Here is a 189,854-nt window from a genome sequence, read left to right as displayed (position 1 = left end):
CGGTCCCATCCCGAACCCGGAAGTTAAGCCCTTCAGCGCCGATGGTACTGCATGGGAGACTGTGTGGGAGAGTAGGACACCGCCGGACTCATATTGGTCGAGGGTCGCCCCGATTTTTGGGGCGGCCCTCGACGCATGTCGTGGGGCCGCAAAGTAGGCTGCAAGAGTCCACGGAACCACCCTTCAAGAACAGTGACGGACACGTGATGAGCGCGGAAGAGGACGGCCGTAGCGGCGACAACCGTGAGCGGCGGGGCGATGACGGAAGGCGGACCACGCCTCCCCGTCGTGGGGGCGGCGCTCGTGGCGGCCCGGGTGGCTCCGGTGGCCGTCAAGGCGGTGGTCCTCGTGGAGGAGCGCCTCGCGCCGGCGGGCAGCAGGGTGGCCGTGGCCGTCCCGGTGGCGGGAAGGACAAGGACCGGGACGCGCGTGGTAAGCGCGATGACCGGAAACCCGGCCGTCCGTTCAAGCGCTCCGATGACCGGCGAACAGACTCCCGTGAGGGACGTTCTGACGATCGTCGGGAAGGTCGTCCCAGCGGGCCGCGTGGAGAGCGCCGGGAAGGTCGCTTCAATGCGCCTCGCGGCGGTCAGAGCGGCGAGCGCCGGGAGGGACGGTCGGAAGGTCGTTCCGGTGGGCCGCGTGGTGAGCGGCCGCAAGGTCGCTTCAATGCGCCCCGTGGTGGTCAGAGCGGCGAGCGCCGGGAGGGGCGGCCGGAGGGTCGTCGGGAAAGCGGTCCGGGTGGTTCGCGTGGTGAGCGGCCGCAGGGTCGTTTCGGTGCGCCTCGTGGTGGTCAGGGCGGTGAGCGCCGGGAGGGACGGCCGGAGGGTCGTTCCGGTGGGCCGCGTGGTGAGCGGCCGCAGGGTCGTTTCGGTGCGCCTCGTGGCGGTCAGGGTGGCGAGCGCCGTGAGGGGCGTTACCCGGGAGCACGTGGTTCTCGCCCCGGCGAGGGAGGTGGCCCGCGTCGTGAGGGGCGACCGAACGGCCGCCAGACCGGTAGCGGCCAGGGGGAGCGCCGTTTCCAGGACCGCGACGACCGTGGCAGACGGGACGACCGCGGCAAACGGGATGAGCGACGGCCCGGTGGACGCCCGTTCGAAGGCAAGCGTGAAGGGCGCCCAGGAGATCGTGACCGGGCCTTCAAGGGACGCGGCGGGCCGAGGCGCCCGCAGGACGGTGGTGGACGCCCTACCGGGCCGCGCCGCGACCGCCCGGACCGGCGAACACACTCGGACGAGCGCGAGCGTCCCGCGCCGGTGTACGACGACCCGATCCTGCCGGACGACGTCACCGGCGAGGAGCTGGACGAGGAGGCACGGGCCGAACTGCGCACGCTGCCGAAGGAGTTGGCCGCGAAGGTCGCCCGGCATCTTGTGATGGCGGGTCGGCTGGCCGAGGAGGAGCCCGAGCGGGCCTACAAGCACGCGCGCGCCGCGCGTCGGCTCGCGTCGCGGGTCGGAGTCGTGCGGGAGGCGGCCGGGATCGCGGCCTACCACGCGGGCGAATGGTCGGAGGCGCTCGCGGAGCTGCGGGCCGCGCGTCGGCTCAGCGCCGGCGACGAGTCCTACCTGCCGGTGATGGCCGACTGCGAACGTGGTCTCGGACGTTCCGAACGCGCACTGGACCTGATCAAGTCGCCTGAGGCGAAGAGCCTCGACCCGATGGGCCGAGTCGAGCTGCGCATCGTCGAGTCCGGTGTACGCCGCGACCTTGGGCAGCTTGACGCGGCAGTTGTGACCTTGCAGATCCCCGAGCTTCGCGACAGGCGGCTCAGGCCGTGGTCGACGAGGCTGTTCTACGCCTACGCGGATGCGTTGGTGGAGGCCGGGCGGGAGGACGAGGCGTCCGACTGGTTCGCGCGTGCCGCGGCGGCCGACCGGGACGGCGACACCGACGCCGCCGAACGGTACGCCGAGCTCGAAGGCCTGCACATCGTCGACACCGAGGACCACGAAACCGAGGGCGACGAAACCGAAGGCGTCGTCGCCGAAGGTGTGGCTTCCGAGGTCACGGCTCCGGAGGACCTCGTTTCCCAGGAGGCCGCGCCTGAGGTCGCCACTGCCGATGGGGGCGAGTCCGATGGGGGCGTTGCGGAGAGCGCCGTTCCTGAGGGTGCCGAATCCGATGACGCCGTTCGGGTGGATGCGGGGGCTGAGGGCGTCGACGCCGAGGACGGCGGGTCCGCAGGGGGCGTGGCCGGCGCCGAGGAGGTGTCGGCGACCGACATCGAGTTCAAGGCCGCCGGGCCCGAGGAACCGGAGGCGCCCGGGGACGGGGCGCCGGACGTTTCCGTGGTGTTCCTGGAGCCGGAGCGGGCCGAGGAGGAGCAGCCGCCGTCCTCGGAATGACGTGTCCTACTTGACTGGCGGGTAGGTTTCGCCAGATATTCACGGGACCGTGCCGTTCGGGGGGCCGCCGGAGATGTCCGGTGGTGATCGACTCCTGGAGTGATCATGCCCCTGAACCGACGTATGTTCCTGCGTGCCGCCGCCGTCGCGGGTGGTACGACCGCCTTCTCGGGTGCCCTGTGGCAGCAGGCCTTCGCCTCGGGGCCGGCGCAGCCCGGCCCCAGCCCGTACGGTCCGCTTCAGGCCGTGGACGGCAACGGGCTCCAGCTCCCGGAGGGATTCTCGAGCCGGATCGTGGCGCGGTCCCTTCAGCGTGTGGAGGGGACGAGGCACACCTGGCATCCGGCGCCCGACGGCGGCGCGTGCTTCACCGACGGGGACGGCTGGATCTACGTCAGCAACTCGGAGGTCCCGATCGTCGGTGGGGTGTCCGCCGTGCGGTTCGACGCGTCCGGCAAGGTCACGTCCGCCTACCGGACCCTGAACGGCACCTCGCTCAACTGCGCCGGCGGTGCGACGCCGTGGAACACGTGGCTGTCGTGCGAGGAGCACGACTTCGGGCTCGTGTGGGAGACGGACCCGCGCGGCGAGGACTCGGCGGTGGCCCGTCCCGCGATGGGGCGGTTCAAGCACGAGGCCGCGGCGTCCGACCCCGAACGGAAGGTCGTCTACCTCACCGAGGACCAGTCCGACGGGTGCTTCTACCGGTTCCTGCCGCGGACGTGGGGCGACCTGTCGTCCGGGACGCTCGAAGTGCTGGTCGGCTCCGGAACGGGCCCCGTCCGGTGGGCGAAGGTGCCCAACCCCGAGTACTGGCTCACCGCGACGCGTGAGCAGGTGGCGGAGGCCATGCATTTCGACGGTGGCGAAGGCTGCTACTACACGAACGGCGTCTGCTACTTCACCACCAAGGGCGACGGCCGTGTGTGGGCGTACGACGCGGCCGCCGAGCGGCTGGACATCGCCTACGACGACGACCTCGTCACGAACGGCGAGGCGCCCCTGCACAACGTCGACAACCTGACCGGTACGTCGTCCGGTGACCTGTACGTCGCCGAGGACGGCGACAACATGGAGATCAACCTCATCACCCCCGACGGGATCGTGACTCCGTTCCTGCGCGTCGTCGGGCACGACGAGTCGGAGATCACCGGCCCGGCGTTCAGCCCGGACGGGTCGCGCCTGTACTTCTCGTCCCAGCGCGGCAAGAGCGGGTTCATCGCCGGGACGGACGGCTGCACGTTCGAGGTGACCGGCCCCTTCCGCCACTGAGACCCGCAGGCGGCCCGGAACCGGTCAGGCGTGCCTGCCCAGGGAGTGCATGATCCCGGCGACGTTGCTCTCGGCGCTGTTGAGGACCTCGTACTTGGCGGCCAGATCGGGGTCGACGTCGTCGCCCGTGATGGCGTAGCGGTCCTTGGTGCGGTCGACGACCGCCGCCACGGCGTGGTCGAGGTCGAGGCCCTGGTCCTTGGCGTCGCGGACGGCGTCCACCCAGATCCGCAGTTCCTCGGCCGACCGCTTCAGCGTGTCGTCGACCTCGGTCACGGGGCCGTAGTGCGCGAACAGCAGCCGCTGCGGGCCGAGCGACCGGAACCTGCCGAGCGAGGCCAGCGCGGTGTCGAGGTCGAAGTCCGGCGGCGGCGTCGCGGGCTTCACGTCGGCGGTCTCGGGGATGTAGATCCCGGCGGCGTCGCCGACGTAGAGGTCGCCGGTCTGGGAGTCCATCAGCCCGACATGGTGTTTGGCGTGGCCGGGGGAGTAGTGCGACTCCAGCCGCCGCCCGCCGCCCAGGTCGATGATGCCGGTGTCCTCGACGGCCCGGATCCGTGCCGCGTCCGTCGGTTTCAGTTCGCCGAACAAGGTGTCGAGGCTGTCGCCGTACACCATGCGGGCGCTGCGCATGAGCCGCGACGGGTCCGCCAGGTGCCGTGCGCCCTTCTCATGGACGACGACCTCCGCCTGCGGGTACATCCGGGCGATGTCGCCGACGCCGCCCGCGTGGTCCAGGTGGATGTGCGTGACGACCACGCTCGCCAGGTCGCCGGGCCCGATGCCCAGTTCCCGCAGGGCCCCCTGCACGACGGGTGCGGAGCCGGACGTGCCCGGCTCCACCAGGCAGGGCCGGTCGGACATGATCAGGTAGCCGGCGGTGATGCCGCTGTATCCGGCCATCCGCGTGTCGATCTCGTAGACGTCCCCGCCGAGCGGCGTGATCGTGGTCGTGGTGTCCATGCCCCGATCATCGTCCCCGGCGGCCCCCGGGGGCCACCCGTCCCGTCATCGGCCGTGGTCGAGGACGCGCAGGACGAGGCCGGTGCGGGGTTTGGGGCCGAACGAGGTCGACTTGCGGGGAACCCGCTCGCCCTCGCCCGCGACGGCCAGGACGTCCTCGGCCTTGAGGGGGTTCAGGATGACGGCGGTGCCGCCGGTGCGCCGGGCGCGGGCGATGGCGGCGGACGGGTCGTCGTGCACGACCTCGATGGCGTCCTCGTTCTCGGGGACGTTCCACACGCTCCCGATGAGGAGATGGTCGAGGACGGCGGTGTCGAGCCCCTGCCAGCGCGGCGAATGCTCGGACGGCATGGAGCGGGCCAGCGCACCGGAATCGGGGTCGGTGAGGAGGTGCAGCGACTCGTCCCCACCGAGGAGGAACGCGGGGCCGGGCACTTCGGCGAGCGCTTCGACCGCGTCCGCCTCGTCCCGGAAGTCGGTGACGCGGAAGACCTTACGGGCCTGTTCGACGGCGTCGTCCGGACGGAGGCCCGGCAGGACACGGTGAATCGCGCCCAGATGGGGCGGATAGCGCGTGGAGTCCACCAGCAGCGCCAGCCCGGCGTCCCATGGCCCGGGGCCGTCGCCGGCGGCGTGGTGGCGTGCCTGAAGGGCGCGGTAGGTGGCGTAGCGGTGGTGGCCGTCCGCGATGAGCGCCTGCTTGCCATGGATGTCGGCGGACACGCGAGCGTGCAGCGCCGGGTCGGTGATGCGCCACAGCCGGTGGGTGAGCCCGTCGTCCGCACGGAACTCCATCAGGGGCCTCCCTGCGGCCGTGTCGTCGACGATCCGCGCCGCGTCGCCGCCGCCCGGGTCGCCGGCGCGTTCGCCGTCCCCGCCGCCCTCGTAGACGAGGAAGATCGGCTCCAGGTTGGCGTTCGCGGCCGTCATCAGCGCGAGCCGGTCGCGGACCGGCCCGGGGAAGACGTTCTCGTGCGGCAGCACGACCCCGTCGGACTCCGCGCGCAGCCCCACGGCACCGATCAGGCCGCGTTGCAGGACCGTCCCGTCCCGGGACGCCTCGTAGACGTACAGGGCGGGATCGGGGTCGGTCGTGAGGGCGCCCTCGTCCAGCCAGCGGCGCAGCCGGTCACCCGCGGCGTCGTAGCCCTCCCCGGCCGCGCGCGGCAGGTTGAGCCGGACGATGTTGTGCCCGCCGCCCGCCAGCAGCCGCAGGGCCGCCGCCTCGTCGATCAGGTCGTACGGGGGCATGGTGACGGAGGCGAGGTCGCCGGCGACCTCGGGGACGAACCGGACGCCGCGGAAGGGGGTCAGCTCCAGGCCGCGGCCCGTCCGCGGCTCCGCCGTCCCGAAGATCCCGGCGCTGAACTCCTCCGGGGTGAGGCCGGAGGGGAGGTCGGAGGGGAGGTCGTCGTCCACCCTGGGCATGCTAATCACCTGGCGGGCGTACCTGGTCGGGGCGGGCCGTCCTGGTGCCGCGGATCGTCCGGTCGACGCGGGTACGGTCGGATTGCGAGGGAGGTCCACATGAGTCATCAAGGACCTGGGCGGCCGGAGGATTCCCCGGGAGATCAGGCCGCCTCGCCGGAGGGCGGGGTCTACGAGTGGTACACGCGGGGCCTGGAGCTGCTCCGGGCGGGCAGCTCCGCCGCCGCGGTGCAGCTGCTGGCCAGGGCCGCCGAGGCCGAGCCGGGGTCGCACAGCATCCGTGAGGCGCTCGCCCGCGCGCTTTTCGGGGCGCGGCGGTTCGGTGCCGCGGCCGAGAGCTTCCAGTCGATCATCGAGGAGGAGCCCGCCGAGGACTACGCGCGGTTCGGTCTCGGGCTGTGCCTGAGCCGGATGGGCGACTTCGAGGGCGCGGCCCGGCATCTGGCGCTCGCCGCCGCCATGCGCCCCGAGAACGAGGACTACGCGAAGGCGCTGCGGCACGCCAGGGCCACGCTCGCGTCCCGCGGCTGACCCGCGCCGCCCCGCACCACGTTTTACCGGCCGGTAACAATCCCCGTACGATCATGGTCATGAGGAGCCCGATGAAAGGCAGCGACCGTCCCCTGAGCGAGGCGTACGACGTCGCCCTGCTGGATCTCGACGGGGTCGTCTACGTCGGCAGCAGACCCGTCCCCGCGGCGGCGGAGTCGCTCGCCAAGGCCCGCGCGGCGGGGCAGCGGCTGGCGTTCGTGACCAACAACGCCTCCCGGACACCGTCGGCGGTCGCGGCGCTGCTCACCGACGTGGGCGTCCCGGCGGACGAGGAGGACGTGGTCACCTCGGCGCAGGCCGCGGCGCGGCTGCTCGCCGAACGGCTCCCCGCCGGGTCGGAGGTCCTCGTCGTGGGCGGCATGGGCCTGCGGCACGCCCTGTACGCGCACGGGCTCCGCCCGGTGTCCACCGCGGCCGGACGGCCCGCCGCCGTCGCGCAGGGCTACTACCCGGAGATCGGATACGGGCTGCTGTCCGAGGGCGCGCAGGCCGTCAGCATGGGTGCCCTGTTCGTCGGCTCCAACGGGGACCTCACCATCCCCGGCGGCGACGGGCCCCCGCACCCGGGCAACGGGTCCCTGCTCCGCGTGATCAGCTCCGCCACCGGCGTCGAGCCGATCGTCACCGGCAAGCCCGAGCGGCCGCTGCACCAGGAGTCGGTCCGGCGCACCGGCGCCCGCCGCCCCCTCGTGGTCGGCGACCGCCTCGACACCGACATCGAGGGCGCCAACAACGGGGACGCCGACAGCCTCCTCGTGTTCACCGGCGTCACCGGCCCCCTGGAGGCCCTCACCGCCCCGCCCGGCCGGCGTCCCACCTACCTGGCGCCCGACTTGACCGGCCTGCTCGTCCCGCACCCGGAGCCCGTCCGCGCGGACGGCGGCCACCGCTGCGGCGGATGGACGGCCCGCCGCGACGGCGGCGCGTTCACGCTCACCGGATCCGGAGACCCCTACGACGGCCTGCGCGCCCTCGCGTCCGCCGCCTGGGAGACCGGCACGCCGCCGCCCGCGGAATCCCTGACGGGCGCCGTGGAGTCCCTCTCCCTCTGACCCCCCCGGAGGGACATCGGCAGTTCGCCCGACGATCATCGTGCGAACGCCGGGACGTCGCGCCGCTGCCCGAACGTGTCCCCCGGACCGCATCGGCGGTTCCGCTGGACACGGAAGGAAGTGAGCCATGAGCGGCTGGCGCCGTACGGCAGTGGTGACGGGCCTCATCGGGGTCCTCGTGGGGACGGCTGGGCCCGTACTGGCCGGTGAGCACCGGCACGGCCCCGACCGGCGGGGAGGCAAGCACGCGTTCGACCTGCAGGCGCACCGCGGCGGCCTCGGGCTGGTGGTGGAGAGCACGTTGCCCGCGTTCGCCAACGCCCTCCGGGTCGGGGTGAGCACGCTGGAGCTGGACGTGCAGATCACCGAGGACGGGCAGGCGGTCGTCACGCACGACCGCAGGGTCAGCCAGGCCAAGTGCCGGGACACCGGCCCCGTCCGCCCGGACGACCCGGAGTACCCGTACGTCGGGAAGTACGTCAACACGCTCACCCTTGAGCAGGTGCGGACCCTGGACTGCGGTTCCCTGACCCTCCCCGCCCACCCCGGGCAGAAGGCCGCGCCCGGCGAGCGGATGCCGCTGCTGAGCGAGGTCTTCGGCCTCGTCCGCAAGTACCGGGCGTTCGGGGTGACGATGAACATCGAGACCAAGGTCGAGGCCGGGGCACCCAGGGAGACCGCGCCGCGCGAGCAGTTCGTCCAGGTCACGGTCCGTGAGATCCGGCGGGCGCGGATGCTGCGGCAGGTGACGATCCAGAGCTTCGACTGGGGCGCGCTGATGCGCATGCGGCAGGTCGAGCGCCGGCTTCCCCTCGTCGCGCTGACCAACTACGACTTCCTGCAGACGGGGCAGCCGGGCAGGTCGCCCTGGCTGGGCGGCATCGACATCGACGACTTCGGCGGTGACCCGCTCACGGCCGTCAAGTCGTTCGGCGCGTCGGCGTTCTCCCCGGTGCACGGGTTCCCGCAGAACGGCAAGGTCACCGATCCCGGTTACCGCCCGTACGTGACGAAGGCGATGATGGACCGGGCGCACCGGCTCGGCCTGAAGATCGTCCCCTGGACGGTGGACGACGAGCCGACCATGAACAAGCTCATCGACGACGGCGTGGACGGACTCATCACCGACCGCCCCGACCGGCTCCGGGCCGTCATGGCCGAGCGCCGCCTCAGGCTGCCCAGGGCCTACCGGGAGCGCTGATCAGAGAAGCCTGCGCAGGCGGAGCAGGTCGAAGATGCTCGCCTCGATCTTGAGGCGTCCCGCGGCCCACGCCTTGGCCGGGTTCAGCTCATCGTGGGCCATCGCGACGAGGTCGTCGCTGTCCATGGTGAGCCGGACCTGGGCCGCGCCCGGGTCGTCGTCCGGCTCGAACGGGTCGAGGCCGCCCCCGTGGAGACGGGTGCGGTAGGCCACCCCGAGATCCGGGATCAGGCAGCTGATCGTCCGCTCGACCACGTGCTCGGCGAACCGGTCGCCGTCCACGTCCTCCAGGCGCGCCGCGACACGGCCGAGCGCCGCCCGGCAGTCCTCCTCGTTCGCCATGGTCAGGCCGTTCCCCGTTCCTGCGACAACGATGTCGTTCAGGGACGGTAGCGTTCAGGATGAGCCGGAGGCGACTCGTCGCGGGCGCTCAGGGCCTACTGGGAGGTAAACGTGATGTCCGACGAGGCCGCGCAGGTGCCGGAGTCCCCGGCCGCGCAGGTGGTTCCGGCCCCGGACGAGCCGGAGATCCCCGCCGTCCCGCCACCCGACCCCACCGGCGACCCGCGCGTGGACGCCGCCGTGGCCCGCCTGGCCGAGCTGGGCGCGCGGCCCGTCTCCGAGCACGTGGAGATCTACGAGGACGTCCACCAGCGGCTCCAGGAGCTCCTCGCCTCCGCCGACCAGGACGGCCAGGAAGGCCAGAACGGCCAGGACGGCCAGGACGAGCGGCCCGGGCAGCCCCGCCCCGCCTTTCCCGACGCCCTCCGCCCCCGCCCGTGAGCACCAGGCGGCGTCTGGACGCGGAGCTCGTGCGGCGGGGGCTGGCCCGGTCGCGCGAGCACGCCGGGCAGCTCATCGGCGACCAGCGGGTGCGGGTCGGCGGGCAGACCGCGGCGAAGCCGGCGACGCAGGTGGAGACCGGTGCCGCGATCGTCGTGGCGGAGGCCGCCCGCGGCCCCGAGTACGTCTCGCGCGGCGGCCACAAGCTCGCCGGCGCCCTGGAGGCGTTCGGCGGCCTGGAGGTCGAGGGCCGCGTGTGCCTGGACGCGGGCGCCTCGACCGGCGGGTTCACCGACGTGCTGCTGCGGGCGGGCGCCGCGCACGTGTACGCGGTGGACGTCGGGTACGGGCAGATCGCGTGGTCATTGCGGACGGACGAACGGGTCACCGTCATGGAGCGGGTGAACATCCGCGAACTGGAGCCCGGGATGCTCGGCGGCACGCCTCCCGGCCTGGTCGTCGGCGATCTGTCGTTCATCTCCCTCAAGCTCGTCCTCGCGCCGGTGCAGGCGTGCGCGGCACCGGGCGCCGATTACGCGGTCATGGTGAAGCCGCAGTTCGAGGTCGGAAAGGACAGGGTCGGCGCGGGCGGTGTGGTGCGCGACCCCGAGCTGCGCGCCGAGGCGGTCCGGGGCGTGGCCGGGCACGCGGCGACGCTGGGCCTCGGCGTCCGGGGCGTGGCGGCCAGCCCGCTGCCGGGCCCGTCGGGGAACGTGGAATATTTCTTGTGGCTGCGTGCAGGTGCCCCGCCGTTGGACGAGGCCGACCTGGCCACGGCCATATCGGAGGGCCCGCAGTGATCGGCGCCGCTTCACGGGCCCGTACAGAAGGCGTCCGAACCGGGAACGTCCCCCACGGGGATGTTCGTCCAGACGTCTGTACGCGGTAGCGCGTCGGGGAGTGGGGCGAGAGCATGAGCAAAAGGTCGGTGCTGGTCGTGGCGCACACGGGGCGTCCCGAGGCGGTCCGCAGCGCCCAGCTGGTCATCGAGCGGCTCAGCGAGGCCGGGATCTGCGTGCGGGTCCTGGACGACGAGGCCGCGGCGATCGGCGCCTCGGGCGTCGACGTCATGCCCAGCACGGCGGCGGCGGCCGACGGCGCCGAGGTCGTCATGGTCCTCGGCGGGGACGGGACGCTGCTGCGCGCCGCCGACCTGACCCGCACGTCCGGCACGGCGCTGCTCGGCGTGAACCTCGGCCATGTCGGGTTCCTCGCCGAGGCCGAGCGGGAGGACCTCGCCGCCACCGTCGACCGCGTCGTGACCCGCCGCTACGACGTCGAGGAGCGCATGACGATCGACGTCACCGCGCGCCGCAACGGCACGGTCATGGGCACGACGTGGGCGCTGAACGAGGCGAGCATCGAGAAGGGCGAGCGGGAGCGGATGCTGGAGGTCGTCGCCGAGATCGACGGCCGGCCGCTGTCGAACTGGGGCTGCGACGGCGTGGTGTGCGCCACACCGACCGGATCCACCGCGTACGCGTTCTCGGCCGGCGGGCCGGTGGTGTGGCCGGAGGTCGAGGCGATGCTGGTCGTGCCGATCAGCGCGCATTCGCTGTTCGCGCGGCCGCTGGTGGTGTCGCCGCGCTCGTCGGTGGCGGTGGAGGTGCTGCCCGGCACGCCCCGCGCCGTCCTGTGGTGCGACGGCCGCCGCACCCTCGACCTGCCCCCGGGCGCGCGGGTGGAGGTCAGGCGCGGCGCCGAGCCGGTGAGGCTGGCGCGGCTGCACCTCACCCCGTTCACCGACCGGCTGGTCACGAAGTTCGGGCTTCCCGTGACGGGCTGGCGGGGCCGGGTCCGCCAGCCCGCGCGCCCGTCCCCTCCGCTGCAGGATTCGCAGGTCGGGGACGCCCCGGCGGCGGGCGGCATCGTCGGCCATCCGGGGCCGGGCGTGCTCCGCCGCGGCGGTCCCGCGGCGCCGGACGGGGAAGCGCCCGGCGAGGAGAGGGGATAATCTCCACAGGCGCTGATCCGGGATCTGTTTGCGGAGGGTTGTGACGCTGGTGCGCCCGATGGTCGATGAGGTGCGGATTCAGGGCCTCGGAGTGATCGACGAGGCCGTGCTCGATCTGTCCCCGGGGTTCAACGTCGTGACCGGTGAGACCGGGGCGGGCAAGACGATGGTGGTCACGAGCCTCGGGCTGCTGTTCGGCGGCCGCGCCGACCCGCAGCGGGTCCGGCCCGGCGCCGACCGCGCCACCGTGGAGGGGCGCATCGTCGTCGATCCGGGCGGCCGCGTCGTGGAACGCGTCGAGGAGTCCGGAGGCGAACTGGACGACGGCGCGCTGATCGTCACCCGGTCGGTGTCGGCGGAGGGCCGCTCCCGCGCGTTCCTCGGCGGGCGGTCCGTCCCGGTGAACGTGCTGATCAACCTCGCGGACGATCTCGTCGCCGTGCACGGGCAGTCCGACCAGCAGCGGCTGCTGCAGTCGGCGCGCCAGCGCGGCGCCCTCGACCGCTACGCGGGCGGCGCGCTGACCAAGCCGATGCGCGCCTACACCAAGGCGTACCAGCGGCACCGGCAGGTCACCGCGCTGCTGGAGGAGCTGACGACGCGGGCGCGCGAGCGGTCCCAGGAGGCGGACGTGCTCCGCTTCGGCCTGGAGGAGATCGAGAAGGTCGACCCGAAGGACGGCGAGGACACCGACCTCGCCGCCGAGGAGGAGCGGCTCGGGCACGCCGACGCGCTGCGCGGCGCCGCCGACACCGCCCACGAGGCGCTGCTCGGCGACGCGGCGGCCGCGTTCGAGGCCGCGAACGTGACGAACCTGCTCGGCCAGGCACGCAACGCGCTGGACGCCGTCCGCGAGCACGACCCGGAGCTGGCGGCGCTCGCCGACCGGCTCGCCGAGGCCGGCTACCTGGTCGCCGACGTCGGCACCGACCTCGCGTCCTACGCCGAGTCGGTGGACGCCGACCCGGCGCGGCTCGCGGTCGTCCAGGAGCGGCGGGCCGAGCTGACCGGGCTGATCCGCAAGTACGGCGGCCCGGACGCGACGGTCGCGGAGGTCCTGGAGTGGGCGCGGCGGTCCGCGGCGCGGCTGACGGAACTGGAGGGCGACGACGACCGCATCGAGGGGCTGCGGGCCGAGCACGCGGAGCTGACCGAGCGGCTCGCCGCGGAGGCGGGGGAGCTGACCGAGGTCCGCACCCGCGCCGCCGAGCGGTTCTCCGGCGCCGTCACCGAGGAGCTGACCGCGCTGGCGATGCCGCACGCCCGCGTCATCGTCACCGTCGCGCCGACCGGGGACTACGGCCCCCACGGCCTCGACGAGGTGGAGGTGCGGCTCGCGCCGCATCCGGGCGCCAACCCGCTGCCGCTGCACAAGGGCGCCTCGGGCGGTGAGCTGTCCCGGGTGATGCTGGCGATCGAGGTCGTGTTCGCCGGTGCCGACCCGGTGCCGACGTTCGTGTTCGACGAGGTCGACGCGGGCGTCGGAGGCAAGGCGGCGGTGGAGATCGGGCGGCGGCTCGCGCGGCTGGCCCGCAACGCCCAGGTGATCGTCGTCACGCACCTGCCGCAGGTCGCGGCGTTCGCCGACCAGCATCTCCTGGTGGAGAAGTCCGACGACGGCACCGTCACCAGCAGCGGCGTCACCGCACTGGACAGGGAGGGGCGGGTACGGGAGCTGTCGCGGATGCTCGCCGGCCTGGAGGACTCCGAGCTCGGCCGCGCCCACGCCGAAGAACTCCTCGCCATGGCGTCCGAAGAACGGTGACAGCCCGCCACCGCGCGAAAAGCTACAGAGGGTACACGAACGGACACGCCTGGACAGTCGTCCTTTCCGGCGATCGCCTCCGCGCTCTGGCAGGATGGTCGGTGATGAACGACCCGTCACCCACCACCGAGCGGCGCGTCCGGCTGGCACAGAAACTGCCGCTGCGCGTGCTCGCGCTCGGCCGCGGCCGCGACGACGGCCGGCCCGGGGTCAGCGCCACGGTCCGGCTCGACCGCCGCACCAAGGACCTGACCAAGCGCCTGCAACCCGGCGAGGTCGCGGTGATCGACCATGTCGATCTCGACCGCGTCAGCGCCGAGGCGCTGGTGGCGTGCCAGGTCGGCGCCGTCGTCAACGTCGCGCCCAGCATCTCGGGCCGGTACCCGAACCTCGGCCCGCAGATCCTGCTGCAGGCCGGCATCCCGCTGGTCGACGACATCGGGCCGGAGATCTTCGCCAAGCTGCAGGAGGGCGACCAGGTCCGCGTCGAGGGCCCCGCCGTGCACCGCGGCGACGACGTCGTCGCCAAGGGCACCGAGCAGACCGCCGAGTCCGTGGAGACGGCGCTCACCGAGGCGAAGGCGGGCCTCGCGAGCCAGCTGGAGGCGTTCGTCGCCAACACGATGGAGTACGTCAAGCGCGAGCGCGACCTGCTCATCGACGGCGTCGGCGTCCCCGAGGTCACCACGAAGCTCAATGGGCGGCACGCGCTGATCGTCGTCCGCGGCTACCACTACCGCGAGGACATCGCGACGCTGCGGCCCTACATCCGCGAGTACCGTCCCGTCCTGATCGGGGTGGACGGCGGCGCCGACGCGCTGCTGGAGGCCGGCTACCGCCCCGACATGATCGTCGGGGACATGGACTCGGTGTCCGACGACGCGCTGACGTGCGGCGCCGAGATCGTCGTGCACGCCTACCGGGACGGCCGCGCGCCCGGCCTGCAGCGGGTGCACGACCTCGGCCAGGAGGCGGTGACGTTCCCCGCCACCGCCACCAGCGAGGACATCGCGATGCTGCTCGCCGACGAGAAGGGCGCCACGCTCATCGTCGCGGTCGGCACGCACGCCAACATGGTGGAGTTCCTCGACAAGGGCCGCGCCGGCATGGCCTCCACGTTCCTCACGCGGCTCCGGGTGGGCAGCAAGCTCGTGGACGCCAAGGGCGTCAGCCGGCTCTACCGCAGCCGGATCTCCACCTGGTCGCTGCTGTTCCTCGTCCTCGGCGCGTTCATCGCCATCGTCACCGCCGTCGCCATGTCCCCGGCGGGGGACGTCATCAGTCCCCTGCTCGCCGACCGCTGGCACGCCTTCGTCTTCTGGCTGACCGGACTCTTCACGTGATCGATTTCCGATACCACCTCGTCTCCATCGTCGCGATCTTCCTGGCGCTGGCGCTCGGCATCGTGCTGGGCTCCACGACGCTGTCGGACTCGGTGAGCGACACCCTGCGGCAGCAGGCGAACCAGGCCGCCAAGACCGCCCAGCAGGCCCGCAACCAGCAGCGGCAGCTGCAGCAGCAGGTGAACGGGCAGGAGCAGTTCGCCAACGTGCTGGCGCCGCAGATCGTCGTGAACCGGCTGAAGGACCAGTCCGTCGTGATGATCGAGACGCCGGGCGCGGGCAACGACAGCATTGAGCAGGTCAGCGAGCTGGCCAAGAACGCGGGCGCCGCCGTCACCGGCCGCGTCACGATCCAGAAGAAGCTCCTGGACGACGACCAGCGGATCACCGTCGACGAACTCGCCACGCAACTGAAGGCCGACGACGTCACGTTCCCCGAGAACGCGGGCGCCTACGAGAAGGCGGGCGCGGTCCTCGCGGACGCCCTGGTCACCCAGGACCCCACCCAGTCCGGCCGTGAGGACGCCGCCAGCGGCGCCGTCCTGAACGGCTTCAAGGAGGCCGGGTACATCACCGCGAGCGGCAAGCCGGGGCAGCACGCGACGCTCGCCGTGATGATCGGGCCCGCCACCCCGTACGCCTACGACGGCGGCGGTGACGACAACAAGGCGCTGATCTCGCTGGCCACCGCACTCGACGCCGCCGGGCGCGGTACGGTCGTCGGTGGCCCCTCCACCTCCGCGCAGGAGGGCGGGCTGATCGCGGCGCTGCGCGACTCCGACGCCGAGGAGTCGGTCTCCACCGTCGACGTGGTGGACACCGCCTCGGGGCAGGTCGTGACGATCCTGGCGCTGCAGAACGAGATGGGCGGCAAGTCCGGGCAGTACGGGACGGGTGCCGGTGTGAGCGGCTACCTGCCCTCGCCCGCGCCCACGGCGGGGAAGAACGGGTGACCTGATGAAGCGACGCTTCGCCTCCGGCTCGGCGCGGACCGCACGGCTGCTGGCCGGTGCGGGCCTGGGCGCCGCCGCCGCACGCGCCGCCTACACGGCGATGACGCGCAACCCCCCCGGCCTCAACGGGCTGCCGGGCGAGGAGGTGTGGGGCCGCACCAACCACCGCGGCGAGCCGGTGACGCTGCTGGAGGGGCCCGCGGTCGTCGCGGGCGCCGCCGCGGCCGGGCTGCTGGCGCCCGGCGTGGAAGGCCGGATGCGCGCAGCCGCGCTACTCGCGGGCGCCGGGTCCGGGCTGCTGGGCGGCTACGACGACCTGGCGGGCTCCGCCTCGTCCCGCGGTTTCAAGGGCCACCTGACCGCGCTGGCCCGCGGCGAGGTCACCAGCGGCGCCGTGAAGATCCTCGGCATCGGCGCGACCGGGCTGGCCGCCGCCGCCGTCGCCGGGTCGCCCGCCCCGTCCCGGCCGGGCCGCGCGTTCGACGCCCTCGTCAACGGCGCGATCATCGCCGGGTCCGCGAACCTGATGAACCTGTTCGACCTGCGTCCGGGCCGCGCCATCAAGGTCGGCGTGATCACCGGTGCGCCGCTGGCGCTGGCGCGGCCGTCGTCCGCCGTCGTGGCCGCGCCGCTCGGCGCCGCCGCCGCGCTGCTGCCCGAGGACCTCGCCGAACGCGCGATGCTCGGCGACACCGGCTCCAACGCGCTCGGCGCGCTGCTCGGCCTGGCCGCCACCCGGCTCGGCCGCCGCCCGCGCCTGGCCGTGCTGGCCGGGCTGGCCGGGCTGAACGCCGCCAGCGAGTTCGTCAGCTTCACCAAGGTCATCGCGGGCAACCCGGTGCTGAACCGGCTCGACATGCTCGGCCGCCGCCCGGTGGCCGCGACCGTGCCCGCACCCGCGTCCCCCGGCGCGGCGGAGAAGCCCGACGTGCGGGACGCGTTCCGCACGTCCGTCCCGCCGCAGCCGGGGTCGGCGGGCGACGGCGTCACCGCCGGTCCCGCGTAGGCCGGCCGGACACCCCCCGCAGAACCACACGAGCGTGCCACCGTCACATCTTCGCCGCCTCACCGGCGGCCTCGCCGGCGCCGCCGTCGTCATCGCGGTCATCACCGTCCTGGCGCGGCTGGCCGGGTTCGGGCGCACCTACGCCTTCTCCCAGACGGTCACGACGTCGTGTCTCAGCCAGGCGTACTTCACATCGACGCAGTTCCCGTTCATCGTCTACGAGATCGTCGCGGGCGGCGCCCTGACCGCCATGGTCGTGCCGGTGCTGGCCGGGGCCGCCGAGCGCGGTGACCGCGAGGAGGTCCGCCGGATCGGGTCGGCGCTGCTGACCTGGATCGTGGTCCTGATGGTGCCGCTGTCGGCGCTGATGGCGCTGGGCTCCCGCCCGGTCATGGAGCTGCTGGTCGGCGGCGACCTGAAGGGCTGCACCCGCGACGGGATCGTGGACGTCGGTTCCTCGATGCTCACCGTGATGTCGGCGCAGATGGTGATGTACGGGGTGGCGGTCGTCCTGTACGGGCTGCTGCAGTCGCACCGCCGGTTCGTCGCGCCGGCGCTGGCCCCGCTGATGTCCAGCCTGGTGGTGATCGGCGCCTACATCGCGTACGCGCCGCTCGGCCGCGGCCACGAGAACGACCTGGCGGGCCTGCCGCTGGACGCGGAGCTGACGCTGTCGGTGGGGACGACGCTCGGCGGTGTCGCGATGGCGGCGACCGCCGGGATCGCGGCGTGGCGGCTGAGGCTCCGGCTGCGGCCGACGCTGCGTTTCCCGGACGGGGTGGCGCGGCGGGTGCGGCGGCTCGCGCTCGCCGGGCTCGCCACGGTCGCCGCGCAGCAGCTGTCGGCGCTGCTGGTGGTGCGGCTCAGCTACGAGGGCACGGGCGGCGCGCTCGCCAACTACCAGTACGCGTGGGCGATCTACCTGCTGCCGTGGGCGATCCTGGTGGTGCCGATCGCGACCAGCGCGTTCCCGGCGCTGTCGGCGCGGATCAGCGCGGGGGAGCAGGAGCGGTTCGACCAGGTCACCGCGTCCACCACCCGCGCGGTCGTGCTGGTGTCGTGCGCGGGGGCCGCCGTGCTGGCCGCGGTCGCCGCGCCCGTCGCGGCGATGTTCAACCCGGGGCTTCCCGACCAGCAGGACGTGCTGTCCCGCGCGGTGCTCGCGTTCGCGCCCGGGCTGATCGGATACGGGCTCGTCGCGCATCTCGGGCGCGTCCTGTTCGCCTGCCACCGGGGCCGGATGGGCGCCGCGGCGGTCGTGGCGGGCTGGCTGGTCGTGATGGCCGCCGACGTCGCGCTGGTGCTGACGGTCGACCCGGCGTGGGTGGTCGCGGCGCTCGGCGTCGGCAACGCGACCGGGATGACCGTCGCCGGCGCGCTGCTGCTGGGGACGCTCGTCCGCGCCAGGGGCGCCGCGTCCGTGGCCGGGATACCGCGCGCCCTGGCCGCCGGGCTGGCGGGCGCAGCCGCGGGCGCCGCCGCCGGGTACGCGACGGCCGCGCTGCTCGGAACGGGCGGGGAACTGCGCAGCGTCGGCGCCGGAGTGCTCGCGGCGCTGGTCGCCGGCGCGGTTTTCCTGTTCATCGCATTCGTGATCGACGGCCGGGATCTGCGGGCCGTCCTCAGCCGGAAGGTCACCCGCAATGTCTGAGAACCCGGCAATGCCGGAGAGGAAGGATCCCCGCTCCGTCTGGGGGCGGGCTCCCAGCCCCCCCGAACGCTCCGCGCTTGTTCTCGACGGGCTGCGCGTCGCGCTGGTCCTCGGCACCAGCGCAGGCGGCGTCGGGCGGCATGTCGGGTCGGTCGCCGTCGGCCTGGCCGGACGCGGCGCCCAGGTGCTGGTGTGCGGGCCCGCGTCCACCGAGGAGCTGTTCGGGTTCACCGGCGGCGGCGTGCGTTTCGCCGAGGTCGATCTCGCCGACCGGCCCCGCCCGGTGAGCGACGCCAAGGCCGTCGCCCGGCTCCGCTCGCTGCTGCGCGGCGCCGACGTCGTCCACGCCCACGGGCTGCGCGCCGGTGCCCTCGCCGTCGCGGCGTGCGCGCGGGTCGCGCCGGGGCCGCTGCGGTTCTCGCGGGGCGGGCCGCCGCTGGTCGTCACCCTGCACAACGCCGTCATCGCCGGCGGGCGGACGGCCGCCGTCTACGGGACGCTGGAACGCGTCGTGGCGCGCGGCGCCGCCCGCGTCCTCGGCGTCTCACCCGACCTGGAGGAGCGGATGCGGGCCCTCGGCGCCCGGTCGGTGGGGCACGCGATCGTCCCGGCGCCCGCGCCGCAGGCCCTGCCGGGCCCGGCCGTCCGCGCCGACCTGCGCGCCGAGCTGGGCGCAGGGGAGCGGCCGCTGATCATCACGGTGGGGCGGCTCGCCGAGCAGAAGGGCCTGCCGACACTGCTGGACGCGGCGCGGGACTGGGCCGGCCGGACGCCGCCGCCCCTCGTCGCGATCGTCGGTGACGGCCCGCTCGAGGACGGGCTGCGCGCCCGCGTCGAGGCCGAGGAACTGCCCGTCCGGCTGCTGGGACGCCGCTCGGACGTCGCCGGGCTGCTGGCCGCCTGCGACGTGGCGGTCGTGCCGAGCGTGTGGGAGGGGCAGCCGCTGATCGTGCAGGAGATCCTGCGGGCGGGCCGGCCGCTCATCGCCACCCGCGTCGGAGGCATCCCCGGCATGGTCGGCGCGGAGGAACGGCCGGCGGACGGCGGCGCGGCGGGCCCGCTGCTGCACGGCCCCGAGAGCGAGGCCGCGCTGCTGGTGCCCCCGGGCGACGCGGGTGCCCTGGAACGCGCGGTGAGCCGCGTCCTCGACGATCCGGCCCTGGCCGCGCGGCTCGGGTCGGCCGCCGCGCAGCGATCGGCCCTGCTGCCGGACGAGGACGACGCCGTCGACCAGCTCGCCGGCCTGTACCGCGAACTGGCGGGCACCCGCCGCTGAGCCGGAAGGCGCGGGTGACGGCGCCTTGGACGCGGTTTCCGGCGGTCAGGTTCGAGAAAGGGCTGGAAAAAGTTCGCGCGGAGGGAACCGCCCTGATGGGGCCCGCGTTGAAGGAGGCAGTGGAGGGGAGTATCCCCGCGCACGGTTCCCGTCAATACGGCCGGTCCATACCTGCCCGGGTTCCGCGGCCCTCGCTCGTCCGGGGCGGGAGAGACCTCCAGCGCTCGTTCGTGTCCGCTGGAGGTGTTCACGTTGTCCGTCTCACCCTTGGTGTGGGCCCTGACCATCGCAGGGATCCTCGCCGTCATCGCCGCCGACCTGTTCCTGATCCACAGGAACGACACGCGGGAGTTCACCACCCGCAGGGCCGCGTTCTGGTCGTCGGTCTACATCGGCCTCGCCGTGCTGTTCGGCATCGGCGTGTGGATCTTCTCCGGCGCGCGGTACGCGGGCGAGTACTTCGGCGGCTTCGTCACCGAGAAGAGCCTCAGCGTCGACAACCTCTTCGTGTTCATGGTGATCCTGACCCGGTTCGCCGTGCCGAGGCAGGCCCAGCACACGGTGCTGATGGCGGGCATCGTCATCGCGCTGGTGCTGCGCGGCATCTTCATCGCGGTCGGCGCCGCCGCCATCTCGACGTTCACGTGGGTCTTCTTCATCTTCGGCGCGTTCCTCATCTGGACGGCGATCGGGCTGGTCCGCGGCGGCGACGAGGAGGAGGAGTTCAAGGAGAACGTCCTGCTGCGGTGGGCCAAGCGGGTCATTCCGACGTCCGACGCGTACGAAGGGAACCGGTTCGTCGTCCGGCGGCACGGCCGGCGCCTGGTCACCCCGCTGGCCATCGTCATGATCGCCATCGGGTCCACCGACGTGCTGTTCGCGCTGGACTCCATTCCCGCGATCTTCGGGCTGACGACCGAGCCGTACCTGGTGTTCACCGCCAACGCGTTCGCGCTGATGGGCCTGGTCCAGCTGTTCTTCCTGCTCGGCGGGCTCACCGACCGGCTCGTCTACCTCGCGCACGGGCTGGCGTTCATCCTCGGCTTCATCGGGGCCAAGCTGATCTTCCACGCGATGCACGAGTACGGTGTCGCGTGGGCGCCCGAGATCCCGATCTGGCTGTCCCTGGCGGTGATCGCGGGGACGCTGTTCGCGACCACCGTCGCCAGCCTGGCCGCCGGCCGCAGGGCCGTCGGCAGGGCGGCGTCCCGCGAGATGCCCGCGGACGGGCAGGTGTCTGACGCGGACGCCGCGCAGACGCGCAAAGGTTGAGTCCGCGAGCACTGGACCACAGCACCGAATCCTGTTCTAGAATCGTTGTCAAAAGCGGCTGAGAGAGGGTTCACGCATGGCCATCGGGCTGACCGAGGAGCACGAGGCGCTCGCCGATTCGGTGCGCGGCTTCGCCGAGCGCAACATTCCGGTGACGGCCGTCCGGGCCGCGCTGGAGGCGGACGAGGAGACCAGGCCCGGGTTCTGGCCGGCCCTGGCCGAGCAGGGCCTGCTCGGCCTGCATCTGGACGAGGAGCACGGCGGCCAGGGCTACGGCCTCCTGGAACTGTCGGTCGTGCTGGAGGAGCTGGGCCGCGCCGCCGCGCCCGGCCCGTTCCTGCCGACCGTGCTCGCCAGCGCCGTCGTCAACGCGTCCAGCAACGCCAAGGTGCGCGCGGAGCTGCTGCCCGCCCTCGCCGACGGGTCCAGGACGGCCGCCGTCGCCCTCGACGGGGAACTGACCGGCAGCCGCGACGGCGACTCGTTCGTGGTGTCGGGGACGTCCGCGACGGTCCTCGGCGGCGCGCTCGCCGACGTGATCGTCCTGCCGGTCGCGGACGGCGACGGCGAGCAGTGGATCGCGGTCGACGCCGCCGATGTCACCGTCACGCCGGTCGTGAGCCTCGACAAGGTCCGCCGCGTCGCGTCCGTCGAGGTGTCCGGCGTCGCCGTCGCCGCCGACCGGGTGCTGGACGGCCTCACCACCGGCCGCGTCCGGGACCTCGCCGCGGCGCTGTTCGGCGCCGAGTCGGCGGGCCTCGCCGGCTGGCTCGTGACGACCGCGGCCGAGTACGCCAAGGTCCGCGAGCAGTTCGGCCGCCCGATCGGGCAGTTCCAGGGCGTCAAGCACAAGGCCGCGCGCAGCCTCATCGCGCTGGAGCAGGCCCGCGCCGCCGCCTGGGACGCCGCCCGCGCCTTGGACGAGGGCACCGAGGAAGCCGGGTTCGCCACCGCGGTCTCGGCCGTCATCGCGCTCGACGCGGGCGTGCAGACCGCCCGCGACGCCATCCAGATCCTCGGCGGCATCGGCTTCACCTGGGAGCACGACGCGCACGTCTACCTGCGCCGCGCCCTGACGCTGCGGTCGCTGCTCGGCCCGTCCAAGGACTGGGCCGCCAAGGTCGCGGCGCTCGCGCTGGACGGCGGCCGCCGCGAGGTCGTCCTGGAACTCGACGAGGATGCCCAGCCGCTCCGCGAGCGCATCCGCGCCGAGGTCGCCGGGCTGGCCGCCATCGAGGACAAGGAGGCGCTGCACGCCAAGCTGGGCGACGAGGGCTGGAGCGTCCCGCACTTCCCGAAGCCGTGGGGACGCGAGGCCGGGCCGGTCGAGCAGATCCTCATCCAGCAGGAGCTGAAGGCCGCCCAGGTCAAGGCCCCGAACCTGGGGATCGGCGCCTGGCTGGTGCCGTCCCTCGTCCGGTACGGCACCGACGAGCAGAAGGAGAAGTTCCTCCGCCCGACGCTGCGCGGGCAGATCGTGTGGTGCCAGCTGTTCTCCGAGCCCGGCGCCGGCTCCGACCTGGCGTCGCTGTCGATGAAGGCCGAGCGGGTCGAGGGCGGCTGGAGGCTCACCGGCCAGAAGATCTGGACGTCGCTCGCGCACTACGCCCAGTGGGGCTTCTGCATCGCCCGCACCGACCCGGACGCGGCCAAGCACGACGGCATCACCTACTTCCTGGTCGACATGAAGTCCGAGGGCGTCGACGTCCGGCCCCTCAAGGAGCTGACCGGCGAGGCCATCTTCAACGAGGTGTTCCTCGACGGCGTGTTCGTCCCCGACGACCGCGTGGTCGGCGAGGTGAACAAGGGCTGGCAGGTCGCGCGGAACACGCTGTCCAACGAGCGGGTGTCGCTGTCGACCGGCGGCGGCCTCGGCATGGGCGTCCCCGAGCTGCTGAAGTTCTTCAAGCGGCGGACGCTGGACCCGGTCGCCGCCGCCGAGGTCGGCAAGCTCGTCGCCCAGGGCCAGTCCATCGACCTGCTCGGCCTGCGCACCACGCTCAAGCAGCTGAACGGTGTGGAGCCCGGCGCGGAGGCCAGCGTCCGCAAGCTCCTCGGCGTCCAGTTCAACCAGGACGTCGCCGACTACTGCTGGTCCGCGCAGGGCACGGCCGCCGTCACCGAGGTGCCGCTGACCGAGAGCGGCATCGTGGCGCGCGCCATGCTGTTCAGCCGCGCGATGACGATCTACGGCGGCACCACCGAGGTGCAGCTCAACATCATCGGCGAGCGCCTCCTCGGCCTCCCCCGCGACCCCGAACCGGGCAAGTGACCAGAGAACGCCATGAACCTCGCTCCGCGGGTCCCAGGGGTCGCCCCCTGGGCTAACGAGGACGGCGGGTGTAGGTGACGTTCACTAGGACGATCGCGGCGAGGGCCGTGACCAGGCCCGGGAGGCCCGCGTGGACGACCGCGATCGCGCTCAGCGGGATCGCGGCCAGCAGCGACAGCACCGCCATGGCGAGGCTGTGATCGCGGCCGCCGCGCCCCGGCTCCGGTACCGGGCCGAACCGGGGCCGGGGCGACGCGGTGGTGCGGGCGTCGAGGGCCTCCTGGATGCGGTCGACGACCGTCTCGATGAAGGCTTCGTCGTAGTCGGGCCCCAGCTCGCGCCGGGCCGCCATCGCCGCCGTGAGGTCGTCGCGGGGAAGTCGTGGGGTCGTCATGGTTCGGTTATAGGCAACGGCGCGCCGCGGCCGCCTCACCCACCGGCGCCAACCGCGGCCTACCCCGCAGGTCTCACCGCAGGTCTGGGCGGGGACGAGAACGGAACCGCCGGTAAACTGCCGCTTCGCCCCAGATCGCCCCGGAGGTCCTCGTGAGAGTCGCCGCCCTCGCCGCCTGCACGGCCGCCGCCGCGCTCGCCCTCACCGGCTGCGGCGGCGAGGGGGAGGCCGCGGGCACGGCCTCGTCCGCCCCGCCCACCACGCTCGCGCCGATCCCGGTGGTGAAGCCCTCCGACATGAAACCGCTCGTCGGGCGCTGGGTCGGCACCGCCGGGGACTACTTCCAGTTCGCGGCGGACGGCAGGGGCGTGTGGGTGAAGCAGAAGCAGAAGCTCTGGAGCGGGACGGCCATCCCCGAGGGCGGCGGCAAGTACCGCTTCTCCTGGAAGGGCGGCGACCCGAAGACCGCGTCCTACTGGGGCGTCGCCCTGAGCGAGGACCAGAGATCGATCGTGTTCGCCGGCACCAACCAGACGTACAAGAAGGCGGCCGCGCAGAAGCGCGGCGCACAGAGGGGCAGGGGATGACCGACATCGTGGACGGGGCGTTCGCGTCCCCCGCCGACGTGGACCGCAGGCTGGCGCGGGTCCGCTACCTCGCCGACGAGTCGATCGCCACGACGGTGTATCTCGCGCAGGCGCTCGGCAAGCCGCTGCTCGTCGAGGGCCCCGCGGGGGTCGGCAAGACCGAGCTGGCCAAGGCCGTCGCCGCCGCGACGGACGCCGAGCTGATCCGGCTGCAGTGCTACGAAGGGCTGGACGAGGCCCGCGCGCTGTACGAGTTCAACTACAAGAAGCAGCTCCTGGCGATCCAGGCCGCCCCGTCCGACCGGGCCTGGCAGGAGACCCACGACGACATCTTCTCCGAGGAGTTCCTGCTGGAGCGGCCGCTGCTGGCGGCGATCCGCCGCACCGGCCCGACCGTCCTGCTGATCGACGAGGCCGACAAGGCCGACGTCGAGGTGGAGGGCATGCTGCTGGAGGTCCTGTCGGACTTCCAGGTCACGATCCCCGAGCTGGGGACGGTCGACGCCGTCCGCCGCCCGTTCGTGGTGATCACCTCGAACGCGGCGCGGGAGCTGTCGGAGGCGCTCAAGCGCCGCTGCCTCTACCTCCACCTGGACTATCCGGCGCCGGAACGGGAACGCGACATCGTCCTCGCGCAGGTGCCGGGGATCGAGGCGGAGCTGGCCGAGCAGCTCGTCCGCACGGTCGGCACGCTGCGCGACCTGGAGATCAAGAAGGCCCCGTCGATCGCCGAGACCGTCGACTGGGCGCGCACCCTGCTCGCCCTCGGCCTGGACGAGCTGGACGAGGCCGCCGTCGCCCGCACCCTCGGCGTCGTCCTCAAGCACGTCACCGACCAGGAGCGCGCGGTCAAGGAACTGGGGCTGCGGGGCTGACCCCGGGATTTCAGACATGGCCTCACTCATCGACCGGCACACGGGGTTCGTCGCGGAGCTGCGGCGGGCCGGGATGCCGGTGTCGGTCGCCGAGGGCCTGGACGCGGTCCGCGCCATGCAGGCCATCGACCTGCTCGACCGCGAATCGCTGCGCGCCGCCTACGCGGCGACACTCGTCAAGCGGCCCCAGCACCGCCCGACGTTCGACACCCTCTTCGACCTGTGGTTCCCCGGAGCGGTCGGGGACGGCGCGGGGGCGCACCCGGACCCGGACCGCCCCGCCCGGACGCTGGACGACGACGGACGCCCCGTCCCGCCCGCCCTGGACCCGGAGGTGCAGGCCCGCCGCGGCGAGCTGGCGGAGCTCCTCCTGTCCGGCGACGACGCCGCGCTGCGGCAGTTCGCCCGCATGGCCGTCGCCGAGTACGGCCAGACGCCGGGACAGGAGTCGTGGTTCTCCTTCGGCGTCATGCGCGCCATGTCGCCCGAGACGCTCATGAGCAGGCTGCTCAACGCCGTCCTGACCGGGCGGGAACGCGGCGGCATGGCCGAGCGGGTCGCCCGCCGGACGTTCCGCGACCGCATCGCCCGGTTCGAGGACCTCGTCGCGGGCGAGGTGCGGCGCCGCATCGCCGAGGACACCGGCGTCGAACGCACCGCCCGCATCGCCGTCCGCCCGCCGCTGGAACGGCTCGACTTCTCCGCCGCGAACCGCGCCGATCTGGCGGCGCTGCGCCGCGAGGTGTACCCGCTGGCGCGCAAGCTCGCGTCCCGGCTCGTGCAGAAGCAGCGGCGCGGCCGGCGCGGCCGGCTCGACTTCCGCCGGACGGTCCGCGCGTCCCTGGCCAGCGGGGGAGTGCCGCTCACCACCCACCACCGGCCGCGCCGGCCGCACAAGCCGGAGCTGGTCGTGCTCTGCGACGCCAGCGACTCGGTGTCGTCGTTCGCGCACTTCACGCTGCTGCTGACGTTCGCGCTGCGGGAGCAGTTCAGCAAGGTCCGCGCGTTCGCGTTCATCGACACCACCGACGAGATCACCCGGTTCTTCGCGCCGGGCGCGGACGTCGCGGAGGCGATGACCCGGCTGGCCGCGGAGGCCGACCTCGTCTGGATCACCGGCCGCTCCAACTACGGCCACGCCATCAAGGTGTTCGACGACCGGTACCGCGACGCCATCACGCCCAAAACGTCCCTGCTGATCCTCGGCGACGCCCGCTCCAACTACGGTGAGCTGTCCCTGCCGGTGCTGCGTTCCCTGGTGGACCGCACCCGGCACGCCTACTGGCTCAACCCGGAGCCGCGCGGCCAGTGGGACACCGGCGACTCCGCCGCGTCCCGCTACGGCGAGCTCGTCCCCATGTACGAATGCCGCAACCTGACCCAGTTGGCGGCCTTCATCGAGGAACTCACCTGACGCGGACCGCGACGGCGAGGACGGCGCCGGCCAGCGCGATGACGGCGGACACGAACATCGCCACGTTGGTGCCGTGGGCGAGGTCGGACACGCCGGTGCCGGCGCCGGTGGCGATGGCGCCCACGATCGCGACGCCCACCGACGCGCCGACATAGCGGGCGGTGTTGTTGGCGCCCGTCCCCATGCTCGCCCGGTCGGCGGGGACGCTGTCGACGGCCAGCCTGGCGAGCATCGCGTTGGAGAGGCCGCCGCCCAGCCCGGCGACGATCAGCCCGGGGACGAGCCGCCCCCAGTGGTCCTGCGGGGCCATCCCCAGCATCGCGAACTGCCCGGCGGCGCAGAGCGCGAGCCCGGCGCCGAGCAGCCGCCCGGCGGACAGGCGGGCGGGCAGGCGGCGGGCCTGCAGCGAGGCGAGGAACGACAGCCCCGACCAGAACACCAGGACGAGGGCCGCCACGAGCGGGGATATGTCCATGACCAGAGTCATCATGGTCGGCAGGTAGCTCATGATCCCGATGACTCCGAGCCCGGTGACCATCGCCCCCGAGATCGACAGCAGGAACGCGGGCCGCCGCAGCAGCGCGAGGTCGAGCATCGGCTCCCGCCGCCGCGTCTCGATCACGGCGAACGCGGCGAGCAGCACGGCCGCCGCGGCGAACAGCACCGCGACCACCGGACGCGTCCAGCCCAGCCGTCCCCACGTGATCGCCGTGACCAGGGCCCCCACCCCCAGGCACATGGTGAGCAGGCCGGGCAGGTCCAGTCCGCGCGGCCGTTCGGCCCGGGACTCCCGCAGCCGGAGCGCCGCCACGCCGAGCAGCACCGACCCCAGCGCCGCCGCCCAGTACCAGAGCCGCCAGTCTCCGGCCTCGGCGAACCCGGCGGAGGCGATCGGGCCGACCGCGACGCCGAGTCCGAGCATCGCGCCCCAGACCCCGGTGGCGTGCGCCCGGCGGGGCCCCGGACCGAACGAGGCGGCGATGATGCCGAGCCCGGTCACCAGCAGTGCCGCGCTCGCGGCACCCTGCACGATCCGTCCGGCGACGAAGACCGCCGCGTTGGGCGCCACGGCACAGGCGACGCTGGACGCGGCGAGCGTCCCGGCGCCGATCAGGAACACGCGCCGCCGCCCGTGGTCGTCGGCGAGGCTGCCGACGGCCAGCAGCGCCGCCGCCAGACCGAGGCTGATCGAACTCATGAGCCAGATCTGGGCCGTCGGATCCGCGTGCAGACCGCGCGCCGTGTCGGTCAGCGCCGCCATCGGCGCCGTGTAGTTCATCAGGGCCAGCAGGGTCGCGGCGGCGGGGACCGCCAGCGCGGCCGCGGAACCGGGCGCGCGGCGTGCGGTACCGGAGGCCGCCACGGTCGTCATGCAGTCTCCAGGGGGTTCAACTGGTGGGTTTCTTGAATGAACTCAGGCCGACGACGGTAGCACCCGCACGCGCGCGGCGAGATAGGTGGATATGACCGGATAATCTGCACGCTCATGGAGACCGAAAAGGCGACGCCTGCCCCGCGGTCCAGGCGGATCCTGCTCGGCCCCCTGTGGCGGCTCATCGACGGCGGCCCGGACGACACGCGCGCGCAGATCGCGCGCCGCGCCCGCGTCCTGGTGACGATCGCCACCGGCCTCGCGAACCTGGTCGGCGCGCTCGTCGTGCTCGCCTTCGCCGTCGTCGTCCCCGACCCGGTCGGCGACGTCTCCGAACGCCTGCAGCTGATCAACCTGATCGTCTTCACCGCCTACGTCGCCGCCGCCGTCCCCCTCGGCCTCGTCCTCGGCGAACGGTTCTTCCGCCGCGTCCGCCGCCTTGTCGAACGGCACGAGGAACCCGGCCGGCACGAACGCTCCCTGCTGCTGTACGGGCCGCTGCGGCTGATGGCCCTGCACCTGACCCTGTGGGGCATCGGGACGGTCGGCTGGGTGATCATCAACGCCCCGTTCTCCGCGCTGCTCGCCGTCAAGCTCGGCCTGACGAGCCTGCTCGGCGGACTCACCACCTGCACCGTCGTCTACCTGCTGACCGAGCGGCTGCTCCGGCGCGCGGTCACCACGGCGCTGCACAGCGAGCTGCCGCGCCGGACCGGCCTGCCGGGCGTCGTCGCGCGGTCGGTCCTCGCCTGGGGGCTCGGCACCGCCGTCCCGATCCTCGGCCTGATCACCCTGGCCGTCGGCTCGTTCCTCATCGCCAGGATCACCGTCCGGGACTTCGCGCTGGCCGTTCTCGCCCTCGGCGGCATCGCCCTCGTCGTCGGGCTCGGAGTCACCTACGGCGCCGCCCGCGCCATCGCCGACCCGGTCGAGTCGGTGCGGCTCGGCCTCGCCCGGGTGGAACGCGGCGACCTGGACGTCGAGGTGCCCGTCTACGACGGCAGCGAGGTCGGCCTCCTGCAGGCCGGCTTCAACCACATGGCCGCCGGGCTGCGCGAGCACGAGCGGCTCCAGGACCTGTTCGGCCGCCAGGTCGGCGAGGACGTCGCCCGCGTCGCCGTCGAACGCGGCATCGACCTCGGCGGCGAGCTCCGCGAGGTCGCGGTGATCTTCGTGGACCTCATCGGCTCCACCCGGCTGGCCGCCGACCGCCCGCCCGCCGAGGTCGTCGGGCTGCTGAACGACTTCTTCGCCGTGGTCGTCGAGGTGGTCGGCGCGCACGGCGGCTGGATCAACAAGTTCGAGGGCGACGCCGCACTGGCGATCTTCGGCGCGCCCCTCGACCTGGACGGCGCCCACGGCCGCGCCCTCGCCGCCGCCCGCGAGCTGGCCCGCCGGCTGCGCGACGACGTCCCCGGCCTGCGGGCGGCCGTCGGCGTCTCCGCCGGGGAGGCCGTGGCCGGGCACATCGGCGCCGAGGAACGCTTCGAGTACACCGTCATCGGCGACCCCGTGAACGAGGCCGCCCGCCTCACCGACCTCGCCAAGACCTACGACGAGCGGGTGCTGGCGGCCGGCTCCCTCGTCGCCCGCGCCGGGCCGGACGAGGCGGCGCACTGGACCCTCGGAGACGAGGTCACCCTCCGCGGCCGCACCCGCCCCACCCGGCTCGCCTCACCCCGCCCGGCCGGACGCGCCGCGACCTGAGGTCAGTGGCCGCGGGCGATCCACTCGTCCAGTTGCGGGGCCTCCGCGCCGATCGTGGTGGAGTCGCCGTGCCCCGTCCGGACCTCGGTCTCGGCGGGCAGCGTCAGCAGCCGCTCGCGGATCGAGGTGATGATCGTCGGGAAGTCGGAGAACGACCGCCCCGTCGCGCCCGGCCCGCCGCTGAACAGCGTGTCGCCGGAGAACACCGTGCCCAGGCCGGGCGCGTGCAGGCACACCGCCCCGGGGCTGTGGCCGGGCGTGTGCAGGACGGTCAGATCGGTGCCCGCGACGGTGATGACCTGCCCGTCGGACAGGTCGCCGTCAGGACTCGCGCCCGGGTGCCTCTGCTTCCACAGCATCAGGTCGTCCGGGTGCAGCAGGACGGGCGCGCCGGTGCGGGCCTTCAGCGCCGGCGCCGCGTCGATGTGATCGTCGTGGCCGTGCGTGGACACGATCGCCACGAGCCGCCGCCCGCCGAGCGCGCCGGCGATCGCGTCAGCGTCGTGTGCGGCGTCGATGACGATCGCCTCGCTGTCGTCGCCGACGATCCAGACGTTGTTGTCGACGTCCCACGTCCCGCCGTCCAGCGAGAACGTCCCCGACGTCACGATGTGGTCGATCCGCGCCGCCATCAGAGGATCACCACCGAGCGCAGCACGTCGCCGTGGTGCATCTTCTCGAACGCGGCCTCCACGCCGTCCAGCTCGATCGTCTCGGACACGAACGCGTCCAGGTCCAGGCGGCCCTGCAGGTACAGGTCGATGAGCATCGGGAAGTCCCGGGAGGGCAGGCAGTCGCCGTACCAGGACGACTTCAGCGAGCCGCCGCGCCCGAACATGTCCAGCAGCGGCAGCTCCAGCTTCATCTCGGGTGTCGGGACCCCCACCAGCACGACCGTCCCGGCGAGGTCGCGGGCGTAGAACGCCTGCTCGTAGGTCTCCGGGCGGCCGACCGCGTCGATGACGAGGTCCGCGCCGTTCCCGCCGGTCAGCTCCCGCACCGTCTCGACGACGTCCCTGTCTTTGCCGTTCACGGTGTGCGTCGCGCCGAGCGCGGACGCCGTGGTCAGCTTCCGCTCGTCCAGGTCCACCGCGATGATCTTCGAGGCGCCCGCCAGCCGAGCCCCGAGCACCGCCGCGGCGCCGACGCCGCCGCACCCGATGACCGCGACGGAGTCGCCCCGCCCGGCCCCGCCGGTGTTGATCGCCGCGCCGAGCCCCGCCATGACGCCGCACCCCAGCAGCCCCGCCACCTCCGGCTTGGCCGCCGGGTCGACCTTGGTGCACTGCCCCGCCGCCACCAGCGTCTTGTCGGCGAACGCACCGATGCCCAGCGCGGGCGACAGTTCCGTGCCGTCCTCAAGGGTCATCTTCTGCGCGGCGTTGTGCGTGTCGAAGCAGTACCAGGGGCGCCCGCGCAGGCACGCCCGGCACTGCCCGCACACCGCCCGCCAGTTCAGGATCACGAAGTCGCCCGGCGCGACCTCCGTCACCCCGTCGCCCACCGACTCGACCACCCCGGCGGCCTCGTGCCCGAGCAGGAACGGGAACTCGTCGTTGATCCCGCCCTCGCGGTAGTGCAGGTCGGTGTGGCACACCCCGCACGCCTGGACGTCGACGACCGCCTCCCCGGGCCCGGGATCGGGAACGGTGATCGTCTCGATCCGCACCGGCTGCCCCTTGCCCGGTGCGATGACCCCGCGTACCTGCTGCGCCATGCTGCCGCCTCTCCTGATCTGGATCTTCCTCCGACCCTATATATCCCTCCCCGGCCGGCATCCCCCATCGCTTCCGCCGTCCGGAACCCGCGCGGGCACGGAAACGGGGCGGGGCGCCGCCGGCGCTCAGGTGAAGTGGATGGCCTGGAGTTTGTCGGCGGCGTCGCGGTCGAGGATCGTGACGCCGGCGGCGGGCGGGAGGGGGTCGCCGCCGCGGGCGCGGGCGATGAGGGGGCGCCAGCGGCGGCAGTGGCGGGCGAACGTGACGGACGTGACGACGCGGCCGCGGGCGAACTGCCCCGCGCGGGCCGTCTCGGGGTCGACGTCGATGAGGATCAGGTGCAGGTCGTTACCGCGCTGGTGCGCCATCCAGGCGAAGCAGCGCAGGATGTGCGGCCAGGTGCCCCGGGTGTGCGCGACGACGCCGTGCCCGGTGAGGATGGCCCGGCCGATCCGCCACACGTGGGTGGCGTGGACGAGCGGGGTGCGCAGCCGGACCGGCAGGGGGCGCAGGGACCGCGCCCACCAGTTGCGAGACTGGCCCGAGTCGATGATGAGGACGTTTCCGGCGGGCACCGGCGCGGTCTCGTCACCGTCGAGCCCGTACAGGCGGTTCAGCAGCGTGCTCTTGCCGGCCCCCGGAAGGCCGGCGACGAGCACGAGGGAGCCCGCCGGGAAACGCAGCGCGGGCCCCGGGTCCACCTGGTGGAGTTCGTGGATTGTCTGTCTCCTGGTATCGGCCCGAAGTGTGGTTGAAGCAACGAACGCCCACCACCGCTTGTTCCGGCCGGGGGACCGGGATCACCAGCCGCGGGCCCGCCATTCGGGGAGTCCGGGACGCTCGCGGCCCAGTGTCGAGTCCTTGCCGTGGCCCGGATAGAACCAGGTGGCGTCCGGGAGCCGGTCGAAAACGCGTTCCTCGACGTCGGAGAGCAGCTGCTTGAAGCGGGTCGGGTCGCCCCAGGTGTTGCCGACGCCGCCGGGGAACAGGCTGTCGCCGGTGAACAGGTGCGGGCGGTCCGTCAGTTCGCCGCCCGCGTCGTACAGTAGCGCGATCGAGCCGGGCGTGTGGCCGCGTAGGTGGATGACGTCGAGGGACGCCCGCCCCACCCGGACGGTGTCGCCGTGCTCGACGGGCTCGGCGACCGGTTCGGGCAGCGGCTCGGCGTCGCGGGAGTGCGCGACGACCGGGGCGCCGGTGGCGCGGACCACCTCGCTCAGCGCCATCCAGTGGTCCTGGTGGCGGTGCGTGGTGACGATGCGGGCCAGGGGAGCGTCCCCGATCAGCTCCAGCAGCCGGGGCGCCTCGTTGGCCGCGTCGATGAGCAGCCGCTCGCCGGTGGCGGTGCAGCGCAGGATGTAGGCGTTGTTGTCGTACGGGCCGACCGCCACTTTCGTGACCGTCAGCCCCGGCAGCTCCCGGACGTCGGGACGGCCGCCGGTCTCGACGTTTCCCGTGTAGGTCATGCGTCCTCCCGTCGGTGGTGCGAAGCCCCATCCTCCACCATCGGCGCCCGGGTTCCGCGCCGTCCCGGCCACCTGATGGAAATGAGTCACCAGACGCAGCCGAACCGTGCGCGGGCGGACGGAAATATCCGTCTTGCCAGCGCATCATGGTCAATGGAAGATCAGGATCGAAGCGGGAGGACGGTGAACCTTGGTAACCGCATTCCGTCCCGGACCCGACAGGGAGAAGCCCGAGGACCTTCTCGGGCACGCCTGCACACTGGTCCGGCTGTGCGGCCGGGACTCCGCCGTCGCCGCGGTGTTCCTCGCCCTCGTGCTGGTCGGGATCGTGTCCCGGCTGGCGGCCGGCATGCCCGGCCTCGCCGCGCTGGCGCTGCTGCCCGTGCTGGCCGGATCGTTCGCGATCTCGGCCGCCTACGCGGTCCGGTCGCGCCGGACGCTGGTGTCGGTGCTCGCGGAGGTGCGCGGCCGGACCGGCTCGCCCATCGACCCCGGGGTGCCGTGGACGCCGTTCGGGTCGGCGGTCGCGCTGGACGACCGCATCCGCGACGTGGAGCTGCGGCGGCTGCTGTCGGCGGCGCACCGCTGCGGCGAACTGTCCTGGCAGGCCGTCGCATGGGCCGCGACGACCTCGGTGCTGTTCCTGTTCTGGACGCTGGCGGCGGCGATGGCTGGAGGCTGACCCCTTTGATCGACGATGTCCCCGGTGGGCAGGCGGCCCCCCGCACCCCTCGGCACCCCCTGGACGTCCGGCCGGGCAGCTTCTGGGAGCGGCTGGCCCCCTCCGACCGGCAGGCCCTGCGCGCCATGGGCCGGCGCACCGACATCCCGCCCGGCGGGATGCTGTGCCACCAGGGGTCGGTCGCACCGGCCGTGTACGTGGTGTTCAAGGCGTCCCCCCGCGCGGCGAGCAACGCGGTGGCCAAGGAGTTCGTGGACTCCAGCGAGGGCGACGAGTCGATCATCGACCTGTTCGGGGCGGGCGACCTGGTCGGCGTCCTCGGCCCGTGGGGGCATCCGCAGCGCGGCACCGTCGCCGCGCTCGACCACGTCGCGGCGCTGCGGGTGGACCGCCGCAAGTTCCGCAGCCTCCTGGCGGCCAGCCCCCAGGTCGCCGAGGCGATGATGCACGCGATCTCCCAGACCGTCACGTTCGGCGGCCGCCGGCACGCGGTGCGGGCGGCCGACCATCCGCAGCGGCTCGCCTACCACCTGCTGGAACTCGCCCACCGGTTCGGCGAGCCCGTCGCCGGGCAGGGGACGCGGATCCCGCTGAAGCTCAGCCAGGCGGAGCTGGCGAACTGGGCGGGCATCTCGCGCGAGACGCTGGTGCGGTGGTTCCGGCTGTGGCGGGCCAAGGGGATCCTCGACAGCAGGCCGCGCCCGCTGACCGTCCTGGACACCGAGCGCCTGCGCCGGGCCGCCAGCCCGTGGGGGGACGAGTGGCCGGACCCGGAGCGGGAGGCTCCGCCGCGCCCCGAACCCGACGCGGACGCCGTGATCGCGGCGCGTGAGCCGGTGCGCCTGGAGGGCGGCGGGGCGCCCCAGGTCCGGCTGCCCGCCGACAACCCGTTCTTCGCCGGCCGGACGGTCAGCCTCGGCAAGCTGGACCTGCTGGTCGGCCAGTCCGAATGGCCGCGCGCCGTGCTCGTCCAGGGGATGGCGGGCGTCGGCAAGACGACGCTGGCGCTGCACTGGGCGCACCGGGTCGTCGACCGGTTCCCCGACGGCGTCCTGTTCGCCGACCTGCGCGGCACGCGGCGCAGCCCCGTCACGCCGGCGGAGGCGATGGGGCAGGTGCTGCGCGCGGCGGGCGTGCCCGGCGACCAGCTTCCGCGGACCGAGGGGGAACTGGCCGCGCAGTGCCGGTCGATGCTGGCCGACCGGCGGATGCTGCTGATCCTCGACAACGCGTCCCGGCCCGAGCAGATCAGGCCGCTGCTGGCGGCGGCGACGTCCGGGCTGGTGCTCGTGACGAGCCGGCGGCGGCTGCCCGCGCTGCTCGAAGGCGCCGACGTCCGGACGCTGGAACTGCGCGAGATGGCCTCGCAGGAGGCGGTGGATCTCATCTCGAACGTCCTCGGGCCGGGGGACGCCCGCGTCCGAGACGAGCGCAAGGCGGTCGTGCGGCTGGCCCGCGAGTGCGGGCATCTGCCGCTGGCGCTCGGCGTCATGGCCGGGCGGCTGGCGGAGAACCCCGGCGAGTCCGTCGCCGCGACCGTCCGGGAACTCACCGCGCGGGACGCCGAGGCGGCGCCGCCGTACGGGCCGGGACTGGCGGGCGCGGGGCTGGGCGACGGCGCGGCGCACGGCGCGTCCGGGCCGGGGCTGCAGGCCGTCATGAGCCCGACGTTCGATGTCGCCTACCGCAGCCTGCGCCACGACCAGCGGGAGGCGTTCCGCAGGCTCGGCCTCGTCGCCGGCCACGACTTCACCCCGGCCGCCCTCGCCGCGCTGCAGGACCGGACGGTGGACGAGGCGCGCGAGTGCCTGGAGGGCCTGCGGCAGGCGTACCTGGTGCAGGACGTCGGGCCGGGCCGCTACCGGATGCACGACCTGCTGCGCGACTTCGCCCGGGAGCGGGGGCTGAGGGAGGACTCCGACGGGGAGCAGCTGGCGGCGCAGCGGCGGCTGCTGGCCGGGTACCTCGCCGAGGCGCGCAGGGCGGGGGCGGTGCTGACGGGACGGCCCCGCCCCAACGTGCATCCCGCCGAGACGCCGAGCCGCCCGGCGACGACCGCCGAACGCGCGGCGGGGCTCGGCTGGCTGGAGTCCGAGCGGCGCAACCTCGTCGCCGCCGTCCACCAGGCGGCCCGGCTCGGCCTGCACCGGACGTGCTGGGAACTCGCCGACGCGCTCTTCGACTTCCAGGAGTTCCGGCGCTACAGCGAGGACAACATCGCCGTCCACCAGGTGGCCCTGCACGCGGCCCGCACCGAGGAGGACTGGGCGGCGGCGGCCGTCATGCTGCACAACCTGGCGATGGCCCACTTCGAAGTGGGCGACTCCGTCCAGGCCATCGGATACGGGGAGGACGCGCGGCGCGGGTTCCGGGCGGTCGACCCGCCCGACCGGTACGGGGAGGCCGTGACGCTCGCCACCCTCGCCGACGTGCACGTGGCGCTGGGCCGCTACCTGACGGCGATCGAGCATGCGCGCCGTTCCCTGGAGATCCACGGTGAACTGCGGGACGAGGGCGCCGACGGGGGAGTCGCCAAGGGGAACGACACCCTCGCCCGCGCGCTTCTGGGCCTCGCCGAATACGAGCAGGCGCTGGAGCACGCCGCCCATGCGCTGGGCATACGGCGCCGGACAGGCGACCAGCCCGGCGTTGCGGAGACGCTGCTCACCATCGCGCAGGTGCACCGGCGCCAGGGGAACTTCCACGAAGCGGTGTCACACGCACTGGAGGCCCTCTACATCCGGCAGGAACTGGCCGACATGTACGGGGCCGCCCAGGCGCTGACAGAGCTGGCGCGCATGAACGCCACGCTCGGCCTGCGCGACATGGCACAGCAGGACGCCGAACAGGCCCTCCAGACGTACCGTGCCCTGGGCGCACGCCACGGGGAGGCGCGCGCGCTCACCACGCTGGGCAGGCTGATGTGCGACGCCACCAGGTTCGCCGAGGCGTTCACCTTCTGCGGGCAGGCATTGCGCCTGCACCGCGACACCAGCGACCGGCACGGCGAGGCCGAGACGCTCGCGCAGATCGGGATCGTCCATGCGCGGCTCGGCCGGTACCGGGAGGCGCGCGAACATCTCCTGCGGGCCCTGGAGATCCGCCGCGAGATCGGTGACCAGCACGGAGAGGCCCACGACCTGGAGAACCTCACGGTCGTCATGCGCCGCCTCGGCCGCCACCAGGAGGCGTTCGTGCTCGGCCTGGAGGCCCTCGACCTGTGGCACCAGCTCGGCGCGCAGGGCGGGATGGCGGGCACGCTCGGCAGCCTGGCCCGCACGTACTCGCGGCTCGGCCTGCCCGAGGACGCCGAACGCGCCGCACGCCAGGCCCTGGAGATCCGCAGGTCCGGCGGCGACTGGTACGGCCTCGGCGTCGGGATGGACACCCTCGCCGCCGTGCTGCGCCGCGCCGGCCGTCCCGAGGAGGCGCTGGAACGCGAACTGGAGGCGCTGCGGGTTCTCGGCGAGGTCGGCGACCGCCACAGCGAGGGCACCGCCCTGGTCCACCTCGCCGCCATCCACCTCGACCTCGGCCGCGCCGACGAGGCCCTGGACACCGGGCGGCGCGCCCACGACCTGGCCGCCGAACTCGGCGACACCCGCGCGCAGTCGTCGGCGCTGCACTCCATGGCCCGCGCCTCCCAGCTGCTCGGCAAGCACGCCCGCGCGGTGGAGCACGTCAGCGCCGAGATCGGCATCCGCCGCGACATGGACGACCAGCGGGGCCTGCGGCGCGCGCTGGAGCTGCTGCGCGACTCCCACCTCGCCCTGGGCGACCAGGCTGCGGCGGCCGACTGCGTCCGCCGCGTCCGCGCCCTGGACAGCTGGCTCGAATCAGACGGGTCGCTCGACATGTGACAGAAGACGCCGAGGTGCGACACAGGATGCCCGGCGTGTGACAAAGGGCATGGTCCATCGGCGCAGCGCCGCGTTCACTGGACTGCGAGGCAACGGATCATGAAATAAATGATCATGAGGGACCGTGCCCCGGCCCGGGTTCGGCGGAGGAGGCGAGATGGAGACCGCACCGTTCTGGGACGCGCTGCCCGAACGCGCCCGCGAGGCGCTGCGGGAGGCGGGCGCCCCGGTGGTGATCCGGCCGGGCGCCTACCTGACGCGCGAGCACACCCGCGCGTCCCAGGTCTTCGTCCTGCGCGCCGGGGCGGTGAAGGTCTGGGTCGACCGGGACGGCGAGGTCGCCATCCTCGACGTCCTCGGCCGCGGCGACCTCGTCGGCGAGCTGGAGGCGGTGGACGGCGGCGTCCGGCACGCCAACGTCGAGGCGCTCACCCGCGTGGAGGCTTTCGTGCTGCCCGCCGCGCGGTTCCGCGCCGTCCTCGACGACCACCCCGGCTCGGCCTGGGCCGTCGCCGCCGTCCTCGCCGAGCGGCTGCGCGACGCCAACGAGCTGCGCGTCGCCCACTTCCCCGACGACCCCGAACGCCGCCTCGCGACCCGGCTGCTGCGCCTGGTGTCGCGCTTCGGATCGCCCGTCAAACAGGAGCGCCCGGACGGCGTCACCGCGGGGCCGGACGAGGTGGCCGAGGACGGCGGCGTCCAGGTGCAGATCCCCGTCACCCAGCAGGACCTCGGACGGTGGGCCGGCATGGGCCGCCGCAAGGTCGCGCAGATCCTCGCCACCGACCCCGTCCGCGGCGGCCTCACCGTCGCCCGCAACACCATCGTCGTCCGCTCCGTCGACGCCCTGCACCGCCTGGCGGGCCACGACTCCGACTGACCGCGCCCTCGACGGCGGGCCCGGGGGCGTCCCTCGGAGATGCGTCAGAAGCCGGCGGGCCGGTGCGGCCAGGGCGGCGGCACCGGCAGCCGGCCGTCCGGGCGGATGCTCACGCCGGCGCCGTCCGTGCGGCCGCTCAGCCAGCCGAGCAGCGCCCGCCCGGACCCGGACGCCTCCGGGCCGCCCGGCGTCCACCCGAGGCCGGCGGACTCGCCGGAGTCCGTCGCGGTGATCCGGAGCCCGCCGAGTTCACCGCGGAGCCTCTCCGGGAGCGCGGCCATGTCCGCCAGCGTGGCGCCCAGCGACCACCGGACATAGGGCTCGGGCCAGTCGGCGGGCCCGTACCCGGCCGCGAGGTCGACGTGATGCGCCTCCACCTCGTTCCAGCGGCGGTGAACGGTGTACCAGGCCGGGTGGGACCAGCCCCCCATCGCCTTCACGGGAGCGTTCCAGGCCTCTTCGGGCAGCGTCCTCGCCTGCTCGGCGAACCGCGCGCCCGTCGCGCGGACGTCCTCGACCAGCTCGTCCCGGCTGCGTCCGGCGCCCTCTTCCAGCGCGGCGTTGCGGGCGTCCAGGCTGGGGTACTGCGGGATTTCCACGCCCGTCCGCGCCCATTCGAGCAGATTCCACAGGGAGTCGGCATTACGGGCAATATGGGTGGCCACATGCCCGCGACTCCACCCGGGCAGCGCCGACGCCGCGCGCAGATCCTCGTCGCCGAGTTTCGACAATGTCCGGACGATGCTCTCCACGCCGGAATCAAGCTCATCGATCACTTCTCGCCAGTCCATTGCGCGCCTCCTAGACCAAAAGTGCCTCCATCCTTTCGCACGGCCCCTCCCCATGCCACACAATGGCGATCATGGAACTTCCGATCTGCGTGACCTGCGGCGTCCAGTACGCCGGGCCCCGCCCCGACTGCCCGATCTGCGAGGACGAGCGCCAGTACGTCGGCTGGGACGGTCAGAGATGGACGACCCTGGAGGAACTGCGCACCGATCACCGGTGCCGGATCGCCGAGGAGGGCCCCGGCGTCATCGGCATCGGCACCGAGCCGGCCATCGCCATCGGCCAGCGCGCCCTGCTGCTGCGCGCCCCGTCCGGCAACGTCCTCTGGGACATGATCACCCACATCGACGACGACCTGGTCCGCCAGGTGGACGACCTGGGCGGCATCTCCGCGATCGCGATCAGCCACCCGCACTACTACGGCACCATGATCGAGTGGGCGCACGCGTTCGGCGCCCCCGTCCTCATCCACGAGGCCGACCGCCGCTGGGTGGCCCGCCCGGACGACGCGGTGGTCTTCTGGTCCGGCGACACCCACGAACTGGCCGACGGCCTCACGCTCGTCAACGCGGGCGTGCACTTCGACGGCGGCCAGGTCCTGCACTGGCGGGACGCCCGCGCCGTGTTCTCCGGCGACATCCTGCAGGTCGTCAACGACCGCGACTGGGTCAGCTTCATGTACAGCTATCCGAACTTCATCCCGGAACGCCCCCGCACGGTCCGCCGCGCCCTGCGCCTGCTGGAGCCCTACGAGTTCGACCGCGTCTACGGCGCATGGTGGAAGAAGATCGTCTACACCGACGGCAAGAACGCCGTCCGCCGCTCCGCCGACCGCTACCTCTCCCACGCCCTGGACGACGAGTGACCCGGGCCGGCGCCCCATTCCCGATCGGCGCCGCCGAGGGGTGTTCTGGTGGCGGGGGGCGTTCGAACACGTGTACGGTGCGGTAGTGCCGTCCGGGCCCTCCGGGGAGGGTCATGAAATGCGGCGGCGGCCGCCGCCGTTGATGGACTCGGGGGATTCTGTCGCACCCCCTGGCTAGCCTTGAGACCGACCTGTCTCTCCCGGCGGTCGCGCCCAGAAGAGGAACCGGAAGAACACCGTGCATGACCGACTCATCGTGCGTGGAGCACGCGAGCACAACCTGAAGGACGTCTCGCTCGACCTCCCTCGGGACTCCATGATCGTGTTCACCGGTCTGTCGGGTTCCGGGAAGTCCAGCCTGGCGTTCGACACGATCTTCGCGGAGGGGCAGCGCCGGTACGTCGAGTCGCTGTCGGCCTACGCGCGCCAGTTCCTCGGGCAGATGGACAAGCCCGACGTCGACTTCATCGAGGGCCTGTCCCCGGCGGTGTCGATCGACCAGAAGTCGACCAGCAAGAACCCTCGGTCGACGGTCGGGACGATCACCGAGGTGTACGACTACCTGCGGCTGCTGTACGCGCGGATCGGGCATCCGCACTGCCCCGAGTGCGGCCGGCCGATCAGCCGGCAGGCGCCGCAGCAGATCGTCGACCGGGTGCTGGAGCTGGAGCCGGGCACCCGGTTCCAGGTGCTCGCACCGGTGATCCGCGGCCGCAAGGGCGAGTATCTGGAGCTCTTCCGCGAGCTGCAGTCCAAGGGGTACTCGCGGGCGATCGTGGACGGGCGGACGATCCGGCTGGACGAGCCGCCCAAGCTGAAGAAGCAGGAGAAGCACGACATCGCGATCGTGGTCGACCGGCTCTCGGTGAAGGACACCGCGCGCCAGCGGCTCGCCGACTCGGTGGAGACGGCGCTGGGCCTCGCGGGCGGCACGATCGTCCTCGACTTCGTCGACATGCCGGAAGGCGACGAGAACCGCACGCGGATGTACTCCGAGCATCTGTACTGCCCCTACGACGACCTGTCGTTCGAGGAGCTGGAGCCGCGGTCGTTCTCGTTCAACTCGCCCTACGGCGCGTGCCCCGACTGCACCGGTCTCGGGACGCGCATGGAGGTCGACCCGGAGCTCATCGTCCCCGACGAGGAGCTGACGCTCGGCGAGGGCGCGATCCAGCCGTGGTCGAACGGGCACGTGAGCGACTACTTCCTGCGCCTGCTGTCCGCGCTCGGCGACGCGATGGGCTTCGACCTCAACACGCCGTGGGAGAAGCTGCCCGCCAAAGCGCGCAAGGCGATCCTGAACGGGCACGAGACCCAGGTTCACGTGCGCTACAAGAACCGTTACGGCCGGACGAGGTCGTACTACACCGCCTACGAAGGCGTGATCCCCTACATCCAGCGGCGGCACGCCGAGTCCGAGAGCGACACCAGCAGGGAGAAGTTCGAGGGCTACATGCGGGAGATCCCGTGCCCGACGTGCGACGGCGCGCGGCTCAAGCCGGTCGTGCTCGCCGTCACCATGGGCGGGATGTCGATCGCCGAGGTCGCCGCGATGCCGATCGGAGAGGCCGCGAAGTTCCTGCTGGCGATGGAGCTGAGCGACCGCGAGACGCACATCGCCGAACGCGTCCTCAAGGAGATCAACGCCCGGCTCGGGTTCCTGCTGGACGTCGGCCTCGACTACCTGACCCTCGACCGGGGGTCGGCGACCCTCGCCGGCGGGGAGGCGCAGCGCATCCGGCTGGCGACGCAGATCGGCTCCGGGCTGGTCGGCGTCCTGTACGTGCTGGACGAGCCGTCGATCGGCCTGCACCAGCGCGACAACCACCGGCTGCTGGAGACGCTGCTCCGGCTGCGCGACATGGGCAACACCCTGATCGTCGTCGAGCACGACGAGGACACCATCGCCGCCGCCGACTGGATCGTCGACATCGGCCCCCGCGCCGGTGAGCACGGCGGCGAGATCGTCGTGTCCGGCACCATCGAGGACTTGAAGAAGTCCGACCGCTCCCTGACCGGCGCCTACCTGGACGGGCGCCGCGAGATCGCCGTCCCGGAGATCCGCCGCCCCCGCACGCGGGGCCGCGAGATCACCGTGAAGGGCGCGCAGCAGAACAACCTCCGCGACGTGGACGCGGCGTTCCCGCTCGGCGTCCTCACCGCCGTGACCGGGGTGTCCGGGTCGGGCAAGTCGACGCTGGTCAACGACATCCTGTACAGCTCGCTGGCCAAGAAGCTGAACGGGGCCAAGCTCGTCCCGGGCAAGCACAAGCGCGTCAACGGCGTCGACCAGCTCGACAAGGTCGTGCACGTCGACCAGTCGCCGATCGGGCGCACGCCGCGCTCCAACCCGGCGACCTACACGGGTGTGTTCGACCACATCCGCAAGCTGTTCGCGCAGACGACGGAGGCGAAGGTCCGCGGCTACCAGCCGGGCCGGTTCTCCTTCAACGTCAAGGGCGGCCGCTGCGAGAACTGCTCCGGCGACGGCACGATTAAGATCGAGATGAACTTCCTGCCGGACGTCTACGTCCCGTGCGAGGTCTGCCACGGCGCCCGCTACAACCGGGAGACCCTGGAGGTCCACTACAAGGGCAAGACGATCTCCGAGGTGCTCGACATGCCGATCGAGCAGGCCACCGGGTTCTTCGAGCCGATCAAGGCGATCCACCGGCATCTGAAGACGCTCAACGACGTCGGCCTCGGCTACGTCCGGCTCGGCCAGCCGGCCCCCACCCTGTCCGGCGGGGAGGCGCAGCGCGTCAAGCTGGCGTCCGAGCTGCAGAAGCGCTCCACCGGGCGTACCGTCTACGTGCTGGACGAGCCGACCACCGGCCTGCACTTCGAGGACATCCGCAAACTCCTCGGCGTCCTGAACGGCCTGGTCGACAAGGGCAACACGGTGATCATCATCGAGCACAACCTGGACGTCATCAAGACCGCCGACTGGATCATCGACATGGGCCCCGAGGGCGGCTCCCGCGGCGGCACCATCGTCGCCACCGGCACCCCCGAGGACGTCGCCGAGGTCGACGCCAGCCACACCGGCCAGTTCCTCGCCAAGATCCTCAAGTGAGGCCGTCCCGGGTTCGCTGAACCCCGCGTCCGCGCCGCCGCGCGCCGTCCGCGCCGCCGCGCGCCGTGGGCGGCGCCGCTCGCCGTGGCTCTCGGCGAAGGGCCGTCGTGGCGTGGCCGCCGCCGGTTACGGGCGGGTCGGTGCGGCGCGGGGGGCGCCGTCCAGGATCATGGAGACATGACTGACGAAGTGACGCCCGGAGCCTCGCAGCGTGCGGGGTGCGCCGGGAACGGGGGGATCGGGCGCCGTACGGTGCTGTGCGGTGCGGGGGTCGCCGGCGCCGCCGTGCTCGCCGGGTGCGCGAGCGGCGGGGAGGAGAAGACCGCCGAGGAGCTCAAGGGCCAGGAGATCGCGAAGGCCGCCGACATCCCGGTCGGCGGCGGGAAGGTCTACGGCGCGGAGAAGGTCGTGGTCACCCAGCCGGCCCAGGGCACGTTCAAGGCGTTCACGGCGGTCTGCACGCACCAGGGCTGCACGGTGGACAAGGTGCAGAACGGGCTGATCAGGTGCGCCTGCCACGGCAGCGAGTTCAAGATCGCGGACGGTTCGGTGCAGAAGGGGCCGGCGGATCAGCCGCTGGCCGAGTACCCGGTGCAGGTGCGCAACGGCGGCATCGTCGTCACCTGAACCGGCCGGCCGCCCGAATCCGGGAAATTGGTTCCGGTTTGAACCATCTCGTTCGCGGATTCGTTCTCCCCGGTGACACACGGGAACCGAGGGTGAGGTCAAGGCGTTCTCCGCGACCTGTACCCACCGGGGCTGCAGCGTCGGCTCGGTGTCCGGCGGCATGATCAACTGCCCCTGTCACGGCAGCAAGTTCAAGATCACCGATGGTTCGGTGGCGAGCCCGCCGGCGGACGAGCCGCTGGAGGAGCGGCGGATCACCGTTCAGGGCGACAAGATCATGCTCGCCTGAGCGTCTTCGTGCGCGCCGGGCCGTCCCGTCGAGGGGCGGCCCGCCCGCCGGCGGCGCGATCGCCGTCCGGCCGTCCGCGGGCCGTCTCGCCGCCGACGATCTCCCCGTCCGCGGGCTCCCGGCCGTCCACGCCCGCGCCGTCCGTGCCGCTGCCGTCCGCGCCGTCCGCGACGCCGCCGCCGGTGATCTCCTCGTGGCCGACGCGGAAGCGGGGGAGCGCGTCGGGGTAGTGGTCGCGGATGTGGGAGACGAGGTGTTCGCGCATGTCGCAGCGCAGGTCCCAGGTGCTCGCGGAGTCGGCGGCGCTCATCAGGGCCCGGAGCGTGACCAGCCCGTTCGGCTGCACATCGACCACCTGCAGGATCCATTCCCGCCGGTCCCACAGCGGGTTCTCCTTGAGCGCCGAGTGCAGTTCGGTGCGCAGTTCCGCGATCGGGACCGACCAGTCGACGTGCAGTTCGACCGAGCCGAGCAGCCGGTTGGAGTGCCGCGTCCAGTTCTCGAACGGCTGCTCGGTGAAATGCGAGACCGGGAAGATCATCCGGCGGTCGTCCCAGAGGCGCAGCACCACGTACGACAGGGTCAGCTCCTCGACCCGCCCCCAGTTGCCCTGTGTGACGACGACGTCGTCCAGCCGCAGCGCGTCGCTGAACGCCAGCTGCAGCCCGGCGAGCAGGTTGCCCAGCGTCGGCCTCGCCGCGATGCCGACGACCAGCCCGGCGACGCCCGCCGAGGCCAGCACCCCGGCGCCGACGGCCCGCACGCCCGGGAAGGTGAACAGCGCGGCGCCCACCGCCAGGACCACGATCAGCACGGCCGCGATGCGGCGCAGCAGCAGCATCTGGGTGCGGGCCCGCCTGGCCCGCCGGTTGCGCTCGCCCTCGATGCGCATCAGCCGTTCCAGCGGCGGATCGCTCAGCGCGTAGCCGATCCGCAGCACCAGCCAGGTGGTGGCGCCGATCGCGGCGATCCGCAGCACGTGCCGGACGCCGCCCTCCGCCTGGCCGGCGAGGAGGTGGTACGGCATCGCGGCGTTGGTGCTGACCACGGCCGCGAACGCGAACGCCGGCGCGGTGCAGCGCCGGGCGGCGCGTCCCGCCCCCGGCCAGCGCACCGACAGCCGGCCGGCCAGCAGCCGCCGGCCGCACTCCACGATGATCGCGGACGTGGCGACGACCGCCGCCAGGACGACCCAGGCCCACAGTTCCGACACCTGCGCAACGACCCCCTCAGCCTGCGTGGAGAAACCTCGCCGGTAAACTTCGTTCGACCCTCCCTTTCCACTCGCTTTGGGATCATCCAGACGAAAAGGCGAGATCTCCGTCACCCTGGGACGGGACGCGCGGGCGTACGGCGTGTCGGTACCGCCCACTAGGCTTCTGAGCGTGGCAGATCCGGCGACCTACCGACCCGCACCGGGCTCCATTCCGGAATCCCCCGGCGTCTACCGATTCCGCGACGAGCACGGCCGGGTCATCTACGTGGGCAAGGCCAAGAGCCTGCGCCAGCGCCTGAGCTCCTACTTCGCCGACTTCTCCGCCCTGCACCCCCGCACGCAGACGATGGTCCAGACCGCCGCCCGCGTCGACTGGACCGTCGTCGCCACCGAGGTCGAGGCCCTCCAGCTCGAATACTCCTGGATCAAGGAGTTCGACCCGCGGTTCAACGTCCGTTACCGCGACGACAAGTCCTATCCGTTCCTGGCCGTCACCCTGAACGAGGACTTCCCGAGGGTGATGGTGATGCGGGGCGCCAAGCGCAAGGGCGTGCGCTACTTCGGGCCGTACTCCCACGCGTGGGCGATCCGGGAGACGGTCGACCAGCTGCTGCGCGTGTTCCCCGTCCGGACGTGCAGCGCCGGCGTGTTCAAACGGCAGCACCAGCTCGGCCGGCCCTGCCTGCTCGGCTACATCGGCAAATGCTCGGCGCCGTGCGTCGGCCGCGTCTCCCCGGACGAGCACCGCCTCCTCGCCGAGGACTTCTGCGACTTCATGGCGGGCCACACCGCCCGGTTCATCAAACGCCTCGAACGCGACATGCGCGAGGCGGCCGCGTCCCAGGAGTACGAGCGCGCCGCCCGGCTCCGCGACGACATCCGCGCCCTGGAGCGCGCGCTGGAGAAGCAGACGGTCGTCCTCGCCGACACCACCGACTGCGACATGATCGCCTTCGCCGAGGACCAACTGGAGGCGGCCGTCCAGGTCTTCTACGTGCGCGGCGGCCGGATCCGCGGCCGGCGCGGCTGGGTGGTCGACAAGGTCGAGGACGTCACCACGGCCGACCTGGTCGAGCACTTCCTCATCCAGATCTACAGCGAGAGCGATTCGGTGCCCCGGGAGGTGCTCGTCCCGGCCATGCCGCCCGAGGCGGACGCCATGACCGAACTGCTGTCCGAGCAGCGCGGCGGGCCCGTCCGGCTGCGCGTCCCGCAGCGCGGCGACAAGAAGACCCTGCTGGAGACGGTCGCGCGCAACGCCCACGAGGCGCTCAAGCAGCACAAGACCCGCCGCGCGTCCGACCTCACCACCCGCAGCCGCGCGCTCCAGGAGATCCAGGACGCGCTGGAGCTGGACGAGGCGCCGCTGCGCATCGAGTGCTACGACGTCTCCAACCTGCAGGGCACGAACGTGGTCGCCTCCATGATCGTGTTCGAGGACGGCCTGGCCCGCAAGAGCGAGTACCGCCGCTTCACCGTCAAGGCCGTCGAGGGGCAGGACGACGTCCGCTCCATCCACGAGGTCATCACCCGCAGGTTCAGGCGCTACCTCGCCGAGAGCGAGAAGATGGGCGAGCTCGACCACCTGGGGGATCCTCCCGACGCGGTCGCCGGAGGGCCTGAGGGGCCGTCCCCCCGGGATCAGCCGGAGGAAGGCGCGCACCAGCCGATCGACCCGGAGACGGGCAGGCCGCGCAAGTTCGCCTACCCGCCCAACCTGGTGCTCGTCGACGGCGGCCCGCCGCAGGTCGCGGCCGCGCAGCGGGCGCTGGACGAGCTCGGCATCGACGACATCGCGGTCTGCGGCATCGCCAAGCGGCTGGAGGAGCTGTGGCTGCCCGCCGAGAGCGACCCGGTCATCCTGCCGCGCAACAGCGAAGGCATGTTCCTCGTCCAGCGGGTCCGCGACGAGGCGCACCGGTTCGCCATCACCTTCCATCGGCAGCGGCGATCCAAGTCCATGACGGTGAGCGAACTCGATAACGTTCCGGGTCTGGGCCCGGCGCGCCGCGCGGCGCTGCTGAAACACTTCGGTTCGCTGAAGCGGCTGAAGGACGCGACACCCGAGCAGGTCGCCGAGGTCCCCGGAATCGGGCGGCGCAGCGCCGAGGGCATCGTCGCGGCACTGCACGGCGCCGCCGTCCCCTCCGGGGGCCCCGGCGGAGACGGTGGCCGCGCGGGCGGAGACGGGGAGCACAGGGGGAGACGGCCATGACCAGAGAGACGAAGATCCCGGACATCGTGATAGTCACCGGCATGTCCGGTGCGGGCCGCAGCACCGCGGCCAAATCCCTGGAGGACCTCGACTGGTTCGTGGTCGACAACCTGCCGCCGGGGCTGCTGGCCACCATGGCCGACCTCGGCGGCCGCGTGAAGAACGCGGTGCCCCGCATCGCCGTCGTCGTCGATGTGCGCAGCCGCGCCTTCACCGAAGACCTGCACTCCTCCATCGCCGAGCTGGAGGCGCGCGGCGTCCACCCGCGGGTGGTGTTCCTGGAGGCGAACGACGCCGACCTGGTGCGCCGCTTCGAGAGCGTCCGCCGCCCCCACCCGCTGCAGGACGACGGGCGCCTCGTCGACGGCATCGCGCGGGAACGGGAACTGGTCCGCGAGGTCCGTGCCGAGGCCGACCTGGTCATCGACACCAGCGGCCTCAACGTGCACGAGCTGCGCAACAAGATCATCGGATTCTTCGGCACCGACACCGGCGAATCCAGCCTGCGCGCGACCGTCGTGTCGTTCGGCTACAAGTACGGGCTGCCCGTCGACGCCGACCTCGTCGTCGACTGCCGGTTCCTGCCGAACCCGCACTGGGTGCCGGAGCTGCGGCCGAAGACGGGCCGCGACACCGCCGTCCGCGACTACGTCCTCGGCCAGCGCGGCGCCAAGGAGTTCCTCGACGCCTACGCCGAGGTCCTGCGCCTGCTCGCCGACGGCTACGAGCGCGAGGGCAAGCACTACGTGACCCTCGCCGTGGGATGTACCGGCGGCAAACACCGTAGTGTGGCCATGGCGGAACAGATCGCCGCCCGGCTGCGGGACGAGGGCATCGAGGTGCAGGTCGCCCATCGTGACCTCGGCCGAGAGTGAGGCCCCCCGGGGTGCGGCGCGGGTCCCGGACGAGGAGAGCAGGATAACGGCACGGTGAAGCCCAACGGCCCGAAGGTCGTCGCACTTGGCGGCGGCCACGGCCTCTACGCCTCGCTGTCGGCGCTGCGCCGCGTCACCGACCGGCTGACCGCGATCGTCACCGTCGCCGACGACGGCGGCTCCAGCGGACGGCTCCGCCGCGAGCTCGGCGTCCTGCCGCCCGGAGACCTGCGGATGGCGCTCGCCGCGCTGTGCGGCGACGACGAGTGGGGGCAGACGTGGCGGGACGTGGTGCAGCACCGCTTCCGCAGCCAGGGCGACCTGCGCGACCACGCCGTCGGGAACCTCCTCATCGTCGCGCTGTGGGAACTGCTCAGCGAAGTCGAGCCCGGGCCCGGCGGCGGGCCGGGCTCCACCGTCGCCGGCCTCGACTGGGTCGGACGGCTCCTCGGCGCGCAGGGCCGGGTCCTGCCGATGGCCGCCGTCCCGATGGACATCGTCGCCGAGGTCCGCGGCGCCGACCCGTCCCGCCCCGACGAGATCACCCACGTCAAAGGGCAGGCGGCGTGCGCCAAGACGCCCGGTAGCGTCCTCGGGGTGTCCCTCGTCCCCGCCGACCCGCCCGCGTGCCCCGAGGCCCTCGCGGCCGTCGAGGACGCCGACTGGATCGTGTTCGGGCCCGGTTCCTGGTTCACCAGCGTCCTGCCGCACCTCAAGGTGCCCGCGCTGGCCCGCGCCCTCACCTCCGCCCGCGCCCGCCGCGCCGTCGCGCTGAACCTCGCGCCGCAGCCCGGCGAGACCGACGACTTCTCCCCGCAGACCCATCTGGAGGTCCTGCGGGCCCACGCGCCCGACCTTAGCGTCGACGTCGTCATCGCCGACCGCGGGGTGGTCGACGACCCGGAGGCCCTCGACAAGGCCGTCAAGGAGATCGGCGGACGTCTCGTCCTCGCCGACGTCGCCGCCGACGACGGCTCTCCGCGTCATGAACCCGCCCGTCTGGCCCAAGCCTTCGACAAGATATTCACCGACTGACGTCCCGTGGGGCCGGAATCGGCCACACTGCTGGGAGTCCGATAGGGGGAGGGTTCATCAGATGGCGATGACCGGTGTGGTCAAGGACGAGCTGAGCAGGCTCACGGTCATGAAGCCGTGCTGCCGCAAGGCCGAGGTCTCGACGCTGCTGCGCTTCGCGGGAGGCCTGCACCTGGTCAGCGGGCGGATCGTGATCGAGGCGGAGATCGACACCGGCGTCGCGGCACGGCGCCTGATCAGGGACATCGCCGAGGTGTTCGGTCACACGTCCGAAGTCGTCGTCCTCGCGCCCAGCGGCCTGCGCAAGGGCAGCCGCTACGTCGTCCGCGTCTTCCGCGAGGGCGAGTCGCTCGCCCGGCAGACCGGGCTCGTCGACAACAACGGCCGGCCCGTCCGCGGGCTGCCGCGGCACGTCGTCGCGGGCGCCGCCTGCGACGCCGAATCCGCCTGGCGCGGCGCGTTCCTCGCGCACGGCTCCCTCACCGAACCCGGCCGGTCCATGTCCCTCGAAGTGACCTGCCCGGGCCCCGAGGCGGCGCTCGCCCTCGTCGGCGCCGCCCGCCGCCTCAAGATCCACGCCAAGGCCCGCGAGGTCCGCGGCGTCGACCGCGTCGTCGTCCGCGACGGCGACGCCATCAGCGCCCTGCTCACCCGCCTCGGCGCCCACGACAGCGTCCTCGCCTGGGAGGAACGCCGCATGCGCCGCGAGGTCCGCGCCACCGCCAACCGCCTCGCCAACTTCGACGACGCCAACCTGCGCCGCTCCGCCCGCGCCGCCGTCGCCGCCGGCGCCCGCGTCGCCCGCGCCCTGGAGATCCTCGGCGACGACGCCCCCGAGCACCTCGTCAACGCCGGCCGCCTCCGCCTCGAACACAAGCAGGCGTCCCTGGAGGAACTCGGCCAGCTCGCCGACCCGCCGCTCACCAAGGACGCCATCGCCGGCCGCATCCGCCGCCTCCTCGCCATGGCCGACAAACGCGCCGGCGACCAGGGCATCCCCGGCACCGACGCCAACCTCACCGCGGACATGCTCGCGCCGTAACTCCCAGGGGGCGACCCCCGCTGAGGCTTGGTCCAAGTGGGGGGCGGCCGGCGGTCAGTTCGTCTTGTCCAGGTCGCCTCTGAGGATTCGGTGGATCAGGTCGTCGCGGAGTTGGCCGTAGCCGGTCTCGGCCCAGACGCTCTGGGACGGATCGGCCTCGTAGTAGGGGACGTCGCGGCCGTCGCGGTGGTCCATCAGGACGTCCGGGGTCTGCTTGCCGCGGGTCGCGCGGGCGCAGGCGCGGCACGTCGTGACGCGGAGGCGCTTGCGGGACCCGATGGGCCGCCAGTCGACCCCGGTCGTGGCGTCCCCGTGCAGGGGGTTGAAGAAGCAGAGCGGCATCGCGGGGATCTCCGCCTTGCCCTCCGCGGCGGCCTTGGCGGACGCGAGGGCGTCCCGGCCCTGGTCCACCAGGACGAGGACGCCCGCGAGGTCGGGGATGCCGCGCGCCGCGTCGAGGGTCTTGCCCGCCGCCTGGTAGGCGTCCAGGGCCATGGTCATGAGGGTGCGGGGCCGTTCGTCCGCGGTGGGGACGCCGCTCTCGTCCAGGAGTTCGCCGAACGCGATGACCTCGTGGGACGCCTGCTCGCGGAGCTGGTCCTCGTTGGCGCGGCTCGCGGTGGCGAACACCGTGCGCGGCATCAGGAGGCCGCTGCTCTCGCGGCGGACGGACGCCATGCGGCGGCGGCGCCACAGCAGGAGGCCCGCTGCTCCGGCCACCGCCACCCCGGCCGCGCCCAGGGGCAGCGCGAGACCCCCGTCATCCGACTCGTCGCCGGGCGCGCCGCCGCCGTTCTTCTCCCGTTCCTTGGCGCGTTTGCTGATCTCGGCGGAGACGCGATCGTATTCCCGGGTCCCGGTGCCCGAGACGATCAGATCGATGATGCGCGACAGCTTGGCCGCGAGCGGCGCGTCGTTCATGGCGCGGTCGAGCGTGACCGCCCAGGCGGCGTCGCGGGCCTGGTGGTCGCCGCCCCACTCGCGCGCGCTCAGGTCGTCGGTGTCGTCGTCGAAGGTGATGAAGATGCCGTCGCGCCCCAGCCGGTCGTGGACGACGGTCGCGAGCTGCTCGGCCTCGGTCCAGGTGCCGCCCTTGACGAGGGGGACCAGGACGACGAAGACGGGCGCCGGCGCCTTCGCCAACTTGGCGAGGAGCCTGCGCCGTTCCGCCTCGGGGAGTGCGGACGCCAGCGACGGGTCGACGTGGATCGGGGAGCGGCGGAGGGCGGCGGCCAGCCGTTCGCCGGGGGACGGTTCAGTCAACACCGAGGTACCTCATCACACGGGGTAGGAAGTTCTTGCCGGTGGCGCCCCACGACGCGTCCCGCCACACACCGGGGATCGCGGTGTGGGGGCGGTGGCGTTCGGGCCCCGGGACCTTGAGAAGGTGCCGGTCGGTGAGCCCCTGCCGCTGGTCGTGCTCATTGCATGCCTCGCACAGAGGGCACGGCTTCGGCAGGACCTTGTGGGTGAGCTTCGCCAGGCGCCTGCGCGCGGTGGACTCGCCGTGCAGCGGGTTCACAACACAGGGGGCGGGTGGTTCGGCGATGTCCCGGCTGAGGACGAGTCGTCCCTGGCGCGCGAGGACGATCGCGCCGACCAGGTCGACGGCGCGGTCGGCGTCGTCCTTGGCGTCGTCGTAAAGGATCTGGGCGGCATCGTAGGCGGAGACGGCGTAGGGGCGCCCGCGTTCGGCCCCGGTCGTGGTGAGCAGGCTCTGGAGCCGTTCCAGTTCCTTGGCGCCGTGATGGCGCAGCTGGCGCATGCTGGGTTCCGTCGCGCTCCAGTAGCTGCTCGCCTTGCCCCGCGTGGACGGGCCCCCGCGCCGGCCGAGGAGGGCGAGGACGCCGAGGCCGATCCAGTACAGCAGCACCGCACCGACCGGCCCGGCAAGGATGAGACCGGTGAGGAGAGGTGCCTGGATCTCGGGGTCGTCCGGTGTGAGCTCGTGCTCCTCCCCGAACGGTTCCGGGGTCGAGTACAGCGTCGGCATGGAGGGGGACGCCGAGGGCGCCGTGGCGTAGCCGTTCAGCCGCTGGACGATCCGGTCCGCGAGCCCGGCGAACGGACGGTCGTGGTCGGCGGGGCTCGAACTGCCCGGCTCGTCCTCGTCGAGTGGGGAGTACCGGTAGCGGCGCGGCACCCGGAACGCCTCGGAGTCCATGTGGCCGTGCGAATCGACCATCACGTAGAGCCCGTCGCGCCGCGACCGCTCATGCAGCGCGAACAGGAACGCTTCGTTGCGGCCCTGGGACTCCGAGTCGGTCCCGTTCGGGAGGACGACGACGTAGGCGGGCACGCCGAGCCGTTCCGCGGCCTCTCCGGCGGCCCGGCGGACCCGGCCGCGTTCGGCTTCGCCGAGGGCGATGCCGATATCGGGGTCCACGAAGAGGGGGTCCTCGGCGAGGGCGGCCGCGACCCGGACCAGGCGGTCGTCGGCGTGCGGAGGATCGTCGGCGGCCGCGGCCCCGGCGGGCCATGCGGTGAGGACGACTGCGGCGAGGAGCGCGAGGACGCGGGCCGGTCTCATCGGCGCCCCTTCGCCTGCTTCTTCTCGGCCTGCTTCTGATTTTGCGGGGCCGGTCGGGGCTTCTTCCCGCGAGTGCGGTAGATCAGCAGGGCGAGGATCGGCAGGCCGCTGAGCGCCGCGCCCCCGCCGAACGTCCCCCACTCCACGATCGCGGCCCGCCGGTCCGCGGCCTCGTCGGCGTCCAGTGCCTTGCGGACCTCCGACTTGGGCCTCGGACGCGGGTTGTCGGCGCGTTCCCGCGCCTGGCCCGACAACGCGATGTCGACGAACCGCGCGACCTTCTCGGGGGCCGTGGCGTCGTAGGGGAGTTCCTGGCTCGCGGCACGCCAGGCGTCCTCGACCGGCAGGCGCCGGGCGCCGCCGAATTGGCGGACCTCGCCGCCGGGCGTCGACGGGGGCACCACGAGGTAGATCCCGTCCTCGCCCAGCCGGTCCCGCAGCAGCGCGATGAGGGAGTCGGCGGGGTTCTGCGGCCCGAGGCCGGTGGTGGGCGTCACCGCGACGTACGCCGGGACGCCGAGCCGGGCGACGGACGCCTCGATCTGCGCGGCGGCGTCCGGTGGCAGCACCCGCGGGGTGTGGTCGGTGACGTAGACGGGGTGGCGGCGCAACTCCGCGGCGAGGTGATCGGCGCGGCTCACCGGTTCGGCACGTTCCAGCGCGGTGGCCGGGCCCGTGAACAGGCACGCGAGCATTCCGGTCAGGACTAGGACGAACCACCCGCGGCGCATGAACGGGGAGTCTAGTGACGGCCGCCGGAGCGCCGTGACCGGGGACGCGACGGAAATGATCCCCCGCCCGGGGGAGGCGGCCTCACCCCCGGATTTCCCACACCGGCGGTGTCAGGCTACCCGCCGGTCATTGGATAGGGTCGGGAGCAGGGGGAGATCCCCTAGATCGACCGTAGTTAACAGTCCGGCTGACACCGGGCGCTATCGACGTGCGAGGAGAGCCGTTCCGTGACCATCCGAGTAGGCATCAACGGTTTCGGCCGGATCGGCCGTAACTTCTACCGCGCAGTGAAGGCATCCGGGGCCGACATCGAGATCGTGGCGGTCAACGACCTGACCGACAACGCCACGCTGGCCCAGTTGCTCAAGTACGACAGCATCCTCGGCCGCTTCCCCGAGGACGTGCGCGCCACCGCGGACGAGATCGTCGTCGGCGGCAAGGCCATCAAGGCGTTCGAAGAGCGCGACCCCGCCAACCTCAAGTGGAGCGACGTCGGTGTCGACATCGTCGTCGAGTCGACCGGTTTCTTCACCGACGCCGCCAAGGCCAAGGTGCACGCCGACAACGGCGCCAAGAAGGTGATCATCTCCGCGCCGGCCAAGAACGAGGACCTCACCGTCGTCCTCGGCGTCAACGAGGACAAGTACGACCCGGCCGCGCACACGGTGATCTCCAACGCGTCCTGCACCACCAACTGCCTGGCCCCGCTGGCGAAGGTTCTGAACGACTCCTTCGGCATTGAGAACGGCCTGATGACGACGATCCACGCCTACACGCAGGATCAGAACCTGCAGGACGCCCCGCACAAGGACCTGCGCCGCGCCCGCGCCGCCGCGGTGAACGTCGTGCCGGCGTCCTCCGGCGCCGCCAAGGCCATCGGCCTGGTGCTGCCGGAGCTGAACGGCAAGCTGACCGGTTACGCGCTGCGCGTGCCGGTGCCGACCGGCTCGGCCACCGACCTCACCGCCACGCTGTCCCGCGAGGTCACGGCCGAGGAGGTCAACGAGGCGTTCAGGGCCGCCGCGGAGAGCGGCCCGCTGAAGGGCTACCTCAGCTACACCGAGGACCCGATCGTCTCCAGCGACATCGTCACCGACCCGGCGTCCTGCATCTTCGACTCCGGGCTGACCCTGGCCCTCGGCAAGCAGGTCAAGGTCATCGGCTGGTACGACAACGAGTGGGGCTACTCCAACCGCCTCGTGGACCTCGTCAAGCTCGTCGGCTCGCAGCTCTGACCGCCGGCCCGCCCTGACCGAAGGAATCCGGCGCCGTGGCCGCGCACCGTGCCTCGACCGGGGCGTGCGGCCACGGCGCGGCCGTGTACGGAAGGACACCGCATCCCGATGCGCACCATTGACGATCTCGACGTCGCCGGCAGGCGCGTGCTCGTCCGCGCGGACCTGAACGTCCCGCTGCAGGACGGCGCCATCACCGACGACGGGCGGATCCGGGCGAGCCTGCCGACGATCGAGGCGCTGCGGACCCGCGGTGCCAAGGTCATCGTCTGCGCCCACCTCGGCCGCCCCAAGGGCGAAGTCAAGCCCGAGTTCTCCCTGGCCCCGGTCGCGGCACGGCTCGGTGAGCTGCTCGGCGCGGAGGTGACCGCCGCCGGAGACGTCGTCGGCGACTCCGCCCGCGCCGCCGTGGACGGCCTCGCGGACGGCGGCGTCGCGCTGCTGGAGAACCTGCGCTTCGAGCCGGGCGAGACCAGCAAGGACGATGCCGAGCGCGGCGCGTTCGCCGACCGGCTCGCCGCCCTCGCCGAGATCTACGTCGGGGACGGGTTCGGTGCCGTGCACCGCAGGCACGCGTCGGTGTACGACGTGCCGGAGCGGCTCCCGCACGCCGCCGGCGGTCTGATCGCCGCCGAGGTCGAGGTCCTGAAGCGGCTCACCGAAGACGTCGAACGCCCCTACGCCGTCGCGCTCGGCGGCTCCAAGGTGTCCGACAAGCTCGGCGTGATCGACAACCTGCTCGGCAAGGCCGACCGCATCCTGATCGGCGGCGGCATGGTGTTCACCTTCCTCAAGGCCCAGGGGCACGAGGTCGGAAAGAGCCTCCTGGAAGAGGACCAGCTCGGCACCGTCCGCGAATACCTGCGGCGGGCCGAGGACACCGGGGTGGAGTTCGTGCTCCCGGTCGACATCGTCGCCGCCACCGCGTTCGCCGCCGACGCCGCCCACGACGTGGTCGCCGCCGACGCGATTCCGTCCGACCGGCTCGGCCTGGACATCGGCCCCGAGTCCGGCAAGCTGTTCGCCTCGCGTCTCGCCGACGCCCGCACCGTGTTCTGGAACGGCCCGATGGGCGTGTTCGAGATGGAGCCCTACTCGCACGGCACACGCGCCGTCGCCCAGGGCCTCATCGACTCCGGCGCGTTCACCGTCGTCGGCGGCGGCGACTCCGCCGCGGCCGTGCGGCGACTCGGCTTCGACGAGGCCGCCTTCTCCCACATCTCGACCGGCGGCGGCGCCAGCCTCGAATATCTCGAAGGCAAGACGCTGCCCGGCCTGCAGGCCCTGGAGGACTGACCGATGGCGCCCACGACCCCTTCCGGCGCGCAGAGCGGCCGCAAGCCGCTCATGGCGGGCAACTGGAAGATGAACAACAACCACCTCGAGGCGATCTCGCTCGTCCAGAAGATGGCGTTCGCGCTCAAGGAGGCCGACCACGACGCCGTCGACATCGCCGTGATCCCGCCGTTCACGGCGATCAGGTCGGTGCAGACGCTGGTCGACGCCGACAAGCTCGGGATCCAGTACGGCGCGCAGGACGTCTCCCAGCACGCCTCCGGCGCCTACACCGGCGAGATCTCCGCCGCGATGCTGGCCAAGCTGGGCTGCGCCTACGCCGTCGTCGGGCACTCCGAGCGCCGCCAGTACCACGCCGAGGACGACGCGGTCGTCAACGCCAAGGCCAAGGCCGCGCTCGCCGCCGACCTCACCCCGATCCTGTGCGTCGGCGAGGGCCTGGAGGTCCGCAAGGCCGGCGAGCACGTGGCGCACGTCCTGGCGCAGGTGGACGGCGGGCTGGAGAAGATCCCCGCCGACCAGGTGCGGCGCACCGTCATCGCCTACGAGCCCGTCTGGGCGATCGGCACCGGCGAGGTCGCCACCCCGCAGGACGCGCAGGAGGTCTGCGCGGCCATCAGGACGCGGCTCGCCGAGCTTTACGACGGTGGACTGGCCGACCAGGTGCGTATCCTGTATGGCGGTTCGGTCAAGGGCGGCAATGTCGCCAAGCTCATGAAGCAGGACGACGTGGACGGCGCCTTGGTCGGTGGTGCCAGCCTGGACCCGGGAGAGTTCGTCAAAATCTGCCGGTACCGGGATCTCCCCGTCTGATCAAAACTGATCAATTCTGTGTGAACTGGGGGTTCTTGCCGAACCAGCGGGTGGTTCGTCGTACCCTTCGTACCTGACGGGTAAACCGCCCGGCCCGATCCACCGTCCGGAACTACGAAGACAAGGCGCTGAAGAAACGTGATCATCGCATCGTCCATCGTGCTCGTCCTGTCGAGCCTGCTGATGGTGGTCCTCGTCCTGATGCACAAGGGCAAGGGCGGCGGACTGTCCGACATGTTCGGCGGCGGCATCTCGACGTCCCTGGGCGGGTCGTCGGTGGTGGAGCGCAACCTCGACCGGCTGACCGTCGGCGTCGGCGTGATCTGGTTCGCCTCCATCGTCGTCCTCGGGCTGCTGTTCAAGAGCAACGGCGCCGGCTGAACGACCCGTCAGGCATATGCGAGCGCCGCGCCGTCCTGGAGGGCACGGGCGGCGGCGGAAACACCGAGCGAGGAGTAACTCCGTGGGTAGTGGTAACGCGATTCGGGGCAGCCGCGTCGGGGCCGGTCCGATGGGAGAGGCGGAGCGCGGCGACGCCGCCCCCCGCGTCTGGGTGACGTTCTACTGCGCCAACCGGCACGAGACCCGTCCCAGTTTCGCGACCGACGTCGCGGTCCCGGAGACATGGGACTGCCCGCGCTGCGGGTTCCCGGCCGGCCAGGACTCGGAGAACCCTCCGGCCCCGCCGAAGACCGAGCCGTACAAGACGCACCTGGCGTACGTGAAGGAGCGGCGCAGCGACGAGGACGGCGAGGCCATCCTCGAGGAGGCGCTCGCCAAGCTCCGCGAGAAGCGCGCCGCCGTCAAGCGGGCCCTGGAGTCCGCGGGGCGCCCCTGACGCCCCTGCCTCCCTGAACCGTGAAGGACCGGGCTCCCGTGACCGCACGTGCGGTCACGGGAGCCCGTGCACGTGCGGGGGCCCGTGAACGGGCCGACCGCCGGCGTGAGCGGGATCAGCAGTCGGGGGCGCAGAGGCGGCGCGCCGTGGCCTGGCCGAAGATCCGCAGGATGTCCTGCGGTCGCTGTGCGGTGTAGACGCTGCCGCCGGTCGCCTCGGCGATCTTGCCGAGTTCGGCGGTGTCGACGTCCGGGCCGAACCCGATCACGATGATCTGGACGGGGCGGGCCGGGTCGCGCCCCTTGCGCAGCGCCGTCAGCGTCGCGGCGAGCGACGGCCCGTCCGGGTCCTCGTTGCGGCCGTCGGTGAACACCAGCACCGTGTTGATCATTTCGGGCCGGTGGGTCTCGCGCATGTACCGGACCGCGGCCAGCAGCGTGTCGTAGAGGCCGGTGTCGCCGTCCGGCTTCGGGCGCAGCGACGAGAGGGTGCTGAGGATCCGCTGGCGGCGGGTCGTCGAGCCGATCCGCCGGCCGAGCGGCCCCATCGGCACGGTCTCCCGCCAGTCCCGGTCGCCGTCCATCCGCGTGGAGAACACCCACTGGCCGAGTTCGGTGTCGTCCGGTTGCAGCGCCAGTCCCCGCTGCGACGCCTGGGCGATCGCCTGAAGCCTGGTGAGGCGGGTACCGGGGACGGGCAGGGCCATCGACCCGGACAGGTCGATCACCGACAGCATCCGCGAGCTCAGCGCCAGCCGCGCCCACGCCTGCGCGACGCGCCGGACCTCCGCCGCGCCCGGAGCCGGCAGGCCCGGCGGCTGCCACGCCTTCACCCCGTCGGCCGCGGCGAACGCCGCCGGCGGCTCGCCGTCCGGGTCCCGGAACCCGTGCGCGCGGAAGACCTCCCGGGCCCGGTCGGTGCGCAGCGCCCGCGCGAACAGCCGAACCGCCGGCCCGTCGTCGACCAAGGCGAGCGGGAAGTCCAGGGACAGGGTGCCGTCACGGGGATAGACGGCCTCCGCCGGGACCGGCGGCGCACCGTGATTGTGAGCCCACACCGCCTGCTCGGGCGTCAGCAGAATCGGGACCCGCCCGTCACCGCCTCTCTCGAACGCGGCGAACTGCCCCCGCACATCCGGCGCGGTGCTCTCCCGCACCGAACGCGCGAACGCCGCGAAGGACCCCTCCGACTTCCGGTAAAGATCGTGGACGATCAGCAGCGACATCATCCCCGCACCCGTGCGGGCCGGGTCCGCCGGCGTCAGCCGGAAGGACCGGGAGCCCTCCGACCCCGGCACCGACGCGCTCAGCAGATCCCCCCACGACCCGTTCACCCGGCCCGCCTCCTTCCGGGGGAGCGCCGCCACCAGCGGCGAACGCGCGAGAGCGCCGCCCACGACGACGGGCGGCCGCTCGAGCATCCGCAGCCAGAGCGACGAGTCCGGGACCCACACGTCCGGCAGCCGGACGCCCGCGTCACGCGGAATCCGCCCCGCCAGCAGCGCCTGCACCCCGGCAGGTCCCGAGGCCCGCACGGCGACCCGCACGCACTTCCCACCGGCGCTGTGCTCCCGCCGGTTGAAGTCCGCGCCCACCGCCGACACCGCACCGGCGATCTCCGGTGCGACCGCGACGTCCAGCCTGAGCACGGGGCCGGAACACCCCCGGACCTCCGACAACGCGTACACCGAACTGCCGAGCACCGCCGCCAGCGCCACCCCCGTGACCGCGGCGACCCGCCTCGCCCGCCCCCGCGTGCGCGGACCCTTCCCGCTATGTGATCCACTCAAGGTCGACCTCGACTCCCCGCCCGGCGGACACCCGCGCCAGAAACTGTGAGCCGCCAATTGTCGGGGCATCCCGGCCCCGACCGCATCGGCGAAATCGCCTGCTTGTTTTGCATTTCCCTTGGCGGTCGGGCCCTGGGGGCCCTCCCTTCGGCGGGAACTGCGGTGCGATCGCTGCATCGCTTCGGCTCGCCTTGCGGCTCGCTGCGCGATCAGGTTTCTCGCACGCTCGAAACCTGCCTTCGGACACGATCGCGATGGTCTGGGTCGTTGCGGGTTGAGGTAGTGGCTGGTGCCGCTGGCACGGTGGTGTTCGTTGCAGTGGTCGGGCTGGCGCCCGTGTCGACGGGCCTGGCCATCGTCGTCCTCGGAGAGCGGATGTCGGCGCCGGTCGCGGCCGGGTCGCTGCTCCTGCTGGGCGGGTTGTTCGTCGTCTCGTTCCGGCGCGGCCACCGCGCGGGCGGGCCGCCGCTCGGTATGATGGCGCCCACGCGACTGGCGCAGTCAAGGTGGAGACGACCACCGGGGAGCGAAAGTAGTCCGCACACCGCGCGCCTGGGTGTACGGGTCCCCTTCGCCGGGGCGCCCGAAGTCCCGGCGCGAACAGCGCGGAGGCTCACGATGCACGAACCGGCCGTAACCCGTCTGCAGGCCCAGGACCCCGAGATCGCCGGGCTGGTGGAGGCCGAGGCCCGCCGCCAGTACGAGAAGATCCGGCTGATCGCCTCGGAGAACTACGTGTCGCCGGCCGTCCTGGAGGCCACCGGCAGCGTCCTGACCAACAAGTACTCCGAGGGCTACGCGGGCAAGCGGTACTACGAGGGGCAGCAGAACGTCGACCCGATCGAGCTGCTGGCCATCGGCCGGGCGAAGGAGCTGTTCGGCGTCGAGCACGCCAACGTCCAGCCGTACTCGGGGTCGCCCGCGAACCTCGCCGTCTACATGGCGTTCCTGGAGCCCGGCGACCCCGTGATGGGCCTGTCGCTGCCGATGGGCGGCCACCTCACGCACGGCTGGTCGGTATCGGCCACCGGCAAATGGTTCGCCCCGGTCCGGTACGACGTGCGCGCCGACACCGGGCGCGTCGACATGGACCAGGTCCGCGACCTGGCGCTCAAGGAGCGGCCGAAGCTCATCTGGTGCGGCGGCACCGCGATCCCGCGGACGATCGACTTCCCGGCGTTCGCCGAGATCGCCCGTGAGGCCGGCGCGGTGCTGGCCGCCGACATCGCGCACATCGCGGGCCTGATCGCCGGCGGCGCGCACCCGTCCCCGGTCGGCCACGCCGACGTGATCACCACGACCACGCACAAGACGCTGCGCGGGCCGCGCGGCGCGATGATCATGTCGACGGCCGAGCACGCGAAGGCGATCGACAAGGCCGTGTTCCCCGGCCTGCAGGGCGGCCCGCACAACCACACCACCGCCGCGATCGCCGTCGCGCTGCGGGAGGCCGCGCAGCGGGACTTCCCCGGCTACGCGCGGCAGATCGTCGCGAACGCCAAGGCCCTCGCCGCGGCGCTGCTGGAACGCGGCTACGACCTGATCTCCGGCGGCACCGACAACCACCTGATCCTGATCGACCTGACGAGCAAGGGCGTCGCGGGCAAGCCCGCCGCGCAGGCCCTCGACCGCGCCGGGATCGAGCTGAACTACAACGCGGTCCCGTTCGACCCGCGCAAGCCGTTCGACCCGTCCGGGCTGCGGATCGGCACCGCCGCGATCACCACCCGCGGGCTGCGGGAGGCGCAGATGCCGCAGGTCGCGGCCTGGATCGACGAGGTCGTGCAGGCCGCCGCCAAGGACGACGAGACGGTCGCCCTGCGGGTCGCCGGCCAGGTCCGCGAGCTTCTCGCGTCCTACCCGATGCCCGGCTGGACGTCCGCGCCCTAGGCGCCGCGCAGGATCGTGATCATGCGCCAGGCTTCGGGGCCGGTGAGGGCCACGGTGTCCGCTCCGGTCCCGAAGTCGCCGTACTGCGCCACCACCTCCAGGCCGCCGGCCAGGCGGATCGCGGCGTCGAGTTCGGTGGCGGTCCAGAAGCGGTAGGGGACGACGTCGCGCAGGACGCGCACACCCCCCGCAGTGACGCCGCCGTTGCCGGGGGATCGGGGGCGTCCGTCCGCGATTGCTTCGTCGTCGCCGGTGATCGTCATCGTGACGTGGTCGTCGGCGATCTGCGTCACCGGGTCGAGCCGGTCGCCCGGCTCGCCCCAGCGCACGCTGGCGTGGACGCCGCCGCGTTCGACCGTCCAGCCGGTGCTGACGGTCGGTTCGTCGCCCAGCCGGTCCCGGGGATGTGACATCTCCACGATGTACAGGCCGCCGGGGGACAGGTGCGCGGCGACGCGGCGCAGGTGCGCGACGAACGCGTCCAGGGTCATCAGGTGGGACGTGGAGTCGAGCATGGTCGCGATGAGGTCGAACCGGCGGCCCAGATCGAACCGGGTCATGTCGTCCTGGACGACCTCCACCTTCACGTCCGCGCGGGTGGCCTCGCCGGCGGCGTAGGCGCACATCCGCGGGTTCAGGTCGAGGGCGGTCGCGGCCGGGCCGCGGCGGGCGAACTCGCGGGCGTGCTCGGCGGGCCCGGCGGCCAGCTCCAGCACCGTCGCGGGCGCCGTGTCCCGGCCGGGCCCCCGGTGTTCGGCGTACCAGGCGAGCAGCACGTCCACCTCGGCGGACACGTCGCGGAACGAGCACGCCAGCTCGTACGCCCAGGGATCGTCATAGATGCCGGTCACCCGGCCATCCTGCCAGCGTGCCGGGGCCGGCCGGGCGGCCGTCCAGCCGCAGCCGGATCTCCACGACGGCGGGGTCGGCGGTGCGCCGGGTCCGGCCGCCGAGCGAGGTCAGCAGGCGCCTCATCCGCGCGTTCTCGCTCAGCGCCGTCGCCCGCAGTTCCACCACGCCGCGGTCCCGGCCCAGGGCGATGAGCAGGCCCGCGAGGGCGCGGCCGAGGCCCCGGCCCTGCCAGCCGTCCTCGACCAGGAACGCGACTTCGGCGGCGCCCGGGTCGAGGACGTGGATGAGGTGCGCGAGGGCGAGCAGCGACCCGTCCGGCCCCTCGGCGACCAGCGTGAGGCCGTACGCGGGGTCGCAGAACCGCTCGATCGCACGCTGCGGCGGGAACGGCTTCGGGCTGAAGTACCGCATCCGGCGGCTGTCGAGGGAGGAGCGCTCGTGCAGGGCGCGGACGGCGTCCGCGTCGCGCCGCCGGATCGGCCGGACGACGACGCGCGTGCCGTCGCGCAGCACGACGCGGTGGGACGCGGGACGCCGCGGTCCGGCGGGCAGCGCGGCGCGGACCAGCGCGTCCGCCCGGGCCGCCTCGGTCGCGGTGAACGGCAGGCCGAACCTGCGGAGCCGGACGGCGCGCCCCCGTCCCACCGGGACGGTGAGGACGCACGCGTCTGTTTCGTCCCGCCTTGTTTCGCCCCGGCCGGTTTCTCCCCGCCTGGTCTTCCTCTGGCTGGTTTCGTCCCGTCCGGGGGTGGTCCATGACGATTCGTTGGCGCGGAGCAGTTCACCGAGGACCGCGGGCACGGCGTGCGGCTCGGTGCGCAGCCGGGACGCCAGGACGAGGACGCGGGTCGGTTCGTCGACCAGTTCGTGGGGGCGGGCGGGCAGCACGGCGGTGCGGATCCCGCCGGCCGCGCCCAGCGTCTCGGCGAGGTCGCGCGCGTCGGCGCCGCCGTGCGGGACGTCCACGATGAACTCGTCCACAACGCCTTCGGTGTCCATCTGGACGGACAGGCCGAGGATGTTCGCGCCTCGCCGGCCGAGTGCGGCGGTGAGCAGGGCGAGGCGTCCGGGCCTGTCCTCGATCGCGGTGCGGATGCGCAACAGCGGCATTGGAACGTTCCCTTCACGGGGCCGGGTGCCCGTTCGTCTCCGGTGCGGTCGGCGACCAGGTTCGCCGACCGGTGTTACGCGACCGCTACGTCACGGTGTGCCAGGGGTTTCACATACCGGACGGGGACTTGAGCGGCCAGGGCGGACCGCCTACCGTGCGGTGAGTGATCGACCCCGTGACCGGTGAGCCTGTCAACGACCGACCTCCGCGCGGTCCGTCCACGACCCGGCTCCCCCTGCTGCTCCCCGGCTCGCTCAGCGACGAGCAGCGAACCGTCTACGAGGCGCTGACCGGCGGCCCGCGCGCCACCGGCCGCACGCCGCCGTTCGGCATGGCCGACGACTCGGGCCGCCTCCACGGCCCGTTCAACGCGATGCTCTACAGCCCGTCCGTGGGCCTGCCGCTGCAGGACCTCGGGGTCGCCCTGCGCTTCCGCACCGCGTTCACCAAGCGCGAGCGGGAGATCGCGACGCTGGTCGTGGCCGCGCACGTCCGGTCCGACTACGAGTGGTACGCGCACGAGCGGATCGGGCGCCGGGCCGGGCTCGGCGACGACGAGATGGACGCGCTGCGCGAGGGCCGCGCCCCCATGCTCGCCGACGTCCGCGAACGCGTCGTCTACGAGGCGACGCGGCAGCTCGCCGCCGAGAACGACCTAGGCGACGCCGTGTTCACCGAGGCGGTGGCCACGCTGGGGCGCACCGCCGTCGTGGAGCTGGTCACCCTCGTCGGGTACTACAAGGCGCTGGCGCTTCAGCTGCGCGTGTTCCGGGTGGGCGTCCCCGACGGGGAGACCCCGCCCGGGTGGCCCGCCGAGGGGGACGCCGCCGCGGAGGACGGGGATGTCTGAGGTCCTGCGCACGGTCCGGCTCGTCCTGCACCCGGTGGCGATGAGCGACCACGGCGCGTTGCTGACGCACTGGACGGGCCCGATCGTCCGCCGCCACCTGTTCGACGACCGGATGATCTCCGCCGTCCAGGTGGCGGAGATCATCGACGCCAGCGAACGGGACTTCGCCACCGAGGGCTACGGCCTGTGGGTGATGCGCCCGGCCCGCTGGCCCACCGGGATCGACACGGCCGGGATCGACACTGCCGGGATCGACGGGGCCGCGGCGGGTGAGCCGCTGATCGGTGTGGCGGGGCTCAGCCACCACGACGGGCCGCTCGGGCATGGCCTGGACGTGGAGATCCTCTACAGCCTGGAGCCGGACCGGTGGGGCCAGGGCCTGGCGGCCGAGGCGTCCCGCGCGGTGCTCGACTACGCGTTCGGGGTGGTCGGCGTGCACCGGGTCACCGCCGAGATCGACACGGCGAACCCGGCGTCGGCGGACATCGCCCTGCAGCTCGGGATGCGCCGCCGGCCGGACGGTCCGGGCGGCCCCGACGGCGCGGCCTACTATGCGGCGGAGCGCTCCCGCTGGATCGGATCCCGCCGCATCGTCGACGCCGTCCCCTGAGGGCGCCCGCCCTGCGCCGCCGGCATCAGGGCTGGACGAGTCGCTGGACGTCCCCGTACGAGGGTGCGGGCGGCCCGCCGTCCTCGCCCGTGACGCCGAGGGCCGCGGTGACGGTCGCCTGGAGCGCCTTCCGGAACAGCAGCGAGCCGGTGCTCAGGCGGTGCACGCCGAGGCGGGCCATCCGCGAGTACTCGGTCTTGCCCGGCATGAACAGGACGTTCAGCGGGATGTCGGTGACGTCGAGAACGGCCTTGATGTCGGCGTCGTCGACGATTCCCGGGACGAAGATCCCGTCCGCGCCCGCCTCCGCGAAGGCGCGGGCCCGCCGCAGGGTCTCGTCGCGGTCCGGGTCGCCCAGCCAGAACGTGTCGGTGCGGGCGTTCAGGAACACGTGCGGCGCGGCCCGTTTCACCGCGGCGATGACGGTGGCCTGGTGGTCGAGCGGCGTGAGGGTGCCGTCGGACCGCCCGTCCTCCAGGTTGATCCCGGCGATCCCGGACGAGGCCAGCTCGGTGACGAGCCCGGCGACGTCCGCGGCCCGGGTGGAGAAGCCGCCCTCGATGTCGACCGTCACCGGCACGGGCAGGCGGGACAGGACGCGGGCGAGCGCGAGGGTCTCCTCCCGGGTGTCGCCCGCCGCGTCGGTCTTCCCGGCCGCCGCGGCGACGCCGAGGCTGGTCGTCCCGATCGCGGGGAACCCGGCCTCGACCAGGGCCGCGCCGCTCGCGAAGTCCCACGCGTTCGGCAGGACCAGCGGACGGTCACCGTGGTGCAGTTCGCGGAAGCTCACCGGCCGCCCTCCGTCGCGTGCGGGACCGCCTCGACCACGCCGGCGGCCAGTCGGAGCGCGTGGCCGCGGCCGGGGCACGGCCGCCGGCCCGCGCCGAACGTCAGATGGGGAGGTTCCCGCCGGTCGGCATCGAAACGGCCGGGCCTCTCGAACACGCCGGGGTCGCGGTTGGCGGCCCGCACATCCAGCGTCACGGCGGTGCCCCGGGGGATCGCGCGGCCGTTCAGCCGTGCGCCTTCGGCGGCGACGCGGCGCATGACCGGGACGGGCGGGTCGAACCGCAGCGTCTCGGCGACGACCCGGCTGGCGGGCCGGCCGCGCGACTCCGGGCGCCGGGCGTACGGCAGTGCCGCGCGGACGAGCGCGGCGGTCGCCTCGCACGCCTGCACGAGGACGGCAATGCGGCCCGCGATCCGCTCGTCCGGCCCGGGGCCGAGGAGCCGGACGAGTGTCGCGACGGCCGCGTCCGCACCGTCGCGCCCCTCGCCGGTGAGGTACCCGGACGCCGCGAGGGGAACGGCGTGCCCCAGGGTGCCGAGGTCGGTGACGCCGAGCGCCTCGCCGAGCACGAGGACCGGTACCAGCTCGGGGTCGTCGCCGGCCAGGACGCGGTCGCGGGCGCGGAGCCGCAGGCGATCAGGGTCGATGGCGTCCAGTTCGTCCACGACGATGGAGCGGCGCCGTTCATGGTCGGCGCCCTCGCTGAACCGGCACACCGTCTGGCGGAGCCACGCCAGCGAGTGCGGCCGGGCGTCGCCCACGGCGGGCGGGACGGTGAAGCGGGCGTCGCTCAACACGACGATGACGTCGGCGTGGCCGGTGACGACCAGGTCTGTGTTCTCCACGTCCCCGAATCTAGGGACGGTTCGTTTCACCGCCGGTCGAAGTGTCCGCCGCGCCATGCGGGGAGGGGGCGGCGGCCCACCGCCACGTCGAAGGCGGCGCGGGCGAGCAGCCGTGTCGAGTCGAGCGTCGGCAGCGGCGAGTCGGCGGGCGTCACCAGCAGCGGGATCTCGGTGCACACGAGCGCGACGGCGTCGCAGCCGCGTTCGGCGAGCCGCTCGATGATCCGGACGTACCGCCGGCGCGAGTCGTCGGTGAAGACCCCGTTGACCAGTTCCTCGAAGATGATGCCGTTGACGGTCTCCCGGTCGCCGGCGTCCGGAACCTCGGCGGCGATGCCGCGCGCCTCCAGTTCGCGGGGGTAGACGTGGCCGTCCATGGTGTAGCGGGTGCCGAGGACGCCGACGCGCGTCCTGCCGTCGCGGGCCGCCTGGTCGGCGACGACCTGCGCGATGTGCAGGCCGGGCACCGCCAGGTCGTCGCCGGGCCGTTCGAGGGCCAGGTGCGCGGTGTTGTCCGGGCAGACGAAGAAGCCGGCGCCCGCCGCCGCGAGCCGCCGGACGCTCTCGGCCAGCGTCGCCCGGATCGAGTCGTGGTCTCCGGCGTCCCAGGCGGGCATGCTCCGCGCCAGCGCGATGAGGTCGAGCGTCACGTCGGGATGGTCGTCGGGGCCCAGCTCCCGGAAACCCTCCTGGCAGAAGGTCCGGAAGCACAGTGCCGCGCCTTCCGCGCTGTGGGCCAGGATGCCGAGATGCTCCACGTTCCGCTCCTGTTCGATAGTGCGCGCAGCCCGTTCTGAGCGCTCGACCAGCCTGCCACGCCCCGCGGTCATCCCCGCCGGACACCCCGCTGGAGCACGTCTAGGCGAGCAGGGACGTCAGGGGGGCCAGGTCCTTCATCGCGGCCAGGTCGCGGGTGAGGTCGGCGATCCGGTCGGCCTGGGTTTCGGGAACGCGGCGGACGGCGTTCAGGCAGAACTTCGCCGCCAGTTCGCCGGACGACAGCGGGTTGCCCGGCCCGCCCCGGTTGGCGTCCACCCGTTCCTCCAGCAGCGTGCCGCCGCGGGTGAGGACGCGCAGGACGGCCGGGAACTGGTGCGGGAAGATCTCGTCGCAGCGGGCGTCCGGGACGCAGCGCACCTTCGCCGCCAGGGCCAGCCGGCCGGCGTCGGCGGCGGCCGCGTCGGTGAAGTCCTCGTGGAACACGCCGAGGCCGCCGCCCCCGAGGAGCGCCGCGGCGACCGTGTAGGGTCCGGAGAACGCCGCGTGGTACCCCGACCTGGGACGGATCTTGTCCTCGCGGGGTTCGCCGATCGTGCGCAGGACGGGCGTCGGCGCGCCCAGTTCGATCGACTCGATGTCGGCGGGGTCCAGCCCGCGGGCGCGCAACCGTAGGGCGGCGTCGATCCCGGCGTGGGTGAAGTGGTTGCACGGGTACGGCTTGAAGAAGACGCCGGGCAGTTCCCAGTGCTCGCCCAGCCCGGCGGTGAGGGCGTCCAGGTCGACCCGGTCGCCGCAGAACGCCTGGAGGAGGCCGAAGCGGCCTTCGAGGACGGTGGGCGGGCCGGTGATGCCGGTCCGGGCGAGGCCGGCGGCGGTGACGGCGGCGTGCGCGGCCCAGCCGCAGTGGATCCGCTTGACGGTGCCGCCGGTGCGGTTCGCCTCCAGGATGCCCGAGCCCATGCTGGCGGCGATGCCCATCGCGTCCGCGATGCCGGCGGCGTCCAGGCCGGACAGCATGGCGGCGGACGCGGCGGCGCCGACCGCACCGCAGATGGCGGTGGCGTGCTGCCCGCGTTCGAAGAACACCGAGTTGCCGAGGGCGCGGTCGTAGCCCGCCATGCCGAGCCGGACGGTGATCTCGATGCCGACCCCGACCGCGTCCAGGAGCGGGGCGCCGCCGGCGCCGCGGGCCTCGGCCACCGCGAGGGCGGCGGGCACCACCGAGGCCGACGGGTGCAGGACGGACGGCAGGTGCGTGTCGTCGAAGTCGAGGGAGTGCGCGAGGGTGCCGTTCAGCAGGGCGGCGCTCGGCTCGGGGAGCCGGACGCCGGTGCCGATCGCGGTGGCGCGGCCCGCGCCGCCCCATTCGGTGACGAGGTCTCCCACGGCGCGCGCCGGCGGCTCCGCCGTGGCGGCCAGGCTGTTGCCCAGGACGTCCAGGACCCGGCGGGCGGCGTCGGCGCGCAGGTCGGCGGGCAGCCCGCGCCGCACGGTGCCGGACGCCAGCGCGGCGAGACGCCGGACGGGGGTCGCGTCGTCGCCGGTCACGCCGACACCGCCGCGAGGGGACGGACGGGGGAGCCGGTGCCGCCCTTGATCCGCAGCGGGGCCAGCACGAACACGAACTCGTGCAGGCCCGCGCCGGCGAGCGCCTCCAGGTCGAGGTGCTCCAGGATGTAGATGCCCGACTCGACCAGCAGGATCCGGTGGACGGGCAGCACGGCGTGTCCCGCGCCCGCCGGGATCTGCTCGTAGGCGGTCGTGTCGGCGCCGGTCGCGGCGATTCCCCGGTCGGCGAGCCAGCGCGCCGCGTCCGGGGTGGCGCCGGGGACGCCGGTCTCCTTGCCGAGGTAGGCGGCGGTGTCGCCGAAGTTGCGGGACCAGCCGGTGCGGATCAGCGCGACATCGCCCCGGCCGGGTTCGGTGCCCGCGCGCTTCGCCGCGAGGTCGAGGTCTCCGGCGGTAACGCCGTGGCCGGGCGGCAGCGTCCCCACGCCGTGGACCGCCGCCACGTCCAGCAGGACGCCGCGGCACAGCAGGCCGGGCAGGTTCTCGGCGCCGTGCGCGGTGAAGGCCCCTCCGCGCTGCGCGTCGGCGGCGGAGACCCCGCCGTGGAGTTCGCCGTCGTGGCTGACGTGGGAGAGCGCGTCGATGTGCGTGCCGACGTGCCCGCCGGTCACGATGATCTCGTTGGCGGCGGAGCCGCCGTCGGGGCGCTCCATGTCGCCGTGCCGCCGGATCAGCGTCATCCGGAACCCGGGGTGGTTGGGGGAGCAGGGCATGCCGGTGAAGAACGGCTGCCCCAGCTCGATCAGCCGGACCCCGCCGGCGACGGCCGCGAGCAGCGGGTCGTGGGCGTTCATGCGTGGCCTTCCTTGACGGGCCGGACGGCGTCGGCGGCGGCGAGCAGCCAGGTGGCGCGCTCGACGACCGCCTTGTCCACGAACCGGCCGGCGGAGTCGATCCATGCGGCGCCGTTCCCCGCCGCGCCGCCGCGTTCGGTCACCTGGCTCATCAGGTCGCGGGCCCACGCGACGTCCCCCGGGTCCGGGGCGCACGCCTCGTGGACGACGGGGATCTGCGCGGGATGGATCACCGACCGGCCGAAGAACCCGGCCCGCCGCCCCGCGAGGGTGTCGGCGCGCAGCCCGTCCAGGTCGCGGACGGCCGTCCACACGCTCTGCGGCGGCGACGGCAGCCCGGCGGCGCGGGCGGCGACGACCACCCGGGACCGCGGCCACGCCAGCGCCTCTCCGCCGCCGACGCGCAGGTCGGCGGCCAGGTCGGCCTCGCCGAGGGAGATCCCGGCGACGAGCGGGTGCGCGGTGGCGAGGGCCAGGGCGTTCTCCACGCCGAGCGCCGACTCCAGCACCGGGAACACCGGGACGCCGAGCGTTCCGGCGACGCGGCACAGCTCGCCGGGGTCCTCGCTCTTGGGGACGCGGACACCGGCGAGGGCGCCCGGCGCGGCGGCGAGGCCGGCGAGGTCGGCGGCGCCGTCGGGGGTGGCGGGCGCGTTGATCCGGACGTGCGCGGCGTGCCCCGCGGCCAGGGCGTCCAGGACGGCCCGCCGGGCGGCCGGCTTGCGGGCCGGGGCGACGGCGTCCTCCAGGTCGAGGACCACCGTGTCCGCGTCCGATGCGAGGGCCTTGCCGATGCGGTCCGGACGGTCTCCGGGGACGTAGAGCCAGGTCCGGGGGAGCGGGTCTCGCGGCGTCACCCGATCACCCCTTTGGCGCGCAGTTCGTCCAGCTTTTCCTCGCCTACCCCGTACCGGGCGAGGATCTCGGCGGTGTGCGCGCCGAGCGGCGGCCCGGCCGACTCGATCCGCCCCGGCGTCCGCGACAGCCGGAACAGGACGTTCTGCATCTTCACCGGGCCGAGTTCGCCGTCCGGGACGGTCGCGATGGTGCCGAGCGCCTCGAACTGCGGGTCGGCCATGACGTCGGCGGCGTCGTAGATCGGAGCGACGGCGGCCTGCGCGTCCTCGAACGCCGCGACGACGTCGTCGCGGTCGCGTGCGGCGATCCAGGAGCCGACGGCCTCGTCCAGCACGTCGGCGTGCCGGGCGCGGTCGGCGCCGGTCGCGAACCACGGCTCGTCGATCAGCTCGGGCCGCCCGACCAGCCGCATCACCCGCTCGGCGATCGACTGGGCGCTGGTGGAGACCGCGACCCAGCCGCCGTCGCGGGTCCGGTAGGTGTTGCGGGGCGCGTTGTTGTGCGACCGGTTGCCGGTGCGGGCCTGCAGCTCGCCGAGCTGGTCGTAGGTGATGATCTGCGGTCCGAGCACGGTGAGGATCGGCTCGATGATGGCGAGGTCGATCACCTGGCCCTCGCCGGTGGCCTCCCGTGCCCGCAGCGCCGTCATGATCGCGAACGCGGTGGTCAGCGCGGCGATCCCGTCGGCGAGCCCGAACGGCGGCAGGGTCGGCGGGCCGTCGGGCTCGCCGGTGATCGCGGCGAACCCGCTCATCGCCTCGGCGAGCGTCCCGAAGCCGGGACGCCCGGCGTAGGGGCCGGTCTGCCCGAACCCGGTGACGCGCGCCACGACCAGCCCCGGGTTGGCCTTCTGCAGCTCGTCCGGTCCGAGCCCCCAGCGCTCCAGCGTGCCCGGACGGAAGTTCTCGATCACCACGTCGGCGTCGGCGGCGAGCCGGCGGAACAGCTCCTGCCCCTCGGGGGAGCCGAGGTACAGGGTGACGGCCTTCTTGCCGCGTCCGAGCATCTTCCACCAGAGCCCGGCGCCGTCGCGCTGCGCGCCGTGGCCGCGCACCGGGTCGCCCTTCGGATGCTCGATCTTGATGACCTCGGCCCCGAAGTCGGCGAGCAGCGTCGCGGCGAGCGGCCCGGCGAACAGGGTGGCCGCGTCGAGGACGCGGACTCCGGACAGGGCGTCGGTCATGGGGCGGTACCGCCTTCCGCATCGTCGTTCCGCTTAGAGAAACAGTATGGGTCATGGAATCCGATCTGCGGAAGCGCCCCAGCGCTATCGGATCGGTGCCTGTGGCCATGTTGCGTCAAGTCCGGCCTCGATATTGACCGGTCACCGGTCGGAATGCCACCCTGACGCAACGGTGATCCGTTGTTCCTGCCAGCGGAACATGCATCGGGGAGCTGTGGCAGGTGGGCGCCCGACCACCCGGTACCGTGCCTGACCACCCGAGAAGGAGACACGATGGCGACGACCGAGCTGCTGCTGAAGAACGTGCGGGTGGTCCGTCCCGACGCACCCGACGGCACCGGGCCGCAGTCCCTCGACATCGCCGTCGCCGGCGGCACCATCACCCGCGTCGCCCCCGGCCTCCCCGAGGACGACGCCGCCACCGTGATCGACGGCGGCGGACGGCTCGCGTTCCCCGGCGTCGTCGACGCCCACCAGCACTGGGGCATCTACAACGACCTCGCCGCCGACACCCGCACCGAGAGCCGTGCCTGCGCGCAGGGCGGCGTCACCACGTCCCTGACCTACATGCGGACCGGCCAGTACTACCTGAACAAGGGCGGCCCCTACCGCGAGTTCTTCCCCGAGGTCCTGAGCGCCGCGCAGGGCAACGCCTACGTCGACTACGCGTTCCACCTCGCGCCGATGGCGGCCGGGCACATCGACGAGATCCCGTACCTGGTCGAGGAGCACGGCGTCACCTCGTTCAAGGTCTTCATGTTCTACGGGAGCCACGGCCTGCACGGACGCTCGTCCAGCCAGAGCGACTTCCTCATGACGCCGCCCGGCGAACGCTACGACCTCGCGCACTTCGAGTTCGTCATGCGCGGCGTCCAGCGGACCCGTGAGCGCCTCTCCGACCACGCGCCGTACATCTCGCTGTCGCTGCACTGCGAGACCGCCGAGATCATGACCGCCTACACCAGGATGGCCGAGCAGGACCCGTCGCTCACCGGCCTGCGCGCCTACAGCGCGTCCCGCCCGCCGCACTCGGAGGGCCTCGCCGTCACCATCGCGTCCTACCTCGCGCACGAGACCGGCCTGCCCAACATCAACCTGCTGCACCTGTCGTCGGAGAAGGCGCTGTCGGCCGCGCTCACCATGGCGGGCGCGTTCCCCCACATCGACTTCCGCCGCGAGGTCACCATCGGGCACCTCCTCGCCGACGTCGACACCGCCCACGGCCTCGGCGGCAAGGTCAACCCGCCGCTGCGCGACCGCGCCGACGTCGAGGCGCTCTGGCGGCACGTCCTCGCCGGGGACGTCGACTGGGTCGTCAGCGACCATGCCTGCTGCCGCGACGAGATGAAGTTCGGCGCCGACCGCGACGACGTCTTCCTCGCCAAGTCCGGCTTCGGCGGCGCCGAATACCTGCTGCCCGGACTCGTCGGCGAGGGCCTCAAACGCGGCCTGCCGCTCCAGCGCGTCGCGCGGTTGACGTCCTGGAACCCGGCCCGGCGCTACGGGCTCCTCAACAAGGGCGCCATCGCCGAGGGCTACGACGCCGACATCGCCCTGGTCGACCCCGACGTCTCCTGGACGGTCCGCGCCGCCGACTCCGAATCCACGCAGGAGTACACGCCGTTCGAGGGCTTCGCCATGACGGCCAGGGTGACCGACACCTTCGTCCGCGGCCACCGCGTCTGCGCCGGCGGAGAGATCGCCGGCGACCCGGTCGGCCGCTACCTGCGCCGCGGCCGCTGAACCCTAGGATCGTGCCCGTGACCGACCAGACCGCCACCGCACCGCCGGGAGCGGCCGCCCCCGGGGGGACCGAGGTCGCCGGGCGGGTCGCGGACGTGCTGCTGCTGTTCGCCGGCGGGCCCGAACACCTCGGCGTCAGCGCCATCAGCCGCGAACTCGGCATCTCCAAGGCCGTCGTGTACCGGATCCTGCAGTCGCTGGTGTCCCGCGAGGTGCTGGAGGCCGGCGCGGCGGGCTACCGGCTCGGCCCCGCCGCCGTCGCGCTCGGTGTCAGCGCGCTGCGCGGGTTCAACGTCCGCGACGCCGCCGCGCCCGTCCTGCGCGGGCTGCGGGACGCGACGGCCGAGACGACCACGCTGTCCGGCCTCGTCGGGGACGAGCGGGTCTACCTCGACCAGTTCGAGAGCCCCCGCGAGGTCAAGATGACGGTCGAGGTCGGCCGCCGGTTCCCCCTGCACGCGGGCTCGTCCGGCCGCGTGATCCTCGCGTTCCTCCCCGAGGACCGCCGCGAAGCCCTCCTGTCCCGCCCGCTCGCCGCCCTCACCGACCGGACGCCCGGCGACGCCGCCGCCCTCCGCGCCCGCCTCACCGAGACGGCCCGCGACGGCGTCGCCGTCTCGTTCGGCGAACGGCAGGCCGACGCCGGCTCGGTCGCCGCGCCCCTGTTCGGCCCGGACGGCGAGGTCCACGGCTCCATCAGCGTCTGCGGACCCCGCCACCGCTTCACCCCCGAGGCCGTCGACCGCTACCGGACCCTCGTCCGCGACGCCGCCGAGGAGATCACCCGCACCTGGACGACCCGCCGCTAGACGGTGCGGAAATGCGTCATCAGGCGGCCCTCGTCGTCCAGGACGTGGAACGCCAGCCCCGGGGGAGCGCCGTAGTCGGCGATGTCGCCCCCTTGCCCCGGCAGGTTGAGCGTGGAGACGACCCCGGGTGCGACGAGCAGCGGCCGCCCCGCGAAGGTCGTGGCCGCCGCCGTGTGCGCGTGCCCGCACAGGACGGCGACGACGTGCGGGTGCCGTTCGACGACCTCGGCCAGCCGTCCTTCGCCGAACTGCCGTATCGCGTCCACGTACGGGATGCCCAGCGTCACCGGCGGGTGGTGGAAGCAGACGAACGCGGGGGTGCCGGGCTCCGCGGCGAGGGCCCGGTCGAGCCAGTCGATGGTCGCGTCGTCGAGGAACCCGTGATCCTCGCCGGGGACCGTGGAGTCGCACATCACGAACATCCCGCCCGCCACCATGTGGACCCTGTTGACCGGCCCGTCTTCAGGGGGCTCGTCAAGGAGAACCTCCCGGTGCCACGCTGCCGTCGACCCGCGCGCTCGCCCTCGAACTGGGCTTCTCCCGCGGGACCGTGAGCGCCGCCTACGGCTGGGGCAGTTCGTCCTCGCCGACCTGATCGGCGGCCACGCCTACGACCGGCACGTCCGGGCGTCGCGGCTCCGCTACCGCCGCCGCCGGGACCTCCTGGTCGAGACGCTCCGCGAGCGGGTGCCGCACGTCCGCGTGCGGGGAGTCGCGGCCGGCCTGCACGCCCTCGTCCTCCTCCCGGACGACGGCCCGGGGGAGGACGAGATCGTGCACCGCGCGGAAGCTCTCGGCCTCGCCCTCATGCCGCTCCGCGACCACTGGCAGAACCCCGCCGGACGCCCGCAGGGCCTCATCGCCGGCTACAGCACCCCGCAGGGCTCCGCCTACCCTGCCGCGCTGGACGCCCTCTGCACCGCCCTGGCTTGACCGTCACGTTCAGCTGGGGCGTTCCAGGGCGACCCTCGGGAGGCGCTTCGCCACGGGGCCGGGAAGCCACCAGGCGTATCTGCCGAGCAGCTGCATGACCGCCGGGACGATCAGGCAGCGGATCACCACGGCGTCCAGGAGGACGGCGACCGCGAGGCCCAGGCCGAACTGCTGCAGCATCCGGCCGGGACTGAGGATGAACGCCGCGAACACCACGATCATGATGGCGGCGGCCGCGGTGATGACCTTGCCGGTGGCGGCCAGGCCCTCGCGGACGGCGTGCGCGGGGTCCCCGGTGCGTTCCCACTCCTCGTGGATGCGGGAGACGAGGAACACCTCGTAGTCCATGGAGAGCCCGAACACGATCGCGAAGATCATCACGGGGATGAACGCCTCGATCGGGCCGGGCTGCGCGCCGAACCGGCCGTCCTGGAACACCAGGGTGATGGCGCCCAGCGCGGCGGCGATGGACAGCAGGTTGAGCAGCGCGGCCTTGACCGGGATCAGCACCGACCGGAACACCACCATGAGCAGGACGGCGGACAGTCCGACGACCACGGCGACGAACAGCGGCATCCGTTCCGACACCGAGTCGGCGAAGTCCTGCGTGGCGGCCGTGGGGCCGCCGACCAGGTAGTCCGTGCCGGTCCTCTGGGAGAGGGCCGGGAGGACGTCGTCGCGGAGCGTGTGGACGAGTCCGGCGGTGGCCTCGTCCTGCGGCGCGGTGTCCGGGAACGCGATGACGGTGGACACCGCACCGTCCTTCGACGGCAGCGGCGGGGTCGTCGCGGCGATCCCCTCGGTCTGCTCCAGCGTCGGCCGCAGCTGCGCGGCCGGGCCTTCGGCGACGATGACCAGCGGGCCGTTGAAGCCGGGGCCGAACCCCTCCGCCAGCAGGTCGTACGCCTGCCGGGTGGTGGTGGACGGAGCGTCGTTGCCCGCGTCCGCGAAGCCGAGCCGCATGTCGAGGGCGGGCGCCGACAGGGCGAGCAGGGCCGCGACGGCGACGAGCAGCGCGGGGACGGGACGGCGCTGCACGGCCGTGGCCAGCCGCCGCCAGCCGTCGTCCCGGGAGCGGCCCGCGCGCTTGCGGACCTGCCGCTGGATGCGGCCGCCGAACACGGCGAGGAGCGCGGGCAGCAGCGTCAGCGACGCCGCCATGGTCACCAGCACGGTCAGCGCCACGGCCAGCGCGACGCCCTGGAGCGAGCCCAGGCCGAGGACGATCAGCCCCAGCAGCGCGATGATGACGGTGCAGCCGGCGAAGAAGACCGTCCGGCCGGCCGCGTCCAGCGCCGTGCGGGCGGCCGCCGCCGGGTCCGCGCCGCCGCGGAGTTCGTGCCGGTAGCGGTAGAAGATCAGCAGGGCGTAGTCCACGCCGACGCCCAGCCCGATCAGCATCATGATCGGCGGGGTGAAGTCGGCGACGGTGAAGACGTGCGAGGCCAGCGCGATGAGCCCGACCGCGCCGCCGACCGCGAACAGGGCGGTGACCAGCGGGACCGCGGCGGCCACGATGGAGCCGAACAGCAGGATCAGGATGACCAGCGCGGCCAGCATCCCCGCGCCCTCGGCGCCTCCGCCGCCTTCCTCCTGCGCTCCCCGGACGGCGTCCCCGCCCAGTTCGACCTGGAGGCCGTCCCCGCCGGCGGACTTCGCGGTCTCGATGATCTCGGTGACGTGCGCGGACGGCACGTCCTCGGCCGAGCCGCCGAGGGTGACGGCGGCGTAGCCGATCGTGCCGTCCTCGGAGATCGAGCCGGTGCCCGGAGGCTGGACGTCGGCGACGCTCGGCAGCCCGCGCACCTCGTTCAGCATCCCGTCGATGGCGGTGCGGTCGCCGCTCAATCCCCGGGCGTCCTTGAAGACGATCTGGACGGTGGCGCCCGCCTGGAGTGAGCCGTGCTCCTCCATCAGGTCGGCGGCGGCCTGGGAATCGGTGCCGGGCAGCGAGAAGTCGTTGTGGTAGGTCGCGCCGGCGGCCTGCGAGCCGACCGTGATCGCCGCGACCGCCAGCACCCACAGCAGGAGCGCGGTCCATCGGTGGCGCTGCGACCAGGAGGCCAGGCGGCCGAACGTTCCCGTCCGCGCGTTCGGGGACCCCGCGTTCGGGGACTCTGTGGTCGAGGACATGGCGGTCAACCTCCCTGACGTCCGCCGAGGCGGACGCCGATGGCGGCGCCGAGCACGGCGCACAGGATCGGGACGCCGATGAAGACGGCCAGCAGAGCGCCGGTGCCGTCCACGTCGAGCGTGCGGTCGAGAGCGAAATGGAAGAAGGCGGCGACCGACTCGGTGAGGAAGAACCCCGCGGCCCCGCCGGCGAGGAGGCCGACGAAAGCGCCGGTGGCCCTATTGGATGGTGCGCTCATACAGGCCAGCCTCCGGGCACGGCATGCCGCGCGGCATCGGCCTCCGGCTGGCACTCGTCCTACCCCGCGAGTTGCGGGGCGGCGGCCCGCCTACCCCGGCGGTTGCGGCCCGCCGGTCATCCAGCCCGGGTTGACCATCCCGGACTCGTAGGCCAGGACGACCAGTTGCGAGCGGTCCCGCACGTCCAGCTTCGACATGATGCGGCTGACGTGGGTCTTGGCCGTGGCGGGGCTGAGGACGAGGCGGGCGGCGATCTCGTCGTTGCTGAGCCCGGCGGCCACGAGCAGCATGACCTCGCGTTCCCGGTCGGTGAGGGCCTTCAGCCGGGGGCCGGGGACGGGCGCCTTGACCCGCCCGGCGAACTCGGCGATGAGGCGGCGCGTGACCGACGGGGTGATCAGCGCGTCCCCGCGCGCCGCGACCCGCACGGCGCGGATCAGCTCCTCCGGGTCGGTGTCCTTGAGGAGGAAGCCGGCGGCGCCGGCCCGCAGCGCACCGTACACGTACTCGTCTAGGTCGAAGGTGGTCAGGATGACGACCTTGACGCCGTCGAGACGACGGTCGGAGGTGATGCGCCGGGCGGCCTCCAGCCCGTCCATGCCGGGCATCCGGATGTCCATCAGCGCCACGTCCGGACGCAGCGCGCGGCAGGCGGCGAGGGCCTCCTCGCCGTTCGCGGCCTCCCCGGCCACGGTGATGTCGTCCTCGTCGTCGAGGATGGAGCCGAATCCGGCGCGCACCAGCCGCTGGTCGTCGGCCAGCAGAACCTTGATCATGAGGCTCCGTTCCCATGGGGCAGGCAGGCCCGGACGAGGAAACCGCCGTCCGGCCCGGGGCCCGCGGTCAGCTCGCCGCCCAGCGCGCGGGCGCGTTCCCGCATCCCGCGGACGCCGCCGCCCATGGCGTCCGCGGCCCCGCCCCGGCCGTCGTCGGCGACATCGATGAGAACCGCCCGCTGCCCGCGCTCGATGCGCACGGTGGCCACCGAGGCGGAGGCGTGCCGGACCACGTTGGTCAGCGATTCCTGCACGATGCGGTACGCGGCCAGGTCCACACCCGCCGACAGCGGCGCGTCCCCGCCCGTGGAGCGGACATGGACCGTGAGTCCCGCCGCCCGCGCCGACTCGACCAGCTCACCGAGCCTGTCGAGACCCGCAGCGGGCGCCGTCGGCGCCTCCTCATCGGCCTGTCGCAGGACGCCGAGCGTCGCGCGCAGATCGCGCAGCGCGTCCCGGCTCGACTCTTTGATCGCGGCGAGGGCGGCCTCCGCCTGCGCCGGGTCCCGCTGGAACCGGTGCAGCGCCGTCCCGGCCTGGACGTTGATGAGCGAGATGTGGTGCCCCGCCACATCGTGCAGGTCGCGGGCGATGCGCAGCCGCTCCTCACCGGCGGCGCGCTGCTCGGCCTCGCGCAGGTAGATCTGGCGGCTGTGCCGGACCCAGCCCAGCGCCACCATCGCCACGACCCACCCGGTCAGCATGAACACCGCGACCCCGTTGACGTCCTCGGCGCCCGCGAGCGTCCCCGCCCCCGTCGCGATGACGATCAGGGCGGCGACGGCGACGGCCGCCTGGATCCGTCCCTGGGCCGCGATCATGTAGAGCGCGACGATGGGCGCGATCATCAGCGGCCCGTCGTACGCGCTGATGACGTAGTGGGCGCTCGTGGCCGCCACCGCGACCGCCGCGACCGCCACCGGACGACGGCGGCCGAAGTACAGGGCACCGCAGGCGGCGATGATCAGAACCCAGGACAGGGCGGTGACCGACCAGGGCTCTTCGCGGGTGCCGATCAGCGACCGCAGGCTGCCGGCGGCCACCAGCAGCAGGACGCCACCGGCCAGGATCCCGTCCGCCGCCCGGCCGCGCAATCCGGACCAACCACCCATGCGACCAGCCTAGACGTCGGCCCGGCCGGGGCATTCCCCCTCACGGCCCGGCCGTGCGGACCCTCCCCGCAACTTCTGGGGTACCGCGACGCGCCCGAGCCGCAACCACGGGTGTAGGCGGATCAGCGCTGCACCCGTGCGGGGAACTCGGCCCACACGGTCGTGCGCGGGCCGTCGGGCCGGTGTCCCCAGCGGGACGCGAGCGCGTCGACGATCTGCAGGCCGCGCCCGCTCTCCCCGTCCTGCGCGTCCCGCAGAACCGGCCGCTCCCCACCCGCCCCGTCGTCACTGACCTCGGCCCGCAGAACACTGTCACCCGCCCACAACGCGATGTGGATCTCCCCGCCCCGCCCGGACGCGGTGTGCCTGATCCCGTTCCCCGCGAACTCGGCCACAACGAGCGCCATGTCGTCGAGTAGTTCGTCGTCCGGCGGCACGAGTCCCGGGACGAGCGTGTCCCGCAGGAACAGCCGGGCATGCCGGACGGAACGCTCCACGCCGGGAAGCGTGAGCACGGCGAGAAGCTCCAGCTCTCCCACCTTGGCGGATGTCATCGTGATTCCTCCTCCGAATGTCACCCGCCAAGGCTGATCGCCCTCCGTCACCGCATCAACACCATTGGAGGAGGTGAGAAGTATTCGATGATCACTCCATCGACCCCGTGATAGGCGTAAGAACGAATATCTCTAACTTTCACGGGATCGAACCGATCACGTACACAGCGTGACATTCTCGCGGTATGAGATACGAAGACCGGCAGACGTATCGCCGCCGAAAGATCGGCGACGCCCTGAAGAAGTTCCGTGAGGATCTCGGGCTCACCCAGGGCGCCGCCGGCCGCCTCCTCGACCGCTCACAGGCGTCGCTCAGCGCCTACGAGAACGGCCATCGCGCCATCCGCCCCCGCGACCTCAAGTACATCCTGGATATGTACGACATCACGGACGAACTCGTCCGCAAGCGCCTGCTCTCCCTGGCCAAGCAGGGGCGCCAGAACGGCTGGTGGCACGACTTCAACGAGCGCCTGGAACCCGGCGTCGTCGACTTCGCCGCTCTTGAGGCCGACGCTTCGCGCGCTCGGATCTACGAGCCGCTGCTGGTGCACGGTCTCCTGCAATCGGAGGAGTATGCGCGAGCCGTGATCGCAGGTTCGGGAAGTGAGCTCCGCAGCCCGCGTGATATCGAGACCGAAGTCAGCTTTCGGCTGCGTCGCCAACGGCTCCACGAACAAGACCCACCGAACATATCGGCCATAATCGGGGAAACCGCGCTGCGCCAAATGATGGGCGGCTCCGCGGTCATGCGGCAACAGCTGACCAAGCTGCTGACGATGGCAGATTTAGCGCACATCGCGCTTCAGATCCTTCCGTTCTCGGCAGGGGCCCATCCTGGCGGCGAGGGTGCCTTCACGATCCTGGGGATCGGGCCAGACGAGCTGTTCGAGGTCGTGGCGATCGACAGCCTAACCCGCAGCTGGTACGTGGACGAGCCGTCGGACGTCGACCACTACAACGAAGCGTTCGACCAGCTTCGAAAGATCGCACTGTCCGAAACGGATTCTCGGATGCTCATCGAACGGATATTGTCCGATCTATGAGTGAACAGGGTCTTTCAAGCTTTGTATGGCGCACGAGTAGCTACAGCTCTGGGCAAGGCACCCAGTGTGTCGAGGTGGCGCAGTTGCGGAGGGCGGTCGCCGCACGTGACTCCAAGGATCCGGCGGGGCCGGTGCTGGGGTTCTCGCAGGGGGAGTGGCGTGTGTTCTTGGACGAGGTGAAGAGCGGTGCGTTCGACCTCGCGTGAAGGGAGAGGGTGAAGGCTGTGGCGTGTCGGATCAGTGAGCTCGTGCTCGACTGCCGTGATGCGGAGAGGCTCGCGGAGTTCTGGTGCGAGGTGCTGGGGTTCGTGGTGCTGGCCCGGGAGGACGACGGGATCGAGATCGGTCCCCCGGAAGGGGGCGGAGGGCTCCAGCCGACGCTCGTTCTCAGTCCCAGCGAGGACGCCAGGCCGGGCAAGCTGCCGCTGCACATCGACGTCAACCCCACGGATCGCGACCAGGACGCCGAACTTGAGCGGCTGCTGGCCGCCGGGGCGCGGCACGCCGACGTCGGGCAGACGGGGGAGGAGAGCTGGGTCGTCCTCGCCGACCCGGAGGGCAACGAGTTCTGCCTGCTCCGCAAGCGCCTCTCCTGAGGTCCGTCAGGTCAGGAACGTGGCGCCGTAGATGATGAGGGCCGTGCCGATGGCGAGCATGACGGGGACCACTGCGACGATCTTGAAGGTGAGGACGCCGGGGCGGTCCGCGCTGCCCGCGGGGTCTGCCGGGTCGTACACGATGGGGATCCGGGTTCCGACCTTCGGGCCGCGCGGGCTGGACAGCGAACTGGTCGCCTGAACCACCTGGCCGTCCTCGGTCCTGAACTCGAAGACTCCCGACCGCTGCATGGTTCCGGGACTCGCGGTGACCGGTGAGCGGTGCCCGACGACGATCGCGACCGTGCGTACTCCGCGCCGATGCCGACGGGACCAGGCGAGTACCTCCACCCAGCCGCCCCACAGCAGGCCCGAGCCGAGGGCGATCAGGGCGGCCGCTTTGACGAAGTCCACCGCACTCAAGGTAGTGCGGCCCGGTTTGCGTGGCCACCCCGGCGGCGCGGAGGCCGCCGGGGTGGACGCGCTATTCGGCGGGGGCGTGGCGGGTGAGGACGAGGCTGGAGTTCGGGAGGGCGCGGGACTCCAGGAGTCGCAGCCGGACCGGGGCGGGGCCCTTGAACACCTGCGTGCCGCTGCCCAGGAAGGCAGGGCCGATCATGAGGTGCAGTTCGTCGACCAGGCCGGCGGCGAGGAGGTCGTTCCACAGCGTGTGACTGCCGAACATGAGGATCTCCTTGCCGGGGCTCTCCCTGGTAGCAGGCGAACGCGGGCTGCCCGTTGGCCCGGATCGGCACGAGGCGCCAGGGCGTGGCGAAGACCCGTTCGGTGAGGAAGCGGACGACGCTGTCGCGGCCGTCGAACCAGGCGGGCAGCGGCGGCATGGTGAAGCGGGCGTCCTCGGCGAGGAGGGTGACGAGTGTGTCGACGTCGGCGCGCTCCCACGCGGTGACGAAGGCGTCGATCAGCTCGCGTTGCCCGTCCGCGCCGAGCGCCGACAGTTCGGTCCGCTGCGTGGTGGGCGGTACCCGTTCCTGGACGGCCTTGCGGGCGCGTTGCAGGGCGCTGTTGACGGCGGCCGGTGTGAGGTCGAGGAACCCGGCGACCTCGGCGGCGGAGAACTCCAGCACTCCCGGAGGATGAGCACCGCCCGCTGGGTGGCCGGCAGGTGCTGCAACGCGGCGACGAAGGCCAGTTCCACGCCCTCGCGGCGGGCGAACGCGCCGGCCGGGCCGGGATCGTCGGCGGGGACGTCCGGCCACGGTTCCAGCCACACCGGGCCGGTGACCGGCTCGCCGAGGTCGTCGGTGCCGCTGCGCGGCGGACCGTGGTCGGGGGACAGGACGCGCCGCGGGCGTTTCGAGCTCAACCTCAAGCACGCGTTGGTGCTGATCCGGTGCAGCCAGGTTCGCAGCGAACTGCGTCCCTCGAAACCGCCCAGGCCGCGCCAGGCGGCGAGCATCGTCTCCTGCAGCGCGTCCTCCGCGTCGTGCAGGGAGCCGAGCATGCGGTAGCAGTGCGCCTTCAGCTCACTCCGGTACGGGGCGGCGAGCCTGTCGAACGCCGCCGGGTCCCCGGCGCGGGCCTGCGTCAGAAGTTCGGCCTCGTCCACTCGGGCGAGCCTAGTCGTCCGGGATCCAGGAGCCGTGGAAACCGGACGGCACGCCCCTCGGCAGTTCCACCGCGGCGACCGGGCGGACGTCGGTGGCGTCCAGGACGAGCAGCCGCGAGGCGGTGCCGTCGCGGGTGGTGGCGATGGCGACGAGCCAGCCGTCGTCCTCGCCCCGGCGGCCGCCTGCGGGGACGAAGACCGCCTCGCCGATCATCGTGTCGGAGCCCAGGTCGTGGGCGGTGGCGGCTCCGGTGGCGGTGTCGTACTTGACGATCGCGCACTCGTCGCGGCTGAGCGGTTCGGTCCCGGTGACCGTGTACAGGTAGCGGGCGGGACGTCCCACGCGCTCGTCGTCCAGGGTCGGGAACTCGACGACGCGGTCGTCCAGCGCCTGTCCGGCGGCGGTGCCGGTGCCGGGGTCCAGGGTCCAGCGGTGGAGGCGGGCGCGTCCGGCGGTGGCCCCTCCCGGAGGGACCTTCATCTGTGACAGCAGGTCCCACAGCGACGTGAACTCGGCCTTGGTGTACCGGACGGCGTCCAGGACGATCCGCCCCTCGTCCTCGTGCGCGTTGCCGACGTGGAACACGAAGCAGGGGTCGATCTCGAACCAGTGCACAGGGGCGCCGGGGCGGTCGTGGCGCATGACGCCGAGGCGGGCGCCGTAGGCGTCGTCCCACATGTAGGGCATGGCCCGGCCGACGAGGTGCCGCTGGAACGTGACCGGCAGGTCGAGCCAGACGACATGGTGCTCGGTGATGGCGAAGTCGTGCATCATCGTGCCCGCCGGGACCGTGACCTCCCGGCTGTGGACGAGCCGCCCGGCGGCGTCGAGCCGGTGATAGGTCAGGAACGGCGGCCGCATCCCGTAGCCGAAGAAGTGCAGCTCGCCGGTGACCGGGTCGAGCTTGGGATGGGCGGTCATCGCCGTGGTCAGGCGTCCGCCGAAGTCGCAGGGCCCGACCGTGTCGAGGTCCGGGGTGACCTCGTGGGGGAGGCCGACCTCGACGAGCGCGAGGACGCGGTCGGCGTGGCGGATCACATGGGTGTTCGCCGACGTCGCGGTGAGGTCGAGCCTCCCGTCGGGACCGGCGAACGGCCGTCCTGCGAAGGCGCCCGTCCGCACCCACCGGTTGCGGTACCACTCGGCGCGGCCCTGCCGGAGCCGGACGCCGTGCAGCATGCCGGGCCCCACCTGCGCGTGCCCGGTGGCCGCGCCGGGAAGGGCGTTGGGGCCGTTGCGGATGTAGCGTCCGTTCAGCTCGGGCGGCAGTGTCCCGGTGACGGGCAGGTCGCGTGCGTCGATCTCGTCGGGCACCGACCTGAGATGGCCCGGCAGGCCGTACCGCGTGACCGTGTCGGCGTCGATCATGGGACCGCTCCCGTCGGGCGGACGGCGCCTCGCACGCCGCCGAGAGCGCCATTCTGCGCCGTTGCGCGGACGCCTGTCGTGCCCTTTTCGCCTGGGGTGGGGTCGCTCAGTCGTCGTAGGTGTGGACGAAGCGGGACAGGAGGCGGGCGAACTCGGTGCGCTCCTCGTCCGTCCAGTCGCTCATGGCCTTGGCGAAGTGCTCGTGGCGGGTGCGGCGGGTGGCGTCCACGACGGCCTGCCCGGCGCCGGTGAGTTCCAGGTGGATGCGGCGGCCGTCCTCCTGGGACGCGACGCGGCGGACGTAGCCCGACTTGACGGCCTCGGCGACGATGCGGCTGCCCCGGGAGGCGTCGACGCCGAGGCGGGTGGCGACCAGGCCGACGCTCATCTCCTGGCCGGCGTGGTCGGGGCCCTCGTCGATGATGTCCACGACGTGCAGGATCTGGACGTCCACGGGGAGGTTGTGCTCCCGGATCGCCGCCTTGCCGAGCCGCTGCCGCGACATGCCGCGCCGCAGCTTGACCATGCTCCGCTCGACGGCGTCCATCGCCCCGTCGTGCCCCGCTCCGCTGTCCTGCCCCGCTCCGCTGTGCGACGACTCCTCGCTCATGGTGAGCATCTTAGCTAGGTTGCATCCCACATCTGCATGCGTCTAGCATTCAATTGCTCAAAGCACATAAATGTGAGGTGCACATGACTGCAACGGAACGACCCGGCCCGGACACGACCGCGCCGATGAGCCGCCGGCACCGGCTGCTGGTGTTCGGCGGGCTGATGCTCGCCGGGCTCATGTCCTCGCTGGACGCGACGGTGCTCGGCACCGCGCTGCCCACGCTCGTCGGGGACCTCGGCGGGCTCGACCGGCTCGCGTGGGTGTCGACCGCGTACGTGCTGGCCACCAGCGTCACCGTCCCCCTGTCGGGACGGCTGGGGGACCTGTTCGGGCGCCGGCCGATCCTGCTGATCGGGCTCCTCGGGTTCATGGCGGGGTCGGCGGCGTGCGGGGCGGCGCCGTCGATGAACTGGCTGATCGTGTTCCGCGTCGTCCAGGGCGCCGCCGCCGGCTGCCTGCTGAGCTCGATGTTCGCGCTGACCGGCGACCTGTTCGAGCCGCGCGAGCGCGCGAAGTATCAGGGCTACTCCGCGCTGATCTTCGCGGTGTCCAGCATCGCGGGCCCGCTGATCGGCGGCTTCCTCACCGACCACGCCTCGTGGCGGTGGGTGTTCTACGTCAACCTGCCGCTCGGCCTCGCCGCCACCGCGACGACCGTGCTGTTCCTGCGGCTGCCCCGGCCGGAACGCAGGCCGCGGATCGACTACCCCGGCATCGTCCTGCTCGGCGCGGCGGTCACCTGCTTCACCCTGTTCACCAGCTGGGCCGGGACGCGGTACGCGTGGACCTCGCCGGTCGTCCTCGGGCTCGCCGCCGCGGCGGTGGTGCTGTTCGCCGTATGGGTCCTGGCCGAGCGGACGGCCGCCGAGCCGGTCATCCCGCCGCGGCTGTTCCGCGACCGGTCCTTCGCCGTGGCCTGCGCCGTCGCGGCCGTGGGCGGCGCGACCGGGTTCGGGCTCGCCACCTACCTGCCGATGTTCTTCCAGGTCGTCGGGGGAGTGGGCGCGACCGACTCGGGCCTGCTGCTCCTGCCGATGATGCTCGGCCTCGTCGCCGCCGCGATGGGCGCCGGCACCTACATCCACCGGACCGGCCGCTACCACCGGCTGCCCGCCGCGAGCATGGCGCTCAGCGCGGCCGGCGTCGCGCTGCTGGCGACGATGGACGTCCACACCGGCCTGTTCACCGCCGGGTGCTACATGGCGCTGCTCGGGTTCGGCGCGGGACTGTCGCAGCAGGTCGTCATGCTCATCGCGCAGAACGCCGCCCCGAGCCGCGACCTGGGCGCCGCCGGCTCAGGGGTCTTCGCGACGCGGATGCTCGGCACCGCCGCGGGCATGGCCGTCTTCGGCACCATCATCTCGAGCCGGTTCGCCGAGGAGATCGGACGGCGCGTCCCCGACGGCCAGGTACCCGCGTTCGGCGACGCCGTCCGGCCCGAGGTCCTGTCCACGCTCCCCGGGCCCGTGCAGGACGGTGTCGCGGAGGCGTTCGCGGCCGCCTTCTCCGACCTGTTCCTCACCGCCCTGCCCGTCCTGGCGGCGGGCCTCGTCGCGGCACTGCTCCTCCGCAACGTCCCCCTGAAGCCGCGCGGGCCGAAGACCTAGTCGTCGAGGGCGGCGTCGTGGACGAGGAGGGCTATCTGGACGCGGTTGTTCAGATCCAGCTTCGTCAGAAGCCGCGACACGTACGCCTTCACGGTGGCGACGCTGAGCGACAGCTCCCTGCCGATCTCGCTGTTGGTGCGGCCGCGTCCGACGAGCGCGGCGACGGCGCGCTCGCCGTCGCTCAGCCGGCCCAGCAGGTCCCGGGCGCGGGCCTGGCGCGGGTCGGCGCCGGAGTCGGCGACATAGGACATCATCTTGCGCAGCACCGCCGGCGACATCATCGGCTCACCGGCCGCGACCTCCCGGATCGCCCGGACGATCTCCGGTGGCGGGGTGTGCTTCAGCAGGAAGCCGCTCGCACCCGCCCGCATCGCCCGCACGATGTGGTCGTCGGTGTCGAACGTCGTCAGGATGATGATCTCGGGCGGGTCGCGGCGGGCGCGCAGCAGTTCGGTCGCCGCGAGCCCGTCCAGCCGGGGCATCCTGATGTCCATGAGGACCACGCCGGGCCGGTGCCGGTTCACGGCGGACACCACCTCGGCGCCATCGGCGACGTCCGCCACGACCTCGAGGTCTTCGGCGTTCGACAGCATCATCGACAGGCCGGCGCGGACGAGCGCGTCGTCGTCGACGATCAGCACGCGGATGGGCGGGGAGTCCATGGCGTCACCCTACGGCCTGCCGGGCATCACGGCCGGTGCAGGCGCCGCCCGCTGACCTCCTGCGCCGCGAGCCGGAACCACGCCTCGCGCTCGCCGCCGGGCCACGGCCGGACCTGCGCGGCGGTCGCCTTCTCCTCGTCGCTCAGCGGGTGGGCGCCGCCGCGCACCAGGACGCTCCAGCCCTCGCGGGTCGGCTCGTCGAACCGGTCGACCTCGAAGGCGGCCCTGACCTCGCCGCCCACCACGGACGTCAGCAGGCTGCGGTTGAGCCGGCCCGAGACCGACGTCCGGAAGATCACCGCGTCCCCGTCGACGGCGTAGTTCACCGGGATGACCGTGGGCCCCTCGCCGTCGTCGAAGGCGATGCGGCCGATGCCGCCGTCGCCGATGAGCCGCATGCAGGCGGCGCGGTCGAGTTCCTCCAGGACGGGCCGGGGTGCGGAGTTCGATGCCATGCCTCCCACCTTCCCACCGTTCGGTGCGGCAATGCGAGGTGGGCGCGGGCTACAGCGGGAGGCGGGCGCGCAGCCGGAAGCGGCCGTCGCCGGTGCGGCCGTGCTCCAGCGTGCCGCCGACCAGGGCGACCCGCTCGGCGAGGCCGACCAGGCCCGCACCCGAAACGGGCATCGTGAGCGCGGGCGCCGGGCCGGGCGGCAGCGCGTTGACGATCTCGATGTCCAGGCCCGCGCGGGTGTCGAGCCGCACCCGGACGTCGGCGCCGGGCGCGTGCTTGCGGGCGTTCGTCAGCCCCTCCTGGACGATCCGGTAGGCGTGCCGCCCGATGCGCGGCGGGACGCGACCCGGGTCGGGGACGTCCTCGTCCAGGGTGATCCGGCCTCCCGCGCGCCGCGACTCCCGGACGAGCCCGGCCACGTCGGCCAGCGTCGGCTGCGGCCGTTCCGGGTCGGTGCCGGGCGTGTCGTCCCGCAGCACACCGATCACCTCGCGGAGGTCCTCCATCGCCTCGTACGCGCTCCGGCGGATGACGCCCGCCGCCTCGCGCTGGTCGGCGGGCGCGTCCGGGCGGAACTCCAGCGCCCCCGCGTGCACGGCGAGCAGCGAGATGCGGTGCGCGAGGACGTCGTGCATCTCGCGGGCGATCCGCTCGCGTTCCAGCAGCCGGGCCTCCTCGACGCGCAGCCGCTGCTCGGTCTCGGCGGCGCGGGCCCGTTCCTCCAGCGACGCGATGAGCTGCCGCCGGGACCGCACCAGCATCCCCGACGACACCAGGACCGCGTACAGCAGGCCGAAGGAGACGCTCCCCTCCTGGAACTCGCGCTCCGACAGCGGCGCGAGCCAGAACAGCCCCAGGAACGCCAGCACGGCCGTGACCGCGACCGGGATGCTCGTCCGCCATGGCCGGAGCATCGCGACGGAGAACACCGCCGCGGCGGCGGTGCCGAGCACGGTCGCCGCCGTCATCTGGAGCGCGAGCATCACGAGCGCGACGGCGACCGGGTACCGGCGCCGCCACAGCAGCAGGATGACGCAGGAGACCGCCCCGGTGGCGATGTCCCGGGGGATCGCGGTCTTGGAACCCTCGGGGAAGTCGCTCAGGGATGCCAGGAGCATCAGGGTGCCGAGCAGCGCCGCCCCGGCGGTGACCGCCAGGTCGCCGAGCCAGTCGCGCCACGATCGCCCGAGATCCACGGGCTCAACGTTAGCCACGGCGGGTCGTCGGGGGCAGCGGCCGCAGGTCGGCGCAACCATCGACTTTGGTATTCGCGCCACGGCGCACGTCGATTGCCACGATTATTACAGGTATATTCGTAAGAACATCGGGAAGGGAGGCCGAGCGCCATGACATCGGAAGGTCCGCGCCGCCGCGAGATCCTGGACGCCCTCCGCGACGCCGGCGGGCCCCTCGGCGTCACCGACATCGCCGAGCGGCTCGGAGTCCACGCCAACACCGCGCGGTTCCACCTGGACGCCCTGGCCACCGAGGGAGCCGTGGAGAGGACCGTCGAACAGCCCTCCGGCCCCGGACGGCCCCGCACCGTCTACACCCCCCGCGCCGGGATGGACCGCGGCGGCGCCCGCGGCTACCGGCTGCTCGCCCAGATCCTCCTCAGCCGGCTGGCGGCGGACGGCCCGCAGGCGAGGGAGAACGCCGCGCAGGCCGGGCGGGAATGGGGCCGGTTCCTCGTCGACCGCCCGCCGCCGTTCAAGCGGATGACCGAGGAGGAGGCCGCCGGCCGGCTCACCAACCTCCTCGACGACCTCGACTTCGCCCCGAAACCCGACGGGGACGTCATCCGGCTGCGGCACTGCCCGTTCCTGGAACTCGCCGAGGAGTACGGGCCGCTCGTCTGCGACGTCCACCTCGGCCTCATGCAGGGGGCCCTGACGGAACTGGACGCGCCGGTCGAGGCCGACCGGCTGGAGCCCTTCGCCGAACCCGGCGCCTGCCTCGCGCACCTGCGGCGCGGCTGACCTCGGGCGGGCCCCGCCCGGCGGGCCGGGGCGGCAGGCCCCGGTCAGGCGGCGTCGCTCAGGGGGTCTTGGCGACGGTGAGCAGGATCGCGCAGTCCTCCAGCGCCTCCAGGCTGTGCCGCGCCGCCGGGATGATCAGCAGGTCGCCGGAGATCCCGTCCCAGGAGTCATCGCCGCTCAGCAACCGTACCCGCCCGTGCAGGACCGTGATCGTCGCCTCCCCGGGGTTCTCGTGCTCCGACAGCGTGGTGCCGGAGGTCAGCGCGATGAGCGTCTGGCGAAGGACGTGCTCGTGACCGCCGTAGACGGTGTCGGCGCTGCGTCCGGTGGAGGCCGCGGCGGCGCGCTTGAGATGGTCCCGTACCAGTGCGTCCAACGAGAGCTTCTGCATGGAACCAAGTGTGCCAGTGATCTCACCGGCGGCTTGCGGGGCGGGGGTCATTTGAGAGGGGTGCCCGTGACCGGCTTGCCGATCGCGCTGCCCTCCAGCCAGCCTTCCCAGGACTTCGCCCACGGCGTCGGGCCGTTGCCGAACTTCAGTTTCCGGCCGGTGTTCTCCACCTTGACGATGTCGCCCCGGTTGGTGAAGTCGAAGAACCACTTGGCGTTCTCGGCGGACATGTTCACGCATCCGTGGCTGACGTTGTCGCTGCCCTGCGCGACGGTCGACCACGGCGCCGAGTGCACGAACACCCCGCTGTAGGTGAGGCGCACGTTCCACTTCGTGGGGATCCGGTACTCGCCCGGGTTCCCGGTGGTCGCCGAATCCATGATGATCTTCTTCGCCTTCTCCTGCGCGATCATCGTCCCGCTGTAGCTCTCGTGACCGGGCTTGCCGAGGCTGACATCCATGGTCTTCACCGTCTCGCCGTTCTCGGTGACGGTCGCGCTGTGCTTGTCGGCGTCGACGGTGGTGATGTGCCGCTCACCGACGGTGAAGCTCGCCGCGCGGTCCTCGACGCCGTAGACGCCGTCGGCGACCTTCACGCCCGCCAGGTGAGCGGTGACCTTCACCTTCTGGCCGGTCGGCCAGTACTCGCGGGGACGGAAGTCGACCTCCTTGTCGCTGACCCAGTACCAGGCGCCCTGGACGGGCTTGGACATCTGGATCTCCAGGGCCTTCTCCACCGCGACCTTGCCGGCCTTCGTGCTCACCGGCCGTGACAGCAGCAGCTGAACCGGCATGCCGACGCCGACCGTCTCGCCGTCCAGCGGCGACATGCCGCTCTCCAGCTTCCCGGCGGGCTTCAGCGTCGTGAACGTGGAGGTCGCGTCGACCTGCTTCCCGCCCTGGCCGGTGCCCTTCGCGGTGAGCGTGTACGTGGTGGAGGGCTTCAGCGTCCACGACGACCGCCACGACGTGCCGTCCGCCGCGAGCGTGCCCTCGGCCTTCGTGTCCTTCTCGCCGTAGGTGAGGGTGACGTTCGTCAGCTTGCCGTTCTCCGCCCGGACGACGACGGGCTTGTCGGGTGCGACCTGCTTCGTACCGGTCGGTGGGGTGATGGACAGCTTCACCGTGTCCGCGGCCTTGCCGCCGTCCCCGCCCTCGCCGCCGCCGCCACCGGACGAGCAGCCGGCGACCGCGATGACCGCCGCCCCGATGATCGCCGCACTCGCCGTCCAGGTCCGGCCCTTGAGCACCTTGAGACTCCTCACGCTCGACGCGGGTTACCTCTTCGTCAGGTTATGCGCGGTTTTGCGGAAGGCATGCGGAAGGAGCCGTACTCTTCGGTTTTCTCTCAGGCGGGTCAAGCCCCGCCCATGCTCGCCGGCGGCTTCAGGATGCGGTGCCGTGCCCCGGCGGAAGCTGAGCGGCGGCCGCCCTGTCCAGCAGGAACAGGGTCCGCTCAAGGCCCCGCGCGCCCGCGGCCGGGGCCTTCACGGGGTCCGTCTCCGACAGGCCCAGCCCGACCGCCTCGGCCTTGGAGCCGCCCGACGCCAGCAGCCACACCTCGCGGGCGGCGCGCAGCGACGGGAACGTCAGCGAGATCCGCGTCGGCGGCGGCTTCGGGGCGCCCCGCACCGCCACCACCGGACGCTCATCGCGCGGCGCCGGCATGCCCGGGAACAGCGACGCCACGTGCGCGTCCGGGCCCACGCCCAGCATCAGCACATCGAACGAGGGCACCGGGCCCCCGCCGCCGGAGCGCGCGGCGGACCGCAGCTCGGCGGCGTACCGCTCCGCCGCGGCCTCCGGATCGTCGCCGTCCGGCCCGTCCGCCGCCGGCATCGGACGCACCCGCGCCGGATCGACCGGGACGTGGTCGAGCAGCGCCTCCCTGGCGCCGGTCTCGTTGCGCTCCGGATCACCGGCGGGCAGGAACCGCTCATCCCCCCACCACACGTCCAGGCGCCCCCAGTCGACCGCATCGCGCGCACCGGTGCCGGCCAGCGCGGCCAGCACAGCCGTGCCGACGCCGCCGCCGGTCAGCACCACCGACGCCGAACCCCGCGCCGCCTGGGCGTCCGCGATCCGCGTCACCAGCCGCGCCGCGGCCGCCTCGGCGAGCACGCCCTGGTCGCGGTGGACCAGGACCGACGGGGCGTTCACGCCTCACCCCGCCCGCCGGACGCGTCCGCGTCCCCCTCGGCGGCCTCCCCGGCCGGCTCGGTCCGCGCCGCCTCCGCCGTCGCCGACAGCGGCTCCTTCGCCACGCCCTCCTGCGTCGACCCGCCCGCGAGGTCCTTGGCGAACCGGGCTGCGGCGTCGCGGTACACCTCGTCGGGATCGAGCCGGCGCAGCTCCTCGGCCAGCAGCTCGGCCATCGGGCGCCGCATCAGCGACACCTGCCGGTCGGGCTGCCGGGGCCGGGACAGCGTCGCCACCCGCCCGTCCGGCCGGTGGATCTGGATGTCGCCGCCGGTCGTCGCCAGCCGTGCGCCCGTGATTCCGGGCCCCTCGGAGACCGCCCGGCCGATCGGGACGCCCAGCCGCACCGACAGCCACGCCGCCAGCAGCTCCGCGCTCGGGCTGTCCGGCTCGGCCGTCACCTCGCCGCCCGTGATCTCGTCGTGGTCCTGGTCGAGCGCGGCGGCCAGCAGCGACCGCCACGAGGTCAGCCGCGTCCACGTGAAGTCGGTGTCGCCCGGGCGGTACCCCTCGGCGAGCTGCGCGAGGGTGCCGAGCCGGTCGCGGGCCGCGTAGGAGTCGGTGACCCGGCGCTGCGCCAGCACCCCGAGCGGGTCCTTGGCCGGCACCTTCGGCACCTTGCCGCCCGGCCACCACGTCACCACCGGCGTGTCGGGCATCAGCAGCGGGACGACCACCGAGTCGGCGTGCTCGGCGAGCGGCCCGTACATGCGCAGCAGCACCGTCTCGCCCGGGCCCGTCTCGCCCATCCGGATCTCGGCGTCCAGCCGGGACGAGCCGCCGCGCGGGTCGCGGGAGATGACGGTCAGCACCCGGCAGGGATGCTCGCGGGCCGCCTCCGTCGCGGCGCGCACCGCGTCGTACTGCGCCGACTCGTCGGTCACGATGATCAGCGTGAGCACCATGCCGACGGCGGGGCCGCCCATCAGATGCCGGGACTGCGTCAGCGCGTCCTGGATCTTGCGGGTGGTGGTACCGGTGAGGTCGATGTTCATGCAGAGCCCCCGTTCAACTAGAGCCGCCGCCAGACGCGCCCGTCGCGCGACATCAGCTCATCGGTGCTGTCCGGCCCGTAGCCGCCGGACTTGTACTGGTCGAGACCCCCGCGGCTCGCCCAGAACTCCTCGATCGGGTCGAGGATCTTCCAGGAGAGCTCGACCTCCTCCTGGCGCGGGAACAGCGGCGGGTCGCCGATCAGCACGTCCAGCAGCAGCCGCTCGTACGCCTCCGGCGACGTCTCGGTGAACGACTCGCCGTAGGCGAAGTCCATGTTGACGTCGCGGATCTCCATCGAGGTGCCGGGGACCTTCGAGCCGAACCGGACCGTGATGCCCTCATCCGGCTGCACCCGCATGACCAGGGCGTTCTGCCCGAGCTCCTCGGTGTCGGTATGCGAGAACGGCAGGTGCGGCGCCTTCTGGAACACCATCGCCACCTCCGTCACCCGGCGGCTGAGGCGCTTGCCGGTGCGCAGGTAGAACGGGACGCCCGCCCAGCGCCGGTTCTCGATCTCCAGCTTGATCGCGGCGTAGGTCTCGGTCCGGGAGTCGGCGGGGATGCCGTCCTCCTCCAGGTAGCCGCGGACGTTCACACCGCCCTGCCAGCCGGCCGCGTACTGCCCGCGCGCGGTGGACTCCGCGAGATCACCGGGTACCCGCACCGAGGAGAGGATCTTGGCCTTCTCGGCGCGGACGGCCTCGGCGCTGAACGACGTGGGCTCCTCCATGGCCGTCAGCGCCAGCAGCTGCAGCAGGTGGTTCTGGATGACGTCGCGGGCGGCGCCGATCCCGTCGTAGTACCCGGCGCGGCCGCCGATGCCGATGTCCTCGGCCATCGTGATCTGCACGTGGTCGACGTAGGAGCGGTTCCAGATCGGCTCGAACATCGCGTTGGCGAACCGCAGCGCCAGGATGTTCTGCACCGTCTCCTTGCCGAGGTAGTGGTCGATCCGGAAGATCGACTCCTCGGGGAAGACGCGGTGCACGGTGTCGTTCAGCTCCACCGCGCTCTTCAGGTCGTGGCCGAACGGCTTCTCGATGACGACCCGGCGCCAGGCCTCCTCCTTGGGCTCGGCCAGCCCGCAGCGCTGCAGCTGCTCCACGACCTGCGGGAAGAACTTCGGCGGGATCGACAGGTAGAACGCGTAGTTCCCGCCCGTGCCGCGTGTCTCGTCCAGCTCCTTGACGGCCATCGACAGCGCGTCGAACGCGCCCGGGTCGTCGAACGTGCCGGGGACGAAGTGCATCCCCTCCGACAGGTGCGTCCACACGTCCTCGCGGAACGGGGTCCGCGCATGCTTCTTGACCGACTCGTGGGCGATCTCCCGGAAGTCCTGGTGGTCCCACTCGCGGCGGGCGAAGCCGACCAGGGAGAAGCCCGGCGGCAGCAGCCCCCGGTTCGCCAGGTCGTAGATGGCCGGCAGCAGCTTCTTGCGGGACAGGTCCCCGGTGACCCCGAACAGCACGAGGACGCACGGCCCGGCGACCCGCGGCAGGCGCTTGTCCCGCGGGTCGCGGAGCGGATTGGCTGGCTCGGTCACGTTGCCCCCTCCGGTGGCACTGCCTTCGACGGCGCCGCGTTGGACGGCACTGTGCCTAGTCGCGCGCTCATTCCCCTCCTCTTGCGGAATCTCCTCTGGCGGAGTCGAGCAACCGGGCGAGCCCGGCCCAGCGGTTCTGCAGGTGCAGCCGCACCACCGGGCGGCCCGCCGCGCGCGTGTCGCGGGCGTCCCCGAGCGCCCGGGCGAGCTGCAGCATGCCGAGCCTGTGGTGCCGGTCCGGGACCGGCACGTCGCGAACCACGTTCCCGGTCACCAACAGGAATACGCCTCCGTCCGGCTGATCATTCCCGCTCGGCAGCCACCCACCGCCCCAGCCGACCGTGACCGGGCGTCCGCAGCGGGCGGCGAGCAGCGCGGCGAGCCTGCGGATCTGCGTGCCCTGCCCGCGTGTCTCGTCCGGGTCCAGGTAGGCGACGATCGCCAGGTGCTCGTCCGCGCCGATCCGCTCGGTCAGCGTGTCCAGCAGCCGCGGCAGGTCGGGCGCCGCCGCCAGCGCCGGGACGGTCGTGTGCACCTCCACGGCGCGGCCCGGGTCGCCGTCGGCGAACAGCGGGTCGCCCGAACCGTCGTCGAGCGTCATCGGGGCCGCGCGGTCGCGCGGCGAGAGGGGGTCCAGCTCCAGCAGGTAGGCGGCGACGGCCGCGGCGTACTCCCACACGACGAGCTGCGCGGCGAGCGGGCCGGTGACGGTGGAGTCGTCCTGGTGCGGGCGGCCGTCGAACGTCACGAGGAACAGGTCGTCGGCGGGGGTCAGCGGGAGGCCGCCGCCCTGGACGACGGGCGTGAGCCGGCCGCGGGCCGTCTCCTCCAGCAGCAGCGCGACCCATCCCGCGATGCCCGGCAGCGCCGCGGGGTAGCCGCCGAGCACGGCCGTCCGCCGGCCGGTGCGGACCGCCCCGCCGAGGACGGCGCCGAGGACCAGGCCCGGATTGTTCTCCGGCCGGGTGAGCGAGGGCAGGACGGCGGTGGCCGCGTCGAGCAGCGGCCCCACCTCGGCGCCGGCGAGCGCGGCGGGCACCAGCGCGTAGGGGGACAGGGCGCCGAACGCGGTCGGGGCGGGCGCCTCGATCAGCGGATGCCCCGCCTCCGTCGCGCGCTTGGCCGCCGCCGCGCCGGGCTCGGCGACGGTGACGAACCGCCGCGCGATCTCGCCGGGGGACAGGTCGAGGTCCTGGAACATCCGGGTGAACACCTGGCGGAGCGTGTCGGTGCCCGGATCGTCGCCGGTGACGACGATCATCGTGCGGTTCAGCCGCTCCGGGTCGTCGCGGATGCGCAGCAGCGGGCCCGGCTCCGGCCCGTCGAGCACGGTGAGCGGTGACACACCGGCGCCGGGCGGGGCGTCGTGCCCGCTTCTGTCGTCGTCCCCGTTCTCCCGGGGCGTCGCCGCGGCCGGAGCGGTGAGCCGGTGCGCCGCGACGATCAGCTCGGCGGCGCGGGCCGGCGCGCCGCGCCCCAGCAGCGCCACTTCGGTCAGCCCGTCCGCGCGGGCCCGCGCGCGCAGCTCCTCGGCACGTTCCAGAACCGCGCGGCCCGGTCCGGGCTGCCCCGGCCAGCACAGCGGACGGCCCTCCAGCCCGGCGGTCGCGGTCGACGGCCACAGGGACGCGTCCTCCGACGCCAGCCGGACCGGCACCTGGTCGATCCACAGCCGGCCCAGGACCCGCTCGGCGGCCTCCCTCAGCGGACCGCGGGCGGTGATGGCCGTCTCCCCCGAGACGACGGCGGTGAAGGTCACGGCCGGCGAGCCCCCGCCACCGACCGCATCGCCTCGGTGAGCTTGCCCGCGCCCTCCACCGGGTCGCGCAGATGCAGCCGGATCACCGGCAGCCTGCGGTCGCGCAGCGCCCGCAGCTCCGCCAGCGCCCGCGCGAGCTGCAGCTTCGCCAGGCTGTAGGGGCGGCCGGGGACGGGTTGCGTGGCCAGCGCGTCACCCGGCGCGGGGTCGCCGGTGATGATGAGGAACGCGCCGTTGCCCGGCCCGTCCTTGTGCACCGGCCCCGTCGCGTGCGGGTACGCCGGGCCCGGCCCGTAGGCGACGGGACGCCCCGACCCGCGCGCCATGGACGGCGCGAGGTAGCGGCCCGAGAAGTCGCCCGACAGGTACGTCATGACCGACAGGTATCCGTCGTTGGGCACCGAGGCGACCAGCCCGCCGAGAACGGTCCGCAGTTCCGCTCCGGGCGGCCACGGGAAGTCGGCGTACACCTCGATGCCGTCCTCGGCGTACACCGGCTGCTCCTCGGTCAGCGGGCCGCCGCCCGCCGTGCGCAGCATCGTCGCCGCGTCGTCCTCGGACTCCTGGACGACGGTGCTGCCCGCCTCGAACGGGTTCACGCCGAGCAGCCACCCGGCGACCGCCGTCGCGTACTCCCACAGCAGGAACTGCGCGCCGAGCGGCGCCCACACCGAGGTGTCGGCCTCGTCCTGCGCCGCCGACCGCGGGTTGATCGACACGCCGTGCACGTCCGGGAAGTCGCCCCGCCCGCCCGGCGGCTCGAACGCCAGCACCCCGCGGCCCCGCTTGCCGGTGCCGACCGCGAGGAGCTGGGAGATCCAGCTGCTCAGCGCCCCCGGCCCGCCCGGCTCGCGCAGCAGCACCTTGTCGCGGGCCAGGCCGCCCGGCCCCTGCTGGGCGCAGCCGCCGAGGACCGCGCCGAGCAGCAGGCCCGGGTTGTCCTCGTCCTTGCCCAGCGACGGCACCAGCGACGCCGCCTCCTCCAGCAGCCGTTCCGCGTCGGCGCCCGCCAGGACGGCCGGGACGAGCCCGTACGCCGACAGCGCCCCGAAATGCCCGGGAAGATACGGGTCGGTCAGCCCGATCCGGTAGCCGCACTGCCGGGCGAAGTCGTGCAGCGGGCTCCCGTGATCGGTGATCACCAGGAACCGGCCCGCGATCTCCCGTTCCGACAGGCCCCGCTCACGGAACGCGGCGGTGAAGATCCGCCGGTAGGCGTCGCCCTCCAGCGACACGCCCGCCTTGCTGGCCAGCACGACCAGCGTGCGGTCGAGCCGCTCCATCGCGAACGTGAGCGCGGCGGTGTCGCTGCCGTCCAGCACGGTCAGCTCGCCCGTGCCCCGGCCTCCCGCGTCCTGCCCGCCCGTGCCCTGCCCCACGGCGCCGGCGGCGACCGCCGGAGCGTGCGCCTCCATGATCGCCTGGGCGGCGAGGCTCTCGGCCCCGACACCGATCAGCACGATGTGGTCGAGGCCCGAGTAGCGCGCCTCCGCGACCAGGCCGTCCACCTGGGTCAGCAGACCACGGGAGGCGAAGGGCAGGTCGAGCCAGCCCAGCCTGCTGTGGTCGACCGCGCGCCGCCCCCACAGCCGCGGGTCTTTGGCGGCGAGCGCGCCGGGCACACCGCAGCTGACGAGGTAGTCCCTCGCCTGCAGCGCCGAGTCCAGCACGTCGCCGCGCGTCAATACGTCGAATCCGGACACCGTTCCCTCCTGACCCCCCATCGTTTCAGGAGAGAATGGACATTGGCGACCTCTCCCTAGATCTTCTTCAGCGCTCCGGGTGAGCACCGCGTCACACGGGCACCGCGTCACCCGGGCTCGCGTCACGCGAACACCGCGAAGGGAGAGCCCGCGTCAGGCTAGCGCCTCGGCCAGCTGCGCGACGCCCTCCGCGCGGTCACGCAGATGCAGGCGGAAGGCGGGACGGCCGAGCGACCGGACCACCCGCAGATCGCCGAACGCCTGCGCGAGCTGCAGCTCGCCGAGGCTGTACGGCCGCCCCGGCACCGCGACGTCCTCCGTGACAGCACCGGTGACCTGCAGGAACGCCCCGTTCCGCGGCCCGCCCTTGTGGTACTGGCCGGCCGTGTGCAGGTAGCGGGGCCCCCACCCGAACGTGACGGGCGCCGGGTTCCTGCGGACCCTGGCGCACCGCGCCGCCAGCAGCGGCCGCAACCCGGCCGCCGCCGCGTCGCCGCGGCGGTCCAGGTACGCCAGGACGGCGAGGTACCCGCCGTCCGGGACGTCCTCCAGGATGACCTCCAGCGCCTCGGTCAGCGTCTGCGCGCCCCGCAGCGCGCCCTCGGCGGCGTGGACCTCCACGGCCCCCGAGACCAGCTCCGGCGGCCTCCGCACGACCGTGGGGGCGGTGCCCTCCTCCGACCGGAGCAGCGCCGCCGTGCTGTCCACCGACTCGGCGACGTCCGGCTCGTCGAACGGGTCGACGCCCAGCACCCGGGACGCCACCGCCGCCGCGTACTCCCACAGCAGGAACTGCGCGCCGAGGGGGCCCGCGACGCTCACCCCCGCCTCGCGGCCGGGACCGGGCTCGTCCTGCCGGCGGCCCAGGATGACGCGCCGCAGGTCGCCGGCCAGTTCGAAGCCGGGCGCGTCGGCGCCCTCCACCACGACCGGCAGCAGGCCCTTGCCGTCCTTGCCCAGCGCGCCGCCGACCAGCTGCTCCGCCCACCCGCCGAAGCCGTCCAGGCCGGAGCCGTGGTCGGCGATGACGAGCTTGTCGCGGGCGCCGAGCGCCGAGGAGCCCAGCGCCGCGCCCAGCGCCAGGGCCGGGTTGTCGTAGGGCTGCCGGAGCGTCGGCGTCAGCCGGGACGCCTCGTCCAGCAGCGCGTCCACGTCGACGCCGGCGAGCCCCGCCGCAACCAGCGCCCGTGCGCCGAGCGCGCCGAAACGCCCGTCGACGTCGGGTTCGGTGTGGATGAGGTGATGGCCGACCTCCCGGGCGGCGCGTTCGAGCGCGGACCCCTCGTCCGCCACGACGACGAACCGGCGGGCCAGCTCCGAGCCGCCCAGCCCCGCCTCGGAGAACGCGCGCCCGAAGACGCGCCGCAGCGACTCCGCCTCGATGCTCTCGCCGACCACGACCACGACCGTCCGGTGCAGGTCGCCGGCCAGGACGCCCGACACCTCGTGCGGATCGGTGGTGTCCAGGACGATCAGTTCCGCCGCCCCCGCGGCGGAACCGGACGCGGACCGGAACATCGTCTCCGCGGCGACCGCGGAACCGCCCGCGCCCGCCAGCACGATCCGGTCGAGCCCGGCGTCGCGGGCCTCGTCCGCCGGCTCGGCCAGCAGGCCCGCCAGAGACCGCGAGGTCTCCGGCAGGCCCAGCCAGCCCAGCCGGCGGGCGGCCAGCGGGGCCGCGTCGGGCCCCCACAGCTTCGCGTTGCCGGACGTCAGCGAGCCCGGCACGCCGTCGGAGACGAGCCGCCCCAGGACCGTCTCGCTCTCGTCGACGACGGTGCCGCGGATGGTGACCGAGATCCCCCCGGCGGTCACCACCGAGGTCACGCGCCGGCCCTCTTGGAGTCCAGCTCGCCGGTGATGGAGTCGAGCAGTTCCTTCCACGACACCGCGAACTTCTCGACGCCCTCGTCCTCCAGCACCTTCACGACGTCGTCGTAGTCGACGCCGGCCTCCTTCAGCGCCGCCATGTGGGCGCGGGCGTCGTCATAGGTGCCCCGGACGGTGTCGCCGCGGACCTGGCCGTGGTCGGCCTCCGCCACCAGCGTCGCCTCCGGCATCGTGTTGACCGTGCCCGGCGCGACCAGCTCGTCCACGTACAGGGTGTCGTTGAGGTCCGGGTCCTTCACGCCGGTGGAGGCCCATAGCGGCCGCTGGGGACGGGCCCCGGCGTCCTTCAGCGCCTTCCACCGGCCGGTGCCGAACCGCTCCTCGTACAGCGCGTACGCGAGCCGGGCGTTGGCGAGGCCCGCCTTCGACCGCAGCGCCTTCGCCTCGTCCGAGCCGATCTTGTCGAGCCGCTTGTCGATCTCGGTGTCCACCCGGCTGACGAAGAACGACGCCACCGAAGCGATCTTCGACAGGTCGTGACCGTTCTCACGTGCTTGCTCAAGGCCGGCGAAGAACGCGTCGATGACCTCGCCGTAGCGCTCCAGCGAGAAGATCAGCGTCACGTTCACGCTGATGCCCTCCGACAGCGCCGCCGTGATCGCCGGCAGGCCCTCCTTCGTCGCCGGGATCTTGATGAACAGGTTCGGCCGGTCCACCAGCCACCACAGCGCCCGCGCCTCGGCGACCGTCCGGCGGGTGTCGCGGGCCAGCCGCGGGTCCACCTCGATCGACACCCGGCCGTCCAGCCCGTCCGTCCGGTCGTACACCGGGCGCAGCACGTCGCAGCCCCAGCGGATGTCGTAGGTGGTGATCGCGCGGGACGCCTCCTCGACGTCCACGCCCCGCACCGCCAGGTCGCGGACCTGGTCGTCGTAGGCGGTGCCCTTGCTCAGCGCCTTCGCGAAGATCGTCGGGTTGGACGTGACGCCGACGACGTGCTTGTCCTTGACGAGCTCCGCCAGGTTGCCCGTCCGCAGCCGGTCCCGGCTGATGTCGTCCAGCCAGATCGACACGCCCTCGTCCGAGAGCTCCTTTAGAATCTCACTCATCGATACTCCTCGTCACGGTCCTAGTTGCCGGTGGTCTCGCCCCGCCCGGCGTGCTTGACACCGGCCTTGATCAGGCTGGCCTTCGCCGCCGCGACGACCCGCTCGGAGGTGATGCCGAACTGCAGGAACAGCGTCTTGTAGTCGGCCGACGCGCCGAAGTGCTCCAGGCTCACCGACTCGCCGGCGTCGCCGACGTAGGCGCGCCAGCCGAGCGCGACCCCGGCCTCCACCGACACGCGGGCGTGCACCCCGGGCGGCAGGACCTCCTGCCGGTAGGCGTCGGACTGCGCGTCGAACCACTCCACGCACGGCATCGACACGACCCGGGTCGGGGTGCCCTCCGACTGCAGCGCCGTCCGGGCCTCCAGCGCCAGCTGGACCTCGCTGCCGGTGGCGATGATGATCACATCGGGCCGCCCGCCGTCGGCGTCCGCCAGCACGTAGCCGCCCTTGGCGACGCCCTCCGCGGACGCGAGTTCGCCGCCGCGTTCGAGCGTCGGCAGGTTCTGCCGGGTCAGCGCGATGCCCGCCGGGCGGTCGGCGTGCCCGAGGATGGTCCGCCACGCCACCGCCGTCTCGTTGGCGTCCGCCGGCCGGACCACGTCCAGGCCCGGGATCGCCCGCAGCGCCCACAGGTGCTCGACCGGCTGGTGCGTCGGGCCGTCCTCGCCGAGGCCGATCGAGTCGTGCGTCCACACGAACGTCACCGGCAGCTTCATCAGCGCCGCCAGCCGGACCGCCGGGCGCATGTAGTCACTGAAGATCAGGAACGTGCCGCCGTACGGGCGGGTCCCGCCGTGCAGCGCGATCCCGTTGCAGATCGCGCCCATCGCGTGCTCGCGGACACCGAAGTGCAGGGTGCGGCCGTAGCGGTGACCGGGGAACTCCTTGGTCTGGAACTCCTCGGGGATGAACGACGGCTCGCCCTTCATCGTCGTGTTGTTGCTGTCGGCCAGGTCCGCCGAGCCGCCCCACAGCTCCGGCAGCACCGGCGCCAGCGCCGCGAGGATCTGACCGGACGCCTTGCGGGTCGCGACGGCGGTTCCGGCCTCGAACTCCGGCAGCGCGTCCTCCCAGCCGTTCGGCAGGGTGCGCGCCGCGATCCGGTCGAACTCGGCCGCCCGCCCGGGGTTGGCCTCCCGCCACGCGTCGAACGACTTGTTCCACTCGGCGTGGTCCGCGCGGCCGCGGTCGCTGACCTTGCGGGCGTGCGCCAGGACGTCCTCGGGGACATGGAACGACTCGGCCGGGTCGACGCCCAGGATCCGCTTGGTCGCGGCGACCTCCTCGGCGCCGAGCGCCGAGCCGTGGATCTTGCCGGTGTTCTTCTTGTTCGGCGCCGGCCAGCCGATGATCGTCCGCAGCGCGATGAACGACGGGCGGGACGTCTCGGCCTTCGCCGCCGCGAACGCCTCGGCGAGCCCGGCGACGTTCTCGTCGTAGTCGCCGTCCTCGGTCCAGTCGACCCGGTGGACGTCCCAGCCGTAGGCCGCGTAGCGGGCCAGGACGTCCTCAGACAGCGCGATGGCGGTGTCGTCCTCGATCGAGATCTTGTTGTCGTCGTAGAGCAGCACCAGGTTGCCGAGCCGCTGGTGGGCGGCCAGCGCGCTCGCCTCGTGGCTGATGCCCTCCTGGATGTCGCCGTCGGACGCGAACGCCCAGATGGTGTGGTCGAAGGGGGACTCGCCCTGCGGGCTGTCCGGGTCGAAGAGGCCGCGCTCGCGGCGCGCCGCCATCGCCATCCCGACGGCGTTCGCGATGCCCTGCCCCAGCGGGCCCGTGGTCGTCTCCACGCCCGCCGTGTGCCCGAACTCCGGGTGCCCGGGGGTGAGGCTGCCCCATTTGCGCAGCGCCTTCAGATCGTCCAGCGTCATCGGGTAGCCCGACAGGTAGAGCTGGATGTACAGGGTCAGGCTGGAGTGCCCGCAGGAGAGCACGAACCTGTCCCGGCCGGGCCAGTGCGGATCCGTCGGGTCGTGCCGGAGGAACCTCTGGAAGAGAAGGTGGGCGGCGGGCGCGAGGCTCATCGCCGTCCCTGGGTGACCGGAGCCCGCTTCCTCGACCGCGTCCATGGCGAGAATGCGGACCAGGTCCACCGCCCGCCGGTCTTGGTCGGACCACTCAAACGTGCTGTTGTCCCTGCTCACGGAACGCCAGGCTCCTCTCGAACTGAATGTTGTACGACTCTGTAGATTGTGCGCCGCCACGGCGGGCACGACCCGCCCCGGGCGCAGCCCACGACGCGATCGGTCTTCCCGCCGGGCCCCGTGCGCCGGCCGCGTCCGCCGCAGGCGAAGATCATGCCGCGCCCCCGGCGAGCCTATCGCGCGGGAGGGCCGCCGCAGGCGGGCACAGGACGCCGCGTCCTCGGGGGGCCGCGCCGCTTCAAGCACCCTTGCCCGAACGCCCCGGGGACTAACCCCCCGCACGGGTGATCCCACGGGTGATCCGGAGAGCGCACCCGGGAAGTGATCCTTCCGGGTGCCCGCCGGGCACCTGCGGGGGCGCGCGGCGCGTCCGGCGACCCGGTGCGCGGCCTCCGGAGGGGGCGCACTACAGTGAGGACGCGGTCCGAACGACAGCGGCCGTGGCAGCAAGACCGAAGCCGAAGTTGCACACAGCCGAGGCCGGCCCGGATCGCGGGGGCGCCGCCGAGGTGGTACGCGATTTCCCATCCCTAGTTGGACGTGGACCCGATTGTGACGGTGCTCAGTAACAAGCGCGGGGTCGAGATCGAACTCGACGAGCAGGGGCCGGGGGCGCCTGTGATCCCGCTCGTGCCGGTGCCCGCCGAGCAGGCCGCCCCCAGGACGCTCGGCGCGAGCGTACGCGCCTACGTGGCGCTGACCAAGCCGCGCGTGATCGAACTGCTCCTGATCACCACCATCCCGGTGATGTTCCTGGCGGCCGGGGGCGTCCCGCCGCTGCCCACCGTCCTGCTGACGCTGGCGTTCGGGACGATGTCCGCCGGGGCCGCCAACGCGATCAACTGCTACATCGACCGCGACATCGACGCCAAGATGCGCCGCACCCGCCGCCGCCCGCTGGCCCGCCACCAGGTCACCCCGGCGCGCGCCCTGATCTTCGGGGTCACGCTCGCGGCGCTGTCCACGGCGGGTTTCCTGCTCACCGTCAACCCTGTCGCCGCGGCCGGGTCGCTGTTCGCCATCCTCTTCTACGTCTTCGTGTACTCGCTGCTGCTCAAGCGGCGCACGTCGCAGAACGTCGTGTGGGGCGGCATCGCCGGGTGCATGCCCGTCCTCATCGGCTGGGCCGCGGTCACCGGCGACCTCGCCTGGACGCCGTTCGTCCTGTTCGGCGTCGTGTTCCTGTGGACGCCGCCGCACACGTGGACGCTCGCCATGCGCTACCGCGAGGACTACGCGGTCGCCAAGGTCCCCATGCTGCCGGTCGTCGCCACCGAGCGGCGCGTCGTCACCGAGAGCCTCGCCTACACCTACGCCACCGTGGCCTGCTCGCTGCTGCTGTGGCCGGTGGCCGGGATGGGCCCGGTGTACGGCGCCGTGGCGGTCGTGCTCGGCCTGGCCTTCCTCGCCGAGGGGCACCGGCTGCTGAAGGCGGTCCGCGCCGGGGTGACCGGCGTCCACCTGAGGCCGATGCGGTTCTTCCACCTCTCCAACGTCTACCTGGCGCTGCTGTTCACCGCCGTGGCCGTCGACCCGATCCTGCACTGACCACGGCTTTCACCGCGGATGGTGACCGTCCGTGACGATATGGACTTAGCACTTCGCGCTACCTGCCGTTACGCTTCGCGTCATGGCGCGTGTGGACCCCAAGGCGGTGCTCGAAGGGCGGATCCCCGGCAGGCCCCCGGTCGGCCTCATCATCGGCATGAGCGTGTCCGGGCTGTGCGCCGTGACCGCGCTCGGCGTCATCGCCGTGGCCGGGGGGCCGGGTTTCTGGGTGGGCGCGCTCCTCGCCATCGTCCCGATCCCGGTGCTGATCGCCCTCGCGCTCACCCTCGACCGGATGGAGCCCGAACCGCCGCGCGCCCTGGCGTTCTCGTTCATGTGGGGCGCGGGCGTCGCCGTGCTCGGCGCCCTGGTGCTCAACACCGCCGGCCTGCTGTACGTCACCGTCCCCATCTTCGGCGAGTCCGAGGGCCACTTCGTCAGCGCCACCTTCGGCGCCCCCGTCATCGAGGAGACGCTGAAGGGCGCCGTCCTGTTCGGCATGCTCTGGTTCCGCCGCAACGAGATCGACGGATTCGCCGACGGGATCATCTACGCCGCCATGGTCGGCCTCGGCTTCGCCATGATGGAGAACATCACCTACTACATGCGGGCGTTCGAGGAGGGCGGCACGCAGCAGCTCGGGGCGGTGTTCATCCTGCGCGGCCTCGTCATGCCGCTCAGCCACCCGCTGTTCACCTCGATGACCGGCCTCGGCGTCGCCTACGCCGCCACGCACCGGCGGGGGCAGTTCATCGCGCCGCTCGCCGGGCTGCTCGGCGCGATCGTCCTGCACGGGCTGTGGAACGGCTCGGCGTCGTACGGGCTCGGCGGCCTCGGCGTCGTCTACGCGCTGGACTTCTGCATCCTGGTCGCCCTGATCGTGATCGTTTTCGTCGAACGGCGGGGCACCGTCCGCCGCATCGAGACGTACCTGCCGACGTACGCCGCGACGGGCCTGGTGACGCCGCAGGACATCCGGATGCTGCGTTCCCTCCCCGCCCGCCGCGCCGCCCGCCGCTGGGCCCGCCTCGTCGGCGGCCCGCCCGCCGGGCGCGCGATGACGGACTACCAGCTCGCGGCGACGGAGCTGGCGCTGCTGCACAAACGCGCCGACCGCGGTGTCGCCGACCAGCGGTGGTTCGTCACCCGCCGCGACTCGCTGCTCAACCTGATGTCGCTGGCCAGGCAGGCGTTCCTGCGCACCCCGCCGCGCCCCGGGGCGAACCGGGGTGCCGGCCCGCCGTGGGCGGCGCAGGGCCCGTCCGGGTTCCTCCCGCCCAGCCCCCCGGGCCCCTACGGACGGTGACCGGGGGCCGGATCACGACCACCGGGACCCGGCCATACGATTGGTGCCGTGGCAGAGCGACAGTCGTCCAACATCCCGCTCCGGACCTGGAACGCCGTGTGGCGTCCGACCACCGGGTCGCTGCGGCTGCTCGCGCTCCTCGGCGTCATCGGCAACGTGGTGATCGTCGTCAGCGGCGGCGCCGTCCGGGTCACCAAGTCGGGGCTCGGCTGCCCCGACTGGCCCCGCTGCTCCGGCGACAGCCTCGTCCCCACCAGCAATCCCGAGCACCACGTGCTCAACATGTCGATCGAGTTCGGCAACCGGCTGATCACCTTCGTGGTGCTGGCCGCCGGCCTGCTGGTTTTCATCGCGGCGCTGCGGCTGCGGCCGCGCCGCAAGGAACTGGTCTGGTGGGCGCTGGCCCAGCCGATGAGCGTCGTCGCGCAGGCCGTCATCGGCGGGATCGTGGTCCTCACCGAACTGCACCCGGCCGCCGTCTCCCTGCACTTCCTCGTCTCACCGGCCCTGCTCGTCTTCTGCGTGGCCCTCTGGATCCGCGTGGGGGAGGGCGACGCCCCGCCCCGGCCGCTCACCGGCCCCTGGACGCGCCGCCTCACCGCCGCGCTGCTGGTCGCCTGCGCGGCCGTGCTCGTCGCGGGCACCGTCGTCACCGGCACCGGGCCCCACGCGGGCGACGCCGATTCCCGCCGGTACGGCTTCGACATCACCGACGTCGCCCGCATCCACAGCGTGCTGGCCTGGGTGACCACGGCGCTGACGGTGCTCGTCCTCGTCGCGCTGTACCGCACGGGCGCCCCGGCCGCCGCCCGCCGCCGCGGGCACGAGCTGGCCGTCCTCATCGTCCTCCAGGGCGCCGTCGGCTACCTCCAGTACTTCCTGGGCGTCCCCGAGGGCCTGGTGCTGCTGCACATGCTCGGCTCGGTGCTGATGTGGATCGCGGCGTTCCGCCTCTTCTTCGCGCTCCGCGACCGCGGCCCCGTCCCCGCCGCGGAGCCGTCCCCGGCCGCCGCCCCGAAGGCCGAATCGCCGCAGCCCGCCTGACGCACCGTGTGACCGAGCCCGTGTGACCGAGCCCGTGTGACCGAGCCCGTGTGACCGAGCCCGTGTGACCGAGCCCGTGTGACCGAGCCCGTGTGACCGGGGACCGTGTCAGCGCTTCCGGAGGAAGTCGCGCAGGCGGTCCAGCGGCCAGGTGTTGATGACGTCGTCGGGCGTCAGCCAGCCGCGCTGGGCGGTGCCGATGCCGTAGCGGATGTTGCGGTGGTGGCCGACGGAGTGGGCGTCGGTGTCGACGGAGAACTTCACACCGAGCCGCTTGGCGCGGCGGATCAGGTCGGCGGGCAGGTCGAGGCGGTCGGGGAACGAGTCGATCTCCATGGCGGTGCCGGTGCGGGCGGCGGCGCGGAACACCTCGTCCCAGTCGGCGTCGACGGGCGCGCGGCGGCCGATGCTGCGGGCCGTGGGGTGACCGATGACGTGGACGTGGGGATTCTCGCAGGCGCGGACGAGGCGCCGGGTCATGGCGTCCTGGTCCTGGGTGAAGTGGGAGTGGATCGAGGCGACGCAGACGTCGAAGCCGGAGAGGAAGGCGGCGTCCCAGTCGACTTCGCCGTCCGGGTCGATGTTCAGCTCGGTGCCGTGGAGGAGGGCCATGCCGGGGTACGCGCGCTGAAGGCCGGCGACCTGGTCGCGCTGGGCGAGCATCTTCTCGTCCGTCATCCGCTGCATGAACAGGTTGGGAGCGTGGTCGGTGATGGCGTAGTACTCCAGGCCGCGGGCGTGCGCGGCGGCGACCATGTCGTCCAGGGAGGCGATGCCGTCGGTGAGGTCGGTGTGGCTGTGCAGGTCGCCCCGCAGGTCCGCGACGGTGACCAGGCGGGGCAGCTCGTCCCTGAGGGCCGCTTCGATCTCGCCGGTGTCCTCGCGGAGGGTGGGGTGGACCCAGGGGAGGCCGAGCCGCTCGTAGACCTCCTCCTCCGTCTCGGAGACGATCAGCTCGTTCGACTCGGCGTGGAACAGGCCGTACTCGGACAGCTTGAGGCCCGCCTTCACGGCGATCTCGCGGGTGCGGATGTTGTGGGCCTGCGACCCGGTGAAGTACTGCAGGGCCGCACCCCAGGACTCGGGCGGGACGACGCGCAGATCGACCTGCAGGCCCTTGGCGGTGCGGATGGACGTCTTCTTGTCGCCGCTCGCGATGACCTCGGCGACGAACGGCAGCGCGGTGAACGCCTCCATGATCGGGTGCGGGTCGCGGGAGGCCGCCAGGACGTCCACGTCGCCGATCGTCTCCCGCATCCGGCGCAGGGAGCCGGCGTGCTCGCAGCGTTCCACCTGGGGGAGCGCGGACAGTACCTCGACGATCTCGTCGGCGACGCCGGCGGCGGCGTCGAGCAGCACCCGCTCGCCGGAGCTGCGCATCAGCTCGATGCCGTGGAGGATGTTCTCCTCGGTCTTGGTGCCGAATCCCTTGAGGCCGCGCAGCCGGTTTTCGCGGATCGCCGTCTCCAGCTCGCCGACCGAGGAGATGCCCAGCTCCTCGTAGACGGCGAGGGCCTTCTTCGGGCCGAGGGTGGGGATGGCGGTCAGCGCCCTGACCCCGGCGGGGATCTGGGTGCGCAGCTCCTCCACCTGCCGGATGGTGCCGGTGGTGTTGTAGTCGAGGACCTTCTTCGCGATCGCCTCGCCCACGGCCTGGATCTTGCGCAGCCCGGCGAGATCCAGGCCGGAGATGTCGTCGGGATGGCCGGCGATCGCCCGTGCGGCCTTCTCGTACGCCCTGATCTTGAACGCGTCGCCGCCCGTGATGGACAGCAGATCGGCCAGTTCCTGGATGAGTGCCGCAGCCTCGTCGTTAGCCCGTGCCATACGGCGAGTCTAGAAGCCGGGTACGACGTTCCCGATGATCAGCGGCGTGATCACAGGCATGACCCCGGGCATGGTCACCGCAGCGGAGCCAGGGGGCCGCCGGGGTTGTCCATCCGTCCCCGGACGACCTCGCCGGCGATCGCGGACACCTCGTCCTCGGGCAGGCGCCGGTACCCGTCGTCGGTGACGACCGCGATCGTCGGGTAGATGCGCCGCGCCGGGTCGGGCCCGCCGGTGGCGGTGTCGTCGTCGGCCGCGTCGTAGAGGGCCTGGACGCAGACCGCGGCGGCGTCCTCCAGGGAGAGGTCGCGCCGGTACAGCTTCTTCAGGGCGCCCAGCGCGTACGGGGAGCCCGAGCCGTCCGCGTGGTAGTCGCGGGCCTCCTGCGGGGAGCCGGTGATGTCGTAGGTGTAGATCCGCCCCTCGCCGGTGTCGGGGTCGTACCCGGTGAGCAGCGGGACGACGGCGAGCCCCTGCAGCGCCTGGGCGAGGTTGGCCTGGATGACGGCGCCGAGGCGGCGGGCCTTGCCCGGCAGCGACAGCGGGACCGTCTCCATCTTCTCGTAGTGCTCCAGCTCGACCTGGAACAGCCGGACCATCTCCAGCGCCAGCCCGACCGTCCCCGCGAACGCGACGGCGGAGTACTCGTCGCCGCGCTGCACCTTGTCCAGCTCGCGGTAGGCGATGCGGTTGCCCTGGGTGGCGCGCCGGTCGCCGGCCATCATGACCCCGCCCGGGAACGTCAGCGCCAGGACGGTGGTGCCGTGCGGAAGCTCCGGAACGTCACCGGCGTGCGGGACCCGGTTGACGGGTAGCAACTCGGGGGAGTGGAGGCGCAGGATGTCGACGAACGACGCCGACCCCGCCTCGAAGAACTCGGGCGGTATCCCCTGATCCTCGGTCCGGCCGATCACGGCGGCTCCTCTCCCCTCGCTGGCGACCCTCGCGCTCCGATCCTTCCACGCTGCCACACGCACCTGCCACTCTCACGCACCGCTCATGCCTCCGGCGCCTCGGGCGGGTCCTTCTGTCCGCGGGTCGCGCCCGCACAGGCGACGATGACACAGCAGATCGCGACCCACTGCCGTCCGGTGAGGATCTCGCCGAGCAGCGCCATCCCGACCAGGGCGGCGACGGCGGGTTCCAGGCTCATCAGGACGCCGAAGACGCGGGCCGGCATCCGCCGCAGCGCCTCCAGCTCCAGCGAGTAGGGGATCACCGACGACAGCAGCCCGACGCCGAGGCCGATCAGCAGCAGCTGCGGGTCGAGCACGGCGGGGCCGGCGGACGCGACGCCGATCGGCAGCATGGCGGCCGTCCCGACGATGCTGGCCAGCGCGAGGCCGGTGGAGCCGGAGAACCGCTTGCCGGTGGCGGCGGTGAGCAGGATGTAGGCGGCCCAGCACGCCCCGGCCAGGAGCGCGAACGCGATGCCGACGGGGTCGAGGGAGCCGGTGCCGCCCCTGGCCAGCAGGAGGACGCCCGCGCCCGCCAGGAGGGCCCACAGCCCGTCCCGGGGACGCCGGGACGCGCCGATCGCCACCGTCAGCGGCCCGAGGAACTCGATGGTCACCGCCACGCCGAGCGGGATCCGCGAGAACGACTGGTAGATGGAGAAGTTCATCAGTGCCAGCGCCAGCCCGAAACCGGCGGCGATGGCGAGGCTGGAGCGGGAGTGGTCGCGCAGGATGGTCCGCAGCGCCTTGCGCGCGAGGAACCCCAGCACGATCGCCGAGGTCAGCAGCCGGATCGTCACGACGACGCTCGGAGGCATCCGGTCGAACAGGTGCTTGGCCAGGCCCGCCCCGGTCTGCACGGAGATGATCCCGAACAGGATCAGCGCGGGCGGCGGCACCGACCCCAGCGACAGGAACCGGGCACGGCCGATGGCCCGGGACGCGCCGCCGCGCGCGCCGGGGGCCTCAGCGAGCGCCATCCACTACTCCCATTTGAAGAATCGAGCGGCGAGGGCGAGCCCCGCGGCGGCCCACACCCCGAGCACGAGCAGGGGACCGCCGGGCAGGGCCGCGCCGTCGCGCAGGACGTCGCGCAGGCCCTCCGCGAGCGCCGAGATGGGCAGCAGTCCGAGGACGTCACGGACCGGGCCGGGGAACTCCTCCAACGGGAAGACGACACCGCCGGCGGCCAGCAGCAGGATGTACACGAGGTTCGCGGCTGCGAGGGTGGCCTCGGCGCGCAGCGTCCCGGCCATGAGCAGGCCGAACCCGCTGAAGGCGGCCGTGCCGAGCAGCAGCAGGACGATGACGGAGAGGGGATCGCCGTGCGGCTGCCAGCCGAGCGTCAGCGCCATGCCGCAGATCACGGCCGCCTGCACCGCCTCGACGGCGATCACGGTGAGGGTCTTGGCGGCGATGAGGCCGCCGCGCGGCAGCGGTGTGGCGCCGAGCCGCTTGAGGACGCCGTAGCGCCGCTCGAACCCGGTCCCGATCGCCTGGCCGGTGAACGCCGTGGACATCACCGCGAGCGCGAGGATGCCGGGCGTGAGGAAGTCGACGCGGCGGCCGTCACCGAGGTCCAGCAGGGACGTGGCGCTGAACAGGAACAGCAGCACCACCGGGATGATCAGCGTCAGCAGCAGCTGCTCGCCGTTGCGCAGCGTCGTGCGGAACTCGTAACCGGCCTGGGACAGGATCATCCGCGGCAGGGGGACGGCGGCCGGCGCCGGGGTGAAGTCCAGCGGCGCGGGGCCGTGGGGTGCGGCCTTGTGCGGGATGGTCACGAACGCAGCTCCCGTCCGGTCAGCTCCAGGAAGACGTCCTCCAGGGTGCGGCGCTCGATCCGCAGGTCCTCGGCCATGACGCCGTGGGAGGCGCACCAGGCGGTGACGGTGGCCAGCAGCTCGGGCCGCACGTCCGCCTCGATCAGGTAGTGCCCGGCGGGCGACTCCTTGGCGGCGCAGCCGGCGGGCAGCGCCGACAGCAGCTCCTCCAGGCCGAGGCCGGGGCGGGCGCGGAAGCGCAGCTGGCGCTCGGTGCCGGTCAGCTCCTCGGGGGCGCCCTCGGCGACGACCCTGCCGTGGTCGACGATGACGACGTGGTCGGAGAGGCGCTCGGCCTCCTCCATGTTGTGCGTGGTGAGGACCACCGAGACACCCGCGGCCCGCAGTTCCTCGATGAGCCGCCAGGTGGCGTGCCTGGCCTGCGGGTCGAGCCCGGTGGTGGGCTCGTCGAGGAAGACCAGCTCGGGCCGCCCGACGACGGCGACGGCCAGGGAGAGGCGCTGCTGCTGGCCGCCCGACATCCGCCGGAACGGGGTGCGGGCGTGCTCGGTCAGGCCGAGCCGTTCCAGCAGGGCGGACGGATCGAGCGGCGTCGCGTGAAACGACGCGACGAGCCCCAGGAACTCGCCTGCGCGGGCCGTCCCGGGCACGCCTCCGGACTGCGGCATCACGCCCACCCTCGGCTTCAGCGCGCGCCCGCGTGCGACGGGGTCGAGGCCGAGGACGCGGACGGTGCCGGAGTCGGCGCGCCGGAACCCCTCGCAGATCTCGATCGTGGTGGTCTTGCCGGCGCCGTTGGGCCCGAGCAGCGCGGTGACCGCGCCCCGGGCGGCGCTGAGCGACAGGCCGTCCACGGCGGTCGCCGCGCCGTAGCGCTTGACGAGCGAATCCAGCTCGACGGCGCCGTCTCCGGGGGGTGTCATGGTGACGAGTTTAGAACCGGGGGACGACCGCCCCGCGCCGGGTCCAGCCGGTGCGGCCCGTGAAGATCCGGTAAAGCCGCGGGGTGAACGCCGATCCGGTGGCGGGGCGGAACCGGCCCAGTTTCGCGCCCGTGAGCCGGGGAATTGACCGCCTGTCGCCGGGCCGCCCCCGGCGACCGGGGGCTTCGGTGCCGTGGCCGGGCCCGGACGGAGGTGGGGATGCCGTTCCACGTCGATTCGGAGGTCGGCCGGCTGCGGGGGGTCCTGCTGCACCGGCCGGAGCTGTCGCTGAAGCGGCTCACCCCGTCCAACGCCGCCGGCCTGCTGTTCGACGACGTGCTGTGGGTCAGGCGGGCGGTCGAGGAGCACGAGGAGTTCGAGGACGTGCTGCGTTCGCAGGGCGTCCGGACGTACCTGCTGCTCGACCTGCTGCGCGAGACGATCGAGAACCCCGAGCCGCGCAAGCACATCCTCGACGCCGTCGTCGACCCGCACTGGTTCGGCCCGATCGCCACGGACGCGATCCGCAACTGCTTCGACTCCATGGACCTGGAGGATCTGGTCGCGTTCCTCGTCGGCGGGATCACCAAGCGGGAGATGCTGGAGCGGATGCCCGAGCCGGCGTCCATCGCGTTCCACTCGATCGGGCCGGACGGGTTCGTCCTGCCGCCGCTGCCCAACCACCTGTTCACCCGCGACACGTCCTGCTGGATCTACGACGGCGTCTCGATCAACACCATGCGCAAGAAGGCCCGGATGCGCGAGACGGTGAACATGGAGGCGATCTACCGGTGGCACCCGCTGTTCGCGGGCGGCTACGACCGCCCCGGGACGGGCGGGTACCACGTGTGGAACCGGGGCATGACGATGGCGCCGGCGACGCTGGAGGGCGGCGACGTCCTGGTCATCGGGAACGGGGCCGTCCTGGTCGGGATGAGCGAGCGGACGCAGCCGCAGGCGGTGGAGATGCTCGCCCAGTCGCTGTTCGCCGCCGGTTCCTGCTCCCGGATCGTCGCGCTGCGGATGCCGCGGAAACGGGCGTTCATGCACCTGGACACGGTCATGACGATGGTCGACCACGGCGTGTTCACCACCTACGGGGGGCTGGGCCTGCTGCCGTCGCACACCATCGAGCCGGGCGACACCGAGAAGGAACTGAAGATCACCGACCATCCTCCGGAGGACATGTACCGGGCGATCGCGGCGGCCCTCGGCCTGGACGGCGTCAAGGTGCTCACCCCGGCGCAGGACGTGTTCGCCGCCGAACGCGAGCAGTGGGACGACGGCAACAACCTCCTGGCCGTCTCGCCGGGCGTGGTCGTCGCCTATGAGCGCAACGCGACCAGCAACAATCATCTGAGCGCGAACGGGATCGACGTCATCACCATCCGCGGCAGCGAGCTGGGCCGGGGTCGCGGCGGCCCGCGCTGCATGACCTGCCCGATCCAGCGGGACGCGTGACGGCGGCCATCGGCTGAGCAGGGACGGGGGAGCAGACATGCGCGTGGTCGTAGCGCTCGGAGGGAACGCGCTGGTCAAGCGGGGTGAGACGCCCGACGCGGAACCGCAGCGCGCCAACGTCGACCGGGCGGTGCGGTCGCTGGCGCCGCTCGCCGAGCGGCACGAGCTGATCATCACGCACGGGAACGGGCCGCAGGTCGGGGTGCTGTCGCTGGAGAGCGTCAACGACCCGGGCCTGACCCGGCCGTATCCGCTGGACACCGTCGGCGCCGAGACCCAGGGCATGATCGGCTACTGGATGCTGCAGGCGCTGCAGAACGCGCTGCCCGGCCGCCAGGTGATGGCGATGATCAACCAGACGCTGGTGTCGGCGGTGGACCCGGCGTTCGAGAACCCGACCAAGTTCGTCGGCCAGGTCTACGACCGGGACGAGGCGGACAAGCTCGCCGCCGAGTACGGGTGGACCGTCCGGCGGGACGGGGACCTGTGGCGCCGCGTGGTGCCGTCCCCGCGGCCGCAGCGGGTGATCGAGACCCGGCTGATCAGGGAGCTGGTGCGGCTCGGGACGGTCGTGGTCTGCGCGGGCGGCGGCGGCATCCCGGTGTTCCGCAACGACGTCGGGCGGCTGCAGGGCGTCGAGGCGGTGATCGACAAGGATCTCACCGCGTCCGTCCTGGCCGAGAGCATGGACGCGGACGCGCTGCTGATCCTCACCGACGTCCCCAATGTGATGCGGAACTTCGGAACCCCGGACCAGCAGGCGATCACCCACACGACCCCGCACGAGCTGAGGGCCGAGGACTTCCCCGACGGGTCGATGGGCCCCAAGGTCGAGGCCGCCGCGAGCTTCGTCGAGCGGACGGGCGACATGGCCGCGATCGGGCTGCTCGACCAGTGCGTGCCGATCCTCGACGGGACGGCCGGCACGATCGTCACCCCCAACGCGACCTGGCCGCTGGCGAGCACGCTGTGACCGCCGGTACCGCGCGGGAGTCCTTCGCCCGCAGCCTCCTGCGGACCAAGCCGGTCGACCGGATCGTGGCCGAGGGCGGGGAGGGCGAGGGCGGCGAGCTGAAGCGGTCGCTGAGTCTCCTGCAGCTCACCTTCATCAGCGTCGGCGCCACCCTCGGCACCGGCATCTTCGTGGTGCTCGGCGAGGCGGTGCCGCTGGCGGGCCCGGCGGTCGTGCTGTCGTTCGCCCTCGCCGCCGTCACCGCCCTGTTCTCTGCGCTGTCCTACGCCGAGCTGGCCGGGACGATCCCGGTGGCCGGCTCGTCGTACTCCTACGCCTACGCCACCCTCGGCGAGCTGGTCGCGTGGGTCTGCGGCTGGTGCCTGCTGCTGGAGTACGCCGTCTCGGTGTCGGCGGTCTCCGTCGGCTGGGGCTCCTATCTCAACGCGTTCTTCGAGGCCGCGTTCGGGTTCACGATCCCGGCCGCGATCAGCAGCCCGCCCGGCGAAGGGGGGATCGTCAACATCCCGGCCGTGATCGTGGTCGCGCTCGCCACGCTCCTGCTGCTGCGCGGCGCGTCCGAGAGCGCCACCGCCAACACGATCATGGTGTTCCTCAAGATCGGTGTGCTGCTGTTCTTCTGCGCGGTCGCCTTCACCGCGTTCCGGTCGCGGAACCTCAGCCCGTTCGCGCCGATGGGCTGGGCGGGCATCAGCGCGGCCGGCTCCAGGGTCTTCTTCTCCTACATCGGCTTCGACGCGGCGTCCACCGCCGGCGAGGAGGCCAAGAACCCGCGCCGCGACCTGCCGCTCGCCATCATCCTCTCGCTGATCATCGTGACCGTCATCTACGTGCTGGTCGGGCTGGCCGCGGTCGCCGCGATGCACTGGGAGCAGTTCGACCTGAGCGGCGCGGAGGCGTCGCTGGCGCGGGTGCTGGACGAGGCCACCGGGCAGACCTGGCCGTCGATCGTCCTGTCGCTCGGGGCGGTGATCGCCATCGCCAGCGTCGTGCTCACCGTCATGTACGGGCAGACCCGCATCCTGTTCGCGATGTCGCGGGACGGGCTCGTCCCGCAGGTCTTCCAGAAGGTGAGCCCTGGGCGCCGGGTGCCGGTCGCCAACACGGCCATCGTGGCGCTGTTCATCGCGGTCCTCGCCGCGGTGATCCCGCTCGGCCGGCTGGTGGACGCCACGAGCATCGGGACGCTGTTCGCGTTCGCGCTGGTCAGCATCGGCGTCATCGTGCTGCGCCGCACCAGGCCCGACCTGCCGCGCAGCTTCCGGACTCCGCTCTTCCCGGCGACGCCGCTGCTGGGCGTCGCGTTCTGCGTGTACCTGATGGTCGGCCTCGGCGGCGTGACGTGGGCGGTCTTCCTGCTGTGGATCCTCGTCGGGCTGGCCGCGTACTTCCTGTACGGACGGCGACGTTCACGCCTGGCGGCCGGCTCCCCGGGAAGGGGGCCGCCATGAGCGAGACGACCGGCGCGAGCGAGACGAGCGCCATGAAGGAGACGGCCGGCATGCGGGTTCTGGTCGGCTACTCGCCCGACGATCGCGGCGAGGACGCGCTGGTCCTGGCGGCCATGGTCGCGAAGAGCGCGAACGCGCCGCTGACCGTCGCGCACGTCCACCCGCCCGCCTGGCCCGCCCGCGGCCCCGGCAGCGTGGACGCGGAATGGGTCGCCTACCTCAGGGGGCAGGCCGACGAGGCCCTCGCCGAGGCCGCCGTGCGGCTCGGCGAGCTGCAGGTGCCGAGGCCGGACGTGGATCTGCGCTCCCACGCCCACCGGAGCAGCGGCCGCGGTCTCATCGAGACCGCCAGGAAGGTCGGCGCCGACCTCATCGTGGCCGGCTCGGCGCCGCGCGGACGGCGCGGGCGGATCACCCTCGGAAGCACCGCCGACCAGCTCCTGCACGGTTCGCACGTACCGGTCATGCTCGCGCCGCGCGGATACGCCGCCGAGTCGCCGCATCATCCCGGCGCGGGCCCGCCCCACCGGTCACCGAGGCGGCTCGAGCGGATGACCGTCGCGTACTGGCGGCGCCGCGACGTCGAGGGCCCGCTGGCCGCCGCCGCCGAGTTCGCAGGGTCGCTGGGGCTCCCGATGCGGCTGCTCACGCTGGTGCTGAGGCCGCCCGGGCTCGCGGCGAAGTTCCACACCGCGGGGGGCGTGCTGGAACGGCAGGTGGCCCAGGCCGACGAGGACCTCCGCCAAGCAGCCGGCCGGCTCGGCGGCGGGATGCCGGTGGAGCGGCTGACGGCCGTCGGGACGGGCGTCGGGAAGGCCCTCGCCAGCGTCGATATGCTTGCGGGCGAGGTGCTGGTCTGCCTGTCCGGCCATGACGGGCCGCTGCGCAAGGTCTTCCTCGGGGGGAACTCGGGCAAGATCGTCCGGGCCGCGCCGTGCCCGGTGCTGGTCCTGCCGCGCGGCGCCGCACCCCGGCAGGACGAGAAAGTCCAGGTTAGGTAAGGCTTGCCTGCGTGAGCTAAGACATCGGCGAACCGGTGTTTCGGGGGAAGGAATTACGGCACACTGATGTTGTGAAATACGTGAGCGAGGACCAGACGCATGCCCAGGCCGCCGCCGCGCGGCCTCTCGGCATGCCGTCCGGAGCCGCCCACACCGAGCGCGACACACGCGCCCGGGTGGCCCGGCTGATCCTTGAGCACGGCCCGGTCACGGCGTCCACGCTGGGGGAGCGCGTCGGCCTCACGCCGGCCGCGATCCGGCGGCACCTGGACGCGCTGCTGGCCGAGGGCATGATCGAGGTGCGCAAGGCGCGGGCGACGCAGACCCGGCGCGGGCGGGGACGTCCCGCCAAGTGGTTCGCCATCACCGACGCCGGGCGCAGCGCCTTCGTGCACGCCTACGACGACCTGGCGACCGGCGCCCTGCGGTTCCTCGCCGAGACGGCCGGCGACCACGCGGTCGCCGAGTTCGCCCGGCGGCAGATCGCCGACCTCGAGCGGCGCTACCGGCCAGTCGTGCAGGACGCTCCGCCCCAGCAGCGTGTCCGCACGCTCGCCGAGGCGCTGTCGGGCGACGGGTACGCGGCCGCCGCGGCCAAGGCCCCGCAGCCGGGCGGCGGCGAACAGCTGTGCCAGCACCACTGCCCGGTCGCGCACGTCGCGGCGGAGTTCCCGCAGCTGTGCGAGGCCGAGACCGAGGCGTTCAGCCGGCTGCTGGGCACACCCGTCCAGCGGCTGGCCACGATCGCGCACGGCGACGGGATCTGCACCACCCACGTCAGCTCCCGCTCGCTGAGCGGGGCGGGCGAGGCCGCTGATCCCGCCGCGGGCGCCGCCGCCGGCGGGGACGCGGGAGACGGCGAGCGGGGAGCGGCGTCCCCCGAACGAACAGAGATCAGTGACGAGGAGTCCGGAGGGATCTCCCTATGACTACTGCAGCCCACCCTGAGCTTGAAGGGCTCGACAGGTACAAGTTCGGCTGGGCCGACTCCGACGAGGCGGGGGCCTCGGCGCGGCGCGGGCTGAACGAGGACGTCGTCCGCGACATCTCGGGCAAGAAGAACGAGCCCGAATGGATGCTCGACCTGCGCCTGAAGGGGCTGCGGCTGTTCAGCAAGAAGCCGATGCCCACCTGGGGCTCCGACCTGACGGGCATCGACTTCGACAACATCAAGTACTTCGTGCGCTCCACCGAGCAGCAGGCCACGTCGTGGGAGGAACTCCCCGACGACATCAAGAACACCTACGACAAGCTCGGCATCCCCGAGGCCGAGAAGCAGCGCCTCATCGCCGGCGTCGCCGCGCAGTACGAGTCGGAGGTCGTCTACCACAAGATCCGCGAGGACCTTGAGGAGAAGGGCGTCATCTTCGTCGACACCGACACCGGCCTGCGCGAGCACCCGGAGATCTTCCAGGAGTACTTCGGCTCGGTGATCCCCGTCGGCGACAACAAGTTCGCCGCGCTCAACACCACCGTGTGGTCGGGCGGCTCGTTCGTGTACGTCCCGCCGGGCGTGCACGTGGAGATCCCGCTCCAGGCCTACTTCCGGATCAACACCGAGAACATGGGCCAGTTCGAGCGGACGCTGATCATCGCCGACGAGGGCTCCTACGTCCACTACGTCGAGGGCTGTACCGCGCCGATCTACAAGTCGGACTCGCTGCACTCCGCCGTCGTGGAGATCATCGTCAAGAAGGACGCCCGCGTCCGCTACACGACCATCCAGAACTGGTCCAACAACGTCTACAACCTGGTGACCAAGCGCGCCGTCGCCTACGAGGGCGCCACCATGGAGTGGGTCGACGGCAACATCGGCTCCAAGGTCACCATGAAGTACCCGGCGGTCTACCTGCTCGGCGAGCATGCCAAGGGCGAGACCCTGTCGATCGCGTTCGCCGGCGAGGACCAGCACCAGGACGCCGGCGCCAAGATGGTGCACGCCGCGCCGAACACCTCCAGCAGCATCGTGTCCAAGTCGGTGGCGCGCGGCGGAGGCCGCACGTCCTACCGGGGCCTGGTGCAGATCCAGGAGGGCGCCGAGCACAGCAAGTCCACCGTCAAGTGCGACGCGCTGCTGGTCGACCAGATCAGCCGGTCCGACACCTACCCCTACGTCGACGTCCGCGAGGACGACGTGGAGATGGGCCACGAGGCGACCGTCTCCAAGGTGTCGGAGCAGCAGCTGTTCTACCTGATGAGCCGCGGCCTCACCGAGGACGAGGCGATGGCGATGATCGTGCGCGGGTTCGTCGAGCCGATCGCGCGCGAGCTGCCGATGGAGTACGCCCTTGAGCTGAACCGGCTCATCGAGCTGCAGATGGAAGGAGCCGTGGGTTGATGGGGCTCGACACCAAGCCTCTCTCGACGCTGCACGAGAAGGCGTCGTACGACCTCGGCGACTTCGAGGTGCCGACCGGCCGGGAGGAGGAGTGGCGGTTCACACCGCTGCGCCGCCTGCGCGGCCTGCACAACGGCACCGCCGAAGCCCACGGCAAGGTGCTGGTCGAGGTGGAGGCGGCACCGGAGGTGACGGTCGAGACCGTCGGCCGCGACGACGCCCGCCTCGGCAAGTCCTACGTGCCGGCCGACCGGGTCAGCGCGCAGGCGTGGAACGCCTTCGCCCAGGCCACCGTCGTGACCGTCCCGAAGGAGGCCGTCGCCTCGGCGCCGACCATCCTGCGGCTGCGCGGCGAGGACGCCTCCGCCGCCGCCTACGGTCACACCGCGGTCATCGTGGAGCCGTTCGCCGAGGCCACCGTCGTGCTGGCGCACCGCGGGTCGGCGACCTACGCCGACAACGTCGAGTTCGTCGTCGGCGACGGGGCCCGCCTGTCGGTGATCAGCCTGCAGGACTGGTCGGACGACAGCGTCCACGTGTCCCACCAGCACGCCCGGCTCGGCCGCGACGCCCGGTTCGTCTCGCACAACATCTCGCTCGGCGGCGACGTCGTCCGGATCTCCCCGTCGATCTCCTACGCCGGGCCCGGCGGGGACGCCGAGCTGTACGGGGTGTACTTCGCCGACGGCGGCCAGCACCTGGAGCACCGGCTGCTCGTCGACCACACGGTCCCGCACTGCCGCAGCCGCGTCGACTACCGCGGCGCGCTGCAGGACGAGGACGCGCACGCCGTCTGGATCGGCGACGTGATCATCCGCGCGGAGGCCGAGGGCACCGACACCTACGAGCTGAACCGCAACCTCGTCCTCACCGACGGAACGCGGGTCGACTCCGTCCCGAACCTGGAGATCCTCACCGGCGAGGTCGCCGGCGCGGGACACGCCTCGGCGTCCGGGCGGCTGGACGACGAGCACCTGTTCTACCTGCAGGCGCGCGGCATCACCTTCGACGAGGCGCGCCGGATGGTGGTGCGGGGGTTCCTCGGGCAGCTGATCCAGCGCATCGAGGTCGCCGAGGTGCGCGACAAGGTCACCGAGGCGATCGAGGAGGAACTGGATGTGAGGGCGGAGACCCGATGACGTACGTGAAGGTGTGCGCGCTGGCGGAGGTCCCCGCCGACGGGGCCATCGCCGTCGAGGTCGACGACACTCCCGTCGCCCTCGCGCGCAGCGGGGACGAGGTGTACGCCGTCAACGACATCTGCTCGCACGCCGAGGTCTCCCTCGCCGAGGGCGAGGTCTACGACGGCACCATCGAGTGCTGGCTGCACGGGTCCTGCTTCGACCTGCGCAGCGGCAAGCCCACCAACCCGCCGGCCACGCAGCCGGTCGCCACATACAAGGTCAAGGTCGAGGACGGCGACGTCTATCTGTCCCTCGCCGCCGACGACTAGGCCCACGACGAAGGAACCACGAGCATTATGGCCACGCTAGAGATCCGCGACCTCCACGTCTCCGTCGGCGACGGCTCCGACGGGGCGAAGGAGATCCTGCGCGGGGTCGACCTGACCGTGAAGGCCGGCGAGACCCACGCGATCATGGGGCCGAACGGCTCCGGCAAGTCCACCCTGGCGTACGCGGTCGCCGGGCACCCCAAGTACCAGGTGACGTCCGGGACCGTCACGCTCGACGGCGAGGACGTCCTCGCCATGTCGGTCGACGAGCGGGCCCGCGCCGGGCTGTTCCTCGCGATGCAGTACCCGGTCGAGGTGCCGGGCGTGTCGGTGTCGAACTTCCTGCGCTCGGCCGTCACCGCCGTCCGCGGCGAGGCGCCGAAGCTCCGCGAGTTCTCCAAGGAGATGAAGCAGGCGATGGACGCGCTGTCCATCGACCCCGCGTTCGCACAGCGCAGCCTCAACGAGGGCTTCTCCGGCGGTGAGAAGAAGCGGCACGAGATCCTGCAGCTGGAGATGCTGAGGCCGAAGGTCGCCGTCCTGGACGAGACCGACTCCGGCCTCGACGTCGACGCCCTCAAGGTCGTCGCGGAGGGCGTGAACCGCTTCTCCTCCGGCGACACCGGCGTCCTGCTCATCACGCACTACACCCGCGTCCTGCGGTACGTGAAGCCCGACTTCGTGCACGTCTTCTCCGCCGGCCGCGTCGTCGCCCAGGGCGGGCCCGAGCTGGCCGACGAGCTTGAGGACGAGGGCTACGAGAAGTACGCGGAGCCGGTGCGAGGGGCGGGCGCTTCCCTATGAGGCTGCTGCCGGAGGAGCTGAAGAAGGACTTCCCGCTGCTGCAGCGCACGGTGCGCGGCGGGCGCCCTCTGGTGTACCTCGACTCGGGCGCGACGTCGCAGAAGCCCGTCCGGGTGCTGGACGCGGAGCGGGAGTTCTACGAGCGGCACAACGCGGCGCCGCACCGGGGCGCGCACCTGCTGGCCGAGGAGGCGACGGAGGCCTACGAGAACGCCCGCGCGTCGATCGCCCGGTTCATCGGGGCGACGCCCGGTGAGATCGTGTTCACCAAGAACGCCACCGAGGCCATCAACCTGGTCGCGTACGCGATGAGCAACGCCGCCACCGCGGGCCCGGACGCGGAGCGGTTCGCGGTCGGCCCCGGCGACGAGGTCGTGGTGTCGGAGATGGAGCACCACGCCAACCTCGTCCCGTGGCAGCAGCTCTGCCGGCGGACGGGCGCGACGCTGCGCTGGTTCGGCATCACCGACGAGGGCCGCCTCGACCTGGAGAACCTGGACGACCTCGTCGGCGAGCGCACGAAGATCGTCGCGCTGACGCACCAGTCGAACGTGCTCGGCACCGTCCCGCCGATCGAGCGGGTCGTGGAGCGGGCCCACGCCGTCGGCGCGCTCGTCCTGCTGGACGCGGCGCAGTCCGTTCCGCACCAGCCGGTGGACGTGTCCGCGCTGGGTGCCGACTTCCTGGCGTTCTCCGGCCACAAGATGCTCGGCCCGACCGGCATCGGCGTGCTGTGGGGCCGGAGCGAGCTGCTGGAGGCCATGCCGCCTTTCATCACCGGCGGCTCCATGATCGAGCTCGTCCACATGGAGGACTCCACCTTCATGCCGCCGCCGCAGCGGTTCGAGGCCGGTGTGCCGATGACCGCGCAGGCGATCGGGCTCGGCGCGGCCTGCGAGTACCTCGCCGAACTCGGCATGGACAGGGTGCACGCCCACGAGGAGGCCCTGATCGCCTACTCGCTGGAGCGGCTCACCGAGGTCCCCGGCGTCCGGATCATCGGCCCCGGCACCACCGAGGCCCGCGGCGGCGCCGTGTCGTTCACCGTCGAGGACATCCACCCGCACGACGTCGGGCAGGTCCTCGACGACCTCGGCGTGGAGGTCCGTGTCGGCCACCACTGCGCGTGGCCGATCTGCCGCCGCTTCGGCATCCCGGCGACCACACGCGCGACGTTCTACGTCTACAACACCCTCGCCGACGTGGACGCCCTCACCGACGGGGTGCGGCAGGCCCAGAAGTTCTTCGGCACCACCTAGCGGAACACGCCGGCCCTGGGCCCGGTTGTAGCGAGAAAGGCTTGGAAAGGACGACATGCAGCTGGAGGCGATGTACCAGGAGGTCATCCTGGACCATTACCGCAACCCGCATCACAAGGGGCTGCGGGAGCCGTTCGAGGGGGAGGCCCACCACGTCAACCCGACCTGCGGTGACGAGGTGACGCTGCGCGTCCACCTGGACGGCGACGGTCAGGACGCGACGGTCGCCGACGTCTCCTACGACTCCATGGGCTGTTCGATCAGCCAGGCCAGCACCTCGGTGATGGCCGATCTGATCATCGGAAAGTCCGTCAAGGAGGCGATGGCGGTCGGGGAGGAGTTCCTGGCGCTGATGCAGTCGCGCGGCCGGGACGTCGAGCTCGACGAGGACCTCCTGGAGGACGCCATCGCCTTCGCCGGGGTGTCGAAGTACCCCGCCAGGATCAAATGCGCCCTGCTCGCCTGGATGGCGTGGAAGGACGCGACCGCCCGCGCACTCGGAGAGGCAACATGACCGATACGCCCGCCACCGGCACCGTCCCCGACGAAGAGATCCTCGAGGCGCTCAAGGACGTCGTCGACCCCGAGCTCGGCATCAACGTCGTCGATCTCGGCCTGGTGTACGGCGTCAGCCTCGCCGACGAGGTCGCCACCCTGGACATGACGCTCACCAGCGCCGCCTGCCCTCTCACCGACGTGATCGAGGACCAGACGCACAGCGCGCTGGAGGGCCTGGTCAAGGACGTCAAGATCAACTGGGTCTGGCTGCCGCCGTGGGGTCCCGACAAGATCACCGACGACGGCCGCGACCAGCTGCGCGCCCTCGGCTTCAACATCTGACCCGCGCCGCGCACGGCCGATCCGCGCCACGTGCAGAGGCCGTACCCCGCCCCGGGGTGCGGCCTCTTCGCATGCCGTGCTCCGGCCGGGCGGGTTCAGTCCGGCGGCTTGGGCCGGGCCGGCCAGAGGGTGTGGGTGACCGGCCACAGCGACCAGATCGCCAGGACCAGCCCGAGGCGGCCGAGCCAGCCCCGCAGGGCCTCCGTCCGGCCGGCGTCGCCGACGAGGACGATCATCGCGGCGAGGAGGCCGCAGGCGATGGCGGTGGCGATGGCGGCCTTGCCGAACTCGCGCCATTCGTAGCGGGTGCGTGCCCGGCCGTACTTCGGCCTTCCGCGGGGCGGCGGGCCGCCGGCGAAGCGGTGCGCGAAGCGCTCGTCGGCCCAGCGGACCATGCTGTGGCCGAACGCGATCGAGTAGCCGAGGTACGCGGCGGCCAGGCCGTGGCCCGCGCCGGCGGTCGCGCCGCCGCGCAGGTCGATCACCGTCGCGGCCAGCAGGACGAGATCGACCAGCGGGACGCAGAGCAGGAGCGCCGCGCCGGTCCGCCGCATCCGCAGCGGGTAGCGGGCGAGGAGGCCGGCCGCGAGCACGCCCCAGAAGCCGATCTCACAGCCGACGATGATCGCGATGAGCACGTGGAATCCCTTCTCGCCTGGTTCCATCGTGCGAGCCTTCGAACGGCCGGTCGTCGTCCAGGGTGAGGTTTCGCGTGTCGTCCGAAGGATGTACGCGGGCCTCCTCGCGTGGATGGACGAGGCTCGGCCGCGGGGATGCTGAGATGTAGGCGTGCACAATGTCCGACGTCTCACCACCCGCCAGGACGCGCTGATCGCCGCGGCGGCGCTCGCCGGGGGCCTGCTGATGCTCGCGGTACACGGGTACTCGGCGTGGTCCCCGGAGTGGGATCCCCCGGCCCGGGTGCGGCTCGTCCCGCTGCTCGGGCTGTGCTCGACGATGCTGCTGAGGCGGACCGCGCCGCTCGCCGGGCTGGCCCTGGCGACGCCGTTCAACTTCACCGACGTGCTCCTCGGGCCGAGCATCGCCACGGCGATGATCTACGGCGACGCTCTGTACGCGGCGAGCGTGTACGGGCGGCGGCGGACGGCCGAGTGGCTGCTCGCGACGACCGTCCTGGCGTCGCTGGCGGTGGCGGCCGGCACGATGATCGCGTTGCGCGAGTTCCCCGCCGGCGTCGTCGGGGGAGCGGTCGCCGGGCTGGTCTGGGTGGCGCCGGTGCTGACCGCGATGGCCGTCCGGGAGCACCGGTTCCGGGCGGAGGCGGAGCGGCAGCGCGCCGAGCAGGTGGCGCGGCTGGCCGAGATGGACCGGCTCGCCGCGGTCAACGCCGAGCGCGCCCGGATGGCCCGCGAGCTGCACGACGTGGTCGCCAACCATCTGAGCGCCGTGGCCCTGCACTCCTCGGCCGTGCTGAAGGTCCGCGACCTCGACCGAGACGGTATCGAGCGGGCCATGGAGGTCATCCGTGAGAACAGCGTGCGGGGTCTCGCCGAGATGCGCCGGATGATCGGGCTGCTGCGGGACGGGGACTCCGCGGATCCGGCGGCCCGGCCGCGGTTGTCGGAGCTGGAGCCGCTCGTCCGGCGCACCGCGCGGCCGGACCTGTCGGCGGGCCTGGAGATCGCCGGGGAGCCGCCCGAACTGCCCGCCGCGGTCGAGCTGGCCGCGTACCGGATCGTCCAGGAGTCGCTGACGAACGCGCTGAAGCACGCCGGGCCGGGGCGCGCCGAGGTCCGGGTCGAGTACACGCGGCGGTGCGTGGTGATCGACGTGCTGAGCCCGCTCGGGCAGGACGGGTCGCGGCTGCCGGGCACGGGCAGCGGGCTGGTCGGGATGCGCGAGCGCACCGCGATGCTGGCCGGGGAGTTCGACGCGGGGCCGGAGGGCGGCCGGTGGCGCGTGCACGCCGAGCTGCCGGTCGGCCACCAGGTCGCGGAGGCGTCATGATCGAGGTGCTGGTCGCCGACGACCAGGCGGCGGTGCGGGCCGGACTGGTGCTGATCCTCGGCGCGGCCCCGGACCTCCGGGTGGTCGGCGAGGCCGCCGACGGCGCGGCGGCGGTGGAGCTGGCCCGTGAGCTGCGCCCGGACGTGGTGCTGATGGACGTCCGCATGCCCCGCCTGGACGGCATCGCCGCGACCCGGGAGATCGCGGGCTTCACCGACGTGCTGGTGCTGACGACGTTCGACATGGACGAGTACGTGTTCGGGGCGCTGCGGGCGGGCGCCGCCGGGTTCCTGCTCAAGGACGTCGACGCCGACCGGCTGGTGGAGGCGGTGCGGACCGTCGCGGCCGGGGAGGGGATCATCGCGCCGAAGGTCACCCGGCGGCTGATCGGCGCGTTCGCGTCCGGGCCCGCGGCCCGGCCGCCCGCGCCGGGCCTGTCGGAGCTGACGCCGCGGGAGCGGGAGGTGTTCGCGTGCCTCGGTGCGGGCCTGTCGAACGGGCAGATCGCGGCACGCCTGAACATGGCCGAGACCACCACCAAGACGCACGTCAGCCGCATACTCGGGAAACTCGGGCTGACCAGCCGCGTCCAGGCGGCCATCCTCGCGCAGGAGACGGCCGCCTCCGGGCTTTCCGGGCCCGCTCCCGGCGAAGGATCACCCGGGACGGTCTGACGCGGCAGGCGCGATCTCAGCGCGACAGGCCGCGGATCAGGTCGGCGACGCGGACGATTCCCAGGCAGCGGCCCACCTCGTCCACCACGACCAGGTCGTCGTAGACGCGCTCGTCCTCCTTCCCGGCGGCCCGCAGCGCCGCGACCGCCGGGACGGTCCGCGGCACCGGGCGGGGCGGGTCGGCCAGCCGCGCGGCAGGCCTGCGGGCGTGCAGCGCGTGCCCGTAGGCGCCGGACAGCCTCAGCAGGAAACGCGTCCGGTCCACGGCGCACCGGGGGCGCTGCCGTTCGTCGACCAAGACGATGCTGGTGATGCCGGTCTCGGTGTTCAGCGCGTCGAGCACCTCGCCGGCGGTCGCCGTGTGGGACATGGTCACCGCGGGCAGCGTGAACTCCGAGACCCGGGGCCCGAGCCCCAGGTCCGCCCGCGCGGGCTCCTCGCGGGCCGCGACCGGGATGGTGACCGGCGCCCCCCGGCAGCCATCCCGGCGGTGCCAGCGCGGGACCCTGGACGAGGCGCACACCGGCGTCGCGCATGTGCAGCACCTGCTCCCGCGTCGCCATCTGCGGGGCCAGGACGTGCGTCTCCAGGCGGTGCGCCAGCTCGACCAGGCTCCGCACGAGCGCCGCCCGGCGCGGCTCGGCGACCGACCTGCGCGCCAGGTCCGGGTCGAGTTTCAGCAGGTAGGACGCACCGTCCGCGAGAAGGTCCAGCGGTGCGTGGGCGGCGCCGAGACCGGCCAGCGCGACGAGGTAGCCGGCCCCCCGCAACCGGGCCAGCGCGGCGGTGACGGGCGGGCGCATCGCGGGCGGGAAGCCGCCCGCCACGCAGATGATGACCTCCTGCGGGCGCCGGCCGGTGTCGCCGAGGCCGTGGTGCAGCTCGGCGAGGAGGTCGTCGCCGCCAGAGAGCGTCTCGGCGCGCAGGCCGATCTGCAGCGGCAGCGGGGTCCCGAGACCGGCGGCGGCGCGGGCCGCCTCCACGGCGCGGCGCACGTCCTCCGCGGCCGGATCGAACCGCATCGGGCCGGCCGGGCCCGGCGGCGCCGCGTGCGCCTCGACGGCGACGACGGTGCCGGTGCCGAGGTCGACGACGGGCCGGAACACCGCCCGGGCCGGGAGAAGGGCGTCTGGGACTTCGACGGCTGACACAGCCGCATCATGCCGCCCGCCACGCCCTGAAAACGGACTTGTAGGAAGAAGTTAACCCACAGTTCGCGCGGGTCAGAGGCCGCGGCCGCCGGCGAGGGCCGACAGGAAGTAGGTCACCCCCGCGACCGCGGCGAGCCACACGTAGGCGGTGATGTCGGCGCCGCGCAGCGACTGGACGATCAGCGCGCCGACCACCGCGACGGTCAGCACGTCGCCCGTCATCGCGGCGGCCCGCAGGTGCGCGCGGGCCCGGGTGCCGGACCCGAAGCCCTCGCTGACCGGCAGCGCCGGTTCGTTGCGCCGGTACGCCAGGTACGCCGCGTAGCCGGCCAGCGCGGCGAGCGCGACCAGGGCCGTCCCCGACCGCCCGTCGGCGGCGAGCACGGCCCCGACCACCACACCGGCGCTCAGGACGAGCCCGGGTACGGCCCACCGGCCGAGGCTGCGGCGTTCGGGAGCGATCCACATGGTCCTCATCCTTCCCGATCCGGGGTGAAGGCGAGCCGTCAACGCGCCGGGGCCTGTATCTTCTCGCTCCGTGGCGCAATTTCGGATGAACGGCTCGAAGATGCTCGCCGTCGACCTCGGCGGCGAGACCATCAGGGCGCTGAACGGGTCCATGGTCGCCTACGAGGGCCAGATGGCGTTCAAGCGGCAGGGCATGACGGGCGGCGAGGGGCTTCGCGGCGCCCTCAAGCGCAAGATCGCCGGTGAGGGCATGACCCTCATGGAGATCACCGGGCAGGGGACGGTCTACCTGGCGAACGAGGCGACGGAGGTCACGCTCGTCCAGCTCACCGGCGACACATTGTTCGTGGAGTCGGAAAGCCTCCTCGCCCTCGACGGGAATCTGCAGACCGGCGTCCATTTCGTCGGGCTGCGGGGCATGGGGACGGGCCAGGGCCTCGCCACGACCAAGGTGGAAGGCCACGGGACGGTCGCCGTCCTGTCGGAGGGGCCGGCGATCGCGCTGGAGGTGTCGCCCCAGTCGCCGCTGTGCGTCGACCCCCACGCCTACGTCTGCCATCACGGCCGGCTCCAGCAGGACGTGGTCACCGACGTCAACTGGCGCACGGTGATCGGCCAGGGATCGGGGGAGAGCGTGCAGTTCCGGTACTCGGGGCACGGGCTGGTGTACGTCCAGCCCTCCGAACGCGGCGGAATTCTGGAGATCTGATGCCGGGCTACCAGTCGATCAATTCGAAGATGCTCCAGGTGCCGATCGGGCCGGGCCAGGAGGTCTACAGCAAGCGCGGCGCGATGCTCGGCTACACCGGGCCGGTCTCGTTCGCCCCGTCCACCACCGCCGGGCAGGGCATCGGCGGCACCATCGGACGCGCCGTCGCGGGCGAGCGCTCCGCGATGATGCACGTCACCGGGCAGGGCAGCGTCCTGTTCGGCCACGGCGGGCTGGAGGTCACCGTCGTCGACCTGAACGGCGCCGAGACGCTCTACGCCGAGGCCGACCGGCTGCTCGTGCACGACGCGTCCCTGCAGGTCGGCACCATGTTCATGGGCGAGCAGGGCGGCGTGCGCGGCATGGTCCGCGGCGCGGTCACCGGGCAGGGCCTGTTCACCACGACGCTCATGGGGCACGGCTCGTGCGCGCTGCTGTCGCACGGCGGCGTGATGGAGCTGCCGATCAGCCCGCAGCGACCCGTCCACGTCGACCCGCAGGCGTACGTCGCGCACCGCGGCCAGGTGGAGAACAAGCTCACCACGGCGGTCGGCCTGCGCGAGATGATGGGGCGGGGCTCCGGCGAGGGCTTCCAGCTCCAGCTGAGCGGCACCGGCGTCGTCTACGTCCAGGCCAGCGAGAGGAAGATCTGACCCGTGAGCATGTTCGGCACGCAGACCTGGAACGCCGGGACGCTCCCGTCCAACGACAACGTCAACCCCTACGCCTTCAGCGTCGACCTCAACGGGCAGTGGTTCGCGCAGAAGGGCAAGATGATCGCCTACTACGGGCAGGTCAAGTTCGAGGCGCTGTCGGCGGGGCCGCTGGACGCCCTCGTCGCGCGCTCCTTCAACTCCCCGCTCTACGCGCAGGACTGGATCGTCGCGCAGGGCCAGGGCAAGCTCGTCCTCGCCGACCGCGGGTTCGATGTCAACTCCTTCGACCTCGACGACGGCAACCTGACCGTCCGGGCCGGGAACCTCCTGGCGTTCGAGCCGGGCCTCGATCTCAAGCAGTCGATCATCCCGGGGTTCCTGACGCTGATCGGCACGGGACGGTTCGTGGCCGCCTCCAACGGCCCCGTCCACTTCGTCGAGCCGCCGATCAGGATCGACCCGCAGGCGCTGCTCGGCTGGGCCGACTGCCCGTCCCCGTGCCACCACTACGACCACTCCTACATGCGCGGCGCGTTCGGCGCCGCCCGGATGGTCCTCGGCATCGGCGGCTCGTCCGGCGAGGAGCACCAGTTCGACTTCACCGGTGCGGGCACCGTGCTGATGCAGTCGTCCGAGGTCGTGATGCGCGAGGACGTCCTGCTGCGCGACCTCGAAGGCCAGATCGGCCTGGTCGGCACATCCGGGCTCCAGCGGCTCCAGCAGACGATCACCCAGCGGCTCGCCGCCGAACGCCAGGGCTGAGCGAGGCGTGACCGGGCGGCCGGTCACGCCTCGGGTTCGGGTGCGGGCCTGCCCACGTTGAACGGGACTCCGAACGGGTCGCGGACGGCGGCGTACCGGCCGTACGGGCTGTCCACCGGCTCGGCGTCGACCGTGCCGCCGGCGTCCCGGACCGTCCGGACCGCCGCGTCGGCGTCGTCGACCGCGAAGGTCGTCGTCCAGGACGGGACCCGAGGGCCGCCGCCGCCGAGGGCGATTCCGGACCCGCCCTGGATGCCGCCGACGTAGCGGCCGTCGGGGCGGCGCAGGATGAAGTAGTCCATGTCGCCCGGCATCGGCTCCAGTTCGTACCCGAACAACGCCTTGTAGAACTCGCAGGCGGGTCCCGAGTCGGGGGTGACGAGCTCGTTCCAGACGAACGACCCCGGCTCGTTCACGATCCGGGAACCGGGGTGCGCGCGGCCCTCCCACAGGCCGAACTGCCCGCCCTGCGGGTCCCTGAGGACCGCCATGCGGCCGAGGTCCATCACGTCCATGGCCGGGACGACGACCTCCGCGCCCGCGTCCGTGGCGCGCTTGACGACGCCGTCGCAGTCGTCGGCGGCGAAGTAGACGGCCCACCAGTACACGTCCGGCTGGTCCTCCGGGTTCAGCATCATCCCGGCGACGGACTCGCCGCGCAGGAGGCACTGGTTGTAGTGCCCCGCCTCCGGGCCCGCGTCCTGGAACTCCCAGCCGAGGAGCGTCCCGTAGAACGTCCTGGCGCGGTCGATGTCGGGGACGCCGATGTCGAGCCAGTTCGGCGTCCCCTCCGGCGCGTTGCTCGTGACCTGGGTCATCCCGCCCACACTCCTTCGTGTCGTTCCGCCGCACGCCCGTCACCTCCATCCTGGCCACGGGCCCGGGGTTCACACTTCGGATCCGCATGGACCGGCGCGGGACCGGCGGCGGGGCGGGGCTCGCCGCCCATCCCGTACACTGGACGCATGGTTCCGCTCCCGAATTGACAGTGCGCCCAGCGCGCCCCGGTCCCACGGTGACCGAGAGGCGCGCTTCTTCGTGCCTGTCCTCCGAGCCGTCCGTCAGGGGAGCCTGTCACTGTGATCATCGCGAAAGACATCGAGCTGCGCGCCGGACCCCGGCTGCTGATCGAGACCGCCACGTTCCGGGTCAACCCCGGCGACCGGGTGGGTTTCGTCGGCCGCAACGGCGCCGGCAAGACCACCCTCACCAAGGTGCTGGCCGGGGAGGCGCTGCCCGCGCAGGGCGCCGTGACGTCCTCCGGCACCATCGGCTACCTGCCGCAGGACCCCCGTGACGTCGACCTCGCGGAGCTGGCCCGCGACCGGATCCTGTCCGCCCGCGGGCTGGACGAGGTCATCCGCAGGCTGCGCGCCGCCGAGGACGCGATGGCGACCGCGTCGGGCGCCGACCGCGACAAGGCCGTCCGCCGGTACGGCCGGCTGGAGGAGCGGCTGCACGTGCTCGGCGGCTACTCCGCCGAGGCCGAGGCCGCCTCGATCGCCTCCAGCCTCGGCCTGCCGGACCGGGTGATGACCCAGCCCCTCGGGACGCTGTCGGGCGGTCAGCGGCGCCGCGTGGAACTGGCGCGCATCCTGTTCTCCGGCGCCGACTCGCTGCTGCTGGACGAGCCGACCAACCACCTGGACGCCGACTCCATCGTCTGGCTCCGCGACTTCCTGAAGTCCCACCAGGGCGGCCTCGTCGTGATCAGCCACGATGTGGAGCTGCTGGACGCCGTGGTCAACCGGGTGTTCCACCTGGACGCCAACCGCAGCGTGGTCGACATCTACAACGTCGGCTGGAAGAAGTACCTGGAGCAGCGCGAGACCGACGAGCGGCGCCGCAAGCGCGAGACGGCCAACGCGCAGCGGCAGGCGTCCGCGCTGCTGTCGCAGGCCGACAAGATGCGCGCCAAGGCCACCAAGGCCAAGGCGGCCCAGCAGATGGACCGGCGCGCCAGGAGCCTGCTGGCGGGCGTCGAGGGCGAGCGGCGGGCCGACAAGGTCGCCAAGATCCGCTTCCCGGAACCGGCACCGTGCGGCAAAACCCCCCTCACCGCGGAGGGTTTGTCGAAATCGTACGGATCTTTGGAGATTTTCACCGACGTGGACCTGGCCGTCGACCGGGGCAGCCGCGTCGTCATCCTGGGCCTGAACGGCGCGGGCAAGACGACGCTGCTGCGGCTGCTGGCGGGGGTCGACGAGCCCGACACCGGGTCGGTGGTGGCCGGTCACGGCCTGCGGGTCGGCTACTACGCCCAGGAGCACGAGACCCTGGACGTCGAACGGTCCGTCCTGGAGAACATGCAGTCGGCCGCGCCCGGCATGGCGCCCGTCGAGGTCCGCAAGATCCTCGGCTCGTTCCTGTTCTCCGGCGACGACGTCGACAAGCCCGCGGGCGTCCTGTCCGGCGGCGAGAAGACCCGGCTGGCGCTGGCGATGCTGGTGGTGTCCAGCGCGAACGTCCTGCTGCTCGACGAGCCCACCAACAACCTCGATCCCGCCAGCCGCGCGGAGATCCTCGGGGCGCTGCGGACGTTCGCCGGGGCGATCGTCCTGGTGACCCACGACGAGGGGGCCGTCGACGCGCTCGCACCGGAAAGAGTGATTTTGCTCCCGGATGGTGTGGAAGACATCTGGAGTGACGAGTTTGCCGATCTGGTGGCGCTCGCGTGACCTGCGGGGTGACTTCCGCAGATCTTTTCTGGCCGAGTGGGTAGCCGAACCGGCGGGAATGACTGATCATGGCGGGGGATAACGCAGCGGTCACCACATCACTACGGGAGGTACTCGTGGCCGAGACCCTTAAGAAGGGCACCCGCGTGACCGGTGCCGAGCGCGACAAGCTGGCGGCGGACCTGAAAAAGAGGTACGACTCCGGCGAGAGCATCCGCGCCCTGGCAGCCGCCACCGGCCGCTCGTACGGTTTCATCCACCGGATTCTGACCGAGTCCGGCGTCAACCTGCGCGGTCGCGGCGGCGCGACCCGGGGCAAGAAGTCCTGAACGGACACCGGCCCCCGGATGAGCGCACCGCCTGAACCGGCGCCGCGACCGGCCGAGTAAGGTTCGGTCGCGGCGGCGGACAGGCGCCGGGTCCCGCCCCGTGGACGGCGGGGCGGGCCCGTGGTGCTCATCGAAAGGGAGGCCAATGGCGGACGCGAATACGGACGGACGGCCGGTAACGGTCACGGACCCGGCGGTACTCGATCGGGCGGTGCCCGATCAGCCGGTGCTCGACCAGTCCGTGCTTGATGAGGGCGGGCTGCGGTTCGACGTGGACGGCGCCGTCGCGACCGTCACGCTGAACCGGCCCGAGCGGCGCAACGCGATGACGTTCGCGACGTGGCGCGGTCTCGCCGCGATCGGCCGCTCCCTGCCCGCCGATGTCCGCGTCGTCGTCCTGCGGGGCGAGGGCCCGAGCTTCTCGGCGGGCATCGACCTCGGCATGTTCTCCGGCGAGGGCGACGGATTCACCGACGGCTCCGACGCCGATGCCACCGACCGGTTCATCGCGGAGCTGCAGGAGGGCTACACCTGGCTGCGGCGCCCCGAGATCGTCACCGTCGCGGCGGTGCACGGCCACGCGATCGGCGGCGGCTTCCAACTCGCGCTGGCGTGCGACATCCGCGTGATCGCCGACGACACCAAGTTCTGCATGAAGGAGCCCGCGCTCGGGCTCGTCCCCGACCTGACCGGCACCAAGCCGCTCGTCGAGATCGTGGGCATCGGGCGGGCGCTGGAGCTGTGCCTCACCACCCGCACCGTGCTCGCCGAGGAGGCGTCACGGCTCGGTCTCGCCGAGGTGGTCGTCCCCCGCGACGGCCTGGACGACGCCGTCCGCGACCTGGTCACCGCGCTGCTGGCGGTGAACCCGGGCGCGGCCGTCGCCACCAAGCGGCTGCTGTGGCAGGCCGCCGAGAACACCCTCGAAGAGCAGTGCGCCGCCGAGCGGCACGAGCAGATCGGCCGGCTGCGCGAGCTGTTCACGCGCTGATCACCGGGTGGCGGCGGGCCCGCCCCACGGGCGTCCCATGGGGCGGCCCGCCGCGTCCGGCTATCTCAGGGCCCTGTGGCCGCCTCCGGCGAGCGGCAGCAGAATCCGGCTGACGCCCGGCTCCACGGTGACCTCGGTCCCGGCCGGGTAACGCAGCGTGTAGTCGTAGTCGGTGGACAGCACGATCACGCCGAGCCGGTGGCCGGGCTCCACCGTGTAGTCGGCCGGCTGGAGGTCCCACCTGAAGGTGTAGGTCCGGCCGGGCCTGATCGGCTCCGTGCGGCCCGGATCATGGCGGTTCCGCGCGTCCAGCCAGCCCCGCGTGATGATCTTGTAGGGGGCCGTCTCGGTCTCCAGGGCCTGGCGGGTGGTGCAGCCGTCGTCGCCCGGCACGCCCTGGCCGTAGCAGACCCGCTCACCGGTGTCGGCGCGGCGGCCCGTGGGGCGGGTTCCGGTGCCGTAGTCGACCAGCAGCGCCGTCAGGTACGGCGAGCGCCCGTCGAGGGACGCGCGGAGAGTGATCCCGGGTGTGCCGTTCACCCGGACGGGCGCGGACAGCGGCGGCGTCAGGAACGCCAGGCGTCCCGGGTCGGCCCGGTCCTCGTGGGCGAGCAGCTGCTCGGCGGTGCGGGTCCTGCCCTCGTCGGCGAACGACTGCGTCGCGCCGCGGCGGGGCCGCAGGGCCAGCCTCCCGGGCTGCCCGGACGGGCCGGCGTTCAGGGCGAGCGGCACGGTGCGGGTTCCCGGGACGGGCCAGTCCCGCGCCGTCTCCCACGTCCCGTCCGCGTGCTGGACGTCGACGCGGGGCTCGTGCTCGATGCCGTTGCGGATGCCGTGCAGGTAGCGGTCGAACCAGCGATGCGTCTGGCGCAGCCACTCCTCGACACGCCAGCGGAACGGTGTCGCGTGGCTGCCCTGGTGCAGCCACAGCTTGAGGGGGACACCGGTCTTCTTCAGGGCGTTCCACCACTGGACGGAGTTCTTCGTCTTCACGTTCCAGTCGTTCAGGCCGTGCACGACCATGACCGCGGCCCGCACGTTCTTCGCCTGGCCGACGTAGTCGCGGGCGGCCCAGACGTCGCCGTAGTCGCCGGTCACGCGGTCCTGTGCCGCCTCGATCTCGTCGATGATCTCCGCGCAGACCTCGGGGTTCTCCCGGGTCAGCACGTACTTGGCCAGGACGTCCAGGTCCTCGCCCTGGAAGCCGCCGGGGGCGAGCACACCGCCGTTCGCGCGGTAGTAGTCGTACCAGCTGGAGATGGCAGCGATCGGGACGATGGCCTTCAGCCCCGTCACGCCGGTCGCGGCGGCCATGTTCGGCAGCGTCCCGTTGTAGGACTGCCCGATCATGCCGACGTCGCCGGTCGACCAGTCCGCCGTGACGGGCGTCCCGTCCGGTGCCCAGCCGCGGGCGCGGCCGTTCAGCCAGTCGACCGCCGCCTTGGCGCCGGCCTGCTCGCTGCGGTCCCCGGACGTCGGGCAGCCGGTGGAGCCGCCCGTCCCGATGCTGTCCAGGTCGGCGACGGCGTATCCGCGCGGCAGGAAGTAGTTGTCGTAGTACCCGGGGAACAGGGCCGCGAGGTCACGCCGGGGGGCGGCGAAGGCCCCGGCCCGCGCGTCGCCGATGTCGACGGGGTGGTTGACGACGTCGTTGCCGCCGGCCCAGTACGGGCTCGGCTCCAGGATCGTCGGGACCTTGAGGCCGGCGGTGTCGGTCTCCTTCGGACGCATGATCCGCATCTGCACGCGGTCCCGGACGCCGTCCCTGTCGCTGTCGGCCGTCGTCTCGATGTCGACGGTCTGGGTGACGGCGTCGGCGCGGGAGAAGACCGGCTGCGTCTCGCCGTCCTTCACGGTGAGCTTCGGGGCGGCGCCGGGCGGCGAGGACCCGGTGGGGCCGGCCGCCCCGGCGGGGAGCGCGGTGAGGGCGAGCAGCGCGGCGGTGAGGGCGGCCACGCCGGCGCCGCCTCGCGGGAGGCGTCGTGTCATCGGGGCTCCTGGGGGGTGTGAGCCTGACATAGGGGGTTGATCACTTTTACTCCGCGAGTGATGCGAAGTCCACCGTCCTCCGGCCCCCACCCACCACCGGTCAACGGGCGAGCTCTGGTTACGCCAGGAGCGGACGCGGGAAGGGGGGCCGCCCGGTGCGCGTTGTCCCGGCCGGATACTGAGATGCTTACTTGATTACGTTCCATGCGCGGCCGCGGCTCCCGCGGGCCGCGCGGCGAACCTCGGAGGCGTTTGTGGGAATGCCGGGAATGCCGGGCAACGGCTGGCAGGTGATGGCCTCGTTCCGCAAGGACAGCAGCGTCACCCAGCAGAAGCTCAAGCCCGGCACGGTCGGGCGGATCGCGGGGTACGCCCGTCCCTACGTCCGGGAACTGGGGCTGTTCCTCGCCCTGAACTCCCTGTCCGCGCTGATCGTCGTCGCGAACCCGCTGCTGCTGAAGGCGATCATCGACCGCGGCATCGTGCCGGGGCGGCAGAGCCTGGTCGTCTGGCTCGCCGTCGCCGTCGCCGGGCTCGCGCTGGTGGAGGCCGTCCTCGGCCTGGTCCAGCGCTGGTACTCGGCACGCGTCGGCGAGGGCCTCATCTACGACCTGCGCAGCCAGGTCTTCGCGCACGTCCAGCGGCAGCCCGTCGCGTTCTTCATGCGGGCGCAGACCGGCTCGCTCGTCAGCCGCCTCAACAACGACGTCATCGGCGCGCAGCGCGCCCTCACCACCACGCTGTCGTCGGTGGTCTCCAACGTGATCAGCCTGATCCTGGTGGTGGCCACCATGCTGATCCTGTCGTGGCAGGTCACGCTGATCGCGCTGCTGCTGCTCCCGATCTTCATCCTGCCGGCCAAGTGGGTCGGCAAGCGCCTCCAGCGCGTCAGCCGCGAGCAGATGGTGCTGGACGCCGAGATGGGCTCGCTGATGACCGAGCGGTTCAACGTCGCGGGCGCGATGCTGGCCAAGCTGTACGGGCGGCCCGCCGAGGAGGAGGAGAACTTCTCCGGGCGCGCCGCGCGGGTCCGCGACATCGGCATCATCGCGGCCATGTACGGCCGGGTCTTCTTCACCGCGCTGACGCTCGTCGCGGCCCTGGCCACGGCCATGGTCTACGGCGTCGGCGGCGCGCTCGCCGTGAACGGCGCCCTGGAACTCGGGACGCTGGTCGCGCTCGCGACCCTGCTGACCCGGATGTACGGGCCGCTCACCGCCCTGTCCAACGTCCATGTGGACGTCATGACCGCGCTGGTCAGCTTCGACCGCGTGTTCGAGGTGCTCGACCTCAAGCCGCTGATCCGCGACCGTGACGGCGCCCGCACCCTCGGCGAGGCACGCGGGTCCGACGGGAACGGCACTCGCCTGACCAAGGAGCCCGAGGCCGCCGACTTGACCAAGGCCACCAGCTTGACCAAGGCGACCAAGGCGACCGGGGAGTCGGGGAGCCGGGGCGCGCCGTCGGTCGAGTTCGACCACGTCCGGTTCGCCTATCCGTCGGCGGAAGAGGTGTCGCTGGCCTCGCTGGAGTCGATCGCGCGCACCGACACCGCCCCCGGGCGCGAGGTCCTGCACGACATCGACTTCACCGCCGAGCCCGGCCGGCTCGTCGCGCTCGTCGGGCCGTCCGGTGCGGGCAAGTCGACGATCACGCACCTGGTGTCGCGGCTGTACGACGTCAGCGAGGGCGCGGTGCGGATCGGCGGCGCCGACGTCCGCGACGTCACGCTCGATTCGCTGCGCGCCGAGATCGGCGTGGTCAGCCAGGACGCGCACCTGTTCCACGACTCGATCCGCGAGAACCTGCGCTACGCCCGCCCGGACGCCTCCGACGAGGAGATCCACGCGGCGCTGGAGGCCGCGCGCATCGGCGACCTCGTCGCCGAGATGCCCGAGGGGCTCGACACCGTCGTCGGCGACCGCGGCTACCGCCTGTCGGGCGGGGAGAAGCAGCGTCTCGCGATCGCCCGGCTGCTGCTGAAGGCGCCGTCCGTGGTGGTGCTGGACGAGGCGACCGCGCACCTGGACTCCGAGTCCGAGGCGGCCGTGCAGCGGGCGCTGCGCACGGCGCTGGCCGGGCGGACGTCCCTGGTGATCGCGCACCGGCTGTCGACGATCCGGGAGGCCGACCTGATCCTGGTGATCGACGACGGCCGGGTCGCCGAGCGCGGGCGGCACGAGGAACTGCTGCTCCAGGGCGGCCTGTACGCCGAGCTGTACCGCACCCAGTTCGCGCACCAGCGCGACGAGGAGCGCCAGACCGAGCCGCTCGGCGCGGAGTGACGGCGCCGGCCGGGCCGGCCGCCCGGCGGTCTCAGATGCCGGAGCCGAGCTGGTAGCCGAGCCGCCGCAGCTCGGTCCCGGCGACCTTCTCGACCTGGGCGGCCTGCCGCGGGGTCAGGCGGTCCCGCCACGCGCCGACACCGTGGCCGGGGTCCGGCGCCCCGACGCGGACCAGCCCCGACAGGGCCGTCCTGGACAGCGGGGCGTCCAGGTACCTCGACAGCTCCGCGCCCACGCGGCGCGGGCCGGCCACCAGTTCCTCGTAACGGACGGTGAACAGCTGGTCCTCCGGGACCTGCAGGCGGAGTTTCGCGCTCAGCCGCACCGAGCCCCGCCAGCGCAGCGCGCACTTGACGGCGGTCGCGGCGCGCGGCCACCGGTTCCGCTCGGTATGGTCCTCGACGCCGAGGAACGGGTTGGGGAACACCGTGTCGAGGTTGGCCAGGCCCGGCTTGAACCAGGCCAGGCAGCGCTCGTCGTCCAGCATGTCGGCGACGACGTCGCGGCCGTCCCGGATCACCTGGACGAGCTGGGCGTCGGGGAAGGCGTCCAGCAGCACGTCGGTGCTGTAGATCAGGTCGGGGGACGCGTCGGCGAACCGGGCCAGCCCGCGCGGCTCGACGCACGGCTCCGGGAGGTCGCCGCCCTGCCCGGGACGGTCGGCGGCGGGCTGCCGCGGCGGCAGTCCGGCCAGCTCACGGCATTCGTCCGGGCACTCCGCGCAGGCGCGGGCGGAGACCAGCCACGCCTCGGCGTAGGCGTCGCGGAGCACCCGCGCCGCGCCCTTCCCGCGCTCCGTCGCGATCGACGGCTGCCGGGCGAACGCGTAGGTGACGCGCAGTACACCGGGACGGCCCGTCGTCAGATGGAAGCCGGGGGAGCGCTTGACCGCGCGCGCCAGCAATCCCGCACCCGAGTGCGGCGCGCCCAGGATGAACACCGGGCGGCGGACCTTGGTGCCGTTGATCACCAGGATGTGCGGCGTCGACCTCATACGGGGCCAAGTTTGTCACCTTTTGAGGTCTGCTCCATCCGTGACCCTCCGTAAGGGCCGACCGATATCCATCTGTTAGACAGGGCCGACCCGTTCGGACCCGGCCGGAACGTGCGGTGCCGCCCGGCATCTACCATGGGAAGGGTGGACGCTCCCCTGACGCTCGCCGAGTTTCTGCCGAAGGCCGAGGCGATCACGGTCCTCACCGGCGCCGGGATATCCACCGACAGCGGCATCCCGGACTTCCGCGGTCCGCAGGGCGTCTGGACGAAGGACCCGGCGGCGGAGGCGATGTCCACGATCGGCGCCTACCTCGCCGACCCGGAGGTGCGGCGCCGCGCCTGGCGGTTCCGGCGCGACAACCCGCTGTGGGACGCCGAGCCGAACGCCGCGCACGCCGCCCTCGTCGAACTGGAGCGGGCCGGACGGCTCCGCGCCCTGATCACCCAGAACATCGACGGACTGCACCAGCGCGCCGGGTCGGGCGCCGCGGCGGTCATCGAGCTCCACGGCACCGTGCGGGACGCCGTCTGCCTGTCCTGCGACCTGCGCACCCCGATGCCGGAGGTCCTCAAGCGGCTCGACGCGGGCGAGGACGACCCGCCGTGCGTGGAGTGCGGCGGCATCCAGAAGTCCGCGACGATCTCGTTCGGCCAGGCGCTGGACCGGGACGTCCTGGACGCGGCGGTCAGCGCGGCGCGCTCCTGCGACCTGTTCCTGGCCGTGGGCACGTCGCTGACCGTCCAGCCGGCCGCCGGGCTGTGTCTGGAGGCCGTCGACCACGGCGCCCGCCTGGCGATCATCAACGCGGAGGAGACGCCGTACGATGGGCTGGCCGACGCGGTACTGCGCCGGCCGGTCGGCGAGACCCTGCCGCGGCTCGCCGGCATCGCGCTCGGCACCGGGCGATGATCTGTTGGCGGGTCGTGACCGTGCGCCTCTTCCACTGGCGTCCGGATCCTGACAAGCTCTATCCGTCGCGGTGCGAGGAGGGATCGGGTTGAAAAGCGGGGGCGCCCGCGCGAAGGCGGTCCAGGGACCGGCCGACGCGCCCGCCGTCGGCATGCCCGACGGACTGCCGCGAACGCGACAAACCCGCAGGTATAGGCGGTTGCGACCCGGCGACAGGGTCGCGGTCGTCGCCCCGAGCGGCCCCGCCGAGCCCGCCCGCCTGGAGGCGGGCTGCGCCGTTCTCCGTGACCTGGGCCTTGACGCGGTGGTCGGAAAGCACGCCCTCGACCGAGTCAACCTCGGCTCGCCGGGCCCCGTCCGCGACGACTGGCACCGGCTCGCCGGAGGCGACGCCGACCGGGCCGCCGACCTCCAGGCCGCCTGGTGCGACCCGCGCGTCCGCGCGGTGATCTGCGCGCGCGGCGGCTACGGCGCCACCCGCGTCCTCGACCATCTCGACTGGGACGCCCTGAGCGCCGCGGCGGAGGCGTCCGCGGCGTCCGGCGGCGGCCCGAAGATCCTGCACGGCTCCAGCGACATCACGGCCCTGCACGCCGCTTTTGGAACGCGCCTTTCCGTCACGACGTCGTTCGGACCCATGCCCGCCGGCGTGATCGCCGACCTGGGCCCCGCACTGTCGAACGGCGGTCCCGACGGCACGCTGGACGGTCTCCGCGCCGCGCTGTTCGGCGGCCCGGTGGCACTGCCCGGCACGCACGCGCTGCGTCCGGGCCGCGCGGAGGGTCCGCTCACCGGCGGCACCCTGTCGCTCCTCGCGGCGCTCCTCGGCACCCCGTACGCACCGCCGCCCGCCGCGGGCCGCATCGTCTTCCTGGAGGACGTGGCCGAGGCGCCGTACCGGATCGACCGCATGCTCGTCCAGCTGCTCCAGGCCGGATGGTTCGACGGCGCGGCCGGGATCGCGCTCGGCTCCTGGCGGGACTGCGGCGACCCCGCCGAACTCGACTCGGTGTTCGCCGCGCGGCTCGGGCCGCTCGGCGTCCCGGTCCTGGCGGGCGTCCCCGCCGGGCACGGCCCGCACCAGCGCACACTGGAACTCGGCGCCTTCGCCGTGCTCGACACGACCGCACTGGGCCCCCCGGACGCGGCCGCGCTCACCCTTCGAGCGCCGGGAGGTGCGCGATGAGAGGCCGCCACGCCCGTCCCGAACCCGCGGATGACGGGACCCTCGACTCGCTGCTGGTGCTGGTGGCCGAGAGCCTCGGCTACTCCTGCCACCGCGCGCCCGGCGAGATCATGCTGCTGGAGGGCGCCCAGCGGCTGCCGGTGAGCATGCGCGACCTGCGCCAGCTCGCCCGTCTGGTGCCCCGCGACGACTGGCCGGCGCTGGTGTCCGACCATGTCACCACGATCGTCACGGCGATGGAGGAGCCGCTCGACCTGAGCGACTTCGACCTCGCCCAGCATCTGCTGCGCACCCGCATCTACCCCGCCGAGGCCGACAACGGCGTGCTGGCGGCGCGGTCGTTCGCACCCGGCCTGATCGAGGTCGTGGTCGTCGACACGCCCACCTCCGTCCGGACCGTCAGCACCGACGAGATGAACGGCTGGCCGGTCTCCGGCGACGCGCTGTTCATGCTCGGCCGCTCCAACGTCCGCGCCGACGGGCCGCTCCAGGTGGACGAGCAGGACCTCGGCGGCGTCCGCGTCTCGGTCCTGCACGGATGGACGTTCTACGCCGTGACCCACCTGGCCTGGCTGGAGGAGTACCTGCCGATCGGGCCGTACGGCGCGCTGGTCATCGCCCCGAACCGCAGCCTGATCGTCGCGCATCCGCTCCGCATCAACGAGGGCTGCCCGAGGGCCCGCTACCGCGCGGCCGTGGCGGCGGCCAACGAGTTGCAGGCCCAGGCCCACCGCGCCTACGAGGACGGGCCGGGCTCCCTCAGCCCGCACCTGTACTGGTGGCGCGCCGGGGAGCTGTCTTACCTGGAGACCCGCTACGAGGGCGGTTCGCTGGTGCTGCCGGAGGAGTTCTCCTCCGTCCTCGCCACCTTGGCCGCCGAGCGCTGAACGATCAAGCGCGGGCGGCTTCGGGTTCGGGGCTCGGGGCCGGCTCGGAGACGCGGGGCTTGATCGTCAGCACGGGCAGCAGGACGTGCGTCAGCGGGCCGATCGCGACGGCGTACAGGACGGTTCCGATGCCGACGGTGCCGCCGAGCAGCCAGCCGGTGGCCAGCACGGTCAGCTCGATCCCCGTCCGGACCACCCGGAGGGAGTGACCCCGCGCCGCGATCCCGGTCATCAGGCCGTCGCGCGGGCCCGGACCGAGCCCGGCGCCGATGTAGCAGCCGGTCGCGAAACCGCCCACCAGGACGGCGGTGACCAGGTACGCCCAGCGCACGCCGAGCGCCTCCGGGGTGGGCAGCAGCCAGAGGAACAGGTCCGCGAAGACGCCGATGAGGACGACGTTGCTGATCGTCCCGGTGCCGGGCCGCTGCCGCAGCGGGATCCACGCGAGCATCACCAGTGCGCCGGCGATGATGATCCAGGCGCCGATCGACAGGCCGAAACGCCGGGACAGGCCCTGGTGGAGGACGTCCCACGGGTCGTTCCCGAGGCCCGACGACACCTGCAGGGCGATCCCGAGCCCGTACAGGGCCAATCCGATATAAAGCTGCACCAGACGGCGTGCCATCAAGGCCATTATTCGCTCCTTCACTCAGAACCGGCCATCTTCCTGCATACCTTGGCCCGAGTGGACTGGTTTCTATAGGGCCAATATGCGAAAGTGGCTTAGGTGAGCACTCGATACGTGAGCGGACCGCATCTGGCCCGGCTGCTGGGGGACGTGTCGCGCGAACGCCCCGTCTACGCGGCGCTGGCCCGGTCGGTGCGCGCCCTCGTCCTGGACGGGCGGCTCGCGCTGCGGACCAGGCTGCCCGCCGAACGCGACCTGGCCGCCGCCCTCGGCGTCAGCCGCACCACCGTGACCGCCGCCTACGACCGGCTCCGCGACGAGGGCTACATCGAGAGCCGCCAGGGCGCGGGAAGCTGGACGGTCCTGCCGCCGATTCGGATGTCGCCGGCCGAGACGCGGAGCACGCCGCCCGGCGGCCGGTTCGGCAAGGCGCACCCGGTACCCGACGACCCGGCGTTCATCGATCTCGGCTGCGCCACCCCCGGCGCCCCGGCGGTCTTCGGCGAGGCCGTCGCCGCCGCCGTCGACGAACTGCCCCGCTACAGCTCCGGCCCCGGCTACGAGCCCGCCGGGCTGGCGAGCCTGCGCCAGGTCATCGCGGACCGGTACACGGCGCGCGGCGTCCCCACCCGGTCCGACCAGATCATCGTCACCACCGGCGCCCAGCACGCGCTCACGCTGCTGTCACAGGCCCTCATCGAGGCCGGTGACGCCGTCATGGTCGAGCGTCCCACCTACCCGCACGCGCTGGAGGGGCTGCGCCGCCGCGGCGCCCGGCTCGTCCCCGTCGGCGTCAACGAGGGCTGGGACGTCGAGCTCGCCGCGGGCGCCATGCGGCAGGCCGCCGTCCGGATGGCGTACACGATCCCCGACTTCCACAACCCGACCGGGCTGCTGATGGCGTCCGCCGACCGGGCCGCGCTCGTCGACGCCGGCCGACGCGCCGACGCGCTCCTGGTCGTCGACGAGACCTTCGCCGAGCTGGGGCACGACCCGGACGCGCCGCGCGAGCCGCCGCTGGCCTCCTTCGACTCAGGCGGACGCGTCGTCACCATCGGCTCGGCGTCGAAGCTGATGTGGGGCGGCCTCCGGATCGGCTGGATCCGCACGACCGCGCCGATGGCCCGCCGCCTGGTGCTGGCCCGCGAATCGTCCGACATGGCCAGCCCGGTACTGGACCAGCTGATCGTCCGGGAGCTGCTGCTGCGGGTGGACGAGGTCCGCGCCGAGCGGGCGGAGAGCCTGCTGCGCGGCCGTGACGCGCTCGCCGGGGCACTGCGCGAGCGTCTGCCGGGCTGGGAGTTCCGGCTGCCCGCCGGCGGCATGTCGCTGTGGGCGCGGCTCGGCGCACCGGTCGCCTCCGCGCTCGCGGAGGCGGCCGAGCGGCTCGGCGTCCGGGTCGTGGCCGGCCCGGTGTTCGGCGTGGACGGCGTCCTGGAGGACTATGTCCGGCTGCCGTACGTCCTGCCGCCGGACACGCTCCGCCTGGCCGTGGAACGCCTGGCCCAGGCCTACCGCGAGGCCGAGTCGGCTCCGGCCGGCCGTCTCCTTCCCGCCTACGTCTGACCCGGGAGCGGCGGAACCCCTACGGTGCCCGCTGGATGTAGTCCACGAGATGTTCGCGTTCGCTCTCCAGTTCGTCGATGGCGCTCTTGACCACGTCGCCGATGCTGACGATCCCGACGAGGCGTCCGTCCTCGGTGACGGGCACGTGCCGGAAACGGTGCTCGGTCATGGCGTGGCGCAGGTCCTCCACCTTGTCGGCGGGGCCGCAGGTGCGCACCTCCACGGTCATGATGTCGGAGACGGGGCGGTCGAGCAGCGCCGCGCCGCGCTCGTGCAGGGACCGCACGACGTCGCGTTCGGAGGCGATGCCGGCGATCGACGCGCCGTCCGGCGAGACCACCACCGCCCCGATGTTGTGCTCCGCCAGGACGGCGAGCAGCTGCCGCACGGTGGCGTCGGGCCGCACCGTGGCCACCGTGTCTCCCTTCCTCCGCAGGATGTCGCGAATCCGCATGCCTCACGCTCCGGTGCCGGTTCGGGGCCCGTGGGACGACGGCCGCCGGGGGCGGGGGCCGGTCGCCGGGCTTGTCCTGCCAAGGTCGCATGTTCCGGCCGCCGGGAAAACCCCGCGGCGGTAAACCCCTGCACGGGTTAGGGGGCGAGGAGGCGGCTCAATGCGCCGAGGGCGGGAGTCAGGAGGCGGCCCGCCGGGGAGGCGTGGACGAGGGCGGCCCGGGCGGCGTTGGCGCCGCAGGCGCCGTGCACACCGCCGCCGGGATGGGCGGACGCGGACGCCAGGTACAGGCCGGCGACCGGCGTCTCGGCGCGGCCGAGGCCGGGGACGGGACGGAGCACCAGTTGCTGGTGGAGCATCGCCGTGCCGCCGTTCAGGGCGCCGTTCAGCAGGTTGGCGTTGTGCTCCTGGAACGCGGGCGGCCCCGTGACCCGGCGGCCGGTGATCCGGGAGCGGAAGCCGGGCGCGAGTCGTTCCACGACGTCCTCCATGCGCGCGGCCATGGCGGTCCGCTCGCGTTCGTCCCAGGCTCCGGTGATGCCGTCGGGGCCCGCGTCGGCCTTCACCCGGTGCGGCACGTGGGTGTAGGCCCAGACCGACTCGGTTCCGGCGGGGGAGCGGGAGGGGTCGGCGGTCGTCATCTGGCCGAGGAGCGCGAACGGCTCGGACGGGACGCGGCCGGTGGCGAGCTGCGCGCTGTAGTCGCTCAGCGCGTCCATGCCGGGGGACAGGTGGACGGTCCCGGCCCGCGCCGCGCCGGGGGACGCCCAGGGGATGGGGCCCGACAGCGCCCAGTCGACCTTGAAGGTGGCATGGTCCCAGTCGAAGCGCCGCATGTCGGCGCGGAGCGAGCCCGGAAGGTCGGACCAGTCGACCAGGCCGCCGTAGAGGAGGGGCGCGGCCACGTCCGCCAGCACGGCCTTGACCGCGCGCACCGGCTCACGGGACGCGGTGCGGACGCCCAGCGCCCGGCCCCCGCGAACGATCACCGACGCGACGGGCGTGTCGCACCGGACGCGTCCGCCGCGCGACTCCAGCCGCCGCACGAGCGCCGCCGTCAGCTCGCCCGCGCCGCCCTCGGGCACCGGCCAGCCGTACCGCTGCCCGATCATGGCGAGGAGCCAGCCGAACACCGAGCTGCCGGTGGTCTCCGGCAGCATGTCGGTGTGCAGCGCCGACCCGGTGAGCAGCAGCGGGCCGCCGGGTCCGGTGAACTCCCGCTCGCCGAACGTGCGCGCGGGCGTCAGCAGGTCGCGCATGACGCGGAGCCCGCCCGCGCGCCGTGCCGACACCGCCAGGGGGAGCGCGGCGCGGACGGGCGGGAACGGGGTGAACAGGGCGCGCAGGACGTCCTCCCCCATCTCGTCCCACAGCCCGCAGAGCCGCAGCCACGCCTCGCCGTCGCCCGCGCCGAGCGCGTCGAGCCCGTCGGCCGTCGCGTCCGCGTCGCGTTCGAGGACGGCGCAGCGTCCGTCCGGCAGCGGGTGCGCGAGGACGGCGGGCGCGTGCCGCCAGCGCAGCCCGTGCCGTTCGAGCTCCAGGGCGCGCATCGCGGGGGACGCGACGCCGAGCGGGTAGAACGCGCTGCACAGGTCGCTGACGTAGCCGGGATGGACGCCCCGGTCGCTGCGGACGGCCCCGCCCGGCTCCGGCTGCGCTTCGAGGACCTCCACGTCCCAGCCGGCGTCCGCCAGCATGTTGGCGGCGACGAGCCCGTTCGGTCCCGCGCCGACGACCACGGCGTCCGCCATGTGGTACCGCCTCCCCGGTGAGTGATCACCCTACGGGTACCCGGGGCGCCGGTGTTCAGCCGACGCGGTGTTCAGCCCCACGCGGTGTTCGCTCCCGGCCGAGGGGGGACGGCGGGGTGAGACCCGCCGCGGCAGAGGCCGAGGGCCCGTACGGCGCGGCGGTACGGGCCCTCGGCGGGGGGCGGCGGTCTAGTACGGGTCGTAGCCCGCGGCCCGCGCGGCGGGGGACTGCATCAGGTAGTCCAGTGCCCGCGGCGTCGAGCACACCTTCGACGGGTGGTGGTTCGGCCTGAGGTAGACGGGCGCCTCGCCGAGCAGCAGCTTGAAGATGCCGGGCACGTGGCCCAGCCGGACCGACCGCCGGTACGACCGGTAGACGCGCAGCGGCGTCACCCGCTTCTTGATGGTCGGGTCCTGCTTCAGCAGGTACAGGGAACCGCCGATCAGGGCCCAGTACAGGAAGAACAGCGACACCACCCAGGCGGCGACGCGCGTGGCGTAGCCGCCGCCGACGGCCTTGTACACGTCGAACACCACCGACCGGTGCTCGACCTCCTCGGCGCCGTGCCAGCGCAGCAGGTCCAGCATGGTCGGGTCGACCCCGGCCTTCTCGAACCGGTCGTTGTCCATGATCCACTGGCCGAGGACGGCGGTGTAGTGCTCGATCGAGGCGACCGCGGCCAGCTCGAACCGCAGCCTCCGCCGCCACGCCCGCGGGTTCTTCTTCTTCAGCGCGGCCATCTGCGCGGGCCGGTCGGCGTTGCCCTTGGCCGCCGGGCCCGTGATCCTGGAGACGTCGATCCCGTTGGCCTCCAGGATCTGGTCGAGAACGCCCTGGTGGGAGCGGGCGTGCACCATCTCCTGCCCGATGAAGCCCCGGATCTCCTCCTGGAGCCGCTCGTCCTTGATGTAGGGGCGGGCGTCCTTCACGCACTGGATGAACCACTTCTCGCCCTCGGGCAGGACGATGTGGAACGAGTTGATGATGTGGGTCGCGACGGGATCGCCGGGGACCCAGTGCAGCGGTGTCTGCGACCAGTCGAAGGACACGCGCCGAGGCTTGATCGGAGGATGGCGCTCGTCGATCCCGGACGCCGGTCCGCCGTCTGTCAGGGGCCTCGCCATTCGGGTCCTCTATTCCACGCGTCGTCACGCCGCGTGAGCACACGCGCGCGTATCCATTGGGGGACGAGTCAACTCCGGTGGTGCCCGCCGTGTCTTGGGGCGTGCCCAACAAGTTACCGCCTGGTTTTCGACCCGGGGTGATAACTCTCGACCCTCACAGGGCGATTCGTTCCGCTCCCGCGTAGACGTTCATCGTCTCTCCGCGCAGAAACCCGACGAGCGTCATCCCGGCGTCCTCGGCCAGATCCACCGCCAGTGACGACGGCGCCGACACGGCCGCCAGCACCGGCACGCCCGCCGTCATCGCCTTCTGCGTCAATTCGAACGACGCGCGCCCGCTCACCATCAGGACGTTCCCCGCCAGCGGCAGCCGCCCCTGGCGCAGCGCCCATCCGATCACCTTGTCCACCGCGTTGTGGCGCCCGACGTCCTCCCGCACGGCGAGCAGGTCACCGCCCGCATCGAACAACCCGGCCGCGTGAAGCCCGCCCGTCCTGTCGAAGACCCGCTGCGCCTCGCGCAGCCGCTCCGGAAGCGCCGCCAGGACGTGCGGCGTGAGCCGTACCGGATCATCGCGCACCTCGTACGGCCGGTCGGAGCGCAGCGCCTCGATGCTCGACTTCCCGCACACCCCGCACGCACTCGTCGTCGTGAACGCCCTGGTCATGGAGTCGTCGGGTGCCGGTATCCCGGGAGCGAGCGCGACGTCCAGGGTGTTCTGCTCGTCGGTGTCGGCGCAGTAGCGCATCGTCGCCAGGTCCCCTGCGCCGGCGATCACGCCCTCGGCCGCCAGGAAACCCGCGACGAGATCGAAGTCGTGCCCGGGCGTCCGCATCGTGACGGTGAGCGGCTTGCCCGCGACGCGGATCTCCAGCGGCTCCTCCACGGCCAGCGTGTCGGGCCTGCGGCTCCGCGACCCGGAGGTGCCCAGCCGCAGCACGGGCCTGCGCACGGTGATCCGCCCCATGGGCGTGACGGTACCCCGGATACCCGCAAGTAGCGGAAAGTTCGGCCCGCTGTGTCCTGTTTTCAATCCCTTTCTCCTCGGGACTGGACACCCTGGTCCGCGGGGCGTCCCGGAATCGATGATCGGAACGTGCCAAAGCGCGCCCCCAAGGGACGGGGCGCCACAGAACGCAAGGAGCCAAGACACCGATGCGCAAGTTCCTGCTCGTTCCCGCCCTGTTCGGCGCCCTGGTGCTGGCCACCACCGCCTGCGAGGTGAACGCGGGGGTGACGAAGACCGTCTCCGCCGAGAAGGTGGAGGAGCAGATCGTCGCGAAGTTCGGCCCGCCCTTCGACGACGGCGGCATCGGCCCCGCCACCGCCGAGTGCGGCGAAGACCTGAAGGGCGAGGTCGGCACCACGATCGAATGCACCGTCAAGGACGGCAACGACCGCGCCTACCCGGTGATCATCACCGTGACCTCGGTCGACGGCGACCAGGTCCGCTTCAACATGAAGGAGCCCCCGCAGCCGAAGGGCTGACGGTCACTCCCGCCGGCCGCTGCTCCGGCTCGCCGGTACACCGCCCGCCGCCGTCACGGACACGCTCCGTGACGGCGGTCGCCGTCTCATCGACGATGACCGGCGGCCGGAGGGGGAGTGGCGGAGGCGTACGGGAATCGAACCCGCCGTCCCGAGATCCTCGGGACCGTCGGCTTTGAAGGCCGGGGAGGCCACCAGGCGCTCACACGCCTCCGCCGGTGATCTTAGCCGGTGTAGAGGTCGTCGATGGCCGTGGAGTACTTGGTGTGGACGACGCGGCGCTTGAGTTTGAGGGTCGGGGTGAGCTCCTCGCTCTCGGCGGTCCACTCGGCGGGCAGCAGCCGCCACTTCTTGACCTGCTGGACGCGGGCGAGGCGGGTGTTGGCGTCCTCGACGGCCTTGGCGACCTCGTCGAGGACGAGGGGGTTGTCGGCGAGGGCGGCGAGGTCGGTGGTGTCGATCCCGTGGGCGGCGGCCCAGACGGGGGCGACCTCGCCGTCGAGCGTGATGAGGGCGACGACGTAGGGGCGGCGGTCGCCGAAGGCGAGGGCCTGGCCGATGAGCGGGTGCTCCTTGAGGTGGTTCTCGATCATGGACGGGGCGATGTTCTCGCCGCCGGCGGTGATGATGAGCTCCTTCTTGCGGTCGACGACGGTGAGGAAGCCGTCGGCGTCCAGGCGGCCGACGTCGCCGGTGTGGACCCAGCCGCCGGAGTCGATGAGGTCGGCGGTCGCCTCGGGGCGGCGCAGGTAGCCGGGGGTGCAGGTGGCGCCGCGGACGAGGATCTCGCCGTCGTCGGCGAGCTTCAGTTCGACGCCGTCGAAGGGGCGGCCGACCGTGCCGAGCTTGAAGGAGTCGGACAGGTTGGCGGTGACGGCGCCGGTGGTCTCCGTCATCCCGTAGGCGTCGAAGATCTTCAGGCCGAGGCCGGCGAAGAAGCGGGCGACCTCGACGGGCAGGGGGGCGGCGGCGCTGGACGCCTGCACCACGCGGTCGAGGCCGAGCATGGCGCGCATGGGGGTGAGGACCGCCTGGTCCGCCTTCTCGAACGCGGCGGTGATCTCGGGGGTGAGGGTGTTGCCGAACTCCTGGGCCGTCACGTAGGCGCGGCCGGCGTCGAGGGCGGCGGCGACGGCCTGCTTCCTGGCCTCGTCCTGCTCGGCGGACAGGACGGCCTGGATGCCGGCCATGATCTTCTCCCAGACGCGGGGGACGCCGAAGAAGGAGTGCGGCCGCACCGCGCCGAGGATGGCGGTGAGCTGGGCCGGGTCCGGGCAGAAGTGGACGTGGGACGCGAGCCGCACCGGCAGGTAGTAGCTGAGGACGCGGTCGGCGATGTGGGCGAACGGCAGGTAGGAGATGCCGGACGGGTGGTCGGGCAGCACCGAGCTGCGCTCCACCATGGCCGCCTCGTGCAGCACCATCGAGTGCGTGATCAGGACGCCCTTGGGGTCGCCCGTGGTGCCGGAGGTGTAGAGGAGGGTGACGGTGTCGCCGGGCTTGACGGCCTGCCAGCGGCGGTCGACGGCGGCGGGGGCGGCGGCGAGTTCCCTGCGGCCGAGCTCGGTGAGGGCGTCCCAGGTGAGGTAGCGGTCGCCGGCCGGGCAGTCGTCCGCCTCGACGACGATGACCTTGCGGAGGCCGGGGAGGCGGTCGAGCACCGGCTGCCAGCGGTCGAGCTGGTCCTTGCCGTTGAGGACGGCGTACTTGGCGGAGCAGTCACCGGCGACGAACGCGATCTGGTCGGGCGCGAGGGTCGCGTAGACGGTGGCGGGGGTGCCGCCGGCGTGGACGGCGCCGAGGTCGGCCAGGACGTGCTCGGTCCGGTTCGGCATCATCAGCGCGACCACGTCGCCGGGCTCCAGGCCGAGGGCGGCGAAGCCGGCGGCCGTCTCCAGCGCCCGGGTCCGGGTCTCGGCCCATGTCAGCGTCTTCCACGCGTCGCCGGTGCGCTCGGAGTAGGCGGGCAGGTCGCCGTGCCGCCCGGCGGTCTCGGCGAGGACGGTGCAGATCGTCCGTCCCGAAAGGGCCTGGTCGAGTTCGGCCTGCTGTTCCTGGATCCCCATGGTCGCCCCTAGAATGTAAGTGATGACTTGCTAAGGCTGAATCGCACCATGCCGAACGTCGTTCGGACAAGGGGTTCGGTGTTTTCCCCGGCCGGCCGGGCCCCGCGCTCGGCCCTCGGTGACCGGATCCATACTGTCCGTTTCTTGATCATTTGCGATGATTGTGCGTTAAATCTTCCAGTGACCCGCCTCGCACCCGTCGCCCGCCTTACGCAGTACGCGCACGGCGGTGGCTGCGCGTCCAAGATCCCGCCGGCGGAGCTGGAATGGGTCGTGACCGGTCTCACCGGCGGCGGCGACGACCTCCTGGTGGGCGGCCCGGACGGCGACGACGCGGCCGTCCTGCGGATCGAGGACGACCGGGCCGTGGTGTCCACCGCCGACTTCTCCACGCCCGTCGTCGACGACGCCTACGACTGGGGCCGCATCGCGGCCGCCAACGCGCTGTCCGACGTCTACGCCGTCGGCGGTGTGCCGCTGATGGCCCTCAACCTGCTGGGCTGGCCCCGCGACGCGCTTCCCGCCGAACTGGCCCGCGAGGTGCTGCGCGGCGGACGGGACGTGGCGGCGCTCGCGGGCTGCGCCATCGCCGGAGGCCACAGCGTCGACGACCCCGAGCCCAAGTACGGCCTGGCCGTGACCGGCGTCGCCGACCCGGACCGGCTGCTGCGGCTGGACGCCGCACGCCCCGGGCTCCCGCTGTCGCTGACCAAGCCGCTCGGCATCGGGGTCCTCAACGCCCGCCACAAGACGACCGGCGTGGTGTTCCCGCAGGCGGTCGAGACCATGACGGCGCTCAACGCGGAGGCCGGGCTCGCGGCCCTGGAACGCGGCGTCACCGGAGCCACCGACGTCACCGGGTTCGGGCTCCTCGGCCACCTCTACAAGCTGGCGCGGGCGAGCGGCGTCACGGCCGTCGTGAACGCCTCCGCGGTGCCGTACCTGGACGGCGCGCGGGCCGCCGTGCGGGACGGATTCGTCCCCGGCGGCACGCGGCGCAACCTGGCGTGGGTGTCCCCGCACACCGACTTCCGCCGGATCGCCGAGGAGGAGCGGCTGCTGCTGGCCGACGCGCAGACCTCGGGCGGCCTGCTGATCGCCGGCGAGATCCCCGGCGCCCCGGTCATCGGCGAACTGGTCGCCCGGGGACGCCACACGATCGTCGTGCGCTGACACCGCGCTCCGGCGGCGGCACATCGTCCCGTACCCGTGTCGGCCATCACGACACGGGTAGGGGAGTGCGGTGACCGGTCTCGCCGCCGGGGGCCGGGCGGGGTGAGGGGGCGCACATGGCCATCGCGGGGCTCGCCGCGGCCGTCGTTCTGGGCGCGGTCATCGGCGTGCTGGGACGGCTGCTCGCGCCGGGCAGGGAGAGCATGCCGGTCTGGCTCACCATCGGCGCCGGCATCGTCGCGGCGTTCGCCGGGACGGGCCTGGCCCAGCTGTTCGGCCTGGCGGGCGACGGCTGGAGCTTCTGGGCGACGCTCCTCCAGGTCTTCCTGGCGGTGGTCGGCGTGTTCCTGGTGGCGGCGTTCTGGCCCAAGCGGACCCACTCGTAGCGCGCACGGTGCGCGCTACAGGGCCTTCCGCAGGACGGGACGCAGGGTGTCCAGGACGTCCGGGTCCTCGATCGTGGACGGGACGGAGACCTCCTGCCCGTCGGCGATGCCCCGCATCACCCCCCGCAGGATCTTGCCGGAGCGGGTCTTCGGCAGCGCCGTAACGACCGTGACCTCCTTGAGGGAGGCGACGGGCCCGACCTGGTCGCGCACCATCCGGACGAGTTCCGGGCACAGCTCCTCCGGCTCGGCCAGGACGCCGCTCTTGAGCACCACCAGCCCGCGCGGGACCTGCCCCTTGAGGGAGTCCTGGACGCCGATGACCGCGCATTCGGCGACCGCCGGGTGGGAGGCGATGACCTCCTCCATCGTCCCGGTGGACAGCCGGTGCCCGGCCACGTTGATCACGTCGTCGGTGCGGCCCATCACCCACACGTAGCCGTCTTCGTCGACGTGCCCGCCGTCGCCGGTCAGGTAGTGCCCGGGGAACCTGGTCAGGTACGACTCGACGAACCGCTCGTCGTCCTGCCACAGCGTGGGAAGGGTGCCGGGCGGCAGCGGCAGCCGGATCGCGATGTCGCCGTCGGCGCCCGGCGGGACCGGTGAGCCGTCCGGGCCGAGGACCCGCACGTCGTACCCGGGGACCGGCACCGACGGGGACCCCGGCTTGACCGGCATCGGCTCCAGCCCGCGCAGGTTCGCCACGATCGGCCATCCCGTCTCGGTCTGCCACCAGTGGTCGATGACGGGCCGGTCGAGGATGCGCGACGCCCACCGGTAGGTGTCGGGGTCCAGGCGCTCCCCGGCGAGGAACAGCGTGTCCAGCGCGGACAGGTCGTGCCCGGCGAGCAGCGCGCCCTCCGGGTCCTCCTTCTTCACGGCCCGGATCGCGGTCGGCGCGGCGAACAGCGCCTTCACCCGGTGCTGCGCCGCGACACGCCAGAACGCGCCCGCGTCCGGCGTCCCCACCGGCTTGCCCTCGTACAGGACGGTCGTGCAGCCGGTGAGCAGCGGCGCGTACACGATGTAGGAGTGCCCGACGACCCAGCCCACGTCGGACGCGGCCCAGAACACGTCGCCGGGGCCGACGCCGAACACGTTCTCCATCGACCAGCGCAGCGCCACCGCGTGCCCGCCGTTGTCGCGGACGATGCCCTTGGGCCGCCCGGTCGTCCCCGACGTGTACAGGATGTAGAGCGGGTCGGTGGCGGCGACGGGCACGCACTCGGCGGGCTCGGCGGCCGCGACGGCCTCGTCCCACTCGACGTCCCGCGGCCGCACGAGGTCGGCGTGCAGCTGCTCGCGCTGCCGGATCACGCACCGCTCGACCTTGTGCTTCGCCAGCTCCAGCGCCCGGTCAAGCAGCGGCTTGTAGGGGACGATCCGGCCCGCCTCGATGCCGCAGGACGCCGACACGACCGCCTTGGGCCGGGCGTCGTCGATGCGGACGGCCAGCTCGCGTGCCGCGAACCCGCCGAAGACGACCGAGTGCACCGCGCCGAGCCGCGCGCACGCCAGCATCGCCACGACCGCCTCGGGCACCATCGGCAGGTAGATGACCACGCGGTCGCCGCGGTCGACCCCCTGCGCCCGCAGCGCCCCGGCGAACCGGGCGACGAGGCCGGTCAGCTCGCCGTAGGTGTAGGTCCGGACGGTCCCGGTGACGGGGCTGTCGTAGATCAGCGCGGCCTGGTCGCCGCGTCCCTCCTCGACGTGCCGGTCCAGCGCGTTGTCGCAGGTGTTGAGCTCACCGCCGGTGAACCAGCGGTAGAACGGCGGCGCCCCGTCGTCCAGTACGCGGTCGGGCGGGACGAGCCAGCGCACGTCCCGTGCCGCCAGGCCCCAGAATCGGGTCGGATCGGCGATGCTGCGTTCGTACGCGGCCGCGTAGGCGCCCATGTCGTCCTCCCGGTCGGGTGTCCTGGCCCGCTGCTTCCGGCCCGCTCGGCGATCGGGCCGCATCCCTATAGGGCATGGCGCGGGTGCCGTTCGTCAAGGCCCCGCGCCGCCCGGCCCGCGCCGCACGGGCGCCCGGCGTGCGTACGGCATGCCCCGCAGCAAGGGGGCGAACCAGGCCGTCCGGCCTGCTAGTCGGAGTGGCGGAACCCGTGCGCGAGGGCGACGATCGCGGCCACGACGGAGCCCGCGGCGACGACCCAGAAGCACAGCTCGTACGCGGCGAGGGTGGGGACGTCGGTGCCGGCGATGACCTGCCCGGCGAGGACGGACGCGGTGACCGCGCCGGCGATTCCGCCGCCGGTGGTGCGCACGAGCGAGTTGATGCCGCTGGCGATGCCGCTCTGGTCCATCGGGACGTGCTGGATGGCGAGCGTGCCGAGCGCCGCGTAGGCGATGCCGAACCCGATCCCCTGGATGGCGCTGAACGCGAGCATGTCGTACACGTGCGAGTTCGACACCGCCAGCCACGCGTAGCACAGCCCGGCGAAGGCCGACCCGATGGCGAGCGTGAACGCGGGACCGATCCAGGCGGCGATCCGCCCGGCCATGAAGGAGAAGGCCAGCATCGTGACCGTACTCGGCAGCATGTAGAGCCCGACGTCCAGGACCGAGCCGTCCAGCCCGTACCCGACCACGTCCGGCTTCGCCTGCACGAAGCCCGCGATCAGTGTGAACGAGGCGAACATCGAGAACCCGAGCAGCGCCGAGGCGACGTTGGCCGACAGCGACCGCGCGCCGACGAGCAGGTTCAGCCGCACCAGCGGGGCGCGGACCCGCAGCTCGATCACGACCCAGGCGGCGCACAGCACGGCGGCGGCGGTGAACAGGCCGAGGACGCCGCCGGACGTCCAGCCCCACGCGTTGCCCTCGCTGATGCCGAGCAGCAGGCAGATCAGCCATGCGGCGAGGACGGCCACGCCCGGGTAGTCGGGCCGCCCGCCCGCGCGGACGCCGACGTCGCGGGCGGCGGTCCCCACCAGCACCAGCCCGGCCGCGGCCATCGCGCCGGCGATCCAGAACACCGGGCGGTGGCTGTCGGTGCGGGCAGCGATCAGCCCGGTCACGATCATGCCGGCGCTGCCGCCGGCGCCCATGGTGGCGCTGACGACGCCGATCGCGGTGGTGATCCGCTCGCGCGGAAACGTGTCCCGGATCATGCCGATGGCCAGCGGGATCATCGACGCCGAGACGCCCTGCAGCGCGCGTCCGGCGATCAGGACGATGAGCGATCCCGACAGCGCGCAGATCACCGAGCCGGCCAGCAGCAGGGCGAGGGCGAGCAGGATCATCCGCTTCTTGCCGTACATGTCGCCGAACCGCGTCAGCAGCGGGGTGGCGACCGCACCGGCCAGCAGCGATGCGGTGAACACCCATGTCACATCGGTGATCGGGGCGTCGAAGCGGTCCATGAGCTGGGGCAGCATCGGCAGCACCAGGGTCTGCTGCACCGCCACGGACATCCCGGCGAACGCCAGTGCGACCAGGGTGAGGCCGGTGCGCCCGGGATCGGGGGGCGGGCGCCGGGCCGTCTCGCGCGCCGTGGTCGGGGCGCCGGTCATCGAACCTCCATCGGCCGGTCGCCGGGGGAGCCGGCCGATCGGCGATCTTGTTACTTAAGTTAAGTAAGTGTAGAACGGTAGGCTGGGTGGCATGTCATCACCGGTGCCGCCGGACATCGTGGAGATCGAGCGGGCGCTCAGCCGGGTCGCGCACATGCTGACCCGGTTCAAGCAGCACGACCGCACCGTGGTCGCGGCCGGCGTCCCGGTCGACCGCGCGGCCGTGCCGCTGCTGCGCGCCCTCGCCGAGAACGCGGGCCCCATGCGGCCGGGGGAGCTGGCCGTCCGGCTGGCCGTCGAGGCGCCGCACGTCACCCGGCAGGTCCAGCGGCTGGAGCGGGCCGGGTACGTCGAGCGGGTCCCCGACCCCGACGACGGGCGGTGCCTGCGGGTCGGGCTCAGCGGCGCCGGGCTGGAGGCCGTCGAGGCCATCCGCGCGTCCGGGCGGCGCTGGATCTCGGGGGCCCTCGCCGAATGGTCGCCCGCCGAGCGCGAGCGGCTGGCCGGGCTCGTGCACCGGATGGTCGACGACTTCGAGGCTCACTCCGGCACCCCCGACGCGAGTACCGCAGACGCGGGCGCCCCCGACGCCGGCGCGCCCGATGCCGGTGCGCCCGCCGCGGGCCCCCGGATGGCGGCGCCGTCCGGCCATGCCGGGTCGGGCCGGAGCTGAACCGATGACGGTTTCGAGTCGTTTGTGGTTTACGTGATGTTAGAGAGATTTTCCAGGCCGCGGTGTGTGCGAGATCTGGTTTTGCGACGGGCTCCCACCTCCATAGGGTTACCTTTCGTGGACCGTCGTCTGCACAACCCCCGCAATGGTCTCCCCCGCCCGGCCCGTCGCCGCGCTTCCTTCCGCATCCCTTTCCGGGAGGGACGCTGATGCACGTCGTCACCACCGCCGGCCACGGTGGGCACGGCAAGTCGGCGCTCGTGCGCGCCCTCACCGGCAAGGAGCCCGAGGAGCCGGGCGCGTGGACGGAGCTGCCCTCGGGACGCCGCGTGGCCTTCGTCGACGCGCCCGGGGACGAGCAGGGCGTCCCGGCCATGCTCGCCGGCGCCGCCCCCGCGTCCGCCGTCCTGCTGGCCGTCGCCGCCGACGAGGGGTGGATGCCGCAGACGCAGGAGCATCTGGAGGCCCTCGGCGCGCTCGGCGTCCGGTTCGGCGTCGTCGCCGTCACCAAGGCGGACGCCGCCGACCCGAAGCTCGCGCTGCGCCAGGTCCGCGAGCGCCTCGCCGGGACCGCGCTGCGCGGTGCGGAGGCGGTCGCCGTCAGCACCGGCACCGGGACCGGGACCGGGACCGGCGAGCTGGCCGCGGCACTGGACCGGCTCGCCGGCCGCCTCCCCGTCCCCGACCCCGCCGCCCCGGTGCGGCTGTGGATCGACCACGCCTTCACCGCCGGCCGCCAGACCGTCGTCACCGGCACCCTCGCCGCCGGGACGATCGCCGTCGGCGACGAGCTGCTCCTGATGCCCGCCGGCGAACGCGTCCGCGTCCGGACGATCGGCTGCGCGGGCGAGCCGTGCGAGTCCGTCGGCGGCGTGTCGCGGATCGTGCTGACCCTGCGCGACGCGGGACGCGTGGACGGCGGCATGGCCCTGGTCGCCGCCGGCGCCTGGACCCACACCACCTGCATCGACGTCCGCACCCGATTCGGCGAGGCGTCCGGCCGGCTCGCGCGGCGGATGACCCTGCACATCGGGTCGGCCGCCGTCCCGGTCCGGCTGCGGCCCCTCGGCCCCGACACCGCCCGCCTGACCCTGAACACGCGGGTCGCCCTGCACCTCGGCGACACCGGGATCCTGCGCGACCCCGCGCGCCGCTCGATCGCCGGGGTGAGCGTCCTGGACGTCCGGCCGCCGACCCTGGTGCGGCGCGACGCGGGCGCGGCACGGGCACGGGAGCTGGCGTCCTGGCCCGACCGGCCGGACGGCACGATCGTGCTGCGCCGGCACGGCGTCCTCCGCCGGTCCGAGCTGTCGGTCATGGGCTGCGCGCCGCCGCCGGACGCGGTCACGCTGAACGGCGAATGGGTCGCCGACCCCGCGCACTGGGACTCGCTGTTCGAGCGCCTCAGCGAGGAGACGTCGCGGCACGCCGCCGAGAGCCCGCACGCCCCGGGGATCCCGCTGGAGACCGTCCGGCTGCGCCTCGGCCTCCCGGCCCGCCGGCTCGTCGCCGCGCTCGTCCGCCCGCCGCTGCGCGTGGAGGCCGGACGCGTCTACGGCCCCGCACCCGCCGCCGCACGGGTCCCGGAGCAGGCCCCGCGGCAGATGGCCTCCACCGCGATCGCGTCCGCGCCGCCGCCGCCCTGGGCGGACGCCGTGGAGCGCCTCCGGGCCGACCTCGCGGACGCCCCGTTCTCGGCGCCCGCCGCCGGCCGTCTCGCGGAACTGGGCCTCACGGGCGGGAACCTCGCCGACGCCGAACGCGCGGGCGCCGTCCTGCGGATCGGCGGCGGCGCCGACGGCGACCGCGACGGGACCGACATCGTCCTGCTGCCGGGCGCGGACCGGGAGGCGCTGCGCATCCTGTCCGCCCTGCCGCAGCCGTTCACGCCCGGGCAGGCCGGGAGCGCCCTGTCCACCAGCCGCCGCATCGCCGTCGCCCTGCTGCGCCACCTGGACGGGCTCGGCCTCACCGAACGCCGCCGCTCCTGACCCTTGGGTGAAAACCGGTTGAACCGCGACCCTGTCTTCTGGCGTCATAGATCACGGTTCGGATCCCGCTGATCAAGGAGAAGGCATGCCGTACCAGACCATCAAGGGCGGCCGCGTTCCCATCCGGATGTGGACCGACCCGGCCACCGTCGAGGACCCGGCCCTCGACCAGCTCCGCAACGTCTCCGCCCTGCCGTGGGTGGAGGGCCTCGCGGTGATGCCCGACGTCCACTACGGCAAGGGCGCCACCGTCGGCTCGGTCATCGCGATGAAGGACGCGGTGTCCCCGGCGGCCGTCGGCGTCGACATCGGCTGCGGGATGACCGCCGCGAAGTCGTCGCTCACCGTCGAGGACATGCCCGACGACCTGTCGGGCCTGCGCGGCCGGCTGGAGAGGGCGATCCCCGTCGGCCGCGGATCGCACCGGCAGGCCGTCGACCCGGACGGGCTCCCGAACCTGAAGGAGCGCGGCTGGTACGACTTCTGGAAGGCGTTCGACGACCTGCACCCGGCGGTGCGGTCCCGCCTCGGCCGCGCCCGCGTCCAGATGGGCACGCTCGGCGGCGGCAACCACTTCCTGGAGCTGTGCGCGGACGACGACGGCGCGATCTGGCTCGTCCTGCACTCGGGGTCCCGCAACATCGGCAACGAGCTGGCCGAACAGCACATCGAGGCCGCCCGCAAGCTGCCGCACAACCAGGACCTGCCGGACAACGACCTCGCCGTCTTCCTCGCCGGCACCGCGAAGATGGACGCCTACCGCCACGACCTGTTCTGGGCGCAGGAGTACGCGCGCCGCAACCGCGCCGTCATGATGGCGCTCGCCCAGGAGGTCGTGACGAAGCGGTTCGGGGAGAAGCGCTGCCGCTGGAACCAGATCATCTCCTGCCACCACAACTACGTGGCGGAGGAGGAGTACGGCGGTACGGAGCTGCTCGTCACCCGCAAGGGAGCCATCCGCGCGGGCGCCGGCGACCTCGGCATCATCCCGGGGTCGATGGCGACCGGCACCTACATCGTGCGGGGCCTCGGCAACGAGACCGCCTACAACTCGGCCTCGCACGGCGCGGGCCGCAGGATGAGCCGCAACAAGGCCCGCAAGAACTTCACCGTGGACGACCTGGTCGAGCAGACCCGCGGCGTCGAGTGCCGCAAGGACAGCGGCGTCATCGACGAGATCCCGGGCGCCTACAAGGACCTGGAGACGGTGATCGAGGCGCAGTCGGACCTGGTCGAGGTCGTGGCGCACCTCCGCCAGCTCATCTGCGTCAAGGGCTAGCCGCACCTCCCCGGCCCGGGCCGCGCCCGGGCCGGGGAGGTGCGGGAGGTCAGTGGACCCGCAGCAGAACGGGCCACGTCCTCGGCCCGACCTCGCCGTCGGCGGCGACGCCGCCCCAGCTCTGGACGGCCTGGACCGCACGCTCGGTGACCGGCCCGAAGTCGCCGTCGATCTTCACCTCGGGATGCGACCGGGCGAGCAGCAGACCCTGCACGGTCTCGACGTGTTCGCCCCGGTCGCCGCGCTTGAGCAGGGGAAGGTCACTCATGAGGTTCTCCATCCACGATGAGCCGGACGAGCCCGAGCCGCCGGACCCGCCCGAGCCGCCGGAGTAGGCGGGGCGCCCGTACCCGGCGATGACGCCCGCCGAGCGGACGCGCCGCAGGCACTGGTTCGAGGTGTTGCCCTCGATGGTCTGGATCCGCCCGCCGCCGAGGACGCGTTCGACGACGCCGACGTGGTCGACCCGGGAGATCGAGTTGGTACCGGACCAGTCGTAGAACACGATGTCGCCGGGGCGGCACCGGTTGACGTTGGCGGTGGTGCCGGAGTGCCAGCGACCGAGTTTCTTGAAGTCGTTGGCGTGCGTGGGCGTGTAGGCGCGGTCCCCGTTCGGGCAGACCGCCCCGTGGTTGCCGGACTTCCATGCCGCCCACGTGATGGCTGCGTCACACCAAGGGAAGTTGTACGAGTACGCACTGCCGTTGCGCTCGGCGTACCACCGTTGAATGTGGTTGGGCTCCCCGAGGCCGATGATGGAACGCATCTGCCGGAGCATGCCGGGTGCAGACATTAGATCTCCCCAAGCATGTCGTGGCTAGCGATCAGATACATCGCAGCGCTCAGCACGCGGTCTGCTTGCCGCCGCTCGCCCGCTTGTCCGCGTAGCAGGCGGCGAGCGGGCGAGTCTCGCGACAACGTGAGCAGCGTTTCTCCCGCAGCATTTCCGCCGCGCTCACCGCGCACCGTCCGGGTCCGGGGGGCCGTCGCCCCGGTGGACGCCGTCGGCGTCCGGTTCGCCGTACAGGCTCCGGAGGACCTCCTCCTCGTCGGCCTCGGTGGCGCGGGCGCCGTTGACCGGCTCCGGCGGCAGCGGTTCGCTCATGTCATCCTCCATCCGGCGCGCCTCCACGCCGGTGACGACCATAGCGACCCGCTCGCCGGCCTTGCCGACTTTCCGGGACGATCCGGAGGTCGCCTCCTCAGGGCTCAGGCGAGGACGCGGTCGATGAAGGCGGTGACGTCGGCGAGGACCTCGCCGCGGTTGGTCTCGTTGAACACCTCGTGCCGCGCGCCGGGGTAGATCCGCTCGGTGAGGCCGCCGCCGCGGATCGCCTCGATGCCGGTCCGGGTGTCGCCCGGCCGCACGAGCCGGTCGGCCTCCCCGTGCACGTAGAGGGTGGGCAGGGCGCCGAGGGACCCGTGCTCGTTGACGCGCGTCAGCGCGGTGTCGAGGGCCTTCACGGTGGCCTTCCTGAACGGGCCGTGCCAGATGAGCGGGTCCTCGGTGTACGCCCTGCCGACGGCCGGGTCGCGCGACAGCGTGGACGGGTCGATCGGCTCGTCGGGCATCTCGTCCAGGGGGAGCAGCTCCTCGACGACGTGCCAGCGGCCGAGCACCGGCCCCGACAGCACCAGCGCGGCGAGGAGACCGCCGTGCAGCTGGGCGTACCGGGACGCGATCAGCCCGCCCATCGAGTGGCCGATCATGACGACGGGCAGCCCGGGATGGTCGCCGCGCGCCGACTCCACGACCGTGTGCACGTCGGCCACGACGTCGTCGTAGTCCTCGACCAGCACCCGCTCGCCCGCGGAGCGGCCGTGCCCCATGTGGTCGGGGCCGCACACGACGGCGCCGTGCCGGACGAGGACGTCCGCGACATGGTCGTAGCGGCCGAGGTGCTCGCCGTAGCCGTGCACGAGGACGGCGGCGTAGCGCGGCTCGCCGTCCGCCCAGATCCGGGCGGTGATCGCGCCCCGCGTCCCCGCGAACTCCCATTCCCGCGCCGTGGTCACTCCGGCCTCCTGGTGGTCACTCGGGTCTCCTCGATGGTCTACGGAACGTAACCGTCTCCCGCGATGCGACGGAACGTCAACCACCGGAATAGGGTGGAGTGTCCGACCGCAATTCTCGGCGGGCAGTGAGTCCGTCCGCCGCACAGCAGGAAGGGGCGCCCGTGCTGGTCGACACCTTCGGCCGAACCGCGACGGACCTGCGGGTCTCCCTCACCGACCGCTGCAACCTCCGATGCTCGTACTGCATGCCGCCCGAGGGCCTGGACTGGCTGCCCAAGCCCGAGGTCCTCACCGACGACGAGGTCGTGCGCCTCGTGGGCCTGGCCGTCCGGGAGCTCGGGGTCACCGAGGTCCGCTACACCGGCGGCGAGCCGCTGCTGCGGCGCGGTCTCCCCGACGTCGTGCGGCGGACGGGGGAACTGGAGCCCCGGCCGCAGATCTCCCTGACCACCAACGGCATCGGGCTCGACCGGCTGGCCGTGCCGCTGGCCGAGGCCGGGCTCGACCGGGTCAACGTGTCCCTCGACACCCTCGACCGCGACACTTTCAAACGGCTCGCGCACCGCGACCGGCTGGACGACGTCCTGAAGGGGCTGGCCGCCGCGCAGGCCTCGGGACTGCGGCCCGTCAAGGTCAACGCGGTGCTGATGCGCGGCGTCAACGACCACGAGGCCGTCCCGCTGCTGCGCTACTGCCTCGACCACGGCTACCGGCTGCGGTTCATCGAGCAGATGCCGCTGGACGCCCAGCACGGCTGGACCCGCGAGAACATGATCACCGCGGACGAGATCCTCGAACGGCTGTCGGCGGAGTTCGACCTCGCGCCCGACGAGCAGCACGACCGCGGCAGCGCGCCCGCGGAGGCGTTCACGATCGGCGGCGGCCCGGACGTCGTCGGCGTGATCGGCTCGGTGACCAGGCCGTTCTGCGGCGCCTGCGACCGGGTGCGGCTCACCGCGGACGGGCAGATCCGCAACTGCCTGTTCGCCACCGAGGAGTCCAACCTGCGCGACGCGCTGCGCGGCGGCGCCACCGACACCGAACTCGCCGACCGGTGGCGCAAGGCGGTGTGGGCCAAACGCGCCGGGCACGGCATCGACGATCCGACGTTCCTGCAGCCCGCCCGGCCCATGTCGGCGATCGGCGGCTGATGGACCGCGGCCCCGGGCCGTTCGACGCGGTCGTGCTCGCCGGCGGGCGCGCCCGCCGGTTCGGCGCCGACAAGCCCGCCGCGCCCGTCGGCGGCCGCGCGCTGATCGAGTGGGCGGCCGCCGCCGCGTCCGGTGCGTCCCGGCTGATCGTGGTGGGGCCGCCGCGGGACGTCCTGCCGGGGGCCGTGCTCGTCCGGGAGGACCCGCCGGGCGCCGGGCCGGTGCCCGCGCTGCGGGCGGGGCTGGCCGAGGTGCGCGCACCGCGGCTGGCGCTGCTGGCCGCCGACATGCCGTTCCTGCGTCCCGCCCACCTCGCCCGGCTGCTGGACGCGATGGGGGACCGGGCCGGTTCCGTGCTCGTGGACGGCGACGGCCGCGAACAGTGGCTCGCCGGGTGCTGGCGCGCCGGAACGCTGCGGGAGGCGCTGAACGGCTACCCGGGCGCGTCGCTGCGCGGGCTGCTCGGCCCCCTGGCCCCCGTCACGGTCGCGTTGCCGGCGGACGCCCGCCCGGCCTGGTACGACTGCGACACCCCCGAGGAGCTGGCCGCCGCCGAGCGCCTGCTTTGATCGTGTGAGAGTGGGCAGATTCGCCAGAACCATGCGTGAAGGGGGACCCATGTCGGTGCTTGAGGACTGGATCAATGCGGCCTGCGGCGAACTGGGTCTCGAACGTTGCGACATCGACCGCGACCTGGTGCTGGACCTGGCCCGCGACGTCGCTCACGGGGTCGCGCGGCCGGGCGCGCCGCTGACGGCGTACCTGCTCGGCCTCGCGGTCGGCCAGGGCGCGCCCGCGCGGGACGCCGCCGCCCGGCTGACCGAGATGGCCGAGGGCTGGAGCGCCAGGACCGCCGAGGCCGCCGAGGGGACCGAGGCCGCGGTGCCGGGGCCGGCCGAGGTTCCCGGGCCGGCGGGCGAACCCGTCCTCGACGACGCCTAGCCGCCGGCCGCGGGCGCGTCGAGGTCGGTGACGGGCACCACGTCCTTCAGGAAGTCGCGGCGGTCGAGGAACGCCGACAGGCTCTCGCGGTGCGCGTCGCAGGCGAGCCAGACCTTCCGCCGGTCCGGCGTGTGGATCTTCGGGTTGTTCCAGCGCAGCGCCCACACGGCGTCGGCGCGGCACCCCTTGGCGGAGCACTGCCGTTCGCCGGGGCCGGTCCCCGGAGCGGAGTCGGTCATCGGCCCACTGTGGCACAGCCCGCCCGCCGGAACGTGCCCGCCCCGCGTTTCGCCAGGTGATCGCCGGATAGGACCCAGCCGTGCGGACCGAGGGCTCAGGCGCCCCGGACCAGGGCCGGGACGGGCGGCGCCGCTGGGAGGCCCTCTCGGTCTGCCTGGTCGCGGCGTTCATGACGCTGCTGGACGTCAGCATCGTCAACGTGGCGCTGCCCTCGATCCGCGATGGGCTGAACGCGTCCGAGGCCGGGCTGCAGTGGATCCTGTCGGGATACGCGCTTGCGTTCGGCCTCGTCCTCGTGCCGGCCGGGAGGCTCGGTGACGCCCGCAGCCGCCGCGCCGTGTTCCTGTACGGGCTCGCGCTGTTCACGGCGGCGAGCGCGCTGGCCGGGATCGCCCCGACGATCCTGTTCCTCATCGTGGCCCGGCTCGTGCAGGGCGTCGCGGGCGGCATCCTCAACCCGCAGGTCGCGGGCCTCATCCAGCAGCTGTTCCACGGCGCCGAGCGGGGCCGGGCGTTCGGCGCGCTCGGCGCCGTGATCGGGATCGCGACCGCCGTCGGCCCGCTGCTCGGCGGCGCGCTGATCGCCGTCGCCGGGCCGGAGCAGGGCTGGCGGTGGGTGTTCTACGTCAACGTCCCGGTCGGGGTGGTGGCGCTCGTGCTGGCGTGGCGGCTGCTGCCCGCGCCCGTCTACGGGGAGCGCCAGGGCCTCGACCCGATCGGCGTGGTGCTGCTGGGCGCGGGCATCGTGTGCGTGCTGCTGCCGTTCGTCCAGGAACAACAGTGGCAGAGCGCCCTCACGTGGCTGTTGGTCCCCGCGGGCGCGGTACTGATCGCGGTGTTCGCCGCGTGGGAGCGACGCGCCCGGACGCCGATGGTCGACCTCGGCCTGTTCCGGCTCCGCTCGTACGCGCTGGGTTCGGCGATCGCGCTGCTGTTCTTCGCCGGGTTCACCGCGATCTTCTTCATCTTCACCCTCTACCTGCAGAGCGGCCTCGGCTACAGCGCGCTCGGCGCGGGCCTCGCGGTCACCCCGTTCGCGGTGGGGTCGGGCATCGGGTCCGCCGTCGGGGGACGGATCGTGGCGCGGTACGGGCGTCCGCTCGTCGCCGCCGGGCTGGCCCTGGTCCTGGTGGGCCTCGGCGGGGCGTGGGTGGCGGTCGAGCTGAGACCCGGCAGCGGTGTGGCGTGGGCGACCGCGGCGCCGCTGCTGGCGGCGGGCCTCGGCACCGGCCTCGTCATCGCGCCCAACCAGACGATCACCCTGTCGGAGGTGCACCACACCGGGGGCGGCAGCGCGGCGGGCGTGCTGCAGGCGGGGCAGCGCGTCGGCACCGCGATCGGGATCGCCGCCGCCGGATACCTGTTCTTCGCCACCCTCTCCGGCACGGGAGGGGACTGGGCGGCCGCGTTCCGCGACGGGCTGATCGTCGTCATGGTGTTCGTCCTGGCGGCGCTGGTGGCGGCGGCCGCGGACCTGGCCGCCGGCCGCCGTGCGGGGAGCGGCGGCTAGCCGTGTTCCCGGCGCCCGCGAGCCCTCGGCGCATACGTGCGGAGGGCGCGTGCCGCCAGGGCGAGGGCGCCCGCGGTGCCGAGGACGGCCCCGGCGAGGATCAGGTTCTGGCGCCTGATCCGCGCCGGGATCTCCGCGTAGGGCACCGTCGAGAACGACACCAGCTCGTAACGGGACACGTAGCGTCCGGCCAGGCGCCGCTCCAGCGCGTGCGTCGCGGCCTGCTTCGTCCGGTACACCGGGGACGACACGCGGTCGCGCATCTCGATGAAGTTGTCCAGCGCCATCTCGGCGATCGCGTCGGTGTTGGGCTTGCGCCGCTCCTCGTAGAGCGACAGCGCGCGGGCCCAGTCGCCGCCGGTCTCGGTGAGGCACCGGTCGATCTCGATGCAGTCCTCGAACGCGCAGTTGGCGCCCTGCCCGAAGAACGGGACGATCGCGTGCGCGGCGTCGCCCAGCAGCGCCGTGATCGCGCCGCCGGCCCCGGACCGGGTCCACGGCCGGCACCGGACGGTCACCAGTGACCCGACGGGGTTGCGCCCGTAGTCGGCCGTCAGGTCCGGCATGAGGTCCGTGACGTCGGGATAGTGGCGCTCGAAGCAGGCGGTGACCTTCTCCGGCGTGTCCAGCGCGTCGAGGTCGGCCTTGGGCCAGAACAGCGTGCAGGTGAACGACCGGTCGAGGTTGGGCAGGGCGATCATCATCGAGGTGCCGCGGGGCCAGATGTGCAGCGCGTCCGGGTCGAGGGCGAACTCGCCGTCCCTGGGCGGGATGGTCAGCTCCTTGTAGCCGTGCTCAAGGAAGTCGGCGTCGTCGTCCAGCTCCAGGGACCGGCGGACCGCGCTGTAGGCGCCGTCCCCCGCCAGGACGACGTCGGCGGGCTCGGCGTCGGCGTCCTCAAGGAGCACCGCCCCGGTTTCGGTGTCCACGCCGGTGACGCGCTGGGAGAACCGCAGCGTGACCCCGGGGGTGGCGTCGGCGGCGTCGAGCAGCGACCGGTTGAGCTCGGCCCGGCCGATGGAGTTGATGGCGCGCTCGCCGTCCGCGCTGTACGGCTGGAAGTTCTGCCCGCCGGACAGGGGGTGCACCATCCGCCCGTGCATCGGCAGTGCCCGCTTGAGGGACTGGTCGCGCAGGCCCACCTGCTCCAGCGCGGCAAGGCCCCGGGCGGAGATCGCCAGGTTGATCGAGCGTCCGCGTTCGGCGCCCGCGACCCGCGGGTCGGGGCGCCGCTCGTACACGGTCACGGGGATGCCCCTGCGGCCCAGCAGCACCGCCAGCAGGGAGCCCGCCAGGCCGGCGCCGACGATCGCGACCCGCTCGCCGCCGCCGTCACGCACCATCGGCGGGGGCCTCCCCCGTACTCGCCGGTCCCGTACTCGCCGGCTCGGTCTGCGAGCGGACCTCCCACAGGTCGGGGAAGGAGGGGGCGAACAGCGTGCGGCGCAGGTAGTCCGCGCCGGCCGAGCCGCCCGTGCCGATCTTCGCGCCGATCGTCCGCTCCACCATCTTCAGGTGCCGGTACCGCCATTCCTGGATGCCCTCGTCGACGTCGACGAGCGCCTCGCAGACCTCGGCGGCGGGCCCGGACTCGTCGGCGTAGACGGCGAGCAGCGCCTTCTGCACGCCCGGGTCGGGCTCCCAGGCGCGGGAGGTGTCGCGGTCGAGGGCCTCGGGCGGGACGGAGAAGCCCTTGCCGTCCAGGTAGCGCAGCAGGGAGTCGAAGATCGACCGGCGGGACACCGCCGCCTGGAGCCGCTCGTCGTCGCGCAGGTCCGAGGCCGGGAACCTGCGCCGCCCGAGGACGGCCTCGATCTCGCGGAACTGCTCGCTCTGGAACCCGCTGGAGCTTCCGAGGACGTCGCGGAACGCGGCGAACTGCCGGGGCGTCATCGTCTCCAGCACGTCCAGCTGCCCGACCACGGTCTTGAGGATCTTGGCGATCCGGCGGGCGGTGTGCATCGATCCCGCGCTGTTGCCCTCCTCCAGCCTGCTCTGCAGCAAACCGGCCTCGTGCAGGATCTGTTTGAACCACAGCTCGTAGACCTGATGAATGATCACGAAGAGCAGCTCGTCGTGGGCCCGGGTCTTCGGCTCCTGACAGGACAGGAGATCATCGAGCTTCAGATAGCCGCCGTACGTCATTGTCGGCGAATCCGCCATCACGCCTCCTTGAGACACAACGGATGTCCCCGCAGCATATGGGATCGTTCCGCACGTCCCCCGGACGGGTGCCGCCGCGCCCTCCGAACCGGGCACCGGGCTGGAACACCCGGTTCCGCGACCACTGAGCCTCACCACCGGCCCTCACCACGGGCACGGCCGTCCAGCACGGGAACGGGCCGGGACGTCAGTCGACCTCGCCGGCGGAGACGCGGACCGCGCGCAGGGCGGCGGTGATCCCCGCGGCCTCGGCGGCGGGCAGGTCGGCGATGCCGAAGCCCGACTCGTTGAGGGCCCGGGTGGCCTCCTCGGCCAGGTCGCGCCCGGCCGGGGTGATGGCGGCCAGGACGACGCGGCGGTCGTCGGGGGAGGGACCGCGGCCGACGAGGCCGCGCTGCTCCAGCCGGCCGATCACGTTGGTGACCGACGCGGGGTGGACCATGAGGCGGGTGCCCATCTTGCCCATGGGGAGCGTCCCGGTACGGGTGAAGGCGAGCAGGCGCAGCGCCTCGTAGGCGGCGAACGTCAGCGCGTACGGTTTGAGTACGGCCTCGATCCGGCTGAGCAGGATCTGCTGGGCCCGCATCACCGAGGTGACGGCCGCCATGTGGTCGGCGTGCTCGGGCCAGCGGATGCTCCACTGGCGGTGGGCCTCGGCGATCGGGTCGGGGGTCTCGGGCACCGGACCACCGTATGTCGTCGAGGGCGGTGTGGTCTTGACCGGGTCGCGCACGGAAACTATTTTAACTTCCAAATATTGGATGTCCAAGGTTTGAGGTGGAGACGGTGACGGGGGATCTGCACGTGCCGGTGCACCCGGTGCGGTTCGTGACGGCGGCCGCGCTGTTCGACGGCCACGACGCGGCCATCAACATCATGCGGCGCATCCTGCAGTCCCAGGGCGCCGAGGTGGTGCACCTCGGGCACGACCGCTCGGTCCGCGCGGTCGTCGACGCCGTCCTGGAGGAGGATGCGCAGGGCGTGGCGATCAGCTCGTACCAGGGCGGCCACGTCGAGTACTTCGAGTACCTGGCGCGCAGCCTCAAGGAGGCCGGCGCTGAGCACGTGCGGGTGTTCGGCGGGGGCGGCGGCGTGATCGTCCACGAGGAGATCGCGCGGCTGTCGGGCGCCGGCGTGCGGATCTTCTCCCCCGAGGACGGGCAGCGGCTCGGCCTCCCCGGGATGATCAACGAGCTGGTCCGCGACTGCGACGTCGACCTGGCCGCCGACCCCGTCCCTGCCGAGGCCGTGGTCGCGGGGGAGCGGCGCGCCCTCGCCCGGACCATCACGTGCCTGCAGGCCGGGCGGCTGCCCGAGGACGCGCGGGCCGCCCTCGCCGAGGCGGCGGGCCGGCGGCGCGTCCCCGTCCTGGGCATCACCGGGACGGGCGGTTCCGGGAAGTCGTCGCTCACCGACGAGCTGGTGCGGCGGCTGCGCGTCGACCAGCGGGACGGGCTGCGCGTCGCGGTGCTGGCCGTCGACCCGACGCGGCGGCGCGGCGGCGGCGCCCTGCTCGGCGACCGCATCAGGATGAACGCCCTGGACGGCGACCGCGTCTTCTTCCGCTCCCTGGCGACCCGCGGCGCGCGGGAACTGCCCGACGGCATCGAGGACATCGTCGGCGCCTGCAAGGCCGCCGGATACGACCTGGTCATCCTGGAGACGCCCGGCATCGGGCAGGGCGACGCCGCGATCGTGCCGCTGGTCGACGTCTCGCTGTACGTGATGACGCCCGAGTTCGGCGCCGCCACCCAGCTGGAGAAGATCGACATGCTCGACTTCGCGGACGTCGTGGCGATCAACAAGTTCGAGCGGCGCGGCGCGGCCGACGCGCTGCGGGACGTGTCGCGGCAGCTGGTCCGCAACCGGGAGGCGTTCGGGCAGCGGCCCGAGGACATGCCCGTGTTCGGCACCAGCGCGGCCACGTTCGACGACGACGGCGTCACCGCGCTCTATCGGCACATCGGCGGGCTCCTCGGCGAGCACGGGCTGGAACTGGCGGACGGTGCCCTGCCCGAGATCACGACCAAGACCTCCACCGGCGCCGCGACGATCATCCCGCCCGGCCGGGTGCGGTACCTGTCCGGCATCGCCGAGACCGTGCGCGGCTACCACGCCGACACCGTCGAGCAGATCGAGGCCGTCCGGCGCGTCCAGCGGCTGGACGAGGTGCGCGCCGAGCTGACGGACGCCGCCGAGGTCGAGGGGCTGCTGGAGAAGGCGCGCCGCGACGTGGCCCCGGACAACGCCGGGCTGATCGAGGGCTGGCCGGCGGTCGTGGAGTCGTACTCGGGCGACGAGCAGGTCGTCCGGATCCGCGACAGGGAACTGCACACCGCGCTGACCCGTGAATCCCTGTCGGGCAGCCGCATCCCGCGGGTCGCGCTGCCGCGCTACACCGACCACGGTGAGCTGCTGAGGTTCCTCCGCAACGAGAACCTGCCCGGGCGGTTCCCGTTCACCGCCGGGGTGTTCCCGTTCAAGCGCGACAACGAGGACCCCGCCCGCATGTTCGCGGGGGAGGGCGACCCGTTCCGGACCAACCGCCGCTTCAAGCTGCTGTCGGAGGGCCAGCCCGCGACCCGCCTGTCGACCGCGTTCGACTCGGTCACCCTGTACGGGCGCGACCCGGACGAGCGTCCCGACGTCTACGGCAAGGTCGGCACGTCCGGCGTGTCGATCGCCACGCTGGACGACATGAAGGCGCTGTACGACGGTTTCGACCTGGCCTCGCCCACGACGTCGGTGTCGATGACCATCAACGGCCCCGCGCCCACGATCCTGGCGTTCTTCCTCAACACCGCCATCGACCAGGGGCTGGACGCCTTCTACGACGAGAACGGGCGCGCACCGTCCGAGGACGAGGCCGCGGCGATCCGCGCGCGTGTGCTGTCCACCGTGCGCGGCACCGTGCAGGCCGACATCCTCAAGGAGGACCAGGGGCAGAACACCTGCATCTTCTCCACCGAGTTCTCGCTGCGGATGATGGGCGACATCCAGGAGTGGTTCATCGCCAACAAGGTCCGCAACTTCTACTCGGTGTCCATCTCCGGCTACCACATCGCCGAGGCCGGGGCGAACCCCATCAGCCAGCTCGCGTTCACCCTCGCCAACGGGTTCACCTACGTCGAGTCGTACCTGGCCCGCGGCATGGACATCGACGACTTCGCGCCCAACCTGTCGTTCTTCTTCTCCAACGGCATGGACCCCGAGTACAGCGTCCTCGGACGTGTGGCCCGCCGCATCTGGGCCGTGGCCATGCGCGACCGGTACGGCGCCAACGAGCGCAGCCAGAAGCTCAAGTACCACGTGCAGACGTCCGGGCGCTCCCTGCACGCGCAGGAGATGGACTTCAACGACATCCGGACGACGCTGCAGGCCCTCATCGCCATCTACGACAACTGCAACAGCCTGCACACCAACGCCTACGACGAGGCCGTCACCACGCCGACGGCTGAGTCGGTGCGGCGGGCGCTGGCGATCCAGCTCATCATCAACCGCGAGTGGGGCCTGGCGATGAACGAGAACCCGCTGCAGGGGTCGTTCATCATCGACGAGCTGACCGACCTGGTCGAGGAGGCGGTGCTGACGGAGTTCGACCGCATCAGCGAGCGCGGCGGCGTGCTCGGCGCGATGGAGACCGGCTACCAGCGGGGCCGCATCCAGGACGAGTCGATGCTGTACGAGCAGCGCAAGCACGACGGATCCCTGCCGATCGTGGGCGTCAACACGTTCCGCGGCCCCGACGCCGGGGACGGGACACCGGACACGATCGAACTGGCCCGCGCCACCGAGGACGAGAAGCGGTCCCAGCTCGACCGGGTCCACGGCTACCAGGACGCGCACCGCGACGACGCCCGCGCGGCCCTCGCCGCCCTCCAGGACGCGGCGCGGTCGGGCGAGAACGTGTTCGCGGTGCTGATGGACGCGGCCCGCGTGTGCAGCCTCCAGCAGATCACCGACGCGTTCTTCGAGGTCGGCGGCCAGTACCGCCGCAACGTCTGAGCCCCCGTATGAGCGCTTTCGACGACACCGGCGCCCCGGTCCCCGTCCCGGACCGGGTGCGCCGCGTCGTGTCGATCGTCCCGTCCCTGACCGAGACCGTCGCCGTCACCGCGCCGGGCCTGCTGGCGGGCGCCACCGACTGGTGCACCCACCCCGCCGGCCTGGACGTCCCGCGCGTCGGGGGCACCAAGAACCCCGGCCTGGAGCGGATCGCGGAGCTGCGGCCCGACGTCGTGCTCGGCAACACCGAGGAGAACCGCCCCGCCGACGTCGAGGCGATGCGCGCCGCCGGGTTCGCGGTGTGGATGACGGAGATCCGCACCGTGGACGAGGCCCTGGCGTCGCTGCGCCGCATGCTCGCCGAGGCGTGCCGCGTCCCCGTGCCGGGCTGGCTGGACGAGGCGTCCCGCGTCTGGGCGGACGTCACGCCCGGCGAGCCCCGCTCGGCCGTCGTCCCGGTCTGGCGGCGGCCGTGGATGGTCGTCGGCCGCGACACCTTCACCGGCGACGTCCTGTCGCGGCTCGGGGTGTCCAACGTCTACGCGGGCCACCCCGAGCGCTACCCGAAGATCGCGCTGGAGGAGCTGAACGCCGCAGGCGCCGACCTGGTCGTGCTGCCGGACGAGCCCTACCGGTTCACCGCGGACGACGGCCCCGAGGCGTTCCCCGGCATCGACGCCGCGCTCGTCGACGGCCGCCATCTCACCTGGTACGGCCCGTCGCTCGCCGTCGCCCCCGCCGCGCTGTCACGGCAGCTCGCCGCCGCATCGCGCCACCCCGGCCCCCGGACCCGCTGAGCGCCCGCCGGCCGAGCGGACCTACCGGCCGGCCCGCTCCCCGCCGTGGGCGGGGCCGCGCGTGAACATCGCCTCCACGCAGGCGGCCATGCGCCCGTCCAGTTCCTCCGCCGGAAGGCCGATCTCGCGCGCCAGGTGCTCGCGCAGCAGCGTGTACCCGTAGATCGTGGACGCGATCGCCGCCTGCACGGCCTCGACGTCGTCGACGGGCAGCTCGCCGCGCGCGGCCTCCGCGGCGAGGTCCTCCCGGCTCGCGCCCCGGTTGAGCAGCACCCGGGGCCGGTCGTCGCCGTCCAGCACCAGCAGCGACGCCAGGACGACCGGCTCGGGGTTGCGCAGGCTCGTCCAGAACAGCCGTGCCAGCCGCTTGCGCAGTGGCAGCCCGGCCGCGTCCACCGCGTCCTCGGCGTTCGGCCGGGACCGGTGGAACAGCGCCGACCGCAGCAGCGCCCGGCGCGACCCGAAGTACTGGTAGACCAGCCCGCGGTTGACGCCCGCCTCGTCGGCGACCTGCCGCAGGTTCAGCCCGGCGAGGACGCCGCCGCGCCGCAGCAGCGTGATCGCCGCCGCGCGCAGCGACTCCTCGGTCGCCTCCCGGTCCCGCGCCGGGCCGTCCCTGCGGGCCGTCCGCGCGGTCACGTGCGGCGCCTTTGTGGGGGGACGACCCCCCACGCCCCCCGGTTCATGCCCGTGGGCCGCCGGCCACGTAGATCACCTGGCCGGACACGAACGAGGCGTCGTCGCTCACGAGGAACGCCACCGTCCCGGCGATGTCCTCGGGGACGCCGACGCGCCGGACGGGGATCTCCTTGGCGGCGGCGGCCTTGAAGTCCTCGAACCCGACGCCGACGCGGGCGGCGGTCGCGGCCGTCATCTCCGTCGCGATGAACCCCGGCGCGATCGCGTTGGCGGTCACGCCGAACCTGCCCAGCTCGATCGCGAGGGTCTTGGTGAAGCCCTGCAGCCCCGCCTTGGCGGCCGAGTAGTTCACCTGCCCGCGGTTGCCGAGCGCCGACACCGACGACAGGTTGACGATCCGGCCCCAGCCGGCCTTCGTCATGTGCTCCTGCGCGGCGCGGCTCATCAGGAACGAGCCGCGCAGGTGCACCGACATGACGGTGTCCCAGTCGTCGTCGGTCATCTTGAACAGCAGGTTGTCGCGGGTGACGCCGGCGTTGTTGATGAGCACGACGGGCGGGCCGAGCTCGGCCGCGACGCGGGCGACGGCGGCGGTGACCTGCGCGGAGTCGGCGACGTCCACGCCGACGGCGAGGGCCTTCCCGCCGTCCTTCTCGATCTGCGCCACGGTCCCGGCGCAGGCGGCCTCGTCGAGGTCGCAGACCGCGACGGCGAACCCCTCCCGGGCGAGCCGGACGGCGGTGGCGGCGCCGATGCCCCGCGCCGCGCCGGTGACGATGGCGACCCTGGTGTCGGTCATGTCGACTGCCCCTCTCAGACCTGGAGGTCCTTGGCGATGATGGTCTTGAGCACCTCGCTGGTGCCGCCGTAGATGCGGGTGACCCGGGCGTCGGTGTACAGCCGCGCGATCGGGTATTCGAGGATGTAGCCGTAGCCGCCGTGCAGCTGCAGGCACTTGTCGACGACGCGGGCCTGGACCTCGGTGCAGAACAGCTTGCACACGGCGGCGTCGGCGGGGGTGAGCTCCCCGGCGTCGAGGGCCTCGATGCAGCGGTCGACGAGCGAGCGGGCCGCCTCGACCTCGGTGGCGCACTCGGCGAGGACGAACTTGGTGTTCTGGAACGACGACACGGTCTTGCCGAAGACGGTGCGGTCCTGGACGTACCTGCGGGCGAACTCCACGGCGGCGGCGGCGGACGCGTAGGAGCTGGTCGCGATGCCGAGGCGCTCCTCGGCCAGGTTGTGCGTCAGGTACTCGAACCCGCGGCCCTCCTCGCCGAGCAGGTCCTCGGCGGGGACGCGGACGTCGGTGAACGACAGCTCGGCGGTGTCGGAGCTGCGCAGCCCGATCTTCTCCAGCTTGCGGCCGACCGCGTAGCCCTCGCTCTTGGTGTCCACCGCCAGGATCGACAGGCCCGCCCGGCGGTTCTCCGGCGTGGCCGGGGACGTCCGCGCGACGACGAGGACCCGGTCGGCGAGGACGCCGCCGGTGATGAACGTCTTGGCGCCGTTGAGGACGTAGTGGTCGCCGTCGCGCCTGGCGGTGGTCTGCATGCCGGCGAGGTCGGAGCCGGTGCCGGGCTCGGTCATCGCGATGGCCGTCATCATGTCGCCGGACACGAACGGCGGCAGCCAGCGCTTCTTCTGCTCCTCCGACCCGTACTTCAGCACGTAGGGCAGGACGAGGTTGACGTGCACGCCGTAGCCGCCGAAGCTCACTCCGGCGCGGGCGCACTCCTCGGAGACCACCGCCTGGTACTTGAAGCTGGTCTCGCCCGCGCCGCCGTACTCCTCGGGCACCTGGATGCCGAACACGCCGAGTTCGCCGAGCTTGTTGTAGAAGTCGCGGGGCGGATGGCCGGCGTCCTCCCACTCGCCGTAGACGGGCGCGACCTCCGCCTCGATGAACGCCCGGATGGTCTCCCGGAACGCCTCATGGTCCTCGTTGAACACGGTGCGGCGCACGCTGTGCCCCTTTCGCTGCGCTGTTAACAGAACGCTAACCTAACTCGAATCGGGTTCTAGAATCAAATACGAGTCAGGTGTCGAGTCCGTCGGCGCGGCGGATCCCGGAGCGGCGGACGCTCAGCAGTCGGGCTCGCAGACCCGCTGGGACAGCGCCTTGAGGAAGAGGGCCTGGACCTGTCCCGGCGTCTCGGCCACGTACGCGTCGCCGCCCGTCAGCCGGGCGATCTGCCGGAGCTCGCCGACGTCCACGCCTTCGCCCAGACCGAACATGTTGATCTGGACGGGGCGCTCCGGGTCGTACGCGCGGCGGATGTGGTCCAGGGTCTCCGGCAGCGAGGGACCCTCCTTGTCCTCGTTCTTCCCGTCCGTCCACAGCAGGATCGAGTTCACGTACTCCGGCTTGTAGGTCCGCTTCATGTGATCGAACGCGGCGATGGCGGTCTCGTACAGCCCCGTGCCGCCGTCCTCCTTCACCCTGGTCTGCGCGAACGCGCTCAGCACGAGCTGGCGGCGGGTGGCCGAGCCGAGCCGCTCGTCCAGCGGCCCCACGCCGACCAGCTCCCGCCAGTCCCGCTCGCCCTCCAGCTCGGTGGAGAACACCCAATGGCCGAGCTCGCTGTCGTCCGGCAGCAGCGACAACCCGTTCTGCGCCGTGCGGATCGTGGACTGCAGCCGCGTGGCGCCGGGCGCGATCTTGCGGTCCATGGACCCGGAGATGTCGATGATGCTCAGCATCCGGATGCTCAGCGAGAGCTGCGCCCACTGCTGCATGGTGCGCTTGACCTCCGCCGCGGGCGCCGGCGGCAGCGCCTTCGGCGCGCGCTCGCTCAGCCCGGTCTTCGCCGAGAACGCCGCGGGCGCGGTGCCGTCGGGCGTCCGGAAGCCCAGCCTGCGCACGTCCTCGCGGGTGGCGCCGCCCGCCAGCTCCTCGCGCAGCAGCCGGGCCGCGCTCACCTTCACCGGCTCCTCGGACAGGACGGTGACGGGGTGGTCGAGGAAGACGGTGCCCTCGGCCGGGTACACGGCGACGGCGATCTCGGGCGGACGTTTCGCGTTGAAGGCGAACACCGCCTGCTCGGGCGTCAGCGCCACGGGGTAGCGCTCGCCCGGCTTCTGGCCGAACGCGGCGAACTGCGCCTTGACCGACGCCGCGATGCCCTCCCGGAACGTCCGCACCACGCCGGTGAACACCGCCTGACCCTGCGGGTCGTCCGCCAGCAGCGCGCCGGCCAGCATCAGCGTGCCCATGCCGGTGGCGGTGCGGTCGGGGTCGGGGACCTGCAGCCGGAACAGGCGCGGGGGGATCACGCCTTCGGCGGGCGCGGTCGCGGGCCCCTGCTCGGCGTTCTCCGCCGTCCCGGCCGCCGCCAGCAGCTCCTTCCAGGACGGCTGCGCGGGCGCCCCGAGGTTGCGCAGCTGCACCGCGAGCCCGCGGGGCATCGCCAGCACGATCGGGCTCGACGCCATCCCGCCGAGGTGGGTGAAGTCCGCCGCCGCCCCTGCCCGGCCGGACTCCTCGACGAGCTTGGTCCACAGGGACGAGTCGGGGATCCAGACGTCCGGCCTCTCGGTGACGCCCGCGACTCCCTTGCCCGACAGGAGCGTCGCGACGGCGGCCGGGTCGGCGGACCGCACCCGCGCGATGGCGCACCTGCCGGCGACCTGCCTGCGGGCGTCATTGAAGCGTTTCGCGGCCCGGATGACCGCCGGGGCGACGTCCGGCGCGGCCGCCACGCTGATCGTGAGCGCGCCGCCGCCCGCGCAGTCGTCGCCCGTTCCGGTGAGCGCGTACGCGCCGATGCCCGTTACCAGGACCAGCCCGACCGCGCCGGCGAGCGGTCCGAGCAGGATGCCGCCGAACGTCCTCGGCACGCGGGGCCTCCTGCGGCCCGGCTTGGCGGCGGCGTGCGCGGGTCCGGGGGGACGGGACGCGCGGCCGGGCCGCTCGAAGGCGTCGAACGGCCGGTCCGCGGCCGGGCCGCCCGCGGTTCCGCCGGGCGGCGTCCGGCCCGCGGCACCGTCCGCCGGGCCGGTGGGCACGCCGCCCGGATAGGAGGCGCCCAGGAAGGTGTAGGGGGCGCCGGGATCTCCGCTGTCCGGCGGGGTCCGGGGTGCCCACTCGGGCACGTCGTCGTGTCCGCTCATCGCCGATCTCCGTTTCCCGGGCGGCGGCGCCGGGCATGGCGCACCGCATGGTGACGGCCGCCCGATGAGACACATGTACGATGTGTCTCAGGCGGGGCCAGCTGTGATGTTCGTCTCATCGACGCCTTCCGTCAAGTGGGTCGGCGGGTCGGGACCGGACGGAATCCACGGCGGGCGGCGCGGGGGGCCCGCCGCGCGGGGATGATGCCATCGCCGTTCAGAGGTACGCAGCGCGCCCCGGATCGGATCGGTCTGCGTCCAGGTCGTTCTGACGGACGGTGCCCGGCCGGAAACGCCGTGCTGCACACGGATTCGCGGGCGAAAAGTTCGGTTCGGCGGAGTTTCGGGTCGTGGCCGGACCAGGCCACGGCCAGTGCTTGCCTTTTCGCCAGAATGTGCTTGTGACCGGGACGGGCCCTCAGGCGCGGGTCACGGGAAGGTCATCGCTGGCCAGGGGGAGTCCCATGGCAGGACCTCGGATATGAAAAGCGGCGCCGGGTGGATACGGGGGCAATCCACCCGGCGCCGCATCATCGGTGTTCCGACGGGGGCCCGGAACACCGGCACGGGCGCTCCGACGGGGGACCAGAGCGCCGGTACAAATCGTACACCGAAACCCCCCGCGGTTAGTCAAGAGAATGTCACGACCCGATTTCCGGTCGCTGTCCGGAACCCGGCTTCTGTTCCCCTGCCTCGGGGTCCTCGAAGGCCGCCGAGGCCGTCGGCTCCCGCCCGCCGTTGGCGAAGATCACCGCGATGTAGGGCAGGAGCAGCGCCCCGGCCACCAGAACGAGAACCGCCCACGCCGGCGCGCCGCCCACCGCGGCCAGTATCGCGCCGACGAAGCACACCGTGCGGACGCCCATCGACACCAGGTACCGCCGCTGCCGGTACCCGATGTCCTCGGACATGGGACGGGGCGCGTCGGTGACCGTGTAGACCTCGGGTTCCCGATGGTGATTGACCTTCACCATTCCACGGTAAGCCCATGGAGTCCGGCTTGCGATACCAGTCCGGGTCAAGACATCGGAGGGAATGAGATGACCGATCGCACGTACCGCGTGACGGAGATCGTGGGAACCTCGCCGGAGTCGGTCGAGAGCGCGATCCGCAACGGCGTCCGGCGCGCCTCGCAGACCCTGCGCCACCTGGACTGGTTCGAGGTGACCGAGGTCCGCGGGCAGATCGAGGACGGCGAGGTCGCCCACATCCAGGTCACCATGAAGGTCGGCTTCCGCCTGGAGGACACCTGAGCGGCCGGGCCCGCCCGGCGAGGGCGGGCCCGGCCGCGCGGGACGTCAGGACGCCTGCGACACCGTCGACATGTTGAAGTCGCCGATCCTGATCGGCGGCATGGCGGCCCGGTTGAAGTAGTCGGACCACTCGCGCGGCAGCGCCGGGCCGGTCTCGCCGACCTCGGTCAGGCGTGACAGCAGGTCGACCGGGCTTTCGTTGAACCGGAAGTTGTTCACCGCCCCGACGACCTCCCCGTCTTCGACGAGGTAGACGCCGTCGCGGGTGAGGCCGGTCAGCAGGAGGCTCTGCGAGTCGACCTCGCGGATGTACCACAGGCACGTCAGCAGCAGGCCGCGTTCGGTGCGGGCGACCATCTCCTCCAGGGACGCGCCGCCGCCCGGCCCCGACATCGCCAGGTTGTCGATGGGCGGGGTGAGCGGCAGCCCCGTGCGCTCCGCCGAGTGCCGGGTCTGGGTGAGCGAGGTGAGGGTGCCGTCGCTGATCCAGTCGGTGGCGCCGAGCGCGAGGCCGTTGTCGAACACCGACGATTCGCGGCCGGAGGCGTGCGCGACGACGAACGGGGCGCACTCCAGGCCCGCCGCGGCCGGGTCGCTGGACAGCGTGACGGGCAGGCTCGCGAGCTTCTCGCCGACGCGGGTGCCGCCGCCGGGGGCGCTGAACACCGTCCGGCCGTCCTGGGCGTCCTGCGCGCCCGCCGACCAGTACAGGTAGATCATCAGGTCGGCGACGGCGGACGGCGGCAGGATCGTCTCGTACCGCCCGGCGGGCAGGTCCACGCGCCGCTCGCCCCACTCCAGCCGCCGGGCGAGGCCGCCGGTCAGCGCGGCGACGTCGACGTCGGTGAAGTCGCGGGTGCCGGTGCCCGCCCACGCCGAGCCGCCGGCGCCCTTGGCGTTCAGCTCCAGCAGCCCGGTCGGCTGGTCGTGGCGCAGCCGCAGCCCCGTCGAGGTGCCCAGGAACGTCGAGGTCAGCATATGGTTGGCGAACCCGTACAGGCGCCGGTCGCCGGCCTGCGCGGCGGCGAACGCCTCGCCGAGCGCGGGCGCGAACCCCTCGAACACGCCGATCCCGGTCTCGGCGGGGTCGTCGTCCCACCCGGCCGCGGCCGGGCCCCCGGTGATCAGCGGGGCGGCGTCCTCGGCGGCCTCGCCCGCTGCGGCGTCGGCCTCCGCGGCGCGCACCAGGTCCTCGATGCCGTCGGCGGCGACGGCCGACCGCGACACCACGCCCGCCGCGACGCCGTCGGCGGTGTCGCGCAACGCGATGACGGTGAGGCGGTTGGAGCGGGTCACGCCGTTGGTGGTGAGCGTGTTGCCCGCCCACCGCAGGTTCGCGGTGCTCGCCTCGTCGGCGATGACGATGCAGTCGTCCGTGCGGGACAGCGACAGTGCCCGCTCGACGGCCTCCTGCGGCCTCATGGCGCTCACTGGCCGGCCTCCTTCAGGGCGTTGAGGATGTTGACGCCGCGGAACAGCGCGGACGGGCAGCCGTGGCTGACCGGCGCGACCTGCCCCGGCTGGCCCTTGCCGCAGTTGAACGCGCCGCCGAGCACGTACGTCCGCGGCCCGCCGACGGCCTCCATGGAGTTCCAGAAGTCGGTCGTGGTGGCCTGGTAGGCGACGTCGCGGAGCTGCCCGGCGAGCCGCCCGTTCTCGATCCGGTAGAACCGCTGCCCGGTGAACTGGAAGTTGTGGCGCTGCATGTCGATCGACCAGCTCTTGTCGCCCATGATGTAGATGCCGCGGTCGACGCCGGAGATCAGCTCCTCGGTGGACGGGCCGTCCTCGGCGGGTTTCAGCGACACGTTCGCCATCCGCTGGATCGGCATGCTGGACGCCGCGTCGGCGAACGCGCACCCGTTGGAGCGGCCGGCACCGGTCAGGCGGGCGATGCGGCGGTCGGTCTGGTAGCCGGTGAACAGCCCGCCGGAGACGATGTCGAAGGACTGGCCCTCGACGCCCTCGTCGTCGTAACCGATGGTGGCCAGACCGTGTTCGGTGGTGCGGTCCCCGGTGATGTTCATGACCTTGGAGCCGTACTGGAGGTTCCCGAGCTTGTCGGGGGTGGCGAACGACGTGCCCGCGTAGGCGGCCTCGTATCCGAGCGCCCGGTCGAGCTCGGTGGCGTGGCCGATCGACTCGTGGATCGTCAGCCACAGGTTGGACGGGTCGACGACGACGTCGTACACGCCCGCCTCGACCGACGGCGCGGCGAGCTTCTCGGCGAGGAGCTCGGGAATGCGGGCCAGTTCGCCGTCCCAGTCCCAGTGCCGGCCCGACAGCCACTCCCACCCGTACCCGGCGGGCGGCGCGAGCGTGCGCATCGTGTCGAACAGGCCGCCGGAGATGCCGACGGCGGTCACGACCGGGTGCACCCGGACGCGCTGCTGGGTGGTGACGGTCCCGGCGAGGTCGGCGAAGAACTTGTTCTCCTTGACCTGCAGCAGCGTCGCGTCCACGTGGTCGACGCGGTCGTCGCCGAGCAGCATGCGGCTCCAGCCCGACAGCAGCGCCACCTTGTCCGCGGTCGGCACGTCGAACGGGTCGACCTCGTACGCCGAGATCCAGGTGCGCTCCCCGTGCACCGGTTCGGGGGCCAGCTCGATGGGCTCGCGGTTGACGGCCCTGGCGACCGCCGCGACGTCCACCGCCTGGGCGGCGACGCGTGCGGCGCCCCCGGGCGTCAGGTCGACGCCGGCGGCGAAGCCCCAGGTGCCGTCCTTGACGACCCGGACCGACAGGCCCACGTCGTCGGCGTCCAGGGCGGTCTCCAGTGCGGCGTCGTGCAGGCGGAGTGTCTGGCTGCGGATGCGCTCCAGGCGGAAGTCGGCGTGCTCGGCGCCCAGCTCCCGGGCGCGGGACAGGGCCGCGTCGGCCAGCGCGTGAAGCGGCAGCGCGGTGAAGGCGGGATCGATGTCATGCACCCTTGGGAACCTACCCGCCGCGCCCGGGAGGGCACCCGAACAAACACCGGTGAGCGGATCTTGTCGGTTCGGCACATCCGCAGCCCGCCGGAAGGCCGCTAGTGTCGTGCGCTGTCATCACCGTGCGACGCGGTGTGCCAGGAGCAGCCAACGAGAGGGTCGTGATGAGTCGCTCTGTCCTCGTCACCGGGGGGAACCGGGGCATCGGCCTCGCGATCGCCCGAGAGCTCGCCGCCGCGGGCGACGCGGTCGCCGTCACCTACCGGTCCGGTGAGCCCCCCGAGGGGCTGTTCGGCGTCCGGTGCGACGTGACCAGCGCCGAGGACGTCGACGCCGCCTTCGGCAAGGTGGAGGCGGAGCACGGCCCGGTCGAGGTGGTCGTCGCCAACGCAGGGATCACCAAGGACACCCTGCTGGCGATCATGAGCGAGGAGTCGTTCACCTCGGTGATCGACACGAACCTGACCGGCGCGTTCCGCGTCGCCAAGCGCGGCGTGAAGGCCATGATGCGCAAGCGCAAGGGACGCATCGTGCTGGTCTCCTCGGTGGTGGGCCTGATGGGCTCGCCGGGCCAGGCCAACTACGCCGCGTCCAAGGCGGGGATGGTCGGGTTCGCGCGGTCCCTCGCCCGCGAGCTCGGCTCCCGCGGCATCACCGTCAACGTGGTGGCGCCCGGATTCGTCGACACCGACATGACGGCGGTGCTGACCGAGGACCAGCAGAAGGCCATCACCTCGGCGATCCCGCTGGGGCGGATCGCGCAGCCGGACGAGGTCGCCAAGGCCGTGCGGTTCGTGGCGAGCGAGGACGCCGCCTACATCACCGGGGCCGTGATCCCCGTCGACGGCGGCCTGGGAATGGGGCACTGACGGACATGGGAATCCTCGAAGGCAAGCGCATCCTGGTCACCGGCGTCCTCACCGACGCCTCGATCGGCTTCCACGTCGCGCGCGTCGCGCAGGAGCAGGGCGCCGAGGTGGTGCTGACCGCCTACCCGCGCCCGACGCTCACCGCCCGGACCGCCAAGCGGCTCCCGACCGGACCCGACTCGCCGCCGCCGGTGATCGAGCTGGACGCGACCAACGCCGAGCAGCTGGACGCGCTGGCCGGGAACCTGCGCGACAACGGCTTCGACCACCTGGACGGCGTCGTCCACGCGATCGGGTTCGCGCCGCAGACCGCGCTCGGCGGCAACTTCCTGGAGACGCCGTGGGAGGACGTGGCGACGGCCGTGCACTCCTCGACGTACTCGCTGAAGTCGCTGACGATGGCGTGCCTGCCGCTGATGAAGGACGGCGGCTCGGTCGTCGGCCTGGACTTCGACGCCACCAAGGCGTGGCCGGTGTACGACTGGATGGGCGTGGCCAAGGCCGGACTGGAGTCCTGCTCCCGCTACCTGGCCAAGTACCTCGGCCCCCAGGGGATCCGGGTGAACCTCGTCGCCGCCGGGCCGCTCGCCACGATGGCGGCCAAGAGCATCCCTGGTTTCGAGGGCATCACGGAGATGTGGCCGCAGGTCGCGCCGCTCGGCTGGGACGTCAAGGACAGCGAGCCGACGGCCCGCGCGTGCGCCGCCCTGCTGTCGGACTGGTTCCCGGCGACCACCGGCGAAATCGTCCACGTGGACGGCGGCATCCACGCCATGGGCGCGTAGTTTTTTTGCAGTTCCCTTGGCGTCGGGCGCTAGAGCGCCCTCCTTCGGCGGGAACTGCGGTGCGATCGCTGCATCGCTCCGAACTCGCCTTGCGGCTCGCTGCGCGATCAGGTTTCTTGCTTCGCTCGAAACCTGCCTTCGGACGCGATCGCGACGGTTTGGGTCGTCGCGGGGTTGCGGTGTCGGCCGGGGTCGGTGCGGACCGGAGATCGCCTGTCGGCTGGCGCGGGATCGCGTGCCGGTTCGTAGCGCGGGATCGCGTGTCGGTTGGTGGTGCGGGCTCGCGTGTTACCTGGTGGTGCGGCGCCTGCGTCGGGTGCGGCCGGCGACGCTGAGGTTGAGGGCGCCGGCGGCGCCCGCGGCGCCTGCGGCGGCGGCGACCAGGAGCAGTTGGCCGTTGTCCTGCTGTGAGGCCGCGACGGGTGAGATGAGGCGCGTCTGCGGCATGGCTGCCGTCCCGGCCGGCGGGTTCTGCCGGTGGGCGTTCGGGTCCGCGGCGATCTCGGGGGTGGGCAGGACCCCCGGGAGGCCGGTCGCGGTGGACGGCGCCTTCTCCGTGAGCGGGCGGGACACCGTGGAGTCGGTCATCACGGGCGGAGGCGCCGCCGCGCCGCCGCCGCTCGGGGCCGAGGACGGCTTGCGGGTCTTCTTGGCGGGCGCCTTGGACGTCTTGTTCCCCGAGCTCTTGCTCGACGTGGTCTTCTTCGGGGCGGTCTTGGACGGGGTGGGCTCCGGCGTGGGCGTCGGCGTCTTCGGAGTGAGCGCCTCGCGGATGTTGCCGAGGTTGCACTTCCAGTTCTCGATCGTGGTCTCCGGGTCGACGCCCTTCTTGCAGACCTCGGCCGCCTCGGCCGCCGGGGCGGACAGGAGCAGGACGAGCGCGCCCGCCGAGACCGCCGCCGAAGCCGTACCGACCCGCCTGAGCCGCTGGGGCATGCCGCTCCTCCACCCGTTCGCGCATTCGCTGACCCTGTTGACATCGTGTCCCATACGGGCCCGTCCGTAAACCGCGACACGGGCGTTTCTTTACCCGCCATGGCCTCAGTGGATCACCAGTTTCGCGAGCCTGGTGCGCCGCGCGGGCGCGCCGTTCTCGCGGACCGCCCTGACCAGGTCCGGGCCGGCCGCCTGCACGACCGACAGGTGCCGGCGCGCCAGCCCGAACGCGGTGGCCACCAGCGGCCGTGACAGGCCCGCGGGCGACATGACCGCCACCACGGCGGGACGGCGCGTCCCGCGCGCCTGAGCGACCGTCACCGCCCAGCCGTGCCGCAGCCGGGACGCGTCCGCCGGGGCGACGACGGCCGCGCCGCCGGGGAAGTCGACGTCCAGCCCGTGCGGGCCGCCGCCGGTCACCACGCCGGTCTCACCGAGCGCGGCGTGGGGGAGGGGGGCGGCGACGACCACCCGGTCGCCGGGGTCCATCCCGCCGAACCTGCCGGGGCCGGGGTTCAGCCGCTCCTTGAGCGCCGCGTTGAGGGCGCCGGTGCCCGCCTCGCCGCCCGCGGCCGGCGCGACGACCTGGACGTCCTCGACCGCGATGCCGAGCGCGCGGGGGATCGAGTCGGTGACGAGCTGGACGGCCCGGTGCACCGCCTCGCCGGGGCTCGCGGCGGGCACGATCACGACCTCGTGCCCGGGCGCGTCCACGGCGGCCAGGTCGCCGCCGCGCACGGCGCCGGCCAGCTCGCCGAGCGGACCGGACGGGGGCGCGGCGTCCAGCGTGACGACGGGGACGGTCTCGGACGCCTCCAGGTCGTCCAGCGGCCGGCCCGGCCCGGCGGGCGGCGGCGCGCCCGGCTCGGCGCACAGCACGAGATGGGCGCCGTCGGGACACGCCTCGGCCAGCACCGCGCACAGTTCGACGTCGAGCACCGCGGCGTCCATGACGATGATCAGGTCGAGGTCGAAGGGACGCCGCTCGCCGCGCCCGTACACGACGGCCCCCGGCGCGGCTGCCGGCTCGTCCTGCGGCTCCAGCAGCCGGTGGAGGCTCGTGACCGTGACCCCTTCGGCGTCCGCGTGCAGGTCGGCGGCGGCGTGGTCGGTCGGAGCGGCCACGGCGGTGCGCACGCCCTGGCCCGCCGCCGCGGCGGCGATGCCGAGGGCGGTGCGCGCGAGGTCGCCCGGCGTCCCGCGCAGGACGCTCACGCCGGTGCGGAGCGCGGCGGTGAGCGCGAGGGAGCGGTCCTCGGGCAGGCCGTCGCGCAGGCCCTTGACGGCGACGTCGTCCAGCAGCGGCGCGGCCGTCAGCGACAGCCGCTGGAACCCTTCGGCCGCCGCCTCCTCGGCGAGCGCCCACCGCGCCGGGCCGAGGGTCTCCTCCGGTTCCGGCGGCTCGGCGTCCTCCTCGAAGGCCGCCTCGCCGAACTCGGGCTCCTCGGTGAGCGAGAGCACCTCCGCCTCGTCCAGCGCGGCCTCCACGGCGGCCTGCGGGTCGGGGAGCCGGACGCGTTCCAGCGCCGACATCACGGCGGCGGCGGGCGTGACCGTGTGGCCCTCCCGGGCGGCTTCGGTGAGCAGGTACAGGACGAGGGCGCGGCCGCGCCGGGGGTCGCCCGGCGCCGCGTCCCGCCCGAGGACGGCGCGGGCGAAGTGGTCGGCCTGGGGCGGCCGGACGCCGGGGACGCGCAGCAGCCGCCACGGGTCGGCGCGCAGCCCGGCGGCGGCGTCCGGTCCGAGCCGGGCGGCGGCGCGGGACGCGAGCGGCGCGGGGACGCCGGTCGCGGAGAACAGCTCGGTGAGGGCACGCAGGCCCTCCCGCGCGGTCGGGGCGGGCCCGGCGGGCGCTGCCTGTGCGGGCGCGGGCTCGCGGTCGCCGCCGCGTTCTTCGTCGCGGCGGCCGTCCAGGGCCGCGGCGGCGGCCTCGGCGGCGCGCATGGCCTCCGCGGCGCGCGCCGCCCGCTCGGCGGGGGTGGGGTCAGGGGTGTCGGTCACGGGCTTCCCGTCGCGGCTGATCACGGTTGGCGGTGGACCGTCCCGAGCGTGTCACGCGCCGGACGAGGTGTCGGAGACGTCGTCCAGCGCGCCGCGGATCTCGCCCGGGAGCGTCAGGTCCTCACTGTCCAGTATGGCGGTGAGCTGCGCGGCGGTGCGGGCGCCGACGATCGGCGCGGCGACACCGTCGCGGTCGCGGACCCACGCGAGCGCCACCGCCAGCGGGGAGCGTCCGAGGCCCTCGGCGGCGGTCACCACCGACTCCACGATCCGGGCGCACTCCTCGTCGAGGTAGGGCTGGACGAACTCGGCGAAATGAGGCGCGGCGGCGCGCGACCCGGCGGGGATGCCGGTGCGGTACTTGCCGGTGAGCACCCCCCGGCCGAGCGGCGACCACGGCAGCAGCCCCGCCCCGGCGTCCAGCACGGCGGGCACGACCTCCCGCTCGATGTCACGGCGCAGCAGCGAGTACTCCAGCTGGGCCGACACCACCGGGGCGCGACCGGGCCACGCCCGCTGCCAGGCGGCGGCCTTCGACACCTGCCAGCCCGCGTAGTTGGACACCCCGACATAGCGGGCCCGGCCGGACGCGACCGCCTCGTCCAGCGCCGACAGCGTCTCCTCCAGCGGCGTGGCCGGGTCGTACACGTGCAGCTGCCACAGGTCGACGTGGTCCAGGTCCATCCGGTCGAGGGAGGCGTCGAGGGCGTGGAGCAGGTGCCTGCGGGATCCGTCGTAGCGTCCGTTCGGCCTGATCGCGGCCTTGGTCGCGATGACCAGGCCGTCCCGGTCGACCGTCTCGCGCAGCAGGTGGCCGAGGATCCGCTCGCTGGCGCCGTCGCTGTAGACGTCGGCGGTGTCCACCAGCGTGCCCCCGGCGTCCACGAACGCGGCGAGCTGTGCCGCGGCCTCGTCCGGGTCGGTGTCGTGCCCCCAGGTCATGGTGCCGAGGCCCAGCCGGGACACCAGCAGCCCGCTCCGCCCGAGGTGACGCTCCTTCATGGGCGGTCAATCTAGCGGTCCGGGCGAGCCGACCGGGACGTGAGCGGGCCCCCGCCCGGGTTCCCGCCCGGCGCAAAGATCCTGGTGAGGTCTATTGCCGGGGACGCCGCCCGGCTAAAGTTTCGCGCCATGGCGCCACCACCGTTCTCGATGTACTCGCCGAAGACGCCGGACGGCGACGGCGGGCCGGATCTGGCACCGGTGTTCGGCGCGGGACCGGGCGACGACCCCGGCTTCGCCGCCTCCCTGCGCGGCCGTACCGAGCTCGGCCGGATGCGCCTGATGATGCTGGTCCTGGTGGCCGCCCCCGTCCTCATCCTGGCGATCACGCCGGCGATCGTGCAGGGCGACGAGGAGACGCCGCTCTGGATCTACCTCCCGCTGGTGGCCGCGGCGCTGGCCGCGCTCCTGGCCGGGCCGCGCGCGCCGCGCCCGATGCCCCCCGGGTCGGATCGGCGGACGGCGGCGCGGACGGCGCTCATGATGTTCCGGCAGGCGGTGCTGCTGCGGTTCGCGCTCGCCGAGGGCGTGATCCTGCTGGGCCTGCCGCTGGCCATGGTGGGGCACAGCGAGCTGGTGTTCGTCGCCGGGTTCGCCATCGGCTATCCGCTGCTGCTCTGGCTGGCGCTGCCGACCCGCGGCGCCGTGGAGCGGATCCGGCGCCGCCTGGAGGCCGACGGCGCCGAGTCGCACCTGTGGGCGGTCCTGCTCGCCGCCCCGGCGGCTAGGGGCGGCTAGAGCCAGCCGCTCCTGCGGAGTTTGCGGAACAGCAGCACGCAGATGACCGCCATCACCCCGAGGACCAGCGGGTAGCCGAAGGTCCAGTGCAGTTCGGGCATGTGGTCGAAGTTCATGCCGTAGATCCCGGCGATCGCCGTCGGCACCGCGATGATCGCGGCCCACGCGGAGATCTTGCGCATGTCCTCGTTCTGCCGCTTGCCGAGCAGCGCGAGGTGCGCGTTCAGCACGCTGTTGAGCAGCTCGTTGTGCGCGTCGACCTGCTCGTCGACGCGCAGCAGGTGGTCCAGGACGTCGCGGAAGTACTCCCGGGTGGAACCGCACTCGGGGACGCGGCCCTTCACGATCTCCTGCATCACCGGGACGAGCGGGTCCTCGGCGCCGCGGAACTCCAGCACCTCCCGCTTGAGGGAGTAGATGTCGGCGGTGACGTCCCGCGCGCCCGGGTCGAACACGGCGCGCTCCAGCCCGATGATGTCGACCTCGACCTCGTGGGCGACGAGCCCGTAGCGGTCGACGACCTCGTCGCACACCGCGTACAGGACGGCGGCGGCGCCGTGCTGGAGCAGCTCGGGCGACTCCTCCAGCCGCCCGCGGGCGGGGCCGAGCGGGTTGCCGGCGCCGTGCCGGACGGTGACGGCGAAGTCCCGGCCGAGGAACAGCATGATCTCGCCGACCTCGATGTCGGAGGTCGCGTCGATGTAGGTCAGCGTCTTCAGCACGATGAACAGCGTGTCGTCGTAGCGTTCCAGCTTGGGCCGCTGGTGTGCGGACACGGCGTCCTCGGCGGCGAGCGGGTGCAGCTCCAGCTC

The 189,854-nt window shown here is 72.9% G+C and carries 173 protein-coding genes, 1 tRNA gene, 1 rRNA gene, 5 pseudogenes and 1 riboswitch (1 of these 181 cut by a window edge); of the genes and pseudogenes, 92 read left to right on the top strand and 88 right to left on the bottom strand.

Going from position 1 to position 189,854, the window contains the following annotated elements:
- The 3 genes from rrf to ACGFK0_RS15620 form a co-directional block, all read left to right on the top strand.
- Positions 1–88, top strand: a 5S ribosomal RNA gene (gene rrf / locus ACGFK0_RS15630); the annotation flags it as partial.
- Positions 89–1,256: 1,168 nt separating this feature from the next.
- Positions 1,257–2,348, top strand: coding sequence for a hypothetical protein (locus tag ACGFK0_RS15625; protein WP_392905102.1), 1,092 nt, complete (start codon positions 1,257–1,259; stop codon positions 2,346–2,348).
- A gap of 105 nt (positions 2,349–2,453) precedes the next feature.
- Positions 2,454–3,620 carry an alkaline phosphatase PhoX gene (locus ACGFK0_RS15620; RefSeq protein ID WP_392905099.1) on the top strand — a complete coding sequence of 389 codons (1,167 nt, stop codon included), beginning with the start codon at positions 2,454–2,456 and terminating at the stop codon, positions 3,618–3,620.
- A 24-nt stretch (positions 3,621–3,644) separates the two neighbouring features.
- On the opposite strand, the gene ACGFK0_RS15615 is transcribed toward ACGFK0_RS15620, so the two are convergent.
- Together ACGFK0_RS15615 and ACGFK0_RS15610 are read right to left on the bottom strand one after the other, a co-directional pair.
- On the bottom strand, positions 3,645–4,583 hold the full coding sequence (locus ACGFK0_RS15615; protein WP_392905097.1) for an MBL fold metallo-hydrolase: 939 nt from the start codon (positions 4,581–4,583) through the stop codon (positions 3,645–3,647).
- Between the two features lie 45 nt (positions 4,584–4,628).
- Positions 4,629–6,011, bottom strand: a complete 1,383-nt coding sequence (locus ACGFK0_RS15610; protein ID WP_392905095.1) for a DUF1015 family protein — start codon at positions 6,009–6,011, stop codon at positions 4,629–4,631.
- Positions 6,012–6,110: 99 nt separating this feature from the next.
- Here ACGFK0_RS15610 and ACGFK0_RS15605 point away from each other — a divergent pair, with 99 nt between their 5' ends.
- The 3 genes from ACGFK0_RS15605 (at position 6,111) to ACGFK0_RS15595 (ending at position 8,816) form a co-directional block, all read left to right on the top strand.
- Entirely contained in the window at positions 6,111–6,542 is a 432-nt protein-coding gene (locus tag ACGFK0_RS15605; RefSeq protein WP_392905093.1) for a tetratricopeptide repeat protein, read from the top strand.
- 71 nt (positions 6,543–6,613) lie between these two features.
- Positions 6,614–7,615 carry an HAD-IIA family hydrolase gene (locus ACGFK0_RS15600; RefSeq protein ID WP_392905157.1) on the top strand — a complete coding sequence of 334 codons (1,002 nt, stop codon included), beginning with the start codon at positions 6,614–6,616 and terminating at the stop codon, positions 7,613–7,615.
- Between the two features lie 127 nt (positions 7,616–7,742).
- Positions 7,743–8,816 (top strand): glycerophosphodiester phosphodiesterase family protein, encoded by a 1,074-nt coding sequence (locus tag ACGFK0_RS15595; protein WP_392905090.1) that lies wholly within the window; start codon positions 7,743–7,745, stop codon positions 8,814–8,816.
- Here ACGFK0_RS15595 and ACGFK0_RS15590 read toward each other — a convergent pair whose 3' ends face one another.
- Positions 8,817–9,158: an SCP2 sterol-binding domain-containing protein gene (locus ACGFK0_RS15590; protein WP_392905088.1), complete on the bottom strand. Its 342-nt coding sequence runs from the start codon at positions 9,156–9,158 to the stop codon at positions 8,817–8,819.
- 111 nt (positions 9,159–9,269) lie between these two features.
- Between ACGFK0_RS15590 and ACGFK0_RS15585 the strand changes: the two genes are divergently transcribed.
- The 11 genes and pseudogenes from ACGFK0_RS15585 (at position 9,270) to ACGFK0_RS15535 (ending at position 23,091) form a co-directional block, all read left to right on the top strand.
- Positions 9,270–9,599: a hypothetical protein gene (locus ACGFK0_RS15585; RefSeq protein WP_392905085.1), complete on the top strand. Its 330-nt coding sequence runs from the start codon at positions 9,270–9,272 to the stop codon at positions 9,597–9,599.
- The gene (locus tag ACGFK0_RS15580) at positions 9,596–10,399 is read left to right on the top strand and encodes a TlyA family RNA methyltransferase (RefSeq protein WP_392905083.1); all 804 of its coding nucleotides are present in this window, start codon (positions 9,596–9,598) and stop codon (positions 10,397–10,399) included. The genes ACGFK0_RS15585 and ACGFK0_RS15580 overlap by 4 nt, the downstream gene beginning before the upstream one ends.
- A 113-nt stretch (positions 10,400–10,512) precedes the next feature.
- Positions 10,513–11,400: pseudogene (locus ACGFK0_RS15575) on the top strand (NAD kinase); the annotation flags it as partial.
- A gap of 211 nt (positions 11,401–11,611) precedes the next feature.
- Positions 11,612–13,318, top strand: coding sequence for a DNA repair protein RecN (gene recN / locus ACGFK0_RS15570; protein ID WP_392905155.1), 1,707 nt, complete (start codon positions 11,612–11,614; stop codon positions 13,316–13,318).
- 104 nt (positions 13,319–13,422) lie between these two features.
- Positions 13,423–14,661, top strand: a complete 1,239-nt coding sequence (gene steA, locus ACGFK0_RS15565) for a putative cytokinetic ring protein SteA (protein ID WP_392905080.1) — start codon at positions 13,423–13,425, stop codon at positions 14,659–14,661.
- The gene (locus ACGFK0_RS15560; protein ID WP_392905078.1) at positions 14,658–15,614 is read left to right on the top strand and encodes a copper transporter; all 957 of its coding nucleotides are present in this window, start codon (positions 14,658–14,660) and stop codon (positions 15,612–15,614) included. The genes steA and ACGFK0_RS15560 overlap by 4 nt, the downstream gene beginning before the upstream one ends.
- Positions 15,615–15,618: 4 nt before the next feature.
- Positions 15,619–16,620: a hypothetical protein gene (locus ACGFK0_RS15555; RefSeq protein ID WP_392905076.1), complete on the top strand. Its 1,002-nt coding sequence runs from the start codon at positions 15,619–15,621 to the stop codon at positions 16,618–16,620.
- Positions 16,621–16,654: 34 nt separating this feature from the next.
- Positions 16,655–18,271 (top strand): murein biosynthesis integral membrane protein MurJ, encoded by a 1,617-nt coding sequence (gene murJ, locus ACGFK0_RS15550; RefSeq protein WP_392905074.1) that lies wholly within the window; start codon positions 16,655–16,657, stop codon positions 18,269–18,271.
- Between the two features lie 91 nt (positions 18,272–18,362).
- Complete coding sequence (locus ACGFK0_RS15545) at positions 18,363–19,547, top strand: glycosyltransferase (protein ID WP_392905153.1); 1,185 nt, start codon at positions 18,363–18,365, stop codon at positions 19,545–19,547.
- 252 nt (positions 19,548–19,799) lie between these two features.
- On the top strand, positions 19,800–20,819 hold the full coding sequence (locus ACGFK0_RS15540; RefSeq protein WP_392905072.1) for a TerC family protein: 1,020 nt from the start codon (positions 19,800–19,802) through the stop codon (positions 20,817–20,819).
- A gap of 76 nt (positions 20,820–20,895) precedes the next feature.
- Positions 20,896–23,091 carry an acyl-CoA dehydrogenase gene (locus ACGFK0_RS15535; RefSeq protein WP_392905070.1) on the top strand — a complete coding sequence of 732 codons (2,196 nt, stop codon included), beginning with the start codon at positions 20,896–20,898 and terminating at the stop codon, positions 23,089–23,091.
- Positions 23,092–23,143: 52 nt separating this feature from the next.
- Here ACGFK0_RS15535 and ACGFK0_RS15530 read toward each other — a convergent pair whose 3' ends face one another.
- Entirely contained in the window at positions 23,144–23,485 is a 342-nt protein-coding gene (locus tag ACGFK0_RS15530; RefSeq protein ID WP_392905067.1) for a hypothetical protein, read from the bottom strand.
- Between the two features lie 152 nt (positions 23,486–23,637).
- Here ACGFK0_RS15530 and ACGFK0_RS15525 point away from each other — a divergent pair, with 152 nt between their 5' ends.
- Genes ACGFK0_RS15525 through ACGFK0_RS15515 form a run of 3 tightly spaced genes read left to right on the top strand, consistent with a single transcriptional unit; the run spans position 23,638 to position 26,361 of the window.
- The gene (locus tag ACGFK0_RS15525; protein ID WP_392905065.1) at positions 23,638–24,072 is read left to right on the top strand and encodes a hypothetical protein; all 435 of its coding nucleotides are present in this window, start codon (positions 23,638–23,640) and stop codon (positions 24,070–24,072) included.
- Between the two features lie 5 nt (positions 24,073–24,077).
- Positions 24,078–24,947 (top strand): AAA family ATPase, encoded by an 870-nt coding sequence (locus ACGFK0_RS15520; protein ID WP_392905151.1) that lies wholly within the window; start codon positions 24,078–24,080, stop codon positions 24,945–24,947.
- A 16-nt stretch (positions 24,948–24,963) separates the two neighbouring features.
- Positions 24,964–26,361: a VWA domain-containing protein gene (locus tag ACGFK0_RS15515; RefSeq protein WP_392905062.1), complete on the top strand. Its 1,398-nt coding sequence runs from the start codon at positions 24,964–24,966 to the stop codon at positions 26,359–26,361.
- Here ACGFK0_RS15515 and ACGFK0_RS15510 read toward each other — a convergent pair.
- Positions 26,354–27,733: an MFS transporter gene (locus tag ACGFK0_RS15510; protein WP_392905060.1), complete on the bottom strand. Its 1,380-nt coding sequence runs from the start codon at positions 27,731–27,733 to the stop codon at positions 26,354–26,356. The two genes, ACGFK0_RS15515 and ACGFK0_RS15510, sit on opposite strands and share 8 nt — an antisense overlap.
- A 114-nt stretch (positions 27,734–27,847) precedes the next feature.
- On the opposite strand from ACGFK0_RS15510, the gene ACGFK0_RS15505 reads away from it, so the two are divergent.
- Entirely contained in the window at positions 27,848–29,440 is a 1,593-nt protein-coding gene (locus ACGFK0_RS15505; protein ID WP_392905058.1) for an adenylate/guanylate cyclase domain-containing protein, read from the top strand.
- A 2-nt stretch (positions 29,441–29,442) separates the two neighbouring features.
- On the opposite strand, the gene ACGFK0_RS15500 is transcribed toward ACGFK0_RS15505, so the two are convergent.
- The 4 genes from ACGFK0_RS15500 to ACGFK0_RS15485 form a co-directional block, all read right to left on the bottom strand.
- Entirely contained in the window at positions 29,443–30,075 is a 633-nt protein-coding gene (locus ACGFK0_RS15500) for an MBL fold metallo-hydrolase (RefSeq protein WP_392905148.1), read from the bottom strand.
- Complete coding sequence (locus ACGFK0_RS15495; RefSeq protein WP_392905055.1) at positions 30,072–31,157, bottom strand: S-(hydroxymethyl)mycothiol dehydrogenase; 1,086 nt, start codon at positions 31,155–31,157, stop codon at positions 30,072–30,074. The genes ACGFK0_RS15500 and ACGFK0_RS15495 overlap by 4 nt, the downstream gene beginning before the upstream one ends.
- Before the next feature lie 126 nt (positions 31,158–31,283).
- A complete protein-coding gene (locus ACGFK0_RS15490; protein WP_392905053.1) occupies positions 31,284–31,859 on the bottom strand; it encodes an ATP-binding protein in 576 nt (191 codons plus the stop codon).
- 99 nt (positions 31,860–31,958) lie between these two features.
- On the bottom strand, positions 31,959–32,624 hold the full coding sequence (locus ACGFK0_RS15485; protein WP_392905050.1) for an MBL fold metallo-hydrolase: 666 nt from the start codon (positions 32,622–32,624) through the stop codon (positions 31,959–31,961).
- 190 nt (positions 32,625–32,814) lie between these two features.
- Between ACGFK0_RS15485 and ACGFK0_RS15480 the strand changes: the two genes are divergently transcribed.
- From ACGFK0_RS15480 to ACGFK0_RS15470, 3 genes are all read left to right on the top strand, one after another.
- Positions 32,815–33,306, top strand: coding sequence for a hypothetical protein (locus ACGFK0_RS15480; protein WP_392905048.1), 492 nt, complete (start codon positions 32,815–32,817; stop codon positions 33,304–33,306).
- Positions 33,307–33,311: 5 nt separating this feature from the next.
- The gene (locus ACGFK0_RS15475) at positions 33,312–37,166 is read left to right on the top strand and encodes a tetratricopeptide repeat protein (RefSeq protein WP_392905046.1); all 3,855 of its coding nucleotides are present in this window, start codon (positions 33,312–33,314) and stop codon (positions 37,164–37,166) included.
- 157 nt (positions 37,167–37,323) lie between these two features.
- The gene (locus ACGFK0_RS15470; RefSeq protein WP_392905043.1) at positions 37,324–38,046 is read left to right on the top strand and encodes a Crp/Fnr family transcriptional regulator; all 723 of its coding nucleotides are present in this window, start codon (positions 37,324–37,326) and stop codon (positions 38,044–38,046) included.
- A gap of 44 nt (positions 38,047–38,090) precedes the next feature.
- Here ACGFK0_RS15470 and ACGFK0_RS15465 read toward each other — a convergent pair whose 3' ends face one another.
- Positions 38,091–38,837: a maleylpyruvate isomerase family mycothiol-dependent enzyme gene (locus tag ACGFK0_RS15465; RefSeq protein ID WP_392905041.1), complete on the bottom strand. Its 747-nt coding sequence runs from the start codon at positions 38,835–38,837 to the stop codon at positions 38,091–38,093.
- A gap of 71 nt (positions 38,838–38,908) precedes the next feature.
- Here ACGFK0_RS15465 and ACGFK0_RS15460 point away from each other — a divergent pair, with 71 nt between their 5' ends.
- From ACGFK0_RS15460 to ACGFK0_RS15445, 4 genes and pseudogenes are all read left to right on the top strand, one after another.
- Positions 38,909–39,700 (top strand): MBL fold metallo-hydrolase, encoded by a 792-nt coding sequence (locus ACGFK0_RS15460; RefSeq protein ID WP_392905038.1) that lies wholly within the window; start codon positions 38,909–38,911, stop codon positions 39,698–39,700.
- 238 nt (positions 39,701–39,938) lie between these two features.
- Entirely contained in the window at positions 39,939–42,776 is a 2,838-nt protein-coding gene (uvrA, locus tag ACGFK0_RS15455) for an excinuclease ABC subunit UvrA (protein ID WP_392905036.1), read from the top strand.
- A 177-nt stretch (positions 42,777–42,953) separates the two neighbouring features.
- Positions 42,954–43,403 (top strand): Rieske (2Fe-2S) protein, encoded by a 450-nt coding sequence (locus tag ACGFK0_RS15450; RefSeq protein ID WP_392905034.1) that lies wholly within the window; start codon positions 42,954–42,956, stop codon positions 43,401–43,403.
- 100 nt (positions 43,404–43,503) lie between these two features.
- Positions 43,504–43,692 (top strand): annotated as a pseudogene (locus ACGFK0_RS15445) (Rieske (2Fe-2S) protein); the annotation flags it as partial.
- Here the strand turns inward: ACGFK0_RS15445 and ACGFK0_RS15440 are convergent.
- Positions 43,679–44,905 (bottom strand): mechanosensitive ion channel family protein, encoded by a 1,227-nt coding sequence (locus tag ACGFK0_RS15440; RefSeq protein WP_392905031.1) that lies wholly within the window; start codon positions 44,903–44,905, stop codon positions 43,679–43,681. The pseudogene ACGFK0_RS15445 and the gene ACGFK0_RS15440 overlap by 14 nt on opposite strands.
- A 172-nt stretch (positions 44,906–45,077) precedes the next feature.
- Between ACGFK0_RS15440 and uvrC the strand changes: the two genes are divergently transcribed.
- From uvrC to whiA, 4 genes are all read left to right on the top strand, one after another.
- Positions 45,078–47,123, top strand: coding sequence for an excinuclease ABC subunit UvrC (gene uvrC, locus ACGFK0_RS15435; RefSeq protein ID WP_392905028.1), 2,046 nt, complete (start codon positions 45,078–45,080; stop codon positions 47,121–47,123).
- On the top strand, positions 47,120–47,998 hold the full coding sequence (gene rapZ, locus ACGFK0_RS15430) for an RNase adapter RapZ (protein WP_392905026.1): 879 nt from the start codon (positions 47,120–47,122) through the stop codon (positions 47,996–47,998). The genes uvrC and rapZ overlap by 4 nt, the downstream gene beginning before the upstream one ends.
- 54 nt (positions 47,999–48,052) lie before the next feature.
- A complete protein-coding gene (yvcK, locus tag ACGFK0_RS15425) occupies positions 48,053–49,033 on the top strand; it encodes a uridine diphosphate-N-acetylglucosamine-binding protein YvcK (RefSeq protein ID WP_392905024.1) in 981 nt (326 codons plus the stop codon).
- A gap of 61 nt (positions 49,034–49,094) precedes the next feature.
- Complete coding sequence (whiA, locus tag ACGFK0_RS15420) at positions 49,095–50,075, top strand: DNA-binding protein WhiA (RefSeq protein WP_392905021.1); 981 nt, start codon at positions 49,095–49,097, stop codon at positions 50,073–50,075.
- A gap of 54 nt (positions 50,076–50,129) precedes the next feature.
- Here whiA and ACGFK0_RS15415 read toward each other — a convergent pair whose 3' ends face one another.
- Genes ACGFK0_RS15415 through ACGFK0_RS15405 form a run of 3 tightly spaced genes read right to left on the bottom strand, consistent with a single transcriptional unit; the run spans position 50,130 to position 53,336 of the window.
- Positions 50,130–51,341: a hypothetical protein gene (locus ACGFK0_RS15415; protein ID WP_392905019.1), complete on the bottom strand. Its 1,212-nt coding sequence runs from the start codon at positions 51,339–51,341 to the stop codon at positions 50,130–50,132.
- The gene (locus ACGFK0_RS15410) at positions 51,331–52,605 is read right to left on the bottom strand and encodes a hypothetical protein (RefSeq protein ID WP_392905017.1); all 1,275 of its coding nucleotides are present in this window, start codon (positions 52,603–52,605) and stop codon (positions 51,331–51,333) included. Before ACGFK0_RS15410 ends, ACGFK0_RS15415 begins: the two co-directional genes overlap by 11 nt.
- Complete coding sequence (locus ACGFK0_RS15405) at positions 52,602–53,336, bottom strand: hypothetical protein (RefSeq protein WP_392905015.1); 735 nt, start codon at positions 53,334–53,336, stop codon at positions 52,602–52,604. Before ACGFK0_RS15405 ends, ACGFK0_RS15410 begins: the two co-directional genes overlap by 4 nt.
- 228 nt (positions 53,337–53,564) lie before the next feature.
- Between ACGFK0_RS15405 and gap the strand changes: the two genes are divergently transcribed.
- The 5 genes from gap (at position 53,565) to ACGFK0_RS15380 (ending at position 57,519) form a co-directional block, all read left to right on the top strand.
- On the top strand, positions 53,565–54,572 hold the full coding sequence (gene gap, locus ACGFK0_RS15400; protein WP_392905013.1) for a type I glyceraldehyde-3-phosphate dehydrogenase: 1,008 nt from the start codon (positions 53,565–53,567) through the stop codon (positions 54,570–54,572).
- Between the two features lie 108 nt (positions 54,573–54,680).
- Positions 54,681–55,868: a phosphoglycerate kinase gene (locus ACGFK0_RS15395; protein ID WP_392905011.1), complete on the top strand. Its 1,188-nt coding sequence runs from the start codon at positions 54,681–54,683 to the stop codon at positions 55,866–55,868.
- A 3-nt stretch (positions 55,869–55,871) separates the two neighbouring features.
- Positions 55,872–56,681, top strand: coding sequence for a triose-phosphate isomerase (gene tpiA / locus ACGFK0_RS15390; RefSeq protein ID WP_392905008.1), 810 nt, complete (start codon positions 55,872–55,874; stop codon positions 56,679–56,681).
- A 138-nt stretch (positions 56,682–56,819) separates the two neighbouring features.
- Entirely contained in the window at positions 56,820–57,062 is a 243-nt protein-coding gene (gene secG / locus ACGFK0_RS15385) for a preprotein translocase subunit SecG (protein ID WP_392905006.1), read from the top strand.
- Positions 57,063–57,144: 82 nt separating this feature from the next.
- Positions 57,145–57,519, top strand: coding sequence for an RNA polymerase-binding protein RbpA (locus tag ACGFK0_RS15380; protein ID WP_358458073.1), 375 nt, complete (start codon positions 57,145–57,147; stop codon positions 57,517–57,519).
- A 115-nt stretch (positions 57,520–57,634) separates the two neighbouring features.
- Here the strand turns inward: ACGFK0_RS15380 and ACGFK0_RS15375 are convergent, their stop codons facing one another.
- Positions 57,635–59,308: a substrate-binding and VWA domain-containing protein gene (locus tag ACGFK0_RS15375; protein WP_392905003.1), complete on the bottom strand. Its 1,674-nt coding sequence runs from the start codon at positions 59,306–59,308 to the stop codon at positions 57,635–57,637.
- A 478-nt stretch (positions 59,309–59,786) separates the two neighbouring features.
- Positions 59,787–59,873, top strand: a riboswitch (ZMP/ZTP riboswitch).
- Positions 59,874–59,926: 53 nt separating this feature from the next.
- Here ACGFK0_RS15375 and glyA point away from each other — a divergent pair.
- Positions 59,927–61,198 carry a serine hydroxymethyltransferase gene (gene glyA, locus ACGFK0_RS15370; protein ID WP_392905001.1) on the top strand — a complete coding sequence of 424 codons (1,272 nt, stop codon included), beginning with the start codon at positions 59,927–59,929 and terminating at the stop codon, positions 61,196–61,198.
- On the opposite strand, the gene ACGFK0_RS15365 is transcribed toward glyA, so the two are convergent.
- Both ACGFK0_RS15365 and ACGFK0_RS15360 read right to left on the bottom strand, forming a co-directional pair.
- Entirely contained in the window at positions 61,195–62,049 is an 855-nt protein-coding gene (locus ACGFK0_RS15365; RefSeq protein ID WP_392904998.1) for a class I SAM-dependent methyltransferase, read from the bottom strand. The two genes, glyA and ACGFK0_RS15365, sit on opposite strands and share 4 nt — an antisense overlap.
- Positions 62,033–63,160, bottom strand: coding sequence for a GNAT family N-acetyltransferase (locus tag ACGFK0_RS15360; RefSeq protein WP_392904996.1), 1,128 nt, complete (start codon positions 63,158–63,160; stop codon positions 62,033–62,035). The genes ACGFK0_RS15365 and ACGFK0_RS15360 overlap by 17 nt, the downstream gene beginning before the upstream one ends.
- A gap of 164 nt (positions 63,161–63,324) precedes the next feature.
- On the opposite strand from ACGFK0_RS15360, the gene ACGFK0_RS15355 reads away from it, so the two are divergent.
- Positions 63,325–64,011, top strand: a complete 687-nt coding sequence (locus ACGFK0_RS15355; RefSeq protein ID WP_392904995.1) for a carboxymuconolactone decarboxylase family protein — start codon at positions 63,325–63,327, stop codon at positions 64,009–64,011.
- Complete coding sequence (locus ACGFK0_RS15350) at positions 64,004–64,621, top strand: GNAT family N-acetyltransferase (RefSeq protein ID WP_392904993.1); 618 nt, start codon at positions 64,004–64,006, stop codon at positions 64,619–64,621. The genes ACGFK0_RS15355 and ACGFK0_RS15350 overlap by 8 nt, the downstream gene beginning before the upstream one ends.
- Positions 64,622–64,646: 25 nt before the next feature.
- Here ACGFK0_RS15350 and ACGFK0_RS15345 read toward each other — a convergent pair whose 3' ends face one another.
- From ACGFK0_RS15345 to ACGFK0_RS15315, 7 genes are all read right to left on the bottom strand, one after another.
- Complete coding sequence (locus ACGFK0_RS15345; protein WP_392904990.1) at positions 64,647–65,411, bottom strand: isocitrate lyase/phosphoenolpyruvate mutase family protein; 765 nt, start codon at positions 65,409–65,411, stop codon at positions 64,647–64,649.
- Positions 65,408–66,256: a cytochrome P450 gene (locus tag ACGFK0_RS15340; RefSeq protein WP_392904988.1), complete on the bottom strand. Its 849-nt coding sequence runs from the start codon at positions 66,254–66,256 to the stop codon at positions 65,408–65,410. The genes ACGFK0_RS15345 and ACGFK0_RS15340 overlap by 4 nt, the downstream gene beginning before the upstream one ends.
- Positions 66,257–66,282: 26 nt before the next feature.
- Positions 66,283–67,014 carry an aspartate/glutamate racemase family protein gene (locus ACGFK0_RS15335; protein WP_392904986.1) on the bottom strand — a complete coding sequence of 244 codons (732 nt, stop codon included), beginning with the start codon at positions 67,012–67,014 and terminating at the stop codon, positions 66,283–66,285.
- Between the two features lie 100 nt (positions 67,015–67,114).
- Positions 67,115–68,524, bottom strand: a complete 1,410-nt coding sequence (locus tag ACGFK0_RS15330; RefSeq protein WP_392904984.1) for an MmgE/PrpD family protein — start codon at positions 68,522–68,524, stop codon at positions 67,115–67,117.
- Complete coding sequence (locus tag ACGFK0_RS15325; RefSeq protein ID WP_392904982.1) at positions 68,521–69,339, bottom strand: cyclase family protein; 819 nt, start codon at positions 69,337–69,339, stop codon at positions 68,521–68,523. The genes ACGFK0_RS15330 and ACGFK0_RS15325 overlap by 4 nt, the downstream gene beginning before the upstream one ends.
- Positions 69,336–70,196 carry an HpcH/HpaI aldolase/citrate lyase family protein gene (locus tag ACGFK0_RS15320; RefSeq protein WP_392904980.1) on the bottom strand — a complete coding sequence of 287 codons (861 nt, stop codon included), beginning with the start codon at positions 70,194–70,196 and terminating at the stop codon, positions 69,336–69,338. The genes ACGFK0_RS15325 and ACGFK0_RS15320 overlap by 4 nt, the downstream gene beginning before the upstream one ends.
- The gene (locus ACGFK0_RS15315; RefSeq protein ID WP_392904978.1) at positions 70,193–71,380 is read right to left on the bottom strand and encodes a CaiB/BaiF CoA transferase family protein; all 1,188 of its coding nucleotides are present in this window, start codon (positions 71,378–71,380) and stop codon (positions 70,193–70,195) included. The genes ACGFK0_RS15320 and ACGFK0_RS15315 overlap by 4 nt, the downstream gene beginning before the upstream one ends.
- A gap of 273 nt (positions 71,381–71,653) precedes the next feature.
- Between ACGFK0_RS15315 and ACGFK0_RS15310 the strand changes: the two genes are divergently transcribed.
- On the top strand, positions 71,654–73,123 hold the full coding sequence (locus ACGFK0_RS15310; RefSeq protein WP_392904976.1) for a dihydroorotase family protein: 1,470 nt from the start codon (positions 71,654–71,656) through the stop codon (positions 73,121–73,123).
- Positions 73,124–73,140: 17 nt separating this feature from the next.
- A complete protein-coding gene (locus ACGFK0_RS15305; protein WP_392904974.1) occupies positions 73,141–73,932 on the top strand; it encodes an IclR family transcriptional regulator in 792 nt (263 codons plus the stop codon).
- On the opposite strand, the gene ACGFK0_RS15300 is transcribed toward ACGFK0_RS15305, so the two are convergent.
- Entirely contained in the window at positions 73,929–74,345 is a 417-nt protein-coding gene (locus ACGFK0_RS15300; protein ID WP_392904972.1) for a hypothetical protein, read from the bottom strand. The two genes, ACGFK0_RS15305 and ACGFK0_RS15300, sit on opposite strands and share 4 nt — an antisense overlap.
- Between ACGFK0_RS15300 and ACGFK0_RS15295 the strand changes: the two genes are divergently transcribed.
- Positions 74,332–74,865: a hypothetical protein gene (locus ACGFK0_RS15295; RefSeq protein WP_392904970.1), complete on the top strand. Its 534-nt coding sequence runs from the start codon at positions 74,332–74,334 to the stop codon at positions 74,863–74,865. The two genes, ACGFK0_RS15300 and ACGFK0_RS15295, sit on opposite strands and share 14 nt — an antisense overlap.
- A 9-nt stretch (positions 74,866–74,874) precedes the next feature.
- Here the strand turns inward: ACGFK0_RS15295 and ACGFK0_RS15290 are convergent, their stop codons facing one another.
- The 5 genes from ACGFK0_RS15290 to ACGFK0_RS15270 all read right to left on the bottom strand — a co-directional run bounded on the left by ACGFK0_RS15290 (position 74,875) and on the right by ACGFK0_RS15270 (position 79,680).
- Complete coding sequence (locus ACGFK0_RS15290) at positions 74,875–76,998, bottom strand: MMPL family transporter (RefSeq protein WP_392904967.1); 2,124 nt, start codon at positions 76,996–76,998, stop codon at positions 74,875–74,877.
- Between the two features lie 5 nt (positions 76,999–77,003).
- The gene (locus ACGFK0_RS15285; RefSeq protein ID WP_392904964.1) at positions 77,004–77,237 is read right to left on the bottom strand and encodes a hypothetical protein; all 234 of its coding nucleotides are present in this window, start codon (positions 77,235–77,237) and stop codon (positions 77,004–77,006) included.
- Positions 77,238–77,327: 90 nt separating this feature from the next.
- A complete protein-coding gene (locus ACGFK0_RS15280; RefSeq protein WP_392904962.1) occupies positions 77,328–78,014 on the bottom strand; it encodes a response regulator in 687 nt (228 codons plus the stop codon).
- The gene (locus ACGFK0_RS15275) at positions 78,011–79,126 is read right to left on the bottom strand and encodes a sensor histidine kinase (protein WP_392904960.1); all 1,116 of its coding nucleotides are present in this window, start codon (positions 79,124–79,126) and stop codon (positions 78,011–78,013) included. The genes ACGFK0_RS15280 and ACGFK0_RS15275 overlap by 4 nt, the downstream gene beginning before the upstream one ends.
- A 122-nt stretch (positions 79,127–79,248) precedes the next feature.
- On the bottom strand, positions 79,249–79,680 hold the full coding sequence (locus ACGFK0_RS15270; RefSeq protein WP_392904958.1) for an ATP-binding protein: 432 nt from the start codon (positions 79,678–79,680) through the stop codon (positions 79,249–79,251).
- Positions 79,681–79,865: 185 nt separating this feature from the next.
- Here ACGFK0_RS15270 and ACGFK0_RS15265 point away from each other — a divergent pair, with 185 nt between their 5' ends.
- From ACGFK0_RS15265 to ACGFK0_RS15255, 3 genes are read left to right on the top strand one after another with little or no spacing between them, the layout of a single operon-like run.
- Complete coding sequence (locus ACGFK0_RS15265; RefSeq protein ID WP_392904956.1) at positions 79,866–80,723, top strand: helix-turn-helix domain-containing protein; 858 nt, start codon at positions 79,866–79,868, stop codon at positions 80,721–80,723.
- Positions 80,720–80,929, top strand: coding sequence for a DUF397 domain-containing protein (locus ACGFK0_RS15260; RefSeq protein WP_392904954.1), 210 nt, complete (start codon positions 80,720–80,722; stop codon positions 80,927–80,929). The genes ACGFK0_RS15265 and ACGFK0_RS15260 overlap by 4 nt, the downstream gene beginning before the upstream one ends.
- Before the next feature lie 18 nt (positions 80,930–80,947).
- Positions 80,948–81,319, top strand: coding sequence for a VOC family protein (locus tag ACGFK0_RS15255; protein WP_392904952.1), 372 nt, complete (start codon positions 80,948–80,950; stop codon positions 81,317–81,319).
- 6 nt (positions 81,320–81,325) lie between these two features.
- On the opposite strand, the gene ACGFK0_RS15250 is transcribed toward ACGFK0_RS15255, so the two are convergent.
- From ACGFK0_RS15250 to ACGFK0_RS15225, 6 genes and pseudogenes are all read right to left on the bottom strand, one after another.
- The gene (locus ACGFK0_RS15250) at positions 81,326–81,733 is read right to left on the bottom strand and encodes a DUF3592 domain-containing protein (RefSeq protein ID WP_392904949.1); all 408 of its coding nucleotides are present in this window, start codon (positions 81,731–81,733) and stop codon (positions 81,326–81,328) included.
- A 70-nt stretch (positions 81,734–81,803) separates the two neighbouring features.
- A pseudogene (locus ACGFK0_RS15245) lies at positions 81,804–82,013 on the bottom strand (dihydrofolate reductase family protein); the annotation flags it as partial.
- A 25-nt stretch (positions 82,014–82,038) separates the two neighbouring features.
- Positions 82,039–82,242 (bottom strand): annotated as a pseudogene (locus tag ACGFK0_RS15240) (nuclear transport factor 2 family protein); the annotation flags it as partial.
- On the bottom strand, positions 82,242–82,889 hold the full coding sequence (locus ACGFK0_RS15235; RefSeq protein WP_392904947.1) for a sigma-70 family RNA polymerase sigma factor: 648 nt from the start codon (positions 82,887–82,889) through the stop codon (positions 82,242–82,244). The pseudogene ACGFK0_RS15240 and the gene ACGFK0_RS15235, both read right to left, overlap by 1 nt.
- A gap of 10 nt (positions 82,890–82,899) precedes the next feature.
- Entirely contained in the window at positions 82,900–84,258 is a 1,359-nt protein-coding gene (locus ACGFK0_RS15230; protein ID WP_392904945.1) for a carotenoid oxygenase family protein, read from the bottom strand.
- Between the two features lie 106 nt (positions 84,259–84,364).
- The gene (locus ACGFK0_RS15225; RefSeq protein ID WP_392904943.1) at positions 84,365–84,868 is read right to left on the bottom strand and encodes a MarR family winged helix-turn-helix transcriptional regulator; all 504 of its coding nucleotides are present in this window, start codon (positions 84,866–84,868) and stop codon (positions 84,365–84,367) included.
- Positions 84,869–84,951: 83 nt separating this feature from the next.
- Between ACGFK0_RS15225 and ACGFK0_RS15220 the strand changes: the two genes are divergently transcribed.
- Positions 84,952–86,478: an MDR family MFS transporter gene (locus ACGFK0_RS15220; protein ID WP_392904941.1), complete on the top strand. Its 1,527-nt coding sequence runs from the start codon at positions 84,952–84,954 to the stop codon at positions 86,476–86,478.
- Here ACGFK0_RS15220 and ACGFK0_RS15215 read toward each other — a convergent pair.
- From ACGFK0_RS15215 to ACGFK0_RS15205, 3 genes are read right to left on the bottom strand one after another with little or no spacing between them, the layout of a single operon-like run.
- Positions 86,475–87,140, bottom strand: a complete 666-nt coding sequence (locus tag ACGFK0_RS15215) for a response regulator (protein WP_392904938.1) — start codon at positions 87,138–87,140, stop codon at positions 86,475–86,477. The genes ACGFK0_RS15220 and ACGFK0_RS15215 overlap by 4 nt on opposite strands.
- Before the next feature lie 26 nt (positions 87,141–87,166).
- Positions 87,167–87,595, bottom strand: coding sequence for a pyridoxamine 5'-phosphate oxidase family protein (locus ACGFK0_RS15210; RefSeq protein ID WP_392904936.1), 429 nt, complete (start codon positions 87,593–87,595; stop codon positions 87,167–87,169).
- Positions 87,596–87,644: 49 nt separating this feature from the next.
- Positions 87,645–88,790, bottom strand: a complete 1,146-nt coding sequence (locus ACGFK0_RS15205) for a sensor histidine kinase (protein ID WP_392904933.1) — start codon at positions 88,788–88,790, stop codon at positions 87,645–87,647.
- A gap of 150 nt (positions 88,791–88,940) precedes the next feature.
- Between ACGFK0_RS15205 and ACGFK0_RS15200 the strand changes: the two genes are divergently transcribed.
- Entirely contained in the window at positions 88,941–89,573 is a 633-nt protein-coding gene (locus ACGFK0_RS15200; RefSeq protein ID WP_392904931.1) for a helix-turn-helix transcriptional regulator, read from the top strand.
- 58 nt (positions 89,574–89,631) lie between these two features.
- Here ACGFK0_RS15200 and ACGFK0_RS15195 read toward each other — a convergent pair whose 3' ends face one another.
- The 10 genes from ACGFK0_RS15195 to tkt form a co-directional block, all read right to left on the bottom strand.
- Positions 89,632–89,964: a cupin domain-containing protein gene (locus ACGFK0_RS15195; protein ID WP_392904928.1), complete on the bottom strand. Its 333-nt coding sequence runs from the start codon at positions 89,962–89,964 to the stop codon at positions 89,632–89,634.
- A gap of 47 nt (positions 89,965–90,011) precedes the next feature.
- Positions 90,012–91,214 carry an Ig-like domain-containing protein gene (locus ACGFK0_RS15190; protein WP_392904925.1) on the bottom strand — a complete coding sequence of 401 codons (1,203 nt, stop codon included), beginning with the start codon at positions 91,212–91,214 and terminating at the stop codon, positions 90,012–90,014.
- Between the two features lie 136 nt (positions 91,215–91,350).
- Positions 91,351–92,124 carry a 6-phosphogluconolactonase gene (pgl, locus tag ACGFK0_RS15185; protein WP_392904923.1) on the bottom strand — a complete coding sequence of 258 codons (774 nt, stop codon included), beginning with the start codon at positions 92,122–92,124 and terminating at the stop codon, positions 91,351–91,353.
- Positions 92,121–93,158, bottom strand: a complete 1,038-nt coding sequence (locus ACGFK0_RS15180; RefSeq protein ID WP_392904921.1) for a glucose-6-phosphate dehydrogenase assembly protein OpcA — start codon at positions 93,156–93,158, stop codon at positions 92,121–92,123. The genes pgl and ACGFK0_RS15180 overlap by 4 nt, the downstream gene beginning before the upstream one ends.
- 17 nt (positions 93,159–93,175) lie before the next feature.
- Positions 93,176–94,702 carry a glucose-6-phosphate dehydrogenase gene (zwf, locus tag ACGFK0_RS15175; RefSeq protein WP_392904919.1) on the bottom strand — a complete coding sequence of 509 codons (1,527 nt, stop codon included), beginning with the start codon at positions 94,700–94,702 and terminating at the stop codon, positions 93,176–93,178.
- 67 nt (positions 94,703–94,769) lie between these two features.
- On the bottom strand, positions 94,770–96,461 hold the full coding sequence (locus tag ACGFK0_RS15170; protein ID WP_392904917.1) for a hypothetical protein: 1,692 nt from the start codon (positions 96,459–96,461) through the stop codon (positions 94,770–94,772).
- Positions 96,458–98,164, bottom strand: a complete 1,707-nt coding sequence (locus ACGFK0_RS15165; protein ID WP_392904915.1) for a phosphoheptose isomerase — start codon at positions 98,162–98,164, stop codon at positions 96,458–96,460. Before ACGFK0_RS15165 ends, ACGFK0_RS15170 begins: the two co-directional genes overlap by 4 nt.
- A 153-nt stretch (positions 98,165–98,317) precedes the next feature.
- On the bottom strand, positions 98,318–99,991 hold the full coding sequence (locus ACGFK0_RS15160; RefSeq protein WP_392904913.1) for a glucose-6-phosphate isomerase: 1,674 nt from the start codon (positions 99,989–99,991) through the stop codon (positions 98,318–98,320).
- Entirely contained in the window at positions 99,988–101,103 is a 1,116-nt protein-coding gene (gene tal, locus ACGFK0_RS15155; protein WP_392904911.1) for a transaldolase, read from the bottom strand. Before tal ends, ACGFK0_RS15160 begins: the two co-directional genes overlap by 4 nt.
- Positions 101,104–101,123: 20 nt before the next feature.
- Complete coding sequence (gene tkt, locus ACGFK0_RS15150; RefSeq protein WP_392905146.1) at positions 101,124–103,175, bottom strand: transketolase; 2,052 nt, start codon at positions 103,173–103,175, stop codon at positions 101,124–101,126.
- A 693-nt stretch (positions 103,176–103,868) separates the two neighbouring features.
- Between tkt and ACGFK0_RS15145 the strand changes: the two genes are divergently transcribed.
- The 3 genes from ACGFK0_RS15145 to ACGFK0_RS15135 all read left to right on the top strand — a co-directional run bounded on the left by ACGFK0_RS15145 (position 103,869) and on the right by ACGFK0_RS15135 (position 107,148).
- Positions 103,869–104,798 (top strand): heme o synthase, encoded by a 930-nt coding sequence (locus ACGFK0_RS15145; RefSeq protein WP_392905143.1) that lies wholly within the window; start codon positions 103,869–103,871, stop codon positions 104,796–104,798.
- 82 nt (positions 104,799–104,880) lie between these two features.
- The gene (locus tag ACGFK0_RS15140; protein WP_392904909.1) at positions 104,881–106,104 is read left to right on the top strand and encodes a PrsW family intramembrane metalloprotease; all 1,224 of its coding nucleotides are present in this window, start codon (positions 104,881–104,883) and stop codon (positions 106,102–106,104) included.
- Positions 106,105–106,152: 48 nt separating this feature from the next.
- The gene (locus ACGFK0_RS15135; protein ID WP_392904907.1) at positions 106,153–107,148 is read left to right on the top strand and encodes a heme A synthase; all 996 of its coding nucleotides are present in this window, start codon (positions 106,153–106,155) and stop codon (positions 107,146–107,148) included.
- A 108-nt stretch (positions 107,149–107,256) separates the two neighbouring features.
- Here ACGFK0_RS15135 and polX read toward each other — a convergent pair whose 3' ends face one another.
- The 5 genes from polX to ACGFK0_RS15110 form a co-directional block, all read right to left on the bottom strand.
- Complete coding sequence (gene polX, locus ACGFK0_RS15130; RefSeq protein ID WP_392904905.1) at positions 107,257–108,975, bottom strand: DNA polymerase/3'-5' exonuclease PolX; 1,719 nt, start codon at positions 108,973–108,975, stop codon at positions 107,257–107,259.
- A gap of 74 nt (positions 108,976–109,049) precedes the next feature.
- Positions 109,050–109,889 (bottom strand): proteasome subunit beta, encoded by an 840-nt coding sequence (gene prcB / locus ACGFK0_RS15125; RefSeq protein ID WP_392904903.1) that lies wholly within the window; start codon positions 109,887–109,889, stop codon positions 109,050–109,052.
- Between the two features lie 83 nt (positions 109,890–109,972).
- Positions 109,973–110,911 carry a DMT family transporter gene (locus tag ACGFK0_RS15120; protein WP_392904900.1) on the bottom strand — a complete coding sequence of 313 codons (939 nt, stop codon included), beginning with the start codon at positions 110,909–110,911 and terminating at the stop codon, positions 109,973–109,975.
- A gap of 3 nt (positions 110,912–110,914) precedes the next feature.
- Entirely contained in the window at positions 110,915–111,631 is a 717-nt protein-coding gene (locus ACGFK0_RS15115; RefSeq protein WP_392905141.1) for an ABC transporter permease, read from the bottom strand.
- 80 nt (positions 111,632–111,711) lie between these two features.
- Positions 111,712–112,638, bottom strand: a complete 927-nt coding sequence (locus ACGFK0_RS15110; RefSeq protein WP_392904898.1) for an ABC transporter ATP-binding protein — start codon at positions 112,636–112,638, stop codon at positions 111,712–111,714.
- A 219-nt stretch (positions 112,639–112,857) separates the two neighbouring features.
- On the opposite strand from ACGFK0_RS15110, the gene ACGFK0_RS15105 reads away from it, so the two are divergent.
- The 12 genes from ACGFK0_RS15105 (at position 112,858) to ACGFK0_RS15050 (ending at position 124,218) form a co-directional block, all read left to right on the top strand.
- Positions 112,858–114,099, top strand: a complete 1,242-nt coding sequence (locus ACGFK0_RS15105) for an arginine deiminase (RefSeq protein ID WP_392904895.1) — start codon at positions 112,858–112,860, stop codon at positions 114,097–114,099.
- 37 nt (positions 114,100–114,136) lie between these two features.
- A complete protein-coding gene (gene arcC, locus ACGFK0_RS15100) occupies positions 114,137–115,072 on the top strand; it encodes a carbamate kinase (protein ID WP_392904892.1) in 936 nt (311 codons plus the stop codon).
- Complete coding sequence (locus ACGFK0_RS15095; RefSeq protein WP_392904890.1) at positions 115,069–116,523, top strand: amino acid permease; 1,455 nt, start codon at positions 115,069–115,071, stop codon at positions 116,521–116,523. The genes arcC and ACGFK0_RS15095 overlap by 4 nt, the downstream gene beginning before the upstream one ends.
- Positions 116,520–117,524, top strand: a complete 1,005-nt coding sequence (locus ACGFK0_RS15090) for a universal stress protein (protein ID WP_392904888.1) — start codon at positions 116,520–116,522, stop codon at positions 117,522–117,524. Before ACGFK0_RS15095 ends, ACGFK0_RS15090 begins: the two co-directional genes overlap by 4 nt.
- Positions 117,525–117,604: 80 nt before the next feature.
- A complete protein-coding gene (locus tag ACGFK0_RS15085; RefSeq protein WP_392905137.1) occupies positions 117,605–118,453 on the top strand; it encodes a helix-turn-helix transcriptional regulator in 849 nt (282 codons plus the stop codon).
- Complete coding sequence (gene sufB / locus ACGFK0_RS15080; protein WP_392904885.1) at positions 118,450–119,862, top strand: Fe-S cluster assembly protein SufB; 1,413 nt, start codon at positions 118,450–118,452, stop codon at positions 119,860–119,862. Before ACGFK0_RS15085 ends, sufB begins: the two co-directional genes overlap by 4 nt.
- Positions 119,862–121,001, top strand: a complete 1,140-nt coding sequence (sufD, locus tag ACGFK0_RS15075; RefSeq protein ID WP_392904883.1) for a Fe-S cluster assembly protein SufD — start codon at positions 119,862–119,864, stop codon at positions 120,999–121,001. The genes sufB and sufD overlap by 1 nt, the downstream gene beginning before the upstream one ends.
- The gene (locus tag ACGFK0_RS15070) at positions 120,998–121,315 is read left to right on the top strand and encodes a non-heme iron oxygenase ferredoxin subunit (protein WP_392904881.1); all 318 of its coding nucleotides are present in this window, start codon (positions 120,998–121,000) and stop codon (positions 121,313–121,315) included. The genes sufD and ACGFK0_RS15070 overlap by 4 nt, the downstream gene beginning before the upstream one ends.
- 27 nt (positions 121,316–121,342) lie before the next feature.
- A complete protein-coding gene (sufC, locus tag ACGFK0_RS15065) occupies positions 121,343–122,119 on the top strand; it encodes a Fe-S cluster assembly ATPase SufC (protein ID WP_392904879.1) in 777 nt (258 codons plus the stop codon).
- Positions 122,116–123,378 carry a cysteine desulfurase gene (locus ACGFK0_RS15060; RefSeq protein ID WP_392904877.1) on the top strand — a complete coding sequence of 421 codons (1,263 nt, stop codon included), beginning with the start codon at positions 122,116–122,118 and terminating at the stop codon, positions 123,376–123,378. The genes sufC and ACGFK0_RS15060 overlap by 4 nt, the downstream gene beginning before the upstream one ends.
- A 55-nt stretch (positions 123,379–123,433) precedes the next feature.
- The gene (gene sufU, locus ACGFK0_RS15055) at positions 123,434–123,892 is read left to right on the top strand and encodes a Fe-S cluster assembly sulfur transfer protein SufU (protein WP_392904875.1); all 459 of its coding nucleotides are present in this window, start codon (positions 123,434–123,436) and stop codon (positions 123,890–123,892) included.
- Positions 123,889–124,218, top strand: a complete 330-nt coding sequence (locus tag ACGFK0_RS15050) for a metal-sulfur cluster assembly factor (protein WP_358457933.1) — start codon at positions 123,889–123,891, stop codon at positions 124,216–124,218. Before sufU ends, ACGFK0_RS15050 begins: the two co-directional genes overlap by 4 nt.
- A 95-nt stretch (positions 124,219–124,313) precedes the next feature.
- On the opposite strand, the gene ACGFK0_RS15045 is transcribed toward ACGFK0_RS15050, so the two are convergent.
- Positions 124,314–124,883, bottom strand: coding sequence for a hypothetical protein (locus ACGFK0_RS15045; RefSeq protein WP_392904872.1), 570 nt, complete (start codon positions 124,881–124,883; stop codon positions 124,314–124,316).
- A gap of 124 nt (positions 124,884–125,007) precedes the next feature.
- Between ACGFK0_RS15045 and ACGFK0_RS15040 the strand changes: the two genes are divergently transcribed.
- A complete protein-coding gene (locus ACGFK0_RS15040) occupies positions 125,008–126,186 on the top strand; it encodes a sensor histidine kinase (RefSeq protein ID WP_392904869.1) in 1,179 nt (392 codons plus the stop codon).
- Positions 126,183–126,860: a response regulator gene (locus tag ACGFK0_RS15035; protein ID WP_392904867.1), complete on the top strand. Its 678-nt coding sequence runs from the start codon at positions 126,183–126,185 to the stop codon at positions 126,858–126,860. Before ACGFK0_RS15040 ends, ACGFK0_RS15035 begins: the two co-directional genes overlap by 4 nt.
- Positions 126,861–126,876: 16 nt before the next feature.
- Here ACGFK0_RS15035 and ACGFK0_RS15030 read toward each other — a convergent pair whose 3' ends face one another.
- From ACGFK0_RS15030 to ACGFK0_RS15020, 3 genes and pseudogenes are all read right to left on the bottom strand, one after another.
- Positions 126,877–127,236, bottom strand: a complete 360-nt coding sequence (locus ACGFK0_RS15030; RefSeq protein ID WP_392904865.1) for a CBS domain-containing protein — start codon at positions 127,234–127,236, stop codon at positions 126,877–126,879.
- A 169-nt stretch (positions 127,237–127,405) separates the two neighbouring features.
- Positions 127,406–127,966, bottom strand: a pseudogene (locus ACGFK0_RS15025) (EAL domain-containing protein); the annotation flags it as partial.
- A 117-nt stretch (positions 127,967–128,083) separates the two neighbouring features.
- Positions 128,084–128,479 carry an ABC transporter permease gene (locus ACGFK0_RS15020; RefSeq protein ID WP_358457924.1) on the bottom strand — a complete coding sequence of 132 codons (396 nt, stop codon included), beginning with the start codon at positions 128,477–128,479 and terminating at the stop codon, positions 128,084–128,086.
- A 70-nt stretch (positions 128,480–128,549) separates the two neighbouring features.
- On the opposite strand from ACGFK0_RS15020, the gene ACGFK0_RS15015 reads away from it, so the two are divergent.
- The 3 genes from ACGFK0_RS15015 to ACGFK0_RS15005 are packed head-to-tail and all read left to right on the top strand — an operon-like array spanning position 128,550 to position 130,606.
- Positions 128,550–129,188: an AIM24 family protein gene (locus ACGFK0_RS15015; protein ID WP_392904862.1), complete on the top strand. Its 639-nt coding sequence runs from the start codon at positions 128,550–128,552 to the stop codon at positions 129,186–129,188.
- Positions 129,188–129,841, top strand: a complete 654-nt coding sequence (locus ACGFK0_RS15010; RefSeq protein WP_392904859.1) for an AIM24 family protein — start codon at positions 129,188–129,190, stop codon at positions 129,839–129,841. Before ACGFK0_RS15015 ends, ACGFK0_RS15010 begins: the two co-directional genes overlap by 1 nt.
- A 9-nt stretch (positions 129,842–129,850) precedes the next feature.
- On the top strand, positions 129,851–130,606 hold the full coding sequence (locus ACGFK0_RS15005) for an AIM24 family protein (RefSeq protein ID WP_392905134.1): 756 nt from the start codon (positions 129,851–129,853) through the stop codon (positions 130,604–130,606).
- A 23-nt stretch (positions 130,607–130,629) separates the two neighbouring features.
- Here ACGFK0_RS15005 and ACGFK0_RS15000 read toward each other — a convergent pair whose 3' ends face one another.
- Positions 130,630–131,424 carry a VOC family protein gene (locus ACGFK0_RS15000; protein ID WP_392904856.1) on the bottom strand — a complete coding sequence of 265 codons (795 nt, stop codon included), beginning with the start codon at positions 131,422–131,424 and terminating at the stop codon, positions 130,630–130,632.
- Between the two features lie 261 nt (positions 131,425–131,685).
- On the opposite strand from ACGFK0_RS15000, the gene ACGFK0_RS14995 reads away from it, so the two are divergent.
- The 3 genes from ACGFK0_RS14995 to ACGFK0_RS14985 all read left to right on the top strand — a co-directional run bounded on the left by ACGFK0_RS14995 (position 131,686) and on the right by ACGFK0_RS14985 (position 134,604).
- A complete protein-coding gene (locus ACGFK0_RS14995; RefSeq protein ID WP_392904853.1) occupies positions 131,686–133,284 on the top strand; it encodes an ABC-F family ATP-binding cassette domain-containing protein in 1,599 nt (532 codons plus the stop codon).
- Positions 133,285–133,400: 116 nt separating this feature from the next.
- Positions 133,401–133,613 carry a helix-turn-helix domain-containing protein gene (locus tag ACGFK0_RS14990; RefSeq protein WP_021596738.1) on the top strand — a complete coding sequence of 71 codons (213 nt, stop codon included), beginning with the start codon at positions 133,401–133,403 and terminating at the stop codon, positions 133,611–133,613.
- A gap of 211 nt (positions 133,614–133,824) precedes the next feature.
- Positions 133,825–134,604, top strand: a complete 780-nt coding sequence (locus tag ACGFK0_RS14985) for an enoyl-CoA hydratase/isomerase family protein (RefSeq protein ID WP_392904851.1) — start codon at positions 133,825–133,827, stop codon at positions 134,602–134,604.
- Positions 134,605–134,664: 60 nt separating this feature from the next.
- Here the strand turns inward: ACGFK0_RS14985 and ACGFK0_RS14980 are convergent, their stop codons facing one another.
- Positions 134,665–136,593 (bottom strand): Xaa-Pro dipeptidyl-peptidase, encoded by a 1,929-nt coding sequence (locus ACGFK0_RS14980; protein WP_392904848.1) that lies wholly within the window; start codon positions 136,591–136,593, stop codon positions 134,665–134,667.
- Between the two features lie 260 nt (positions 136,594–136,853).
- On the opposite strand from ACGFK0_RS14980, the gene ACGFK0_RS14975 reads away from it, so the two are divergent.
- The gene (locus tag ACGFK0_RS14975; protein WP_392905130.1) at positions 136,854–138,878 is read left to right on the top strand and encodes an ABC transporter ATP-binding protein; all 2,025 of its coding nucleotides are present in this window, start codon (positions 136,854–136,856) and stop codon (positions 138,876–138,878) included.
- Between the two features lie 31 nt (positions 138,879–138,909).
- On the opposite strand, the gene ACGFK0_RS14970 is transcribed toward ACGFK0_RS14975, so the two are convergent.
- Positions 138,910–139,872, bottom strand: coding sequence for a sulfotransferase family protein (locus ACGFK0_RS14970; RefSeq protein WP_392904845.1), 963 nt, complete (start codon positions 139,870–139,872; stop codon positions 138,910–138,912).
- Positions 139,873–140,016: 144 nt separating this feature from the next.
- On the opposite strand from ACGFK0_RS14970, the gene ACGFK0_RS14965 reads away from it, so the two are divergent.
- From ACGFK0_RS14965 to ACGFK0_RS14955, 3 genes are all read left to right on the top strand, one after another.
- The gene (locus ACGFK0_RS14965; protein ID WP_392904843.1) at positions 140,017–140,784 is read left to right on the top strand and encodes an NAD-dependent deacetylase; all 768 of its coding nucleotides are present in this window, start codon (positions 140,017–140,019) and stop codon (positions 140,782–140,784) included.
- A 199-nt stretch (positions 140,785–140,983) separates the two neighbouring features.
- Complete coding sequence (locus tag ACGFK0_RS14960; protein ID WP_392904840.1) at positions 140,984–141,970, top strand: LD-carboxypeptidase; 987 nt, start codon at positions 140,984–140,986, stop codon at positions 141,968–141,970.
- On the top strand, positions 141,967–142,857 hold the full coding sequence (locus ACGFK0_RS14955; RefSeq protein ID WP_392904838.1) for a hypothetical protein: 891 nt from the start codon (positions 141,967–141,969) through the stop codon (positions 142,855–142,857). The genes ACGFK0_RS14960 and ACGFK0_RS14955 overlap by 4 nt, the downstream gene beginning before the upstream one ends.
- Positions 142,858–142,861: 4 nt before the next feature.
- Here the strand turns inward: ACGFK0_RS14955 and ACGFK0_RS14950 are convergent, their stop codons facing one another.
- Positions 142,862–143,491 carry a YitT family protein gene (locus tag ACGFK0_RS14950; protein ID WP_392904835.1) on the bottom strand — a complete coding sequence of 210 codons (630 nt, stop codon included), beginning with the start codon at positions 143,489–143,491 and terminating at the stop codon, positions 142,862–142,864.
- 93 nt (positions 143,492–143,584) lie between these two features.
- On the opposite strand from ACGFK0_RS14950, the gene ACGFK0_RS14945 reads away from it, so the two are divergent.
- Positions 143,585–145,051 carry a PLP-dependent aminotransferase family protein gene (locus ACGFK0_RS14945; protein ID WP_392904832.1) on the top strand — a complete coding sequence of 489 codons (1,467 nt, stop codon included), beginning with the start codon at positions 143,585–143,587 and terminating at the stop codon, positions 145,049–145,051.
- Between the two features lie 19 nt (positions 145,052–145,070).
- On the opposite strand, the gene ACGFK0_RS14940 is transcribed toward ACGFK0_RS14945, so the two are convergent.
- The 4 genes from ACGFK0_RS14940 to fdhD all read right to left on the bottom strand — a co-directional run bounded on the left by ACGFK0_RS14940 (position 145,071) and on the right by fdhD (position 149,348).
- Positions 145,071–145,505 (bottom strand): CBS domain-containing protein, encoded by a 435-nt coding sequence (locus ACGFK0_RS14940; protein ID WP_392904830.1) that lies wholly within the window; start codon positions 145,503–145,505, stop codon positions 145,071–145,073.
- A 137-nt stretch (positions 145,506–145,642) separates the two neighbouring features.
- Positions 145,643–147,256: a phytoene desaturase family protein gene (locus tag ACGFK0_RS14935; RefSeq protein WP_392904828.1), complete on the bottom strand. Its 1,614-nt coding sequence runs from the start codon at positions 147,254–147,256 to the stop codon at positions 145,643–145,645.
- 189 nt (positions 147,257–147,445) lie between these two features.
- On the bottom strand, positions 147,446–148,381 hold the full coding sequence (locus tag ACGFK0_RS14930) for a metal-dependent hydrolase (protein WP_392904826.1): 936 nt from the start codon (positions 148,379–148,381) through the stop codon (positions 147,446–147,448).
- A 154-nt stretch (positions 148,382–148,535) separates the two neighbouring features.
- Positions 148,536–149,348: a formate dehydrogenase accessory sulfurtransferase FdhD gene (gene fdhD, locus ACGFK0_RS14925; protein WP_392904824.1), complete on the bottom strand. Its 813-nt coding sequence runs from the start codon at positions 149,346–149,348 to the stop codon at positions 148,536–148,538.
- Positions 149,349–149,536: 188 nt separating this feature from the next.
- Here fdhD and ACGFK0_RS14920 point away from each other — a divergent pair, with 188 nt between their 5' ends.
- A complete protein-coding gene (locus tag ACGFK0_RS14920; protein WP_392904822.1) occupies positions 149,537–149,869 on the top strand; it encodes a DUF4333 domain-containing protein in 333 nt (110 codons plus the stop codon).
- Positions 149,870–149,987: 118 nt separating this feature from the next.
- Here the strand turns inward: ACGFK0_RS14920 and ACGFK0_RS14915 are convergent.
- Together ACGFK0_RS14915 and ACGFK0_RS14910 are read right to left on the bottom strand one after the other, a co-directional pair.
- Positions 149,988–150,083 (bottom strand) — tRNA-Sec (locus tag ACGFK0_RS14915).
- A gap of 10 nt (positions 150,084–150,093) precedes the next feature.
- Positions 150,094–151,935: an AMP-dependent synthetase/ligase gene (locus ACGFK0_RS14910; RefSeq protein WP_392904820.1), complete on the bottom strand. Its 1,842-nt coding sequence runs from the start codon at positions 151,933–151,935 to the stop codon at positions 150,094–150,096.
- A 180-nt stretch (positions 151,936–152,115) separates the two neighbouring features.
- Here ACGFK0_RS14910 and selD point away from each other — a divergent pair, with 180 nt between their 5' ends.
- Together selD and ACGFK0_RS14900 are read left to right on the top strand one after the other, a co-directional pair.
- The gene (selD, locus tag ACGFK0_RS14905) at positions 152,116–153,108 is read left to right on the top strand and encodes a selenide, water dikinase SelD (RefSeq protein ID WP_392904819.1); all 993 of its coding nucleotides are present in this window, start codon (positions 152,116–152,118) and stop codon (positions 153,106–153,108) included.
- A gap of 116 nt (positions 153,109–153,224) precedes the next feature.
- Complete coding sequence (locus ACGFK0_RS14900) at positions 153,225–153,494, top strand: GlsB/YeaQ/YmgE family stress response membrane protein (RefSeq protein ID WP_392904817.1); 270 nt, start codon at positions 153,225–153,227, stop codon at positions 153,492–153,494.
- Positions 153,495–153,509: 15 nt separating this feature from the next.
- Here the strand turns inward: ACGFK0_RS14900 and ACGFK0_RS14895 are convergent, their stop codons facing one another.
- Positions 153,510–155,456, bottom strand: coding sequence for a propionyl-CoA synthetase (locus ACGFK0_RS14895; protein ID WP_392904814.1), 1,947 nt, complete (start codon positions 155,454–155,456; stop codon positions 153,510–153,512).
- A gap of 125 nt (positions 155,457–155,581) precedes the next feature.
- Complete coding sequence (locus ACGFK0_RS14890) at positions 155,582–157,012, bottom strand: MFS transporter (RefSeq protein ID WP_392904811.1); 1,431 nt, start codon at positions 157,010–157,012, stop codon at positions 155,582–155,584.
- A 91-nt stretch (positions 157,013–157,103) separates the two neighbouring features.
- Here ACGFK0_RS14890 and ACGFK0_RS14885 point away from each other — a divergent pair, with 91 nt between their 5' ends.
- The 3 genes from ACGFK0_RS14885 (at position 157,104) to ACGFK0_RS14875 (ending at position 160,955) form a co-directional block, all read left to right on the top strand.
- Positions 157,104–157,685, top strand: coding sequence for a MarR family winged helix-turn-helix transcriptional regulator (locus ACGFK0_RS14885; protein WP_392904808.1), 582 nt, complete (start codon positions 157,104–157,106; stop codon positions 157,683–157,685).
- 209 nt (positions 157,686–157,894) lie between these two features.
- Positions 157,895–159,676, top strand: coding sequence for a SelB C-terminal domain-containing protein (locus tag ACGFK0_RS14880; protein WP_392904806.1), 1,782 nt, complete (start codon positions 157,895–157,897; stop codon positions 159,674–159,676).
- Positions 159,677–159,761: 85 nt separating this feature from the next.
- Positions 159,762–160,955, top strand: coding sequence for an RtcB family protein (locus ACGFK0_RS14875; protein WP_392904803.1), 1,194 nt, complete (start codon positions 159,762–159,764; stop codon positions 160,953–160,955).
- A gap of 49 nt (positions 160,956–161,004) precedes the next feature.
- On the opposite strand, the gene ACGFK0_RS14870 is transcribed toward ACGFK0_RS14875, so the two are convergent.
- From ACGFK0_RS14870 to ACGFK0_RS14860, 3 genes are all read right to left on the bottom strand, one after another.
- A complete protein-coding gene (locus ACGFK0_RS14870; RefSeq protein WP_392904801.1) occupies positions 161,005–161,721 on the bottom strand; it encodes a peptidoglycan-binding protein in 717 nt (238 codons plus the stop codon).
- A 189-nt stretch (positions 161,722–161,910) separates the two neighbouring features.
- A complete protein-coding gene (locus ACGFK0_RS14865) occupies positions 161,911–162,060 on the bottom strand; it encodes a hypothetical protein (RefSeq protein WP_392904798.1) in 150 nt (49 codons plus the stop codon).
- 104 nt (positions 162,061–162,164) lie between these two features.
- The gene (locus tag ACGFK0_RS14860; protein ID WP_392904795.1) at positions 162,165–162,971 is read right to left on the bottom strand and encodes an alpha/beta hydrolase; all 807 of its coding nucleotides are present in this window, start codon (positions 162,969–162,971) and stop codon (positions 162,165–162,167) included.
- Between the two features lie 161 nt (positions 162,972–163,132).
- On the opposite strand from ACGFK0_RS14860, the gene moaA reads away from it, so the two are divergent.
- Genes moaA through ACGFK0_RS14845 form a run of 3 tightly spaced genes read left to right on the top strand, consistent with a single transcriptional unit; the run spans position 163,133 to position 165,064 of the window.
- Positions 163,133–164,122, top strand: a complete 990-nt coding sequence (gene moaA, locus ACGFK0_RS14855) for a GTP 3',8-cyclase MoaA (RefSeq protein ID WP_392904793.1) — start codon at positions 163,133–163,135, stop codon at positions 164,120–164,122.
- The gene (locus ACGFK0_RS14850; protein ID WP_392904791.1) at positions 164,122–164,691 is read left to right on the top strand and encodes a molybdenum cofactor guanylyltransferase; all 570 of its coding nucleotides are present in this window, start codon (positions 164,122–164,124) and stop codon (positions 164,689–164,691) included. Before moaA ends, ACGFK0_RS14850 begins: the two co-directional genes overlap by 1 nt.
- A 49-nt stretch (positions 164,692–164,740) precedes the next feature.
- Positions 164,741–165,064 (top strand): DUF6457 domain-containing protein, encoded by a 324-nt coding sequence (locus tag ACGFK0_RS14845; RefSeq protein WP_392904789.1) that lies wholly within the window; start codon positions 164,741–164,743, stop codon positions 165,062–165,064.
- Here ACGFK0_RS14845 and ACGFK0_RS14840 read toward each other — a convergent pair.
- Complete coding sequence (locus ACGFK0_RS14840) at positions 165,061–165,303, bottom strand: hypothetical protein (protein WP_392904787.1); 243 nt, start codon at positions 165,301–165,303, stop codon at positions 165,061–165,063. The genes ACGFK0_RS14845 and ACGFK0_RS14840 overlap by 4 nt on opposite strands.
- A gap of 80 nt (positions 165,304–165,383) precedes the next feature.
- Between ACGFK0_RS14840 and ACGFK0_RS14835 the strand changes: the two genes are divergently transcribed.
- Complete coding sequence (locus tag ACGFK0_RS14835) at positions 165,384–166,814, top strand: DHA2 family efflux MFS transporter permease subunit (protein ID WP_392904785.1); 1,431 nt, start codon at positions 165,384–165,386, stop codon at positions 166,812–166,814.
- On the opposite strand, the gene ACGFK0_RS14830 is transcribed toward ACGFK0_RS14835, so the two are convergent.
- The 3 genes from ACGFK0_RS14830 to ACGFK0_RS14820 all read right to left on the bottom strand — a co-directional run bounded on the left by ACGFK0_RS14830 (position 166,811) and on the right by ACGFK0_RS14820 (position 169,659).
- Complete coding sequence (locus ACGFK0_RS14830) at positions 166,811–168,157, bottom strand: FAD-dependent oxidoreductase (protein WP_392904782.1); 1,347 nt, start codon at positions 168,155–168,157, stop codon at positions 166,811–166,813. The two genes, ACGFK0_RS14835 and ACGFK0_RS14830, sit on opposite strands and share 4 nt — an antisense overlap.
- Positions 168,147–168,977 carry a tryptophan 2,3-dioxygenase gene (locus ACGFK0_RS14825; protein ID WP_392904780.1) on the bottom strand — a complete coding sequence of 277 codons (831 nt, stop codon included), beginning with the start codon at positions 168,975–168,977 and terminating at the stop codon, positions 168,147–168,149. The genes ACGFK0_RS14830 and ACGFK0_RS14825 overlap by 11 nt, the downstream gene beginning before the upstream one ends.
- 187 nt (positions 168,978–169,164) lie before the next feature.
- Positions 169,165–169,659 carry a MarR family transcriptional regulator gene (locus ACGFK0_RS14820; protein WP_392904778.1) on the bottom strand — a complete coding sequence of 165 codons (495 nt, stop codon included), beginning with the start codon at positions 169,657–169,659 and terminating at the stop codon, positions 169,165–169,167.
- Between the two features lie 104 nt (positions 169,660–169,763).
- On the opposite strand from ACGFK0_RS14820, the gene icmF reads away from it, so the two are divergent.
- On the top strand, positions 169,764–172,982 hold the full coding sequence (icmF, locus tag ACGFK0_RS14815; RefSeq protein WP_392904776.1) for a fused isobutyryl-CoA mutase/GTPase IcmF: 3,219 nt from the start codon (positions 169,764–169,766) through the stop codon (positions 172,980–172,982).
- Positions 172,983–172,990: 8 nt separating this feature from the next.
- Positions 172,991–173,779 carry a helical backbone metal receptor gene (locus ACGFK0_RS14810; RefSeq protein ID WP_392904773.1) on the top strand — a complete coding sequence of 263 codons (789 nt, stop codon included), beginning with the start codon at positions 172,991–172,993 and terminating at the stop codon, positions 173,777–173,779.
- Positions 173,780–173,800: 21 nt separating this feature from the next.
- On the opposite strand, the gene ACGFK0_RS14805 is transcribed toward ACGFK0_RS14810, so the two are convergent.
- From ACGFK0_RS14805 to ACGFK0_RS14785, 5 genes are all read right to left on the bottom strand, one after another.
- A complete protein-coding gene (locus ACGFK0_RS14805) occupies positions 173,801–174,418 on the bottom strand; it encodes a TetR/AcrR family transcriptional regulator (protein ID WP_392904771.1) in 618 nt (205 codons plus the stop codon).
- A 43-nt stretch (positions 174,419–174,461) separates the two neighbouring features.
- Complete coding sequence (gene fabG, locus ACGFK0_RS14800) at positions 174,462–175,217, bottom strand: 3-oxoacyl-ACP reductase FabG (RefSeq protein ID WP_392904768.1); 756 nt, start codon at positions 175,215–175,217, stop codon at positions 174,462–174,464.
- A 14-nt stretch (positions 175,218–175,231) separates the two neighbouring features.
- Entirely contained in the window at positions 175,232–176,383 is a 1,152-nt protein-coding gene (locus ACGFK0_RS14795; protein WP_392904766.1) for an acyl-CoA dehydrogenase family protein, read from the bottom strand.
- Positions 176,384–176,503: 120 nt separating this feature from the next.
- Positions 176,504–178,531, bottom strand: a complete 2,028-nt coding sequence (locus ACGFK0_RS14790; RefSeq protein WP_392904764.1) for a substrate-binding domain-containing protein — start codon at positions 178,529–178,531, stop codon at positions 176,504–176,506.
- Between the two features lie 641 nt (positions 178,532–179,172).
- Positions 179,173–179,505 carry a DUF3099 domain-containing protein gene (locus tag ACGFK0_RS14785; RefSeq protein ID WP_392904762.1) on the bottom strand — a complete coding sequence of 111 codons (333 nt, stop codon included), beginning with the start codon at positions 179,503–179,505 and terminating at the stop codon, positions 179,173–179,175.
- 66 nt (positions 179,506–179,571) lie between these two features.
- Here ACGFK0_RS14785 and ACGFK0_RS14780 point away from each other — a divergent pair, with 66 nt between their 5' ends.
- Positions 179,572–179,784, top strand: coding sequence for a dodecin (locus ACGFK0_RS14780; protein ID WP_392904760.1), 213 nt, complete (start codon positions 179,572–179,574; stop codon positions 179,782–179,784).
- Between the two features lie 45 nt (positions 179,785–179,829).
- Here the strand turns inward: ACGFK0_RS14780 and ACGFK0_RS14775 are convergent, their stop codons facing one another.
- A complete protein-coding gene (locus ACGFK0_RS14775) occupies positions 179,830–181,206 on the bottom strand; it encodes a metallopeptidase TldD-related protein (RefSeq protein WP_392905127.1) in 1,377 nt (458 codons plus the stop codon).
- A gap of 5 nt (positions 181,207–181,211) precedes the next feature.
- Positions 181,212–182,711 carry a TldD/PmbA family protein gene (locus ACGFK0_RS14770; protein WP_392904757.1) on the bottom strand — a complete coding sequence of 500 codons (1,500 nt, stop codon included), beginning with the start codon at positions 182,709–182,711 and terminating at the stop codon, positions 181,212–181,214.
- A gap of 164 nt (positions 182,712–182,875) precedes the next feature.
- Between ACGFK0_RS14770 and ACGFK0_RS14765 the strand changes: the two genes are divergently transcribed.
- Both ACGFK0_RS14765 and fabI read left to right on the top strand, forming a co-directional pair.
- Positions 182,876–183,580: a beta-ketoacyl-ACP reductase gene (locus ACGFK0_RS14765; RefSeq protein WP_392904754.1), complete on the top strand. Its 705-nt coding sequence runs from the start codon at positions 182,876–182,878 to the stop codon at positions 183,578–183,580.
- A 5-nt stretch (positions 183,581–183,585) separates the two neighbouring features.
- Positions 183,586–184,365, top strand: coding sequence for an enoyl-ACP reductase FabI (gene fabI, locus ACGFK0_RS14760; RefSeq protein ID WP_392904751.1), 780 nt, complete (start codon positions 183,586–183,588; stop codon positions 184,363–184,365).
- Between the two features lie 288 nt (positions 184,366–184,653).
- Here fabI and ACGFK0_RS14755 read toward each other — a convergent pair whose 3' ends face one another.
- From ACGFK0_RS14755 to ACGFK0_RS14745, 3 genes are all read right to left on the bottom strand, one after another.
- Entirely contained in the window at positions 184,654–185,301 is a 648-nt protein-coding gene (locus ACGFK0_RS14755; protein ID WP_392904749.1) for a hypothetical protein, read from the bottom strand.
- A 105-nt stretch (positions 185,302–185,406) separates the two neighbouring features.
- Entirely contained in the window at positions 185,407–187,302 is a 1,896-nt protein-coding gene (locus ACGFK0_RS14750) for a helix-hairpin-helix domain-containing protein (RefSeq protein ID WP_392904747.1), read from the bottom strand.
- A 51-nt stretch (positions 187,303–187,353) separates the two neighbouring features.
- A complete protein-coding gene (locus ACGFK0_RS14745) occupies positions 187,354–188,304 on the bottom strand; it encodes an aldo/keto reductase (protein ID WP_392904744.1) in 951 nt (316 codons plus the stop codon).
- Between the two features lie 129 nt (positions 188,305–188,433).
- On the opposite strand from ACGFK0_RS14745, the gene ACGFK0_RS14740 reads away from it, so the two are divergent.
- On the top strand, positions 188,434–189,042 hold the full coding sequence (locus tag ACGFK0_RS14740) for a hypothetical protein (protein WP_392904741.1): 609 nt from the start codon (positions 188,434–188,436) through the stop codon (positions 189,040–189,042).
- On the opposite strand, the gene corA is transcribed toward ACGFK0_RS14740, so the two are convergent.
- Positions 189,039–189,854 carry the 3' portion of a magnesium/cobalt transporter CorA gene (corA, locus tag ACGFK0_RS14735; protein ID WP_392904738.1) on the bottom strand. The gene runs 156 nt beyond the window's last position, so only the last 816 of its 972 coding nucleotides appear in the window; its start codon lies off the right edge, out of view — the gene reads right to left on this strand; its stop codon occupies positions 189,039–189,041. The genes ACGFK0_RS14740 and corA overlap by 4 nt on opposite strands.

Source organism: Spirillospora sp. NPDC048823 (assembly GCF_043198445.1).
Lineage (GTDB): Bacteria > Actinomycetota > Actinomycetes > Streptosporangiales > Streptosporangiaceae > Spirillospora.
The sequence above is the reverse complement of the archived record's forward strand: the minus strand, read 5'-3'. Positions and strand labels throughout refer to the sequence as shown.

Bases quoted from the DNA above. Each gene is read 5' to 3' on its own strand.
- ACGFK0_RS14880 (WP_392904806.1), top strand. From the start codon at position 157,895: ATGCACGTCGTCACCACCGCCGGCCACGGTGGGCACGGCAAGTCGGCG.
- ACGFK0_RS14890 (WP_392904811.1), bottom strand. From the start codon at position 157,012: ATGACCGGCGCCCCGACCACGGCGCGCGAGACGGCCCGGCGCCCGCCC.
- ACGFK0_RS15410 (WP_392905017.1), bottom strand. From the start codon at position 52,605: ATGAGACCGGCCCGCGTCCTCGCGCTCCTCGCCGCAGTCGTCCTCACC.
- ACGFK0_RS15465 (WP_392905041.1), bottom strand. From the start codon at position 38,837: ATGGACTGGCGAGAAGTGATCGATGAGCTTGATTCCGGCGTGGAGAGC.
- ACGFK0_RS14765 (WP_392904754.1), top strand. From the start codon at position 182,876: ATGAGTCGCTCTGTCCTCGTCACCGGGGGGAACCGGGGCATCGGCCTC.
- ACGFK0_RS15180 (WP_392904921.1), bottom strand. From the start codon at position 93,158: ATGAACATCGACCTCACCGGTACCACCACCCGCAAGATCCAGGACGCG.
- ACGFK0_RS15120 (WP_392904900.1), bottom strand. From the start codon at position 110,911: ATGGCGCTCGCTGAGGCCCCCGGCGCGCGCGGCGGCGCGTCCCGGGCC.
- ACGFK0_RS15060 (WP_392904877.1), top strand. From the start codon at position 122,116: ATGAGGCTGCTGCCGGAGGAGCTGAAGAAGGACTTCCCGCTGCTGCAG.
- ACGFK0_RS14940 (WP_392904830.1), bottom strand. From the start codon at position 145,505: ATGCGGATTCGCGACATCCTGCGGAGGAAGGGAGACACGGTGGCCACG.
- sufC (WP_392904879.1), top strand. From the start codon at position 121,343: ATGGCCACGCTAGAGATCCGCGACCTCCACGTCTCCGTCGGCGACGGC.
- ACGFK0_RS15035 (WP_392904867.1), top strand. From the start codon at position 126,183: ATGATCGAGGTGCTGGTCGCCGACGACCAGGCGGCGGTGCGGGCCGGA.
- tkt (WP_392905146.1), bottom strand. From the start codon at position 103,175: ATGGACGCGGTCGAGGAAGCGGGCTCCGGTCACCCAGGGACGGCGATG.
- ACGFK0_RS14870 (WP_392904801.1), bottom strand. From the start codon at position 161,721: ATGCGTTCCATCATCGGCCTCGGGGAGCCCAACCACATTCAACGGTGG.
- polX (WP_392904905.1), bottom strand. From the start codon at position 108,975: ATGGCACGGGCTAACGACGAGGCTGCGGCACTCATCCAGGAACTGGCC.
- ACGFK0_RS15485 (WP_392905050.1), bottom strand. From the start codon at position 32,624: ATGACCTACACGGGAAACGTCGAGACCGGCGGCCGTCCCGACGTCCGG.
- ACGFK0_RS14825 (WP_392904780.1), bottom strand. From the start codon at position 168,977: ATGGCGGATTCGCCGACAATGACGTACGGCGGCTATCTGAAGCTCGAT.
- ACGFK0_RS14950 (WP_392904835.1), bottom strand. From the start codon at position 143,491: ATGGCCTTGATGGCACGCCGTCTGGTGCAGCTTTATATCGGATTGGCC.
- ACGFK0_RS15595 (WP_392905090.1), top strand. From the start codon at position 7,743: ATGAGCGGCTGGCGCCGTACGGCAGTGGTGACGGGCCTCATCGGGGTC.
- ACGFK0_RS15535 (WP_392905070.1), top strand. From the start codon at position 20,896: ATGGCCATCGGGCTGACCGAGGAGCACGAGGCGCTCGCCGATTCGGTG.
- ACGFK0_RS14775 (WP_392905127.1), bottom strand. From the start codon at position 181,206: ATGAGGCCGCAGGAGGCCGTCGAGCGGGCACTGTCGCTGTCCCGCACG.
- fdhD (WP_392904824.1), bottom strand. From the start codon at position 149,348: ATGGGGCGGATCACCGTGCGCAGGCCCGTGCTGCGGCTGGGCACCTCC.
- ACGFK0_RS14970 (WP_392904845.1), bottom strand. From the start codon at position 139,872: ATGAGGTCGACGCCGCACATCCTGGTGATCAACGGCACCAAGGTCCGC.
- ACGFK0_RS15195 (WP_392904928.1), bottom strand. From the start codon at position 89,964: ATGCAGAAGCTCTCGTTGGACGCACTGGTACGGGACCATCTCAAGCGC.
- ACGFK0_RS15215 (WP_392904938.1), bottom strand. From the start codon at position 87,140: ATGGACTCCCCGCCCATCCGCGTGCTGATCGTCGACGACGACGCGCTC.
- ACGFK0_RS15265 (WP_392904956.1), top strand. From the start codon at position 79,866: ATGAGATACGAAGACCGGCAGACGTATCGCCGCCGAAAGATCGGCGAC.
- ACGFK0_RS14780 (WP_392904760.1), top strand. From the start codon at position 179,572: ATGACCGATCGCACGTACCGCGTGACGGAGATCGTGGGAACCTCGCCG.
- ACGFK0_RS14895 (WP_392904814.1), bottom strand. From the start codon at position 155,456: ATGCGGCCCGATCGCCGAGCGGGCCGGAAGCAGCGGGCCAGGACACCC.
- ACGFK0_RS15590 (WP_392905088.1), bottom strand. From the start codon at position 9,158: ATGGCGAACGAGGAGGACTGCCGGGCGGCGCTCGGCCGTGTCGCGGCG.
- ACGFK0_RS15110 (WP_392904898.1), bottom strand. From the start codon at position 112,638: ATGACACCCCCCGGAGACGGCGCCGTCGAGCTGGATTCGCTCGTCAAG.
- ACGFK0_RS15350 (WP_392904993.1), top strand. From the start codon at position 64,004: ATGTCTGAGGTCCTGCGCACGGTCCGGCTCGTCCTGCACCCGGTGGCG.
- ACGFK0_RS15005 (WP_392905134.1), top strand. From the start codon at position 129,851: ATGTTCGGCACGCAGACCTGGAACGCCGGGACGCTCCCGTCCAACGAC.
- ACGFK0_RS15275 (WP_392904960.1), bottom strand. From the start codon at position 79,126: ATGGGTGGTTGGTCCGGATTGCGCGGCCGGGCGGCGGACGGGATCCTG.
- ACGFK0_RS14740 (WP_392904741.1), top strand. From the start codon at position 188,434: ATGGCGCCACCACCGTTCTCGATGTACTCGCCGAAGACGCCGGACGGC.
- ACGFK0_RS15555 (WP_392905076.1), top strand. From the start codon at position 15,619: ATGAAGCGACGCTTCGCCTCCGGCTCGGCGCGGACCGCACGGCTGCTG.
- ACGFK0_RS15260 (WP_392904954.1), top strand. From the start codon at position 80,720: ATGAGTGAACAGGGTCTTTCAAGCTTTGTATGGCGCACGAGTAGCTAC.
- ACGFK0_RS15605 (WP_392905093.1), top strand. From the start codon at position 6,111: ATGAGTCATCAAGGACCTGGGCGGCCGGAGGATTCCCCGGGAGATCAG.
- ACGFK0_RS15325 (WP_392904982.1), bottom strand. From the start codon at position 69,339: ATGAACGCCCACGACCCGCTGCTCGCGGCCGTCGCCGGCGGGGTCCGG.
- ACGFK0_RS14845 (WP_392904789.1), top strand. From the start codon at position 164,741: ATGTCGGTGCTTGAGGACTGGATCAATGCGGCCTGCGGCGAACTGGGT.
- ACGFK0_RS15290 (WP_392904967.1), bottom strand. From the start codon at position 76,998: ATGTCCTCGACCACAGAGTCCCCGAACGCGGGGTCCCCGAACGCGCGG.
- ACGFK0_RS14840 (WP_392904787.1), bottom strand. From the start codon at position 165,303: ATGACCGACTCCGCTCCGGGGACCGGCCCCGGCGAACGGCAGTGCTCC.
- ACGFK0_RS15615 (WP_392905097.1), bottom strand. From the start codon at position 4,583: ATGGACACCACGACCACGATCACGCCGCTCGGCGGGGACGTCTACGAG.
- ACGFK0_RS15395 (WP_392905011.1), top strand. From the start codon at position 54,681: ATGCGCACCATTGACGATCTCGACGTCGCCGGCAGGCGCGTGCTCGTC.
- ACGFK0_RS15090 (WP_392904888.1), top strand. From the start codon at position 116,520: ATGAGCGAGACGACCGGCGCGAGCGAGACGAGCGCCATGAAGGAGACG.
- ACGFK0_RS14900 (WP_392904817.1), top strand. From the start codon at position 153,225: ATGGCCATCGCGGGGCTCGCCGCGGCCGTCGTTCTGGGCGCGGTCATC.
- ACGFK0_RS14885 (WP_392904808.1), top strand. From the start codon at position 157,104: ATGTCATCACCGGTGCCGCCGGACATCGTGGAGATCGAGCGGGCGCTC.
- ACGFK0_RS15310 (WP_392904976.1), top strand. From the start codon at position 71,654: ATGGCGACGACCGAGCTGCTGCTGAAGAACGTGCGGGTGGTCCGTCCC.
- ACGFK0_RS14930 (WP_392904826.1), bottom strand. From the start codon at position 148,381: ATGGCGAGGCCCCTGACAGACGGCGGACCGGCGTCCGGGATCGACGAG.
- ACGFK0_RS15045 (WP_392904872.1), bottom strand. From the start codon at position 124,883: ATGGAACCAGGCGAGAAGGGATTCCACGTGCTCATCGCGATCATCGTC.
- ACGFK0_RS15505 (WP_392905058.1), top strand. From the start codon at position 27,848: ATGGAGACCGAAAAGGCGACGCCTGCCCCGCGGTCCAGGCGGATCCTG.
- ACGFK0_RS14955 (WP_392904838.1), top strand. From the start codon at position 141,967: ATGAGAGGCCGCCACGCCCGTCCCGAACCCGCGGATGACGGGACCCTC.
- ACGFK0_RS15360 (WP_392904996.1), bottom strand. From the start codon at position 63,160: ATGCCGCTGTTGCGCATCCGCACCGCGATCGAGGACAGGCCCGGACGC.
- ACGFK0_RS14865 (WP_392904798.1), bottom strand. From the start codon at position 162,060: ATGAGCGAACCGCTGCCGCCGGAGCCGGTCAACGGCGCCCGCGCCACC.
- ACGFK0_RS14745 (WP_392904744.1), bottom strand. From the start codon at position 188,304: ATGAAGGAGCGTCACCTCGGGCGGAGCGGGCTGCTGGTGTCCCGGCTG.
- ACGFK0_RS14830 (WP_392904782.1), bottom strand. From the start codon at position 168,157: ATGGTGCGTGACGGCGGCGGCGAGCGGGTCGCGATCGTCGGCGCCGGC.
- ACGFK0_RS15270 (WP_392904958.1), bottom strand. From the start codon at position 79,680: ATGACATCCGCCAAGGTGGGAGAGCTGGAGCTTCTCGCCGTGCTCACG.
- ACGFK0_RS15280 (WP_392904962.1), bottom strand. From the start codon at position 78,014: ATGATCAAGGTTCTGCTGGCCGACGACCAGCGGCTGGTGCGCGCCGGA.
- ACGFK0_RS14935 (WP_392904828.1), bottom strand. From the start codon at position 147,256: ATGGCGGACGCCGTGGTCGTCGGCGCGGGACCGAACGGGCTCGTCGCC.
- ACGFK0_RS15470 (WP_392905043.1), top strand. From the start codon at position 37,324: ATGGAGACCGCACCGTTCTGGGACGCGCTGCCCGAACGCGCCCGCGAG.
- ACGFK0_RS15600 (WP_392905157.1), top strand. From the start codon at position 6,614: ATGAAAGGCAGCGACCGTCCCCTGAGCGAGGCGTACGACGTCGCCCTG.
- ACGFK0_RS15105 (WP_392904895.1), top strand. From the start codon at position 112,858: ATGCCGTTCCACGTCGATTCGGAGGTCGGCCGGCTGCGGGGGGTCCTG.
- fabG (WP_392904768.1), bottom strand. From the start codon at position 175,217: ATGACCGACACCAGGGTCGCCATCGTCACCGGCGCGGCGCGGGGCATC.
- sufU (WP_392904875.1), top strand. From the start codon at position 123,434: ATGCAGCTGGAGGCGATGTACCAGGAGGTCATCCTGGACCATTACCGC.
- ACGFK0_RS15510 (WP_392905060.1), bottom strand. From the start codon at position 27,733: ATGACGACCGTGGCGGCCTCCGGTACCGCACGCCGCGCGCCCGGTTCC.
- ACGFK0_RS15515 (WP_392905062.1), top strand. From the start codon at position 24,964: ATGGCCTCACTCATCGACCGGCACACGGGGTTCGTCGCGGAGCTGCGG.
- ACGFK0_RS15530 (WP_392905067.1), bottom strand. From the start codon at position 23,485: ATGACGACCCCACGACTTCCCCGCGACGACCTCACGGCGGCGATGGCG.
- ACGFK0_RS15210 (WP_392904936.1), bottom strand. From the start codon at position 87,595: ATGGCATCGAACTCCGCACCCCGGCCCGTCCTGGAGGAACTCGACCGC.
- ACGFK0_RS15610 (WP_392905095.1), bottom strand. From the start codon at position 6,011: ATGCCCAGGGTGGACGACGACCTCCCCTCCGACCTCCCCTCCGGCCTC.
- ACGFK0_RS14920 (WP_392904822.1), top strand. From the start codon at position 149,537: ATGCGCAAGTTCCTGCTCGTTCCCGCCCTGTTCGGCGCCCTGGTGCTG.
- ACGFK0_RS15020 (WP_358457924.1), bottom strand. From the start codon at position 128,479: ATGTGGATCGCTCCCGAACGCCGCAGCCTCGGCCGGTGGGCCGTACCC.
- ACGFK0_RS14785 (WP_392904762.1), bottom strand. From the start codon at position 179,505: ATGGTGAAGGTCAATCACCATCGGGAACCCGAGGTCTACACGGTCACC.
- ACGFK0_RS15495 (WP_392905055.1), bottom strand. From the start codon at position 31,157: ATGGCGCAGCAGGTACGCGGGGTCATCGCACCGGGCAAGGGGCAGCCG.
- ACGFK0_RS15115 (WP_392905141.1), bottom strand. From the start codon at position 111,631: ATGATCCTGTCCCAGGCCGGTTACGAGTTCCGCACGACGCTGCGCAAC.
- ACGFK0_RS14790 (WP_392904764.1), bottom strand. From the start codon at position 178,531: ATGAGCGGACACGACGACGTGCCCGAGTGGGCACCCCGGACCCCGCCG.
- recN (WP_392905155.1), top strand. From the start codon at position 11,612: ATGGTCGATGAGGTGCGGATTCAGGGCCTCGGAGTGATCGACGAGGCC.
- ACGFK0_RS14810 (WP_392904773.1), top strand. From the start codon at position 172,991: ATGAGCGCTTTCGACGACACCGGCGCCCCGGTCCCCGTCCCGGACCGG.
- ACGFK0_RS15620 (WP_392905099.1), top strand. From the start codon at position 2,454: ATGCCCCTGAACCGACGTATGTTCCTGCGTGCCGCCGCCGTCGCGGGT.
- ACGFK0_RS15050 (WP_358457933.1), top strand. From the start codon at position 123,889: ATGACCGATACGCCCGCCACCGGCACCGTCCCCGACGAAGAGATCCTC.
- ACGFK0_RS15405 (WP_392905015.1), bottom strand. From the start codon at position 53,336: ATGCGCCGCGGGTGGTTCGTCCTAGTCCTGACCGGAATGCTCGCGTGC.
- ACGFK0_RS15070 (WP_392904881.1), top strand. From the start codon at position 120,998: ATGACGTACGTGAAGGTGTGCGCGCTGGCGGAGGTCCCCGCCGACGGG.
- ACGFK0_RS14875 (WP_392904803.1), top strand. From the start codon at position 159,762: ATGCCGTACCAGACCATCAAGGGCGGCCGCGTTCCCATCCGGATGTGG.
- arcC (WP_392904892.1), top strand. From the start codon at position 114,137: ATGCGCGTGGTCGTAGCGCTCGGAGGGAACGCGCTGGTCAAGCGGGGT.
- ACGFK0_RS14850 (WP_392904791.1), top strand. From the start codon at position 164,122: ATGGACCGCGGCCCCGGGCCGTTCGACGCGGTCGTGCTCGCCGGCGGG.
- sufD (WP_392904883.1), top strand. From the start codon at position 119,862: ATGGGGCTCGACACCAAGCCTCTCTCGACGCTGCACGAGAAGGCGTCG.
- ACGFK0_RS15140 (WP_392904909.1), top strand. From the start codon at position 104,881: ATGGCGCGTGTGGACCCCAAGGCGGTGCTCGAAGGGCGGATCCCCGGC.
- fabI (WP_392904751.1), top strand. From the start codon at position 183,586: ATGGGAATCCTCGAAGGCAAGCGCATCCTGGTCACCGGCGTCCTCACC.
- glyA (WP_392905001.1), top strand. From the start codon at position 59,927: ATGCACGAACCGGCCGTAACCCGTCTGCAGGCCCAGGACCCCGAGATC.
- ACGFK0_RS14980 (WP_392904848.1), bottom strand. From the start codon at position 136,593: ATGACACGACGCCTCCCGCGAGGCGGCGCCGGCGTGGCCGCCCTCACC.
- tal (WP_392904911.1), bottom strand. From the start codon at position 101,103: ATGAGTGAGATTCTAAAGGAGCTCTCGGACGAGGGCGTGTCGATCTGG.
- ACGFK0_RS14975 (WP_392905130.1), top strand. From the start codon at position 136,854: ATGCCGGGAATGCCGGGCAACGGCTGGCAGGTGATGGCCTCGTTCCGC.
- steA (WP_392905080.1), top strand. From the start codon at position 13,423: ATGAACGACCCGTCACCCACCACCGAGCGGCGCGTCCGGCTGGCACAG.
- rapZ (WP_392905026.1), top strand. From the start codon at position 47,120: ATGACCAGAGAGACGAAGATCCCGGACATCGTGATAGTCACCGGCATG.
- ACGFK0_RS15000 (WP_392904856.1), bottom strand. From the start codon at position 131,424: ATGACCCAGGTCACGAGCAACGCGCCGGAGGGGACGCCGAACTGGCTC.
- ACGFK0_RS15450 (WP_392905034.1), top strand. From the start codon at position 42,954: ATGACTGACGAAGTGACGCCCGGAGCCTCGCAGCGTGCGGGGTGCGCC.
- tpiA (WP_392905008.1), top strand. From the start codon at position 55,872: ATGGCGCCCACGACCCCTTCCGGCGCGCAGAGCGGCCGCAAGCCGCTC.
- ACGFK0_RS15200 (WP_392904931.1), top strand. From the start codon at position 88,941: ATGACATCGGAAGGTCCGCGCCGCCGCGAGATCCTGGACGCCCTCCGC.
- ACGFK0_RS15460 (WP_392905038.1), top strand. From the start codon at position 38,909: ATGGAACTTCCGATCTGCGTGACCTGCGGCGTCCAGTACGCCGGGCCC.
- ACGFK0_RS15225 (WP_392904943.1), bottom strand. From the start codon at position 84,868: ATGAGCGAGGAGTCGTCGCACAGCGGAGCGGGGCAGGACAGCGGAGCG.
- ACGFK0_RS14755 (WP_392904749.1), bottom strand. From the start codon at position 185,301: ATGCCCCAGCGGCTCAGGCGGGTCGGTACGGCTTCGGCGGCGGTCTCG.
- whiA (WP_392905021.1), top strand. From the start codon at position 49,095: ATGGCGATGACCGGTGTGGTCAAGGACGAGCTGAGCAGGCTCACGGTC.
- ACGFK0_RS14910 (WP_392904820.1), bottom strand. From the start codon at position 151,935: ATGGGGATCCAGGAACAGCAGGCCGAACTCGACCAGGCCCTTTCGGGA.
- ACGFK0_RS15010 (WP_392904859.1), top strand. From the start codon at position 129,188: ATGCCGGGCTACCAGTCGATCAATTCGAAGATGCTCCAGGTGCCGATC.
- ACGFK0_RS15220 (WP_392904941.1), top strand. From the start codon at position 84,952: ATGACTGCAACGGAACGACCCGGCCCGGACACGACCGCGCCGATGAGC.
- ACGFK0_RS15315 (WP_392904978.1), bottom strand. From the start codon at position 71,380: ATGACCGACGCCCTGTCCGGAGTCCGCGTCCTCGACGCGGCCACCCTG.
- ACGFK0_RS15300 (WP_392904972.1), bottom strand. From the start codon at position 74,345: ATGTGCGACTCCACGGTCCCCGGCGAGGATCACGGGTTCCTCGACGAC.
- ACGFK0_RS15230 (WP_392904945.1), bottom strand. From the start codon at position 84,258: ATGATCGACGCCGACACGGTCACGCGGTACGGCCTGCCGGGCCATCTC.
- ACGFK0_RS15285 (WP_392904964.1), bottom strand. From the start codon at position 77,237: ATGAGCGCACCATCCAATAGGGCCACCGGCGCTTTCGTCGGCCTCCTC.
- sufB (WP_392904885.1), top strand. From the start codon at position 118,450: ATGACTACTGCAGCCCACCCTGAGCTTGAAGGGCTCGACAGGTACAAG.